The 230686-nt window shown below is 55.0% G+C and carries 202 protein-coding genes, 7 tRNA genes, 3 rRNA genes, 2 pseudogenes and 1 other annotated feature (2 of these 215 running past the window's edge); of the genes and pseudogenes, 76 read left to right on the forward strand and 138 right to left on the reverse strand.

Annotated features, from left to right (window positions below; all coding sequences use genetic code 11):
- Positions 1–405, forward strand: the 3' end of a protein-coding gene (locus F384_RS13280) for an ion channel protein (RefSeq protein WP_046483465.1). The gene continues 831 nt to the left of window position 1, outside the view; the window shows 405 of its 1236 coding nt (coding positions 832–1236); its start codon lies beyond the left edge, outside the window; the stop codon is at positions 403–405.
- On the opposite strand, the gene F384_RS13285 is transcribed toward F384_RS13280, so the two are convergent.
- Positions 406–2061 carry an alpha-keto acid decarboxylase family protein gene (locus F384_RS13285; protein WP_046483468.1) on the reverse strand — a complete coding sequence of 552 codons (1656 nt, stop codon included), beginning with the start codon at positions 2059–2061 and terminating at the stop codon, positions 406–408. It lies immediately after the preceding gene.
- A gap of 181 nt (positions 2062–2242) precedes the next feature.
- Here F384_RS13285 and mgrA point away from each other — a divergent pair, with 181 nt between their 5' ends.
- Complete coding sequence (gene mgrA / locus F384_RS13290; RefSeq protein WP_046483469.1) at positions 2243–3241, forward strand: L-glyceraldehyde 3-phosphate reductase; 999 nt, start codon at positions 2243–2245, stop codon at positions 3239–3241.
- A gap of 126 nt (positions 3242–3367) precedes the next feature.
- Positions 3368–3694, forward strand: a complete 327-nt coding sequence (gene ypeC, locus F384_RS13295) for a DUF2502 domain-containing protein YpeC (protein WP_042317701.1) — start codon at positions 3368–3370, stop codon at positions 3692–3694.
- 53 nt (positions 3695–3747) lie between these two features.
- Here the strand turns inward: ypeC and F384_RS13300 are convergent, their stop codons facing one another.
- Positions 3748–4986: an Nramp family divalent metal transporter gene (locus F384_RS13300; protein WP_046483473.1), complete on the reverse strand. Its 1239-nt coding sequence runs from the start codon at positions 4984–4986 to the stop codon at positions 3748–3750.
- A 343-nt stretch (positions 4987–5329) separates the two neighbouring features.
- Here F384_RS13300 and nupC point away from each other — a divergent pair, with 343 nt between their 5' ends.
- The gene (nupC, locus tag F384_RS13305; RefSeq protein ID WP_046483475.1) at positions 5330–6532 is read left to right on the forward strand and encodes a nucleoside permease NupC; all 1203 of its coding nucleotides are present in this window, start codon (positions 5330–5332) and stop codon (positions 6530–6532) included.
- A gap of 50 nt (positions 6533–6582) precedes the next feature.
- On the opposite strand, the gene F384_RS30130 is transcribed toward nupC, so the two are convergent.
- The 3 genes from F384_RS30130 to F384_RS13320 all read right to left on the reverse strand — a co-directional run bounded on the left by F384_RS30130 (position 6583) and on the right by F384_RS13320 (position 9160).
- Positions 6583–8772, reverse strand: coding sequence for a sensor domain-containing phosphodiesterase (locus F384_RS30130; RefSeq protein WP_046498150.1), 2190 nt, complete (start codon positions 8770–8772; stop codon positions 6583–6585).
- A 197-nt stretch (positions 8773–8969) separates the two neighbouring features.
- Positions 8970–9045, reverse strand: a tRNA-Ala gene (locus F384_RS13315).
- Between the two features lie 39 nt (positions 9046–9084).
- A tRNA-Ala gene (locus F384_RS13320) sits at positions 9085–9160 on the reverse strand.
- Positions 9161–9381: 221 nt separating this feature from the next.
- Between F384_RS13320 and F384_RS13325 the strand changes: the two genes are divergently transcribed.
- Both F384_RS13325 and F384_RS13330 read left to right on the forward strand, forming a co-directional pair.
- Positions 9382–9744 carry a MerR family transcriptional regulator gene (locus F384_RS13325; protein ID WP_042317698.1) on the forward strand — a complete coding sequence of 121 codons (363 nt, stop codon included), beginning with the start codon at positions 9382–9384 and terminating at the stop codon, positions 9742–9744.
- A gap of 1 nt (position 9745) precedes the next feature.
- Positions 9746–10138, forward strand: a complete 393-nt coding sequence (locus F384_RS13330; RefSeq protein WP_046483477.1) for a MerR family transcriptional regulator — start codon at positions 9746–9748, stop codon at positions 10136–10138.
- Positions 10139–10191: 53 nt separating this feature from the next.
- Here F384_RS13330 and gltX read toward each other — a convergent pair whose 3' ends face one another.
- Positions 10192–11607 (reverse strand): glutamate--tRNA ligase, encoded by a 1416-nt coding sequence (gltX, locus tag F384_RS13335; protein WP_046483479.1) that lies wholly within the window; start codon positions 11605–11607, stop codon positions 10192–10194.
- 258 nt (positions 11608–11865) lie between these two features.
- Between gltX and F384_RS13340 the strand changes: the two genes are divergently transcribed.
- From F384_RS13340 to F384_RS13355, 4 genes are all read left to right on the forward strand, one after another.
- A tRNA-Val gene (locus F384_RS13340) sits at positions 11866–11941 on the forward strand.
- A 45-nt stretch (positions 11942–11986) separates the two neighbouring features.
- Positions 11987–12062, forward strand: a tRNA-Val gene (locus F384_RS13345).
- 41 nt (positions 12063–12103) lie between these two features.
- Positions 12104–12179, forward strand: a tRNA-Val gene (locus tag F384_RS13350).
- 4 nt (positions 12180–12183) lie between these two features.
- Positions 12184–12259, forward strand: a tRNA-Lys gene (locus F384_RS13355).
- 329 nt (positions 12260–12588) lie between these two features.
- On the opposite strand, the gene F384_RS13360 is transcribed toward F384_RS13355, so the two are convergent.
- The 3 genes from F384_RS13360 to xapA all read right to left on the reverse strand — a co-directional run bounded on the left by F384_RS13360 (position 12589) and on the right by xapA (position 15726).
- Entirely contained in the window at positions 12589–13473 is an 885-nt protein-coding gene (locus F384_RS13360) for a LysR family transcriptional regulator (RefSeq protein ID WP_046483480.1), read from the reverse strand.
- Positions 13474–13571: 98 nt separating this feature from the next.
- Positions 13572–14828, reverse strand: coding sequence for a nucleoside permease (locus F384_RS13365; protein WP_046483483.1), 1257 nt, complete (start codon positions 14826–14828; stop codon positions 13572–13574).
- A 64-nt stretch (positions 14829–14892) separates the two neighbouring features.
- Positions 14893–15726, reverse strand: coding sequence for a xanthosine phosphorylase (gene xapA / locus F384_RS13370; RefSeq protein ID WP_046483486.1), 834 nt, complete (start codon positions 15724–15726; stop codon positions 14893–14895).
- 236 nt (positions 15727–15962) lie between these two features.
- Here xapA and F384_RS13375 point away from each other — a divergent pair, with 236 nt between their 5' ends.
- Positions 15963–16304, forward strand: coding sequence for a FlxA-like family protein (locus tag F384_RS13375; RefSeq protein ID WP_046483488.1), 342 nt, complete (start codon positions 15963–15965; stop codon positions 16302–16304).
- Here F384_RS13375 and F384_RS13380 read toward each other — a convergent pair.
- Complete coding sequence (locus F384_RS13380; protein ID WP_046483490.1) at positions 16295–17221, reverse strand: LysR family transcriptional regulator; 927 nt, start codon at positions 17219–17221, stop codon at positions 16295–16297. The genes F384_RS13375 and F384_RS13380 overlap by 10 nt on opposite strands.
- 89 nt (positions 17222–17310) lie before the next feature.
- Between F384_RS13380 and F384_RS13385 the strand changes: the two genes are divergently transcribed.
- Positions 17311–18309: a bile acid:sodium symporter family protein gene (locus F384_RS13385; RefSeq protein WP_046483493.1), complete on the forward strand. Its 999-nt coding sequence runs from the start codon at positions 17311–17313 to the stop codon at positions 18307–18309.
- Here F384_RS13385 and F384_RS13390 read toward each other — a convergent pair.
- The 3 genes from F384_RS13390 to zipA form a co-directional block, all read right to left on the reverse strand.
- Positions 18306–18524: a DUF3820 family protein gene (locus F384_RS13390; RefSeq protein WP_042317684.1), complete on the reverse strand. Its 219-nt coding sequence runs from the start codon at positions 18522–18524 to the stop codon at positions 18306–18308. The two genes, F384_RS13385 and F384_RS13390, sit on opposite strands and share 4 nt — an antisense overlap.
- A gap of 1 nt (position 18525) precedes the next feature.
- Complete coding sequence (ligA, locus tag F384_RS13395) at positions 18526–20541, reverse strand: NAD-dependent DNA ligase LigA (RefSeq protein WP_046483497.1); 2016 nt, start codon at positions 20539–20541, stop codon at positions 18526–18528.
- 72 nt (positions 20542–20613) lie between these two features.
- Positions 20614–21642, reverse strand: a complete 1029-nt coding sequence (gene zipA / locus F384_RS13400; RefSeq protein ID WP_046483500.1) for a cell division protein ZipA — start codon at positions 21640–21642, stop codon at positions 20614–20616.
- A gap of 230 nt (positions 21643–21872) precedes the next feature.
- Here zipA and cysZ point away from each other — a divergent pair, with 230 nt between their 5' ends.
- From cysZ to crr, 5 genes are all read left to right on the forward strand, one after another.
- On the forward strand, positions 21873–22634 hold the full coding sequence (gene cysZ, locus F384_RS13405) for a sulfate transporter CysZ (RefSeq protein WP_046483503.1): 762 nt from the start codon (positions 21873–21875) through the stop codon (positions 22632–22634).
- 163 nt (positions 22635–22797) lie between these two features.
- Complete coding sequence (cysK, locus tag F384_RS13410; RefSeq protein ID WP_046483505.1) at positions 22798–23769, forward strand: cysteine synthase A; 972 nt, start codon at positions 22798–22800, stop codon at positions 23767–23769.
- A 381-nt stretch (positions 23770–24150) separates the two neighbouring features.
- Positions 24151–24408: a phosphocarrier protein Hpr gene (gene ptsH / locus F384_RS13415; protein WP_000487600.1), complete on the forward strand. Its 258-nt coding sequence runs from the start codon at positions 24151–24153 to the stop codon at positions 24406–24408.
- A 46-nt stretch (positions 24409–24454) separates the two neighbouring features.
- Entirely contained in the window at positions 24455–26182 is a 1728-nt protein-coding gene (gene ptsI, locus F384_RS13420) for a phosphoenolpyruvate-protein phosphotransferase PtsI (protein ID WP_046484637.1), read from the forward strand.
- A 40-nt stretch (positions 26183–26222) separates the two neighbouring features.
- Positions 26223–26732 carry a PTS glucose transporter subunit IIA gene (crr, locus tag F384_RS13425; protein ID WP_000522253.1) on the forward strand — a complete coding sequence of 170 codons (510 nt, stop codon included), beginning with the start codon at positions 26223–26225 and terminating at the stop codon, positions 26730–26732.
- Positions 26733–27084: 352 nt separating this feature from the next.
- Here the strand turns inward: crr and F384_RS13430 are convergent, their stop codons facing one another.
- Both F384_RS13430 and pdxK read right to left on the reverse strand, forming a co-directional pair.
- Positions 27085–27324 carry a hypothetical protein gene (locus F384_RS13430; protein ID WP_042999906.1) on the reverse strand — a complete coding sequence of 80 codons (240 nt, stop codon included), beginning with the start codon at positions 27322–27324 and terminating at the stop codon, positions 27085–27087.
- On the reverse strand, positions 27321–28187 hold the full coding sequence (gene pdxK / locus F384_RS13435) for a pyridoxine/pyridoxal/pyridoxamine kinase (protein ID WP_046484776.1): 867 nt from the start codon (positions 28185–28187) through the stop codon (positions 27321–27323). The genes F384_RS13430 and pdxK overlap by 4 nt, the downstream gene beginning before the upstream one ends.
- A gap of 82 nt (positions 28188–28269) precedes the next feature.
- On the opposite strand from pdxK, the gene ptsJ reads away from it, so the two are divergent.
- Positions 28270–29565 (forward strand): transcriptional regulator PtsJ, encoded by a 1296-nt coding sequence (gene ptsJ / locus F384_RS13440; protein ID WP_046484781.1) that lies wholly within the window; start codon positions 28270–28272, stop codon positions 29563–29565.
- Positions 29566–29578: 13 nt separating this feature from the next.
- Positions 29579–30295: a type 1 glutamine amidotransferase gene (locus tag F384_RS13445; RefSeq protein WP_046484784.1), complete on the forward strand. Its 717-nt coding sequence runs from the start codon at positions 29579–29581 to the stop codon at positions 30293–30295.
- 91 nt (positions 30296–30386) lie between these two features.
- Here F384_RS13445 and cysM read toward each other — a convergent pair whose 3' ends face one another.
- The 11 genes from cysM to F384_RS13500 form a co-directional block, all read right to left on the reverse strand.
- On the reverse strand, positions 30387–31298 hold the full coding sequence (gene cysM / locus F384_RS13450) for a cysteine synthase CysM (protein WP_046484786.1): 912 nt from the start codon (positions 31296–31298) through the stop codon (positions 30387–30389).
- Positions 31299–31364: 66 nt separating this feature from the next.
- On the reverse strand, positions 31365–32462 hold the full coding sequence (cysA, locus tag F384_RS13455; RefSeq protein ID WP_046484789.1) for a sulfate/thiosulfate ABC transporter ATP-binding protein CysA: 1098 nt from the start codon (positions 32460–32462) through the stop codon (positions 31365–31367).
- The gene (cysW, locus tag F384_RS13460) at positions 32452–33327 is read right to left on the reverse strand and encodes a sulfate/thiosulfate ABC transporter permease CysW (RefSeq protein ID WP_046484793.1); all 876 of its coding nucleotides are present in this window, start codon (positions 33325–33327) and stop codon (positions 32452–32454) included. Before cysW ends, cysA begins: the two co-directional genes overlap by 11 nt.
- A complete protein-coding gene (cysT, locus tag F384_RS13465; protein ID WP_046484796.1) occupies positions 33327–34160 on the reverse strand; it encodes a sulfate/thiosulfate ABC transporter permease CysT in 834 nt (277 codons plus the stop codon). Before cysT ends, cysW begins: the two co-directional genes overlap by 1 nt.
- The gene (gene cysP, locus F384_RS13470) at positions 34160–35176 is read right to left on the reverse strand and encodes a thiosulfate/sulfate ABC transporter substrate-binding protein CysP (protein ID WP_046484800.1); all 1017 of its coding nucleotides are present in this window, start codon (positions 35174–35176) and stop codon (positions 34160–34162) included. The genes cysT and cysP overlap by 1 nt, the downstream gene beginning before the upstream one ends.
- Before the next feature lie 154 nt (positions 35177–35330).
- Complete coding sequence (ucpA, locus tag F384_RS13475) at positions 35331–36122, reverse strand: SDR family oxidoreductase UcpA (RefSeq protein WP_046484803.1); 792 nt, start codon at positions 36120–36122, stop codon at positions 35331–35333.
- Between the two features lie 146 nt (positions 36123–36268).
- Positions 36269–36955 carry a hypothetical protein gene (locus F384_RS13480; RefSeq protein WP_155404002.1) on the reverse strand — a complete coding sequence of 229 codons (687 nt, stop codon included), beginning with the start codon at positions 36953–36955 and terminating at the stop codon, positions 36269–36271.
- Positions 36956–36958: 3 nt separating this feature from the next.
- Entirely contained in the window at positions 36959–37858 is a 900-nt protein-coding gene (yfeX, locus tag F384_RS13485) for a porphyrinogen peroxidase (protein WP_046484810.1), read from the reverse strand.
- A gap of 95 nt (positions 37859–37953) precedes the next feature.
- Positions 37954–38529, reverse strand: coding sequence for an RpoE-regulated lipoprotein (locus tag F384_RS13490; protein WP_046484813.1), 576 nt, complete (start codon positions 38527–38529; stop codon positions 37954–37956).
- Between the two features lie 66 nt (positions 38530–38595).
- Positions 38596–39045 (reverse strand): DUF2919 domain-containing protein, encoded by a 450-nt coding sequence (locus F384_RS13495; protein ID WP_046484815.1) that lies wholly within the window; start codon positions 39043–39045, stop codon positions 38596–38598.
- Positions 39032–39457, reverse strand: coding sequence for a GNAT family acetyltransferase (locus F384_RS13500; RefSeq protein ID WP_046484817.1), 426 nt, complete (start codon positions 39455–39457; stop codon positions 39032–39034). The genes F384_RS13495 and F384_RS13500 overlap by 14 nt, the downstream gene beginning before the upstream one ends.
- 211 nt (positions 39458–39668) lie before the next feature.
- On the opposite strand from F384_RS13500, the gene amiA reads away from it, so the two are divergent.
- Both amiA and hemF read left to right on the forward strand, forming a co-directional pair.
- Positions 39669–40538, forward strand: coding sequence for an N-acetylmuramoyl-L-alanine amidase AmiA (amiA, locus tag F384_RS13505; RefSeq protein ID WP_046484823.1), 870 nt, complete (start codon positions 39669–39671; stop codon positions 40536–40538).
- A gap of 2 nt (positions 40539–40540) precedes the next feature.
- Positions 40541–41440 (forward strand): oxygen-dependent coproporphyrinogen oxidase, encoded by a 900-nt coding sequence (gene hemF, locus F384_RS13510; RefSeq protein ID WP_046484826.1) that lies wholly within the window; start codon positions 40541–40543, stop codon positions 41438–41440.
- A 153-nt stretch (positions 41441–41593) separates the two neighbouring features.
- On the opposite strand, the gene eutR is transcribed toward hemF, so the two are convergent.
- From eutR to maeB, 19 genes are all read right to left on the reverse strand, one after another.
- On the reverse strand, positions 41594–42646 hold the full coding sequence (eutR, locus tag F384_RS13515; protein WP_042999892.1) for an HTH-type transcriptional regulator EutR: 1053 nt from the start codon (positions 42644–42646) through the stop codon (positions 41594–41596).
- 47 nt (positions 42647–42693) lie between these two features.
- Entirely contained in the window at positions 42694–43200 is a 507-nt protein-coding gene (gene eutK, locus F384_RS13520; protein ID WP_046484830.1) for an ethanolamine utilization microcompartment protein EutK, read from the reverse strand.
- Between the two features lie 12 nt (positions 43201–43212).
- Positions 43213–43872, reverse strand: coding sequence for an ethanolamine utilization microcompartment protein EutL (gene eutL, locus F384_RS13525; protein WP_046484833.1), 660 nt, complete (start codon positions 43870–43872; stop codon positions 43213–43215).
- A gap of 9 nt (positions 43873–43881) precedes the next feature.
- Positions 43882–44778, reverse strand: coding sequence for an ethanolamine ammonia-lyase subunit EutC (eutC, locus tag F384_RS13530; RefSeq protein ID WP_046484837.1), 897 nt, complete (start codon positions 44776–44778; stop codon positions 43882–43884).
- Positions 44779–44798: 20 nt separating this feature from the next.
- On the reverse strand, positions 44799–46160 hold the full coding sequence (gene eutB / locus F384_RS13535; protein WP_046484839.1) for an ethanolamine ammonia-lyase subunit alpha: 1362 nt from the start codon (positions 46158–46160) through the stop codon (positions 44799–44801).
- A gap of 11 nt (positions 46161–46171) precedes the next feature.
- Positions 46172–47575: an ethanolamine ammonia-lyase reactivating factor EutA gene (gene eutA / locus F384_RS13540; RefSeq protein ID WP_046484842.1), complete on the reverse strand. Its 1404-nt coding sequence runs from the start codon at positions 47573–47575 to the stop codon at positions 46172–46174.
- Positions 47572–48798: an ethanolamine utilization protein EutH gene (gene eutH, locus F384_RS13545; RefSeq protein WP_046484844.1), complete on the reverse strand. Its 1227-nt coding sequence runs from the start codon at positions 48796–48798 to the stop codon at positions 47572–47574. Before eutH ends, eutA begins: the two co-directional genes overlap by 4 nt.
- Positions 48799–48921: 123 nt before the next feature.
- The gene (eutG, locus tag F384_RS13550; protein ID WP_046484847.1) at positions 48922–50109 is read right to left on the reverse strand and encodes an ethanolamine utilization ethanol dehydrogenase EutG; all 1188 of its coding nucleotides are present in this window, start codon (positions 50107–50109) and stop codon (positions 48922–48924) included.
- Positions 50099–50938, reverse strand: coding sequence for an ethanolamine utilization protein EutJ (gene eutJ / locus F384_RS13555; protein ID WP_046484851.1), 840 nt, complete (start codon positions 50936–50938; stop codon positions 50099–50101). Before eutJ ends, eutG begins: the two co-directional genes overlap by 11 nt.
- Positions 50939–50948: 10 nt before the next feature.
- Positions 50949–52352 carry an aldehyde dehydrogenase family protein gene (locus tag F384_RS13560; RefSeq protein WP_046484853.1) on the reverse strand — a complete coding sequence of 468 codons (1404 nt, stop codon included), beginning with the start codon at positions 52350–52352 and terminating at the stop codon, positions 50949–50951.
- An 11-nt stretch (positions 52353–52363) separates the two neighbouring features.
- Positions 52364–52651, reverse strand: a complete 288-nt coding sequence (gene eutN / locus F384_RS13565) for an ethanolamine utilization microcompartment protein EutN (RefSeq protein ID WP_042317652.1) — start codon at positions 52649–52651, stop codon at positions 52364–52366.
- Positions 52652–52727: 76 nt separating this feature from the next.
- On the reverse strand, positions 52728–53018 hold the full coding sequence (eutM, locus tag F384_RS13570; protein WP_000387720.1) for an ethanolamine utilization microcompartment protein EutM: 291 nt from the start codon (positions 53016–53018) through the stop codon (positions 52728–52730).
- A 36-nt stretch (positions 53019–53054) separates the two neighbouring features.
- Positions 53055–54071 carry a phosphate acetyltransferase gene (gene pta, locus F384_RS13575; protein ID WP_046484890.1) on the reverse strand — a complete coding sequence of 339 codons (1017 nt, stop codon included), beginning with the start codon at positions 54069–54071 and terminating at the stop codon, positions 53055–53057.
- Entirely contained in the window at positions 54068–54871 is an 804-nt protein-coding gene (eutT, locus tag F384_RS13580) for an ethanolamine utilization cob(I)yrinic acid a,c-diamide adenosyltransferase EutT (RefSeq protein ID WP_046484894.1), read from the reverse strand. Before eutT ends, pta begins: the two co-directional genes overlap by 4 nt.
- A complete protein-coding gene (eutQ, locus tag F384_RS13585) occupies positions 54868–55560 on the reverse strand; it encodes an ethanolamine utilization acetate kinase EutQ (protein ID WP_046484899.1) in 693 nt (230 codons plus the stop codon). The genes eutT and eutQ overlap by 4 nt, the downstream gene beginning before the upstream one ends.
- A complete protein-coding gene (gene eutP / locus F384_RS13590) occupies positions 55538–56017 on the reverse strand; it encodes an ethanolamine utilization acetate kinase EutP (protein ID WP_046484902.1) in 480 nt (159 codons plus the stop codon). Before eutP ends, eutQ begins: the two co-directional genes overlap by 23 nt.
- A 13-nt stretch (positions 56018–56030) precedes the next feature.
- Complete coding sequence (eutS, locus tag F384_RS13595; RefSeq protein WP_042317647.1) at positions 56031–56366, reverse strand: ethanolamine utilization microcompartment protein EutS; 336 nt, start codon at positions 56364–56366, stop codon at positions 56031–56033.
- 339 nt (positions 56367–56705) lie between these two features.
- Positions 56706–57773: a glycosyltransferase family 9 protein gene (locus F384_RS13600; protein WP_046484908.1), complete on the reverse strand. Its 1068-nt coding sequence runs from the start codon at positions 57771–57773 to the stop codon at positions 56706–56708.
- 219 nt (positions 57774–57992) lie between these two features.
- Positions 57993–60272 (reverse strand): NADP-dependent oxaloacetate-decarboxylating malate dehydrogenase, encoded by a 2280-nt coding sequence (gene maeB, locus F384_RS13605; protein WP_046484913.1) that lies wholly within the window; start codon positions 60270–60272, stop codon positions 57993–57995.
- A 274-nt stretch (positions 60273–60546) separates the two neighbouring features.
- Here maeB and tal point away from each other — a divergent pair, with 274 nt between their 5' ends.
- Both tal and tkt read left to right on the forward strand, forming a co-directional pair.
- A complete protein-coding gene (gene tal / locus F384_RS13610; protein WP_046484916.1) occupies positions 60547–61497 on the forward strand; it encodes a transaldolase in 951 nt (316 codons plus the stop codon).
- Positions 61498–61517: 20 nt separating this feature from the next.
- Entirely contained in the window at positions 61518–63512 is a 1995-nt protein-coding gene (gene tkt / locus F384_RS13615; RefSeq protein WP_046484918.1) for a transketolase, read from the forward strand.
- 99 nt (positions 63513–63611) lie between these two features.
- Here tkt and F384_RS13620 read toward each other — a convergent pair whose 3' ends face one another.
- The 3 genes from F384_RS13620 to aegA all read right to left on the reverse strand — a co-directional run bounded on the left by F384_RS13620 (position 63612) and on the right by aegA (position 67400).
- A complete protein-coding gene (locus F384_RS13620; RefSeq protein WP_046484919.1) occupies positions 63612–64652 on the reverse strand; it encodes a DUF1176 domain-containing protein in 1041 nt (346 codons plus the stop codon).
- 125 nt (positions 64653–64777) lie between these two features.
- Positions 64778–65353, reverse strand: a complete 576-nt coding sequence (nudK, locus tag F384_RS13625) for a GDP-mannose pyrophosphatase NudK (protein ID WP_046484922.1) — start codon at positions 65351–65353, stop codon at positions 64778–64780.
- Between the two features lie 67 nt (positions 65354–65420).
- Positions 65421–67400: a formate-dependent uric acid utilization protein AegA gene (gene aegA, locus F384_RS13630; RefSeq protein ID WP_046484924.1), complete on the reverse strand. Its 1980-nt coding sequence runs from the start codon at positions 67398–67400 to the stop codon at positions 65421–65423.
- Positions 67401–67613: 213 nt separating this feature from the next.
- Here aegA and narQ point away from each other — a divergent pair, with 213 nt between their 5' ends.
- Together narQ and acrD are read left to right on the forward strand one after the other, a co-directional pair.
- A complete protein-coding gene (narQ, locus tag F384_RS13635; protein WP_046484925.1) occupies positions 67614–69320 on the forward strand; it encodes a nitrate/nitrite two-component system sensor histidine kinase NarQ in 1707 nt (568 codons plus the stop codon).
- 168 nt (positions 69321–69488) lie between these two features.
- Positions 69489–72602, forward strand: coding sequence for a multidrug efflux RND transporter permease AcrD (acrD, locus tag F384_RS13640; RefSeq protein ID WP_046484927.1), 3114 nt, complete (start codon positions 69489–69491; stop codon positions 72600–72602).
- 92 nt (positions 72603–72694) lie between these two features.
- On the opposite strand, the gene ypfM is transcribed toward acrD, so the two are convergent.
- On the reverse strand, positions 72695–72754 hold the full coding sequence (gene ypfM, locus F384_RS29920) for a protein YpfM (RefSeq protein ID WP_001386977.1): 60 nt from the start codon (positions 72752–72754) through the stop codon (positions 72695–72697).
- 389 nt (positions 72755–73143) lie between these two features.
- On the opposite strand from ypfM, the gene F384_RS13645 reads away from it, so the two are divergent.
- From F384_RS13645 to F384_RS13655, 3 genes are read left to right on the forward strand one after another with little or no spacing between them, the layout of a single operon-like run.
- Positions 73144–73500 carry an ArsC family reductase gene (locus F384_RS13645; protein ID WP_046484930.1) on the forward strand — a complete coding sequence of 119 codons (357 nt, stop codon included), beginning with the start codon at positions 73144–73146 and terminating at the stop codon, positions 73498–73500.
- A gap of 3 nt (positions 73501–73503) precedes the next feature.
- Positions 73504–74631 carry a succinyl-diaminopimelate desuccinylase gene (dapE, locus tag F384_RS13650; RefSeq protein ID WP_046484932.1) on the forward strand — a complete coding sequence of 376 codons (1128 nt, stop codon included), beginning with the start codon at positions 73504–73506 and terminating at the stop codon, positions 74629–74631.
- Between the two features lie 26 nt (positions 74632–74657).
- The gene (locus F384_RS13655) at positions 74658–74855 is read left to right on the forward strand and encodes a YpfN family protein (RefSeq protein WP_046484933.1); all 198 of its coding nucleotides are present in this window, start codon (positions 74658–74660) and stop codon (positions 74853–74855) included.
- A gap of 37 nt (positions 74856–74892) precedes the next feature.
- Here the strand turns inward: F384_RS13655 and ypfH are convergent, their stop codons facing one another.
- The 6 genes from ypfH to dapA all read right to left on the reverse strand — a co-directional run bounded on the left by ypfH (position 74893) and on the right by dapA (position 81436).
- Positions 74893–75591, reverse strand: a complete 699-nt coding sequence (gene ypfH, locus F384_RS13660; RefSeq protein ID WP_046484935.1) for an esterase — start codon at positions 75589–75591, stop codon at positions 74893–74895.
- Positions 75592–75664: 73 nt separating this feature from the next.
- Positions 75665–77674, reverse strand: a complete 2010-nt coding sequence (locus tag F384_RS13665) for a tRNA(Met) cytidine acetyltransferase TmcA (protein WP_046484939.1) — start codon at positions 77672–77674, stop codon at positions 75665–75667.
- Positions 77675–77688: 14 nt separating this feature from the next.
- Positions 77689–78555 (reverse strand): neutral zinc metallopeptidase, encoded by an 867-nt coding sequence (locus F384_RS13670; protein ID WP_046484940.1) that lies wholly within the window; start codon positions 78553–78555, stop codon positions 77689–77691.
- A gap of 125 nt (positions 78556–78680) precedes the next feature.
- Positions 78681–79394, reverse strand: coding sequence for a phosphoribosylaminoimidazolesuccinocarboxamide synthase (gene purC, locus F384_RS13675; RefSeq protein WP_046484943.1), 714 nt, complete (start codon positions 79392–79394; stop codon positions 78681–78683).
- A gap of 112 nt (positions 79395–79506) precedes the next feature.
- The gene (gene bamC / locus F384_RS13680) at positions 79507–80541 is read right to left on the reverse strand and encodes an outer membrane protein assembly factor BamC (RefSeq protein ID WP_046484946.1); all 1035 of its coding nucleotides are present in this window, start codon (positions 80539–80541) and stop codon (positions 79507–79509) included.
- Between the two features lie 16 nt (positions 80542–80557).
- Positions 80558–81436, reverse strand: a complete 879-nt coding sequence (gene dapA, locus F384_RS13685) for a 4-hydroxy-tetrahydrodipicolinate synthase (RefSeq protein ID WP_042999861.1) — start codon at positions 81434–81436, stop codon at positions 80558–80560.
- A gap of 145 nt (positions 81437–81581) precedes the next feature.
- On the opposite strand from dapA, the gene F384_RS13690 reads away from it, so the two are divergent.
- Positions 81582–82154 (forward strand): glycine cleavage system transcriptional repressor, encoded by a 573-nt coding sequence (locus F384_RS13690; RefSeq protein WP_046484948.1) that lies wholly within the window; start codon positions 81582–81584, stop codon positions 82152–82154.
- Complete coding sequence (gene bcp, locus F384_RS13695) at positions 82154–82624, forward strand: thioredoxin-dependent thiol peroxidase (protein ID WP_046484951.1); 471 nt, start codon at positions 82154–82156, stop codon at positions 82622–82624. The genes F384_RS13690 and bcp overlap by 1 nt, the downstream gene beginning before the upstream one ends.
- Positions 82625–82745: 121 nt before the next feature.
- On the opposite strand, the gene F384_RS13700 is transcribed toward bcp, so the two are convergent.
- Positions 82746–83810 (reverse strand): AI-2E family transporter, encoded by a 1065-nt coding sequence (locus F384_RS13700; protein WP_046484953.1) that lies wholly within the window; start codon positions 83808–83810, stop codon positions 82746–82748.
- 222 nt (positions 83811–84032) lie between these two features.
- Between F384_RS13700 and bepA the strand changes: the two genes are divergently transcribed.
- Positions 84033–85496 (forward strand): beta-barrel assembly-enhancing protease, encoded by a 1464-nt coding sequence (bepA, locus tag F384_RS13705; protein WP_046484956.1) that lies wholly within the window; start codon positions 84033–84035, stop codon positions 85494–85496.
- A 12-nt stretch (positions 85497–85508) separates the two neighbouring features.
- The gene (gene arsC / locus F384_RS13710; protein ID WP_046484959.1) at positions 85509–85868 is read left to right on the forward strand and encodes an arsenate reductase (glutaredoxin); all 360 of its coding nucleotides are present in this window, start codon (positions 85509–85511) and stop codon (positions 85866–85868) included.
- On the opposite strand, the gene F384_RS13715 is transcribed toward arsC, so the two are convergent.
- Positions 85865–86713, reverse strand: coding sequence for a helix-turn-helix domain-containing protein (locus F384_RS13715; protein WP_046484962.1), 849 nt, complete (start codon positions 86711–86713; stop codon positions 85865–85867). The two genes, arsC and F384_RS13715, sit on opposite strands and share 4 nt — an antisense overlap.
- Before the next feature lie 156 nt (positions 86714–86869).
- Between F384_RS13715 and celB the strand changes: the two genes are divergently transcribed.
- Genes celB through F384_RS13730 form a run of 3 tightly spaced genes read left to right on the forward strand, consistent with a single transcriptional unit; the run spans position 86870 to position 90582 of the window.
- Positions 86870–88189 carry a PTS cellobiose transporter subunit IIC gene (gene celB / locus F384_RS13720; RefSeq protein WP_046484965.1) on the forward strand — a complete coding sequence of 440 codons (1320 nt, stop codon included), beginning with the start codon at positions 86870–86872 and terminating at the stop codon, positions 88187–88189.
- Positions 88190–88192: 3 nt separating this feature from the next.
- Complete coding sequence (locus F384_RS13725) at positions 88193–89149, forward strand: N(4)-(beta-N-acetylglucosaminyl)-L-asparaginase (RefSeq protein WP_046484968.1); 957 nt, start codon at positions 88193–88195, stop codon at positions 89147–89149.
- Positions 89149–90582 (forward strand): leucyl aminopeptidase family protein, encoded by a 1434-nt coding sequence (locus F384_RS13730; protein WP_046484970.1) that lies wholly within the window; start codon positions 89149–89151, stop codon positions 90580–90582. The genes F384_RS13725 and F384_RS13730 overlap by 1 nt, the downstream gene beginning before the upstream one ends.
- Before the next feature lie 89 nt (positions 90583–90671).
- On the opposite strand, the gene F384_RS13735 is transcribed toward F384_RS13730, so the two are convergent.
- From F384_RS13735 to F384_RS13750, 4 genes are all read right to left on the reverse strand, one after another.
- Positions 90672–91373 carry a DnaA inactivator Hda gene (locus F384_RS13735; RefSeq protein ID WP_216525655.1) on the reverse strand — a complete coding sequence of 234 codons (702 nt, stop codon included), beginning with the start codon at positions 91371–91373 and terminating at the stop codon, positions 90672–90674.
- Between the two features lie 94 nt (positions 91374–91467).
- Positions 91468–92757, reverse strand: a complete 1290-nt coding sequence (uraA, locus tag F384_RS13740; RefSeq protein ID WP_046484976.1) for a uracil permease — start codon at positions 92755–92757, stop codon at positions 91468–91470.
- Between the two features lie 95 nt (positions 92758–92852).
- Complete coding sequence (gene upp, locus F384_RS13745; protein WP_046484979.1) at positions 92853–93479, reverse strand: uracil phosphoribosyltransferase; 627 nt, start codon at positions 93477–93479, stop codon at positions 92853–92855.
- 181 nt (positions 93480–93660) lie between these two features.
- Positions 93661–95091: a 6-phospho-beta-glucosidase gene (locus F384_RS13750; protein ID WP_046484980.1), complete on the reverse strand. Its 1431-nt coding sequence runs from the start codon at positions 95089–95091 to the stop codon at positions 93661–93663.
- Positions 95092–95353: 262 nt separating this feature from the next.
- Here F384_RS13750 and purM point away from each other — a divergent pair, with 262 nt between their 5' ends.
- From purM to ppx, 4 genes are all read left to right on the forward strand, one after another.
- Positions 95354–96391, forward strand: coding sequence for a phosphoribosylformylglycinamidine cyclo-ligase (purM, locus tag F384_RS13755; protein WP_046498153.1), 1038 nt, complete (start codon positions 95354–95356; stop codon positions 96389–96391).
- A complete protein-coding gene (gene purN / locus F384_RS13760; protein ID WP_046484983.1) occupies positions 96391–97029 on the forward strand; it encodes a phosphoribosylglycinamide formyltransferase in 639 nt (212 codons plus the stop codon). The genes purM and purN overlap by 1 nt, the downstream gene beginning before the upstream one ends.
- Positions 97030–97216: 187 nt before the next feature.
- Positions 97217–99283: a polyphosphate kinase 1 gene (ppk1, locus tag F384_RS13765; RefSeq protein ID WP_046484985.1), complete on the forward strand. Its 2067-nt coding sequence runs from the start codon at positions 97217–97219 to the stop codon at positions 99281–99283.
- A gap of 4 nt (positions 99284–99287) precedes the next feature.
- Positions 99288–100829 (forward strand): exopolyphosphatase, encoded by a 1542-nt coding sequence (gene ppx, locus F384_RS13770; RefSeq protein ID WP_046484988.1) that lies wholly within the window; start codon positions 99288–99290, stop codon positions 100827–100829.
- A 7-nt stretch (positions 100830–100836) separates the two neighbouring features.
- Here the strand turns inward: ppx and F384_RS13775 are convergent, their stop codons facing one another.
- Positions 100837–103077, reverse strand: a complete 2241-nt coding sequence (locus F384_RS13775) for a sensor domain-containing phosphodiesterase (protein ID WP_046484991.1) — start codon at positions 103075–103077, stop codon at positions 100837–100839.
- A 349-nt stretch (positions 103078–103426) separates the two neighbouring features.
- Here F384_RS13775 and F384_RS13780 point away from each other — a divergent pair, with 349 nt between their 5' ends.
- Positions 103427–103618: a YfgG family protein gene (locus F384_RS13780; protein ID WP_046484994.1), complete on the forward strand. Its 192-nt coding sequence runs from the start codon at positions 103427–103429 to the stop codon at positions 103616–103618.
- 114 nt (positions 103619–103732) lie between these two features.
- On the opposite strand, the gene guaA is transcribed toward F384_RS13780, so the two are convergent.
- Both guaA and guaB read right to left on the reverse strand, forming a co-directional pair.
- Positions 103733–105310 carry a glutamine-hydrolyzing GMP synthase gene (gene guaA, locus F384_RS13785; protein ID WP_046484997.1) on the reverse strand — a complete coding sequence of 526 codons (1578 nt, stop codon included), beginning with the start codon at positions 105308–105310 and terminating at the stop codon, positions 103733–103735.
- A gap of 68 nt (positions 105311–105378) precedes the next feature.
- Positions 105379–106845, reverse strand: a complete 1467-nt coding sequence (gene guaB / locus F384_RS13790) for an IMP dehydrogenase (RefSeq protein WP_046485000.1) — start codon at positions 106843–106845, stop codon at positions 105379–105381.
- Between the two features lie 161 nt (positions 106846–107006).
- Here guaB and xseA point away from each other — a divergent pair, with 161 nt between their 5' ends.
- A complete protein-coding gene (gene xseA / locus F384_RS13795; protein ID WP_046485003.1) occupies positions 107007–108371 on the forward strand; it encodes an exodeoxyribonuclease VII large subunit in 1365 nt (454 codons plus the stop codon).
- Between the two features lie 37 nt (positions 108372–108408).
- On the opposite strand, the gene F384_RS13800 is transcribed toward xseA, so the two are convergent.
- From F384_RS13800 to F384_RS13855, 12 genes are all read right to left on the reverse strand, one after another.
- On the reverse strand, positions 108409–108630 hold the full coding sequence (locus F384_RS13800) for a zinc ribbon domain-containing protein (protein WP_046485005.1): 222 nt from the start codon (positions 108628–108630) through the stop codon (positions 108409–108411).
- 45 nt (positions 108631–108675) lie between these two features.
- On the reverse strand, positions 108676–109734 hold the full coding sequence (locus F384_RS13805) for a DUF2786 domain-containing protein (RefSeq protein WP_046485007.1): 1059 nt from the start codon (positions 109732–109734) through the stop codon (positions 108676–108678).
- Between the two features lie 131 nt (positions 109735–109865).
- Complete coding sequence (gene der, locus F384_RS13810) at positions 109866–111338, reverse strand: ribosome biogenesis GTPase Der (protein WP_046485008.1); 1473 nt, start codon at positions 111336–111338, stop codon at positions 109866–109868.
- A gap of 118 nt (positions 111339–111456) precedes the next feature.
- Entirely contained in the window at positions 111457–112635 is a 1179-nt protein-coding gene (gene bamB / locus F384_RS13815; RefSeq protein WP_046485010.1) for an outer membrane protein assembly factor BamB, read from the reverse strand.
- Between the two features lie 10 nt (positions 112636–112645).
- Complete coding sequence (locus tag F384_RS13820) at positions 112646–113266, reverse strand: YfgM family protein (protein WP_046485012.1); 621 nt, start codon at positions 113264–113266, stop codon at positions 112646–112648.
- A gap of 13 nt (positions 113267–113279) precedes the next feature.
- On the reverse strand, positions 113280–114554 hold the full coding sequence (hisS, locus tag F384_RS13825) for a histidine--tRNA ligase (RefSeq protein WP_046485014.1): 1275 nt from the start codon (positions 114552–114554) through the stop codon (positions 113280–113282).
- Between the two features lie 110 nt (positions 114555–114664).
- Entirely contained in the window at positions 114665–115783 is a 1119-nt protein-coding gene (gene ispG, locus F384_RS13830) for a flavodoxin-dependent (E)-4-hydroxy-3-methylbut-2-enyl-diphosphate synthase (protein WP_042999832.1), read from the reverse strand.
- A gap of 26 nt (positions 115784–115809) precedes the next feature.
- Positions 115810–116793: a cytoskeleton protein RodZ gene (gene rodZ, locus F384_RS13835; protein ID WP_046485021.1), complete on the reverse strand. Its 984-nt coding sequence runs from the start codon at positions 116791–116793 to the stop codon at positions 115810–115812.
- 286 nt (positions 116794–117079) lie between these two features.
- Entirely contained in the window at positions 117080–118246 is a 1167-nt protein-coding gene (locus F384_RS13840; protein ID WP_046485025.1) for a bifunctional tRNA (adenosine(37)-C2)-methyltransferase TrmG/ribosomal RNA large subunit methyltransferase RlmN, read from the reverse strand.
- Positions 118247–118392: 146 nt separating this feature from the next.
- Positions 118393–118824 carry a nucleoside-diphosphate kinase gene (gene ndk / locus F384_RS13845; RefSeq protein ID WP_046485030.1) on the reverse strand — a complete coding sequence of 144 codons (432 nt, stop codon included), beginning with the start codon at positions 118822–118824 and terminating at the stop codon, positions 118393–118395.
- A gap of 135 nt (positions 118825–118959) precedes the next feature.
- Positions 118960–121272: a peptidoglycan glycosyltransferase PbpC gene (gene pbpC / locus F384_RS13850; protein ID WP_046485033.1), complete on the reverse strand. Its 2313-nt coding sequence runs from the start codon at positions 121270–121272 to the stop codon at positions 118960–118962.
- The gene (locus tag F384_RS13855; RefSeq protein ID WP_046485036.1) at positions 121273–126216 is read right to left on the reverse strand and encodes an alpha-2-macroglobulin family protein; all 4944 of its coding nucleotides are present in this window, start codon (positions 126214–126216) and stop codon (positions 121273–121275) included. It abuts the gene before it with no gap.
- 207 nt (positions 126217–126423) lie between these two features.
- On the opposite strand from F384_RS13855, the gene sseA reads away from it, so the two are divergent.
- Both sseA and timP read left to right on the forward strand, forming a co-directional pair.
- Positions 126424–127275 carry a 3-mercaptopyruvate sulfurtransferase gene (sseA, locus tag F384_RS13860; protein ID WP_046485040.1) on the forward strand — a complete coding sequence of 284 codons (852 nt, stop codon included), beginning with the start codon at positions 126424–126426 and terminating at the stop codon, positions 127273–127275.
- 354 nt (positions 127276–127629) lie between these two features.
- Positions 127630–127746: a small toxic inner membrane protein TimP gene (gene timP / locus F384_RS30785; RefSeq protein ID WP_413541458.1), complete on the forward strand. Its 117-nt coding sequence runs from the start codon at positions 127630–127632 to the stop codon at positions 127744–127746.
- 36 nt (positions 127747–127782) lie between these two features.
- Here the strand turns inward: timP and sseB are convergent, their stop codons facing one another.
- The 11 genes from sseB to trmJ form a co-directional block, all read right to left on the reverse strand.
- Positions 127783–128559 carry an enhanced serine sensitivity protein SseB gene (gene sseB, locus F384_RS13865; protein ID WP_046485042.1) on the reverse strand — a complete coding sequence of 259 codons (777 nt, stop codon included), beginning with the start codon at positions 128557–128559 and terminating at the stop codon, positions 127783–127785.
- 109 nt (positions 128560–128668) lie between these two features.
- Positions 128669–129952, reverse strand: a complete 1284-nt coding sequence (gene pepB / locus F384_RS13870; protein ID WP_046485045.1) for an aminopeptidase PepB — start codon at positions 129950–129952, stop codon at positions 128669–128671.
- 178 nt (positions 129953–130130) lie between these two features.
- Positions 130131–130331, reverse strand: a complete 201-nt coding sequence (gene iscX / locus F384_RS13875; protein WP_045446157.1) for a Fe-S cluster assembly protein IscX — start codon at positions 130329–130331, stop codon at positions 130131–130133.
- Positions 130332–130342: 11 nt separating this feature from the next.
- Entirely contained in the window at positions 130343–130678 is a 336-nt protein-coding gene (fdx, locus tag F384_RS13880; protein ID WP_042291414.1) for an ISC system 2Fe-2S type ferredoxin, read from the reverse strand.
- Between the two features lies 1 nt (position 130679).
- Positions 130680–132530, reverse strand: coding sequence for a Fe-S protein assembly chaperone HscA (gene hscA / locus F384_RS13885; RefSeq protein WP_046485050.1), 1851 nt, complete (start codon positions 132528–132530; stop codon positions 130680–130682).
- Between the two features lie 15 nt (positions 132531–132545).
- Positions 132546–133061: a co-chaperone HscB gene (gene hscB, locus F384_RS13890; RefSeq protein ID WP_046485052.1), complete on the reverse strand. Its 516-nt coding sequence runs from the start codon at positions 133059–133061 to the stop codon at positions 132546–132548.
- 76 nt (positions 133062–133137) lie between these two features.
- Positions 133138–133461: an iron-sulfur cluster assembly protein IscA gene (gene iscA / locus F384_RS13895; RefSeq protein WP_003037681.1), complete on the reverse strand. Its 324-nt coding sequence runs from the start codon at positions 133459–133461 to the stop codon at positions 133138–133140.
- Positions 133462–133480: 19 nt separating this feature from the next.
- Positions 133481–133867, reverse strand: coding sequence for a Fe-S cluster assembly scaffold IscU (iscU, locus tag F384_RS13900; protein ID WP_002913991.1), 387 nt, complete (start codon positions 133865–133867; stop codon positions 133481–133483).
- A gap of 25 nt (positions 133868–133892) precedes the next feature.
- Positions 133893–135107: a cysteine desulfurase gene (gene iscS / locus F384_RS13905; RefSeq protein ID WP_046485081.1), complete on the reverse strand. Its 1215-nt coding sequence runs from the start codon at positions 135105–135107 to the stop codon at positions 133893–133895.
- Between the two features lie 172 nt (positions 135108–135279).
- Positions 135280–135771 carry a Fe-S cluster assembly transcriptional regulator IscR gene (iscR, locus tag F384_RS13910; protein ID WP_046485083.1) on the reverse strand — a complete coding sequence of 164 codons (492 nt, stop codon included), beginning with the start codon at positions 135769–135771 and terminating at the stop codon, positions 135280–135282.
- Positions 135772–136012: 241 nt separating this feature from the next.
- The gene (gene trmJ, locus F384_RS13915; protein ID WP_046485084.1) at positions 136013–136744 is read right to left on the reverse strand and encodes a tRNA (cytosine(32)/uridine(32)-2'-O)-methyltransferase TrmJ; all 732 of its coding nucleotides are present in this window, start codon (positions 136742–136744) and stop codon (positions 136013–136015) included.
- Between the two features lie 118 nt (positions 136745–136862).
- On the opposite strand from trmJ, the gene suhB reads away from it, so the two are divergent.
- Positions 136863–137666, forward strand: coding sequence for an inositol-1-monophosphatase (gene suhB, locus F384_RS13920; protein ID WP_046485086.1), 804 nt, complete (start codon positions 136863–136865; stop codon positions 137664–137666).
- Positions 137667–137772: 106 nt separating this feature from the next.
- Here suhB and F384_RS13925 read toward each other — a convergent pair whose 3' ends face one another.
- The gene (locus F384_RS13925) at positions 137773–138753 is read right to left on the reverse strand and encodes a nickel/cobalt transporter (protein ID WP_046485088.1); all 981 of its coding nucleotides are present in this window, start codon (positions 138751–138753) and stop codon (positions 137773–137775) included.
- On the reverse strand, positions 138744–139373 hold the full coding sequence (locus F384_RS13930) for a DUF1007 family protein (protein ID WP_155404003.1): 630 nt from the start codon (positions 139371–139373) through the stop codon (positions 138744–138746). The genes F384_RS13925 and F384_RS13930 overlap by 10 nt, the downstream gene beginning before the upstream one ends.
- A 426-nt stretch (positions 139374–139799) precedes the next feature.
- On the opposite strand from F384_RS13930, the gene F384_RS13935 reads away from it, so the two are divergent.
- The 7 genes from F384_RS13935 (at position 139800) to csiE (ending at position 148098) form a co-directional block, all read left to right on the forward strand.
- Positions 139800–140783, forward strand: a complete 984-nt coding sequence (locus F384_RS13935; RefSeq protein ID WP_046485090.1) for an autoinducer 2 ABC transporter substrate-binding protein — start codon at positions 139800–139802, stop codon at positions 140781–140783.
- A gap of 103 nt (positions 140784–140886) precedes the next feature.
- The gene (locus F384_RS13940) at positions 140887–142395 is read left to right on the forward strand and encodes a sugar ABC transporter ATP-binding protein (protein ID WP_046485092.1); all 1509 of its coding nucleotides are present in this window, start codon (positions 140887–140889) and stop codon (positions 142393–142395) included.
- Positions 142388–143377: an ABC transporter permease gene (locus F384_RS13945; RefSeq protein WP_046485094.1), complete on the forward strand. Its 990-nt coding sequence runs from the start codon at positions 142388–142390 to the stop codon at positions 143375–143377. Before F384_RS13940 ends, F384_RS13945 begins: the two co-directional genes overlap by 8 nt.
- Position 143378: 1 nt before the next feature.
- Positions 143379–144332: an ABC transporter permease gene (locus tag F384_RS13950; protein WP_046485096.1), complete on the forward strand. Its 954-nt coding sequence runs from the start codon at positions 143379–143381 to the stop codon at positions 144330–144332.
- 16 nt (positions 144333–144348) lie between these two features.
- Positions 144349–145986: an FGGY-family carbohydrate kinase gene (locus F384_RS13955; RefSeq protein ID WP_046485098.1), complete on the forward strand. Its 1638-nt coding sequence runs from the start codon at positions 144349–144351 to the stop codon at positions 145984–145986.
- Positions 145983–146582: a KpsF/GutQ family sugar-phosphate isomerase gene (locus F384_RS13960; RefSeq protein WP_046485100.1), complete on the forward strand. Its 600-nt coding sequence runs from the start codon at positions 145983–145985 to the stop codon at positions 146580–146582. Before F384_RS13955 ends, F384_RS13960 begins: the two co-directional genes overlap by 4 nt.
- Before the next feature lie 235 nt (positions 146583–146817).
- Positions 146818–148098 carry a stationary phase inducible protein CsiE gene (gene csiE, locus F384_RS13965; protein WP_046485102.1) on the forward strand — a complete coding sequence of 427 codons (1281 nt, stop codon included), beginning with the start codon at positions 146818–146820 and terminating at the stop codon, positions 148096–148098.
- Here the strand turns inward: csiE and F384_RS13970 are convergent.
- The 4 genes from F384_RS13970 to F384_RS13985 all read right to left on the reverse strand — a co-directional run bounded on the left by F384_RS13970 (position 148090) and on the right by F384_RS13985 (position 154937).
- Positions 148090–149229: a 3-phenylpropionate MFS transporter gene (locus tag F384_RS13970; protein ID WP_046485105.1), complete on the reverse strand. Its 1140-nt coding sequence runs from the start codon at positions 149227–149229 to the stop codon at positions 148090–148092. The two genes, csiE and F384_RS13970, sit on opposite strands and share 9 nt — an antisense overlap.
- 88 nt (positions 149230–149317) lie before the next feature.
- Positions 149318–150160, reverse strand: coding sequence for an aldose 1-epimerase (locus F384_RS13975; protein WP_046485106.1), 843 nt, complete (start codon positions 150158–150160; stop codon positions 149318–149320).
- Positions 150160–151599: a sugar porter family MFS transporter gene (locus F384_RS13980; RefSeq protein WP_046485108.1), complete on the reverse strand. Its 1440-nt coding sequence runs from the start codon at positions 151597–151599 to the stop codon at positions 150160–150162. The genes F384_RS13975 and F384_RS13980 overlap by 1 nt, the downstream gene beginning before the upstream one ends.
- Positions 151600–151670: 71 nt before the next feature.
- Complete coding sequence (locus F384_RS13985) at positions 151671–154937, reverse strand: DUF5107 domain-containing protein (RefSeq protein ID WP_046485110.1); 3267 nt, start codon at positions 154935–154937, stop codon at positions 151671–151673.
- 113 nt (positions 154938–155050) lie between these two features.
- Between F384_RS13985 and F384_RS13990 the strand changes: the two genes are divergently transcribed.
- Positions 155051–156244 (forward strand): ROK family transcriptional regulator, encoded by a 1194-nt coding sequence (locus F384_RS13990; protein ID WP_046485112.1) that lies wholly within the window; start codon positions 155051–155053, stop codon positions 156242–156244.
- A gap of 65 nt (positions 156245–156309) precedes the next feature.
- Complete coding sequence (locus F384_RS13995; RefSeq protein WP_046485114.1) at positions 156310–156732, forward strand: DoxX family protein; 423 nt, start codon at positions 156310–156312, stop codon at positions 156730–156732.
- Positions 156733–156919: 187 nt separating this feature from the next.
- Here the strand turns inward: F384_RS13995 and glyA are convergent, their stop codons facing one another.
- Positions 156920–158173, reverse strand: a complete 1254-nt coding sequence (gene glyA, locus F384_RS14000) for a serine hydroxymethyltransferase (RefSeq protein ID WP_042999800.1) — start codon at positions 158171–158173, stop codon at positions 156920–156922.
- Between the two features lie 327 nt (positions 158174–158500).
- Between glyA and hmpA the strand changes: the two genes are divergently transcribed.
- Positions 158501–159691 (forward strand): NO-inducible flavohemoprotein, encoded by a 1191-nt coding sequence (gene hmpA, locus F384_RS14005; RefSeq protein WP_046485116.1) that lies wholly within the window; start codon positions 158501–158503, stop codon positions 159689–159691.
- Positions 159692–159698: 7 nt separating this feature from the next.
- Positions 159699–159791: pseudogene (locus F384_RS30790) on the forward strand (hypothetical protein); the annotation flags it as partial.
- On the opposite strand, the gene glnB reads toward F384_RS30790, so the two are convergent.
- The 8 genes from glnB to purL all read right to left on the reverse strand — a co-directional run bounded on the left by glnB (position 159788) and on the right by purL (position 174860).
- Complete coding sequence (glnB, locus tag F384_RS14010; protein ID WP_012906673.1) at positions 159788–160126, reverse strand: nitrogen regulatory protein P-II; 339 nt, start codon at positions 160124–160126, stop codon at positions 159788–159790. The pseudogene F384_RS30790 and the gene glnB overlap by 4 nt on opposite strands.
- Before the next feature lie 60 nt (positions 160127–160186).
- Positions 160187–161521: a two-component system response regulator GlrR gene (gene glrR / locus F384_RS14015; protein ID WP_155404004.1), complete on the reverse strand. Its 1335-nt coding sequence runs from the start codon at positions 161519–161521 to the stop codon at positions 160187–160189.
- On the reverse strand, positions 161521–162252 hold the full coding sequence (gene qseG / locus F384_RS14020; RefSeq protein ID WP_046485121.1) for a two-component system QseEF-associated lipoprotein QseG: 732 nt from the start codon (positions 162250–162252) through the stop codon (positions 161521–161523). Before qseG ends, glrR begins: the two co-directional genes overlap by 1 nt.
- Positions 162253–162273: 21 nt before the next feature.
- A complete protein-coding gene (qseE, locus tag F384_RS14025) occupies positions 162274–163704 on the reverse strand; it encodes a two component system sensor histidine kinase QseE/GlrK (protein WP_046485124.1) in 1431 nt (476 codons plus the stop codon).
- A gap of 485 nt (positions 163705–164189) precedes the next feature.
- Positions 164190–165893 (reverse strand): reverse transcriptase family protein, encoded by a 1704-nt coding sequence (locus tag F384_RS14030; protein WP_046485127.1) that lies wholly within the window; start codon positions 165891–165893, stop codon positions 164190–164192.
- A 318-nt stretch (positions 165894–166211) separates the two neighbouring features.
- Entirely contained in the window at positions 166212–167834 is a 1623-nt protein-coding gene (locus F384_RS14035) for a hypothetical protein (protein ID WP_046485131.1), read from the reverse strand.
- Positions 167824–170841: a WGR domain-containing protein gene (locus F384_RS14040; RefSeq protein ID WP_046485134.1), complete on the reverse strand. Its 3018-nt coding sequence runs from the start codon at positions 170839–170841 to the stop codon at positions 167824–167826. Before F384_RS14040 ends, F384_RS14035 begins: the two co-directional genes overlap by 11 nt.
- A 131-nt stretch (positions 170842–170972) precedes the next feature.
- Positions 170973–174860: a phosphoribosylformylglycinamidine synthase gene (purL, locus tag F384_RS14045; RefSeq protein ID WP_046485136.1), complete on the reverse strand. Its 3888-nt coding sequence runs from the start codon at positions 174858–174860 to the stop codon at positions 170973–170975.
- Between the two features lie 256 nt (positions 174861–175116).
- Here purL and mltF point away from each other — a divergent pair, with 256 nt between their 5' ends.
- Positions 175117–176667 (forward strand): membrane-bound lytic murein transglycosylase MltF, encoded by a 1551-nt coding sequence (gene mltF / locus F384_RS14050; RefSeq protein ID WP_046485138.1) that lies wholly within the window; start codon positions 175117–175119, stop codon positions 176665–176667.
- Between the two features lie 15 nt (positions 176668–176682).
- Here the strand turns inward: mltF and tadA are convergent, their stop codons facing one another.
- Genes tadA through murQ form a run of 4 tightly spaced genes read right to left on the reverse strand, consistent with a single transcriptional unit; the run spans position 176683 to position 180138 of the window.
- A complete protein-coding gene (tadA, locus tag F384_RS14055; RefSeq protein WP_046485140.1) occupies positions 176683–177180 on the reverse strand; it encodes a tRNA adenosine(34) deaminase TadA in 498 nt (165 codons plus the stop codon).
- A 49-nt stretch (positions 177181–177229) separates the two neighbouring features.
- On the reverse strand, positions 177230–177865 hold the full coding sequence (gene yfhb, locus F384_RS14060; RefSeq protein WP_046485142.1) for a phosphatidylglycerophosphatase C: 636 nt from the start codon (positions 177863–177865) through the stop codon (positions 177230–177232).
- 3 nt (positions 177866–177868) lie between these two features.
- Positions 177869–179233, reverse strand: coding sequence for a PTS transporter subunit EIIC (locus F384_RS14065; protein ID WP_046485144.1), 1365 nt, complete (start codon positions 179231–179233; stop codon positions 177869–177871).
- A gap of 2 nt (positions 179234–179235) precedes the next feature.
- Entirely contained in the window at positions 179236–180138 is a 903-nt protein-coding gene (gene murQ, locus F384_RS14070) for an N-acetylmuramic acid 6-phosphate etherase (RefSeq protein WP_046485146.1), read from the reverse strand.
- Between the two features lie 116 nt (positions 180139–180254).
- Here murQ and F384_RS14075 point away from each other — a divergent pair, with 116 nt between their 5' ends.
- Positions 180255–181103 carry a MurR/RpiR family transcriptional regulator gene (locus F384_RS14075; RefSeq protein WP_046485148.1) on the forward strand — a complete coding sequence of 283 codons (849 nt, stop codon included), beginning with the start codon at positions 180255–180257 and terminating at the stop codon, positions 181101–181103.
- Positions 181104–181158: 55 nt separating this feature from the next.
- Positions 181159–181419 carry a YfhL family 4Fe-4S dicluster ferredoxin gene (locus F384_RS14080; protein ID WP_042999785.1) on the forward strand — a complete coding sequence of 87 codons (261 nt, stop codon included), beginning with the start codon at positions 181159–181161 and terminating at the stop codon, positions 181417–181419.
- Here F384_RS14080 and acpS read toward each other — a convergent pair.
- The 12 genes and pseudogenes from acpS to rseD all read right to left on the reverse strand — a co-directional run bounded on the left by acpS (position 181416) and on the right by rseD (position 191166).
- Positions 181416–181796, reverse strand: a complete 381-nt coding sequence (gene acpS / locus F384_RS14085; protein ID WP_046485151.1) for a holo-ACP synthase — start codon at positions 181794–181796, stop codon at positions 181416–181418. The two genes, F384_RS14080 and acpS, sit on opposite strands and share 4 nt — an antisense overlap.
- Positions 181796–182527, reverse strand: a complete 732-nt coding sequence (gene pdxJ, locus F384_RS14090; protein WP_046485153.1) for a pyridoxine 5'-phosphate synthase — start codon at positions 182525–182527, stop codon at positions 181796–181798. The genes acpS and pdxJ overlap by 1 nt, the downstream gene beginning before the upstream one ends.
- 16 nt (positions 182528–182543) lie before the next feature.
- Complete coding sequence (recO, locus tag F384_RS14095; RefSeq protein ID WP_046498159.1) at positions 182544–183254, reverse strand: DNA repair protein RecO; 711 nt, start codon at positions 183252–183254, stop codon at positions 182544–182546.
- 134 nt (positions 183255–183388) lie between these two features.
- Positions 183389–184291, reverse strand: a complete 903-nt coding sequence (era, locus tag F384_RS14100) for a GTPase Era (RefSeq protein WP_046485155.1) — start codon at positions 184289–184291, stop codon at positions 183389–183391.
- Positions 184288–184968 carry a ribonuclease III gene (gene rnc, locus F384_RS14105; protein WP_042291512.1) on the reverse strand — a complete coding sequence of 227 codons (681 nt, stop codon included), beginning with the start codon at positions 184966–184968 and terminating at the stop codon, positions 184288–184290. Before rnc ends, era begins: the two co-directional genes overlap by 4 nt.
- A 273-nt stretch (positions 184969–185241) precedes the next feature.
- Positions 185242–186216, reverse strand: coding sequence for a signal peptidase I (gene lepB / locus F384_RS14110; RefSeq protein WP_046485158.1), 975 nt, complete (start codon positions 186214–186216; stop codon positions 185242–185244).
- 16 nt (positions 186217–186232) lie between these two features.
- Positions 186233–188032, reverse strand: a complete 1800-nt coding sequence (gene lepA / locus F384_RS14115) for a translation elongation factor 4 (protein WP_046485160.1) — start codon at positions 188030–188032, stop codon at positions 186233–186235.
- A 282-nt stretch (positions 188033–188314) separates the two neighbouring features.
- The gene (rseC, locus tag F384_RS14120; protein WP_046485163.1) at positions 188315–188794 is read right to left on the reverse strand and encodes a SoxR-reducing system protein RseC; all 480 of its coding nucleotides are present in this window, start codon (positions 188792–188794) and stop codon (positions 188315–188317) included.
- Positions 188791–189747, reverse strand: a complete 957-nt coding sequence (gene rseB / locus F384_RS14125) for a sigma-E factor regulatory protein RseB (protein WP_046485164.1) — start codon at positions 189745–189747, stop codon at positions 188791–188793. Before rseB ends, rseC begins: the two co-directional genes overlap by 4 nt.
- Positions 189747–190397, reverse strand: coding sequence for an anti-sigma-E factor RseA (gene rseA / locus F384_RS14130; protein WP_046485166.1), 651 nt, complete (start codon positions 190395–190397; stop codon positions 189747–189749). Before rseA ends, rseB begins: the two co-directional genes overlap by 1 nt.
- 31 nt (positions 190398–190428) lie before the next feature.
- Positions 190429–191004, reverse strand: a complete 576-nt coding sequence (gene rpoE / locus F384_RS14135) for an RNA polymerase sigma factor RpoE (RefSeq protein WP_000003307.1) — start codon at positions 191002–191004, stop codon at positions 190429–190431.
- A pseudogene (rseD, locus tag F384_RS29925) lies at positions 191001–191166 on the reverse strand (rpoE leader peptide RseD). The gene rpoE and the pseudogene rseD overlap by 4 nt, the downstream one beginning before the upstream one ends.
- A gap of 387 nt (positions 191167–191553) precedes the next feature.
- On the opposite strand from rseD, the gene nadB reads away from it, so the two are divergent.
- Positions 191554–193176, forward strand: coding sequence for an L-aspartate oxidase (nadB, locus tag F384_RS14140; protein ID WP_046485338.1), 1623 nt, complete (start codon positions 191554–191556; stop codon positions 193174–193176).
- Here the strand turns inward: nadB and trmN are convergent.
- Positions 193161–193898 (reverse strand): tRNA(1)(Val) (adenine(37)-N(6))-methyltransferase TrmN, encoded by a 738-nt coding sequence (gene trmN / locus F384_RS14145; RefSeq protein WP_046485341.1) that lies wholly within the window; start codon positions 193896–193898, stop codon positions 193161–193163. The genes nadB and trmN overlap by 16 nt on opposite strands.
- 131 nt (positions 193899–194029) lie before the next feature.
- Between trmN and srmB the strand changes: the two genes are divergently transcribed.
- On the forward strand, positions 194030–195364 hold the full coding sequence (gene srmB / locus F384_RS14150; RefSeq protein WP_046485344.1) for an ATP-dependent RNA helicase SrmB: 1335 nt from the start codon (positions 194030–194032) through the stop codon (positions 195362–195364).
- A gap of 44 nt (positions 195365–195408) precedes the next feature.
- Here srmB and grcA read toward each other — a convergent pair whose 3' ends face one another.
- Positions 195409–195792 carry an autonomous glycyl radical cofactor GrcA gene (gene grcA / locus F384_RS14155; protein ID WP_042317514.1) on the reverse strand — a complete coding sequence of 128 codons (384 nt, stop codon included), beginning with the start codon at positions 195790–195792 and terminating at the stop codon, positions 195409–195411.
- A 317-nt stretch (positions 195793–196109) separates the two neighbouring features.
- Between grcA and ung the strand changes: the two genes are divergently transcribed.
- The gene (ung, locus tag F384_RS14160; protein ID WP_046498164.1) at positions 196110–196799 is read left to right on the forward strand and encodes a uracil-DNA glycosylase; all 690 of its coding nucleotides are present in this window, start codon (positions 196110–196112) and stop codon (positions 196797–196799) included.
- 33 nt (positions 196800–196832) lie between these two features.
- Here ung and F384_RS14165 read toward each other — a convergent pair whose 3' ends face one another.
- The gene (locus F384_RS14165; protein WP_046485346.1) at positions 196833–197870 is read right to left on the reverse strand and encodes a tRNA/rRNA methyltransferase; all 1038 of its coding nucleotides are present in this window, start codon (positions 197868–197870) and stop codon (positions 196833–196835) included.
- A 207-nt stretch (positions 197871–198077) separates the two neighbouring features.
- On the opposite strand from F384_RS14165, the gene trxC reads away from it, so the two are divergent.
- From trxC to F384_RS14190, 5 genes are all read left to right on the forward strand, one after another.
- Complete coding sequence (gene trxC / locus F384_RS14170) at positions 198078–198497, forward strand: thioredoxin TrxC (RefSeq protein WP_042317510.1); 420 nt, start codon at positions 198078–198080, stop codon at positions 198495–198497.
- Positions 198498–198565: 68 nt separating this feature from the next.
- A complete protein-coding gene (tapT, locus tag F384_RS14175) occupies positions 198566–199264 on the forward strand; it encodes a tRNA-uridine aminocarboxypropyltransferase (protein ID WP_046485348.1) in 699 nt (232 codons plus the stop codon).
- 35 nt (positions 199265–199299) lie between these two features.
- The gene (locus tag F384_RS14180; protein WP_046485351.1) at positions 199300–201960 is read left to right on the forward strand and encodes a bifunctional acetate--CoA ligase family protein/GNAT family N-acetyltransferase; all 2661 of its coding nucleotides are present in this window, start codon (positions 199300–199302) and stop codon (positions 201958–201960) included.
- A gap of 113 nt (positions 201961–202073) precedes the next feature.
- Positions 202074–203429 (forward strand): CDP-diacylglycerol--serine O-phosphatidyltransferase, encoded by a 1356-nt coding sequence (pssA, locus tag F384_RS14185; RefSeq protein ID WP_046485353.1) that lies wholly within the window; start codon positions 202074–202076, stop codon positions 203427–203429.
- 44 nt (positions 203430–203473) lie between these two features.
- Positions 203474–203797 carry a YfiM family lipoprotein gene (locus tag F384_RS14190; protein WP_046485355.1) on the forward strand — a complete coding sequence of 108 codons (324 nt, stop codon included), beginning with the start codon at positions 203474–203476 and terminating at the stop codon, positions 203795–203797.
- On the opposite strand, the gene F384_RS14195 is transcribed toward F384_RS14190, so the two are convergent.
- From F384_RS14195 to rluD, 8 genes are all read right to left on the reverse strand, one after another.
- Positions 203794–205092: an MFS transporter gene (locus F384_RS14195; RefSeq protein ID WP_046485356.1), complete on the reverse strand. Its 1299-nt coding sequence runs from the start codon at positions 205090–205092 to the stop codon at positions 203794–203796. The genes F384_RS14190 and F384_RS14195 overlap by 4 nt on opposite strands.
- A gap of 289 nt (positions 205093–205381) precedes the next feature.
- Positions 205382–205497: ribosomal RNA gene (gene rrf / locus F384_RS14200) — 5S ribosomal RNA — on the reverse strand.
- 98 nt (positions 205498–205595) lie between these two features.
- Positions 205596–208501: ribosomal RNA gene (locus F384_RS14205) — 23S ribosomal RNA — on the reverse strand.
- 191 nt (positions 208502–208692) lie between these two features.
- A tRNA-Glu gene (locus F384_RS14210) sits at positions 208693–208768 on the reverse strand.
- Between the two features lie 85 nt (positions 208769–208853).
- A 16S ribosomal RNA gene (locus tag F384_RS14215) occupies positions 208854–210395 on the reverse strand.
- The 16S, 23S and 5S rRNA genes sit together here with 1 tRNA gene alongside, the layout of an rRNA operon.
- Before the next feature lie 452 nt (positions 210396–210847).
- On the reverse strand, positions 210848–213421 hold the full coding sequence (gene clpB / locus F384_RS14220) for an ATP-dependent chaperone ClpB (RefSeq protein ID WP_046485358.1): 2574 nt from the start codon (positions 213419–213421) through the stop codon (positions 210848–210850).
- 129 nt (positions 213422–213550) lie between these two features.
- A complete protein-coding gene (gene yfiH / locus F384_RS14225) occupies positions 213551–214282 on the reverse strand; it encodes a purine nucleoside phosphorylase YfiH (protein WP_046485360.1) in 732 nt (243 codons plus the stop codon).
- Entirely contained in the window at positions 214279–215259 is a 981-nt protein-coding gene (rluD, locus tag F384_RS14230) for a 23S rRNA pseudouridine(1911/1915/1917) synthase RluD (RefSeq protein WP_046485362.1), read from the reverse strand. The genes yfiH and rluD overlap by 4 nt, the downstream gene beginning before the upstream one ends.
- 130 nt (positions 215260–215389) lie before the next feature.
- Here rluD and bamD point away from each other — a divergent pair, with 130 nt between their 5' ends.
- The 4 genes from bamD (at position 215390) to pheA (ending at position 218147) form a co-directional block, all read left to right on the forward strand.
- Positions 215390–216127: an outer membrane protein assembly factor BamD gene (gene bamD / locus F384_RS14235; RefSeq protein WP_046485364.1), complete on the forward strand. Its 738-nt coding sequence runs from the start codon at positions 215390–215392 to the stop codon at positions 216125–216127.
- 271 nt (positions 216128–216398) lie between these two features.
- Positions 216399–216737: a ribosome-associated translation inhibitor RaiA gene (gene raiA / locus F384_RS14240; protein ID WP_046485366.1), complete on the forward strand. Its 339-nt coding sequence runs from the start codon at positions 216399–216401 to the stop codon at positions 216735–216737.
- A gap of 102 nt (positions 216738–216839) precedes the next feature.
- Positions 216840–216964: a sequence feature (Phe leader region), on the forward strand.
- Complete coding sequence (gene pheL / locus F384_RS29930; protein WP_100249759.1) at positions 216841–216888, forward strand: pheA operon leader peptide PheL; 48 nt, start codon at positions 216841–216843, stop codon at positions 216886–216888. Its footprint overlaps the feature before it by 48 nt.
- Before the next feature lie 22 nt (positions 216965–216986).
- On the forward strand, positions 216987–218147 hold the full coding sequence (gene pheA / locus F384_RS14245) for a bifunctional chorismate mutase/prephenate dehydratase (RefSeq protein ID WP_046485368.1): 1161 nt from the start codon (positions 216987–216989) through the stop codon (positions 218145–218147).
- 102 nt (positions 218148–218249) lie between these two features.
- On the opposite strand, the gene tyrA is transcribed toward pheA, so the two are convergent.
- Both tyrA and aroF read right to left on the reverse strand, forming a co-directional pair.
- Entirely contained in the window at positions 218250–219371 is a 1122-nt protein-coding gene (gene tyrA, locus F384_RS14250) for a bifunctional chorismate mutase/prephenate dehydrogenase (protein WP_046485370.1), read from the reverse strand.
- Positions 219372–219381: 10 nt separating this feature from the next.
- Positions 219382–220452 (reverse strand): 3-deoxy-7-phosphoheptulonate synthase AroF, encoded by a 1071-nt coding sequence (aroF, locus tag F384_RS14255; protein ID WP_046485372.1) that lies wholly within the window; start codon positions 220450–220452, stop codon positions 219382–219384.
- A gap of 214 nt (positions 220453–220666) precedes the next feature.
- On the opposite strand from aroF, the gene F384_RS14260 reads away from it, so the two are divergent.
- The 4 genes from F384_RS14260 (at position 220667) to F384_RS14275 (ending at position 223414) form a co-directional block, all read left to right on the forward strand.
- Positions 220667–221041 carry a DUF2799 domain-containing protein gene (locus F384_RS14260; RefSeq protein WP_046485376.1) on the forward strand — a complete coding sequence of 125 codons (375 nt, stop codon included), beginning with the start codon at positions 220667–220669 and terminating at the stop codon, positions 221039–221041.
- Between the two features lie 140 nt (positions 221042–221181).
- The gene (locus F384_RS14265; RefSeq protein WP_046485379.1) at positions 221182–221700 is read left to right on the forward strand and encodes a YfiR family protein; all 519 of its coding nucleotides are present in this window, start codon (positions 221182–221184) and stop codon (positions 221698–221700) included.
- Positions 221693–222916, forward strand: coding sequence for a diguanylate cyclase DgcN (dgcN, locus tag F384_RS14270; RefSeq protein WP_046485382.1), 1224 nt, complete (start codon positions 221693–221695; stop codon positions 222914–222916). The genes F384_RS14265 and dgcN overlap by 8 nt, the downstream gene beginning before the upstream one ends.
- Positions 222917–222931: 15 nt before the next feature.
- Entirely contained in the window at positions 222932–223414 is a 483-nt protein-coding gene (locus tag F384_RS14275) for an OmpA family protein (RefSeq protein ID WP_046485385.1), read from the forward strand.
- 3 nt (positions 223415–223417) lie between these two features.
- On the opposite strand, the gene F384_RS14280 is transcribed toward F384_RS14275, so the two are convergent.
- From F384_RS14280 to ffh, 7 genes are all read right to left on the reverse strand, one after another.
- Positions 223418–224776, reverse strand: coding sequence for a PepSY-associated TM helix domain-containing protein (locus F384_RS14280; protein ID WP_046485388.1), 1359 nt, complete (start codon positions 224774–224776; stop codon positions 223418–223420).
- 57 nt (positions 224777–224833) lie between these two features.
- Positions 224834–225244 carry a DUF2946 domain-containing protein gene (locus F384_RS14285; protein ID WP_046485390.1) on the reverse strand — a complete coding sequence of 137 codons (411 nt, stop codon included), beginning with the start codon at positions 225242–225244 and terminating at the stop codon, positions 224834–224836.
- Positions 225245–225386: 142 nt separating this feature from the next.
- A complete protein-coding gene (gene rplS, locus F384_RS14290; protein WP_002437770.1) occupies positions 225387–225734 on the reverse strand; it encodes a 50S ribosomal protein L19 in 348 nt (115 codons plus the stop codon).
- 40 nt (positions 225735–225774) lie between these two features.
- Positions 225775–226542: a tRNA (guanosine(37)-N1)-methyltransferase TrmD gene (gene trmD, locus F384_RS14295; protein ID WP_046485395.1), complete on the reverse strand. Its 768-nt coding sequence runs from the start codon at positions 226540–226542 to the stop codon at positions 225775–225777.
- A 44-nt stretch (positions 226543–226586) separates the two neighbouring features.
- Positions 226587–227135, reverse strand: coding sequence for a ribosome maturation factor RimM (gene rimM / locus F384_RS14300; protein WP_046485398.1), 549 nt, complete (start codon positions 227133–227135; stop codon positions 226587–226589).
- Positions 227136–227153: 18 nt separating this feature from the next.
- Positions 227154–227402 carry a 30S ribosomal protein S16 gene (gene rpsP / locus F384_RS14305; RefSeq protein ID WP_046485404.1) on the reverse strand — a complete coding sequence of 83 codons (249 nt, stop codon included), beginning with the start codon at positions 227400–227402 and terminating at the stop codon, positions 227154–227156.
- 255 nt (positions 227403–227657) lie between these two features.
- Entirely contained in the window at positions 227658–229019 is a 1362-nt protein-coding gene (gene ffh / locus F384_RS14310) for a signal recognition particle protein (protein WP_046485408.1), read from the reverse strand.
- Between the two features lie 165 nt (positions 229020–229184).
- On the opposite strand from ffh, the gene F384_RS14315 reads away from it, so the two are divergent.
- Both F384_RS14315 and F384_RS14320 read left to right on the forward strand, forming a co-directional pair.
- Complete coding sequence (locus F384_RS14315; protein WP_046485413.1) at positions 229185–229976, forward strand: inner membrane protein YpjD; 792 nt, start codon at positions 229185–229187, stop codon at positions 229974–229976.
- 19 nt (positions 229977–229995) lie between these two features.
- Positions 229996–230686, forward strand: partial view of an HlyC/CorC family transporter gene (locus F384_RS14320; RefSeq protein WP_155404005.1) — the 5' portion only. Its footprint extends 596 nt past the window's final position; the window shows 691 of its 1287 coding nt (coding positions 1–691); its start codon is at positions 229996–229998; its stop codon lies off the right edge, out of view.

Consider the following 230686-nt stretch of genomic DNA (forward strand, 5'->3'; position numbering starts at 1 on the left):
CTAACGCTGTTTAAAGGCCTGGATGAAATGCAGCAAATCGCGTTCAGCCAGACGCTCGGCACAACGGATTTCTTCATGTTAGCGGTGATTAAACTCGCCGCGCTGGTCATTGCGGCGGCCAGCGGTTTCCGTGGAGGGCGAATCTTCCCGGTGGTATTCATCGGCGTAGCGCTGGGGCTGATGCTGCACGCCCACGTTGAAGCCGTTCCGGCGGCCATTACCGTCTCCTGCGCGATTCTGGGCCTGGTGCTGGTCGTCACCCGTGACGGCTGGCTCAGTCTGTTTATGGCCGCAGTCGTGGTGCCGGACACCACCCTGCTGCCGCTGCTGTGTATTGTGATGCTTCCGGCCTGGCTGTTACTGGCGGGCAAACCGATGATGATCGCCAACCGGGAAGATAAATAGTCATCCGCTGTTACGCGATTCCAGCGCCTGGGTGACCTTACGTAACAGCACGGGTAAGTCGGCTTTCGGTAGCACAACTTCAATCAACGAGAGCCGCTGTGGACGCGCCAGCCGGGCCAGTACCTCCTCGAGCTGGATGGCCTGAGTCACCCGCCAGCATTCAGCCTGATCCGCAAGGCTGAATGCCCGTGGGATCTGCGTCCAGTTCCAGGAAGCAATATCGTTGTACCGCTGTTTCTCCCCGTGGATCGCTCGCTCGACGGTATACCCGTCGTTATTGAGCACCAGGATCACCGGCGTGTGCCCGTCGCGCAGCATAGATCCCATTTCCTGGATGGTCAGTTGCGCGGCGCCGTCGCCGGTTATCAGAATAACCCGACGTTCAGGTGCCGCCGTTTGTGCGCCAAACGCTGCTGGCAGCGAATAGCCTATCGATCCCCAGAGCGGCTGTACTATCAGTTCCGCCCCCGTGGGCAGCGACAATGACGCGGCCCCAAACGCCGCCGTGCCCTGATCGGCGAGGATCAGATCGCCGGGTGCCAGCGCCTGCTGCACGGTATGCCAGAAGTTCTCCTGAGTCAGAGGCCCTCTTTCGATGTGCGGCTGTACGGTTGCAGGTTTAGCGGGCGGCGGTGCAAAAGAGAGCTCCAGACACAGCTCACGCAACGTGGTGACCGCCTGCTCCATAGACAGACCGCTGAACCAGGTGCTTCCCACCCGTGATGCCTGCGGCTGAACCTCAATGGTACGCTCCAGCGCCAGTTGCTGGGTAAAACCGGCCGTCAGCGTATCGACGAATCGGGTTCCCACACAAATCGTAGTATCCGCCTGTTCTATCGCCTGACGGACATCGTCACTGCTGGCCCCCGCGCTGTAAGTCCCGACAAACCCCGGTTGCTGTTCGTCGAAAAGCCCCTTCCCCATCAACAGCGTGGCGTGAGCCATGGGTGTCTCGGCCATCCAGCGTTGCAGGACCGGTTGCAGACCAAAACGGTGGGCGAGAAAATCTGCCAGCAGCGCCACGCGTGGACTGTTGATCAACATTTGTCGTGCATGGTAGCGAAATGCCGTCGCCACGTTGTCCTGCAATTCCGACCCAGAGAGAGCCAGCTCCGCTGAAGGAGGTAAGGCGGGACGTTTCGCGACGTCAGCGGGCAGCATCAGGTAACCCGGGCGATGAGCGGTCAACATCGCGCACAGGACGCGGTCAATCTCGTGACAGGCGTTTTGCTCATCCAGCAACGCACTGGCAACACAGAGGGACTGGCTCATACGGTAGAAGTGCTGGAAGTCGCCATCGCCCAGCGTGTGGTGCATCAGTTCTCCCCGACGCTGCGCGCCGCTACACGGGGCACCAACAATATGCAAAACGGGAACATATTCCGCATAGCTGCCCGCCAGGCCATTCATCGCACTGAGTTCACCCACGCCAAACGTGGTCAGCAACGCGCCAGCCCCGGCGACCCGGGCGTAACCGTCCGCCGCATAGGCGGCGTTAAGCTCGTTCGCGCACCCGACCCAGCGCACGTGCGGATGGTCGATCACATGGTCAAGAAACTGCAAATTGTAATCACCCGGTACGCCAAACAGATGCCCGATGCCGCACCCGGCAATTCTGTCGAGCAGGTAATCCGCAACGGTATAAGGGGTTTGCATGACAGCTTTCCTTCTGACGGTAACCTCATGTTGAGTATTGAAGAAGCGTTGGGGCTGTCCAGAAAGCGGCGGCGATGAGGGTGGAAAGCAGAATTTACAGTGTCCGGGGCGAGAATGTCATTGAAAAATGATGAGTGTAAACGTATACACTGGAGAGCTGAATTCACTGCGAGGGAAGACAATGGTTTACCAGCCTGATGAAAATCGTTATCAGAGAATGGCATTTCGCCGCTGCGGTCAGAGCGGCCTGAAGCTACCCGCTATCTCGCTTGGTCTGTGGCATAACTTCGGCGATACCACCCAGGTGGAAAACAGCCGTGCTCTGCTTCAGCGCGCGTTTGATCTGGGGATCACCCACTTCGACCTCGCCAATAACTATGGTCCCCCGCCGGGTTCGGCGGAACGTAACTTTGGCCGCCTCCTTCAGGAAGATTTTTTGCCGTGGCGCGATGAACTCATCATCTCCACCAAAGCGGGTTATACCATGTGGGAAGGCCCTTACGGCGACTGGGGATCCCGCAAGTATCTGATTGCCAGCCTTGATCAAAGCCTGAAGCGGATGGGGCTCGAATACGTGGATATTTTCTACCATCACCGTCCCGATCCTGAAACGCCTCTGCAAGAGACAATGAAAGCGCTCGACCACATCGTGCGCCAGGGAAAAGCGCTGTATGTGGGGCTTTCTAATTACCCGGCCGATCGTGCCCGTGAAGCTATCGATATTCTCAATGATTTGGGCACGCCGTGTCTGATTCATCAGCCCAAATATTCAATGTTTGAACGCTGGGTGGAGGACGAACTGCTGGCGGTGTTGCAGGAAAAAGGGGTGGGCAGTATCGCGTTTTCGCCGCTGGCAGGCGGACAACTCACCGATCGCTACCTGAATGGGATCCCGGCTGATTCCAGAGCTGCGAGCGGGAGCCGTTTTCTGAATCCGGATCAGCTCACCGCCGGAAAACTGGAAACCGTTCGCCAGCTCAATACGCTGGCCGAAAAGCGTGGGCAAAAACTGTCGCAGATGGCGCTCGCGTGGGTACTGCGTAACGATAACGTCACCTCGGTGCTGATTGGTGCCAGTAAAACCACGCAGATTGAAGATGCGGTCGGCATGCTGGCCAATCGCCATTTCACCGACCAGGAGTGCGCCGATATCGACAACATTCTGAACAGCACGCGTTAACTGCGTTTTTAGCAATTCGTGCTCTCATTCATGATTTAAGAGTTAAGGCGATGAAATGGGGCTTTACGGCCCCGTAATATTACGTTAACAGGCCGACTACGGCTTCGATCGTGAAGGAGATAAAGAATGTTCAGGTCACTGATTCTGGCGGCAGCCTTACTGGCTTTTACACCGCTTGCCGCAAACGCGGGCGAAATCACCCTGTTGCCATCGATAAAATTACAAATTGGCGATCGCGATAATTACGGTAACTACTGGGACGGCGGACACTGGCGTGACCGTGACTACTGGCATCGCAATTATGAATGGCGTAAAAATCGCTGGTGGCGACATGACAATGGCTATCACCGCGGCTGGGACAAGCGTAAAGCTTACGAGCGCGGATACCGGGAAGGCTGGCGCGATCGCGACGACCATCGCGGGCGCGGAAAAGGTCACGGACACCGTCATTAATTCCGTTGTTGTTGAAAGCCCGATGCGCAAGCCCCGGGCTTTTTCATTGCCGGTTACAACCCCAGCACCGTACCAACCAGCAGCCACAGGTTCAGCGCGACCACCAGCACCACAATCATCCAGCCAGTCTGTTTAACCCAACGGGTGTTCACCAGATCGCCCATCAGTTTGCTGTCGCTGGTAAAGATCAGCAGCGGTACCAGCGCCAGTGCGATACCAAAGCTTAACAGCACCTGGCTCATCACCAGAATACGCGTCGGGTCAAGACCTATCAGAATCACGATAAAGGACGGCATCATGGTGATGGTACGGCGCACCCACAAGGGGATATGAAAGCGGACAAAACCCTGCATCACGACCTGCCCCGCCAGCGTCCCCACCACCGTTGACGACAGTCCTGCGGCCACCAGACTTAACCCGAATACCGTTGCCGCCGCGTGACTTAACAACGGCTCCAGCGTCAGATAAGCCTGATCCAGATCGGCAACGCCCGTGTGGCCGCTAAAGTGAAACGCGGCGGCGGCAGTCGCCATCATCGCCAGATTGACGAATCCCGCAATGGTCATGGCGATAGCCACGTCCCATTTTGTCGCCGCATAGCGCTGCTGACGGGTGCCGCCGTGCAGGTGTTGCGTTAATGAAGAGTGCAGATAGATAACGTGCGGCATGATGGTTGCGCCCAGCACCCCGGCAGCCAGGAATACCGCTTCAGAGTTTGGCAGACTGGGGATCATCATGCCTTTACTCAGCTGCGCAAAGTTGGGTTGGGAAAATACCAGTTCAACAATATAGGCCATGGCGACGAACAGCAGCAGGCCGCCAATCACTTTTTCCAGCGGCTTTTGCCCGCGACGCTGGAGCATCAGGATCAGGAAGGTGGCAATCCCGGTTAGCACCGCCCCCTGCAATAGCGACACGCCGAGGATCAGTTTGAATCCTATCGCCGCACCGATAAATTCCGCGAGATCGGTCGCCATCGCGATGATCTCCGCCTGCACCCAATAGAACCAGACCACCGGACGCGGATAGCGATCGCGAATTTGTTCAGCCAGATTCTTACCCGTAGCAATGCCCAGTTTGGCTGACAAGACCTGGATAAGCATCGCCATCAGGTTTGCCCAGACCACCACCCACAGCAGTTGATAACCAAAGCTGGCACCGGCCTGAATATTCGTCGCGAAGTTGCCCGGGTCGATATACCCGATAGCCGCGACGAATGCAGGTCCCATTAATGTGAGCCTTAACTTGCGCGCTGCTCTTCCACTGCTACTCTCAACGCGATCGTTTGTCATTTTCTGCCTCTGAAACATAGCCTGTGCTATGTTTTATGTTATGCCTGATGAGAATGGTTATCAAGTGCATGTAAAGAAGGTAACCTTGATTTCTCTGACAGGCGGGAACGATTAAGAGTGCGGGTACAGGAAATGCGCGCAGCATGTTTAATAATTGTTATTATATTAGCACAATAACTTAACTATTTACTTTCGGATTAGGCATAACAGAAGTGTATGCCGGATCACTATTTTTGAATCTCGTCACAGGTCCTGATTATAGTGTGTGTTAGATCTCGTTTTCTTTGCACACGTTGCATAGAATGTGCACGGAAATTTAACCTGCCTCATATTTGGAGCAAATATGGACCGCGTCCTTCATTTTGTCCTGGCACTTGCCGTTGTTGCGATCCTCGCATTGCTGGTAAGCAGTGACCGTAAAAAAATTCGCATTCGTTATGTCGTTCAACTGCTTGTTATAGAAGTGTTACTGGCGTGGTTCTTCCTGAACTCTGACGTCGGCCTCGGCTTCGTTAAAGGCTTCTCCGAAATGTTTGAAAAACTGCTCGGATTCGCCAATGAAGGGACGAACTTCGTCTTTGGCAGCATGAACGATAAAGGGTTGGCTTTCTTCTTCCTGAAAGTTCTGTGCCCTATCGTCTTCATTTCAGCCTTGATCGGTATTCTGCAGCATATTCGCGTGCTGCCGATTATCATCCGTTCCATTGGCTTCCTGTTATCCAAAGTCAATGGCATGGGCAAACTGGAATCCTTCAACGCCGTCAGCTCGCTGATCCTTGGTCAGTCTGAGAACTTTATCGCGTATAAAGACATTCTCGGCAAAATGTCCCGCAACCGCATGTACACCATGGCAGCAACAGCAATGTCCACTGTTTCCATGTCTATCGTCGGCGCGTACATGACCATGCTGGAGCCCAAATACGTCGTTGCGGCGCTGGTTCTGAACATGTTCAGCACCTTTATCGTGCTGTCGCTGATCAACCCGTATCGCGTTGACGCCAGCGAAGAAAACATCCAGATGTCCAACCTGCACGAAGGTCAGAGCTTCTTCGAAATGCTGGGTGAATACATTCTGGCGGGCTTCAAAGTGGCGATCATCGTTGCCGCTATGTTGATCGGTTTCATCGCGCTGATTGCCGCGCTGAACGCCCTGTTCGCTACCGTGACCGGTTGGTTCGGTTACAGCATCTCCTTCCAGGGCATCCTGGGCTACATCTTCTATCCGATTGCCTGGGTGATGGGTGTGCCGTCCAGCGAAGCGCTGCAGGTGGGCAGTATCATGGCGACCAAACTGGTTTCCAACGAATTTGTTGCGATGATGGACCTGCAGAAAATCGCCTCCACGCTCTCTCCGCGCGCTGAAGGTATCCTTTCTGTGTTCCTGGTCTCCTTCGCCAACTTCTCTTCTATCGGTATCATCGCGGGCGCGATTAAAGGCCTGAACGAAGAGCAAGGTAACGTCGTGTCTCGCTTCGGTCTGAAGCTGGTTTACGGCTCTACGCTGGTGAGCGTTCTGTCTGCATCTATCGCCGCACTGGTTCTGTAAGACAGCACTAACATGAAAACGGGGAGCACATCCCCGTTTTTTTATACCTGTTATTCCCCTAATGGCCTCGGTCGTCCAATCAAATACCCTTGCAGGTAGTTCACTCCCAGGCTTAGCAGCAACTCCCGCTGCGCAGACGTTTCTACATATTCCGCCACCACGCTTAACGACTTTGCTTTTGCCAGATCGGCTATCGACTTCACAATCATCGCATCCAGCGAATCGGTCAGAATATCTTTTACGAACACGCCATCGATTTTGATGATATCAGCCTGCAGGCGTTTCAGACGCTCATAATTGGCATACCCGGTACCAAAATCATCAATCGCAATCCTGAAGCCAAACCGGTGCAACTGTTCGATGTTTTGCATGCTGGTTTCCGAATTGGAAAACGCCTGCTCTTCAGTGATCTCAATGATGACCGTTTCCGGAGCGATACCATAACGGGTGAACAGGCGAATAATGCGCGGCGCGGTCTCTTTTTGCAGCAAGGTCAGCGGCATTAAATTGACCGAAAAAAGCGGCCCAGGCTCAACAGAAGGATGCTCAGATAACCAGTTCAGCAAGGCTTCAACCACCTGCAGGTCAAAACGGGCGCTGAGGTTAAACTGGGCGATCAGCGGGATAAATTGATCCGGGGTCATGATGCCGTCATCGCTTTTCAGCCGGGCGAGAATTTCATCGTACCCTTTGCCCTGAGCGTCGCGGATAGGCTGCGCGTAAAGCAGGAGATCGCCACCATCGAGTGCTTTACGTATTTTATTGAGCAGCAGCACCCGTTCGGTCGTCTGACCTGTCGCCACTTCCTGGCTGTGCGTCAGCGCCAGCACCCGGTGATTTACGCAGGATTGTTCGGCCAGCCAACTCAATTGCCCCAGCAGCGGTTGCAATGTCTCCTGCTTACCGTCCCATTGTCCCCAGGATGCGCCATAACCCATGTCCAGGCCGGTGTTGTTCCAGTAAATTTTGCGACTGTTCAACAGGTCGAGCATATGTTGCAAGCGCGCGTCCATCTCCGGCCCGTTGAGCACCAGCAATAATTCACTGCCGGGCAACTGGAAGATTTTTTCATTCTCAAGCATCAGCGGTTGCAGCATACGGTGCACCGTGCGTTTGCTGTGAACGCGCATTAACATGCCGTAGTGGCGGCTCAGAAACTCCATATTCTCCATGCGCAGGCAGCAGATGCTCTGGCCGGACGCTTTTTGCAGGAACTGTTCCAGCGCGCGCAGATTCGGCAAGCGGGTTAAAGGATCGGTAAGCGCCTGCTGATGCCAACGACGATTCAACCATTCGCTACGCTGGTAGATACGCATCATATAGAGCAGACAAATACTGAACGAAACCAGTACCGACAGGACGAAGGCCAACGAATACTCCGACCCGACGCCCTGTAAAAAATTGCGGTTGTAGGTCAGCAAGAACAGCGTTGAAACCGCCCAGCTCAGGTTCAAAAAAGGGTAAGTCAGCTTGCCCACGCCGGAGGTGAAAATGATAAAGAAAACGGGCACCAGATACCCGGCAATGTAATCGTTGTCATACGGGGCGCACATCAGGATAAGCAGAACAGCGATAACAGCCAGCCAGCATAAGGTAAATAAGCGCGTTTCCTTCCTGAAGCAGGGGGCGATATCTCTACGCCAGAATGTCCGGGCATAGTGTGGACTCACGATCATCCGCATCGGGTAATAAAAAAGCATGGTGAAGATCAGCACCGCGGAGATCAGGCTTAGAATATCGACAATCGTGAAAATAGCGGCGGCTGTACCAAAGAACGTCGAGACGGCTACCGGAAAGTCGAGATAATGACCCGCCAGATACATGCTGATTTTGATACCCACAGGGGTGATAAAACCGAAAAAAATGACGCGTCGCCAGATATTGCGATTGGGTAGTCCATAGCGCCAGCGCGACCCCAATTGCCAGCGAACAATGGCGCAAGTGCCCACCACCGCAAACATCTGGCAAAACAGGAGCACAACCCCCTGGGCAAACGGCAGATGAAGATTCCAGAGGTTAGTGATATACAACGCTAACATGACAGGCAGAACACCGCGTCTGCCGAAAAGAAACATCATCGACAGCAGTACGCACAGCGGTAACCACGAGAGATAAATATAACTGGAATCCACAATCGCAAGCGGAGAAATCAAACGCGAAAACTGGATGGCTGCGATGGAGAGCACGATCGCAAGAGCGAATATTCTTATATTATTTATCAGGTTGCGCTTGGCTGGCATGAATTGACTGCTCTCACGGAACGAACTATTAATCACATCAATGATAAGTTTATTCGCATCGCGAAGCAAACCTATGCCCACCAGAAACAGATGCCACACGTTGCAGAATAGACTCTGGCTTATCAGCAACTGTATTACAAAAATGGAAGGTATGCAGGGATAAAAAAACCCCCGCTTCACAGCGAGGGTTCTGAATTTGGTGGAGCTAAGCGGGATCGAACCGCTGACCTCTTGCATGCCATGCAAGCGCTCTCCCAGCTGAGCTATAGCCCCACGATGCGTTTACGTACCAAAATTGTTGGGTTCAATTTTTGGTGGAGCTAAGCGGGATCGAACCGCTGACCTCTTGCATGCCATGCAAGCGCTCTCCCAGCTGAGCTATAGCCCCATTACGTAAAGCTTGTCGAGTTGACGGGCGGCATCATATGAATTCCCTTCGCATGTGTCAACGGCAAATTGAAAACCCCGATTCTAATCGCTGAAAAAGCAGACAACTGAATAACAATGCATAACTACTCGCATTCAGTAGTTAAACACGTCACGGTTTCCACTAAAATGGTGCTATAAAATGAACCACTAATTAACCATACGACTATTCAGGGAATCTTTATGTTCAAGGAGCGGATGACGCCAGAAGAACTCGCTAATCTGACGGGTTACAGCCGACAGACCATCAATAAGTGGGTACGTAAAGAGGGCTGGGCGACATCACCAAAACCAGGCGTCCAGGGTGGTAAAGCGCGACTGGTGCATGTTAACGAACAGGTTCGTGAATATATCCGCAGCGCAGAGCGCTCGGCGGAAGGACTGTCTGACACCTTTTCGCCCCCAGGCGATGCCTCACTGGAAGCGCTACTGGTCAAGCTGGTGAAAGAGATGACACCAGCCGAACAAAAACACTTTACCTCTTTGCTACTGCGGGAAGGGATTACCGGTTTATTACAACGCTTAGGGATCCGCGACAGCAAATAATATGAAAAGATTACGTAGCAAAATGACCACCGAAGAACTGGCGGATTGTCTCGGTGTGGCTAAACAAACCGTGAATCGCTGGATCCGTGAGCAAAAATGGGAAACGGAAAAATTTCCAGGTGTTAAAGGTGGTCGGGCAAGGCTCGTGCATATCGATACGCGCGTGCGGGAATTTATTCTGAACATCCCGGCGTTTCGTCACCATTCTGCATTTTATCAGGTTGAAGAATCGCTGGCCGAATACAATCCCGGCATCCGTAGCCATGCCTATCGGCAGATTATTGATGCCGTGGAAAATATGTCCGAAGAGGAACGGGAAAAGTTAGCGCTGTTTCTTTCACGCGAAGGCATCCGCGGTTTTCTTATTCGGCTGGGTCTGAACGATGCTGAGTGACACAAGTAAAAACGGCAGAGTCTCCCCTGCCGTTCCGTTAATGCGCCACTTGCTTACTGTTGCGCTTCACGCTCTGCAATAAAAGCCAGTGCTTTATTGATACGCTCGATGCTGCGGGTTTTACCAATCGCATGCACCGTTACGTCTAAGCCAGGAGACTGGCCCGCACCGGTTACCGCAACGCGCAGCGGCATACCGACTTTGCCCATCCCGACTTCAAGCTCATCGGCGGTCGCCTGAATGGCATGGTGTACGTTCTCAGCCGTCCACTCGGTAATGGCCGCCAGTTTGTCGCGCACCACTTCCAGCGGCTGACGCGCAACCGGACGCAGGTGTTTCTTCGCGGCATCGGCATCAAACCCGGCAAAGTCTTCGTAGAAGTAACGGCAGCTCTGCGCCATCTCTTTCAGTGTCTTGCAGCGCTCACCCAGCAGTTTCACCAGTTCAGCCAGCTGTGGTCCATTGCGCGTGTCGATGTTTTCCTGCTCGATGTGCCACTGCAGATGCGTTGCCACATACTCCGGTGCCAGCGAGTTAATGTAGTGATGGTTCAGCCACTGCAGTTTTTCCGTGTTAAACGCACTGGCGGATTTGCTGACCGCACCGAGGGAGAACAGCTTGATCATCTCTTCACGGGTGAAGATTTCCTGATCGCCGCTGGACCAGCCCAGACGCACCAGATAGTTCAGCAGGGCTTCCGGCAGATAACCGTCATCACGATATTGCATCACGCTCACCGCGCCGTGACGTTTGGACAGCTTTTTACCGTCGTCGCCGTTGATCATGGACACGTGAGCATATACCGGCACCGGCGCGTTCAGCGCTTTAAGGATGTTGATCTGACGCGGGGTATTGTTGATATGGTCTTCACCACGAATCACATGGGTGATCTCCATATCCCAGTCGTCCACCACAACGCAGAAGTTATAGGTCGGGGAACCGTCGGTGCGGCGAATAATCAGATCGTCCAGCTCCTGATTGCTGAATTCGATCGGGCCACGGATCTGGTCGTCAAAAATGACAGAACCGTCCTGCGGGTTGGCAAAACGGACAACGCAAGGCTCATCATCCGCGTGATGTTCATGACCATGACGGCAGCGCCCGTCGTAACGCGGCTTTTCGCCCTTCGCCATCTGCTCTTCACGCAGTGCGTCCAGACGCTCTTTGGAGCAGTAACACTTATAGGCCGTACCCGCTTCCAGCATCTCATCAATCACTGCGTTATAACGATCGAAACGTTTAGTCTGGAAGTATGGGCCTTCGTCCCATTCCAGGCTCAGCCAGTTCATACCGTCCATAATGGCTTCAATCGCTTCCGGCGTGGAACGTTCGAGATCGGTGTCTTCAATACGCAGCACAAACTCACCGCCGTGATTACGTGCAAAAAGCCAGGAATAGAGAGCAGTACGCGCACCACCGACGTGCAGATAACCTGTCGGGCTTGGCGCGAAGCGAGTTTTGATTTTCATGAAATGGCCTTACGTTTATAAAGATGCCGACAACCGGCAAATCCGGGAAAAATGGAATGGCCGATATTCTATCACTGTGAGGTAAATCCTCAATGTTGTTACCGGGTAAACGCCGCGTATAGACGTTTTTGTTTAGAAATCATGCGTCCGAGACCGTTTCACGATCGTTTTGTTTAAAATTACGACGAACGAACAATTTCTTTAGAAAAGGCGTTGACTCATTTTCAACTCTCCCTATAATGCGACTCCACACAGCGGGGGTGATTAGCTCAGCTGGGAGAGCACCTCCCTTACAAGGAGGGGGTCGGCGGTTCGATCCCGTCATCACCCACCAACTACTTTATGTAGACTCCGCCGTGTAGATAAGAAATTGAGAAGTGGGTGATTAGCTCAGCTGGGAGAGCACCTCCCTTACAAGGAGGGGGTCGGCGGTTCGATCCCGTCATCACCCACCACTTTCTCGCCAGCTAAATTTCTTATTGTGAAGTACCGAAGTGGGTGATTAGCTCAGCTGGGAGAGCACCTCCCTTACAAGGAGGGGGTCGGCGGTTCGATCCCGTCATCACCCACCACTTCGGGTCGTTAGCTCAGTTGGTAGAGCAGTTGACTTTTAATCAATTGGTCGCAGGTTCGAATCCTGCACGACCCACCAATGTAAAAAGGCGCCCTAAAGGCGCCTTTTTGCTATGCGCAGTGCGCAGAATGTCACGATTCGAGCCTGATGGCGCTTCGCTTATCAGGCCTACACTGCTCAGTTAAGCTACGTAGGCCGGATAAGACGTCAGTCGCCATCCGGCGATATCAGGATTCACAAGGCTCAAACCGGCTTACCTGATGGCGCTTCGCTTATCAGGCCTACACTACTCAGTTAAGCCGCGTAGGCCGGATAAGACGTCAGTCGCCATCCGGCGATATCTGGATTCACAAGGCTCAAACCTGCTTACCTAATGGCGCTACGCCTATCAGGCCTACGGTTCTCCGTTACGCCGTTAAGGCGTCGATCATATGTTCCAGTGCGGGTGTCGTCTGCTGTTGGTCATACACAATGTACAAATCAGCCGGAATACGCTCTTCTAATGGACGGAACACCACCCCCGGCCAGTTCATCTGCGCATAACTGTCTGCAATCAGCGTAATGCCGATCCCCATGCTAATCATCGCCAGTACAGTTTGTGGTTCCATCACTTCACGAATAATCATCGGAGAGAATCCGGCGCTCTGACAAACGCGTTGCAGAAATGTCCAGTCAGTGTGAATCGACGGCATAGTGACGAAATATTCGTTGCGCAGTGCGGCTAACGGCACGGCCTCACGGGCAGTCAGCGGATGCTCTTCCGGCATCGCCACCAGAAAAGAAGATTCATGCAGCCGCAGGCTGGTAAATCCAGGCGCGGGCTCAATCGCCATTCGCCAGACACCGGCATCCAGTTCACGTCGCTCCAGCATGGCCATCTGCATCGCCGGCATATTTTCGCGAAACAATACCTCAACGTTGGGATTCGCCTTCAGGAATTGCCGCATTACCGGGCGCATTTTGCCCCACATCGCAGTGCCGATGACCCCCAGTTCGATACGCCCTGCCTCACCGCGCCCGATCTGTTCGACTCGCGCCAGCACCCGACTGGCGCTGGAAAGCAGACGCCGTGACTCTTCCATCAGGATTTTCCCCGCGTGGGTCAACGCCACACTACGGGAATGCCGGATAAACAACAGCGTGCCGAGTTCCTGCTCCAGCTCCTTAATATGAATGCTCAGCGGAGGCTGCGACATATTCAGACGAGCGGCGGCGCGTCCAAAATGCAACTCTTCAGCGACGGCAAGAAAATAACGCAATAACTTGAGATCGATACGGTGCGTGCGTTCCATGGGTAATGCGCTCCTGAGGGAAAAACGGATGCGCCAAATTACCACATTGCATCGCAGAACAGGAACGGCGGGCAACACTCGCCCGCCGCAAAGGAGGGTTAGCGAGCCAGCGAGTGCTGCGTCAATTTTTCAGGCTCATGTTTATACTTAAAGAACAGCGCGAAAATCACCGCCAGCGCCAGGGCATACGCCGCAAAGACGAGCCAGATGGTTTGCCAGTCCTTTACGCCATCCACGGAGAAGTAATCCACCGCCATACCGCTCAGGATGGAACCGACCCACGCCCCGACGCCGTTGACCATCGTCATAAACAGTCCCTGCGCACTGGCACGGATCCGGGATTCCACTTCCTGCTCAACGAAGACGGAGCCAGAAATGTTGAAGAAGTCGAAGGCACAACCGTAAACAATCATCGACATCAGCAACAGGACAAAACCGAGCGGTGACGGGTCGCCAAAGGCAAAGAAACCAAAGCGCAATGTCCACGCCAGCATGCTCATCAGCATGACCGTTTTGATGCCAAAACGTTTAAGGAAGAACGGGATGGTCAGAATAAAGCCCACTTCCGCCATCTGCGAGACGGACAGTAAGATGGACGGGTATTTCACCACAAAGCTGTCGGCAAATTGCGGATCGCGGGCAAAGTCGTGTAGGAAGGGATTACCGAAAACGTTGGTAATTTGCAGTACGGCACCCAGCATCATCGCAAACAGGAAGAAGATCGCCATCCGCGGATTTTTAAACAACACGAACGCATCCAGCCCCAGCTTACTGGCGAGCGACGCGCTCGCTTTCTTCTCGGCCACCGGTATTTTTGGCAGCGTGAGCGCATAGATAGCCAGCAGCAGTGATGCACCGGACGCAATGTACAGCTGCGCGCTGCTCAGCTCCAGTCCCATCAGACTGACGGTCCACATTGCAACGATAAAGCCAATCGTGCCGAAAACGCGGACAGGAGGAAATGCCGTTACCGGATCCTGCCCTGCCTGCGCCAGACAGGAGTACGAGACGCTGTTAGAAAGAGAAATGGTCGGCATGAAGGCCATGGCGTTGATCAACATCACCCAGAACATCGTGTCCGGGTCGGTCACCGTGGTCGCGTAGAGCAACACGCCCGCGCAGATCAGATGACAGAGCATATAAGCGCGCTCTGCGCGCAGCCATTTGTCAGCAATAATGCCCATGATGCCGGGCATAATAATCGCCGCCAACCCTTTTGAGCTGTACACCATGCCAACATTGGCACCGGTAAAATGAAGGGTGTTGATCATGTATGAGCCCAGGGTCACCAGCCAACTTCCCCAGATAAAATATTGCATAAACGACATGATCTTTAATCGGGACGCAATACCCATTTTTCTCTTCCTTGCCGTAGAGTACGAACCCCGCCTGCTGGCGGGGTCATTATTATTATCTGTTTCAGGCCAGTTTGCGCAGGAACCCGCAAATCAGGTCGATAAAGTTCTGTCGTGAAAGTTCAGCCGCCGCCAGGGTTTGCGCGTGCGAGAGTTTCACATCGCCCAGGCCTTCCGCCAGATTGGTGATCGCCGACACGGCAACCACTTTCAGTCCGCAATGGCGGGCGGTGATGACTTCAGGCACCACCGACATCCCCACCACATCGCCGCCGATGATCTGCATCATGCGGATCTCTGCTGCTGTCTCAAAGTTGGGTCCCGGATAGGAAACAAACACCCCTTCGCTCAGCGCGAAACCCTCGTCGGCCGCGACGGTCTGCAAAACCGCGCGATAATCGGCGTCGTAGGCATTGGCCAGCGAGAAGAAACGCTCGCCAAAGCGGTCGTCGTTCGGCCCAACCATTGGCGTCCCCGGCATGGTGTTAATATGGTCGCTCAGTGCCACCAGGCTCCCTGGCCCCACTTCCGGACGTAAAGAGCCCGCCGCGTTAGTGCAGAACAACAGTTCGCAACCCAGCAGCTTCATCGTGCGAATGGCGTCGGTCATGACGGTCATGCCGCGTCCTTCATAGAAGTGCCCGCGCCCTTTCATACAGGCAACAGGAACCCCGGCCAGATGACCGAGCACTAACTCGCCCGCATGCCCGTGAACGGTACTCACCGGGAAGCCCGGCAGCGTCTCGTAGGAAATCGCCACTGCGTCTTCTATCTGCTCAGCCAGCGCGCCTAAACCCGATCCAAGGATAAAGGCGACGCGCGGCGTGAAGTCAGGTTTGTAGCCGCGAATAATATCAGCGCTGTACCAGGGATTCTGGGAAAAGTGGGAGTCGGTCATGAGATGTCCTTATAATCGGCTAATCACTCATTGAGTGAGGGAGGTAATGGTTATAGCGAGAGTACGCAATCGATTACCAATACAGTTTTCCCTACCGATCGATAGTAAATATATATTGATATGACGAATCAAAACCGTCGGATGAGAAAACGTGTCACTGCCAGAAATGGCAGGGAGTACTGAAGGTCTGCGAACTTGTGCCGATATCGTAGTTTTAATGGCAAAAGGAAACCACGATGACCACCATCAACGTCTCAACCCCTTCCGTGCAAAGCAGCGGCGGTGGGACAAAAGCCGCCGCCGGTAACAGCGTCTCGGCACAAATCGCGCAAATTGCAGAGAAAATCACCCAACTGACGCAGAAGCTCAAAGAGGTATCAGACGGCAGCGGCAGTGCCGAAGAGAAGCAAAAGCAGCAGGAACTGATACAAACGCAGATCAAAATGTTGCAGGCGCAACTGGCACAGTTACAGCGTCAGCAGGCCGAAGAGGCCGAGCAAAAGCAGGAACAAACGCAGGTCAAAGCCGAAGGCGTAAATTATCCTTCCGATGATCATCAGATTGATGTCTATATCTGATAGAGCGGATCCTGTGCACGTAAATCCGTTAATGCATTCGCCTGGGTGCGAACCACTTCCCACAGCGCCTGGGCTGCTGTCGACAGCGAGCGATTCTTGCGACGCGCCAGCATCAACTGCCGTTCCACTACCGGCGTCAGGCGCTTCACCTGCAAATGACTCCCCTGCGGCAGCGGTAGGGCCAGCGCAGGCAAAATGCTAATGCCTATCCCCGCTTCCACCATCGGAAACAGCGTCGCCGGATGGCCAATCTCCTGCACAATATTGGCCTCTATCGCAAAGTGTGCGAGCGCCGCGTCAATGAGCGGTCGACTTCCCGACGCGTAATCCTGCAACACCAGTCGTTCCTGCAGGAGATCCTGCCAGCTCACCCACTCCTGTTGCGCCAGCGGATGCGACTGATGGCAGAGCAGAAGAAAGGGTTCAGACAGTATCGCTTCACACTGCAAATCGCTCACTGCGCCGGGATCAATCACAATACCAAAATCCACTTCCCCCTGGCGGATACTCTCCAGCACCCACTGCTGCGGTCGATCGTGCAGGACAAAGTCGATCGCCGGATAACGCTGGTTGCTTTGCGCAATGCACTGCGGAATGAGATGGGCAGAGATAGTCTGGCTTGCCGCCACACGGACAGTACCGGCAAGTTGCGTGCCCACCCTGCCCGCTTCCCGTAGCGTGATATGCAGTTCATCCAGCAGTCGCTCCAGGCGGCCCGCCAGTTGTTGTCCGGCCTCCGTCAGCACGACTTCACGCGTCGTGCGGTTCAGGAGCTTCACCCCTGTCTGACGCTCCAGTTCTTTGATACTGTGACTGACTGCCGACTGACTCAGACCAATAAACTCACCGGCCCGGCTGAAACTTCGCTCCTGAGCAACGGTGACAAACACACGTAATTGACGCAGTGAATAATTCATCAACTCAATTCATATATAGATGCAATAAATCAATTTTATTTCTCAAAATGAAAAAAGCAAAATGAGGACACCGAATTCCTGGAGTATTTATGAATATTTTTCGTATCCTTGAGCCGTTTACCCTGACCCTGATTACGGTCGTCCTGCTGGCCTCATTTTTTCCAGCTGAGGGAGATTTTGTTCCTGTTGTTGAAGGCATCACCACCGCCGCCATTGCGCTCCTGTTCTTTATGCACGGAGCAAAGCTTTCTCGCGAAGCCATTATCGCTGGCGGCAGTCACTGGCGTTTGCACCTGTGGGTGATGTGCAGCACCTTCATTCTGTTCCCGGTTCTGGGTGTACTGTTTGCCTGGTGGGCGCCTGTAAACGTTGACCCGATGCTGTACACCGGTTTCCTGTATCTGTGTATTTTGCCCGCCACGGTGCAGTCGGCGATTGCCTTTACGTCGCTGGCGGGAGGAAACGTGGCGGCGGCGGTCTGCTCAGCGTCGGCCTCCAGCCTGCTGGGGATTTTCCTCTCCCCGCTGCTGGTCGGTGTGGTGATGAACATTCACGGCGCAGAAGGAAGTCTGGAGCAGGTCGGCAAAATCATGTTGCAACTGCTGTTGCCGTTTGTGCTCGGACACCTTTCCCGCCCGTGGATCGGCAAGTGGGTTGCGCGAAATAAAAAATGGATTGCGAAGACTGACCAGACATCTATTTTGCTGGTGGTCTATTCAGCCTTCAGCGAAGCTGTCGTCAACGGGATCTGGCACAAAGTCGGTTGGGGATCGTTACTGTTTATCGTCGTGGTCTGCATTGTGCTGCTCACCATTGTGATTGGCGTAAACATCTTTGTGGCGCGCAAATGCGGCTTCAACAAGGCCGACGAAATCACCATTGTCTTCTGTGGGTCGAAAAAGAGTCTGGCGAACGGCGTGCCCATGGCCAACATCCTCTTTCCGACGTCCGTCATTGGGATGATGGTGTTGCCACTGATGATTTTCCACCAGATCCAGTTGATGGTCTGCGCGGTACTGGCGCGTCGCTATAAGCGCCAGACCGAGCAGTTACAGGCGCAGCAGGACAGCCGCGCCGCAAAAGCTTAAAGCGGACGCTTCAGGGGCTGAACCAGTTGGCTCAGCCCTTCCGTTTTGATCAGCAGCGTGATTTGCATCAGCTCGCCCAGTTTACCCGCCGGGAACTCATCCTTGCGGGCAAACCACAGCAGATACTCTTCCGGCACATCGATCAGCCGACGCCCTTTATATTTACCAAACGGCATCACCGTGTTGGCAATCTCAACGAGCTGCTCTTTCTCCATCTCAGACACCCAGCAGGCGGAGCATTTCCGCTTCGTCAATGACCGCGATCCCCAGCTCCTGCGCTTTTGCCAGCTTGGAACCTGCCGCTTCGCCAGCAATGACCAGATCGGTCTTCTTCGAGACGCTGCCCGCCACTTTCGCCCCGAGCTCCACCAGCCGCGCTTTGGCGTCATCGCGCGACATCTGACTCAGGCTCCCCGTCAGAACGACCGTTTTCCCGGCGAAAGGGCTGTCGATTTCTTCCGCATTGATAACCACCGGCGCGGGCCAGCGAATGCCTTCCGCCAGCAGTTGCGCAATCACCTCGCGGTTGCTCTCTTCGGCAAAAAAGTTGAACACATGGGTGGCGACGACAATGCCCACGTCCGGGACTTTTTGCAGCTCGTCAATAGACGCGGCTTCCAGCGCTTCCAGCGTACCAAAGAAGGCCGCCAGTCCCGCCGCCGTGGCCTCGCCGACTTCCCGGATCCCCAGCGCATACAGGAAGCGCGCAAAGGTCGTCTCTTTCGATTTTTCCAGCGCATCCACCACGTTTTGCGCTGACTTCGGCCCCATCCGGTCGAGACCGGTCAGTTTACCGGCTGTCAGCCTGAACAAATCTGCCGGTGTGTGGACATACTCTTTCTCAACCAGTTGGTCGATAATCTTGTCACCCATCCCGTCCACGTCCATCGCCCGACGAGAGACGAAATGCTTGAGGGACTCTTTACGCTGCGCACCGCAAATCAGCCCACCGGTACAGCGAGCGACCGCTTCACCTTCCACCCGTTCGACATCGGAATTGCATACCGGGCAATGCGTCGGAAATTCCACTGGCCGCGTGTCGTCCGGACGTTCGGAAAGCACCACGTTGACCACCTGTGGGATGACATCGCCCGCACGGCGAATCACCACCTTATCGCCAATGCGCAGCCCGAGACGCTCGATTTCATCGGCGTTATGCAGCGTGGCGTTACTCACCAGCACACCCGCAACCTGAACAGGCTCAAGGCGCGCAACGGGCGTAATCGCGCCGGTACGCCCCACCTGGAACTCCACGTCACGAACAAAGGTCATCTGCTCCTGCGCCGGGAATTTAAAGGCTACCGCCCAGCGCGGCGCGCGCGCGACAAACCCCAGTTGCTCCTGAAGCGCCATCGAGTTGACCTTAATCACTACGCCGTCGATGTCGAAACCCAGCGTCGGGCGGTCTTCTTCCACCTTGTGGTAAAACGCCAGCACGGCTTCCGGGGAGTCACACAGGGTCACGCGATCGCTGACCGGCAGCCCCCACGCTTTGAACTGGAGCAAGCGGCCCAGATGGGTATCGGGCAGTTCACCGCCTTCCAGCACGCCAACGCCATAACAGAAGAAAGTGAGCGGTCGCTTCGCAGTGATACGCGGGTCAAGCTGGCGCAGCGAACCCGCCGCCGCGTTACGCGGGTTAGCAAACAACTTACCGCCCGTCCGGCGAGCATCGTCATTGATCTTCTCAAAACCAGCCTGTGGCAAAAACACCTCGCCACGCACTTCCAGACGCGTCGGAATGTTATCGCCGCGGAGTTTCAACGGAATAGCGCGAATCGTTCGCACGTTTGAAGTAATGTCCTCACCGGTCGTGCCATCGCCACGGGTTGCAGCACTTACCAGCACGCCGTTTTCGTAGAGGATGCTGACCGCCAGACCGTCCAGCTTCAGTTCGCAGCACCAGGTCAACTTATCGCTGCTCTTAAGGCGGTCCTGCACGCGTTTGTTAAATGCCAGGAAACTCTCTTCATCAAAGACGTTGTCCAGCGACAACATCGGCACTTCATGACGAATCTGGCTAAAAGACGCCAGCGGCGCAGCACCCACACGCTGAGTCGGAGAATCCGGGGTGATCAGTTCCGGGTGCTGCGCTTCCAGTTCACGCAGTTCGCGCATCAGACGGTCATATTCTGCATCCGGGATTTCTGGCGCATCCATCACATGGTAAAGATACTCATGATGGCGAAGCGTGGTTCGCAGTTCGGTCAGTTGTTGTTCGATTGATTCCATATCGCACCATCAATGATAAAAAACCCCCGACAGGCGGGGGTTCAGAAAAGAAGTTGTCGTGCCTCGAGTGTATCAGGCGTTCGCGTCTTTCACTTCGCGGATACGGTCCTGATACTCCCGCAATTTTTGCGGCGTCATCATCCGACGCTGATCGTCGAGCACCACGCCGCCGACTTCATCGGCAATGTGCTGTGCGGATTGCAGCATCAGTTTGAAGTTTTGCAGTTCATCGCCATAAGACGGTACCTGCATGAAGATAGTCACGCCCGGCGTCGTGAAGTCGACCATTTCTGGATCAAACGTACCCGGGTTAACCATATTCGCCAGGCTGAACAACGCCGGGCCGCTGCCATCCGGACTCAGATGACGATGGAAGATATTCATGTCGCCAAATTTGAAACCGGCCTGCTGAATGCTGTTGAGCAGCACTTCACCGTTCAACTCGCTGCCATGATGGGCGGCGACGTTCATGATGATCACGGCTTCTTTACGCTGAGGTTTTTCCGGAGCGGGTGCTTCTTCAACGACAGGTTCAGGCTGCGACTCAACAACGGGTTCTGCGGGCTGGAAAGCCTGCTGCGATGGCTGTGGCGCAGTCGGCTGAACAGGCTGAACCTGCGGCGCAACGGGTTGTTGTTGAACCGGCTGCGGCTGATGCACGGGTTGCTGTGGCGCTGGCTGATGCACCTGCTGCGCGGATTGCTGCGGCGCAGGCTGCTGCTGTACCGGCTGTTGCGGCGGACGCTGGGCATGCTGCGGCTGTACCGGCGCTCCAGGCGGTTGCTGAACCGGCTGACGCGGTTGTGCCGACGCATAAGGCGGCTGGTACTGGTGTTGCGGCGACTGGCGAGGAGCTTCATGCTCCTGCGTGTTGCCAGGGGCATGATTCACGCGGTGAACACGAACTTCACCGACGCCTTCGTCTACTTCAACATCATCGTCATACGAGTCGTCGTCGCGTTTTGATTTCATGCGTTTCAGTGGACGATCGCGGAACATAGAAGATCGTTCTTTACGGCTGGTCCAGAAACCATGTACCAGTAAAGCGATTATGGCGATCGCGCCAACAATGATTAATATCAGACGCAAATCCTGCATCATTATATTCTCTGTTGTTCTAACACCTTGCCACCACGGCAAACATTTACTCACTAAGAGTATTTGTCGATTACGTCAAGTGCAAGTGTACTCTTAGCTTTCACAGCATAAAGATGAACGAAATTGTGCTTTTTGCTGTTTTTTCGAACATTTCCGAACTGTTCTGCATGCGATAACCCGGTAAGATACCCGTGTTCGCTTAGGACTTATACTAAAAGGAGCATGTCCTGACTATGGTGTCATCATCTGTCACTGCACCACGCAGCGGTTTTTACTACTTTGCTCAGGGATGGAAACTGGTTTCGCAGCCGGGGATCCGTCGCTATGTCATTTTACCGCTACTGGTAAACATCCTGCTGATGGGCAGTGCATTCTGGTGGTTATTCACACAACTGGATGTCTGGATCCCGTCACTCATGAGTCATGTCCCCGACTGGTTGCAATGGCTGAGCTATCTGCTGTGGCCTATCGCCGTCCTCTCTGTGCTGCTGGTGTTTGGTTACTTTTTCTCGACCCTGGCCAACTGGATTGCCGCACCGTTTAACGGCCTGCTGGCGGAGCAACTGGAAGCGCGCCTGACCGGCGCAACGCCGCCAGATACCGGGGTTCTGGGCATCATGAAAGATGTGCCGCGCATTATGAAACGCGAATGGCAAAAGCTCGCGTGGTATTTGCCGCGCGCCATTGTGCTGCTGATCCTCTATTTTATACCCGGCATCGGGCAAACTGTCGCTCCCGTGTTGTGGTTCCTGTTCAGCGCCTGGATGCTGGCCATTCAGTATTGCGATTACCCTTTTGATAACCATAAAGTGCCGTTTAAAGAGATGCGTACCGCTCTGCGCAGCCGTAAGGTCATCAATATGCAGTTTGGTGCGCTCACCAGCCTGTTTACGCTGATCCCGATACTTAACCTCTTCATCATGCCGGTGGCGGTCTGCGGCGCCACGGCGATGTGGGTAGATTGCTATCGTGCTAAGCACGCGTTATGGAAGTAATGCAAAAATGTGTAAACGGGAGGTGGCTTATGCCACCTCTTATTCCATACTGATCCCCATTATTTCTCCATAGCATATAGATATGCGAAATCTTTACTTCCCCATCTCAGTCTGAAGGGTATGCTGGGAAGGTATCCCAATTTCATACAGTTAAGGACAGGCCATGAGTAAGATTTTTGAAGACAACTCGCTGACTATCGGTCATACGCCGCTGGTTCGACTGAACCGTATCGGTAACGGACGCATTCTGGCGAAGGTGGAATCACGTAACCCGAGCTTCAGCGTCAAATGCCGTATCGGTGCCAACATGATTTGGGATGCTGAAAAACGCGGCGTGCTGAAACCGGGCGTTGAACTGGTTGAGCCCACCAGCGGCAATACCGGTATCGCGCTGGCCTATGTCGCTGCAGCACGTGGCTACAAGCTGACGCTGACCATGCCCGAAACCATGAGTATCGAGCGTCGCAAGCTGCTGAAAGCGCTGGGCGCCAACCTGGTGCTGACCGAAGGCGCGAAAGGTATGAAAGGCGCGATTCAGAAAGCGGAAGAAATTGTCGCCAGCGATCCGGCGAAATATCTGCTGCTTCAGCAGTTCAGCAACCCGGCTAACCCGGAAATTCACGAAAAAACCACCGGCCCGGAAATCTGGGAAGATACCGATGGTCAGGTTGACGTCTTTATCTCCGGCGTGGGTACGGGCGGTACGCTGACCGGCGTCACCCGCTATATTAAGGGCACCAAAGGCAAAGCCGACCTGATTACCGTAGCCGTTGAGCCGACGGATTCCCCGGTGATTGCTCAGGCGCTGGCAGGCGAAGAGCTGAAGCCGGGTCCGCACAAAATTCAGGGTATTGGTGCCGGTTTTATTCCGGGTAACCTGGATCTGAAACTGATCGATAAAGTGGTCGCCATCACCAACGAAGAGGCGATCTCCACCGCCCGCCGTCTGATGGAAGAAGAAGGCATTCTTGCCGGTATCTCCTCCGGAGCCGCGGTCGCTGCCGCGCTTAAACTTCAGGAAGATGAAACCTTTACCAATAAGAATATTGTGGTTATCCTACCGTCATCGGGTGAGCGTTATCTGAGCACTGCACTGTTTGCCGATCTCTTCACAGAGAAAGAATTGCAACAGTAATGCCAGCATGTTAAAAACGCGTAAAAAAGCACCTTTTCAGGTGCTTTTTTGTGGCCTGCGTCAAATTTTAACCCCACCTGCCATTGCTTCACCCCGCCAGGTCTGGTATTTAACCTGATTAATTATTTTGAAGCGCGAAATTAATCGTTACAGGAAAAGTGCTGGCTGAATCGATTTTATGATTTGGTTCAAGTATTGATTTAGCGGCATAATGTTTAATGACGAGCGAAACGTCAGCGGCCAGAGGTTGACTGCAACGGATTGCGTAAACACCTGGTGTGTCGCGCCCGTTTACGCCGGCGCTAACAATACAGGCTAAAGTCAAACCGCCAGGCTAGACTTTAGTTCCACAACACTAAACCTATAAGTTGGGGAAATACAATGTTCCAGCAAGAAGTTACCATTACCGCTCCGAACGGTCTGCACACCCGCCCTGCTGCTCAGTTTGTTAAAGAAGCGAAAGGCTTCACTTCTGAGATTACTGTGACTTCCAACGGCAAAAGCGCCAGCGCGAAAAGCCTGTTTAAACTGCAAACTCTGGGTCTGACTCAGGGTACCGTCGTTACTATCTCTGCAGAAGGTGAAGACGAGCAGAAAGCGGTTGAACATCTGGTCAAGCTGATGGCGGAACTGGAATAAGTTTTTCCGGGTTCTTTTAAAAATCAGTCACAAGTAAGGTAGGGTTATGATTTCAGGCATTTTAGCATCCCCGGGTATCGCTTTCGGCAAAGCACTTTTGCTGAAAGAAGACGAAATCGTCATTGACCGGAAAAAAATTTCTGCCGATAAGGTTGATCAGGAAGTTGAACGTTTTCTTAGCGGTCGTGCCAAAGCATCTGCACAGTTAGAAGCGATCAAAACGAAAGCCGGTGAAACGTTCGGTGAAGAAAAAGAAGCCATTTTCGAAGGGCATATTATGCTGCTCGAAGATGAGGAGCTGGAGCAGGAAATCATAGCCCTGATTAAAGATAAACACATGACGGCTGACGCAGCTGCACATGAAATTATCGAAGGTCAGGCCACTGCCCTGGAAGAACTGGATGATGAATACCTGAAAGAACGTGCGGCTGACGTACGTGACATCGGTAAACGCCTGCTGCGCAACATCCTGGGGCTGGCAATTATTGACCTGAGCGCAATCAAGGACGAAGTGATCCTGGTTGCCGCTGACCTGACCCCGTCCGAAACCGCACAGCTGAACCTGCAAAAGGTGCTGGGTTTCATTACCGACGCGGGCGGCCGGACCTCCCACACCTCTATCATGGCGCGTTCTCTGGAACTGCCAGCCATCGTGGGTACCGGTAGCGTCACCTCTCAGGTGAAAAACGACGACTATCTGATTCTGGATGCCGTAAACAACCAGGTTTACGTCAACCCGACCAACGACGAAATTGAAAAACTGCGCGCCGTTCAGGAGCAGGTTGCCACTGAAAAAGCGGAACTGGCTAAACTGAAAGACCTACCGGCAATCACGCTGGATGGCCATCAGGTTGAAGTGTGCGCCAACATCGGCACCGTGCGTGACGTCGAAGGCGCAGAGCGCAACGGCGCGGAAGGCGTTGGTCTGTATCGTACTGAATTCCTGTTTATGGACCGCGACGCGCTGCCAACTGAAGAAGAACAGTTTGCGGCGTACAAAGCCGTGGCTGAAGCCTGTGGCTCTCAGGCGGTGATCGTGCGTACCATGGACATCGGCGGCGACAAAGAGCTGCCATACATGAACTTCCCGAAAGAAGAGAACCCGTTCCTGGGCTGGCGTGCCGTACGTATCGCGATGGATCGTAAAGAGATCCTGCGCGATCAGGTTCGCGCCATCCTGCGCGCGTCTGCTTTCGGTAAACTGCGCATTATGTTCCCGATGATCATCTCTGTTGAAGAAGTCCGCGCGCTGCGCAAAGAGATCGAAATCTACAAACAGGAACTGCGTGACGAAGGTAAGGCCTTTGACGAAACGATTGAAATTGGCGTGATGGTGGAAACACCGGCTGCAGCAACGATTGCTCGTCATTTAGCCAAAGAAGTTGATTTCTTTAGTATCGGCACCAATGATTTAACGCAGTACACTCTGGCAGTTGACCGTGGTAATGATATGATTTCACATCTCTACCAGCCAATGTCACCGTCTGTCCTCACTTTGATCAAGCAAGTTATTGATGCTTCTCATGCTGAAGGTAAATGGACTGGCATGTGCGGTGAGCTTGCAGGCGACGAACGTGCTACACTTCTGTTGCTGGGGATGGGTCTGGACGAATTCTCTATGAGTGCCATTTCTATCCCGCGCATTAAGAAGATTATCCGTAACACGAACTTCGAAGATGCGAAGGTGTTAGCAGAGCAGGCTCTTGCTCAACCGACAACGGACGAGTTAATGACGCTGGTTAACAAGTTCATTGAAGAAAAAACAATCTGCTAATCCACGAGATGCGGCCCAATTTACTGCTTAGGAGAAGATCATGGGTTTGTTCGATAAACTGAAGTCTCTGGTTTCTGATGATAAGAAAGACACCGGAACTATTGAGATTGTTGCACCGCTCTCGGGCGAGATCGTCAACATCGAAGACGTACCGGATGTCGTTTTTGCTGAAAAAATCGTGGGTGATGGCATCGCTATTAAACCAACCGGTAACAAGATGGTTGCACCGGTTGACGGTACCATCGGCAAAATCTTTGAGACCAACCATGCGTTCTCTATCGAATCCGATAGCGGTATCGAACTGTTTGTTCACTTCGGTATCGACACCGTTGAACTGAAAGGCGAAGGCTTTAAGCGCATCGCTGAAGAAGGCCAGCGTGTGAAAGTGGGCGACCCGGTTATTGAATTCGATCTGCCACTGCTGGAAGAAAAAGCCAAGTCTACCCTGACTCCGGTTGTTATCTCCAACATGGACGAAATCAAAGAACTGATCAAACTGTCCGGTAGCGTGACTGTGGGTGAAACCCCGGTTATCCGCATCAAGAAATAATTCTTGCCGCAGGAAAAAATGGCGCCTTCTGGCGCCATTTTTTTATACACGTCATCCAACAACGATGCTTCCGACCTGCCTGATGGCGCTGCGCTTATCAGGCCTACGCGATTTTTCACCACGGAGTTGAACCGGTATGCCGGATAAGGCGTTTGCGCAGGCATCGGTGCTGCGCTTATCAGGCCTGCGAGATTTTTCACCACGGAGTTAGATCGGTAGGCCGGATAAGGCGTTTGCGCCGCCATCCGGCATCGGTGCTGTGCTTATCAGCGCCTATGCGATTTTTCACCACGGAGTTGAACCGCCAGGCCGGATAAGGCGTTTGCGCCGCCATCCGGCATCGATACAGCAGTCACAATGGCGAGGTCACCGGGCGATAACACTTTTCACGCATCAGGATTTTCATCCCTTCCGGCCCGCTCTCCAGCATCCTCTTTTCGGAATCAGAAACCAGCAGTTCACACTGGTAGCCGCCTGTGATGCCAAACATCGCGCGCGCCACGCAGATATCTTCCAGCGCATTCAGCCCGCTGGTTTCAAAATGCCCGACAATGCGTCCCTGCTGGCGAACCACCAGCCGATAGCTCTTCATCGCGCCTCCTCTGTCGGAGGCAGTATCAGTTCGTCACAACCGCATTGCTGCGTCCAGGTCATCACCTCCAGCACGCGTTCCGCAGCCTGTTGCGTTGCCTGCGTCAGTGATTTTCCCAACACAATGCCGCTAATCAATTCGGCACAGAACAGATCGCCGGTCCCTTTCAGATCGGTTTCTACACGCGGATGTTCAATCACATCCAGCGTTTGTGCCGTCACCACCGCCACATTGATGGTGTCTTTGTCCTGTCCTGGCGCACTGGTGATCACAATCCACTTCAGCGTGTCGGTCAGCAACGATCTCGCCGCGACGACAGCCTCCTCCAGCGTGCGGCACGGCATGCCGCTGAGCATCTCCAGCTCAAAAACATTCGGCGTCAGCCCCTGCGCCAGCGGCAACAGGTGCTGTCGATAGGCATCCGGGATCTCGGCTTTCACATACATTCCGCTGTCGGTATCACCAATCACCGGATCGACCAGAACAGGAATATCAGGATGCGATTCACGCACGGTTTTTAGCCACTGCGCCAGCAGAGCGATTTGTTCCGCGCTGCCCATATAACCGGTGGTCACCGCTTTTAACTCGCGCAGCGCATCGCGCTCATTGAGCGCCTGCAAATAGCCACTGAACCAGTCAGCCGGAATCACGCCCCCATAGAACGTGTCATAGTGCGGAGTATTACTGAACAGGACGGTAGGCACCGCCGTCACCCGCAATCCCTTTGCTTTGATGGCAGGAACAGCGATGCTGTTGCCGACGCTGCCATACACCACCTGTGACTGAACGGCGACAATATCGGTCTGTAATGCCCGATGCTTATCGTCGAAGAGCACTGACTGAATATCACTCTCCTGCCCCATAGACTTCTCCTCTCACTGGACAGCGGGCTGATGCCTCACTATTATCGTCATATGCTAAAATTCATTTTGTCATAGGTCAATAATGATCGACGGAAAAACCGCCAGCGAAATCTTTGACAGTATACGTCAGCACGTGACCAGTGGCGTGCTGCCTGCGGGTGAAACATTGCCGCCGGTGCGGGAACTGGCAACGCGACTCAACGTGAATCGCAATACCGTCGCGGCGGCCTACAAACGCCTGGTCACTTCCGGACTGGCGCAAAGTCGTGGCCGCAATGGCACCGTCATAAAAAGCGCCTCTACGCCCATCGCGTGGGAAGGCGGCGACCCCCATACGCCACTGCACGATCTCTCCAGCGGGAATCCAGATCCAACTCGTCTGCCCGACCTGAGTCGCTACTTTGCACATCTCCATCACGACCACCGCCTGTACGGCGACGCACCGGTTTCACCGGCGCTAAAGCGCTGGGCCACACAATGGATGCAGAATGCCGTTCCCGCCGCGGGCGAAATTGATATCACCAGCGGCGCGATTGATGCCATTGAACGCCTGCTGAGCGCCCATCTGCTGCCGGGCGACAGCGTGGTGGTTGAGGATCCTTGTTTTTTAAGCAGCATTAACATGCTGCGATACGCCGGATTCCGCGCCAGCCCGGTGGGCGTCGATAGCGAAGGAATGCTACCCGAAGGGCTTGAACAGGCGCTGAGTAAAGGCGCACGCGCGGTGATCGTGACGCCACGGGCGCACAACCCGACGGGATGCAGTTTAAGCGCTACCCGCGCTGGCGCATTGCAGGCTATTCTTGCGCGATATCCGCAGGTGCTGGTGATTGTTGACGACCACTTTGCCCTGCTTTCAGCCTCCGCATGGCATCCGGTGATTGCAGCAGAAACGCTCCACTGGTCGGTCGTTCGCTCAATGTCGAAAGCGCTGGGGCCGGACCTGCGTCTTGCCATTGTCGCCAGCGATCCCGCAACTTCGGCAAAGTTGCGCCTGCGCCTTAACGCCGGCAGTCAGTGGGTCAGCCACATTTTGCAGGATCTGGTTCACGCCTGTCTGGCAGACCCCGTCTGGCAGCAAACTCTCACGGAGTCCCGCCAGTTTTATGCCGATCAGCAGCGTAAACTGGCTCAGGCGCTGCGCATGCAAGGCCTCAGCAACGTTTCCCCCGGCGATGGCCTGAACCTGTGGCTACCGCTCGCCGAAGCCAGTCAGAACACCGCATTCGCGCTGGCGAAGTTCGGCTGGCTGGTGCGTGAAGGCGAAGCCTTCGGCGTCAACACGCCCGCGCAGGGTCTGCGCATTACCCTTTCCACACTCAACGACAACGACATCAACCGCCTGGCCGCCCATCTTCATCAGGCGCTGAGCCAATAACAGGAGAGCCTCCGTGCACATCCATTTTATCATTCACGAGTCGTTTGAATCGGCCGGTGCTTATTTGCCGTGGGCCGAAGCGCGTGGCTACAACATCACCTGGACTCGCGTCTACGACAACGAAGCCGTTCCGGCTAACGCCGATGGCTTTGATATGCTGGTCGTTTTTGGCGGCCCACAATCACCGCGCACCACGCTTGCAGAGTGCCCATACTTTGATTCTCTGGCCGAACAGCATCTGATCAACCAGGCCATCTCGGCGGGTCGTATTGTGGTTGGGATTTGCCTGGGCTCACAGCTGATTGGTGAGGCGCTGGGTGCCAGAGTCTGCCAGAGCCCGGAAAAAGAGATTGGTCACTATCCCATCACCCTAACCGATGCAGGAAAACAGCATCCACTGCTTGCCCACTTCGGCTCTCCGCTCACCGTCGGTCACTGGCACAACGACATGCCGGGGTTAACCGACCAGGCAACGGTACTTGCCACCAGCGCAGGCTGCCCACGGCAAATCGTACAGTACGGTAATTTTGTTTATGGTTTCCAGTGCCATATGGAGTTTACCGCCGGGGCGGTTGAAGGATTGATTCAACATTCCGAACAGGAACTGGCAGAAGCCAAAGGGAAGCGCTTTATTCGCTCAAACGAGGAAATGCGTGACTGGGATTACCGGGAAATGAACGAAACGCTCTGGCAGTTCCTTGATAAGCTTGTGGAAAAACGTAACGATTGATCATAACAGGCCGGATAAGACGCTTTACGTCGTCATCCGGCGATCGTGCCGTATGTTTGCCTGATGGCGCTATGCTCATCAGGCCTACAAACTATATCCCTAATCCCTGGCTAAAATGCTCTTCGCCAAAGACGCCAGTCGACAGATAGCGATCGCCGCGATCGCAAATAATCGCCACCACCACCGCGCCCGGATTCGCTTTCGCAATGCGTATCGCGCCAGCGACTGCACCGCCTGAACTGACGCCACAGAAGATCCCTTCACGCACGGCCAGTTCACGCATGGTGTTCTCCGCGTCTCGCTGATGAATATCCACAACCTGATCGACAAGCTGAGCGTTAAAAATGCCCGGCATGTATTCCGCAGGCCAGCGGCGAATCCCCGGAATACTGCTGCCCTCTTCCGGTTGCAGCCCCACAATCGTCACCGGTTTCTCTTGCTCACGCAGAAAACGCGACACGCCGGTAATGGTGCCGGTCGTCCCCATACTGGAGACGAAATGGGTGATCCGCCCGGACGTTTGCTGCCAGATTTCGGGGCCGGTGGTGGTGTAATGCGCGTAGGGGTTGTCCGGGTTGTTGAACTGGTCCAGCAGCTTACCTTCACCGCGATTCGCCATTTCCAGCGCTAAATCACGCGCCCCTTCCATCCCCTGCTCTTTGGTGACCAGAACCAGCTCGGCGCCGTAGGCGCGCATCGCTGCACGACGCTCCTGGCTCATGTTGTCCGGCATCAGCAGCTTCATGCGATAACCTTTCAACGCGGCAATCATCGCCAGCGCAATGCCGGTGTTGCCGCTGGTGGCCTCAATTAACACGTCGCCAGGTGTAATCTCGCCGCGTTTTTCCGCTTCGACAATCATCGATAACGCGGCACGATCTTTCACCGACCCTGCCGGGTTGTTACCTTCCAGTTTGACCCAGATTTCACTGCCGTTGTCGGGTGTCAGTCGTTGCAGTTTCACCAGAGGCGTATTGCCAATCGTTTGTTCTAATGTGTTCACGCGCGCTGTCCATAAAAAAGCCCGGATCGCGGTGCGCCTCCGGGCGATAAACATACTGATAACCTATCAAGCACTTTGTGCCAGAGCAAGTTCCTCTTCGCGGGTCTCAATACGCTGTTCCCCGTTATACAGCCGTGCGTTTTGCAGCCCGACAAACAGACGTTCGCCGCGTACCGGGGCATCGTCACCCTGCATGACTACCGTCAGCGGCTCATGATACCACCCAAGCGGCTGCACGATTAACTGGGTGTAGTGGCCTTTCGGGCTGGCTTCGATGACCTGTACCGGCAACGGCGAATCCAGACTGGTACGGCGGCTGATGTCAACTTCCCACGGACGCAGGAACAGATCGACCGGCCCCTGATACGCTGGCGTATAGCCCAGCGGCCAGCGGTGCGCGCCAACGTGGAACTGTCCGCCGCGAATCGTGCCCTGCAGGCGGTTAACTTCGCCCATAAATTCCAGCACAAAACGGGTCGCCGGTTCACGCCATACCTGATCCGGCGCATCGGCCTGTTCAATGTTGCCCTGGCTCATCACCACCACGCGGTCCGCCACTTCAGTGGCCTCTTCCTGATCGTGCGTCACAAAGACGCTGGTAAATTTCAGCTCTTCGTGCAGTTGACGCAACCAGCGACGCAACTCTTTACGCACCTGCGCATCGAGAGCGCCGAACGGTTCATCCAGCAGCAGAATTTGCGGCTCAACGGCTAAGGCGCGGGCCAGCGCAACACGCTGCTTTTGACCGCCTGAAAGCTGTGCCGGGAAGCGTTCCGCCAGGTGCGCCAGTTGCACCATCTCCAGCAGTTTCATCACTTTCGCTTTGATCGCCGCCGCATTGGGGCGCTCACGACGCGGCAGGACGCTCAGACCAAAAGCGATATTGTCAAAAACGGTCATATGGCGGAACAGCGCATAGTGCTGGAACACAAAACCGACTTTACGCTCGCGCGCATGCAGACGGCTGACGTCGGTGCCGTGGAAGCGAATATGGCCGCTGGACTGATGCTCCAGCCCGGCAATAATGCGCAGCAGCGTGGTTTTACCGGAACCGGACGGCCCCAACAAGGCAACCATCTGACCTGAAGGAATATCCAGTGAGATATCGTTCAGCACCTGGGTGCGACCAAAAGACTTCTTAATATTGGCAATCTCAATGCTCATGATTTTCCTCCTGTTGCGCGCGTTTTTCCTGATTTTCCAGGCGCCATTGCAACATGCTCTTCAAAAACAGGGTAACAATCGCCATCAGCGTTAGCAGCGCGGCGGCGGTAAAAGAGCCGACGGTGTTGTAGTCCTGCTCCAGTAATTCAATCTGTAACGGCAGCGACAGGGTTTCGCCGCGAATCGAGCCGGACACCACCGACACCGCACCAAACTCGCCAATCGCGCGGGCGTTGGTCAGCACCACGCCATACAACAGCGCCCAGCGGATATTCGGCAACGTCACGCGACGAAACATCTGCCAGCCGGAGGCGCCGAGTAAAATCGCCGCCTCATCCTCCTGGCTGCCCTGGCTTAACATCACCGGCACCAGCTCACGTACCACAAACGGGCAGGTGACGAAGATAGTGACCAGCACCATCCCCGGCCAGGAGAACATAATTTGCAGGTTATGCTCGTCCAGCCAGCCGCCCAGCGGACCATTGGAGCCGTAGAACAACAAATACACCAGACCCGCGACCACCGGCGAGACGGCAAAGGGAATATCCAGCAGCGTCAGCAACAACTGGCGTCCTGGAAAGTTAAAACGGGTCACCAGCCAGGCCAGCAGAATGCCAAATACCAGGTTCACCGGTACGGCTATCAGGGCGATCATCACCGTCAGCCAGATAGCATGCAGCATATCCGGATCGGCCAGATTCTGTAGCACGGGCATCAACCCTTTGCTGAATGCCTGCACGAAGATGTAGATCATCGGCACCAGCAGGATGAACGCCGACACCAGCATACCGGTGCCAATCAGAAACCATTTACCCCAGTTGATGCGGGGAGCGTCATAACGCTTCAATTGAGTAACTTCCGCCATTAGTGACCTACCACACGTCGGCCAAAGCGACTTTGCAGGGTGTTAATCGAAAACAACAGCAGCAACGATGCCGCGAGGATCACCGAAGCAATGGCGCTGGCGGCAGGGTAATCAAACTCCTGCAAGCGAACAAAAATCATCAGCGAGGTGACTTCCGTTTTCCAGGCGATGTTGCCGGCGATGAAAATCACCGCGCCGAACTCGCCGAGACTGCGGGTGAACGACAGCGCGATACCCGCCACCAGCGCCGGAGACAGTTCAGGCAATACCACTTTGCGAAAACTTTGCAGTCGCGTGGCCCCCAGCGTTTCCGCCGCTTCTTCGTATTCCGGGCCTAACTCTTCCAGCACCGGTTGCACGGTACGCACGACAAACGGAATGCTGGTGAACGCCATCGCCACCGCGATGCCAAGCCAGGTGTACGTCACCTTGATATCAAACTTCGCCAGCCATTCGCCGTAGAAACCGTTAACGGAAAACAGCGAGGCCAGCGTCAGACCGGCGACCGCCGTTGGCAGGGCAAACGGCAGATCCATCAGCGCATCCAGCAGCGTCCGCCCCGGGAAACGATAGCGGGTTAAGATCCACGCCATCAGCAGGCCAAACACGCCGTTAAAAATCGACGCCACAAACGCCGACAGCAGCGTCACCTTATAGGCGGCAACCACCTGCGGATTGGTGATCACCTCCCAGTATTGCGCCCAGCTCATCTGTGCCAGTTGCATCACCAGCGCACTGAGCGGCAGCAGCAAAATCAGACACACAAACAGCAGACTGGTGCCCAGGCTTAAGGTAAAGCCGGGCAGCACGCGTCGGGAGGAGACTGCAAACATTACTTACGCCCCGCCGCCAACAGTTTGTCCAGTTCACCACCGCTGGTGAAATGGGTTTTCATCACCTCAGGCCAGGCGCCAAACTTCTCTTCCACGCGGAACAGTTCGGTCTGCGGGAATTTATCTTTCAGTTTGTCCATCACCTCCGGGTTGTTCACGCGGTAGTAGTAGTCCGTAATGATGGTTTGCGCCTGCGGGCTGTACAGCCAGTTCAGATAGGCTTTCGCCGCTTTCTCGGTGCCGTTGGCCTGGACGTTTTTATCCACCCAGGCGACCGGGAACTCGGCCAGAATATTGGTTTTCGGGATAACGACTTCAAAACCCTGCGCTTCATACTGTTTGCGAATGTTGTTCACTTCAGACTCAAAGCTTATCAGCACATCGCCCAGTCCGCGTTCGGCAAACGTGGTGGTGGCACCGCGACCGCCGGTATCAAACACTTCGACGTTTTTCAGGAACTGCGTCATGAACTGTTCGGTTTTAGCTTTATCGCCGCCGTCCGCTTTATCCGCAGCACCCCATGCGGCCAGATACGTGTAACGGGCGTTACCAGACGTTTTCGGATTCGGGAAGATAAGCTTCACGTCAGTTCGGACAAGGTCGTTCCAGTCATGGATGTTCTTCGGGTTACCTTTACGCACCAGGAAACCCATCGTGGAGTAGAACGGTGAACTGTTGTTCGGCAGACGGCTTTGCCAGTCGGCCGGGATCAGCTTGCCTTTGTCATGCAGGATCTGCACGTCGGTCACCTGGTTGTAGGTCACGACATCGGCCTTTAGCCCCTGCAAAATCGCCAGCGCCTGCTTTGAGGAGCCCGCGTGTGACTGCTTAATGGTCAGCTTATCGCCACCGTTATCTTTCGCCCACTGCTGTTCAAACGGCGGGTTGAGGGCGGCAAACAGTTCGCGGGAGACGTCGTAGGAGCTGTTCAATAGCTCCGTCGCCTGCGCCTGACCGACCAGTAACAGCGACGCTATCAGCGTCAGATATCTTTTTTTCAGTAAGTTAACGGCCATTGCGCACCCTTATAAATTTGATGACTTTCTAATAGCCATAATATTTATAACGAGTGTGAAAGGAGTAACGGTTTTATATACCGTTTGCTGATTTGAAAGTTGAAAAGGGAATAAGAGAAACCCCTCCTGAGAGTCAGAAGGGGTTGTGCGGTCGTCAGATCCCGACGCTGACGGTCTCCGGCAGCGTACTGCCGCCATCAATCACGTTTTGCGTGCCCGTGAGATAGCTGGACTCATCAGAGGCGAGGAAAGCCGCCAGTTCACCCACTTCCAGCGGGCTGGCCAGGCGACGCAGCGGGATCGCTTTCGCCATCTCGGTCAGCACCGATTCCGGATCGGCCGGATTGGACTGCTGCGCAATGCTTTCCGCCATCGGGGTACGCACATAGCCCGGGCAAATCGCATTCACACGAATCCCCGACTGGGCATACTCCACCGCCAGCGACTTGGTCAGTCCGACAATCGCCGCCTTCGACAACGCATAGGCGGTTTCACCCGGATCGGCGACCATATCGCCAGTGACCGAGGACATCATCACAATGCGACCGTCCTTACGTTTAATCATCTCCGGCAGAACGGCTTTGGTCACGTTCCAGACGCCTTTGATGTTCACATCAATGTGGAAGTCGCGGTCTTCGTCACTCATGTCGAGGAAGCTTCCCAGACGGCAAACGCCGGCATTGTTAACCAGAATGTCGATACGGCCTTCCGCCTGTTTCGCTTTCTTCAGCGCCGCTGCCACAGACGCGGGATCGGTCACATCCGCAATCACGGCAGTACAGCGATGCCCGCGGCCACCCAGTTCGTCCGCCAGCTTTTCAATCTCATCGGAGATATCCAGCAGGATTAAGTTCGCGCCATGCCGGGCAAACACTTTGGCGATGCCTTCGCCAATGCCCTGTGATGCGCCCGTAATCAATGCTGTTTTGCCCGTGAGTTTACCCATTTCAATGCTCTCCTTGTGAATATGAAGTCTTACACTCCATTAGCATTGAAAATACAGCAAAAAATGATACGTGCTGAGGAACAGCTCACTAATTAAGGTAAATCTTAGATAAAAATAATCCCCGCCGGGGCGGGGATTGGTATTTTTCACTGTTGTGCCAAATAAGACGAAGCCATCATCCGGCACAACAACGCATTCGCGCCTGATGGCGCTACGCTTATCAGGCCTACGTGGAACGCCAGGAACAGATGTTGTATTTGTAGGCCGGATAAGGCGAAGCCGCCATCCGGCATCCACAACGCATTCGCGCCTGATGGCGCTACGCTTATCAGACCTACGCGGAACGCCAGGAACAGACGTTGTATTTGTAGGCCGGATAAGGCAAAGCCGCCATCCGGCATCAACAACGCATTCGCGCCTGATGGCGCTACGCTTATCAGGCCTACGTGGAACGCCAGGAACAGACGTTGTATTTGTAGGCCGGATAAGGCGAAGCCGTCATCCGGCATCAACAACGCATTCGCGCCTGATGGCGCTACGCTTATCAGGCCTACGCGGAACGCCAGGAACAGACGTTGTATTTGTAGGCCGGATAAAGCGAAGCCGCCATCCGACATCAACAACGCATTCGCGCCTGATGGCGCTACGCTTATCAGGCCTACGCGGAACGCCAGGAACAGACGTTGTATTTGTAGGCCGGATAAGGCGAAGCCGCCATCCGACATCAACAACGCATTCGCGCCTGATGGCGCTACGCTTGTCAGGCCTACGTGGCGCGCCAGGAACAGACGTTGTATTTGTAGGCCGGATAAGGCGAAGCCGCCATCCGGCAAACATTACAGCGCCAGCAAACGGTCCAGCGACGGCGCAAAGTAATATCCGCCAGTCACCGGTTTGGTGAAGCGCAGCATGGCGTCGCGTTTGCCGTCGGTATCGCCAAACATGCTCAGCAATTGCTGTTCGATGTTGTGCAGACGCGCACAGTAGGCGCAGAAATAGAGACCGTGAGTACCGCTGGCCGTCCCGTATGGCAAGCTCTGGCGAACAATTTTCAACCCTTTGCCGTCTTCTTTCAGATCCACACGGCTCAGGTGTGATGTCACCGGACGGGAGTCGCCATCGATCTCTTCGTTGGCTTCTTTAGTACGCCCGATCATCATCTCCTGATCGTGAATGCTCATACGGTTGAGCTGCTTCAGATTGTGTTCCCAGCGCTGAACAAAGACGTAGCTGCCGCCAGCATCCACACCGTCTTTGATGACCGCGACTTCGCGACGCGTCTCTTCCCCTGCCGGGTTTTCTGTGCCGTCAACAAAGCCGCTGAGGTCACGCTCTTCCACCCAACGGAAACCGTGGATCTCTTCCTGCACCTCAATGCAGTCGCCGAAGGCTTCCATCGCCGCCTGGGCGACAGAGAAGTTAACATCGTGACGCAGAGAAAGAATGTGGATCAGCACGTCGTACTGCGTGGCCGGAGCCAGACCTTTACCGTAAGGGATAAAGTCTTTCAGCTCTTCAGCCCCCACCCCGCCGCTCAGGGCGCGCCAGGTGTTGTTACCGAACGCCACAACCGCGCCCAGGTGAGCGTCCGGGAATTTCGCTTCGAAGGTCGCCAGTTTATCAGCGAACGCTTTGCTGGCCCCACGCAGGGCGTCAACGTCGCCTTTCACATTCGCTTCAATCCAAATCGCCGCACGGCAATGTTCTGGCAAAATGCCACTCTGAACCTGAGACATCATTCCTCCTGAAAAATGAGAATGCCACGCAATCGTGGCATTGATGGGCGCTATTTTACCCTGTTTTTACGTTCCAGGGTTTGTTCAGACGCAAATTAACGACGCCAGATAATTTTGCTCACTTTCCACGCTTTCAGCGTATCGTCCGGCGGCATTAACCCTTCCGGTCCCTTCCATTCGCCGGTAAAGAGATAGCTAATATGTTGGCTGCCTTCGGCTTTACATTCCACGGCACCAGGGTCGTTAGCGGCGGCAGGCTGACAATGGCCAAACGCTTTGCTGTAGAGGTCGCTAAACGGTGCGCCAACCTCAACACCAGCTGCGGAAGGAATTTCGCTATCCAGGACATCAATGCGGCTGATATGCCCCTGCTCGCCCTGGATGACCATCGCCACCTTGTCACCGTTCATGGCTTCGAAAAAGCGCACCACATTGCCGTTCTCGGTTTTCATGCCGCTGCGCAGGCGATAGTCGCCGTCCAGCGCATCGGCGATGGCCTGCTCATCCAGCGGCGTCGATGCCGTGAGCGCACCAACGCCCTGCTCGGTCACTTCTGTCGATGAACCAAACCAGTTCCACGGATTGGCGGCAGACCAGTTAACTGACGACAGCGTCGAACAGCCGGTCAGCGCCAGCGGCATGGCACATAACAAGATACGCAGCGATTTCATCTCACTTCCTTTCATTAATAATCAAAGTCAACGTTACCTGGAGTCCGGCTTCACCAAAAAGTTCCGTCATTCTTTTTCGGGCGTAAAGCAGGCGCGGAGTCGTCGGTTTGTCAGTAGCCAGAGAAGCGCCACGATATCGGCCACCACCAGCGACAGTCCAACACCGTTAACAGGAGAGCCATTGAACCACAGAACGGGCTGCCAGCAGAGCAGCGTTAGCTGAGCCACAATCAGCAACAGTCGCAATGCCTGCCATAAACGCGGGAAAGTGTAACGTCGCCCGCTCAGCAAAAACGCCAGCACGGCCGGAATGCCGGGCAGCAGCCCCAGCCAAAAGTTGTCGTGATCGGGATAAAACAGATTCAGCAGCGCGGTGCCCTGCTCGCGAGAGGAGCCAGCGATCACAAACAGCACCCAGGTCCGCGCCTGGAGCAGCAGCACAAGCCAGAATAAAAAGGGCAGACGCAAATGACCGTGGCTGTCGTAATCAGCGGGATGGAACTCAGTATTCTTCATCTTCGATCAGGCGTTTTCCCAGACTCAGTACGTCGGAATGCTCATAGCCGAGTCGCTCGTACATCCCCAGCACGACATCGTTATCTTCACGCACCATGATCTGAATCTTCGGACAACCGCGCGCAATGAGTTTCTTTTCCAGCCGGTTAAGCAGCGCATTGGCGATACCACGACCGCGAAATTCCGGATGTACGCCGAGATAATAGGCCGATCCGCGATGGCCGTCGTAGCCGCCCATCACCGTCCCCACCACCTCCCCGTTCACTTCCGCGACGAGAAACAGGCTGACGTCATGATTCACCTTTCGCTCGATATCCATTTCCGGATCATTCCATGGACGCAGCAAATCGCAGCGCTCCCAGAGGGTGATCACCTCTTCGAAATCTTCCTGGCGAAAAACGCGTATCTCCATGGTATTGAGACCCTTTTAGCCCTAAAAATAGTGATTATGGCGTGAACGACTGATTTAGCCAATATCTGACGCGAAACGGCGGAAAAAATGGCATAATAGCGGATTGTCACGTATTGAAATGAAAAGTAAAACAATTCTCAACATCAAGCGTCGTAACGGATTACGCGATACGATATAACATCGGGATTATTTTTTTTACAACTCAGGCCGTATGAGCACTTTTAAACCGCTAAAAACTCTCACATCGCGCCGCCAGGTGCTGAAAGCCGGACTGGCGGCGCTGACATTAACAGGGATGTCGAACGCCACAGCCAAAGAAGCCCCACTGAAAACCAGCAATGGTCACAGTCAGCCCGTAACGAAAAAATCGGGTAGCAAGCGCATTGTCGTGCTGGACCCGGGACACGGCGGTGTCGACACCGGCGCCATTGGCCGCAACGGCTCCAAAGAAAAGCACGTCGTGCTGGCGATTGCGAAAAATGTGCGTTCCATTTTACGCAGCCAGGGCATTGACTGCCGCCTGACGCGCTCGGGCGACACCTTTATTCCCTTGTACGATCGCGTCGAAATCGCCCATAAGCACGGCGCGGATCTGTTCATGTCGATTCACGCCGACGGCTTTACCAATCCCAGCGCGGCAGGCGCGTCGGTGTTTGCCCTCTCTAATCGCGGGGCCAGTAGCGCCATGGCGAAATACCTTTCCGATCGCGAAAACCGCGCCGACGAAGCGGCAGGCAAGAAAGCAACCGACAAAGATCACCTGTTGCAGCAGGTGTTATTTGACCTGGTGCAGACGGATACCATCAAAAACAGCCTGACCCTGGGTTCGCATATTCTCAGGAAGATCAAACCTGTCCATAAATTGCACAGTCGCAATACGGAACAGGCGGCGTTTGTGGTGCTAAAATCACCGTCAATCCCCTCGGTATTGGTGGAAACGTCGTTCATCACCAACCCGGAAGAAGAGCGACTGCTGGGCACCACGGCGTTTCGCCAGAAGATTGCCACCGCCATTGCCAACGGCGTGATCAGCTATTTCCACTGGTTTGATAATCAGAAAGCACACTCGAAGAAACGTTAATCATGAAACCCGATGCTTTGCGCGTAAAACAGTTCCTGCTGAACCTGCAGGATGCCATTTGCCAGCAACTCACCGCCATTGACGGCGCGGAGTTTATTGAGGATAGCTGGCAGCGTGACGCGGGCGGCGGCGGACGCAGTCGGGTGCTGCGTAACGGCGGTATCTTCGAACAGGCTGGGGTCAATTTTTCTCACGTACACGGTGACGCGATGCCAGCGTCGGCCACCGCGCATCGCCCGGAACTGGCGGGACGCCGTTTTGAAGCGATGGGCGTGTCGCTGGTCGTGCATCCGCTTAATCCTTATATTCCCACCAGCCATGCCAACGTCCGTTTTTTTATTGCTGAAAAGCCGGGTGCCGACCCAGTCTGGTGGTTTGGCGGCGGCTTCGACTTAACGCCCTACTACGGCTTTGAAGAAGACGCCGTTCACTGGCATCGCACCGCGCGCGATCTGTGTCAGCCGTTTGGCGACGATGTCTATCCGCGTTACAAAAAGTGGTGCGACGACTATTTCTTCCTCAAACATCGCAACGAGCAGCGCGGCATCGGCGGACTGTTTTTCGACGATCTGAACACGCCGGACTTTGACCACTGTTTCGCCTTCATGCAGGCCGTCGGCCAGGGGTATAGCGATGCATATCTGCCGATCGTTGAGCGCCGCAAAACGATGAGCTGGGGGGAACGTGAGCGTAACTTCCAGCTCTATCGCCGCGGTCGTTACGTGGAGTTTAATCTGGTATGGGATCGCGGCACCCTGTTCGGGCTACAAACCGGCGGACGCACCGAATCCATTCTGATGTCAATGCCGCCGCTGGTGCGTTGGGAATATGACTGGCAGCCGGACGCCGACAGCCCGGAGGCCGCCCTTAGCGAGTTTATTCAGGTACGCGAGTGGGTGTGACGCATTCCCCCCACGCCTGAGGACATTATTCATGCCGGATGGCGGCTTCGCCTTATCCGGCCTACGGGGTCTGGCTTTATAAGCGAAGCGCCATCAGGTACTACGGGGTCTGGCTTTGTAGGCCTGATAAGCGAAGCGTCATCAGGCACGCCACTACATCCACTGGCGCATTCGCTGGTGCAACGTCAGCGACGGCTTCTCGGCGAACAGTTGCTGGTAGTCGGTGGCGAACTGCCCTAAATGCCAGAACCCCCACTGCATTGCCGCATCCTTGACCGTCGTACTCTGCGACCACGGGCTGATTAATTCTCGCCGCACCGCATTCAGGCGGATCCGCTTCAGCCACGCATTCGGCCCAATGCCCAGAATGGCGTGAAATGCATTCTGCAACGTACGGCGGCTGACGTGGAGCTGGTTGCAGAGGTCGAGCACCGTCAACGGCTCCGACATATTCTCCAGCACATACTCCCGCGCCCGCGAGAGCAGTTTGCGGTAGCCTTGATGGCTGATGCTCTCCGCCGAGTTGATAGGATGCGCGTCCTCCAGCATCATGCCCATCGCCAGCAGCAGGTTATCCCCCAGCACCTTACGCACTGCGGGTTGATGAAGATTCTCCGGGTTCTCGCTAAAGGTCGCCAGCGCCTGCTGAACAAAGCCCCACAGCGCCGCCTTGTGCTGCTCTTTGACCTCCAGCGCCGACTGGTTGCGCAGCATATGCAGCACCCTTTCCGGATTATGTAAAAACTGTGCCTGGCGGGAAATCACATCTTCCGAGATAACCACCCCGAGGATCGTGTAATCATCCGGCGTGCTCAGCTCGAACTCCGTACCGCCCGGGCGGGTAGCAATCTCGGCGCTGCCAAGACACTGCGCGCCAATAAATCCCTGCTCGCCGCGCGTGGCCGGAATGCCAAACCAGAACGAGTTCGGCCATACCAGGCAGGACTGACGCAGCGCCAGTCCGGTGTACTCGCGAAAAACCTGAATATCATCGAGCAGGATTTCCGTGAATTCGCCATGAAACTTCCCCGGATGCAGCTGATCGTAAATCTGCTGCCAGGCGGTGATCGTCAGAGCGTGCTCATAAACATCCGTGGTTCGCCGCTGGTGAACGTTGTCCACTTCAACCTTTGGCGTGAGTTTAACGTCTTCGGGTAACGCTTCATGATAAAGATGGTGCAAACTGGCTGAACGGGTCTTTTTCATGATCTTTTATGCCGGACGCCTGGTAAGACGTCCGGCCCTCCGACAGGTTAATTTTTTAAGCGATAGCGACTACTGCGTTTACGCAACGCCCCGTCAGTAAAGAGCTGTTCCAGCGCGTTTCTGGCCTCTTCAAGCGGCCAGCCAAAGTGCGCGGCGACCTCTCCTGCCGTCATGCCCTGACGCACTGTGGCGAGCTGTGCCAGCAGCGCGTCGGCGTATTCAGACCGCGCAGGCGCTTCAGGCTTCGGCGCGTTCTTCTGCTCAGGGGGTTTCGACGCACGCTTAAATCCGCCGATCAGCCACTGGGTATCGTCGTCTGGCCGACCAATTTCTTTGCGGCTGATGACACGGCCTGTCCGCTGTGCCGCGGCGCTTCCGGCATCCAGCGCCGCGCGACATGCCGCCAGATCGCCTTCCACCACCAGCGTCACCTTGCCCGGGTCAAGCACTTCATGGCTCAGCAGGTTGACGTTGGCGGCTTTCAGCATGGCATCCGACGCATCAACGGCGGCAACCATGCCCTCCACTTCCAGTAACCCCAGTGCATTGATCATCGATGACCTCCGTTACGCGCGCTGAACAGGGTTACGGGCGATATCCAGAACCGCATCGGCAAAGGCATTGCAGGCGGCTTTACAGGCAGCCTGACTGCCAGTCAAAAACGCCGCCGAGTAGTTGGTTTCCGACGGTGGCGGCACGTAGGTCACCAGTTGTACATCGGCAGATTTCATCGCCGCATCAATGCCATACGTTGCTTCCAGCGGCGGTGCCACCAGATAGGCCAGCGGATCGCCCAGCGCAATGCCTGCCGTTGACGAGAGATAAGAACCGGTGCGCGACACCACGTGCGCCAGAAACGCCGTGTTTTCTGCATCGTTCGCCCACTGGAACGCCGCGCCGCCTTCAATATGCGCGACCATCGCATCCAGACCGGCGCGCACTTCCGCCGGGTTCGGTCCCCCCAACATAATCAACACTTCACCGGCCGTCGGTGACGGTCCGTGTGCGGCCCCGGCGTACAGCGAACGGCCATACACCACTTCAACCATTGCCTGTTTTGTCGCTTCGTCTGCGGCAATATACGTGACGTCATCAGAATCTGCCGTGATGAGACCGAGGCTACGTATATGCGGCGGTAATTTAAGTTCACGTGCAAACCCGTCGTTCACGGAAGCAATCACGCGCATTGCGCTGACCGAGGGTCGAATCAAATCTAATGCTGGCATGATGCCTCCTTAACGGGTCATGTTGATGCCGGACGCTTTCTGCTCCAGCATACGTTTGGCCAAATCCACGATCACGGCGGCCGCTTCTACCGGCGGCGTGCCGCCCTGGTGGATGTTGGAAATACAGGTACGGTCGGCCTCAACGGTGGTCGCCACTTTCGGTGAATAGACCGCATAGCAGGAGAGACTTTCTGATTGCCCCAACCCTGGGCGTTCACCAACGAGCAGAATCACCACCTTCGCGCCGAGGATCTCGCCGATCTGGTCTTCAATCTTCACGCGGCCATAGCGAACAAAGAACGGTGTCCCGACCTTCAGTCCGGCCTGCTTCAGACCGGCCAGCAGCGGTGGCAGGATCTCTTCATAGTTCGCCGTGATCGCATCGGTAGACAGACCGTCAGACACCACCACCTGAACATCCGGGTTCGCGACACACTGCGATTTCAGCGCGTCAATGGCTTCCTGGCTCAGACGGCGACCCATATCCGGGCGCGTCAGATAGAGATTTTTGTCACTGATTTCCGAGCGCACTTCCAGCAGCCCCTGGGCTTTCACCCACTCTTCCGGCACCTCTTTCAGTACGGTGTCTTTCGAGCGGGAGTGGTCGGCAAGAAAGCGCAGCAGCGCCTGAGTACGCGGGCGCGGCCCGGCACGCCCTGTACACACGCGGGCTGCCGTGCTGCGGCGCAGTTCAGTCAGCACCTCCGCGCGGTGCGGATTCTCCACGCCAATCCAGGCTTTCGCTTCTGCGGAGCCCAGATCCAGCGCGCAGCTTTCTGCACTGGACGGCGCCGCGCACTGTGCCTGGTTGCAGGACTGTGGCGACGGGGCGGCGGTCTGCGGCTCGGTCTGTCCCATTGACGCCATCACGCTGCGTACAATTTCTTCAATCTGTTTTTGATCCATTGTTTGTCATCCCCGCGTCATCAGAAGAACAGTGACGGATCGCCCGCCCGTTTGGTCAGGCGACCATTTGCCATAATGCCCATCGTTTCCAGCCAGCGTTCAAATTCCGGCGACGGACGCAGATTCAGCAACTGGCGTACGGTCGCGGTATCGTGGAATGCGGTGGTCTGGTAGTTGAGCATGATGTCGTCGCCAAGCGGCATACCCATGATGTAGTTGCAGCCCGCGGTGGCGAGCAGAATCATCAGGTTTTCGTTGAGGTTCTGATCGGCATCGGCATGGTTGGTGTAGCAGCAGTCACAGCCCATCGAGATGCCGCTCAGCTTGCCCATAAAGTGGTCTTCCAGACCGGCACGAATGATCTGCCGGTCGTTGTAGAGATACTCAGGCCCGATAAAGCCCACCACGGTGTTGACCAGGAACGGATCGTAGTGACGCGCCAGACCGTAGTTACGGGCTTCCATTGTCACCTGGTCCGCGCCGAAGTTCGCCCCGGCGGAGAGCGCCGAACCCTGTCCGGTTTCGAAGTACAGGCAGTTTTCTCCGGCGATGCGGTTAAACTCCGCCCCCACCGCCCGCGCTTCGTCCAGCATGGCCAGTTCCACGCCGAACTCTTTTAAGCCCTTTTCGCTGCCGCAGATACTCTGGAAGATCAGTCCGCCCGGCGCGCCGCGACGAATCGCTTCAATCTGGGTGGTGACGTGTGCCAGCACGCAGCCCTGGGTCGGAATGTTGAACTTGTCGATTACCCCGTAAACGGTGTCCAGTACGCGGCGTAAGTTCTCCACGTCATCGGTCACCGGGTTGACGCCAATCACCGCATCGCCGGCACCGAAAGAGAGACCTTCGTAGATTTGTGCGGCAATACTCTGCACATCGTCACGGGTGTCGTTCGGCTGCAAACGACAGCTGAAGGTGCCCGGAATGCCGATCGTGGTGTTGGCCTTTTTGATAATCGGCATTTTCTTGCCGCCGTAGATCAGATCGGCGTTAGAGCAGATCTTCGCCACCGCCGCCACCACTTCCGAGGTCAGCCCTTTACGCGTAAAGGCAATATCATCAACCGAGGTGTCATCGCTCAGCACGTGCTCACGCAGTTCGCTGATGCTCCAGTTCTTAATGCGGTTGTAGGCCGTTTCGTTGACGTCGTCCTGAATCAGACGCGTGACGCAGTCCTCTTCATAGGAAATCACCGGGTTGTTGCGAATATCCGCCACCGTCATTTCCGACAACACCTGTTTCGCCGCCACGCGTTCCTGCGAACTTTGCGCCGCGACGCCGGCCAGCACATCCCCCGAACGCAGTTCGTTGGCTTTTGCCAGCACCTCTTTTACATCCTTAAACTGATAAACATTGCCGAACAATGTGGTCTTTAGTTTCATAAGTCGTTCCCTCAGGAAGGAAATGCGAGTGATTTCACCGTCACCGGCACAACCGATCCGCCAAACAAAGGCGTACCAATGTCGATATAGTCGCCCGCCCGGACAATCACTTCATCAATGACCGCCAGCGGGAGTTGCTGTAACTGTGGGCGCAACAGCATGCCCAGCGCTTTACCAAAGTCCTGCTCGGCCACCACCAGCAGGGGATGCGGATTCGGATAACGCGCGATAAACGCGAGCAGCGCGTCGATGACCGTGAGTAATGCGGCGTAACGCACCGGCAACGAGGCGGGAAGCGCCAGTACGTATGCGTCAGTCTGTGGATCCAGATCGAGCTGCATCAGCGCCTGTTGCCACGCGCTCACCAGATCGGCGTCATCCACCGGGATCGCCACCGGCAGATTGCGCAGCGGCAGTTGAACCCCTTCCAGCCAGATGGTGCTGCCGGAGAGCGAAAGCGTGTGCGCCCCCGCGCCAATCACCGTGGCGCGCACGGTTTGCGCCGGGAACTGCACGTTCATCTCGCGCAGACGCGGGTGCTCATGTAGCGCCGTCGCCAGCAGCGGCCCAATATCAGAAAAACAGAACGGGTCGGCAGGCAGGTTGCGATAGCACTCCCCGACGCCGCCGGACAGGGTGATGACCTCCGGCTTCGCGCCCGCCGGCAGTAACCCGGTTTGCATCAGCGTTTGCGCCAGCGGCGACAACGTACCGTCGATCACTTCCACGATCAGACTCGCCATCCGCTGCGCTATCTGCCCTAACTGCGAGACCGTCAACGAACGGGCGTCGGTACCGGCACCGAACACCTCGTCAACAATCTGTTGTCCGGGCTGATGGGCATGCACGACGCGTCCCTGACCGTCGGTTTCCAGCAGACGCCCGCCGACGTTCAGACAGGCGGTGCCGCTCACCTTGCCGGCATCGAACAGGGCGTAATTCGAGGTGCCGCCACCGATGTCGATATTCAGTACCCGACACATCCGTTGCTCAGACAGGGTTTGCGCCCCGGCACCGTGACCGGCAATCACTGATTCCAGATGCGGTCCGGCGCTGGCGACCACAAAGTCGCCAAGCGACTGAGAGAGCGTCATCACCGCCGGACGCGCGTTGCGGGTTTTCGCACTCTCGCCGGTGATGATGATGGCCCCTGAATCGACCGATTCCGGGGCGATCCCCGCCGCCTGATACTGGGCAAGGATCAGCGCCTTAAGTTCGTCCTCCCGCAACCCGCCCTGCTTATCGACGGGGGTAAAGAAGACCGGGCTTTGCCAGCTAATGTCGCGTTTAATAAATTCGTAACGAGGCACCTGCGACACAGCCGCGCGATTAACCAGTTCCAGGCGCGAGAAGATCACCTGAGTGGTCGTGGTGCCGATATCGATACCGACGCTCAGTAGCTGGCGCGTGTTCACGATTGCGCCTCCGCTTCCGTTTCTGCCGGGACATTTTCATCTTTCGGCACCAGCATCATGGCCACGCCAATCGCCGTCACACCGCCAATCAATTTGCCGACAATCATCGGGAAGATCATGGCGTTCATGTTGGCCGCCGCGAAACCTAAGTGGTCACCCAGCGCGAAGGCCGCAGAGACGGCGAAAGCACAGTTGATCACTTTGCCGCGGGTATCCATTTGCTTCATCATGCCGAACATCGGGATGTTGTTCGCCAGCGTCGCCACCATGCCACCTGCCGCCATATTGTTGATTTTCAGCAGGCTGCCAACGCGCATCAGCGGTTTTTCAAACCAGCGGGTCAGCAACAGCACCATCGGATACGCCCCGAGCAGCACGCAGGAGATAGAACCGATCACTTCAATGGCGCGCATCACTTCACCGGGGGTGTCGCCTGGCGCCATGAAGATCGGGTCAAGACCGGGGATCAGGTCCCAGCCCAGCAGGAACTTGATGACTGCCGCCGCGAGGCCAATGGTGATCAGCGCGACGAGGAATTTCGCAAAGATCTGGAAGCCGTTGATCATTTTTTCCGGGATAAATTTCAGCCCCAGCGCCACCAGCACGGCGACGATGATCACCGGGATCATGTTCATCAGGATCAGCGCGAAGGTGAACTCGACCGGTTGTCCGTTAATCTCAACGCCCGAGTACATCGCGACCAGCCCTCCGGCGATACAGCCGATAGGGATGGTGACAATGCCTGCCAGCACGCCAAGCGCCAGATAGCGGCGGTCAGACGGTTCAATAATGCCCAGCGCAACGGGGATGGAGAACACGATGGTTGGCCCCATCATGGCCCCCAGAATCAGCCCGGAGTAGAGCCACGCCGCCACATCGCCACCCGCCAGTTCTTTGGCGAGGAAGAAGCCGCCCATATCGCACGCCAACAGCGTTCCGGCGAACATGGACGGGTTGGCGCCAAGCATTTCATACAGTGGAATAATCACCGGCCCGAGCAGTTTGGCTAACACTGGCGCCAGCGCGGTCATACCGACCATCGCCAGCCCCAGAGCGCCCATCGCCATAAACCCTTCTTCGAACTGACCGCCGGATCCCTCGATGCTTTTGCCGAACTTCCCGAGAAAGCGCGCTGACCCGCCGAACTGTGACAGGATCCTGTCCACGGCGGCAATCAGCATAAAGAACATCATGATGTACATGATGATTTCGTTAATTCCCATACCCTTGTCTCCATTTGCCAGGGTTTTCGTAGACCTGATAAGCGCAGCGCCATCAGGCAATGATGTCGCGTTTTGCCGGATGGCGGCGCGAACGCCTTATCCGGCCTACGTCCTGGTATGCTTTTATTGTGCCGCCGCGTACAACTCGATAATTTCGCTCTGCGTGGCGGTGCGTGGGTTACTGCGAATACAAATATCCTCCAGCGCGGCTTGCGCCCAGGCGCTGTAGTGTTCTGGTGTTGCGCCAACCTCGGCGAGCCGTTTACCCTGGCCCACTTCAGCAATCAGTTCACTGACGGCATTGATCGCATCGCGATCGTCTGATTTCTTATTGGTGAGCGCACGCCCGATATGACTGAAGCGTTCGCGACACACCATGCGGTTAAAGCCCATTACCGTCGGCAACAACATGGCGTTCGCCTGGCCGTGCGGAATGTGTAATGTGGCCCCTGGTTGATGCGCCATCGCATGACACAGCCCCAGTCCGGCGCTGGAAAACGCCATCCCTGCCATGCAGGAGGCGAGCAGCATGCTCTCCCGCGCCGCGAGGTCGTGACCGTAACCCACCGCTTTCGGCAGCGATTTGCCGATCATCGCAATCGCGCCAATCGCCAGGCTGTCGGTGAACGGCGAGGCATTCAGTGCGCTGTAGGCTTCAACCGCATGTGTCAGCGCATCAATCCCGGTCATTGCCGTCACATGGGGCGGTACGCCTTCGGTCAGTGCGGCGTCGAGGATTGCCACATCCGGCATCAGCGTCGCATGCGCCAGCACCTGCTTGCGCCCCGTTGCCGCGTCGATAATCACCGTCACGTTGGTGGTTTCCGATCCGGTTCCGGCGGTAGTCGGTACGGCAATCAGCGGCAGACGAGGACGTAAAGCGCTGTATTCCGTCATCTCCGCCAGCGTCTGATTCGGATTGGTCACCAGCAGCGCCACCGCTTTTGCCGCATCCAGCACTGAACCGCCGCCAAAAGCGACGACGCCGTCGCATTTTGACTCGCGCAGTTGGGCGACCGCCGCGCAAACATCGGTAATGCATGGTTCGCCCATCGGACACGGCCAGACGGTCATCGCCACGCCTTTCATCGCCAGACTGCGTTCTAACGATGCGGTCATCCCCGCCTGATGCAGGAAACTGTCGACCATCACGAACAGATGGCTTAAGCCTCGCGATTGCGCTTCCTGTCCGCAGGAACTGAGCGCCCCGAGCCCGCACAGCGTGACCGGCGGTACGCTGAACGTTTTCACTCGTTGCAGATTCAGGGTATCGAATGCCTGAAAGAGCGCCGTCTGCAATTCAGCTTGCATAGATTCCCTCCGCTTTCTCTCTCCCGCTGTTGGCGATCGCCAGCGGTGTCATAAACAGGCTGTGCCGGGGCAAATGCACCTGGAGCGCCGGGAAGCGCTGGCGAAACAACGCCTCCACGCCCGGTTGCATACAGGAGCCACCCGCCAGCCATAAATCGGCTATTCCTTGTCCTTCGATATGACGGGCAACGATCTCCGCCATTTTTTCGTAGACCGGTTTCACCACCGGCCAGATCTCCTGCGCGTTGCTGCGCTTGTATTGCTCGGCGTCTTCCAGTGGGATGCGACGATTTCCGGCCAGGGTCAGAGAAATATGGTGACCGCCCGTCGCTTCATCCGCCGAGTACGTCACCTTGCCCCGCTTAACGATGGCAATCCCGGTCGTGCCGCCACCGATATCCACGACACCGGCGTTATCCAGTTGCAGCAGGTCGGCGACCGCCGTTGGCTCATCCAGCACATGGCTGATTTCCAGTCCGGCAGACTCCAGCACGTTGATGGAGATGCGCGGGTCGGTACCCGGCGGGAACGATGTCGCCGCATGGGTAAACCGACATCCGAGCAGCTTTTCGAGCGTATCGAGATGGCGGCGCACGATGGTGACCGCGCCGAAGAAATCCCAGACGATGCCATCGCGCACGACGTCAGCCCAGTCAAGACACACCGCAACCGGCTGTCCATCGCCGTCGACAACCATCGACACCACATCACAGGTGCCCAGGTCAACGCCCAGCCACAGTGGGGAATCGCTCGTTGCAGGCGCCTGATTACACAGGTCGGCTGCTTTTTGCAGTCTTGGGGTGAGCCAACTTTCTTCGTCGCGCGCCATCATTCATCCCTTATACAATTCGAAACGCATCCACCAAAACACAGCGACGCAGACGCACAAACGTGCGCGCACTGGTCACCCCTTCCCCGGTTGGCGTGGTGATGGTCATCGTGGTCCAGCCTTCGCCGCCCAGCCCCAGTCCGGCAATGCACGGTCCGTTCTTGACGAAGATGCTGGTATCAATGGCATTTGCCATCTGGTTCATGTTGTCGATGTTGCGCGAGTGCATCGCGGCGGTATGGTGACAGCCGCCTTCCAGTTGCACCGCCAGCGCAATCGCCTCGTCGACGTTTGCCACCCGAACCACCGGCAGGACCGGCATCATCAGTTCAGTGACGGCAAAGGGATGCGTGGCGGGCGTTTCAACAAACAGCAGTCGGGTTTGCTCCGGAACGTGCAGACCAATGGCGGCGGCGATTTTTGTCGCGTCGCGTCCGACCCAGTCACGGCTGACGGTGCCTTTGCCGCGTTCATCAATATTTTTCAGCAGTACCGGCTGGAGCTGTTCGGCCTGCGCGGCGCTCAGTTTCACCGCCTGCTGACCTTCCATCAGGCGCATCAACTCATCCGCCACGCTGTCGACAACAATCAGCACCTTCTCATCAGCACAAATGATGTTGTTATCAAACGACGCGCCTTTGACGATGGATTGCGCGGCCCGCGCCAGATCCGCCGTCTCATCGACGACAACCGGCGGGTTACCGGCACCGGCGGCAATCAGACGTTTATTGGTGTGCTTGCGAGCAGCGTCGACTACCGCTTCGCCGCCGGTCACGACCAGCAGGCCAATGCCCGGGTACTTAAACAACCGCTGCGCGGTTTCAATATCCGGATTCGCCACGGTCACCAGCAGGTTTTCCGGGCCGCCCGCCGCGACCACCGCCTGGTTAAGCAGTGTAATTGCGCGTTGTGAAACCCCTTTCGCCGCCGGATGGGGTGCAAACACGACGCTGTTACCCGCCGCAATCAGGCTGATGGCGTTATTAATCACCGTCGCCGCCGGGTTAGTGGATGGCGTCACTGAGGCCACAACGCCCCACGGCGCATTTTCGATCAGCGTCAGGCCGTTATCGCCGGTCAGTACCTGTGGCGATAAACACTCCACGCCCGGTGTACCGCGCGCCTGCGCCACGTTTTTGGCAAATTTATCGTCGACGCGTCCCATGCCGGTCTCTGCGACCGCAAGTTCCGCTAATTCTTTGGCGTGCTTTTCGCCTGCTTCACGTAGAGCCGCAATGGCAAGCTGACGCATCGCCACGCTCTTCAGCCCCTGCTGAGCGACTTTTGCTGCCGCCACGGCATCATCCAGGGAGGCAAAGACGCCCATTTCATGAACGGCAGTCGCCGGCTGACTGCTGTCTTTCATTTTCAGCAGTACCGCTTTCACCACCTGTTCAATATCCTGTTGATTCATGATGTTCAGTCCTATTTGTGGAATATCACCTGACCGCCAGCCACCACTTCGTCGACGATACCAATCACGCACAGATCGACAGGGGACGCTTCGCTGCGATGCGCCTGGCGAGCTGAACTGCCGCTGACCAGCAGCACCCACTCCCCGGTTCCCGCCCCGATGCTGTCAATGGCGACGGCGCACTGCCCGTCGGGATTTCCCTGGGCATCAATCATCTCCACCATCAGCAATTTGTCGTGTGCCAGTCCCTGATGGCGTACGGTACAAACGATTTGTCCTGTGACGACTGCCAGTTTCATACCCGCCTCCGTGGGTTACGTTGTGCTGCTGTCATGTAGGCCGGATAAGCGCAGCGCCATCCGGCCCCAGTCCTGCTTAGATGTTGCTGTCGCCTTTGAAGCTGATCGGGAACACTTCTTCCAGATCGCCATGCGGACGCGGGATGACGTGAACGGAGACCAGTTCGCCGATACGCTGTGCAGCGGCAGCACCGGCATCCGTTGCCGCTTTGCAGGCCGCGACATCGCCACGGACCATCGCAGTCACCAGACCGCCGCCAATCTGTTTCACACCAACCAGCTTCACGCGTGCGGCTTTTACCATCGCATCAGAGGCCTCAATCAGTGCAACCAGGCCCCGGGTTTCGATCATTCCTAAAGCTTCCATTATGTTTTCCTCTCATGGGGTCCAGAACGGGACCATTTATACAACCAGGGTTTGTGAGTCACGTTCGCGACTCACGTCAGTCTGGCGCGGCACGGCTGCCACCAACGCCAGTTCGATAATTTCCTGTACGCTACAACCTCGCGAGAGGTCATGAAGCGGTGCGGCAAGCCCCTGAATCAGCGGCCCGACGGCACGATATCCGCCCAGACGCTGGGCGATTTTGTAGCCAATATTGCCTGCCTCCAGTGACGGAAAAACCATCACGTTGGCGTTACCCCGTAGCGGACTGGCTGGCGCTTTTTGCGCCGCGACCTCCGGTACAAAAGCGGCGTCAAACTGCAGTTCGCCATCCACCAGTAGCTCAGGCGCGCGTTCACGAACGATCTCCGTTGCCTGCTGCACGTTAGCCACACACGGGTGGCGCGCGCTGCCCTGACTGGAGAACGACAACATCGCCACACGCGGCTCCTCGCCGGTGATGCCGCGCCAGGTGTCGGCGCTGGCGATCGCAATATCCGCCAGTTGCGCTGCCGTCGGCTGCGGCACCACGCTGCAATCAGCAAACCCTAACGCCGGGCCGACGTACTGCGGCAGCATCAGGAAGAGAGACGACAGCGTTTTGCACCCCGGCTGCAGGCCGATAATGCGTAAGCCCGCGCGCAGCACATTGGCTGTGGAAGAGAGGTTACCGGCAATGCAGACATCCGCCTGGCCCGCACTGACCATTGCTGCGGCAAACATCAGCGGGTCATTGAGTTTCTCAACGGCATCCGGCGGCGTTTTCTCCCCGGCGCGGGCGAGCCAGCGCTCTGCGAACGCGTCACGCATCGCCAGATTGCTGTGTGGGTCAATAACCTGAATACCGTCCAGCGCGACCCGATGAGTGAGGGCGAACTGGCGCAGCGCGAACGGACTGGTCACCAGAACAGGTCGCGCCAGGCCGTGTTGTTGCAGGTAATGCGCCGCTTTCAGCACGCGTTCATCTAACGCATCCGGGAAGACCACCCGAGCCGGGGCTTGCTGAGCCCGTTCACGGGCGCGTTCAATGATCATTGTTCACCTCCCAGTCGCTGTTGAATCTGGCTGACGGTGAGTGGGTGTTTGGTGACACACAGAATCATCATCACGTAGACCGCGCTGGAGAGACGGTTCAGCGCCTGCAAAATATCCGGGCGCAGGACATCAAAACCGCGAGTGATAAAGACCTGAGCGGCGATCGTTTCCGTCTCGCGAACTTTGGTTCGCAGCAGGTTCAGCAACGCGGACTCGCGACCATGACTGGCTTCGGGCACCAGATGATCGTGCTCCAGATAGCGCAACGGTTGATGGGAAAGACGGTGCAGGTCATCTTCGTTCAGCCCAACGATAGACTGTGCCGCCAGCGGTTCATCCATGGCATCGGCGCGCATAATGTTGCCCAGCCGTGAACGAATGTCCGCCAGCCACGGCTGCCACGGTTCCGCCAGTTCGATTTGCAGCCACACCGCCAGCGCGATGGTGCTGTCCAGCGCGGCGCGAAAGCCCAGACGCGGGTCGCTTTTGGCGACCATTTTGTCCGCCGTCAGGTGGGTCAGCGTGTCCGGCTTTTTCGCCACCGGCTGGCGACACAGTTCACAGCAGGCCTGGGGATGCGTGTCGCTGCTGGTTAACCCGTGCACCGGTTGCGGCTGCTGTTGCTCGTCGTCGACAAACAGACTGCCCTGTTCATCCAGAAACTTGATGCGCAGATGACGGCCTTCCAACAGTTCGCGGGCAGAGGGCGTCAGGCGAGCATCAGCGGGGAGATGGATTTCCGCCCCTTCGCTGAGCGTATGGTTCGCTCTGAGCCATGCTTCGGTGATGAAATCGTTCATACCGATTGCCAGTTCGCAGGCCACGCAACGTACAGGAAGCGCACGGTTGTCGGCGTGCCAAATTCAATGCTTGAGCCTTTCGGAATAAACATGACGTCCCCGGCTTTGGCGATCATCGTTTCGCCTTCATGGCGCACATGCAGTTCACCGTCGAGCACCATGTCGATTTCGTCGTAGTTCAGCGTCCACGGGAAGAAGGCGTTATCCCACTGCATGAACCCGGCGGCCATGCTGCTGCCATCCTGCTCGGTGACGAGATCGGTCAGGCCGACGCAGTGTGGCTGCGCGCCGTCGAAGCGGCCGAACTTCACGCTGCTACCGTCGATCACTTTGATGCCGCCTTTGCCGGTCACCGAATCAAAACCCGGCTGCATCCCGCCCTGCTCCAGCGACTGTTTTTCCTTCAGCACTTTGTCCATCAACTGCGAAACCAGACTCTCGGTAAACTGCCCTTCCGGCAGTTGCGCGATGATGGTTTCGCGAATGCGCTGGGTTTCAGATTTGGCCTCGTCCGCACTGCACGCTGCCGTTGGCGCGGATCCGTCGCACTCCACAATCGTGACGCCCAGCAGTTCCGCGACTTCACGGGCTTCCGGGGTGATGATGCTGGCGCGTAGCACCACCGACATTTCCTGTTCGCCCCGTGCGTGTGCCGCACGTATATCGTTAGCTGTGATAAGTTTTTTCACCTGCCCCTTCCTCCTTTTGGCTGAGCTCAGTCAGATAATCCACCAGGTGCTGCACGCTTTGCGGGTCATGGCTGTTGAGTTCGAAAATCGGCTCCTGAAACCCAATCCCGCGCAGTAATTCCCGCGTCGCGGTCACGTCGGCATCTGGCATATCCGTTTTGCTGATCACGGCGATGTGTCGTTTACTGGCGCCGATATCTAACAGCCCGGCAGGTAAGCGACTTTCTTTGTCATTGGCTGCATGGACATAAATCAACGTGTCAACGTCCTGCAGCGTGGTAATTAAGGCGTGATACCAGCGGGGATGACTAAAATATTCCCCTGGAGTATCGATATCGCCATTTTCATTAAATTCCACGGCCTGCGTTTTTCTGGCGAGGGTATAATTTCCCTGTAACGCATTAAAAAGCGTTGTTTTTCCTGCGCCGACTGTGCCAACAAACGCAATACGTTTCATAAGCACCTCAAAATTAGCTTTTCGTCAGATCGCAGAGCGTGAAATTTAATAAACGTCCCAGCCCACTGACCGTTTGCAATAAGGCCTCTTCTACCGCACCAACCGAGCCGTAAATCACCAGCGCGCCGCTGAATCTGTCGAGAAAACCGATGTGTACGTCGGCAGCCTTCATCGCCAGATCGCCAGCAATCATTGCGGTTTCTCCTGGCGTCAGGGTCATAATGCCGATGGCACCGGCTTCGGGAACGCCGATCTTTTTCGCCAGTTCTTCACCAGGATGCGCAATGAGATGCGCCAGCGTGACCTGTTTGCCCGGCACAAATTCCTGAATAATGCGTTCTTTATCCATTGCTCACCGCCTGTGTTAAGACAGGGCTTATCGTGGCAATTTTTTGTCAGGGTAAATAACAAAATTCGGCAAAGAGATTTAAAAGGTGAGGTGGATCACTAAGAATGGGAAAATAAAAAAACCAGACTTATTACAAATGACATTGAATACTCTCGGGAAAACGGAGAACGCGTTATAACGAGGGCGTGCGCAGAATTTTCAGACAACGTGAAATATTCCCAAGGTGCAGTTGTGCCGGGAAAGACAGGGGTTTTCGTTACCAATATCACTTTATTGCACCCGCCAGAAGGTTGCGACGACTGGCCGGTATCATTAGAAATTGCGTTATAAAAAGCACTCTCAGGATGGGTTGCTCTGAATCCGCAAGTTGACGCGTTTTATCGCTTCGTTGAATTCATCCAGATTGATATGATCAATATCTTTGCCAACCACTATCGTTTCTGCAATATCCTGCATCGCCGGCCAACGCGTTTTATAATCGGCATAAACCGCAATCACAGGGATATTATATGCACTTGCCATATGTAAAACAGACGTATCCGGTGTGATAGCCAGAAAGGCATCGTTGATGACCGCTGCGGAACGCATTATGGAGGGCGATAACGATAGTCGATGCACCCCATCACAGGATTGCGTTAACGAAACCGAATTGTCGATCCCCTTCGGCCCGTGGACAATAATAATCGGCAGGTCGAACTCTTTTTTGATTATCGCGATAAGCTTTTTGGCAACAGGGAGCGAAAAAGTACGTTCTTGCGCGCTGCCTTCCAGATTCAGGGCGATATACCGTCCTAACGCCAGGGTTTCACGGCGAACCTCCGTTAACACCGCTTCGCTGAGAGGGAGTTCGAAAGCCCCCCTGACTGCGGAAAATCCCGCTTCTCGCATCAGAATTGCCCAGGTCATCGGCACGGGTGCACGAAAGTTCTGATCCATTTTTGAGGCTATTTGACACACCGGGGAATAACACTTCATCGTTAACCCTGCCGCCTGAAGATTCGTTCTGGCCCTTAATTTATTGATGAAAACCATTGTTTTCAGGTTTTTTCGGCGCATAGCTTCGATGCATATATCGGGGGTTCCATACTCTTTTCTTATCTTTCTGGCGACTGTTTTTATTTCACTGAACGTTGCATAGTCTTGCATGGTCATACTTATTACGGTTAATGTTGTCTGACGCAAAGAAAGCGCCTCAAATATCGATTGATTAATCGTAGAGGATACAATTAGCAAATGTTTTACGTTATGCGCTTCCAGCGCACGTATTATAGGAAAAACCGACATTGCGTCCCCGATTTGATCGGGTATATGAATAACCGCTAATTTTATATTTGAATTATCAATATAAGCAGACTGATAATCATAAAGACGATAAAGAAACCGTCTTAACATTGATTTTAAAGACATTTTTAATAACCGTAATTGCTGAGATGACGCATTATTTAGATTTCGTTAAAAAGGCGCAAGCGATTTAATCTCATTGTTGCTTTGGGAATGGCAAGACGGGAACAACACGGCTTCACGGTAAGTAGAATGGCGGATAATAATGCGGACGACGTACACGAATAAAGCTCTTACCCTGAACCAGTCAGGATAAGAGCGAGTGTTAAATCATCATTCAACGGATTACAACGGTTGTGTTTGCGCCTCAACGACTGCCAGCGCCACCATATTCACGATTCGACGAACAGAAGCGATCGGCGTTAATACATGAACCGGTTTTGCCACCCCCATCAGGACAGGGCCAACTGTGACACCTTCTGAACTGGAAACGCGCAGTAAATTATAACTAATGCGCGCGGCTTCCATATTTGGCATCACCAGAATATTGGCCGACCCTTTCAGCGGACTGTCCGGCATCCGGTCATTGCGAATGCTTTCCACCAGCGCGGCATCGCCATGCATTTCGCCGTCAATCATCAAGTCAGGCGCTCGTTCTTTGATAATCTCCAGCGCGGCGCGCATTTTGCTGGCAGACGGGCAACTGGATGAACCAAAGTTAGAGTGCGACAGCAACGCGACTTTCGGTTCGATACCAAAGCGACGCACGGTTTCCGCCGCCATCACAGCGATTTCAGCCAGTTCTTCCGGCTCAGGATCGTCATTGACGTAGGTATCAGCAATAAAGGTGTTGCCACTCGGCAGCAGCAGAGCGTTCATCGCCCCGGCGGTATGGACGCCCTCACGGTAACCAAACACGGCTTTCACCACGCTGAAGTGCTCATGGTAATCGCCAATGGTGCCGCAGATCATCGCATCCGCTTCGCCGCGCTGTACCATGATCGCGCCAATCACCGTGGTGTTGGCGATTACCGCACGCTGCGCCTGCTCCTGGGTAATACCACGACGCTTCATGATCTGGTAGTACTCGCTCCAGTACTCTTTAAAGCGCGGATCGGATTCATTATTGACGATCTCAAAATCGACGCCCGCTTTGATCTGCAGCCCCAGTTTCTGAATGCGCATTTCGATAACGCCAGGACGACCAATCAGGATCGGCTTCGCCAGCCCCAGCGTGATCAGTTCTTGCGTGGCGTGCAGGACGCGCGCCTCTTCCCCTTCCGGCAGTACAACACGCTTCGGTGCTTTACGCGCCTGCGAGAAGATCGGTTTCATGAACAGGTTGGTTTTGTAGACAAATTCCGTCAGCTTGTCGATGTAAGCATCAAAGTCTGCAATCGGGCGCATCGCCACGCCGGAATCCATCGCCGCTTTGGCAACCGCTGGCGCGATTTTGACAATCAGGCGCGGGTCGAACGGTTTTGGAATGATGTATTCCGGGCCGAAGCTCAGATCCTGGTCGCCATAGGCCGAGGCCACCACTTCGCTCTGCTCGGCATGCGCCAGTTCGGCAATCGCATGGACCGCAGCCAGCTTCATCTCTTCGTTGATCGCCGTCGCGCCGACGTCCAGCGCGCCACGGAAGATGAACGGGAAGCACAGGACGTTGTTGACCTGGTTCGGGTAGTCGGAACGACCGGTACAGATGATGGCGTCCGGACGCACCTCTTTTGCCAGCGGCGGCAGAATTTCCGGTTCCGGGTTAGCCAGTGCCAGAATCATCGGCGCGCGGGCCATCTTTTTGACCATTTCCTGGGTCAGCACTTTCGGGCCTGAACAGCCGAGGAAAATGTCTGCGCCGTCGATGACGTCATTTAACGTCCGTTTGCCGTCATCTTCAACCGCGTAGGCCGCTTTGGTTTCGGCCATATTCGGCTCGCGGCCTTTGTAGATAACGCCTTTGGAGTCGCAGACCACGATGTTGTGCTTCTGCATCCCCAACGCCACCAGCAGGTTCATACAGGCGATCGCCGCTGCACCCGCGCCGGATACCACCATCCGCACGTCGGAGATATTTTTTTCGACCACCCGCAGGCCGTTAAGAATGGCGGCGGTACTGATGATCGCGGTGCCGTGCTGATCGTCATGGAACACCGGAATATTCATCCGTTCGCGCAGTTTTTGCTCGATGTAGAAACACTCTGGCGCTTTGATGTCTTCCAGATTGATCCCACCGAACGTCGGCTCCAGCGCGGCGACGACGTTAATAAATTTGTCCGGGTCGAGCTCATCGACTTCGATATCGAACACATCAATACCGGCGAATTTCTTAAACAGAACGCCTTTGCCTTCCATGACCGGTTTGCCGGCCAGCGCGCCAATGTTGCCTAAGCCCAGCACCGCCGTTCCGTTAGAGATAACGGCGACCAGGTTGCCACGCGCGGTGTATTTATACGCAGCCAGCGGGTCTTTTTCGATTTCAAGACAAGGTGCTGCGACGCCAGGCGAGTAGGCCAGCGCCAGATCGCGCTGCGTGGCAAGGGGCTTAGTCGGGGAAACCTGGATTTTACCAGGTACCGGGAATTCGTGGAAATCAAGGGCGCTTTGCTTTAACTGGTCATCCATCTTGTTGTTCCTTTCACGTATCGTTCAAAAAAGTCACGCGCAGCCAGGTGCGTCGCACATTATCACCGCACTGCGGGACGCAAACTTTGAAGGTCCCCAAACTATCACGACTTAAATAAAGATTTCGTAATCAACTCATAACAACCATGTTACCTCCTTGTGCCAGCATTACCATGCCCGTCTGCTATGCTTTTTTGTGGTGCAGCTCATGAATTTCGCAGAAGTGTGATGTTAAGCACTCACCTAACACGTTACTTTTCAAGGAGTATTTCCTATGAACCAGTTAGACGGCATTAAACAATTCACCACTGTCGTGGCCGACAGCGGTGATATTGAGTCTATTCGTCACTACCAACCCCAGGATGCCACCACCAATCCCTCCCTGCTGCTGAAGGCCGCCGGACTGGCGCATTACGCGCATCTGATTGACGATGCGATCCAGTGGGGGAAGAAACAGGGTAAAACCCAGGAACAGCAGGTTACCGAAGCCTGTGACAAGCTGGCAGTGAATTTTGGCGCGGAAATTCTTAAAAGTATTCCGGGCCGCGTGTCGACCGAAGTGGATGCCCGCCTCTCCTTTGATCAACAAAAGAGCATTGAAAAGGCCCGCCACCTGGTGAATTTGTACCAGCAGCAGGGAATCGATAAATCCCGCATTCTGATTAAGCTGGCTTCCACGTGGGAAGGCATTCGCGCCGCACAGGCGCTAGAGAAAGAGGGAATCAACTGCAACCTGACGCTGCTGTTTTCCTTTGCCCAGGCGCGCGCCTGCGCCGAAGCAGGCGTCTTTTTGATCTCCCCGTTTGTCGGTCGTATTTATGACTGGTATCAGGCGCGCAGCCCCATGGATCCGTATGTTGTAGAGGAAGATCCGGGCGTGAAATCGGTGCGCAACATCTACGATTACTTCAAACAGCATCGCTATGACACTATCGTCATGGGTGCCAGCTTCCGTCGCACTGAGCAGATCCTCGCGCTGGCCGGCTGCGATCGCCTGACGATTGCTCCCAACCTCCTGAAAGAATTGCAGGAAAAAGAAGAACCGGTCGTGCGTAAGCTGGTGCCGTCTTCACAAACCTTCCATCGCCCCGCCCCCATGAGCGAAGCCGAATTTCGCTGGGAGCATAACCAGGATGCGATGGCGGTCGAGAAACTCTCTGACGGTATCCGTCTGTTCGCCGTTGACCAACGCAAACTGGAAGACCTGCTCGCTGCCAAACTCTAAACCTTGCCACGGAGTGTTCTATGTCCCGTAAAGACCTTGCTAATGCCATTCGTGCGCTCAGTATGGACGCTGTTCAGAAAGCCAATTCCGGCCACCCCGGCGCGCCGATGGGAATGGCGGATATCGCCGAAGTCCTGTGGAACGATTTCCTCCGCCACAACCCAACCGATCCGAGCTGGTACGATCGCGACCGTTTTATTCTCTCTAACGGTCATGCCTCGATGCTGCTCTACAGCCTGCTGCACCTGACAGGCTACGATCTGCCGATTGAAGAGCTGAAAAACTTCCGCCAGCTGCATTCCAGAACGCCGGGGCACCCGGAAATCGGCTATACGCCGGGGGTGGAAACCACGACCGGGCCGCTGGGTCAGGGGCTGGCGAATGCCGTCGGTTTAGCCATTGCCGAACGCACGCTGGCAGCGCAGTTCAACCAGCCGGATCACGAGATTGTCGATCATTTCACGTATGTGTTTATGGGCGACGGCTGCCTGATGGAAGGCATTTCGCATGAGGTCTGCTCGCTGGCGGGAACGCTGGGACTGGGCAAGCTGATAGGCTTTTACGATAGCAACGGTATCTCCATTGATGGTGAAACCGACGGCTGGTTTACCGATGACACAGGCAAACGCTTTGAGGCCTACCACTGGCATGTCGTCCACGACATCGACGGTCATGACCCGGAAGCGGTGAAGAAAGCGATTCAGCAAGCGCAGCGCGTGAAGGACAAACCGTCGCTGATTATCTGTCGGACGGTGATCGGCTTTGGCTCGCCGAACAAAGCAGGGAAAGAGGAATCCCACGGCGCGGCGCTGGGCGAAGAAGAAGTGGCGCTGACGCGACAGAAACTGGGCTGGCACCATCCGGCGTTTGAGATCCCGAAAGCGATTTATCGCGCCTGGGACGCCCGTGAAAAAGGCGAGAAAGCGCAGCAACACTGGAATGAAAAATTCGCCGCTTACCAGAAAGCGCATCCGGAGCTGGCCGCCGAGTTCACGCGCCGCATGACCGGCGGTCTGCCCGAGGCGTGGGAAAAAACCACGCAGAAATACATCAACGAGCTTCAGGCGAATCCCGCCAAAATCGCCACCCGCAAAGCATCGCAAAATGCCCTTAACGTCTACGGTCCGCTCCTGCCAGAACTGTTAGGCGGTTCGGCGGACCTTGCGCCAAGTAACCTGACAATCTGGAAAGGTTCGACCTCGCTGAAAGACGATCTTGCAGGTAATTACCTTCACTATGGCGTGCGTGAATTCGGCATGACCGCCATCGCCAACGGTATCGCCCATCACGGCGGATTCGTGCCCTATACCGCCACCTTCCTGATGTTCGTCGAATATGCACGTAATGCGGCGCGCATGGCGGCGCTGATGAAGGCGCGACAAATTATGGTGTATACCCATGACTCCATCGGTCTGGGGGAAGATGGTCCGACGCACCAGGCGGTGGAACAACTGGCCAGCCTGCGTCTGACGCCCAATTTCAGCACCTGGCGACCGTGCGATCAGGTTGAAGCGGCGGTGGGCTGGAAGCTGGCAGTCGAGCGCCATGATGGTCCAACGGCGCTGATCCTGTCACGACAGAACCTGGCACAGGTTGAACGCACGCCGGAGCAGGTGAAAGAGATTGCCCGCGGCGGTTATGTGCTCAAAGATGGCGGCGGTAAGCCGGATATCATCCTGATCGCCACCGGGTCAGAAATGGAGATTACCCTGCTGGCCGCAGAGAAACTCACCGGTGAAGGGCGCAATGTTCGCGTGGTTTCCCTGCCCTCAACGGATATTTTCGATGCCCAGGACGAGGCATACCGCGAGTCGGTTCTGCCGTCGAACGTCAGCGCACGCGTCGCGGTTGAAGCCGGTATCGCCGACTACTGGTACAAATATGTGGGCTTAAAAGGAGCGATTGTCGGAATGACCGGTTACGGTGAATCGGCGCCAGCAGAGAAGCTGTTCCCTTATTTCGGCTTTACAGTTGAGAACATTGTGGAGAAAGCACACAAGGTTTTGAACGCCTGATGTATGCAACGCCGGATGACGACGCTAACGCGTCTTATCCGGCCTACAGATAGCTTTTCTCGTAGGTCGGATAAGACGCAGTCGCCATCCGACAGAAAATTAACGCGTGATCCATAAAGTGGGCCAGGCATCTGGCCCATGCCAGCCATCACAACTCGGCTCTTCGGCATAACGCACCAGACGAAAACGCTGGCCGTCAAAACGCCAGCGCGTCTGGATGCCACAGTCCGTTAATCCCCGCCCCTTTGCCAGGGTGACCAGTTCGCGCGACTTCTCATCAAACACCGCGTTCATCAACTCCATGTCATTGCTTTCCGCGCCGCTGTTGAACGGTAAACGCAACCGCACGGCATGCGAGGCCAGCGGTTTTTTACGCGATACAATCCACGCCAGATCAATCGTGTTATACGCCCCGGCTTCGCAAGCAATCATCAGCAAGGCTTTGTCATCAGTAAGGGCGGTCACCCGCACCTCGCGGCGTGAAGGATCGAGTGAACACGTAATACCGTTCATTCGCCAGTTGCCGTAATCAAGAAGGTCATTGCGTTCATCGAGGGAGAGCGGTGTTGGCGTCGGGTTAACAATGGCCACGCCTTTCAGCGCCGGGGCGGGCGGAACGCTGAGTGGCGGATCGTCACCTTTTTCAATCCACGCCGTTTCACTGCCTACCCGCTTTTGCTGTGCGTCAATGAACAACAGCGCCGCTTTCAGCCCGGCAAGCGAAACCGTCTGATTGCCCTTTTGCAGGGTGATTGCCTTCCCGTCCTGAATTGTTGTCAGAAATGCTGCAATGGTCGCCGTGTCGTCCGTCACCAGGTGCCACGGCGTGATTCGCCAGTGCTCTGCGCTCAGCGCCAGCGGTTTGCCGTCCAGCAGCAGTCGTGGCTCAATGTCCGCTTCACTGGCGGGTGCGGTCAATCCGCCAAGATCGAGGCGCAAAACGGCGTCGGTATGCGCCCCGGCGCTGCGGCTCAGGGTCATCACCAGTCCGCCGTGTTCGCCAGTGTTACGCGCCACGCAAAAATTCTGGTTATTACAGGTCACCTGCCAGTCAGAAAAGGCCTGTTGCGCGGGCGCGGCCCACAGCAACTGGACCGGAATCAGACCAATCAGGAAAAGGAAAATAACGCGATAGCGCATGGACGGTAATAACCCCAGAAGTCAAACGAACAACACAGGTCGTATCTTCGTTGTGCTGTTAACCATGCTCAATCGGATTTGTCGGATAGATTCAATAATTCGTAAAGAAATATAAATCTTATTTATCAATCCATTAAATGAGAGGATTGCAAATAGTTGAGCAATAACACGGTCTTACCGTCTCGTATCTCACCGGTTTTAATCATCTCCAGCGCCTGGGTAAACGGTAGTTCCAGCACGGCAATATCTTCATCTTCAACGCCGCCGCCCGCACTGGCGCGCTGGCTTTCGCTGTATTCGGCGATAAAGAAGTGAATCAGCTCCGTCACGCCGCCGGGGGACATGTACAGCTCAAAGAGCTTGCGCACCTCGCCCACTTCATAGCCCGTCTCTTCAATCGCCTCTTTGCGAATACAGGCTTCGGGTTCATCGTTGTCCAGTAATCCGGCGCAGGTTTCAATCAACTGCCCGCTTTCGTTACCGTTCACCCACGTCGCCACGCGGAACTGACGAATCAACACGACGGTCTTTTTCTCTGCGTTGTACAGCAGGATCGTTGCCCCATTGCCGCGATCGTACACTTCGCGCTTGTGGCGGATGACTTCGCCGTTCGCACGGGTCAGATCGTAGGTGATATTGCGCAGGATGAAATAGTTATCAGAAAGGACTTTGTCTTTAACGAGGGTGATTTTTTGCGACATACCGGCTCCACAGCGTAAGAAGAGAAATTATACTACGCCGTGAAGCCGGTTTTGTCTGCGTGGAAACCTAGTGAGATTTAACCGAATTTATCCCCAGCCAGTCGATGATCCCCTGCGCGGCATGGCGTCCTTCCGCCATTGCGGTGACCACCAGGTCGGCGCCGCGAACGGCATCCCCACCGGCAAAGATTTTCGGGTTACTGGTCTGGTAACGGTACGCGCTCTCAACGTTCGCCGCGATGCGTCCCCAGCTATCCACCTGGACACCGTGAGTCTCCAGCCACGGCATCCCGTGCGGATGGAAACCAAACGCCATGATCACGGCGTCTGCTGGCATCACAAACTCACTGCCTGCGATCGGCACCGGACGGCGGCGTCCCTGGGAATCCGGTTCACCTAATTGCGTACGCAGGAGACGAATGCCACAAACGCGCCCGTCCGCGCTCAGTTCCAGATCGACCGGTTGCACGTTGAACTCGAAGTTAGCCCCTTCCTCACGCGCGTTTTTTACCTCTTTCTTCGACCCCGGCATGTTGGCTTCGTCGCGGCGATAGGCGCAGGTCACCTGGCTTGCGCCATGACGCAGCGCGGTACGTACGCAGTCCATCGCCGTATCACCGCCGCCCAGCACCACCACGTTGAGTCCGGCCGTGTCGATGTACGGTTCTTCAGGAGATTCGTCCAGCCCCATCACCTGTTTGGTATTGGCGATCAGGAACGGCAGCGCGTCGTAGACACCCGGCGCATCCTCATTCGGCAGATCAGCCTTCATCGAACGATAGGTTCCTACGCCGACAAACACGGCGTCGTAATCCTCCAGCAGCGCCTCCATTTTCACGTCCCTGCCTACTTCGCAGTTCAGCTCAAAATGGATCCCCATTGCGCTGAAGATTTCCCGACGGCGCGCCAGCAGTGATTTATCCAGTTTGAAGGCCGGGATGCCAAAGGTCAGCAGTCCGCCGATTTCTGGGTGGCGGTCAAACACCGTGGTGCTGACGCCGTGACGCGTCAGCACATCGGCGCAGGCAAGCCCTGCCGGACCGGCGCCAACGATCGCCACGCGCTTATCCACCTTCTGAACATGGCTCAGATCCGGTCGCCAGCCCTTACCCAGCGCGCTGTCGGAAATGTAGCGCTCAATGTTACCGATCGTCACCGCGCCATGCTCGTCGCGCACCGTACAGGCGCCTTCGCACAGTCGGTCCTGTGGACAGACGCGCCCGGTAATTTCCGGCAAGCAGTTCGTCTGGTGAGACAACTCCACCGCCGCATCAATGTTCCCGGCTTTTACCAGTTCAATCCACTGGGGAATGTGGTTATGCAGCGGACAGGTCCATTCGCAAATGCTGTGCTCACCGCACTTCAGGCAGCGTGAGGCCTCCCGTTCTGCCTGTGCCGTGCGAAAGGGCAGATAGATTTCGTCAAAGCTGACTTTTCGCGCGTCGATAGCCAGTTTATCCGGCTCACCGCGCGCAGGCGTCGCGTGCATTTGCTCAATTTTGCTTATCCCGGAGGCGGCGGTCGCCGTCGCATCCGCATGCCAGGGCTGATTCTCCTGCCGGGCGGTACGTAAACGTCGTGCTTTTGCCAGTCGGCTTAACGACCCTTCCGTCACCAGTTGCAGCGCGTTCGCAGGACAGTTCTCCACACAGGCCGGTCCCTTTTCCCGCCCCTGGCAGAGGTCGCATTTGTGCGCCGTTGCTTTGACCTGATCTTTGGCGACGGGCGTCAGGACTATCTGCATGGTGCCAAACGGACAGGCCACCACGCAGGATTTACAGCCGATACACTTTTGCTGATTAACCTGCACGCTGTCGTTGACGTGGCTTATCGCCCCATTCGGACAACTGCGGGCGCAGGGAGCATCTTCGCAATGGTGGCAGGTCACCGCGCTCCGCTGATGCTGGTGCTTAATAACCGTGATCCGGGGCTGGTAGTGACGTTGGCTAAGGACATGTTGCTCTTCATTGTGGGCCAAAACGCAAGCCACTTCACAGGCATGGCATCCCAGGCACTGTTGGCTGTTGGCCATAATAAAACGGTTCATGGCGACCTTCTTTTTTGGTTGTAAAAACCTTATTCTTTATATAAGTGTTGTTATTAACCGACTGACCACACGTCGGCAATGTTCATTTGCCCAGGAAGCGCAACTATTTCTACAGAACCTGTGGCAGATCAATTTATTTCAGCCCAGGTGAAATTACGTTTCAGATCTGCGAGAGATTTTTCGCCGTAAGCACTTTTAAAGGAAATTACGCGTGTGATCGTCAAACGCCCTGTCTCGGCCAGTCTGGCCCGGGCCTTTTTTTACATTGTCCTGCTCTCGATTCTCTCGACCGGCGTTGCGCTACTGACGCTGGCAAGCAGCCTGCGGGATGCCGAAGCCATTAACGTGGCGGGTTCGTTGCGCATGCAGAGCTATCGTCTGGGGTACGATCTGCAAAGCCAAAGCCCACAGTTAAACGCCCACCGTCAGCTCTTTCAGCAGGCGTTAAACTCATCAGCATTAAACAATTTGAATGCCTGGTATGTGCCTCAGGCGGTGAAAGGCCGCTACGCGCAATTGCATGCCAACTGGCTGGAAATGAACCGCCGTCTGGTTGATGGCGACCTGCACTGGTATCAGGACAACATTAACGCCTACGTCGATAAGATCGATCTCTTCGTGCTGGCATTGCAGCACTATGCCGAACGCAAAGTGATGCTGGTGGTGGGGATCTCGCTGGCGGGCGGTTTCGGGATCTTTACCCTCGTCTTCTTCACCCTGCGACGTATTCGTCATCAGGTTGTGCGCCCGCTGAATCAGTTGGTGATGGCCAGTCAGCGCATTGAACACGGTCAGTTTGACTCGCCGCCGCTGGACACGCACCTGCCTAATGAGCTGGGACTGCTGGCAAAAACCTTTAATCAGATGTCGAGCGAACTGCACAAACTGTATCGCTCGCTGGAAGCAACGGTCGAAGAAAAGACCCACGATCTCCATGAAGCCAAACGTCGTCTGGAAGTGCTGTACCAGTGTTCTCAGGCGCTGAATACCAGTCAGATTGATGTGCACTGCTTCCGCCATATTTTGCAGATTGTCCGTGATAACGAAGCGGCACAATTCCTTGAGCTGACTGTCGGTGAAAACTGGCGCATCAGCGAGGGCGAAAAGCAGGCCAACCTGCCCATGCAAATCCTGCCGGTGACGATGCAGGAGACGGTCTACGGCGAGCTGCACTGGCAAAGTCAGCATGTCGCCAGCGCGATCCCGCTGTTAAACAGCGTGTCGACCATGCTGGGACGCGGCCTGTACTTCAACCACGCGCAGAAACATTTCCAGCAACTGTTGCTGATGGAGGAACGCGCCACTATTGCCCGCGAACTGCATGATTCGCTGGCACAGGTGCTTTCGTATCTGCGCATTCAGTTGACGCTGCTTAAACGCGCCATTCCGGAGGATAATTCCCCGGCGCAGGCCATTATGGATGACTTCTCACGGGCATTGAACGATGCGTATCGTCAGTTGCGTGAACTGCTGACCACCTTCCGTCTGACGTTACAGCAGGCCGATTTACCTTCTGCACTGCATGAGATGCTCGAAGCACTGCAGGGGCAGACCGCGGCTAAACTCACTCTGGACTGCCGGCTGCCGACGCTGGCGCTCGATGCGCAGATGCAGGTCCATCTGTTGCAGATTATCCGTGAAGCGGTGCTCAACGCGATGAAGCATGCCAATGCCAGTGAGATTGCCGTTAGCTGTGTGACGGCACCGGATGGTAATCACACGGTGTATATCCGTGATAATGGGGTGGGTATCGGCGAGCCTAACGAACCGGCGGGGCATTATGGCCTGAACATTATGCGCGAACGTGCGGAACGTCTTGGCGGCACATTAAGTTTCTCGCAGCCTTCCGGCGGCGGGACGTTAGTGAGCATTAGCTTTCGCTCGACAGAATCAGAAGAGGACGCGAGTCATCTGACATAAATTCGCACAAAACCGGACGTGAGCGTGCGGGAAGCTGACAAACGCGGTAATCAGGCATGATAATTTACATTATCTTCTTTTTTTCTTCACGTTTGGCTCGTACCTTCCCGCTACAGTGAAGCAAGTCATACCTATAAAGATATGTAGAATAATGAGGTCCTCTTTCTGATGGCGAATTTCTTTATCGATCGCCCCATATTTGCCTGGGTGCTGGCTATCCTGTTGTGTCTGACAGGTACCCTGGCGATTTTCTCGTTGCCGGTGGAACAATATCCGGATCTGGCGCCGCCAAACGTGCGCATCACGGCGAACTATCCCGGCGCCTCCGCACAAACGCTGGAAAACACCGTCACCCAGGTCATTGAACAGAACATGACCGGCCTCGATAATCTGATGTACATGTCATCGCAAAGCAGCGGTACCGGACAAGCGTCGGTGACGCTGAGCTTCGTTGCCGGTACCGATCCGGATGAAGCTGTCCAGCAGGTTCAGAACCAGTTGCAGTCAGCGATGCGTAAACTGCCGCAGGCGGTACAGAACCAGGGCGTAACGGTACGTAAGACCGGGGATACTAACATCCTGACCATTGCCTTCGTCTCGACCGACGGTTCGATGGATAAGCAGGATATTGCGGACTACGTCGCCAGTAATATTCAGGATCCGCTCAGCCGGGTGAACGGCGTCGGCGATATCGATGCCTACGGCTCGCAATATTCCATGCGCATCTGGCTGGATCCGGCAAAGCTCAACAGTTTCCAGATGACCGCAAAAGATGTCACTGACGCCATTGAGTCGCAGAACGCGCAGATAGCCGTCGGGCAGTTAGGCGGAACGCCTTCCATTGATACCCAGGCGCTGAACGCCACCATTAACGCCCAGTCGCTGCTGCAAACGCCGGAACAGTTTCGCGCCATTACGCTGCGCGTCAATCAGGATGGTTCAGAAGTGACCCTGGGCGATGTCGCCACCGTCGAAATGGGGGCGGAGAAGTACGACTATCTCAGCCGTTTCAATGGTAATGCAGCGTCCGGGCTGGGGGTTAAACTGGCGTCGGGGGCCAACGAGATGTCCACCGCAACGCAGGTGATTAAGCGCCTGGATGAGCTGGCGCAATATTTCCCGCACGGTCTGGAGTACAAGGTGGCCTATGAAACCACCTCCTTCGTTAAAGCCTCTATTGAAGACGTGGTGAAAACGTTGCTGGAAGCGATCGCGCTGGTTTTCCTCGTGATGTATCTGTTCCTGCAAAATTTCCGCGCCACGCTGATCCCCACCATTGCCGTACCGGTGGTGTTGATGGGTACCTTCTCAGTGCTCTATGCCTTCGGTTACAGCATCAACACCCTGACCATGTTTGCGATGGTACTGGCGATCGGTCTGCTGGTGGATGACGCCATCGTGGTGGTGGAAAACGTCGAGCGCATTATGAGTGAGGAAGGTCTCACGCCGCGCGAAGCGACGCGAAAATCGATGGGGCAAATTCAGGGCGCGCTGGTCGGTATCGCGATGGTGCTGTCAGCCGTCTTTGTACCGATGGCCTTCTTTGGCGGGACCACCGGGGCAATCTACCGTCAGTTCTCCATTACCATTGTGGCGGCAATGGTGCTTTCCGTTCTGGTGGCGATGATCCTCACCCCTGCCCTGTGCGCCACCTTGCTTAAACCGCTGCACAAAGGCGAGCATCACGGGCAAACCGGTTTCTTCGGCTGGTTTAACCGCACCTTCAACCGCAATGCCGAACGCTACGAAAAAGGCGTTGCCAAGATTCTGCATCGCAGCCTGCGCTGGATCCTTATCTATGTACTGCTGCTTGGCGCGATGGTGGTTCTGTTCCTGCGTCTGCCGACCTCGTTCCTGCCGCTGGAAGATCGCGGCATGTTTACCACGTCGATTCAGTTGCCGAGTGGCTCCACGCAGCAGCAAACGTTAAAAGTGGTGCAGGAAGTCGAGAAATATTACTCCACCCACGAAAAAGATACCGTTCAGTCCGTCTTTGCGACAGTCGGGTCCGGGCCGGGAGGCAACGGTCAGAACGTGGCGCGTATGTTCGTGCGCCTGAAAGACTGGAGCGAACGTGACGCCACCACTGGCACCTCGTTTGCCATTATCGAACGTGCGACGAAAGCCTTTAACAAAATCAAAGAGGCGCGCGTGTTCGCCAGCAGTCCGCCGGCCATCAGCGGTCTCGGCAGTTCCGCAGGCTTTGATATGGAACTGCAGGATCACGCCGGTGCCGGTCATGACGCCTTAATGGCCGCACGCGACCAGTTGATTCGTCTGGCGTCGCAGGATAGCGCCCTGACCCGCGTGCGCCACAACGGTCTGGACGACAGCCCGCAGTTGCAAATTGATGTCGACCAACGCAAAGCCCAGGCGCTGGGCGTATCCATTGACGATATCAACGACACCTTGCAGACCGCCTGGGGTTCAAGCTACGTCAACGACTTTATGGACCGCGGTCGCGTGAAGAAGGTTTACGTCCAGGCAGCCGCGAAATACCGCATGCTGCCAGACGATATCAACCTGTGGTACGTGCGCAATAACAGCGGCGGCATGGTGCCTTTCTCCGCTTTCGCCACCTCACGCTGGGAGACCGGTTCTCCACGTCTGGAGCGCTACAACGGCTATTCCGCCGTCGAGATTGTCGGTGAAGCCGCGCCTGGCGTGAGTACCGGGACGGCGATGGATGTGATGGAGTCGCTGGTGCGTCAGTTGCCAATCGGATTTGGTCTCGAATGGACCGCCATGTCGTACCAGGAGCGGCTCTCCGGGGCGCAGGCTCCGGCCCTGTACGCCATTTCACTGTTGGTGGTCTTCCTGAGTCTGGCTGCGCTGTATGAGAGCTGGTCGGTTCCGTTCTCGGTCATGCTGGTGGTGCCGCTGGGGGTTATCGGCGCGCTGCTCGCCACCTGGATGCGCGGTCTGGAAAACGATGTTTATTTCCAGGTCGGGCTGCTGACGGTCATTGGTCTCTCGGCGAAGAACGCCATTCTGATCGTGGAATTTGCCAATGAGATGAACGAGAAAGGACACGATCTGCTGGATGCGACGCTGCACGCGTGTCGGCAGCGCTTACGGCCGATCCTGATGACCTCGCTGGCGTTTATCTTCGGCGTGCTGCCGATGGCCATCAGCAACGGGGCGGGTTCCGGCGGTCAACACGCCGTCGGGACAGGCGTCATGGGCGGGATGATCTCGGCAACGGTGCTGGCAATCTACTTCGTGCCGCTGTTCTTTGTCCTGGTCCGTCGTCGCTTCCCGCTGAAGCCACGTCAGGAATAAGCGATAAAAAAGGCGACCTGCCAACGGGTCGCCCTTTCTGTGTGATGAATCTCACACGGTATGTTCTGTTATTTGGTCATCCTTCCAGAAATTTATTTGCGAAGCATCACTTCAATAAAATCTTTCCAGTTCCCCAGTTCGCGTTCAATCATAACAACCTCTGCTTTTTATTATGGGCATTCTACAAAAATATTATCTCCTGGTGAAGACAAATTAACCAATTGCTGTGATTACATCCTCCGGGGTGTGGGGTAATGTCATCACTATGGCGCGCAACCCATAAATTTTATGTGACATACAGCAATAATCCGACACAATCATACGTTATCTGGTACTCCTTCAATTTTGATTAAAAAACAGGTGGCTGCAAGGGGGAAATTCCGAATTTGGATTAAGCAGTCAATGTCGGCGGATTCAGGAATTATTATTCACATTACTTCAACAATGTTATATTTACCGATCACGATTAAATGACAAAATGTATTATCGGACGTAACGATATTGATGACTATATAGTCAATTTACGTTAATAAGGATGCAAATGATTACCCTCTACGGTATTAAAAATTGCGACACCATTAAAAAGGCCCGCCGCTGGCTGGAAGCGCGTGGCATTGACTACCGTTTTCACGATTACCGTGTCGATGGCCTGGACAATGCACTTCTCACTTCATTTATCAATGAATTAGGTTGGGAGCCGCTTCTCAACACCCGTGGCACGACATGGCGCAAACTGGATGATGCCACGCGCAGTCACATCACCGATGCAGCGTCTGCCGCCGCATTAATGACTGAAATGCCGGCTATCATCAAACGCCCATTGCTCTGCGCGCCCGGGAAGCCTATGCTGCTGGGTTTTAGTGAATCCAGTTATCAGCAGTTTTTTGACGAGGTGTAGTCTATGTCGTGCCCGGTTATTGAGCTGACACAGCAGCTTATTCGCCGCCCTTCCCTGAGCCCGGATGATGCGGGATGTCAGGCGTTAATGATTGAACGCCTGCGCGCGATCGGTTTTACCGTTGAGCGTATGGATTTTGCGGATACACAGAATTTTTGGGCATGGCGTGGACAGGGTGAAACGCTGGCGTTTGCCGGCCACACCGACGTTGTGCCTGCAGGCGATGCCGATCGCTGGATCAACCCGCCTTTCGAGCCAACCATTCGAGACGGGATGTTATTCGGTCGCGGCGCGGCGGATATGAAAGGTTCGCTGGCGGCCATGGTGGTGGCGGCAGAGCGCTTTGTCGCTCAGCACCCGACCCACAAAGGCCGTCTGGCGTTTCTGATAACCTCGGATGAAGAGGCCAGCGCAAAGAATGGCACGGTCAAGGTGGTCGAGGCGCTGATGGCGCGTAATGAGCGCCTGGATTACTGCCTGGTCGGCGAACCCTCAAGCACTGAAGTAGTTGGTGATGTCGTGAAGAACGGTCGTCGCGGCTCGCTAACCTGCAACCTGACCATTCATGGCGTTCAGGGACACGTCGCCTACCCGCATCTGGCGGATAACCCGGTACACCGCGCCGCGCCAATGCTCAATGAGCTGGTAAGCATTGAGTGGGATCAGGGCAATGAATTTTTCCCGGCCACCAGCATGCAGATTGCCAACGTCCAGGCTGGCACCGGTAGCAATAACGTCATCCCCGGGGAACTGTTCGTGCAGTTCAACTTCCGTTTCAGTACCGAACTGACCGACGAGATGATCAAAGCGCGGGTGCACGCGCTGCTCGAAAAACATCAGCTACGCTATACCGTTGACTGGTGGCTTTCCGGCCAGCCGTTCCTGACCGATCGCGGGAAGCTGGTGGATGCCGTCGTGAACGCCATCGAGCACTATAATGAAATTAAACCGCAGTTGCTGACTACGGGCGGTACGTCTGATGGACGGTTTATCGCTCGCATGGGGGCGCAGGTCGTGGAGCTGGGGCCGGTGAATGCCACGATTCATAAAATCAATGAATGCGTGAACGCCGCCGACCTGCAGCTGCTTGCCCGTATGTATCAACGTATTATGGAACAACTCGTCGCCTGACGAGGTTCCTGCAAGAGGTAACGCGCATGGACTGGCTGGCAAAATATTGGTGGATTCTGGTGTTGGTGTTTTTGGTAGGTGTGTTGCTGAACGTGATCAAGGATCTCAAACGCGTCGACCACAAAAAATTCCTCGCCAATAAGCCGGAACTTCCCCCGCATCGTGACTTTAACGATAAGTGGGACGACGACGATTGGCCGAAGAAAGACCAACCGAAGAAATAACCAAAGGCCGGAAGGGATCCCCATCCGGCCTTGTCTTTTAGATCATCTCAATCACGTCATCATCGTTTGGCGTACTGCCGCTGAGCGCTTCATCAAAGTAGTGCTTCGGCACGGTATAACGCAAATGATCGAGGGCAAACTGCATGCTGCGATCGTCTATCGCGTGACCGAGATCTTCCACAATATCCAGCGTGACATCCCCGCCCGCGCTTAACAGCGCGTCCTGGGCGGCCACCGCATGGGATAGTTCAATCACCCGATCTTCACCACCGTGGATCAGATGGAAAGTGGTGGCGGTCGACGCGGTTTCCGGCAGGCTGGCGTAGCGTCCGTTAAACGCAATCACCCGCGAAGCAAGGCCTGGCTCGGCTTTGATGCTCTCCAGCGCCATAATCGCCCCCTGAGAGAAGCCAATCAGCGCCGTGGCATTTGCCCCTACGCCACTCTGTTTTTGCCAGTAGCGCACCGTTTCGATAAACACCGGCATGATCGCGTCAATCCGCGCCTGGCGATTCTCTTCCGTCACCCCTTGCACTGAAAACCACTGACGCCCGGATGCCGGACCGCTCGGCTCAACGCCACCGATACTGACCACCAGCGCGTCCGGGAAGAGCGGGGCAAACCACGAACCGATCTCGCCCATTGCGACGGGGTTATCGCCCACGCCATGAAACAGCAACAACAGCTGTTGAGCAGGTTGGGTCGGACTTTGAACAACAAAATGGTCATGTTTCATGGCGGTCTCCTTAACTGATGTCGTTAATTCTACGCTGCTCAATCGCAATGACCATGCCAGAAAATTGAAGGAGTTAGTGAAAAAATTGCCATTGCAGAATGCGATTGCGGTCATGTTCGGTCCGCTCGGGGTCCAGCGCGGCTAACGCCTGCGCCGCCTCTTCTCGCTGACGCTTCAGCAGTGCTTTGCGCCCGGAAAGGCGCAACGTCAGGCAGAGCTCTGCATCACTAAGCCGCGCTTGCAGGCTGCCCCGCAGCGCCGGTAACGGCAACGCGCTGGTCGCCAGCAGACGGCTCAGACCGCCAAGAGAGGTCAGCAACGGCCTGTGTGCAAAGGCAAACCCCGCCAGCGTCAGCCAGTCATCTCCATTAAGCGTAGTCGTTTTCAACGGTTCAACCGGGATAGCTTCCCCGTTCCATCGCGCAAGGATGTCGGCATCGCGACGTAAACGGTGATGCTCATATTCGGCCAGACGTCTTCCCGCCGCGTTTAGCGGCAGGAGCGCCATTGCGGTATAGCAGCCGCTGCTGGCCTCCTTGTGATTCCCTACGCGCACCAGGATGAAGCCGCAGCGCTGCCAGAAGCGCCACAGCTCAGGCGTATAGCCAAAGCTAACGGAAAGGTAGTCACAGTCTGCCGCACGAGCCTGCGCGATCAGCTGTTGTCCAATCCCCTCGCGCTGGCGTCCCGGATGGACGGCAATACGGCTGATCCGACGACCGGTCAGGGTAGCCGCCAGCGGATCGCCCCCGTGTGCCGCCAGCGACTGCGCGACGAGATTCCCCCGCGGTCGCCGAAATCCCGCCCAGACGGCCTGGCTGAGTTCGGGAGCAAGCCCGCCTTCCTCAACCAGCCAGAGCGCCCCGACAATTTGCCCCTCACAAGAGGCGCGGAAAAAATGCTGACCCGGCGCATCCATCATTCGACGTAGATCCAATGGAGAAGTGCGGTAATGCGCCCCGGAAAGCAGTCGATAGACCGCCAGGGGCATTTCCGGCCGCGTCTGCCAGGCATCCTGCTCGAAAGGGGCAATCGTAATGCTGCCCTGCGGCGTGGTCGCAAAACGGTCATCATCAAAAACCAGCGCATCACTGATCCATTTCTCCAGCGGACACCCCTGCGCCCAGCGGACGGGTTGCCGGAGTTCATAACGCTGTAGTTTTGGAAAGCGGGCGCAGAATTTCAGCAAAAAGCCGCGTCCGGTGCCTTCATAGCCCTGTACCGTTGTGGTCAGTAGAGTGCGCGGAAAACGGGAAACAAGGCGCTGAAGGAGCGGCGCGGGGATCGCCGCGGCTTCGTCCACCACCAGCCAGTCGGCACGCACCTCCGCACTCAGCAGCGCATCGGGTGCCATAAAGCTGAAGTTGTCACCGGCAAACTGCGCCAGCACGTCCGTTGCCGCTTTTGCCGGTGCGGTCACGATGGCGCGTCCCTCAATGCGCGAAATCAACTGCCCTGCCAGCGCCGATTTACCGCGCCCACGCGCGGCGGTCACCGTGGCGATCCCTTTGGGCATCTGTAACAACTGCGCCAGAATAGCCGCCTGTTCCGGCAGCGGCGCACCGGTTGCGGATTGCCAGTGGGGACGTTCAGGAAAATGGGGAACGCAAAACGGCTGAGACTGCTGCCAGCACAGCGTCTGCGCATCCGCCGCAATGAGCCGACGGATATGCTGGATAAAATGGGGCGTCGCAACAGGTTGCGCGCCGTCACTCCAGCGCAGCGAATCTGTATCAGGACAGTGATGCCAGCGCGCCAGTGGCGGTGCGAGTAGCACCAGCCAACTGCCCGCTCGCAGCGTTCCGCTTAAGGCGGCCAGGGCCGCCGCATCAAACCCCGCCAGAGCGTCGAAAACGGCATGGCGAAATTCGCGCCCCAGAAGCGTTTGCAGCGCCTGAGGCGTACAGCAGGGTTCGACGGACGCATCGGGGGAAACCCATAGCCAGTCACCGGGCAACGCCTCACGCAGGTGTTGCGCCTGCTCATGACACCAGGACGCTTCGCCGCTCAGCACCAGCAGGCGGCGAATCCCCTCCCGGGTCATTTGTGCGGTTAACGCATTCAGCGCGGTATAGCCAGACATCCCTGCCTCAGAAGTTAAAAACCTTTGCCAAAGGTATTACATTGCGCCGGGTTGCCGCTATCAAAACCGCGCTTAAACCAGCTATAACGCTGTTCTGACGTTCCGTGGGTGAAGCTGTCCGGCACGACGCGGCCCTGACTTTGCTGCTGGAGACGATCGTCGCCAATCGCTTCGGCGGCATTCAGCGCCTCTTCCAGATCGCCAGACTCAAGAACGCCCTGCTGCTGCATGCTGTTACCCCAGACACCGGCAAAGCAATCCGCCTGCAGTTCCATACGCACAGAGAGTTGGTTGACTTCCGCCTGCGAGGCGTTCTGCTGCATCTGACGCACTTTCGGTTCGATACCCAGCAGTTTCTGGACGTGATGGCCCACTTCGTGAGCAATCACATAACCCTGAGCGAAATCACCCTCCGCGCCCAGTTTTTCTTTCATGTCATCGTAGAAGGAGAGATCGATATAGACCGTGCCATCCGCCGGGCAGTAAAACGGTCCCATGATGGATTGTCCGGTACCGCAACCGGTGCGCGTTGCCCCACGGTACATCACGAGTTTCGGCGGTTGATAGGTGCGGCCCATTTTTTCAAACTGTTGACCCCAGGAGTCTTCTGTTGTCGCCAGAATCACCGAGGTAAATTTTGCCGCTTCGTCTTCATTCGGGCTAATGGAACGCGATGACTGCTGCTGTGAGACCGGTTGTCCCGTCATCAGTCCGGTTAAATCGACGCCGTAATACCCGGCAACCAGCACGATGATGAGCAGAATAATCCCGCCTTTACCACTCGGCAGGCGAAACCCCGGCCCGCCCAGAGAAGGGCCACCACCCGAGCTGTTGCGCCTGTCTTCCACATTGTCACTTTCACGACGCCCTTGCCAGCGCATACTCACCTCAACAATATATTCGTTATGATGATGATCGTAGGCGGTTCAGCGCAAGATTACCACAGGAAAGCGCGATTGACGTGCGCAGGACAGGCCGGAGAGTGTTCCCCGGCCAGAAAGGCGAGTTAGTCGAGATTCACACCCAAACGACGTGCAACGTTTTCATAGGCTTCAATCAGGCCACCCAGGCTCTGACGGAAACGGTCTTTGTCCATTTTTTCGAGGGTCTCTTTATCCCACAGACGGCTGCCGTCCGGAGAGAATTCATCACCGAGAACCACTTCGCCTTTGTACAGACCGAACTCCAGTTTGAAGTCGACGAGGATCAGCCCCGCGTCATCGAACATTTTTTTCAGCACGTCATTCGCTTTATAGGTCAGCTCTTTCATTCGCGCCAGATTCTCTTTGCTCACCCAGCCAAAGGTTTCGCAGTAGGAATCGTTGACCATCGGGTCATGCATTGCATCGTTTTTCAGGAACAGGTCGAATAACGGCGGATTCAGTTCGATGCCCTCTTCAATACCCAGACGTTTAACCAGAGAGCCTGCCGCACGGTTACGCACCACGCACTCGACCGGCACCATATCCAGCTTTTTCACCAGACATTCGGTATCGGAGAGCAGTCGCTCCATCTGCGTCGGGATACCCGCTTCAGCCAGTTTGGTCATGATGAAATAGTTGAATTTATTATTCACCATGCCTTTACGATCAAACTGCTCAATGCGTGCGCCGTCCCCTGCTGACGTATCATTGCGGAATTCGAGCACCAACAGGTCCGGGTTTTCCGTGCTGTATACGGTCTTCGCTTTACCACGATACAACTCAGCTTGCTTTTGCATCTTCATTACTCCTGGGTGTGATCATTTGTATTCAAAACGGGGAATATTATGCCACGCACACGTTTGCGTAGCACGGAAATAAAAAGGGCCGGATTTCTCCAGCCCTGTTTTTTTACTTGCTAAACGCTGCCTGGAAGATAGCAACCAGCGCGTCGTTCTGGCTCTGCGTCAGGGTATGCCCCTTCGGATCGATAAACTGCAAGCTGCTGCGGTTGTCTAAATCACCGACCTGCAGTTTGTAGTCACCGGAAGAGAGCCCAGGATCGCGAGCGCCCAGTTCCTGCCAGCCGCTGTCGGACAACGGTTTGTAGGTGACGGCCAGGCTTCCCTGTGAACGGGTGCTGTCGGTCACTTTCATACCGACTTTCTCCAGAACTGCCGGGAGGCGCTGCCAGACGACGTTGAACGGACCACGCACCACCAGCATCGGTAAACCGGTGTCATCGGCGGCGCTCTGCACGTCCATTGTGGCTGCAGAACGGTTCTGTGCGGCATTCGCGGCGTCAGTCGCGGTCTTATCAAGCCCCGCAGAAATCACGTTCATCATCTCAGTGCTGTAACGCTGCAGTGAAGCGGCGTCCGCAACAGGCTTACCAGCCTGCTCCAGGTTCACCAGTTTCACCATCAACGCCTGCTGATAGCCCTGCGGTTTAACCGAGATTTGATAACGGCCACGATACTGCTCGTCTTCGTCCAGACGATTCCAGTCAATCCAACCGGTCGTCAGCGTCTGGCTGGCATCATCACGTTTTTCAATCGTGTAGTTTTTAGACTGAATCACGCTGACCACCTGCGGCCACAGCGTATTTCCACGCCCGTTTTCCACCAGCAGCGTTGCGGTATCACCCGCAAACTGGGTCCGGGCACCGGAAACCAGCGCCAGCGGCTGTGCCGGCGGACGGATATCCAGCGCTTTCCCTACGGCACCACTGCCGTTGGTAACCGGAATGTTGTAGTCGCTCGTGGTCACCGGCAGAATCATACCGGCAGGCGCATGAAGTTCAGCAAGCGGTGCGGCTTCCAGATAGGATTCATCACCACTCACCTGGCGCTTGTAGCGCGAGTCAGAACTACAGGCCGCGAGCAGCAAAACAAGCGATACACCCGCAACCCTGGCCAGGCGCGACTTTTGTACTGAGTAAGCCATCAAATCTCCCTAAACTTTACAGCAAACCGGCATGCTTGAGCGCCGCTTTGACAATTTCACGACCATTGTCTGTGATCGGTGTCATCGGCAAGCGCAGCGTATCGGTCGCCACAAGGCCCAACGCCTTACATGCCCATTTCACCGGGATAGGGTTGGGTTCGACAAACAGTTTGTTATGTAACGGCATCAGACGCTGATTAATGGTACGCGCCTCGGCAAAACGCCCTTCCGCCGCCAGTTTGCACATTTCCGCCATATCACGCGCCGCAACGTTAGACGTTACGGAGATCACGCCATGACCGCCAAGCTGCATAAAGTCCATCGCAGTTGCGTCATCACCGCTGAGCAGCAGAAAATCATCTGAAACCAGCTCTTTGATCTGGTGAACCCGACTTAAGTTCCCTGTCGCCTCTTTAATTGCGACAATATTTTTTAATTCCGCCAGACGGCCAACGGTTTCCGGCAGCATATCGCAACCGGTACGGGATGGCACATTATACAGAATTTGCGGCAGGTCAGTATGTTCAGCGATGGCTTTGAAATGCTGGAACAGACCTTCCTGAGTCGGACGGTTGTAGTAAGGCGTCACCGTCAGACAGCCGACAATCCCGCTGTCATTGAAACGCTGCGTCAGACTAATGGCTTCTGCGGTCGCGTTTGCGCCCGTTCCGGCAATCACCGGGATGCGTCCATCAGCCAGCTCCAGCGTCATCATTACCACGTCGCCATGTTCATCATGACTCAGCGTGGCAGACTCACCGGTGGTGCCTACAGAAACGATCGCCGAGGTGCCGCTGGCGACATGATAATCAATCAGTTTTTTCAGGCTTGACCGGCAGACATTACCTTTTTCATCCATCGGTGTAACAAGCGCGACAATACTTCCCGTGAACATGGGCCATCCTCTGTGCAAACAAGTGTCTCAATGTTACGTTTGGTACGACAATAAAAGCAAGCGACGAGAGCCGTTCTGATTGTTGTATGCAGGTTTTTTTTATGCTTTCCTTATGATTACCCCACCTCTCAAAGGAAGAACAGGTTTGACACCTTCATCGCAACATTACCTGGTTATTACTGCGCTGGGTGCCGATCGCCCGGGAATTGTGAACACGATCACCCGCCATGTCAGCAGTTGCGGCTGTAATATCGAAGACAGTCGCCTGGCCATGTTGGGCGATGAGTTTACGTTTATCATGCTGCTGTCGGGTACCTGGAATGCCATCACCCTGATCGAATCGACCCTGCCGTTGAAAGGTGCAGAGCTGGATTTACTGATTGTGATGAAACGTACGACGGCGCATCCCCGACCGCCAATGCCAGCAACGGTATGGGTGCAGGTCGATGTGCCGGATTCGCCACATTTAATTGAACGATTTACAGCCCTGTTTGATAGCCATCGAATGAACATCGCGGAACTGGTTTCGCGCACGCAACCTGCTGAAAATGATAAGGCGGCGCAGTTATATATCCAGATTACCGCCCACAGTCCGGCGTCGGATGATGCCTCAAATATTGAACAGGCCTTTAAAGCACTATGTACAGAACTCAATGCACAAGGCAGTATTAACGTTGTTAATTATTCACAACATGATGAACAAGATGGAGTTAAGTAATGAATCCACTGAAAGCCGGTGACATCGCACCGAAATTTAGCTTGCCGGATCAAGACGGAGAACAAGTAAATTTGACCGACTTCCAGGGACAGCGTGTGCTGGTCTATTTCTATCCGAAAGCCATGACGCCAGGCTGTACCGTTCAGGCCTGTGGCCTGCGAGATAACATGGATGAGCTAAAAAAAGCAGGTGTGGACGTGCTGGGTATCAGTACAGACAAACCTGAAAAGCTTTCCCGTTTTGCCGAAAAAGAGCTACTTAACTTTACCCTGCTGTCCGACGAGGATCATCAGGTTTGCGAGCAGTTTGGCGTCTGGGGCGAGAAATCGTTTATGGGGAAAACCTATGACGGGATCCATCGCATCAGCTTCCTGATTGACGCGAACGGCAAGGTTGAACACGTTTTCGATGACTTCAAAACCAGTAATCACCACGATGTGGTGCTGAACTGGCTGAAAGAAAACGCTTAATTTTCGCGCTGCCGGATGACGGCTAACGCCCTGTCCGGCCTACAGTTTGTAGGCCGGGTAATCTGCTGCCTGTGCAAACGTCCCTTTCACGCACGCTTTTTATCTCGCGCCATTAGCTTAGCTACGACTCGTCAACAACCTGCGCATCCGGCCAGGCATGGACAACGGCCTTGATTAAGGTCGCCAATGGAATGGCGAAGAAAACGCCCCAAAATCCCCACAGTCCGCCAAAGATAACCACCGACAGGATAATCACTAGCGGATGCAGATTCACCGCTTCAGAAAACAGCACCGGCACCAGCAGGTTGCCGTCCAGCGCCTGGATAATCAAATAGACAGCGAAACAACTCCAGAATTCGGTTCCCAGACCAAACTGGAACAGCGCAACGCCAACCACGGGAATGGTAACGACAAAAGCGCCGATATAGGGAATGAGTACAGAAAAGCCTACCAGCACCGCCAACAGCAGCGAGTAGTTCAGACCAAACAGCAGGAAACCAAGCCAGGTCGCCACGCCCACGACCATCATCTCCAGCACTTTACCGCGAATATAGTTGGTAATTTGCTGGTTCATTTCCTTCCAGACCTGCCCTGCCAGACCGCGGTTACGCGGCAGCACGCGACGCACGGCGTTTAGCATCTGTTCTTTGTCTTTGACGAGGAAGAACACCATCAGCGGCACCAGCACCAGATAGACGGCCAGAGTCAGCAAGCCAACCAGAGAGGCCAGCGAATATTTCACCACCGAGTCGCCCATCGTCAGCATGCGGGTGCGCAAGTTTTCCGCCATGGCATCGATGATGCCCGCATCCATTAAGGCCGGATAACGACGCGGCAGCGTGGCGGCAAAATCCGACAGTTTGTTCAGCATGCCGGGCATGTCGCGAATCAGTAAGATCCCCTGTTGCCATGCCACTGGCATCACTACAAAGGCCATGAGCAATAGAATGCCGACAAACACGATCAGCACGAGAGACGTCGCCCAGCGGCGCGAGCAGCCGATGGCTTCGAGGCGCACCGTTGGCCATTCCAGCAGATAAGCCAGCACAATGGCGACCAGTAGCGGCGCCAGTAATCCGCTAAAAAAGAAAAGAATGCCAAACCCGGCGACCAGAATAACCAGCAAGGCAATCGCCTCGGGGTCGCTAAAGCGACGACGATACCATTGCATCAACATTTCGAGCATAAAACCTTCCCTGAACCTCAATAGCGGGATTGCGATCCCGAATTGTATCGAAATGTCACAAAAAAGACTTCGCTTTTTATTGCTGATTCAGGAAACTGAAAAGTCATTTGTGCAGGGTATTCATCGACAGATTTCACCGTTACACTGCCTGTGTCGGCTGAACGGAACGATACAGCCCAGCATCGGTCAAATGACTATCTCAAAGAAAACAGGACAGAGGTTATGTTCAGGCAGTTTAAGAAAAACCTTGTGGCTACCCTCATTGCCGCGCTGACCCTGGGTCAGGTGGCTCCCGCGTTCGCAGACTCCGCGGACAACCTGCCGGACATGGGAACCTCGGCGGCCAGTACGCTCTCCATCGGGCAGGAAATGCAGATGGGAGATTATTATGTACGCCAGTTGCGCGGCAGCGCGCCGCTGATTAACGATCCGCTACTGGTTCAGTACATTAATGGTTTAGGTATGCGTCTGGTTTCGCACGCCGATTCGGTTAAGACCCCCTTCCATTTCTTTTTGATCAATAACGATGAAATTAACGCCTTTGCTTTTTTTGGCGGTAACGTCGTGCTGCACTCTGCCCTGTTTCGCTATTCCGACAATGAAAGCCAGCTTGCCTCCGTCATGGCGCACGAAATCTCACACGTCACCCAGCGCCACCTGGCGCGTGCCATGGAAGATCAGAAACGCAACGCGCCGCTGACCTGGGTTGGCGCATTAGGCTCCATTCTGTTAGCGATGGCCAATCCGCAGGCCGGGATGGCCGCACTCACCGGTACGCTGGCGGGAAGTCGTCAGGGGATGATTAGCTTCACGCAGCAGAATGAACAGGAAGCCGACCGTATCGGCATTCAGGTTTTGCAACGTTCCGGATTCGATCCGCAGGCGATGCCGACTTTCCTGGAAAAACTGCTCGACCAGGCGCGTTACTCCTCTCGCCCGCCTGAAATTTTGCTGACTCACCCCCTGCCGGAAAGCCGTCTCTCGGATACCCGCAACCGCGCAAACCAGATGCGTCCGGTGGTCGTGCAATCCTCTGAAGATTTTTACCTGGCGAAAGCGCGAACGCTGGGAATGTATAACTCCGGGCGCAACCAACTGACCAGCGACATGCTGGACGAGTGGGCAAAAGGGAATGTCCGACAACAGCGCGCGGCGCAGTATGGTCGTGCGTTGCAGGCGATGGAAGCCAGTAAATACGACGACGCTCGCAAAGCGCTGCAACCACTGCTGTCCGCTGAACCGAATAACGCCTGGTATCTGGATCTGGCCACCGATATCGACCTCGGACAGAAGAAAACCAGTGACGCCATTGCCCGACTGAAAAAAGCGCGTGATTTGCGCGTCAACCCGGTTCTGCAACTCAACCTTGCGAACGCCCTGCTACAGGGAGGTCAGCCGCAAGAAGCGGCGGCCATCCTCAACCGCTATACGTTTAATAACAAAGACGACGCCAACGGCTGGGATCTGCTGGCGCAGGCGGAAGCCGCGCTGTATAACCGCGATCAGGAACTGGCTGCCCGTGCGGAAGGGTATGCGCTGGCAGGCCGTCTCGATCAGGCCGTTTCGCTGCTGAGCAGTGCCAGTTCGCAGGTGAAACTGGGCAGTCAGCAGCAGGCTCGTTACGATGCGCGCATCGACCAGTTGCGTCAGTTGCAGGAACGCTTTAAGCCGTACACGAAAATGTAAAAAGGACTCACCATGTCAAAGGCCGTAAAAATCTACCATAACCCGCGTTGCTCAAAGAGCCGCGAAACGCTCAATCTGCTGCAATCGCACGGGGTGGAACCGGAAGTGGTGCTTTACCTGGAGACGCCCGCAGATGCCGCAACGCTGCGTCAACTGTTGAAGATGCTGGGCATGGAAAGCGCCCGGGAGTTAATGCGCAGGAAAGAAGATCTCTACGCATCGCTCAACCTGGCAGACAGCAGCCTGAGTGAAGAAAAACTGATTCAGGCAATGGTGGAAAACCCGAAACTGATGGAGCGCCCCATTGTCGTTGCGAACGGCCAGGCGCGCATTGGCCGTCCGCCGGAGCAGGTGCTGGACATTATCGGCTAATCATCATTACGCCGTAGTGCTTCCAGAAAAGCCTGCGGCGTCATCTCCCCCAATTTTTTTTGCGCCTTACCGGTATTATAACTTTCGCAAATCTCTGTCAGCAGTTGACTGGCTGATACGTCCGCTACCCGCGGAACGATCGTCACCAGCGGAAGATTGACCTGGAGCGCATTCTGCACATTCCGGTTAATTTTGTGCGTCATACCGCGCGCCTTCAGCCTCTGTTCCAGCCCAACACGGTTAGCGTCAATAATAAAAGTCTCAATAGATTGTATATCAGCAGGACAGGCTGCCAGCAGCGCGTCGAGCCAATTCATGACCAGATGCGACGAAATCCCCGCATACAATCGCGCATAGCACCAGCCGCTCACCGGTTCGCGAGCCCAGAGCAGGTGATGCTCCCCGCCATCCTCCATATGCAGTGACAGCGGGAGATGATGCACCTCAAGCAAATAGGGGAACAGCCCGGCTTTCAGCGCTTTTTTCCCTTGCAGGCTCGCCCCCTGTCGCATCGCCCTTGCAGGTTTAAGATAACGATTTAGCGTCGCGCGGGAGACGTGAATCCCCAGCCCCTCATTGACCAATAGCAGAAGCTCATCTAACGGCGCGCCAGTCGCATCCCGCAGCCCGTTAATCAGTGCAATCTGCTCTTGTCTCATCGCTTTGTGTATCACTTTCGGCGTAGTTTGCCGATCGGCAGTTTGCTCACGCTGGCGCCAGCGCCTGACCGTAGTGACGGAAATCCCCAGCTCAGCGGCCAGCGCTCTGTCGCTTTTATCCGACTGTTGCAGGTAGCGTCGGATGCGCGGTGTGGTGGTGGCATTGGCATGCAGTTTTATTTCCATCGCCAAATCCTTTTTCGCAAAGATAACTAATCATATGAGATTTATACTCATCCAGCGAACACATTGTGACCAGATTCACCTTTCGGCTAGCATCCTTCGCTGATAATCCATTGGCATACCATAAACACTCTCATCCGATCTTGTACGGAGTTCACAATGAACAATGTTCTGGGATTTCTTGAAGCAAAACTGATGCCGCTTGCGGCCAAAACGGCGCAACAGCGTCACCTGGGTGCGATCCGCGGCGCCTATGTTTCCTTTATGCCGTTCATTATCGTCGGTTCCATTCTGTTGGTTATCTCCTCGTTTCCGAACCAGACCTATCAGCAATTTATGTCTGGCGCGTTTGGCGAAAGCTGGAGCAGCATTATTGAGATCCCGTTTAGCGCGGTATTCTCAACGATGTCGCTGTTCATTAGCTTTCTGGTTGCCTACCGTCTGGCGGAACACTACGGTGAAGATCGTATCTCCTGCGGCATTCTGGCGCTGGTCAGCTTTCTGATCCTCACCCCGTTCATCAAAGTTGCGGATAACGGCGGCATCACCGTGATGCCGGTAGAGTGGATCGGCACTAAAGGGCTGTTCGTTGCGATGATTGGCTCGTTGCTGTGGACTGAATTGTTCTGCTGGCTGAAACGCAAAAAGCTGGTCATCAAGATGCCCGAAGGGGTTCCGCCTGCCGTACAGGAATCGTTTGCCGCGCTGATCCCCGCCCTGTTGGTGATGATCCTGGTGCTGATCGTTCGCATCTTTTTTGAAAATACCCACTACCAGACAATCCACCGGTTTATCTACGAAGTGGTTGCGACGCCGGTTCGTCACTATGGCACCTCCTATTTTGGCGCGTTGATGACCGTATTCAGCATCACCATTTTATGGTCGGTGGGCATTAACTCCGGGTCGATGATCAATGGCATTATTCGTCCGCTGTGGATGGAGAACCAGACGGATAACATCGCCGCGATTCAGGCGGGCGTTACGCCGCCGCATATTATCACCGAGCAGTTTTTTGACATGATCTGGATGGGAGGGGCTGGCGCAACCTTATCACTGGTTATCGCGATGCTGATTTTTGCCCGCAGTAAAAACATGCGGGAAGTGGCCCGACTGGGAGCCGGGGCATCGATTTTCAATATTAACGAACCGATTCTGTTCGGCCTGCCGGTGATCATGAACCCCATCATGCTTATCCCGTTCAACCTGGTGCCTCTGGTGTTAGTTACCATCCAGTACGTCGCGATGAAAATCGGGGCGGTCGCCGTCACTACCGGGGTGTTCATCCCGTGGACACTGCCGCCGGTGATCAGTGGCTTTATCGTCACAGGCCATCTCAGCGGCAGCGTCATGCAACTCATTAATTTACTGATTGGCGCAATGCTCTATCTGCCCTTCATGCGCATTGTCGATAAACAATACCGCGCGGCGGAAATCGCCACACTGACCCAAAACGAGAGCACACCCGTTAAACAGGAGTAAAACATGTGGGGAATTATCGCCACCTGGCGAATGGCGCTTGAAGGCGTTACGGAGTCCGCTGGTGCACTGGCTGCAGGGCAACCGACGGCCAGCGCGGTAGTCGATGCCGTTGCCGCAGTTGAGGACTTCCCATTGTACAAATCCGTTGGCTACGGTGGACTGCCAACCGAAAATGGTGAGGTGGAACTGGATGCCGCGTTCATGGATGGCGACACGCTGGCGTTTGGTGCCGTGGGAAATCTCGTGGATATCGCGAACCCGGTACGCGTAGCGCACGCCCTGAGCCGACAGCGCTATAACAGCCTGCTTGTCGGCCAGGGCGCTCGTGAGTGGGCGCTAAGTCAGGGATTTGCTGAAAAAACCATGCTTACCGATCGCGCCATCCAGCACTATCGCAAGCGCTGTCGCGAAACGCTGGATAAGGGGCTGAGTCCTTATGACGGCCACGATACTGTCGGAATCATCGGGCTGGACGTACACGGTTCGATGAGCGTGGCAACCTCCACCAGCGGTCTGTTTATGAAAAAACGCGGCCGCCTGGGAGATTCACCGATTATTGGCTCCGGCTTCTACTGTGACAGCCAAATCGGCGCCGCGACCGCCACTGGCGTTGGCGAAGACCTGATGAAAGGCTGTACCAGCTACGAAATCGTCCGCCGTATGGCACAAGGCATGACGCCGCAGCAAGCAGCGGATTCGGTGGTTTTTGAACTTGAGGATAACCTGATGTCCCGCTTTGGTCGGGTGGGTGATTTATCTGTCGTCTGTATGAATAACCGGGGAGAGTTTGGCGCGGCGACGAATATCAAAACCTTCTCGTTTACCGTTGCCACAGCCAGCCACCCGCTCACCGTCTATCTCGCAGAACGCCGGCACGAAAAAACCCATTACCAGCCTGTCGATGCGGCATGGATGCAGGCCTATGCGGCACGGATCCGTGCGCCAATAGAGGAAGAATAATGATTACCTGTCAGTTGATTCATTCCCTTTCAGAGGCGCAACCCAACGCGCATTTGATTGCCCGGACCACAAGCCAACAGTTACCGGACTCCGCGCTGATAAACGAAATGCGCGCAACGGGCAACACGGCGGACACCTGTTTTGGCTGCGCCCCTTTCAAACGCATCACTCTCATTCCGTCAGCGCTGTGGCAGGATAATCTGACAAACGGTTTGCTGAATGCGCTGCGTCCACTGTTCGTCACACCGGTCAGTGCCCACGTTATTATTGATGTCCGCGACATTCACGAAGCCGTGCTGCTTCAGGTTCTACGTTTTCTGTTCAATCAGGCCTATCGTCTGGACTGTCTGCAACTGAAAACAGCAGACAACGCGACAGTGCGACTCTCTCACATCGACGCGCTTTGCTTACCCGAGCAGCAGGAAGCGTTAGAGGACATTTTTCGTCAACAGCAGGCCATTGCCAACGGAATGGTCGCCGCCCGCCGCCTGGCGGATATCCCATCCGAACAGTGTACGCCGCAGTTCGTTGTCGAAGAGGCCCAACGTCTCTGCGCGGCCTACCCTGATTTGCGCTGCGAAGTGCTGGATGAGCAGGCTATCGTCGCGCAAGGTCTTGGCCTGCTGCATGCGGTGGGGAAAGGCTCAAACCGTCCTCCCCGCCTGTTGGCGATTCACTACGACGGCGTCAGCAGCGGCCCCGTCCGCTGCTATGTCGGAAAAGGCATCACCTTCGACACCGGCGGTCTGTGGCTGAAAGAAGGCGCGGGCATGTACACCATGAAGTACGACATGTGCGGCGCGGCAAATGTGTTGGGCCTGTTGCTTACCACAGCAGAGTTAAATTTACCGGTGCGCATGATGGGCGTACTGGCGCTGGCAGAAAATGCCATCGGACCGAATGCCATGCAACCGGGCAGCGTGGCGCGCGCCTGTAACGGTATGACGGTGGAGATCAACAACACCGACGCCGAAGGGCGACTGGTGCTCGCAGACGCCATCGCCTGGGCCAGCCAGCGCCATCCACAGGCGCGTTATATCATCGATATGGCGACCTTAACTGGCGCAGTGGTGAAAGCGCTGGGCTATGAGTTGAGCGGGTTGATGACCCAGGATAGCGGGCTGCGCGCGGCATTAACGGTTGCCGGTGAACAGAGTGGTGATGAAGTCTGGTCGCTGCCACTGGATGCACGCTTGAAAAAACAAACGGAGAGTGCGATTGCCGATCTCTGTAATACGCCGACTAACAACGCAGCAATCAGCGCGTCAGCGGCCTGGCTGCTGCATCATTTTTGTCCGGCAAATATTCCGTGGGCGCATCTCGACGTCAGCGGTACGGCGTTGTGGCGCGAAGGAGGAAGAAGCGTGGCGTCGGGCAGGCCCATCCCACTGCTGATGCAGCATTTGCTTAACGATCTGGCTATTGAGGAGTAAACCCCGGCGTAACGGCGTTTGTTCGCCAGCGGATGCCTGATGGCGCTGCGCTTATCAGGCCTACCGTGATACGTAACCTTATATTCCGGCTAGAGCTTTAGGATCTCTTTTACGAACGGAATGGTTAATTTGCGCTGCGCGGTGATGGACGCGTGATCAAGCTGATCGAGTGTCATAAACAGCGTGCGCATTTCCCGGTCGAGCCGCTTGAGCAAGAAACGCCCCACGTCTTCCGGGAGTTCAAATCCACGCAGTCGGGCGCGCAACTGCAGCGCCTGCAATTTGTCTTCATCCGACAGCGGTTGCAGCTTGTAGATTTGTCCCCAGTCCAGACGCGAGGCCAGATCGGGTAACCCCAGTTTTAACTGGCGCGGCGGACGATCGCCGGTGATCAGCAATCGCGTTTTTCCGGATTCCAGAATGCGGTTGTAGAGGTCAAAAATGGCCATCTCCCACAGTTCGTCCCCGGCAACGCATTCGATATTGTCGATGCAGACTAACGACAGATGTTCCATCCCGTCGAGCACTTCCGGTACAAACCAGGTGCGTTTGTCCAGCGGCACATAACCGACCGCATCGCCACGCTGAGACAGTTCAGCACAGGCAGCGTGCAGCAAATGGCTGCGACCCGCGCCTTCACGCGACCAGAGATAGATGTATCCGCTATGCTCCTGACGCAGCACATTTTGCAGTGCGGCCAGTAAAGAGGCGTTATCCCCCGGCCAGAAACTTGCGAACGTTTCGTCGTCAGGAAGATAAAGTGGCAAAGAGAGCTGTGCCGGTGTGTTCAGAGAGACCTCAATCCAGATTTCATTCAATCGCGATGAGTTTATCACAGAATTCTATCGTGTTAGAACCGGGCAGCATCACTGCCCGGCTCCCCTATTACTGCTGCGGCGTATCCGCATCTTCCGCGTCCAGCACCACTTCTTCCGGGCGCAGGACAGAGATCAGCTTGAAGATAAGACTCAGCGCGATCCCGACGATGGTCGCCAGCGCCATCCCTTTCAGCTCCGCCGCACCAATGTGCACCTTCGCACCACTGACGCCGATGATCAGGATAACGGAGGTCAGGATCAGGTTCTGTGCCTTGTTGTAATCCACTTTCGATTCAATCAGCACGCGAATACCGGACGCGCCAATCACCCCGTACAACAGCAATGACACCCCGCCCATTACCGGCAGTGGGATGATCTGGATCGCCGCCGCCAGTTTGCCAACGCAGGAGAGCAGAATAGCGAAAATCGCCGCACCGCCGATCACCCAGGTACTGTAAACCCGCGTGATGGCCATTACGCCAATGTTCTCACCGTAAGTGGTGTTCGGCGTGGATCCAAAGAAGCCGGAAATCACCGTCGACAGACCGTTGGCAAACATCGAGCGATGCAGGCCCGGATCGCGAACCAGATCTTTTTTGACGATGTTCGCTGTCACCACCAGGTGACCAACGTGTTCGGCAATCACCACCAGCGCCGCAGGCAGAATGGTCAGAATAGCGAACCACTCAAAGCGAGGGGTGTAGAAGGTCGGCAGTGCAAACCAGTGCGCTTCGGCAATCGGTGTGGTATCAACCACGCCCATCGCAAACGACAGCGCGTAACCTGCCAGCACCCCAATCAGGATAGGGATGATTGCGAGGAAACCGCGGAACAGCACCGAGCCGAACACGGTCACCGCCAGCGTCACCATCGAGATAATGATGGTCTTAGAATCCGCAGTTTGTCCTTCCGCTGGCAACAGTCCAGCCATACCGGCGGCAACACCCGCCAGCTCCAGACCGATGACGGCAACGATTGCGCCCATTGCCGCAGGAGGAAACATGACGTCCAGCCAGCCGGTACCGGCTTTCTTCACAATGAAAGAAACCAGGCAGAACAGCACACCACACATGATGAAGCCACCCAGCGCCACTTCGTATCCCAACGGCAGCAGTAGCAAAACCGGCGAGATAAAAGCGAAGCTTGAACCTAAATAGGCAGGGATTTTTCCTTTACAGATAAAGAGATACAGCAACGTCCCGATCCCGTTGAATAACAACACGGTGGCCGGGTTGATATGAAACAGAACTGGCACCAGCACGGTTGCGCCAAACATGGCGAACAGGTGCTGCAAACTAAGCGGGATTGTCTGTAAAAGCGGCGGTCTTTCACTCACCCCGATAGCACGGCGCGTCATAGTGTTTTCCTCTGAGTGTGTTTGTTATGAGTCGTTGAGTTGTTTTATTCAAAAAAAAGCCGACTCTTAAAGTCGGCTATTTATTAGTTATTCACTTACTTCGTACCAAAAATCTTATCGCCAGCATCACCAAGCCCCGGAATAATATATCCGTGCTCGTTCAATCCCTGGTCGATCGATGCGGTGTACAGTTCCACATCCGGATGCGCTTTTTCCAGCGCGGCGATGCCTTCCGGTGCCGCAACCAGCACCAGCACTTTGATGCTGCTGCAGCCCGCTTTTTTCAGCAGATCGATGGTTGCGATAACGGAACCCCCGGTCGCCAGCATCGGGTCGACAATCAGCGCCATGCGCTCGTCAATATGAGAAACCAGCTTCTGGAAGTACGGGACCGGCTCCAGCGTCTCTTCGTTACGGTACATGCCGACCACGCTGATACGCGCGCTTGGCACGTTTTCCAGCACGCCGTCCATCATCCCCAGGCCTGCGCGCAGGATAGGCACAACGGTAATTTTTTTGCCTTTGATTTGGTCCACTTCGACCGGACCATTCCAGCCTTCAATGGTCACTTTTTCAGTTTCCAGGCCGGCAGTCGCTTCGTAGGTCAGCAGACTGCCTACTTCCGAGGCGAGTTCACGAAAGCGTTTGGTGCTGATATCGTTCTCACGCATCAGACCCAGCTTGTGTTTGACGAGTGGGTGTTTGACTTCCACGATCTTCATACTCTTCTCCTTTCCTCAGACGAGTGGCAACCACAAAAAAATCGCCGGATTATACCGCTTTTCCTCTCTGGCGCAACATAAGGTATGCATGACCTGGATCAAGCAAAGTGGTATACGTTTGGGTGATGAGTATAAAACACGCCCCGCACTCTGTGCGGGGCTGAGTATCAAGTGACTGAAATCAGAGGGATTCACCGTTGCTTTTTATCACCTGTTGATACCAGGCGAAAGATTTTTTGGGCCGCCGCGCCAGCGTCCCACTACCGTCATTATTTTTATCGACGTAGATAAACCCGTAGCGCTTTTTCATTTCGCCCGTTCCCGCAGAGACCAGATCGATGCATCCCCATGGGGTGTAGCCCATCAGATCCACCCCGTCCTCTTCCACCGCTTTTTTCATCTCGCGAATGTGCGCAGCCATGTACTCAATACGATAGCTGTCGTCTACGGTGCCGTCCGGTTGCTGAACATCAATCGCGCCAAAGCCGTTCTCAACGATAAACAACGGGAGCTGGTAGTGATCCCAGAACCAGTTCAGCGAATAACGCAGTCCCACCGGATCAATCTGCCAGCCCCAGTCCGATTTCGGTACGTAGGGGTTGGAAACCAGGCTTTTACTCTCGTCATAATCGAGCTGCGGGTTATCGTCCGTCGCTTTGGTAGCAAACGACATGTAGTAGCTGAAGCCGATGTAATCCACACAGCCTTCAGACAGAGCAACGCGGTCTTCCTCAGTCATATCGAGGGTAAACTCGCGGCGGGCAAAATAGTTGAGGATATGCTGCGGATATTTCCCCCGCACATGCACGTCGGTAAACCAGTAGCGACGATGCATAGCATTCATCGCCATCATCATGTCGTTCGGCGCACAGGTTAGTGGGTAGATGGGGCACATGGCAATCATGCAGCCAATCTGCAACGACGGGTTAATGTCTCGTGCCGCCTTCACCGCCAGCGCGCTGGCCACCAGTTCGTAATGTGCCGCCTGGAACATTACCGGTTCACGATCTTCGCCGGGCTGATACTTCAGGCCGGAGTTTGTAAACGGCGCAAAGTCTTCATGGAAATTGGCCTGGTTGTTGATCTCATTGAAGGTCATCCAGTACTTCACTTTGTGCTGATAGCGGGTAAAGACCACTTTTGCGAAGCGGACAAAAAAGTCGATCAGCTTGCGGTTGCGCCAGCCGCCATACTCCGTCACCAGATGGTAGGGCATTTCGAAATGCGACAGGGTAATCACCGGCTCAATGCCGTATTTCAGGCATTCATCAAACAAATCATCATAAAATTGCAGTCCAGCCTCGTTTGGCTGCGTTTCATCCCCGCGCGGGAAAATACGTGTCCAGGCAATGGAGGTGCGAAAACATTTAAAGCCCATTTCCGCGAACAGCCTGATGTCCTCTTTATAGCGGTGATAGAAGTCGATCGCTTCGTGGTTTGGATAGTTTTTTCCTGGCAGCACGCCATCGGTGATTTCACGCGCCACGCCGTGAGCCCCCGCCGTCATGACGTCGGCAACGCTGACGCCTTTTCCGCCTTCCTGCCAGCCGCCCTCGAGTTGGTGAGCCGCAACCGCCCCACCCCACATGAAATTCGCATTAAATCCAGACATAGTTTCCCTCGTTGATTCGCAATGACAAAACAGAAACCGGTTTCAGTAAGATACTGAGCAATCCCATCAATGCTTTCAAGGAGGAAACTGAACCCGGTTTCATTTTCGTGGCTCAGGTCATAAAAACGAACCATTGCGGAGAAAATGCAGCAAAAATCGACAGATAAAAACGGATGTAACGCAGGCTAGCAAACGTTTGCTTTCCCTGTTAGAATTGCGCCGAATTTTACTTTTACCGTAAGAAAACGTGGGGAACCAGGCAGTGACCGATAAAACCTCTCTTAGCTACAAAGATGCCGGTGTTGATATTGACGCGGGTAATGCTCTGGTGGATCGAATCAAAGGCGTAGTGAAGAAAACTCGCCGCCCGGAAGTAATGGGTGGTCTGGGTGGTTTCGGTGCGCTGTGCGCATTGCCGCAAAAATATCGTGAACCGGTACTGGTTTCCGGCACTGATGGCGTAGGGACAAAACTGCGTCTGGCGATGGATCTGAAACGTCACGATACCATCGGTATCGATCTCGTGGCGATGTGCGTCAACGACCTGGTGGTTCAGGGTGCTGAACCGCTGTTTTTCCTCGACTACTATGCCACCGGCAAACTGGATGTGGATACCGCCGCCAGCGTGATTCAGGGTATCGCGGAAGGTTGTCTGCAGTCTGGCTGTGCGCTGGTCGGCGGGGAAACCGCTGAAATGCCCGGGATGTACCACGGTGAAGATTATGACGTCGCCGGTTTCTGCGTCGGCGTGGTAGAAAAATCAGAAATCATCGACGGTTCTAAAGTGACCGATGGCGATGTGCTGATTGCGTTGGGTTCCAGCGGCCCGCACTCCAACGGTTACTCACTGGTGCGTAAAATTGTCGACGTCAGCGGTTGCGATCCGCAAACCACGGATCTGGAAGGTAAACCACTGGCCGATCACCTGCTGGCACCGACCCGTATCTACGTGAAATCAATTCTGGAACTGATCGAGAAGGTTGATGTGCACGCGATTGCGCACCTGACCGGCGGCGGCTTCTGGGAAAACATTCCGCGCGTCCTGCCGGACAACACGCAGGCGGTGATCGATGAGTCCTCCTGGCAGTGGCCAGCCGTCTTTAACTGGCTGCAGAACGCCGGTAACGTCAGCCAGCATGAAATGTATCGTACCTTCAACTGCGGCGTCGGCATGGTCATTGCCCTGCCAGCGGCGGAAGTGGACAACGCCCTTGCCCTGCTGAAGGCCAAAGGTGAAGATGCATGGAAGATTGGTGTCATCAAAGCGTCTGACTCCGCGCAGCGCGTGGTTATTGAATAATGAATATTGTGGTGCTTATTTCCGGTAACGGAAGCAATTTGCAGGCGATTATTGATGCCTGCAAAGCGAAGAAAATCAACGGCACCCTGCGGGCAGTATTCAGCAACAAGGCCGACGCGTTCGGCCTTGAGCGAGCGAGAAAAGCGGCAATCCCGGCCCATACGCTGACGGCCGATCAGTTTTCCAGTCGTGAAGCGTTTGACCGCGAACTGATCCTTGAGATTGACGCTTATGCGCCTGACGTCGTCGTGCTGGCCGGTTTTATGCGTATTCTGAGCCCGGCGTTTGTCGCGCACTACAGCGGACGGTTGCTGAATATTCACCCTTCTCTGCTGCCCAAATACCCCGGTTTGCACACCCATCGTCAGGCGCTGGAAAATGGCGATGAGGAACACGGCACGTCGGTCCACTTTGTCACTGACGAACTCGACGGCGGGCCGGTCATTTTGCAGTCCAAAGTCCCGGTCTTTGAAGGCGACGACGAAGATGAAATCACCGCTCGCGTTCAGGTACAGGAACACGCCATTTACCCACTGGTGGTCAGTTGGTTTGTGGAAGGGCGACTGAAAATGCACGATAATGCCGCCTGGCTGGACGGTGTTCGCCTGCCGCCGCAGGGCTACGCTGCCGACGAATAAAACCGTGCCGGATATCGGACGTCATCCCTTATCCGGCCTGCTGTTCTCTTCAAACCTCCCGTCCCCCTTCCCCTTTGCGATCATACGGTTTATTGTCATACTTTTCTGGCACAGTTGGACATCCGAGCGCAATGCTCGCCATAATAATCAGGCAGTGTCCCGTGAATAAAACGGAGTATAAGTATTAATGGGTCAGGAAAAGCTATACATCGAGAAAGAGCTGAGCTGGTTGGCGTTCAACGAACGTGTGCTCCAGGAAGCTGCGGATAAATCAAACCCGCTGATTGAACGGATGCGTTTCTTAGGCATCTATTCCAATAACCTGGATGAATTCTACAAAGTTCGTTTCGCAGAACTCAAACGCCGCATCATCATCAGTGAAGAACAGGGTTCAAATTCGCATTCTCGCCACCTGTTAGGCAAAATCCAGTCCCGCGTGCTGAAAGCCGACCAGGAATTCGATGGCTTGTATAACGAACTGCTGCTGGAGATGGCGCGTAATCAGATCTTCCTGATTAACGAGCGTCAGCTGTCAGTCAATCAACAAAGCTGGCTGCGCCACTACTTCAAACAGTATCTGCGCCAGCACATTACCCCGATTTTAATTAACCGCGAGACGGATCTGGTACAGTTCCTGAAGGATGACTACACCTATCTGGCGGTTGAAATTATTCGCGGCGACACCATTCGCTATGCGCTGCTGGAAATTCCGTCTGACAAGGTTCCACGTTTTGTGAATCTGCCGCCGGAAGCCCCACGTCGTCGCAAGCCGATGATCTTGCTGGACAACATTCTGCGCTACTGCCTGGACGATATCTTTAAGGGCTTCTTTGATTACGACGCGCTGAACGCCTATTCCATGAAGATGACCCGTGACGCCGAGTACGATCTGGTTCACGAGATGGAATCCAGTCTGATGGAACTCATGTCCTCCAGCCTGAAACAGCGTCTGACCGCCGAGCCAGTGCGTTTTGTCTATCAGCGCGACATGCCTAATGCGCTGGTCGAAGTCCTGCGCGAGAAGCTGACGATTTCACGCTACGACTCTATCGTTCCCGGCGGGCGCTATCACAACTTTAAAGATTTCATTAATTTTCCCAATGTGGGCAAAGCGAATCTGGTGAATAAGCCGCTCCCGCGTCTGCGCCACGTCTGGTTTGATAAAGAGAAATTCCGTAACGGATTTGACGCCATTCGCGAACGTGATGTGCTGCTCTACTATCCGTATCACACCTTTGAACACGTACTGGAACTGTTGCGTCAGGCATCGTTTGACCCCAGCGTGTTGGCGATCAAAATCAACATCTACCGCGTCGCGAAAGACTCACGCATCATCGACGCTATGATCCACGCCGCCCATAACGGTAAAAAAGTCACAGTGGTGGTGGAACTGCAGGCGCGTTTTGACGAAGAGGCGAACATCCACTGGGCAAAGCGCCTGACGGAAGCAGGCGTTCACGTGATCTTCTCTGCGCCAGGCTTAAAAATTCACGCCAAGCTGTTCCTGATTTCGCGTAAAGAAGGCGAAGAGGTGGTGCGGTACGCCCATATCGGCACCGGCAACTTCAACGAAAAAACCGCCCGCCTGTATACCGACTATTCGCTGCTGACCGCCGATGCGCGGATCACCAACGAAGTCCGCCGGGTGTTCAATTTTATCGAGAACCCGTATCGCCCGGTGGCGTTCGATTATCTGCTGGTCTCACCGCAAAACTCGCGTCGCCTGCTGTATGAGATGATCGATCGTGAAATCGCCAACGCCCAGCAGGGACTGCCCTCCGGCATCACATTGAAGCTGAATAACCTGGTGGATAAAGGGTTGGTCGATCGACTGTACGCCGCATCCAGCTCCGGTGTGGCGGTGAATCTGTTGATTCGCGGCATGTGCTCGCTCATTCCGAATCTGGAAGGCATCAGCGATAATATCCGCGTCATCAGTATTGTGGACCGTTATCTTGAGCATGACCGGGTGTACATCTTCGAGAACGGCGGCGACAAGCAGGTTTATCTCTCCTCCGCAGACTGGATGACGCGCAATATCGACTATCGCATTGAGGTGGCGACGCCGCTTCTCGACCCGCGCCTGAAGCAACAGGTGCTGGATATTGTTGACATCCTGTTCAGCGATACGGTAAAAGCCCGCTACATCGATAAAGAACTGAGTAATCGCTACGTGCCGCGTGGAAACCGCCGCAAAGTGCAGTCGCAGTTGGCTATTTACGACTATATCAAATCACTCGAACAATCTGACTAACGCTATGCCAATACATGATAAGACCCCACGACCGCAGGAGTTTGCGGCGGTCGACCTTGGTTCAAACAGTTTTCACATGGTGATTGCCCGTGTGGTGGATGGCGCCATGCAGATTATTGGCCGCCTGAAGCAGCGCGTGCATCTCGCGGATGGTCTCGGCGAAGACAATATGCTGAGCGAAGAGGCGATGGAGCGTGGCTTAAGCTGCCTGTCGCTGTTCGCTGAACGCCTTCAGGGGTTCGCCCCCTCCAGCGTCTGTATTGTCGGCACGCATACGCTTCGTCAGGCGCAAAACGCCACCGATTTTCTCAAACGCGCGGAAAAGGTGATCCCTTATCCGATCGAAATCATTTCCGGTAATGAAGAAGCGCGCCTGATCTTTATGGGTGTGGAGCATACGCAACCGGAGAAAGGCCGCAAGCTGGTCATCGACATTGGCGGTGGCTCGACGGAACTGGTCATTGGCGAAAACTTCGAACCAAAGCTGGTTGAAAGCCGTCGTATGGGCTGTGTCAGTTTTGCTCAGATCTATTTCCCCGGTGGAGTCATTAGCCAGGAGAACTTCCAGCGCGCCAGAATGGCGGCGGCGCAGAAGCTTGAAACCTTGACCTGGCAATTCCGCATTCAGGGCTGGAACGTCGCATTGGGGGCCTCCGGCACCATCAAAGCCGCGCATGAAGTGCTCCTGGCAATGGGCGAGAAAGACGGCTTCATCACGCCTGAGCGTCTGGACAGGCTGGTTGGCGAGCTGCTGCAACACCGTAGTTTCGAGTCGCTAAGCCTGCCGGGGTTATCTGAAGAGCGAAAAGCGGTCTTTGTTCCGGGTCTGGCAATTTTGTGCGGTGTTTTTGATGCGCTGGCGATCAACGAGTTACGTCTTTCCGATGGCGCGCTACGCGAAGGCGTGTTGTACGAAATGGAAGGTCGCTTCCGCCATCAGGATGTTCGCAGCCGCACCGCCAGCAGCCTGGCGAATCAGTACAACATCGACAGCGAGCAGGCTCGACGCGTGCTGGAAACCACCATGCAGATGTATGAACAATGGCAGGCACAGCAGCCGAAGCTGGCGCATCCTCAGCTTGAGGCGCTGCTGAAATGGGCGGCAATGCTGCATGAGGTTGGGCTGAACATCAATCACAGTGGCCTGCACCGCCACTCGGCGTATATTCTGCAAAACAGCGATCTGCCTGGTTTTAATCAGGAGCAGCAAACCATGATGGCCACGCTGGTTCGCTACCATCGTAAAGCGGTTAAGCTGGACGATCTCCCCCGTTTTACGCTGTTTAAGAAGAAGCAGTTCCTGCCGCTCATTCAACTGCTACGTCTTGGCGTGCTGCTGAACAACCAGCGTCAGGCTACTACCACGCCACCCACGCTGACGCTCATCACCGACGACAACCACTGGACCCTGCGTTTCCCTCATGACTGGTTCAGCCAGAACGCGCTGGTTTTGCTCGATCTGGAAAAAGAACAGCAGTACTGGGAAGGCGTGACCGGCTGGCGTTTGAAAATCGAAGAAGAACATTCACCGGAAATCGCTGCGTGAAACACACTCAGGTGCCAGTGACTGGCACCTGCTCTTTCAGCGTCTCGCTTAACGGTCGCGGCATACCGATTAAATATCCCTGCATGTAGTCAATCCCCAGCGAAATCGCTGCACGGCGAATCTCCTCGCTTTCAACAAATTCAGCGACCACCTGCATTTTCTTCATTCGCGCCAGATGACAGATCGAGGCCACGATCTGATAGTCGAGGCTATTCGAAACGATATTGCGGATGAAACTGCCATCAATCTTCAGAATATTGGCGTTAACGTTTTTTAGCCTTGCATAGCTGGCATAACCTGTACCGAAGTCATCAATGGCGATTTGGCAGCCCAACTGTTGCAGGTTTTGCAGCGTGGTTTCCGCCTGCCCGGCATTCATCAACGCCTGACTTTCCGTCACTTCAAAAATCAATTGCCATGCTTCTATCTGGTATTTGCTCAGCAGTTTACTGATATCCTGCGCAAACCTGGCCCGACAGACAGAGGACGCCGACAGATTAAGCGCAAAGCGACGGGCAGGCATCTGCGCACGATTCTCCGCCATAAAGCGTAACGTGTGTTCGATAACCCAGAGATCGATTCTGGATGAGAGACCAAACTCATGCGCGACGGGCAGAAAGGTATCAGGGCTAATCATGCCACCGTCATCGTCCAGCAATCGCAGTAAGATCTCATGATAAACATCGCCGCGAAGCCCTTCGATTGGCTGCGCCATCAGACAAAAACGGTCATGCTCCAGCGCATGCTGCAACCGGTTCATCATCGCGACTTTGTCTCTCAGATTGCGCTGCATATTCATGGCGCCACTACGCTCTAAATTCTCTGGCGTATTGGTCATGATGGACAACTCAGCAATGGTGCTCAACTCACCCAGCAACAAGTAGATGTGGTTTACCGGGGAACGTACGTAACAATAACTCATCCCCACCTGCGGCTGGAACGTCATGCCATCCCAGACAAACCGGAATGTCTTGATATGTTCATCCAACGCTTCAATACGTTGCTGATGCGACTCTGTATTCAAGCGCAGCAACAGGTCAGGACCGGACATTTGATAAACATGCTCATCTGGCCCCAATTTTTCGGCTATCCAGTGGGATAATTGCTGCTTGTACTGAATACGCAGCATAATTCCGTAATTCTTAACCAGAAATTCCAGTTCAGGAACGCGCAGGAAGCACAGTGCTGACCAGGGGGTACTTCTCAGCGCGCGGTTGAGTGCGCGAAGATTAGGAAGATGGACCACCGGATCAAGAAACGCAAGGCGGCGGGCACGCCCGCTCACAATCCGCTGGCGCGTCGCCAGTACCGCCATGTAATTCACAATAAAAGAAAAAACCAGGAAACTGGAAGAGGTAATCGCCAGTTGCACATCGTAACCCGAATAAAAGGGCGTATAACTTTTGTAATTATGAATCGCAATGATTAAAACCGGGGCCCACAGCAGCGATATGAAACGATAACCATAACGCATCGCTCCCCATAACATCACCGGGAGTAATAACGACATCGTATAGTTTGTACTGAAAATTGAACTATTTTCATTCAATGGCATACACAGCAAAGACATTAATGCAAACAATACCAACAGCCAAATAATGAGCTCTTTTTGTGAGGCCTTGGCATCAAATTGTAATTTTAACTGTGAATAATAGCTGCGCAAATGCAACGGATTACGAATAACACGAATAATAAAATAGAAAAGCGGTACACCAATCAAGTTTCCCACCAGAATGCCCTGGTAGTTTATTAATGCGTTGATGTTAAACGGTGTTACCCCCATTAAGCTCAGTTTACTTTCATACATCCCCACAAAGGCAGCAAACTGGAAAAGCACCAGAAAAAGCGTCGCAGGACAAAAAACCTGCCAAAAAATGCGCGGGAAAACCAGATGCGCCTCACCATGAGAAATATTATTACGCCGGGGCGTAAAGACGCGGTAACCGCCCCAACTGAGCACGATAGCAATAAGAAAATGCACAATAATAGGTAGCGTTTCCGCCAACCCAACCTGAGGATATTTGCGAATAAAAATCGCCAGAATAATTCCGGGTAATGCAGCCCAACCGAAAAAAATCATCAGGCTCATCATGAGCGATAACGGTAAAAAGAAAAGGATAACGTCCCCGGTAGCCACATGCGCATAGGTATTCATTTGGCTCACAAGCGGTAAAAACAGGGAAGGTAAAATCAGAGGAAGTCCCCACCACTTATCTCTGATTGCAATATAACGTTTATTCAGTCGCATAGATGCTCAGCGGAACCCCCAAAATCCTGACGGGGGTGTATCAGACAGGCATCCCACCTGACGTCAAATTAAGATGAAAAATTCACCATACATGTCGCACCGATTTTAGTTATCAATAGAAAGTAAATTTTGACGTATATCAAATAATTTAGTCCCCATTAATCAATTATTACCTTTATTTCACTGCGTTATCATTTTCACATTATTAATGCAAATAATGTAATTAATTTCCATAACACCAGAATATGAATCAACTGACGCAATTTTACATAATCAGTAATTGACCCGTCCGACACAGTATGCCTTAATGTACTCATCGCCCGAATGGGCATCCCTTAAGGAACCTTTTGTGAGTCAGGCAACCAGTATGCGAAGACGACATCGATTTAACAGTCGCATGACCCGTATCGTATTGCTTATCAGCTTTATCTTCTTTTTTGGACGCTTTGTCTACTCTTCTATCGGTGCCTGGCATCATCATCAGGACAAAAAAGACGCGCAACAGTCCAGCCTCTCTGTCGAAACGCCTGCTCAACGTTAATCCTTTTATTCCAGACAGACGTCATTTGGTATTCTCTGTGCCCGGATAAAACAAAAAACCCCCTGTATAAACAGAGGGTTTTGTCGACTACGCGTCAGCGACGTGGAGGGATATTTACTCCCATTCGATCGTGGCGGGCGGCTTACCGCTGATATCATACACGACGCGTGAAATACCATTCACTTCGTTGATGATTCGGTTAGATACGCGGCCCAGGAAGTCATACGGCAGGTGCGCCCAGTGTGCAGTCATAAAGTCGATAGTTTCGACCGCACGCAGAGAAACCACCCAGTCGTATTTACGACCATCGCCCATCACGCCAACAGAGCGAACCGGCAGGAACACGGTGAACGCCTGGCTCACTTTGTTGTACAGGTCGGCTTTGTGCAGTTCTTCAATGAAGATAGCGTCCGCACGACGCAGCAGGTCGCAGTACTCTTTCTTCACTTCGCCCAGCACGCGTACGCCAAGACCCGGGCCCGGGAACGGGTGACGGTAGAGCATGTCGTACGGCAGGCCCAGTTCCAGACCAATTTTGCGCACTTCGTCTTTGAACAGCTCTTTCAGCGGCTCAACCAGCCCCATCTTCATCTCTTTCGGCAGGCCGCCGACGTTATGGTGAGATTTGATGACGTGTGCTTTACCGGTCGCAGAGGCAGCAGATTCGATAACGTCCGGATAGATGGTGCCCTGCGCCAGCCATTTCACATCTTCCAGTTTCAGCGCTTCTTCGTCGAAGACTTCAACAAAGACGCGGCCAATAATCTTACGTTTCGCTTCCGGATCGTTCTCGCCTTTCAGCGCAGTCAGGAAACGTTCTTCCGCCGGAACGTGAATAATGTTCAGACCAAAGTGGTCACCAAACATGTCCATCACCTGCTCAGCTTCATTCAGACGCAGCAGACCGTTATCAACGAAGACACAGGTCAGGTTTTTACCGATCGCGCGGTGCAACAGCATCGCGGTGACAGAAGAATCCACGCCGCCAGAAAGGCCGAGGATCACTTTGTCATTGCCTACCTGCTGACGAATACGCTCGACGGCGTCATCGATGATTTTTGCCGGCGTCCACAGGGCTTCACACTGGCAGATGTCGCGCACAAAACGCTCCAGCATGCGCATTCCTTGACGGGTGTGAGTGACTTCCGGGTGGAACTGAACGCCGTAGAAGCGTTTTTCTTCGTTTGCCATAATGGCAAACGGGCAGGTTTCGGTGCTGGCAACGGTAACGAAGTCGGACGGGATTGCCGTCACTTTATCGCCGTGACTCATCCACACGTCCAGCAGCGGTTTGCCATCAGCGGTCAGGGAGTCTTCGATACCGCGAACCAGCGCGCTGTCGGTCACCACTTCAACCTGCGCATAGCCGAATTCACGCTCCGTCGAACCTTCAACATGGCCGCCCAACTGCATCGCCATCGTCTGCATGCCATAGCACACGCCGAAGACCGGAACGCCAGCTTCGAAAACGTATTGCGGTGCACGCGGGCTGTTTTCTTCAGTGGTGCTTTCCGGACCACCAGAAAGAATGATACCGCTAGGATTAAACTCGCGAATCTGTGCTTCAGTCACATCCCACGCCCACAGTTCGCAGTAAACGCCAAGTTCACGCACGCGACGTGCAACCAGTTGTGTGTACTGCGATCCGAAATCAAGGATGAGAATGCGATGCTTGTGAATATTGTCTGTCATTGACGCTAATTCCGAGGCAAGTGAAACAGATTAAATAAATCGCCCGACACAAGGTCGGGCGAAGAAAATCAGGAGCCCATACGATAGTTCGGGGACTCTTTGGTGATGGTCACGTCATGAACGTGGCTTTCCTGAATACCCGCACCACTGATACGTACGAATTCCGCTTTAGTACGCAATTCATCAATAGTACCACAGCCGGTCAGCCCCATACAGGAGCGCAGGCCGCCCATCTGCTGGTGTATGATCTCTTTCAGGCGACCTTTATAGGCAACACGGCCTTCGATACCTTCCGGCACCAGTTTGTCAGCCGCGTTATCGCTCTGGAAGTAACGGTCAGAAGAGCCTTTGGACATTGCGCCCAGAGAGCCCATGCCGCGGTAGGATTTGTAAGAGCGCCCCTGGTAGAGTTCGATTTCACCCGGGGATTCTTCAGTACCTGCCAGCATAGAACCGACCATTACCGCGCTTGCGCCCGCAGCGATGGCTTTGGCGATATCACCAGAGAAACGGATACCGCCGTCCGCGATAACCGGAATACCCATGCCTTCCAGCGCTTCAACGGCATCAGACACCGCGGTTATCTGCGGAACACCCACGCCGGTCACGATACGGGTCGTACAGATGGAGCCAGGGCCGATACCCACTTTCACCGCGCTCACGCCAGCTTCCGCCAGGGCACGCGCGCCCGCGCCGGTCGCCACGTTACCGCCAATGATTTGCAGATCCGGGTATTTAGCGCGAGTTTCACGAATGCGCTGTAAAACGCCTTCTGAGTGACCATGAGAAGAGTCGATCAGCAGCACGTCAACACCGGCCGCAACCAGCGCATCAACACGCTCTTCGTTACCTGCGCCTGCGCCAACCGCAGCGCCAACGCGCAGACGACCATGCTCATCTTTACAGGAATTTGGTTTACGTTCAGCTTTCTGGAAGTCTTTCACGGTGATCATGCCGAGCAGGTGGAAGCTGTCATCGACAACCAGCGCTTTCTCAACGCGTTTCTCGTGCATTTTAGACAATACGACATCACGCGCTTCGCCTTCGCGAACGGTGACCAGACGCTCTTTCGGCGTCATATAAACACTGACAGGTTGGCTCAGATCGGTCACAAAACGCACGTCACGACCGGTGATAATCCCGACCAGTTCATTGTCTTGTGTCACCACCGGGTAGCCAGCAAAACCATTGCGTTCAGTCAGTTCTTTCACTTCACGCAGGGTCGTGGTTGGCAGAACGGTTTGCGGGTCGGTTACCACGCCAGATTCATGTTTTTTCACGCGGCGAACTTCTTCCGCCTGACGTTCAATCGACATGTTTTTATGGATAAAACCGATGCCGCCTTCCTGTGCCAGCGCAATTGCGAGGCGCGCTTCAGTCACGGTGTCCATTGCTGCGGAAAGCATAGGAATGTTCAGACGAATGGTTTTCGTCAACTGCGTGCTGAGGTCGGCAGTATTCGGCAGAACGGTGGAGTGAGCGGGAACGAGGAGGACGTCGTCAAACGTCAAAGCTTCTTTAGCAATACGTAGCATGGGCAATATCTCTAACCTGGGGGTGGATAAATATTGCCGTGGCATTATACAGAGCGTAATCGGTTGCATCCACACTTTTTTGCAAATAATGCTTGCGCTCCTGCTCAGGCGGGTTACTATCGATTGAATAACCTGCTGATTTAGAATTTGATCCCGCTCACATGTTATCCTCTCAGACCTCCGCAATTTTTACTGTTAGCCGCCTGAATCAGACGGTTCGTCTGCTGCTGGAACAGGAGATGGGACAGGTCTGGATCAGCGGTGAGATTTCCAATTTCTCGCAGCCGTCATCGGGGCACTGGTACTTCACGCTCAAAGATGACACTGCGCAGGTGCGCTGTGCGATGTTCCGCAACAGCAATCGTCGGGTGACCTTTCGCCCCCAGCATGGCCAGCAGGTGCTGGTTCGCGCCAATATCACCCTGTACGAGCCGCGCGGCGACTATCAGATTATCGTCGAAAGCATGCAGCCTGCCGGTGAAGGTTTGCTCCAGCAAAAGTATGAACAGTTAAAAGCCAAACTGCAGGCTGAAGGGCTTTTTGATCAGCAGCACAAGCAACCTCTCCCCTCTCCCGCCCATTGTGTGGGGGTGATCACCTCGAAGACCGGGGCCGCACTGCACGATATTCTCCATGTACTGAAACGTCGCGATCCCTCTTTGCCGGTCATTATCTATCCGACCGCCGTCCAGGGCGACGACGCGCCAGGGCAGATTGTCCGGGCTATTGAACTGGCGAATGCGCGCCAAGAGTGTGATGTTCTGATTGTCGGGCGCGGCGGCGGTTCACTAGAAGATTTATGGAGCTTCAACGACGAACGCGTCGCCCGGGCTATTTTTGCCAGCGCGATCCCCGTCGTCAGCGCGGTCGGCCACGAAACCGACGTGACGATTGCCGATTTTATTGCTGACCTCCGTGCGCCAACGCCTTCGGCCGCGGCTGAAATGGTCAGCCGGAATCAGCAGGAGTTGATGCGCCAGATCCTGTCCGCCCAGCAGCGTCTCGGCATGGCGATGGATTACTTTCTGGCGAACCGCAGTCGCCGGTTCACCCAGATTTATCACCGCCTGCAACAGCAGCATCCGCAGTTGCGTCTCGCCCGTCAGCAGACGGCGCTGGAAAGATTGCATCAGCGTATGAATGTGGCTATCGACAGCCAGGTGAAGCGTACCAGCCAGCGCCAGTCTCGCCTGGTGCAACGCCTGAACCAGCAAAGCCCTCAGCCGCGCATTCATCGGGCGCAAACCCGCATTCAGCAACTGGAATATCGTCTGGCTCAGCATGTACGTTCACGTCTCAGCTCCACGCGTGAACGCTTTGGCAACGCGGTAACGCATCTGGAAGCCGTCAGCCCACTCTCGACCCTGGCGCGTGGTTACAGCGTCTCTACCGCCACCGATGGCAAAGTACTGAAAAAAGTGAAACAGGTGAAGGCGGGTGATGTGATGACCACCCGACTGGAAGACGGCTGGGTGGAAAGCCAGATCACCGACATCAAACCGGTGAAGCAGCGCGCCCGCAAGTAAGTGGCTCTGCCCCTGTCAGAGACTGAGCCGTACCTGTTCACACGTTATGCAGCGTAAACTCAACGCGTTTTTTTGAAATCAACCCGTGACCGTTCTGGCAAAAATAATCCACCGCACCGCAGGCTTTTAACACCTGGAGCGGCTTGTGGCAGTCCGGACACTGCGCTTCAACGGCAAAGTCCGTATTACAGATTGCGCAATGGGCCGTTTCACCATTGCGTTCCAACGGGTTATGACAAACAGGACACATCAATTCCATACTACCTCCTTCACTCTCCTCTTTCGCAAAAGAGGATGCCCACCATTACTGGGGCGCTCTGTCCTGAAGATACTGACCCAATGCCTTTTCTGATGTGAAACAGGTAAAGGTCATCTTCGGGTTCCAGTAACGTTCAATCGCCCCAAAAACATCAACCGCGACTTCATCACCATTTTCAAGCTTGTACATCCCGTTTCCTTCGGCTGTCACGACCCGTATTCCGGATTTATTTTTACCAAAAGCAATCTCAGAGGGACTGACAAAGAAAAAGGTCTGCATCTTGTAACTAACATTGCCACCGCCGTTGTACTTCTCCGTGCCGTCAGCCAGACAGGAGTATACCGCCCGGCTTTTCGCCGAGTATTCAATAATGTTCACCGCAGCAGGTCGTGGCGGCGCGACAGGCGTAACGGGTACGGGTTTCTGAACGGGTTCTGCCTGGGGCTGATACTTCGCTGTCGGCGGCGGTTCGGGCAACCTTACAGGAGGCGATGCGGGTGTCGGCATCACAACAGGCGTCGCGGGCTTGTTGACTGATGGCGTATCCGCTGGCGTCGACGAGGAATTATTCAGGCCAACGATCACCAGTGCAGCCACCACGGCGAGGAGACCAAAACCGAATTTCTCCGCCTTGAATTTGTCAGACAATGACATTTTTCCAGACCGTGCCGCCGTTGTTTTAACCTGTTGTGCTGCGGCGTCCTGACGGGCGCGCTCATCTGCCTGTCGCTTCTCTTCCTGGGCCTTTTGCTCGGCCTGCTGACGAAAGTACGCCTCGTCGTAACGCCTTTTCTCTTCCGCCGCGCGCTTATTTTGCTCAGTCTGGTATTCCCGATGCTTTTGCTCTGCTTCCTGCCGCGCCCGGCGCTCGTTTGCCGCCTCCTGTCTGGCGGTTTCAGCATCCCGGCGATAGCGTTCAGATTCTGCGGAATTGTCGGCTGACGCCCCGCCACTGCCGTAAATGTCTTCCATCGTCAGCCCATAAATCGCCATATAACGACGGGCGCGACTAAACGCATTTGCGGATTCACCGTCATTAGAGGATTGTGCGGCAAGAGCCAGTAGTTTGCGGATTTTCTCGATTTGTTTTGCTTTGTCGGTCATCAGACAATCTTCTAAAGACGGGCTTCCGTGCGCCTGAGTAACGTTACCAGAATATAAACGGTAGACGGAAAGATACCAAAAAGCCCGACGGGCGCGGGCTTTTTGGGGTTACCTGCCAGGCAGGTAAGTTATTACTTACTTTTCTTGATGTGCTTAATCAGACGTTTACGCTTACGCATCTGGGTCGGGGTCAGCGTATTGCGCTTGTTGGCATACGGGTTCTCGCCCTCTTTAAACTGAATGCGAATCGGCGTCCCCATCACTTCCAGCGATTTACGGAAGTAGTTCATCAGGTAGCGCTTATAGGAATCCGGCAGGTCTTTGACCTGATTACCGTGAATCACCACAATTGGTGGGTTGTAGCCCCCCGCATGAGCATATTTCAGCTTCACGCGACGGCCACGAACCAACGGCGGCTGGTGATCTTCAGCCGCCATCGTCATGATACGGGTCAGCATCGCCGTACTGACGCGGCGGGTGGAGCTGTCATACGCTTCACGGACGGATTCAAACAGGTTGCCGACACCGCTGCCGTGCAGTGCAGAGATAAAGTGCACGCGCGCGAAGTCGATAAAGCCCAGACGGAAGTCCAGCGTCTCTTTCACCTGCTCTTTGACTTCCTGAGTCAGTCCGTCCCACTTGTTCACTACGATAACAAGTGAGCGCCCACTATTGAGGATAAAGCCCAGCAACGACAGGTCCTGGTCAGAGATGCCTTCACGGGCATCAATCACCAGCATCACTACGTTAGCGTCTTCAATAGCCTGCAATGTTTTGATGACCGAGAACTTTTCCACCGCATCGGTGATTTTGCCGCGCTTACGCACCCCGGCGGTATCGATCAGCACATACTCGCGCTCATCACGTTCCATCGGGATATAGATACTGTCACGGGTGGTGCCAGGCATGTCGTAAACCACCACGCGGTCTTCACCCAGAATACGGTTAGTCAGTGTGGACTTACCGACGTTTGGTCGGCCGACAATCGCCAGCTTGATTGGCAGATCCTGCGGATTGAAGTCATCTTCCGGCTCTTCTTCACCGTTCTCATCGGCTTCGAACTGCGCCCAGTATTCGGCGTCTTCATCCACCTCTTCCTGCGGCGCGGCATCGTCCATCCACGGCAGCAGAACGTGTTCCAGCAGGCTGAGCACGCCACGACCATGAGACGCGGCGATCGGGTGAATTTCACCCAGACCCAGCGAGTAAAAATCAACGATGGCCTGATCCGGATCGAGTCCGTCCGTTTTGTTGGCGACCAGGAACGTCGGTTTTTCACGGGAGCGTAAATGCTGGGCAATAGCTTCATCGGCTGGCATCAGGCCAGCGCGCGCATCAACCATGAACAGCACCACATCCGCCTCTTCAATCGCCAGCAGCGACTGTTCCGCCATGCGCGTTTCTACACCATCTTCGGTGCCATCAATACCGCCGGTATCGATACAGATAAACTCACGACCTTCAATCTCCGCACGACCGTACTTACGGTCACGAGTCAGACCCGGGAAATCCGCAACCAGCGCATCTCGGGTGCGAGTTAGACGGTTAAATAACGTGGATTTTCCAACGTTAGGGCGCCCGACAAGCGCGACCACAGGTACCATGTTTAAAGCCTCATTTTAAAAATCATCAGACAACAGACGCCATTTTTGCGCTGTTGTTAAAAACAGGAAAACGGCCCCTGCACCAGGAGCCGTTTTTTAAAGCGTACGACCAGGACGATTAGCGTGTAATGGCGTACACGGTACCGTCTTTGGCCTGGATCAGCAGTTTGCCATCGGCCGAGACCGGTTCGGTCAGGAAGCCGGAGCTGTCTACTTTCTGCTGAGCCACAAAACGGCCGTCTTCGACGTTAAGCCAGTGCAGATAACCTTCGCTATCCCCCACCACCAGGTTGCCATTATACAACGCCGGGGACGTTAGCAGACGGTGCAGCAGATCACTCTGCGTCCACAGCGTGACGCCGCCATCGGTGGTCAGCGCCAGTACACGGTCATCCTGATCCACCAGGTAGATACGGCTGCCGTCGACGATAAAGTCATTCACCGAGCCCAGCTCACGTTTCCACATGATCTGGCCACTGCGCAGATCCAGCGCGGTCAGGTTACCATTATAAGCCAGGGCGTAAACGACGCCATTGACGATAACCGGTGTCGTATCCACATCGCTCAGACGGTCGATCTCAGTAGAGCCGGTGGCCTGAGAAATACGCTGCTGCCAAATCATCTGACCTTGCTGCATCAGCACGGCGCTTACGCGACCGTTATCGCCACCGACAATGGCCGCACCAAAGGCGGTGGCCGGCGCAGATTCACCACGCAGCGACAGAGACGGCATGTCCAGGTTCACGGTCCACTTAATGGCGCCATCGGCTTCGTTCAGTGCCTGCAACTGGCCGTTGCTGGTATGAATCAACACGATTCCGTCGCTGACTACCGGACGAGAAAGCGCTTCACCCGCCACTTTGGTTTGCCATGCAACCGTACCGTCCGCCGCGTTCAGCGCATAAACCTGCGCTTTTTCGCTGCCAATATAGACGTGACCGCCAGCAACCGCTACGCCGCCAGACAACTGTGCCGACGAGCGTGAGAACCAGCCATCTTTTTCGCCCAGGTTGATCGACCAGACTTCTTTGCCGTCATCTGCATTCAACGCTTTCACCACGCCAGCCCGAGAGGCAGCGTAGACCACGTTATCGGCATACGCCGGATGGAGGTTGGAATAGAAATCACCGATACCGTTGCCTACGGAAGTGCTCCAGGCCGTAGACGGGGTAAATTGATTTTCAACCACCGGTAATGGGGACATTTTAACAACGTCTTCTTCGCCACTAAACAGTGAACAGCCGCTCAACAGGGTAACGGAAAGCAGCCCTGGCAGAAGTAATTTACGCAATTGCATCGGGTCCCTCTCAGATGGACAAATTATTGATTTTCATCTGCATCATTTCGCTCAGTGCCGGGGAGGCGTTACTTTTCACGCCCGCTTCCCACGCACTACGCGCACCTTGTTTATCACCTTTGCTCAGCAGTGCTTCGCCGCGCAGATCGGCAACAATCGCTGCCCATCCTTCACCCTTCACGCTATCAAGGGTTTTCAGCGCCGTATCCGCCTGCTTGAGTTGGACCTGAACACGAGCAAGACGCAGCGTGATCACCGCGTTAAGATTCTCATCACTCGTGGCGGCCAGTCCCTGCTGAAGCTGGGCTGCGGCTTTCTCAAGTTGATTCTGATCGACAAACTGCTGTGCCAGTTCCATCGACGCTAACGCGCCGTAGGCGTTCTTATTGTCTGCGGCAAATTTCTCCGCGGCAGACAGGTTTTCCGCTTTACCCGCACTGAGCGAACTCACCACGGTTTGATATGCCAGAGAAGCAGAGCGTGCGGACTCAGTCTGATGACTGTTCCAGTAGCGCCAGCCAACCAGCGCTCCAACACCTAAAATAACCCCAACAGCCAGGGCTTTGCCGTTTTCGGCAAAGAAGCGTTTAATCGCATCGACCTGGTCGTTTTCGTTCTCGTAAATTTCCACGCAGTCCTTCTCCTTAAGCCATTAACGTGCGCAAATGGGCGGCGACGCTGTCTTGTGCCACCTCGGTTTGCTCACCGGAGCGCAAATCCTTCACTACAACGGTTCCGGCAGCCATTTCGGACTCGCCAAGTACCAGAGCAACGCGGGCGCCCCATTTGTCAGCTCGGGCAAACTGTTTCTTAAAGTTGCCGCCGCCGTGGTTTGTCATCAGCTTCACGCCCGGGATTTCATCACGCACGCGCTCAGCCAGTGTCATTGCCGCAGACTGCGTATCCGCACCTGAAGCGACCAGGTATATATCGACAACAGAATCGGCTTTAAATTCCGGATTAACTGCCTGAACCAGTAAAACAAGTCGTTCCAGGCCCATTGCAAAGCCGACACCCGGGGTCGCGCGACCACCGAGTTGCTCGACCAGTCCGTCATAACGACCGCCCGCACAGACCGTACCTTGAGAGCCCAGACTGCTGGTGACCCACTCAAAGACAGTGCGGTTGTAGTAGTCGAGACCGCGCACCAGACGCTGGTTGACGGTGTAGGCAATGCCTGCCGCTTCCAGCAGTGTGCACAGACCCGCAAAGTGCTCGCGGGAATCGTCATCCAGATAGTCGCCAAGCTGAGGAGCATCATTGAGCAGCGCCTGCACATCCGGGTTTTTGGAATCCAGTACGCGCAGCGGATTTGAGTACATGCGACGTTTGCAATCTTCGTCGAGTTTCTCAATGTGTTGTTCCAGGTACGCCACCAGCGCATCGCGATAGTTTGCACGCGCGTCCAGGGAACCAATAGAGTTCAGTTCCAGATTGACATGCTCAGCGATACCCAGCTCACGCCACCAGCGCGCGGTTAACATGATCAGTTCGGCATCAATGTCCGGTCCTTGCAGACCAAAAACTTCGGCACCTAACTGATGGAACTGACGATAGCGCCCTTTCTGCGGACGCTCATGGCGGAACATCGGCCCGATGTACCACAGACGCTGTTCCTGATTGTACAGGAGACCATGCTCGATGCCGGCGCGAACACAGCCTGCCGTGCCTTCCGGACGCAGCGTCAGGCTATCGCCATTACGGTCCTCAAAGGTGTACATCTCTTTTTCAACCACGTCGGTCACTTCGCCGATCGCGCGTTTGAATAACGGGGTCTGCTCTACAATCGGCAAGCGGATTTCACTGTAACCGTAGCTGCCGAGCACGTTTTTGAGTGTGCCTTCAATGCGCTGCCAGATGGCGGTTTCGCCAGGCAGATAATCGTTCATGCCGCGAATGGCTTGAATGTTTTTTGCCACGTTTATTCTCTTTCTGAATATAAAAATGAACCCTCAGCGCTTCCCCGAGCGATACGGGAGCCATGCGGGTTCAATCATACACGGGAAGCACGCCGCTTCCCATCACGTTATTATTTTTCAACCTGCTGCACGTTAATCCGCTGTGCTTCATCGAGCATCGTCGCTTTAGCGCGAATGCGGGCTTCAAGCTGGTCAATCATATCGCTATTATCCAGACGATCTTTGCGAACGCCATCTTCATAGAGACCACTTTTCTTGTTGCCGCCGGTGACACCCAGCGTGGACACCAGCGCTTCACCCGGACCGTTAACCACGCAGCCAATGATGGAGACATCCATTGGCGTAATGATGTCTTCCAGACGTTGCTCCAGCGCGTTAACCGTACCGATAACGTCAAACTCCTGGCGCGAACAGGTCGGACAGGCGATGAAGTTGATCCCGCGAGCGCGGATGCGCAGCGACTTCAGGATATCGAAGCCAACTTTGATCTCTTCCACCGGATCGGCTGCCAGCGAAACTCGCAATGTATCGCCAATCCCTTCAGATAACAGCAGGCCAAGACCAATAGCCGATTTCACCGCACCGCTACGCGCGCCACCGGCTTCGGTGATCCCTAAATGCAGCGGTTGATCGATTTGCTTTGCCAGCAGGCGATAGGATTCAACGGCGAGGAAAACGTCAGACGCTTTTACGCTGACCTTGAACTGATCAAAGTTCAGACGATCGAGATGATCCACATGACGCATTGCCGATTCCAGCAAGGCCTGCGGCGTCGGTTCGCCGTACTTTTCCTGTAGATCTTTTTCCAGCGATCCGGCGTTCACACCGATGCGAATCGGGATATTTTTGTCACGGGCGCAATCCACTACCATGCGGATACGCTCTTCGTTACCGATATTGCCGGGGTTAATACGCAGGCAGTCAACGCCGTACTCCGCCACTTTGAGCGCAATACGGTAGTCGAAGTGAATGTCGGCGACCAGCGGAACAGAAACCTGTTGCTTGATCAGTTTGAAGGCTTCTGCGGCATCCATTGTGGGTACAGAAACACGAACAATGTCAGCGCCCACGCGTTCCAGCGCTTTGATCTGATTGACCGTTGCTTCCACATCCGTGGTTCGCGTGTTGGTCATCGACTGTACGGCGATGGGAGCCCCATCGCCAATCGGCACATTCCCAACGTAAATACGCGTTGATTTTCTACGTTGAATTGGAGCCTGGTTATGCATGAAAAATCTCCCGCGTTACCCGTCTATTACTGCGCCGGTGATTGTTCGGCATTGAGGGTCAGACGCGCAACCTGGTTTGTTCTGATAAAACGGCTCAGATCGACAGGTTTTCCTTGATACTGGATCTGTACCGCAGCCGGCGCGCCAATTTTAAGCTTGTAAGGCGCCTGACCGGTCAGGTTTAAATTGCCATCTTTGCGCTGCATCCCGCTGAACAGCTTTTTGCCCGTCGCATCGCTCACTTCCAGCCAGCAGTCGGCGGTAAAATTCATCACCAGTGCGTTCGGATCGGCAGCCGCTTCCACGCCCGCCTGATTGGTTGGCAACGGTGCCGCGCCATCCGGGGTTGCCGGAGCGGTTGTTGCGGTATCCACGTTAGCCTGTGAGGGGGCGACCACGGCGTTCTGCTGCGGGTCAACCGCAGGTGCGGTCGTCGGCGCAGGCGTTTGTACCGTCTCCGCCGGACCGGTGGATGCCGGCGTGTTGTCCTGGCTTGCCGTTGCGCTGGTATCCAGCGGCACGCTTTGTGTGTTTTCGCTGTTGGCGTTCAGCTCAGCAGAGGATTGATCGGCCATCGTGGAGATCTCTTCCTGCTGCGCTTTGTGGTTTTGCCACCACCATGCGCCCGTCAGACCGACCACCACAAACAGCACCAGCCAGGTAAACGTCATCAACCAGCCATCGCGCTTTTTACGGCGTTTGCCTAACGAGAAGCTCTGCATCGGCGCAACTTTCGCCGCCCGAACCGGTGCCTGCTTCTCCAGAGCCGGTAGCAGTTCTTCTTCAGGAATATGGACCAGACGCGCATAAGAGCGGATGTACCCACGCAAGAACGTTGAAGCTAAATCGGCAGGGGCCTTATCGTCTTCAATATCGCGTACGGTGGATACCTTCAGGCAAAGTCGCTCAGCGACAGCCTGCTGGCTGAGTCCGAGTTGTTCACGGGCATTGCGTAGACGAACGCCGGTGGATTGTGCTTCATGTTGATCGTGAGTGGCTTCAGTATTCATTCGCTACAGCTGCTGGTGAAAATTAAGGTTCAGGCGCCGGCGAGTCATAATGCCCACCCACGCCGCGAGAATCTGGTCAGTCAACCTGAGTCAAACAGTATAAACCCGTCTGCTGGCTCTTAACAAAAACAGCTTAAGCCTGAAGGCTAAACTATTGTCGCGCCGTACATACTGCCTTAAAGTCGACAAAAACGCACCGTTATTATTGACCGGACAAGTACGACTCTGACCCTCATGCAAATTACATTGTGCCACAGCACAAAAATCAGGCTGTGGCACGTGTGCATCAGACGGTTTTAACGTCGATAGCTTCACCCTGCATACGCTTACGCAGCGTACGTTTTGTACGGTCGATCACTTCTCCCGCCAGTTGCCCGCAGGCAGCGTCGATATCATCACCCCGCGTTTTACGCACAATGGTGGTAAAGCCATAGCTCATCAACACTTTAGAGAAACGGTCAATGCGGCTATTAGAGCTACGTCCATAAGGCGCTCCCGGGAACGGGTTCCATGGGATGAGGTTAATCTTACAGGGCGTATCCTTCAGCAGCTCCGCCAACTGATGCGCATGTTCTGTGCCGTCGTTAATGTGATCCAGCATGACGTATTCAATGGTGACACGTCCCTGGTTGGCATTGGATTTCTCCAGATAGCGGCGAACCGCGCCCAGGAAGGTTTCGATATTGTACTTTTTGTTGATCGGCACAATTTCGTCACGAATTTCGTCATTCGGCGCATGCAGCGAGATAGCCAACGCGACGTCAATCATGTCGCCTAATTTGTCGAGTGCAGGCACCACGCCGGAGGTCGACAGCGTAACGCGACGCTTGGACAGACCGAAGCCGAAATCATCAAGCATGATTTCCATGGCCGGCACGACGTTAGTCAGGTTGAGCAGCGGTTCACCCATCCCCATCATCACCACGTTGGTGATCGGACGCTGACCGGTGATTTTCGCCGCACCGACAATTTTCGCCGCACGCCAGACCTGACCGATAATTTCAGAAACGCGCAGGTTACGGTTAAAACCCTGCTGCGCGGTTGAACAGAATTTACACTCCAGCGCACAACCTACCTGTGACGAGACGCACAGCGTGGCGCGGTCATCTTCCGGGATATACACCGTTTCAACGCGCTGATCGCCCACGGCAATCGCCCATTTGATGGTGCCATCTGAGGAGCGCTGTTCTTCAACCACTTCCGGCGCGCGGATTTCCGCCACCTCTTTGAGCTTGTTACGCAGCACTTTGTTGATGTCGGTCATCTCATCAAAGTTGTCGCTGCAATAGTGGTACATCCATTTCATCACCTGGTCGGCACGAAACGGTTTCTCGCCCATCTCTTTAAAGAATTCACGCATCTGCTGACGGTTCAGATCCAACAGGTTGATTTTGCCATTTTTCGCAGGAACCGCAGGCGTGATAATTTCGGAAGTGTTAACTAATTCAGACATAATTTTTTCCGGCCTCGTTGTTACACGTTATGGCCCATGGGAGGTTGAAAAGAAACGCCCCGGTAAGCAGTGGCTCATCCGGGGCGTTGCATTGTACAAAGTCTGGCGCAAGGATGCCACGTTTGCACGCGGCATTTACGAAATTATTAGCGCGTGCGGGCGCACACTTCGCCTTCACCGAAGAAATAGGCGATTTCGCGCTGGGCGGATTCCACGGAATCAGAACCGTGAGTACCGTTTTCAGTGAAGCTGTCAGCGTAGTCAGCACGCAGCGTACCCGCCAGGGCGTTAGCCGGGTTGGTTGCGCCCAGCAGATCGCGGTGACGCTGTACCGCGTTTTCGCTTTCCAGCACGGACACCACAATAGGACCCGAGGTCATGAACTCAACCAGACCGTCGAAGAACGGCTTGCCGTCATGCTCAGCGTAGAAGCCGCGCGCCTGCTCAACGCTCAGGTGCAGCATTTTGGTGCCGACAATTTTGAACCCTGCTGCTTCAAAGCGCGCAAAGATATTACCAATAACGTTTTTTGCCACCGCGTTTGGCTTGATGATGGAAAAAGTACGTTCAATAGCCATGATTACCTCTGAAAGATGTTCTGTTGTGTTTTACCTGGCGCGGATTATAAAGAGCATCCCGGCTATTGCATATGGATGAAGGTAACATTTTTTTAAAATAAGATGAGCATTAGCAACAAAAAATGTCAATCTGGTCTACTGCAGAGTAAATCTCACCGTCGCAACCTGTCCGCTCGCCTCCATCGCCAGGAGCTGATAGTCACCTTTTTCGCGCAGGCGTAACGTGACACTGCGCCCACGTTCTTGCAGCGGTTCGCCATTGAGGAACCACCAGCGCTCGCCTTCTCCGCCGCTACTCTGAATCGTTAAACTCGCCTCAGCGGCACCTGGTAAACGTTTGACGATTGCGCCATCACGCACGCCCGACAGCAACAGCGGCAACGCAGGATCCTGCCCGTGTGGCGGGCATTCCGTTGAAGCCAACGGCACGCGCGCGCGGCGACGTTCTGAGGCGGGCAACCACGGTTCCAGCGGCAACGGCCAGACAATCAGCATCTGCTCCCGCGCCTGCGGACAATCGGCGGCAACGCGTCGACCGTCCTTATCCAGCCAGACAGGAAAACGAATGCCGCTTACTCCCTCCTGTTCCGGCAGCAGTAGCGTGGGCGGCTGCGCATCCTCCAGCAGCCAGGTGGCCAGACGGCGTCGACAATTGCTGTCACCAGCAGGAAGAGACTGTCCGCCAGGCCAGCACACGACGCCGCGCGTAACCGACTGCGGCCGCGGGTCTTCCGGCAGCGAGGCACTGCGGGCTAAAAGCAGGTTGTTCACCTGATTGAGCAGCGGGATCGCGCTGGCATAACCGAACTGTCCGGCAACGGGCGTGCCGTCTGGTCTGCCCGTCCAGATACCGATGACATAGCGGGCATTGAGGCCAATCGCCCACGCATCACGATAGCCATAGCTGGTGCCGGTTTTCCATGCCAGCGGCGCTATCCGGGGAAGCGTGCTGTCCGGCAGCGGCTGCGCTTCGTCGGCTAAAATCCGTCGGATGATCCACGCCGCGCCTGGCGACATCAGCGTGCGTTCGACAAGCGGATCGCCCGGTTGCAGACGCAGTATTCCCGCTTTGCCGTGGCGGGCAAAAGCGCTGTATCCCGCGACGATATCCTCAAGCCGCACGCCCGCGCCCCCCAGAATAAGCGACAGATTAGGTGCCGCGCCTGCGGGCAGAAACAGCGGCAGCCCGATATTACGTAATTGTGCAGCAAAGCGCTTCGGACCGTAGGCTTCCAGCACCTGTACCGCAGGCAAATTCAGCGAGCGCACCAGCGCTTCGCTCATACTGACGGGGCCATGAAAACCGCTGTCAAAATTACCAGGGCGATAATCCCCGCTACGGCGCGGCACATCCTGCAATAAAGACGCCGGGTGGATTAATCCGTCATCCAGCGCCAGTCCATAAACAAAAGGCTTCAGCACTGAGCCAGGCGATCGAATCGCCTTGACCATATCCACATGACCGAAACGCGCGTCATCGTTCAGATCGACCGATCCAACCCAGCCGCGCACGCTCATGTCAGTGTGATCGACGACGATCATCGCCAGCGAACTGCGCGCGGGCAGCCTGCCCTTCCAGTTTTGCGCCAGTTCTTCCAGCTGTCGTTGCAGCCCGGCATCCAGGGTGGTGACAATTTTGTCGCCATGATTTTTGCCCAGCATCATCCGCGAGAACAGCGGTGCCAGTTGTGGCATCTGGCGGGGCGTCAGCCACACAGGCTCTTCACGTGACTCCTCAACCTGGTGCTGCGACCAGATCCCCTGTGCCGCCATCCGCTCGAGTACTTTATTGCGCGCGGCTTCTGCCCGATCCGGCCAGCGATCGGGACGCAGACGACTCGGCGCCTGCGGTAATACCGCCAGTAAAGCGGCTTCAGAGTAGCTGAGTTGCGCCGGAGGTTTACCGAGATAAGCCCAGCTGGCCGCGCCAATCCCCTGCAACGTGCCGCCAAACGGCGCACGGTTGAGGTACAGCGTCAGGATATCGCGTTTTGAGAGGTGCCATTCAAGCTGCAGGGCGCGCCAGAGCTGGCGAAACTTACCGCCGAACGTGCGGGGATGCGGATCCAGCAGTCGCGCTACCTGCATGGTCAGCGTGCTGCCGCCGGAAATCACCCGCCCGGAGGAGAGATCCTGCCAGGCGGCGCGAAGTATAGAGAGAGGGTTTACTCCCGGATGTTGCCAGAACCAGCGGTCCTCATAGTTGATGAGTGCCTCAAGATAGCGCGGGGAGACTTCTTCGAGCGTCACCGGATAGCGCCAGATGCCGTCGGCGTCTGCAAACCGCCACAGCGGCGTCCCGTCATGCGCCACCACCACCCGCGCCGGATTGACCTCACGCAAAGGCAGCGGCCAGATTTTGTCTGCTGCCCAGACGGCGCAGACGAGTAAAACAGACGCGGCGACCAGCCAAAGCCAGCCGCCGCGTTTACCGGTTAATCGCCCCATTTACGGCTTAACAATCAGTAATTCCTCAGCCGCGCCGGTCGCCCGCCATTGCGGAATATACATCGATTCCACCATAGGCATCGGCACCCGATAGGCTCCCGGCGTCACTGCACGCGCCAGATAGACCAGCGTCACCGGCTGCCCCTGATTCACCGCCACGGCGGCGACAAAGCGGTCATCCCGAAACTCCATGTGCTGAATATCCGCCTGCTGCATCTGATTAAGCAGATTTTGTACCTCACTGCCGCTGTCCTGCAAACTGGCGCTGCCGTTGGCCAGATTCTGGTTTTCCAGTTCCAGTCCGGCAGGCAGCAGATCCACCACCAGCGCGTCCGGCACGTCCTGACTGGCTTTCACTTCCAGCCAGACCAGTACCAGCTCGCCGCTGCGCAGTGATTCCAGCGATTTGCTCTGCCCATCGCTTCCCAGAATATGACGTTCAATATGCAACACATTACTGGCAGGTGCCGGTGTCGTTTGCGGATAGCCACTCACGTCCAGACGCAACCACAACGGCAGAGAACCGTTATTCGTCACCTGTAGCGCCGCGAGTTGATCGGCATCCAGATTACGGGTTTGCGCTTTATCGCCCGTCAGCGGTTGTTCAGCAAGCGAGGTCTGCGCCTGCCAGGTACCGGGTAAATCCTGTAGCGAACGGGCAGCCAGGAACAGGGCGTTATTCTCCTGTGTTGACAACCAGCGCTGACCAAACGCCTGTTCAGAGAGCGTGTTCAGCAACGTGTTCTGGACATCCGGCTTCAGGTTATTCTCTTCCAGCAGCGCCAGCATCAGGGCGTTATCACGAAGCGGGCTGCCGTAATCGCCCAGCCACTGACGTCCATCGTGGCGCGAGGTGGACAGCGCCAGCGTTACCGCGTCGTCACTCCGCTTCGCGTCGCCCATGGTTTTCAACGCCATGCCCAGTTGCAGCAGCGGTAAACCGGAAGCAGCCTGAGCGCGACGTTCCCAGATCTCGCGCAGTGCGCCAAGCGGGGCTTTCTGCTGTCGCGCCAGTACCAGTGCGGCATAGGCCTGCACGGCAAATTTGCTCGCCTGCGTGTCGCTGGTATAGCGAACCGACATCATCCCCGGATCCTGCAGATAACGCAGCAGACGCGCGTTACCCTGGTTGATCCCCTCTGCCGGAACGCTGTAACCCTGTTCACCCGCCCGCACCAGGAAATCCATCGCATAGGCGGTCAGCCAGTACTCTTCCGGACCATTCTTGTCCCACAGCGCGAATCCGCCGTTGTCACGCTGCATTTGCAGCAGGCGGGCAATCCCGGTTTCGATTGCGGCACGACGCATCTCATCAGTATCGCCCGTAATACCCAGCGCTTTTAGCTGCGCGGCATTGGTATAGAGCGACGGGAACAGGCCGCTGGTGGTTTGTTCCAGACAGCCGTAAGGATACGCCTTCAGCTCACGGATGTAGCGCGCCAGATTCAGCGGCGGTTTACCGCTGAACAGCAGTTGACCCTGAACGGTAACCGGAGAGAAATTCGCTAACCCCTCCGCAGGCGGGGTCCAACTTTCTCCCGGTTGCAGCATCACGCCGTTATTGACCGTTTGCGCGGGGAATGCCGGACGTACGCCAATTTTCCACTGCTTCTGTTGCGGCCCGATGCTTTCTCCCGGCACGTTCAGTCCGCTTATCGTCGCCTGCAGCTCGCCATCGCCAAATCCTTCTTTCGCCCGAACAGGCACAAACAAGGTCGTACGCACGCCCGGCGCCAGGCTGAGCTGCGCAGGCTGGTCACTGACCAGTTCGATCAATCCGCTGGCGGCCAGCGCCACGTTTAATGACTGCGGGTGATCGGTCAGGTTAGTCACGTCCAGTACCAGTCGCGCGCTATCGCCACCGGCCATAAAGCGCGGCATATTCAGCTCAGCAATGACCGGGGCCGCGACGATGGTTTTGCTTTCATTGCTACCAAAGTCATCCGCCGTCCACGCCTGCGCCATCACGCGCAGTTCGCCGTTGAAATCGCCAATCGGTAGCGTCACACTGCCTTCACCCTGTTCATTCAGCATGACCGGTTGCGCCTGCTGCGCCACGATAGTCACATGGTTGACCGGCGGTTTACCGCCGCGTTTCAGTTCGTCGCCATCACCGCCAAAACGCAGCGCGGCCTGCCGCCCCTGGCCCTCAATCACCTGACCATAAATGTCATAAATATCCGCGCCGTAGCGTTTTTGTCCGAAGAACGCCTGCCACGGATCCGGCGTGGCGTAATCGGTAATGTTCAACACGCCGCTGTCCACCGCCGACACCAGTACATTTACCTGTTTTGGCATCTCGCCATTTTTACTGCTGGCCTTGATCTTCACGGTTAACGGCTGGTTCGGACGCATTTTGGCCGGGCTTTCCAGCGCCAGATCCAGACGGCGGTTTTCATCCCCCAGCGGTAGATGCAGCAGCCCCACGGCACGTTTCGGCGTTGCAGAGCGGGATTTATCGCCCGGGCGCACCACCAGCGTGCTCAGATACAGATCGTGGCGATTCCAGGATTTATCGACCGGAATGGAGAGATCGAGCCCCTGGGCCGGAACATCAATTTTCTGCCACCACAGCGGACCTTCGCTGGATTCCACCATCGCATAGCCTTTCCCCGCCGCTGGCGCCGCAATATGCAACTTCATGGTGTCGCCCGGACGATAGGCCGGTTTGTCCAGCTTCAGCGTGACGCGATCCGGCCGCGCCGCGCCGCTGCCATCGCTGTTATCCTGCCAGCTGTAGCCTGCCCAGAAACGAACGCTGCTGACCGCATTGTTTGGTGCTTTGACTTCCAGTCGGTAGGCACCCCATTCCACCGGGAATGTCACTTTGCCGGTTTCATCCGCTTTCAGATCCAGCGTCTGTTCGCCTTCTACCAGATCTTTTTGATCAAAGCGCGACTGCCAGCCTTCGCTTTCCAGCCAGTCCCAGTAGTAGTCGCGACGCTCACGAATCAAGCGCACCTGCAACCCGGAGACCGCTTTCTTCCCGCCCTGGGCATCGACATAGACAATGTCAAAGGCGGCATTGCCGTCTTCGTCGACAATCGGTTGATTCACCGTGGTATCGGTGCGGTAGTCATACACCGCTTTCACCGCAAATTGCGGACGGATACCCGGTAAGGTGTCTGCAGGCCAGATAGCCTGTTCGGCGCGACGCGTAACGGGACGACCACCGGACTCCAGCAGGCTGGCCTGCAAAATCACCTTCAACGGCGAGTGGGTTTCGCGCCACTGGCTGCTGGTACTGATGTCGCCACGCCCGGTGTCATCCAGCGCCAGCTGTACTTCATCGAGGCTGCGCGACAGGTTTTCCTCGGCGATATTGCCAAACTGGAAGCCCGGCAATGACGGTACCGCATCGCGCAGCGGGCGCAGATATAATTGTCCCTGCAACGCATTGCCGTTCGCCGGGGCACCGTAAAGGTAGTAACCGACCACCGAGAACTTCACCGCGTCAGACGGCGACAAAGGCGTTTTTTGACCGGTGAGATTCAGCGCCATCCGCTCCGGCATGAAATCTTCTACGTGGAAGTCCCACATCCGGGTTTGGTTATCACCCGTGTTGGCGCGAATGTGCCACATTCCGGTTGGCGCGCCGCTGTCCAGCGGATACGTGAAACGATACAACCCGTTATCCGGCTGACTGACCACGGTACGGATGACCTGGCCATCCGGCTTAACCACTTCCAGCTTCACCGGCTGATCGGGCAGCGTCTTACCGTCGCTGTCGCGTAGCAGACCATTGAGGATCACCGTCTCACCGGGACGATAGAGATCGCGCGGGCCAAACATAAAGAACTGCTTGCTGTAACCGGGATCCCCGGCGATATCGAATTCCGCTAAATCCAGCGCCGGGAGTTTCAGATCCAGCAGCGTGGTTTGCCCCTCTTTACGCACCAGCAACAGCGCGGCGTTCGGGTTATTTTCGAGCTGAACATGGCCTTTCGCGTCGCTGGCCGCCTTCGCCAGGGTCTGCCCTTTCTCATCCAGCAAGGCGACCTCCACGTCCTGCTGCGCGGTGCCATTCTCCAGGCTTTGCGTAAACACATCGAGCCGACTCTGGTAGCGGTGCGCCGACACGCCGATATCGCTGAGCGTGAATAACGTTGCGGCGTTGCTGTACTCGTACTGCCCGGCTTTGGTCATCACCGCGACATAGACACCCGCCTGTTGCAGCGGCTTGATCTCGCTCAGTGGCAGAAGGAGTTTTTCGCGGGTGTTGCGCGCAGGATTGAGATCGAAACGACCGGTATAGACCAGATCCGCCATTTTCAGCAGCTTGTCAGACTCCCAGTTGGACAATGAATTCCGGTACTCCCACTGGCTGACAAAGGCCGCCAGCGATTCCGGCTTCACGCGGAAGAAGTTAACGTCTACGTTGTTGACGTTGAGCGCCATCACCGGCAAACCTTCCACTACTTTCCCCGGCAGCAGCGAACCGCGACTGGCAAAGCCCACGCTGGGCTGGATATCCCGCGTGGTCAGGCTTTTCTCATAGTTGATTTCGAAGATGGCTTTATTCAGCGCCCTGAGATCGCGCTCAATGGTCACCAGCAGATCGCGATTGGGTTCCAGATGGCGTAAGCGCAACTCTTTCAGATTCGGCGACAGTTCCCATGCGCCATCGACTTTGCCGCTTTTTTTATCCACCACGTGGACGATTCGGGCAAAATCCTGTTCAGGATCTAACGGGATGGAAAAGGTCAGCACCAGCGTGGATGCACCGTCCAGTTGCACTTCAGAGGCATCCAGCAGCGTCAGCGCTTTGCCTTCACTCTGTTGGGCCAGTTTCTGCAATTGCGCGGTATCGTTGACCGCTTTCTTTTCCACTGCGGGTTGCGCCGCAGGGGCGTCGTTTTTTACCACCGCAGGCGCTTTATCGTTGTTGTCGCACCCTGCCAGCGCCAGCATTAGCATGCAAGCGACTACGCGTATGTGTTTCATTTTTCATCCCTGGCCGACGAGGCCCGTTAGCAACGTAGAATCGTTATTATGCGTGAGATTTCACTTTGTGTAAGTCTCTATCCGGCCTGTCTGGTCTGAATTTAATGAATAAGTGTGGGATCACCAGACAAATCAGCCTCTTTTACTTGTCCCTTATGAGCAAAGGCCTGACAATTTACCGGACACCTGATAAACATGGAGACACCCATGACTACCGCCTTTTTTGTCGCCGCCGACTGGCTTGCCGAGCATATTGACGATCCGCAGATTCAAATTATCGACGCCCGGATGGCGCCTCCAGGACAGGAAGACCGCGACGTAGCGCAAGAGTATCGCTCAGGGCATATCCCGGGCGCGGTGTTTTTTGATATTGAAGCGCTCTCCGACCACACCTCCCCTCTGCCGCATATGATGCCGCGCCCGGAAAGCTTCGCCGTCGCGATGCGTGAACTGGGGATAGATCAGGATAAACATCTGATTGTTTATGACGAGGGAAATCTGTTCTCCGCCCCGCGTGCGTGGTGGATGCTGCGGACCTTTGGCGTGGAAAACGTATCCATTCTGGGAGGGGGGCTGGCCGGCTGGCAACGTGATGAGTTGCCGCTTCAGGAAGGCAACGTCGAACTGCCGGAAGGCGAATTTGATGCGGCGTTTACTCCTGAAGCCGTCGTGCGCATCACCGACGTTCTGCTCGCCAGCCATGAGAAAAGCGCGCAGATAGTCGATGCCCGCCCGGCTGCGCGGTTTAATGCTGAAGTCGACGAGCCGCGTCCGGGTCTCAGACGCGGTCACGTGCCTGGCGCCTTAAACGTACCGTGGACCGAACTGGTTCAGGACGGTGAACTGAAAACAACCGACGAACTGGATGCCATCTTCTTTCGCCACGGAGTCAGTTTTGACAGACCGATCATCGCCAGTTGTGGTTCTGGCGTGACAGCAGCGGTCGTCGTGCTGGCGCTGGCGATGCTGGACGTGCCCGACGTCGCGCTGTATGACGGCGCATGGAGCGAATGGGGAGCACGTGCCGATTTACCGGTTGAACCGGCGGAAACTGAATAAATTCTGATTTATTAGTCTGTCTTGTCCACAAAAAAACCGCTCTAACGTTTGAGCGGTTTTTTTGCGCTGGTCCGGTTCGCGGCCTTTCCAGCTGGCTGTGTTGCCACAGCAATGTAAGTACACCCCAGCGCACAAATACTCTCGTTAAAGGGAGAAAATGTCAAGTTAGTTAGCCGGGAAACTATTGCAAATTTGATGTATTATTCTTCCCGGCCCTTTCCGCCGCTTCGCAAACGGGCACTGGCTTCAGGAAAGGATGTCCCATGGCCGTAAATGTAAGTGCCCCCAGCACTTGCTGTCACGGCATTATCGCCAGTGGTGCTGTCGTGAAGCGGTCTTCGCATGGACCGCACAATGAAGATACGGTACGTCTGTATCGTGCTTCTTGTTTCTGGCGTGTTGTGCCTTCACGCAGACCGGAGTGATTCCGGTCATTCTGTTTTCGTAAAGACCAACGACCAGGGCAGGTAAGCGAGGATGCCGCCTTTCGGGGCGGCTTTCCTTCTCTTATATTATCCGGTTCTGTTTAAAATCGCGCAGGAAACCGCCCCAACGGCGTTCGTAGAACGGCGTAATATGTTCGGTGATAAAGTGGCTGATGCCCTTTTCTCCTTTTACCACCTGGCAGATATCAATTGGTTCATCACCTGGTAGCGTATCCGTCGCCACGCTACCTGCCGCATGAATGATTTCTTCAATATCGCCATCGGCTTCAATACCAATCAGCAGGTTCGCCTCACCATCCGTACTTTCTTTAATCGAACAGATAAACGCACGTTTCACCGGCTTGATGGTTTTGAACAACGTCGTGAGCGAGTCGATCATCTGCGCAGGCGGTTCGGCCACTTCCGAGAGGATCAGGGATTCCCCCCCTTCCAGCACTTCCTGGGTACTTAGCGGATTACCCTCTTCCCCCATCAGCAGGCTGATTTCGCGCGGCATGAACTCTTTGCCCGTTGGCAATTTCGCGTTGAGGAACAGCGTTTCGCCGAGCGTCATTTCAAACAGCGTGCGTACCGGCATCACCACAAACGCCTGCTCATCGTCTACTGCCTGCTGCAACGCTTCCAGAGAGGTGAAAAAGGGAATAACGGTGGTGCCATCTTCTTTTTCCCAGTGCTGAAGATCGAGCGCGCTGTCTTCGACAATCGCCTCGCCTTCTGCCGCGGTGCCGGGCACCCAGACGGTGGATTCCAGCAGGGTGCGGAAAAATGCCGGACGATGCGCGGGTTCAGTCGCGGCTTGTTCCAGTAAGGTTTCTAATTCGTTTTTGGTTTCGGACATAGGGATCACAAATTATCTATATGGATTGTAGGCCCGATAAGACGCACGGCGTCGCCATCAGGCAAAATGCCGGGTGGCGCTTCGCTTACCCGGCCTACAACAACACCTTTCAGGCAGTCAACAAATTGGCGATTGTACGCACGCCCAGACCAGTCGCCCCGGCAGACCACTGCTCAACCGGCGCTTTGCGATAGGTTGCCGAGCAGTCGATATGCAGCCAGCCCTGTTGGTAGTTTTCCACAAAATGCGACAGGAATCCTGCGGCCGTACTCGCCCCTGCCGGATACGCCGCGCTACCAGTATTGTTCAGCTCGGCAAAATTAGACGGCAATTGGTTGCGGTGGAATTCCGCCAGCGGCAGACGCCAGAACGCCTCGTTCTCTTCGGCAGCGCTCGCCAGCAGACGGTTCGCCAGTTGGTCATCGAAGCTGAACAACGCATGGTAGTCGTTACCCAGTGCAGTTTTCGCGGCGCCGGTCAGGGTCGCGGCATCGATGATAAGCTCCGGTTTCTGCGCGCTGGCGTCGATCAGCCCGTCCGCCAGTACCAGACGCCCTTCGGCATCGGTATTCATCACTTCCACGTTTTTACCATTGCGATAGTGGATGATATCGCCCAACTTGAAGGCGTTGCCGCTGATCAGGTTGTCCGCACAGCACAGGTACAGCTTCACGCGTTTGTTCAGGCCACGGGTGATGGCAAACGCCAGTGCGCCGGTTACCGTTGCGGCACCGCCCATGTCAGACTTCATGGAGTCCATAAAGGCACTCTGCTTGATGCTGTAGCCGCCGGAATCAAAGGTGATCCCTTTTCCGACCAGGCAGGCATAAACCGGGGCTTCTTTATCTCCCGTCGGGTTGTAGTCGAGCGCCAGCAGAACCGGCGGACGTTCAGAGCCGCGACCGACGGTGTGCAGCCCCATGTAGTTCTGCTCGCGCAGATCTTCACCTTTGGTAATGCGGTAAGAGACATGATCGCACGCCACGCTGCACAGCAGATCCACGGCGCGCTGCGCCAGTTGTTCTGGCCCCAGCTCTTCCGCTGGTGCGTTAATGGTGTCACGCACCCAGTCAATGATGGTCAGACGATTATCCAGTTCCTGGCGTTGGGCATCGTCCAGCTCAGGCCATTCCACTTTGCGGCTGCCTTTCGGCCCTTTGTAGCCCTGCCAGAATGACCAGCAGCGGTCAGCGTCCCAGCCTTCGCCTGCCAGTTGCACATGCTTGATGCCGAGGCCGTCGATTTTACGTGCGGCGCGCTGAATAAGGCCCAGGTCATCTTTTCCGTTGAGGTGCAGGGCAATACCGTCGTTATTGATACTGTATGTCGCTTTTTCGCCCCAGCGTGCGTCAGCGGGTTGCGTGGAAAGCGTAATTTTCATGGCTTCTGTCATTTTATTTATCCTTATTAGCAAACGGGCCGCCCGAAGGCAGCCCGTATGTTCATTCCACTAAATGATTCGCGCTGCAGGAAGGCGGCAATCGAGTGAATCCCCGGGAGCAGAGATAACTCTGTGACTGGGGTGAGCGAGCGCGGCCAACGCATCTGCAGCGTGAAGCATGACGGGGAAATTACTCTGCTTCATCTAACCAGACTAGCAGAATCGCCTCCAGAATTTTTTCATTGGATGCGCCAGGGTCGTCATCAAACTCCTCAAGATCGCAGATCCACTGATGAAGATCGGTGAAACGAACGGTCTTGGGATCGAGATCGGGGAAGGCGTCGTACAGCGCTTCGCCGATTTCGCGGCTATCGGTCCACTTCAGTCCCATACTACCCTCTGTTAATGCTCACGAGCATGATTGATTGTGTAACGTGGGATTTCGACCACTAAATCATCCTCGGTTACGCGAGCCTGACAGCTTAAACGGCTCTCCGGCTCCAGTCCCCAGGCTTTATCCAGCATGTCGTCTTCTTCTTCCGTGCTTTCCGGCAGGGAGTCAAAGCCTTCACGCACGATGCAGTGGCAGGTCGTACAGGCGCAGGATTTTTCGCAGGCGTGTTCAATCTCAATACCGTTACGCAGTGCAACGTCAAGAATGGTTTCACCGGTCTTTGCTTCCAGAACTGCGCCATCCGGACAGAGATCCTGATGAGGCAGAATAACAATCTTTGGCATATTAAACCTCGTCCACGGAATGGCCTTTCAGCGCGCGACGGACCGACTGGTCCATGCGCCGGGCGGCGAATTCCTGGGTTTGTTTGTCTACGTTTTTAATGGCTTGTTCGATAGCGTCAACATCATCGCCCAGCGCCACGGCGCTCAAATGCGCGGCGGCATCGTCGATCAATTGACGCTCTGCGGCGCTTAGCAGCGCGGCATCAGCGGTGAGCGCGCCGGTCAAACTCTCCAGCACACGCGCCGCTTCGACTTTCTGCTCTGCCAGCATGCGGGCTTTTACGTCCTGTTCGGCAAAGCTCATCGAATCCTGAATCATTGAGGCAATTTCGCTGTCGGTCAGACCGTAAGACGGTTTCACCTGAATAGAGGCCTCAACGCCAGTGGATTTTTCCATCGCAGTGACGCTCAGCAGACCGTCTGCGTCCACCTGGAAGGTGACGCGAATGTGCGCGCCGCCTGCCGGTAGCGCCGGAATACCGCGCAATGCAAAGCGCGCCAGCGAACGGCAGTCCTGCACCAGTTCACGTTCGCCCTGCATCACGTGGATAGACATCGCGGTCTGACCGTCTTTGAAGGTGGTAAAGTCCTGCGCGCGCGCCACCGGAATGGTGGTGTTACGCGGGATCACTTTTTCCACCAGACCGCCCATCGTTTCCAGTCCCAGCGACAGCGGGATAACGTCAAGCAGCAGCATTTCACTGTCCGGCTTGTTGCCGACCAGGATATCGGCCTGGATAGCCGCGCCAATCGCCACTACTTTATCCGGGTCGATGGACGTCAGCGGCGGACGACCAAAAAATTCGCCCACGCGTTCACGCACCAGCGGTACGCGCGTGGAACCGCCAACCATCACCACTTCCAGGACTTCCTGCGCCTCGACGCCGGCATCTTTCAGTGCGCGACGACAGGCCAGCAGCGTGCGCTTAACCAGCGCGGAAATGAGATCATTAAACTGTTCGCGGGTGATTTCACCCTGCCAGCCCGCCACGTTGACCCTTACGGACTCGGCGTCGCTGAGCGCAATTTTTGCCGCGATGGCAGCATCCAGCAATTCACGCTGAACACGGTTATCACTGCGATCGGCAATTCCCGCCTGCTCGCGGATGTAATCCGCCAGCAGGTGATCGAAGTCATCGCCGCCCAGCGCAGAATCGCCACCGGTCGCCAGCACTTCGAACACGCCGCGACTCAGGCGCAGAATAGAGATATCAAACGTTCCGCCGCCGAGGTCATACACCGCAATAACACCCTCTTTGCCGGAATCCAGACCGTAGGCAATCGCCGCGGCGGTCGGTTCATTGAGCAGGCGCAGGACATGCAGACCCGCCAGACGCGCGGCGTCTTTGGTCCCCTGACGCTGTGCATCGTCAAAGTACGCCGGTACGGTAATGACCACGCCATCCAGTTCGCCAGAGAGTGACTCGGTGGCTCGCGCCGCCAGCGCTTTCAGGATATCGGCAGAAACACGAATTGGATTCAGCAAACCCGCCGCCGTTTCAATCATCGGCAGGCCATTAACGCTTTCCTGAAAACGGTACGGCAGATGGGGGTAACGGGTCTGAATATCCACCAGCGAACGCCCCATCATGCGTTTCACCGAGCTAATGGTATTGGCGGTATCCAGCGCGGCATTGGCACGCGCATCATAGCCGACCGTGTGGCCCTGCTGCTGATAGTGAACGACAGACGGCAGCAGATGACGACCGTCGTGATCGGCCAGCGTTTCCGCCTGACCGCTACGTACGGTTGCGACCAGAGAGTTGGTGGTCCCGAGATCGATACCCACAGCCAGACGACGCTGGTGTGGCGCTGCGCTCAGACCAGGCTCACTAATTTGTAATAAGGCCATAATTGCTTCCGAATATTAAAAATCGAGCAGTTTTTCTTCGAGTTGTTCTGCACTGCTTCGCAGTTTATCGAGAAAACGCAGTTTACGCACGGTATCGGCCGCAACGTCCCACGTCTCGCTATCCAGTTGTTCCACCATCAGTTGATGGCGGCTATCAAACATCTTTTTCACGCGCTGAATAAACTGTTCCAGCCGCACCTCGTCTTTCGCCTGTTCGATCTCATCGAGTTCTTCACGCAATTCCAGTTGTTCCATCAGGAATGCGGTATCGCGCACCGTGTGCTGCTCGTTGTTGAGATCAAAACCGTGTAACGAAAGCAGATATTCTGCGCGCCTCAGAGGATGGCGCAGCGTTTGCCAGGCCTGGTTGATGGTGGCGGATTGCGAAACGGCAGCAAGCTGTTCCGCCTGGGTACCGCTGGCAAATTTATCAGGGTGATACTGCCGTTGCAGATCCTGAAATCGAAGGCTTAGTGCCTGAATATCGAGCGGATAACGGGCCGGTAAGCCAAAGAGGGTGAAGTAGTCCATAACATTCTCAGGGGTAGCCTGTTAGAACAAACCCCACACGTAGCATGGCCACGGCGGGGTTTTCGGATGACGCGCGTTACACGTGGAAGCTTTCGCCGCAACCACACTCGTCCTTCACATTCGGGTTAGTGAATTTAAACCCTTCGTTCAGACCTTCTTTTACGAAGTCTAACTGCGTTCCGTCCAGAAATTGCAGGCTTTTTCCGTCGACCACGACCTTAACGCCTTTGTCTTCAAACACGGTGTCTTCTGCCGCCGGTTCATCAACAAATTCCAGTACATACGCCATACCTGAGCAGCCGGAAGTTCTCACGCCCAGACGCAGGCCAAACCCTTTACCGCGGTTCGCCAGGAAGGTATTTACTCGCGCTGCTGCACTGTCGCTAAGTGTAATCGACATAATAAAACCTCAACTCTTATTATTTTGCTTCACGTTTACTTTTGTAGTCCGCAATAGCGGCTTTGATCGCGTCTTCTGCCAGAATAGAACAGTGAATTTTCACTGGCGGCAGCTCAAGCTCATCGGCGATATCGGTGTTTTTGATCGCCTGTGCTTCGTCCAGCGATTTTCCTTTCACCCATTCGGTGACCAGGGAGCTGGACGCGATAGCGGAACCGCAGCCGTAAGTCTTGAAACGCGCGTCTTCAATGATACCTTCATTGTTGACTTTGATCTGCAACTTCATCACGTCGCCACAGGCTGGTGCACCCACCATACCGCTGCCCACGTTCTCGTCGCTGTTGTCAAAAGAGCCCACGTTACGTGGATTCTCGTAATGATCGATTACTTTTTCGCTGTAAGCCATGATGAATTCTCCTTATCGGTACCGATTAATGATGTGACCATTCGATGCTGTTCAGATCCACACCCTGTTTGTGCATTTCCCACAGTGGAGAAAGGTCACGCAGACGGCCGATAGATTTACGAACCAGTTCGATGGTGTAATCAATCTCTTCTTCGGTAGTAAAACGACCTAAAGAGAAACGAATAGAGCTATGCGCCAGCTCGTCAGTCATTCCCAGCGCGCGCAGCACATAGGAAGGCTCAAGGCTCGCAGAGGTACAGGCGGAACCTGAAGAAACCGCAAGGTCTTTCAGCGCCATGATCAGCGACTCGCCTTCAACGTAGTTAAAGCTCACGTTGAGGATATTTGGCGCGCCCTGCTCGAGGTCACCGTTCAGGTAGACTTCTTCCATATCTTTCACGCCGTTCCACAGACGGTTACGCAGACCGCGCAGACGCGCCATCTCGGTTTCCATCTCTTCTTTCGCAATGCGATAGGCTTCGCCCATGCCGACGATCTGGTGGACAGGCAGCGTACCGGAACGCATGCCGCGCTCGTGACCGCCGCCGTGCATCTGTGCTTCGATACGAATACGCGGTTTACGACGAACGTACAGCGCGCCGATCCCTTTCGGGCCATAAATTTTGTGACCGGAGAAAGACATCAGGTCAACTTTCAGTTGGCTCAGATCGATAGGCAGTTTGCCCACGCTCTGGGTGGCGTCAACGTGATAGATGATGCCGCGCGCACGGCACATTTCGCCGATAGTCGCGATATCCTGCACCACGCCGATTTCGTTATTCACGTGCATGATGGAAACCAGGATGGTGTCGTCACGCATCGCCGCTTCCAGCACGTTAAGATCGATAATCCCGTTGCTCTGCGGCGCCAGGTAGGTCACTTCAAACCCTTCGCGCTCCAGCTGACGGCAGGTATCCAGCACGGCTTTGTGTTCGGTTTTGCTGGTGATGATGTGCTTGCCTTTTTTCTGATAAAAGTTGGCTGCACCTTTGATCGCCAGGTTGTCGGATTCAGTCGCACCGGAGGTAAAGACGATTTCACGCGGATCGGCACCTACCAGATCGGCAATCTGATTACGGGCGATGTCCACCGCCTCTTCAGCCTGCCAGCCGAAACGGTGTGAACGGGAGGCCGGATTACCAAAGGTTCCGTCCAGCGTCAGGAACTGCATCATTTTCTCGGCAACACGCGGGTCCACCGGCGTGGTTGCGGAGTAATCGAGATAAATCGGTAATTTCATTGCTCTATAAACTCCGTACATCGCTCTAATGCAAGGAGTCAGGCAACCGGCTGGATGTACGACCGTGTTAACGGAGCGCAAGCGCCCCGGCCTGACTCTGAAATACTTTTACGCTTCATCCTTCAGACTGCCTTTGCGTTGGCAGCCTGAATGATATTGCGTACTTTTCTAATTAAGCGCGTAACTTAACGTCAATTGCGTCTTGTGTACGATTTGTGCGTGGAGCGTCGTGGCTGTGCTGGCGACCAGACACATCCAGGACTTCCTGATTATTCACCAGTTCGCCTAACGTGATGTTGTTGAGGAAACCGGTCAGACGGTCGCTCAAGTCACGCCACAGCGCGTGGGTCAGGCATTTATCGCCGCCCTGACAACCGCCTTTGCCCTGACAACGGGTCGCATCAACCGACTCGTCAACAGCGCTAATCACTTCACCGACGGCAATACTGCCGGCATCTTTACCCAGCAGATAACCACCGCCTGGTCCACGTACGCTGGAAACCAGACCATTTTTACGCAAACGGGAGAACAGCTGTTCTAAATAAGAAAGGGAAATTCCCTGACGTTCAGAAATATCAGCCAACGGTACCGGGCCCGCTTCGGAGTTGAGCGCAACGTCCAACATTGCGGTCACGGCATAACGCCCTTTAGATGTCAGTCTCATGTCTTACTTAGCCTCAAACTCGCCCCTGCCCGGGGTTTTTTATTGTAAAATGGGGGTATTGCATAGCAGGGCCAAGTCTGACATTCCCGACTAAATCAGTCAACTATTTACTTGACTGTTTTAGTCAGGTATTTAACCTTCAGTGCCATTTTGCGTTGCCGGATGGCGCTGCGCTTATCCGGCCTACAGGCCGCACGATTCGTAGGCCGGATAAGCGCAGCGCCATCCGGCATTAGCAACGTTACTTGCTTTTATTCTGCTGCTCAATAGAGGCAAGCATTCCACGCAGAATATTCAGCTCCTGGCTCTCCGGACGCGCGCGCGTAAACAGACGACGCAGTTTGTTCATCACCTGTCCGGGGTGGTTTTCACGGATAAACCCTGTCGACAGCAACGTTTGCTCAAGGTGACCGTAAAAACGCTCCAGATCGTCCACCAGCGGATACGGCGCTTCTTCATGCACCACCGCGTCACGGTTTTCTTGTGTTGCCAGCCAGGCCATGCGCACTTCATAAGCGATGACCTGTACCGCCATCGCCAGGTTCAGCGAACTGTACTCCGGGTTTGCCGCAATCGCGACGTGGTAATGGCATTTTTGCAGTTCGTCGTTGGTCAAACCAACGCGTTCACGACCAAACACCAGCGCCACGGGGGTATTTGCCGCTTCCGCAACGCTTTTTAAACCACATTCGCGCGGATCGAGCATTGGCCACGGCAGCGTACGCGAACGTGCGCTGGTTCCTACCACCAGACTGCATCCGGCCAGCGCTTCATCGAGGGTGTCGACGATCTGCGCGTTGCCGATCACATCACTGGCCCCTGCCGCCAGAGCGATAGCCTGGGAGTCAGGTTTTACGAGCGGGTTCACCAGCCACAGGTTGGTTAACCCCATTGTTTTCATTGCGCGGGCAACAGAGCCCATGTTGCCGGTATGTGACGTTTCCACCAGCACGATTCGAATATTTTGCAGCATTGTCTTTCTTCAGCTAAAGATTATTCGCCCATATTATCATAAATCGAAGACATATTCCGATCTCGCTGCTATACTCTGCGCCGTTTTCCCGTTCTTTAACATCCAGTGAGAGAGACCGATGCATCCGATGCTGACCATCGCCGTGCGCGCAGCGCGCAAGGCGGGTAATGTAATTGCCAAACACTACGAAACGCCTGACTCAGTAGAAACCAGCCAGAAAGGCAGCAATGATTTTGTGACCAACGTCGATAAAGCCGCCGAAGCGATTATTATCGAAACGATCCGCAAATCTTACCCGCAGCACACCATCATCACCGAAGAAAGCGGTGAACATGAAGGTACCGATCAGGATGTTCAATGGGTTATCGATCCACTGGATGGCACCACCAACTTCATCAAACGTCTGCCTCACTTCGCCGTTTCTATCGCTGTACGCATTAAAGGCCGTACTGAAGTCGCTGTGGTTTACGATCCCATGCGTAATGAACTGTTCACCGCCACCCGCGGCCAGGGCGCCCAGCTGAATGGCTATCGTCTGCGCGGCAGCAATGCACGTGACCTGAACGGCACTATTATCGCTACTGGCTTCCCGTTCAAAGCCAAACAGCACGCCACCTCTTACATGAATATCCTCGGCAAAATGTTTACCGAGTGCGCTGACTTCCGCCGCACCGGCTCTGCCGCGCTGGATCTGGCGTATGTTGCCGCTGCCCGCGTTGACGGTTATTTCGAAATCGGCCTCAAGCCGTGGGATTTCGCCGCAGGTGAACTGATCGCCCGCGAAGCAGGCGCACTGGTTTGCGACTTTACCGGCGGTCATAACTATATGACGACCGGCAACATCGTGGCGGGCAACCCGCGCGTGGTAAAAGCGATGCTGGCGAACATGCGTGATGAACTGAGCGACGCGCTGAAGCGTTAATCGTTTGCTGCCGGATGGCGGCTAACGCCTTATCCGGCCTACAGAGTAAAATGATCTGTAGGCCGGATAAGCGAAGCGCCATCAGGCATTCTCCCTCAGGGCACGTTTAAAACGGTCTTATCCCTCGCCCTACAGGTACCGCACTCACCCACATCACGCCTGCTGCTACCACCAGTATCACACCACCGGCTAACGCCAGCGTCGACCAGCCAATCTGTCGCCACAATACCGGCGCGCGGTTACCGCTCAGCCTGACCGCCAGCGTGCGAAAACTGTGCACCAGCAGCGCCAGAGAAGTAATAGTCAACGAGGTGCCCGCCGCCATTGCCAGCACCGACGCTATCCCCCAGTAAAATACGCCAATGACTTTGCTGAACAGCAGCACCATAATAGCCCCGGAACAGGGACGCATCCCCATTGACAGAATAATCATCAGCCGTGCGCGCCAGTCATCGCCATGCTGCAGTTGTTCCGGATTCGGTAAGTGCTGATGCCCACAACCACAGTTTTCATGATGACTATGATGTGGCGTAAAAGCGGTAAATGTGGGTTTGCGCAGCAGCGCGTGTAGTTTCTTCAGCGCCCGCCAGCAGAGCAACAGGCCCAGAATCCCCACCAGCGCGTAGCTCCCCTTCTCCAGCCAGAAACCGCTCAGATGGAGCTGTCTCGCCGGCAGTTGCAGGATGCTGAGCACTACCACAACCAGCCCGATGGCCACCAGCCCCTGTAGTAGCGAGGAGGCCAGCGTCAGGCCAATGCTCGACTTCAGCTTTGAAGGATGGGTCGCCAGCCAGGTGGTAATCACCACCTTTCCGTGCCCCGGACCCAGCGCATGCAGCACACCATATAAAAAGCTAAACAGCAGCAACGACCCGCCCGCCTGGGCTGGGCTGGCGGCAACGGCTTTCAGCAGCACGCTCATCTGCTGATTCACCTCCCGCTGCCAGACGATACTGTTGACCATCACCTCCGGCCAGGCGTACCACAGCCAGACGCCGCCGATCGCCGCCATCAGCAAAAACAACGCCAGCGGCCACAGCGATATCCAGCGCCGTGTGCGGACGCGGTTTGGCAATATTACTGACATATGACCGTCACCGTCTGCGCGAATTGTTTACCCAGTTCCATATCCTCTGGCGGCGCATCGTCTTTATCCAGAGACTGGGCAAAACTGAGCGACGCCTCGCTCGGTTCGGGGGTGTGCAACGCGATTTTACAGCGCTCACGCATCGCCAACGATAGCGTCGCATCGCGGTCTTCTTCGTAACTCATATCGACATAATAAGAGGGGTCAAAGGTCGAGAAAGTATAACGCTGCCCGCTCAACGGCTGCGGTTCGGCAAGCGGCAACACAAAGGTAAGCACTGCCTGATGCTCATCACGCGCCATGCCGTATTCCGTGGGCCGGTTTTTAAATTTGACGCGCTGCCCGTTGTGCCACATTTCGGTAAAGTAATGCTGCCCCAGCACATTCGCCATCACTTCCGCCGCCAGCTTTTTCCATATTTCAGAACCCGGTTTAGCGTCACCCGCATCATAGAGCAGATCAGCAGAGGTCAGTTCATCCATCGTCCAGCGCATTTTTAGCGCCACGATAGACCCGTTATCACTGACCACTTCCGTTTTCAGACGGATAAAACTGTGAGGATGTGCGCTCACCGTAAACGTCAAAAAAGTGAATAACACCAACAAAACGCCGCGTATCATGAATGACTTCGACTCCCACAAAAACAGGATGGCCACGAGAGTCACGATCGCCGTGACAGGATTGTCCGTGAGGATAACATTGAAATGAGGAATGTTGAGCGCGGATTTCTGGGATCGATTCAGTTCTCAGATTTGCAATTTTGTCTTTGGAGGCTGCGTGTCTGCTGCGAGTATTGTCTGTGCGTCACAACCCAATTGATAACCAATTGTAAAAATAAATAAGATGTTTACGATATTTATTAACAATGAATTTGAACTTCATTTCGCGATAACTCTCAAATTTAACCATAAATTAACCAAATAACGCATAAAAATTAACAATAATGGGCGTTTATCACATTTACGAAACTTGCGATTCATTACCTCTTCCCTTCGTTGATAACCTCCTGTTCGTGACATGCCCCGGTCCCTACAAAAGGTACAACTATGAAATTCAAACTCGCATTACTCAGTGCAACCCTGGTTTCTGCATGCATGTTGTCCGGCCCGTCCTTTGCGGCAGAAAAATATGAAATCGCTGTGGTTGCTAAAGTCACCGGCATTCCGTGGTTTAACCGCATGGAAACCGGCGTGAATGAAGCAGCGAAGAAACTGGATGTGAATGCTTATCAGACCGGCCCTTCCACGCCGGATCCGGCTCAGCAGGTGAAGGTCATTGAAGATCTCATTGCCAAGAACGTTAACGCGATCATTGTGGTACCTAATGACGCCAAGGTGCTAGAGCCCGTGCTGAAAAAAGCGCGCGATAAGGGCATTGTCGTTCTGACCCATGAGTCACCGGATCAACAAATCGGCCAGTGGGATATCGAAACGATCGACAGCGAGAAGTACGCGCAGGCCAACGTCGACGAACTGGCGAAAGATATGGGCGGCAAAGGTGGCTATGCGATTTACGTCGGCTCGCTGACCGTGCCGTTACACAACGCCTGGGCCGATTACGCCATCAAGTACCAGAAAGAGAAATACCCGGAGATGTTTGAAGTGACCACCCGTCTGCCGGTGGCCGAGAGCATCGACAAATCCTACTCCACCACGCTGGATCTGATGAAAACCTATCCGCAGATGAAAGGCATCATTGGCTTCGGTTCGCTGGGTCCGATTGGTGCGGGTCAGGCGGTACAGAAAAAACGCGCGAAAGATAAAATTGCCGTGGTGGGGATTGCCATGCCCGCGCAGGCTGCGCCTTATCTGATGCGTGGCGACATCAAAAAAGCGATGCTGTGGGATCCGAAAGATGCTGGCTACGCGCTGGTGACCGTGGCGGATCAGTTGCTGAAAGGCAAAGAAGTGACGCCAGATCTGACCATTGATGGATTAGGGAAAGCCGATGTCGACATGGAGAAGAAAGTGATCCGCTTTAACAAGATCCTCGAAGTCACCAAAGACAACGCACAGTCACTCGGTTTCTAAGGCTCCAGCCACCACCAGGGAAACCTAACGCCGACCGTCTGGTCGGCGCTATCAACAGGCTTAACACTCTGCGCCCGTCAGGGCGCTCGCAGGGGTATTGTCCATGACAGACACCACCGCATTTATCACTCTTGAGAATATCAGCAAGCAATTCCCGGGCGTGCTGGCGCTGGATAATGTGAATCTGACGCTGAAAAAAGGCGAAGTTCACTGTCTGGCAGGGCAGAACGGTTGCGGAAAAAGCACCATTATTAAAGTGATCTCCGGGGTTTATCAGCCGGAAAAAGGGGCGCAGATCCTGCTGGACGGCAAACTGTTCCACCAACTGTCGCCACAGCTCTCTTCGCACTACGGCATCCAGGTTATCTATCAGGATTTATCCCTCTTCCCGAACTTCAGCGTGGCGGAGAATATTGCCGTCAATCGCTACCTTCCCGGCGGCGATATCTGGGTGCGGCGCGGCACGATGAAACAGCAGGCGCTGGCGGCGATGAAGCGGATTGGCGTCAGCATCGATCCCGATAAAAAAGTGGAAAAACTCTCCATTGCCGACCGCCAGCTAGTGGCGATTTGTCGCGCCATTGCCGCCGACGCGCGCCTGGTCATCATGGATGAACCCACCGCTTCTCTGACGCGCCAGGAGGTTAACGGCCTGCTGCGCGTGGTCAACGAACTGAAAGCCGACGGCATTTGCGTGGTCTTCGTCAGCCATCGTCTCGATGAGGTGATGGAAGTGGCGGACCGCATCAGCGTCATGCGCGACGGTAAACTGGTGGGGACGTATCCCGCAAGCGAACTCGACAGCCATGAGCTGGCCTTCCTGATGACCGGTCAACGCTTCCACTACAGCCCGCTGCCGGAAAAACCGCCGGTTGAGCAGGAGCCGATGCTGGAACTGCGCAACCTGAGCCGCAAAGGAAAATACCAGGACATCAACCTGTCACTGCGTAGCGGTGAGATCGTGTCAATTGTCGGTCTGCTCGGCGCGGGCCGCACCGAGCTTTGTCTGAGCCTGTTTGGCATGACGCACCCGGAAAGCGGTGAAATCCGCATTAACGGCAAACCGGTTCAACTACGTAACAACCATGACGCCATCAAGCACGGCATCGGCTATGTCTCAGAAGATCGCCTGACCCAGGGGCTTATCATGGAACAGTCGATCTACGACAACACCATTGTCACGGTCTTCGACAAACTGCATACCCGCAGTGGCCTGCTCGATCACGGCAAAGCAAAAACGCTGGTCGCTGATCTCATCCGGGAACTGAACATCAAGGTGGCCGATCCGCAACTGCCGGTCAAAACACTCTCCGGTGGCAACGCCCAGCGCATCGCCATCGCCAAATGGGTGGCGACCGAGCCGCGCATCCTGATCCTGGACTCCCCGACGGTGGGCGTCGACATCGCCAATAAAGAAGGAATTTATCAGATTGCCCGCAACCTGGCGGAACAAGGTATGGCGGTGCTGATGATTTGCGATGAGATCCCGGAAGCCTATTACAACAGCCATCGCGTGCTGGTCATGCGGCGCGGGAAGCTGGTCGCTGAGTTTAATCCGCATCGTTGTCGCGAAGAGGACATTGCAGAGGTGGTCGAGGTCATCCATGAATAACTTTCGTCTCTCCCGTTTAGTCGGGCACCATGAATTCTGGCTGGGTCTGCTGGTGATTGCGCTCGCTGTCGGGCTGAGCGTCAGCACCGACGAGTTTCTGTCACTCGGCAACCTGACAGACGTCGCGACCAGCTATGCCATTCTCGGTATTCTTGCCTGCGGGCTGTTCGTCGTGCTGATCTCCGGGGGGATCGATATTTCGTTCCCGGCGATGACGGCGATAGCACAGTACGCGATGGCAAGCTGGGTGATCGTGCATGGCGGTAACTTTCTGCTGGCGCTGACCATCGCTGTCGTCGTCGGGCTACTGCTCGGGCTGATTAACGGCTTTCTGGTCTACTGGCTGCGCGTGCCTGCGATCATCATCACCATCGCGACGCTGAACGTCTATTACGGTCTGCTGGTTTACGCCACCAAAGGCACCTGGCTGTACGGCTTCCCGGACTGGTTTATGAACGGCATCAACTGGTTCTCCTTCACGGCGGCCGATGGCTATGACTATGGCCTCACGCTCCCGCTACTGTGTCTGGCCGCCGCGATCGTTTTCACCGCCATCCTGATGAACTACACCCGTCTCGGGCGTCAGATTTACGCGATGGGCGGCAACCGCGACGCCGCATCCCGCCTTGGGCTGAACCTGTTGAAGCTGCATTTCTATGTCTATGGTTTTATGGGCGTTCTCGCAGGCGTCGCTGCTGTTGTGCAGGCGCAGATCACACAGTCCGTGGCGCCGAACTCGCTGCTCGGTTTTGAGCTAACGGTACTGGCAGCGGTCGTGCTGGGCGGCACCAGCATGAGCGGTGGGCGCGGTACATTGACCGGTACGCTGCTGGGGGTGATTCTGCTGGCCTTTTTGCAAAACGGTCTGACGCTGCTCAGCGTCTCCTCGTACTGGCACACCGTTTTCAGCGGCGTCATTATCCTGGTCAGCATCAGCGCCACGGCGTGGAATGAGAAACGCAAACTGGCAAGGGAGCTTTGAGATGAAAGCGTTCGCAAAAGTATTACCCGGTGATGCCATCATCCGTCTGCAGTGCGTGATTATTATCGTCGTCGCCGTCGTCTTCTCGGCGCTGTTGGGCACCCGCTTTTTCAGCGTCGCAAACTTCCAGTCCATCGGTTCGCAGTTGCCGATCCTCGGCATGCTGGCGCTGGGAATGGGCATGACCATGCTGACGGGCGGCATTAACCTGTCAATTATCGCCGGTGCCAACGCCTGCTCGCTGGTCATGGCCGCCGTCATCGTCAGCCATCCGGACAATCCGCTGTTTCTCGCGCTGGCGCTGCTGGCCGGCGCTGCGGTCGCCGTCGCGATTGGTACGCTGAACGGTGCGCTGATCGCCTGGGTTGGCGTGTCGCCGATCCTCGCTACGCTCGGTACGATGACGCTTATCTCCGGGCTGAACATCTTGCTCTCTAACGGCACGGTGATTTCCGGCTTCCCGGCGGCAATTCAGTATCTCGGCAACGCCACCCTCGCGGGTATTCCCGTCGCCCTGCTGCTTTTCTTGCTGGTCGCCGTGCTGCTGTGGGTACTGCTGGAACACACCACGCTCGGGCGCAGTCTCTATCTGATGGGTTCCAACGAACAGGCGACCCGCTACAGCGGCGTGAACACCGTTCGGGTACAGATTTCCGTCTACGTCATTTCCGCCCTGCTCGGCTGGGTGGCCGCAATCTTAATGATGGCGAAATTCAACTCGGCAAAGGCCGGATACGGAGAGTCTTATCTGCTGGTCACTATTCTCGCGTCGGTGCTGGGCGGTATTAATCCGGACGGCGGATTTGGCCGTATCATCGGCCTGGTGCTGGCGCTGATTGTGCTGCAAATGCTGGAAAGCGGCTTTAACTTGCTGGGGATCAGCAGCTATCTGACGATGGCGCTTTGGGGCGCGGTCCTCATCCTCTTTATCGCATTACAGAATCGTAGAGCCTGATTTCAGGAGAAAAATTATGGCGAGTTACTTTATTGGTGTGGATGTAGGAACCGGCAGCGCTCGCGCAGGCGTATTTGATCTTAACGGCAGAATGGTCGGTCAGGCCACTCGCGCGATTGAGATTTACCGCCCGCAGGCCGATTTCGTTGAGCAGTCGTCCGATAACATCTGGCAGGCCGTCTGCAACGCGGTTCGTGATGCCATTAATCAGTCCGATATCAACCCAATCCAGGTGAAAGGGCTGGGATTTGACGCCACCTGTTCGCTGGTGGTACTGGATAAAGAGGGCAAACCGCTGACCATCAGCCCTTCGGGGCGCAGCGAACAGAACATTATCGTGTGGATGGATCACCGCGCCATCACCCAGGCAGAGCGCATCAACGCGATGCACCACCGGGTTCTGGATTACGTGGGTGGGATTATCTCCCCGGAAATGCAGACGCCGAAGCTGCTGTGGCTGAAACAGCATATGCCTAACACCTGGGCAAACGCGGGCTACTATTTTGATTTACCTGACTTCCTGACCTGGCGCGCCACCGGCGACGACACGCGCTCCCTCTGTTCCACGGTGTGCAAATGGACCTACATGGGCCATGAAGACAAGTGGGATGCCAGCTACTTCAGCGAAATCGGGCTGGAAGACCTGCTGGAACACGATGCGGAAAAAATTGGCCGCTACGTGAAAACGATGGGCGAACCGCTCGGCCACGGGCTGACCCAGCGCGCCGCCAGTGAAATGGGACTGATTCCCGGCACCGCCGTCAGCGTGTCGATCATCGACGCCCACGCCGGTACACTTGGCACGCTTGGCGCTTGCGGCGTCTCCGGCGAAGTCGCTGACTTTGACCGTCGCGTCGCGCTGATTGGCGGCACCTCGACCGGTCACATGGCGATCTCTAAACAGCCGCGCTTTATCGGCGGCGTCTGGGGCCCCTACTATTCCGCCGTGCTGCCGGAATATTGGCTCAACGAAGGCGGCCAGTCCGCTACCGGCGCGCTGATCGACCACATTATTCAGTCCCATCCTTGTTACGAGACGCTGCTGGCGCAGGCAAAAGCGCAGGGACATACCATTTATGAAGTGCTGAACGCGCTGCTGCGTAAAATGGCGGGCGAACCGGAAAATATCGCCTTCCTGACCCGCGATATTCATATCCTGCCCTACTTTCACGGCAACCGTTCACCGCGCGCCAACCCAACGTTGACCGGGGCGATTAGCGGCCTGAAACTTTCCCGCACGCCGGAAGATATGGCGCTGCACTATCTGGCGACCATTCAGGCCATCGCGCTGGGTACGCGCCATATCATTGAGACGATGAACCAGAGCGGTTACAGCATCGACACCATCATGGCCAGCGGCGGCGGCACCAAGAACCCTATCTTTGTACAGGAACATGCCAATGCCACCGGTTGCGCCATGTTACTGCCGGAAGAGAGCGAAGCGATGCTGCTGGGCGGCGCGATGATGGGCACCATCGCCGCTGGCGTTTTCGAGACCTTCCCGGAAGCGATGTCGGCGATGAGCCGGATTGGTAAAACGGTCACCCCACAGACCAATCGCATTAAGCAGTATTACGACCGTAAATATCAGGTGTTCCACGAGATGTATCAGGATCATATGAAGTACCGTCAACTGATGCAGGGGGACGCATGAATCACTCATGGCAACAGGCCACCGATACCTGGACCCTCTACAGTGAGGCGCTGGCCGGTCTGGGTCAGCATCTGAACGAACCGGTCTGGAACGCATTAATGACGGAACTGCGCGAATGCCGTGGGAAGATCGTGGTCACCGGCGTCGGCACCTCCGGTATTGCGGCGCGAAAAATTGCCCACATGCTGGCCTGCGTTGAACGCCCGGCTATTTATCTCAACGCCACCGATGCCGCGCACGGCGATCTCGGTTTTCTACGCGCGGACGATCGGGTCATTTTGATCTCGCGCGGAGGCAACTCTGACGAACTGACGCGGCTACTGCCCGGTCTGAAGGTAAAAAACGTACCGATTATCAGCGTCACGGAAAACCCGGACTCCGCCATTGCCCGCGACGCCCGACTGGTGATTTCTACTGGCGTCCAGCGCGAGGCGGATCCACTGAACATGCTGGCAACCACCTCCATCATGCTGGTCATTGCTATCTTTGATGCCGCCTGCGCTTGTTTGATGAGCGAGAGCGACTACTCCAGAGAAACGCTGCTGGCTGTGCACCCGGGTGGTGATGTCGGTTTAACCCTACGACAAAAGCGCTAATCCATTAGCAACCTTTCAGCCTCGTCTTCGCCGACGGGGCTTTTTTCTGCGCAACATGAAGATAAAAAACGCGAAAAATCCTGGTAAAGCGCTGCGTTAAACTTTCTGGCGTGGCTGAACGCGTGAAAAATTCTGTGACGTCTCCCTGCAATCCTGACGCAAAACATTTCATTCGTAATGGCTATGGAAAAACTTTAGCTATTCTTATCTAACATACCTACGGGAGATCCGACAGATGATGACAACGCTTGCTCCGCCATCTGTACTTTCTGCTCCCCAGCGCCGTTGCCAGGTTTTGCTGACGCTTTTCCAGCCGGGACAAATTGCCACCGCGGAAATGTTCAGTGCGCTAAATGGTGTCGATGATGCAATTGCCCGTGAGGATATTGTCGAAACGGGACAAGAGATCCAGCGTTATCATCGACTCAGCATTAGCACTGGTCCGAATGGGTGCTACCGGATCGAAGGTACCGCGCTAAACCAACGCCTCTGCCTCTTACACTGGCTCAGACGCGGCCTGCGTTTGTGCCCGGCGTTCATTACCCAACACTTTGCCCCCGCCCTCAAAACCGAACTGAAACAGCGGGGGATCCTGCGTACGCTGTATGACGATACCAATCTGCACGCGCTGATTAACCTCTGCGCGCGTCGCCTGCAAAAACCGTTTGAGTGCCGGGACATCCAGTTCCTGCACCTCTATCTGCAATATTGCCTGTTGCAGCATCACGCGGGGATCTCCCCGGAATTTAATCCTGTCCAGCAGCGCTGGGCGCAATCCTGCGCTGAATACCCGCTGGCGCAGGAGATTGGTCGCCACTGGCAGCGGCGCGTCATGCAAAATGCGCCGCTCACGGAATCACTGTTTATGGCGCTGCTGTTTTCGATGATCCGTATCCCGGATCCGATTCGTGATAACCATCAGCAGAACCGGCGGTTGCGTCTGGCGATCGCCCGCCTGATCCTGCGTTTTCGCGAAATGGGCGCGGTGCGTTTCAATGACGAACACGGGCTGAATGCCCAACTCTATATCCACCTCGCCCAGGCGCTGAACCGCAGTCTGTTTTCTATCGGTATCGATAACACGCTGCCGGAAGAGTTCGCCCGCCTCTATCCGCGTCTGATGCGTACCACTCGTGATGCGTTACGCGGGCTTGAAGAAGAGTATGACGTTGAATTTTCTGAGGAAGAGACGGGACTGGTGGCGGTAATTTTTGGCGCATGGCTGATGCAGGATAATGACCTGCATGAGAAACAGGTCGTCTTACTGACCGGGGATAACCCGCAACTGGAACAGCAGATAGAGCAACAACTGCGTGAACTGACGCTACTGCCGCTGAACATCAAACCGTTGCCGATGCGGACTTTTCAGCGGGAGGGCTCGCCGCGCGGCGTGGCGCTGATTGTCACCCCTTACGCCACGCTGCTGCCGCTCTTTTCACCACCGTTGATTCACGCGGATCAGGCGCTGACACCACACCAGCAACAGCAGATCCGCAAGATGCTGGAATCAGGCTGAAGCGGCCACTTTTGGCCGCAACACCATGGCGGGTAGCGCCACCAGCGCCATTACCCAGAAGACGCCGTTGCCCAGATTCTGATACAGGAAGCCAGCGAACACGGTCATGATGGCAATGCTGCCGCCCATCGCCACCGCAGAATAGACCGCCTGCAGACGGATCACTTCGCTTCCCTGACGCGCCGCGATATAGCGCATCGCCGCCAGGTGGCACACGGTAAAGGTGCCGCAATGGAGGATCTGCACGACAATCAGCCACGGCAGCGCCGTCGTCCAGCCCATCAGTCCCCAGCGAATCACCCCGCAGACGGCGGAGAGCAGTAACAGATCGCGGGCGCTGAAGCGGCGGAACAGTTTGTTGCTCAGGGCAAAGATAATCACTTCCGCCACCACACCGAGCGACCAGAGATAGCCTACCGCCGAGGCGGAATAACCCGCGCCCTGCCAGTAAATGGCGCTAAAACCGTAGTAAGCGGCATGCGCCCCCTGCAACAGACAGACGCAGGCCAGAAAGCGCCAGCTCTGCGTGACCAGCGCCCGCCAAGCGGGCCAACCGGCGCTCTCCTGATGCCGGTTTTCCCCTTGTGGCAGCACGCTGGGGCGAATCAGCATTCCCAACAGCATGGAGGCGACGCCCAGCGTCAGCAGCGCCAGAACCGCCCGATAATCAAACACGCTGACCAGTTTTCCGGTCAACGCCGAACCGATGACAAACGCCACCGAACCCCACAGCCGTACCCGACCGTAGTCCATCGTAATCTGTTTTTGCCAGGTATTCGCCAGCGCGTCCGTGAGCGGCACCAGCGGTGAGAAGAAGAGGTTAAAGCCGACCATCACCACCATCAGCCAGGCAACGTGGGTTCCGGCCCAGAAAGCCAGCGCAAAGACCAACGCCAGTAGCGCCAGGATGCGTAACGCCCGAATCAATCGCGACGGGTCGCTGACCCGTGGGGCAATAATCAAACTGCCGAGAAAACGCGCCACCAGTCCAGCGCCTAACAGCAGGCCAATGGTCTCTGGCGTAAGGCCAAGCCCTTTAAGCCAGACGCTCCAGAAGGGAAGAAAAATCCCGTAGCTAAAAAAGTAGGTGAAGTAACCGAGCGCCAGCCAGCGCGTGGAGTGCAAAACCATGATCCCCTCCCGTGTGGAGGCGATAGTCTGGCGATAAACGCAGGCTGGCGCAAGTGAACATTAACAGTCACATAACAACGTTTTGCTGCTAATCAACACGAATCTCCATCTCAAAACGACACTGTTCTCCGGCGCCTAACATCCGTAATCCCGGCTGCCCCGGCATGTGGTGGGCGTTTACCGGATGCGTCTGCGGTTCCAGACAAAGGAACGACTGACCTGGCATTCTGAAAAGCATCAGCCAGGGAGTTTGCGCAGAAATCGTGATATTCATCACATCTCTGCGAATGACGGCCTGCCCACTCCAGCCGGAATACCCCACGTTCAACCAGCGATCCGCACCATATTGCGCCCTGGTGAAATCGACTTCCGCCGGGAGTTCGCTCTGCCAGGCCAGTGGCAAATGATGATCGCCTTCTGGCCAGTAACCGCTCGCCGAGAACTGCACGGTGCTTTGTGCATCAAACACAAAGAACGGGTGAAAACCGCAGCCGTAAAGCATCGGGCGTTTGCCCTGATGAACGATCGTCAGTGATGCCCTGAGTACCGACGCCTCCAGCGCATACTGGAGTTCTGCCAGATAGTCATACCCGCACGCCAGTTGACTGCGCAGACGCAATCGACAACTGTCGTCGGTTACATCTGCCACCTCCCAGTGCCTAAGCCAGCCGTCACCGTGCAGGAAAAACCGGTCATCAGCCTCATACAGCGGCAACAGCACCTCGGTTCCGCGCTGGCTGAAGCGATTGCCCGCCACACGATTGGCCACCGGCAGCATCGGAAACAACCCGCCATCACCGGCGGTTTTCCCCTCGCCTGCACGTAAAACCGGCTGTTGATGTTGTAACGAAAACAACGTCAGCAACCTACCACCCTGCGGGTCCACGCGCATCCGCAAATGCGCGTTATGCAGCGTCAGCGGCGCCGTCATCAGTGTACGCTTCCCTGCTTCGCCGACGAGCTGGCTTTCAGGTGCCTTGCCGCCAGTTGCTCCTCAAGGGCTTCCAGAGTGACGCCTTTGGTTTCGGGCACATTGCGTAGCACGTACACATAGCCCATCGCACAAATCACGCCATAGAGCAGGAAACTCCCGGCGGCACCCAACCCGGCATTGAGCAGCGGGAAGGTGTAGGTCAGCAGGAAGCAGGCAATCCACAGCGCCAGCGTACCCAGCGACATCGCCAGCCCACGCACACGGTTAGGGAAGATTTCAGACAGCAGCACCCAGGTGACAGGCGCCAGGGTCAGGGCATAAATCGCAATGGCTGCCAGCACCAAAACCAGCACAGGCCAGCCCATAATCCCCATTCCGTACGCACTGGCAATCAACACATAAATCACGGTCAGGCCGGATGCGCCAAACAGCATCAGTTTGCGACGACCGATTTTATCCACCAGCGGCAACGCGGCAAGGGTAAAGACCAGGTTGATAATGCCGGTGGCGACGATAGATTTCAGCGTACCGTTGATGTCGAAACCGGCAGAGGCGAAAATCTCCTGCGCGTAGTTAAAGATCACGTTGATCCCGCACCACTGCTGGAAGACTGCCAGCACCATGCCGATAATGACGATCGGTTTGATCTGCGGTTGCAACAGCGTTGACCACGCCACGTTGTGGTTATCTTTGACCAGCGTGTGCTCAATCTCTTTTAGCGTCTGCCCGGCATACTCCACAGAGCCAATACGTTGCAGCATAGCGCGCGCACGCTCCGGTTTACCCGCCTTCACCAGCCAGCGCGGGGATTCAGGGACGAAAAACATCAGCACCAGAAACACCAGCGCAGGGACTAACTCTGCGCCAAACATCCAGCGCCAGCCCATCTGCCCGTTCCAGCTCTCAACAATGGCCTGTTGTGTCGCACCGGTAGCAACGGGTTCGGCGATCATCAGGTTGATCAGTTGCGCCGCCAGTACGCCAATCACGATGGTCAACTGGTTCACTGCCACGAAGCGCCCACGTTTCTCCGCCGGACTGACTTCGGCGATGTACAGCGGACTGAGCGCGGATGCAAGGCCAATCCCGACGCCGCCGACGATGCGGTAAACCACGAACATGTCGAAGTTGCTGGCAACGGCAGTTCCCCATGCGGAGGCGCTGAACAGAATAGCCGAGAGGATCAGCGGCATTTTTCGGCCAAATTTATCCGCACACCAGCCGGAAATCAGCGCCCCAAAAATACAGCCTACCAGCGCCGAACTCATCGCCCAGCCCGACTGCGCCGGATCGGTTATCGAGAAGTACGCTTCATAAAAGGGTTTTGCCCCGCCAATCACCACCCAGTCGTAGCCAAACAGCAAACCGCCACAGGCCGCGACCAGACAGATGGTCCAGACGTAGCCGATTTTCAAATGTGTCTGCGCGTTATTCATTATGATTCCTCTTTCAGGGAAACGCAGGGAACAGTAAGTTTCCGGTGGCGTCACCGCCACCGGCTCAGGGTTTAGTGCAATAATTCCAGTCTGATGACATGGCGCAGGAGCAGAGCTTTGTCATGCGCCGGATTCTGTTGCAGAAGTGCGTCAAGCGCCTGCTGGCAGGCGGACAAATCCCCCAGCCCCAGATGCCCCAACGCGGTGATAAACAGGCAGTGCTGCTGATGTTTTGCCTCTGCCGGGGTGTCGAGCACCACCAGATCCGGTAATGAGACAGCGAAGAAATCCACCTCCGGCACATGGTCTCGCTGCGACGCCACCCATTGCAGGAAGCTTTTGAAGAGTTGTTCTGCCTCGTCACGCTCATCCAGTTTTTTCAGCGCCATGCCCTGCCAGAAGAGGTAGTCCACGGGCTGATCGTTGTAGTAACGACCGGCATCCAGAGTGCTTCCGCCACGGGTGGCGCGGGAAAAGTAACGCTGCGCCTCGTCATGATGTCCCTGGCGTTGGGCGCAATAGCCCAACAGATACCAGATATCGTTATCCGTTTGTCCGGGTAAACGCCCTTCCCCCAGATTATGCGGATAGCTCAGCGCCTGTTGTAGCAGGCTGACCGCGTCAGATAACGCCTCCCTGCCGATCGCCGCCAGCGCCCGATGAATCTGGTTCAGCAAGTACTGCCCGGTCGCTTTCCCCTCGCCCCCTTCCCAGGGATGGAACACGCGCTCGCCAAGAACCTTCGCCGCTTCATCGTAGTGGCCCAGTCCGTTCCACAAGCTGAGCAACTCCACCGTCAGATCGTCACGCTGGAATACCACCGCTTTGCGTGATTCAAGCTGTTGTAAACGCTGCTCGACAGGCGTCGCCAACAGCTTATTGAGGTAATCCAGTTCAAACAGGAAGCGGGCATTGTCAGGCTCCAGCGCCACAGCCTGTGACAAATACTGATGTGCTTTTACGGCATCCTGCTGTTTGTTCCACGCATAAATCCCCAACAGACGATGCACTGGCGCAAACTCGGGCTCCTGTTGCAGGGTGAATTGCCAGCAGGAAAGCGCCTCTTCGTAGCGGCGTTTGCTGTACCAGAAGCAACCCAACAGATAACGGGTATATGCACTGTGCGACAGCGTTTGCAGCATCTGCACTTCATCGAGAGTATTCGGGAAACGCACCCGGTTGTGCAGGCAGGCACGTGCCTGGGTGATGAACGGCTGCGGATCGTCGCTTAGTGATGCCCGCCACAGCAACGGCAGTGTTTCCTGGCTGTCCAGCAGCGCCAGCAGTTCGCGAGCCGCCGCTTTCTGACCGAAAGAAAGCAGCCATCCCGCCAGTTCACACGCGTTGGTGCCACGTCGACCGGTAATGGTGATAAGTGCCGTTTTCGACAGTTCATCCCGGCGTATTGCCCAGCGAGCATAATGCAGCGCGTAGCTGAGCGGATAGTCATGGAGCTGCTGTTCGATGTACTTCAACGCTTCTGATGTGCGCCCCAGCGCTGCCAGCACCAGCGCTTTCATCCCCATCGCCAGGTTGTTGCTGCCGTTAAAACGCAGACTCTGCGTCACTTTTTCCAATGCATCCGCATGGTCACCGCGCGCCATCGCGATCCTCGCCAGTGCCCAGAAGGCCGCATCGCGACAGTTTCCACTCCAGCTCGCTTTGTAGTAATGATCCCAGGCCTGTTCGCAATCGCCCTGGCGCTCCAGCGCAGCGGCCAACAACATACTGGCTTCGCCATCGCGCGGATTTTTGTTCAGGTGATGCGCTCGCTGCAATGCTGCTTTCGCGCAGCGTTCAGCCTGCGTCCAGTCAGCCTGGTTCAGCGCCAGCGTCCCTAGGGCGACGTTGTTGCGATAGTCCAGCGGATCGATCTCCAGCGCCCGGCGATAGTAATCCCCGGCGTAGCGACTGGCATGGTTGTACTGCTCCAGATGCTGACCGATAAAGTAGAGTTCATCCGTGTTGGATAATGCCTCTGGTTGCGCGGGGGCCGTTGCCGCCGAGGGGAGCGGCAGATCGTCAGCAATATGTTCTTCATACTGCAGCAGCGTCTGGCCGTCGTGACGCGTGACCGTCATGGTGATCCGTGCATAACCCGAATCGGCAAGCGTCGTCAGCCAGCTTTTCCCCGGCGCCAGCGTCAGTGTGGTTTCGAAGAAAGGCGCGCCGTCTGCGCTGAGCGTCACCCGCACGTCATGTAATGGCGCAACCGCATAGACGCCGACGGACAGCCGGTTTTCATCACGCACCAGTCGCAGCGCCAGCTCAGTGCTGGCGTTTTGCACCATCCCTAATTCGCTGTACGGCAGGAAGTTCTGAACGAACACCTTCTCTTCGTAAGGCGCAAGCCAGGTGAAATCAGGTTGGTTGTCCGTAAACACCCCGGTCATTAATTCGATGTACGGACCATTCTCATCGGTCAGGTTGCGATCCCAGGCGACACCGAAATCCCCGTACCCCCAGCTCCACTGTTTTTTTCCCGGCGAGATATGATGATCGGCAACGTGCAATAGTCCACCGCATTCACCATGATGCCAGGCACCCACAAAGTCGTAGTCCGATTTTTCTGCCATGTACGACGTTGGCACCGGCACATTCTTATAGCGGGAGATATCCACCCCTGCCGAGTAATCGACTTTGTAATAAGTGCCCGTGGCGATCGGAAAAGCGGAGACATCACGTTTGCCGTGATCGAATACCGCCGTAACATCAGGCGGAAATACGCTTTGGTGATCGTCACCGCCCTTCACCGCCGGGTTCGCCCACCACAAAAAATGGCGCGGCGTGGCGTTGCCGTTGAAGACTTTACCGGTGATTTCTATCAGCGCACGATCCGGATAAAGAGTGAACCCGGTCATCACCTGCAGGCCGCGCATCGGCTCCACTTCGCCCATCCAGACGGTTTGTTCACCATGGTCCCCTGCCTGCTGCGTAAAATCCACCGGCATAAAGGTGGTGGGACGATGATGCTGCGGCCAGTTAAATTCGATCCCGCCAGAGATCCACGGCCCGAGCAGGCCAACCAGTGCAGGCTTCACCACCTCGTTGTAATAAACGAAATCGCGCTGCTGCACTTTGTCATACGCGCGATGAATACGCCCGCCCAGTTCCGGCAACAGCATGACGCGGATAAAATCATTTTCCATCCACACAGCCTGGTACTCGCGCATCTCGCGTTTGCCGGTCAGGGTGTCGATCACGCCGTAAGGGTAAACCGCACCTGAAGACCCCTGATAAACCCGTTTTTCCAGGAACATCGGGTTGGTATCTTCCTCACCTACCGTCCAGGTCGGTAGTGAAAGGGTTTCCTGCCAGACCTTAACTGAACCGTACATGCTGCCTCCACTCAATAAACAAAAGTAAAATGTCATCTTGTGGCTATTGTGTGGCAGATAACTGGCGGTAAAATGCACAATGCTCACGCAATATAGTTAAGGGAGTTAAGTGTATGCAGCGTTCGGGATTCAATAACGCCCGGGTCAGACAGGCGAATAAACAGATCTTCCTGTCGCATTTGTGGCGTGAAAAGCAGCTTAGTAAATCGCAGTTGGCGCAGTTCACCGGCCTGTCGATTCCGGCGGTGAGTAACATTCTTGAAGAGTTACTGGACGAAGGCCGGATTTGCCACTCCCGGGAAACGCTGAGTCAGCGTGGGCTCAGCAGCGGAAGTTTTCATCTGCCGGAACAGGGCGCGTGGACGCTATGTATGAACGTCACCCCCACCAGCCTGACCAGCCAACTGGCCGATGCCCGACTGGTGGCGGTTGGCGACTGGCAGCATGAGGTGATCAATGCCGCGACGCCTGAAGCGCTGCTCGCGGCGATTGCCAGCCACTGGCGTCGCTGGCGTCAGCGCTACCCCGACACCACGATCAACCTGGCGCTGGGTGTCCACGGTCAGGTCGATCCGATCACCGGCGCGTCGAAAACCATGCCGCAGGCACCGTGGAAAACGCCAGTGGAAATAAAGTATCTGCTGGAGGAGCGGCTCGGCATACAGGTCCGTCTGGACAACGACTGTGTGATGTTGGCGCTGGCGGAAAAATGGCAAAACCCGGCAGCCAACGAGGATTTCTGCGTCATCAACGTCGACTACGGTATTGGGTCCTCTTTCGTTATCAACGAACAGATTTATCGTGGCAGTCTGTACGGCAGCGGTCAGATTGGGCATACCATCGTTAACCCCGACGGCATCGCCTGCGATTGTGGGCGTTACGGCTGTCTGGAAACCGTCGCCTCTCTGAGCGCATTGAAAAAGCAGGCCAGGGTCTGGATGAAAGCGCAACCGATGGCGGGAAGGGATCCGGAAACGCTGACCACGGATATGCTGATCGATGCCTGGCGCAAGGGAGATGTGCGCATTCAGGCGTGGGTGGAACATGCCGCCAGCGCGATTGGCTTAAGCTTGTATAACTTTCTCAATATCCTGAACATTAATCAGATTTGGCTGTACGGACGCAGTTGCGCCTTCGGTGAACCCTGGCTCAACACGCTACGGCAACAGACGGGATTTAATCCCTTCGATCACGGTGATAACCCGCGAGCGAAAGCGACGCAGATTGGCTTTGGTACGCTGACTCGCGCCCAGCAGTTGATGGGAATTGGCTATCTGTACGTCGAGTCGCAACTGAACGACATTTAGCCAATGGCGAGGCGAGGCGTTGTGTATTAATTTTAAAGTACGTTACTCATGTCAATGAGCCTGCTATGAACACGTTACGCTATTTTGATTTTGGTGAATCACGTCATCTGTTTTTATTGATTGCCCGCATTGCGCTGGCAATTCTGTTTATTATTTTTGGCTTTCCTAAACTGACAGGGTTCGACGGGACCGTGCAGTACATGACCTCTCTCGGTGCGCCTGCACCAATGCTGGCGGCCATTATTGCCGTTGTCATGGAGGTTCCTGCGGCGATACTGATTGTGCTGGGCTTTTTCACTCGTCCCCTGGCGATTATTTTCGTTTTCTATACGCTGGGTACCGCCGTGATCGGTCATCACTTCTGGAATATGACCGGTGATGCGGTGGGGCCGAATATGATTAACTTCTATAAAAATGTCAGCATTGCCGGGGGGTTTTTGTTATTGGCCGTGACGGGTCCGGGGGCGATATCGGTAGACAGACATTAGACCGTCGCCCGATGGCGCTTCGCTTATCGGGCCTACAAAACCATTGATATCGTAGGTTTTTGTAGGTCGGGTAAGCGTAGCGCCACCCGACAATTCATGTGTAGAAGATGTACCAATTTCGTCTGCAGGATGTTTGTCATCAATCAAAAAGGCCGCATCATGCGGCCTTTTTGATTTCTGCGATAACTTACGCGTAAACCGGGAAGCGTGCGCAGATGTCCAGAACTTTACCTTTGATGCGCTCAATCACCGCTTCATCATTGATGTTGTCCAGCACGTCACACATCCAGCCCGCCAGCTCTTTCGCTTCCGCTTCTTTAAAGCCGCGACGCGTAATGGCCGGAGAACCGATACGGATACCGGAAGTGACAAACGGGCTCTTCGGATCGTTCGGCACGCTGTTTTTGTTCACAGTAATGTTGGCACGACCCAGCGCGGCGTCAGCTTCTTTACCGGTCAGGTTTTTGTCCACCAGATCCAGCAGGAACAGGTGGTTCTCAGTACCGCCGGATACCACTTTGTAGCCACGGTTCAGGAACACTTCCACCATCGCTTTGGCGTTTTTCGCCACCTGCTGCTGGTAGACTTTGAACTCTGGCTCCATCGCTTCTTTCAGCGCCACGGCTTTACCCGCGATCACGTGCATCAGCGGACCGCCCTGCGCGCTTGGGAAAACAGCAGAGTTCAGTTTTTTGTACAGCTCTTCGTCACCGCCTTTCGCCAGGATCAGGCCACCGCGCGGGCCAGCCAGCGTTTTGTGGGTGGTGGTGGTCACAACGTGAGCATGCGGAACCGGGTTCGGGTAAACGCCTGCGGCGATAAGACCCGCAACGTGCGCCATATCAACGAACAGGTACGCGCCGATGCTGTCAGCGATTTCACGCATTTTTGCCCAGTCAACCACGCCGGAATAGGCAGAGAAGCCGCCGATGATCATCTTCGGTTTGTGAGTCTGAGCCAGCTGCGCCATCTCTTCGTAGTCAATTTTACCTGACTCATCGATACCGTAAGGCACGATGTTGTACAGTTTGCCAGAGAAGTTAACCGGGGAGCCGTGAGTCAGGTGACCGCCTTGCGCCAGGTTCATACCCAGAACGGTATCACCCGGTTGCAGCAGCGCGGTATAGACGGCGAAGTTAGCCTGAGAGCCGGAATGCGGTTGCACGTTAGCGTAGTCTGCGCCAAACAGTTCTTTCGCGCGGTCAATCGCCAGTTGCTCAACGATATCCACGTATTCGCAGCCGCCGTAGTAGCGCTTGCCCGGATATCCTTCAGCGTATTTGTTGGTCAGCTGAGAGCCCTGCGCCTGCATGACGCGCGGACTGGTGTAGTTTTCGGAGGCGATCAGTTCGATGTGCTCTTCCTGACGTACTTTTTCCTGCTCCATAGCCTGCCACAGTTCGGCATCATAATCGGCAATGTTCATTTCACGCTTTAACATCCGCATCTCCTGACTCAGCTAACGATAGAATTTTTGGCCTTAAAAGGCAGTCCTGTTGGACAACGGGCAACAGTATAACTGAATCATTCTGCGATAACAGGTCTTGACAAAGGAATTTACGCAAACGATTACCTCCACTCCACATAAGGCTTTGCCGAATGAAGACCTTACAAATTTCAACGGATTTCTTTTCAGGTTTGTGATGCAGATTTTTCACGTTGTAACGTTTAATACGTAAAGCGCCAAAGAACCATTTACAGTGCAGGGGTATTTTTTATAAGATGTATTTGACATACATCATTAAAGATTCACATAAAGGAAGACCGTATGCTTGACGCCCAAACCATCGCCACTGTAAAAGCCACTATTCCCCTGCTGGTTGAAACGGGTCCCAAACTGACCGCCCATTTTTACGATCGCATGTTTGCTCATAACCCTGAACTCAAAGAAATTTTCAACATGAGTAACCAGCGTAATGACTCACAGCGTGAAGCCCTTTTCAATGCCATTGCCGCCTATGCCAGCAATATTGAGAATCTGCCTGCCCTGCTGCCTGCGGTCGAGAAAATCGCCCAGAAGCACACCAGCTTCCAGATCAAACCAGAACAGTACAACATTGTCGGTACACATCTGCTGGCGACCCTCGACGAAATGTTCAGCCCGGGCCAGGAAGTGCTGGATGCGTGGGGTAAAGCCTACGGCGTGCTGGCTAACGTCTTTATCAATCGCGAAGCGCAAATCTACACTGAAAACGCCAGCAAAACCGGCGGCTGGGAAGGCACGCGCCCGTTCCGTATCGTGGCGAAAACGCCACGCAGCGCACTGATTACCAGCTTTGAATTTGAACCGGTAGACGGCGGCGCTGTGGCCGAATACCAGCCAGGCCAGTATCTCGGTGTCTGGCTGAAGCCAGACGGTTTTCCGCATCAGGAAATTCGTCAGTATTCCCTGACCCGCAAACCAGATAACAAAAGCTACCGTATAGCCGTTAAGCGTGAAGAAGGCGGTCAGGTTTCAGACTGGCTGCATAACCATGCGAACATCGGTGATGTCGTTCATTTAGCCGCGCCAGCAGGCGATTTCTTTATGGCGGTTGCCCGCGACACGCCGGTTTCGCTGATTTCTGCCGGCGTCGGTCAAACCCCTATGCTGGCGATGCTGGATACGCTGGCCAACGCGCAGCACAGCGCCCAGGTCAACTGGTTCCACGCCGCAGAAAACGGCGATGTGCATGCGTTTGCCGATGAGGTGAGCGAACGGGGAAAAACGTTGCCGAACTTTACCGCGCACACCTGGTATCGCGAACCAACCGAAGCCGATCGGGCGAAAGGCGCATTTGATAGCATTGGGCTGATGGATTTGAACAAACTGGAAGGCGCAATCAGCGATCCGGCGATGCAGTTTTACCTGTGCGGCCCGGTTGGCTTTATGCAGTTTGCCGCGAAGCAGCTTGTTGAACTGGGCGTGAAAAACGAAAACATTCATTACGAATGCTTCGGCCCGCACAAGGTCTTGTAATTACGTCATGCCTGATGGCGCTACGCTTATCCGGCCTACGGGATGTTGTAGGCCGGATAAGGCGTTCACGCCGCCATCCGGCAAGCACGGCGCGGCTTAAATTGCCGCGTCGTCTTCTTCACCGGTACGAATACGTACCACGCGCGCCACATCAAAGACGAAAATCTTACCGTCGCCAATTTTGCCCGTCTGCGCCGTACGGATAATGGTATCCACGCAGGTTTCAACGATATCGTCAGGCACGACGATTTCAATTTTCACCTTCGGCAAAAAATCCACCATATATTCCGCGCCACGGTACAGCTCGGTATGCCCTTTCTGACGCCCAAAGCCTTTCACTTCGGTGACGGTCATACCGGTGATCCCTACCTCAGCCAGCGCTTCACGCACATCATCGAGCTTGAAGGGTTTAATAATCGCATCAATCTTTTTCATGCTAGTCCTTGAAAAGGTCGCCTGTCTTTTAATCGGATAAACGTAACATATTACGCTAACTTATTCTTTGAAATCGTTTGCATCCAGCTCATGGCGCGACAGCAGCTTATAGAACTCCGTCCGGTTACGGCCCGCCATTCTTGCCGCATGTGTGACATTGCCTCGGGTGATTTGCAGCAACTTGCGCAGATAGTTCAGCTCAAACTGATTACGCGCTTCGACAAAGGTCGGCAGGGCGGTATTTTCCCCTTCCAGCGCCTGCTCGACCAGGGCATCGCTGATCACCGGCGAGGAGGTCAGCGCCACGCACTGTTCGATCACGTTCACCAGCTGGCGCACGTTGCCAGGCCAACTGGCAGTCATCAGCCGCTTCATTGCATCCGTCGAAAACGCGCGCACAAACGGCTTATGCCGCTCCGCCGACTGGCGCAGCAGATGATTTGCCAGCAGCGGAATATCTTCCGTTCGCTCCGCCAGGGCCGGGATCTTCAGACTGACCACATTGAGGCGGTAGTATAAATCTTCGCGAAATTCGCCGCGCGCCATCGCTTTCGGCAGATCGCGATGGGTTGCCGAAATGATGCGCACATCAATATCGATATCGCGGTTGCTGCCAAGCGGTCTGACTTTACGTTCCTGTAAGACGCGCAGCAGTTTGACCTGTAATGGCGCAGGCATATCGCCAATCTCGTCAAGGAACAGCGTCCCGCCTTCCGCCGCCTGAAACAGCCCTTCACGGTTGCTCACCGCGCCGGTAAACGCACCGCGTGAGTGGCCGAACAACTCCGACTCCAGCAGTTGTTCCGGTAGTGCGCCGCAGTTGATGGCGATAAACGGTTTACCGCTGCGCGGGCTGGCATTGTGGATAGCCTGAGCGAAGATCTCTTTCCCGGTGCCGCTCTGACCATTGATCAACACGCTGACGTCGGACTGCGCCACCATCCGCGCCTGTTCCAGCAGACGCAGCATCAGCGGGCTACGCGTGACAATCGATTCGCGCCAGCTATCGTCCGTGGCGGGTGCCGACTGCTCAAGCGCCTCATCGATCGCCTGATACAACGCGTCTTTATCCACGGGTTTGGTCAGGAAACTGAACACACCTTTTTGCGTTGCCGCGACCGCATCCGGAATCGAACCGTGAGCGGTAAGAATGATAACCGGCATCCCCGGCTGAACCTTCTGGATCTCGCTGAACAACTGCATGCCGTCCATCTCATCCATGCGCAGATCGCTAATCACCAGATCCACTTTTTCACGGTTCAGAACGCGCAGACCTTCGGCCCCGCTCTCTGCGGTTACCACGCTATAGCCTTCACTGGTCAGACGCATGCCCAGCAGTTTCAACAGGCCAGTGTCATCATCCACGAGCAGTAAATGCGCCGGTTTACGACTCATTATGGGGTCACCTCATCTTGTGAAGGTACAGGTGCTTGTCCCTCAGACTTGTCGCCGCCATGCGTCGCATCCTGATTGTAATTTCCCGCCGGTTTACGGGTGGAAAGCTGACGCTCAATATCGGTCAGGTTTTCCAGCTTGCGCGTCGTGAGATCGAGCTGTGCCTGAAGGTACTGGTGCTGCTGACGCAACGTATCCAGATCGCCATCGGTCGTTTGCTGCAGTTTGCTGTAGCGCTGACGTTCTTCGGCGAGCTGGAGCTGCAGCGACTGACCGTCGCGCCAGATCTGATAAAGCGGACGCACCTGCGCCGGAATTTGCGGGCTTAACGCATCCAGTCGCGAGATGTTCTCGCGACGCTCCAGCGGCGTGATTTTGGCATTCGCCAGCAAGATGCCGCGTTTAAAGGCATTTTGCCAGCTGTCGTCGCTCAGCATACGGGCCTCGCTGCGCGACTGCACCGGCAACAGGCGATCCGCGCAGTCAATGGCGCGCAGCCAGTAAAGGGGATTGCTGTCAGTCGATTGCCCCTGCAATGCCCAGATATCGGTGCACTCAACCGACAGGTAGTCCGCCAGTTGATACGTCGGTAGGACGTCCAGTGGCGCATCTCCCGTGATGTGTTTCACCACATGCGGCGTACAGCCCATCAGCGCAAGGCAGGGCATTCCCGCCAGGATGACCTGGCGGGAGAATAAACGTTGGAAAATGTGAACAAAAACGTGTGGCATATTCACCAGGCTTAGCGTTATTTAATCGTTTTTCGTTGCAGATAACGGCAGTGCTATGCGAAAGCAAACCTCTTGCGCCTGTTCATCGACAAGATACAGCTCCCCCTGCATACGGCGGATACAATCTCTGGCGATGCTCAACCCCAGTCCGCTCCCCTTCACTGCCCCTTTCCGTTGATGACTTCCCTGGAAAAAAGGTTCGAAAATCATGGTTCTTTCCGCTTCAGGGATAGGCGTTCCGGTATTGATAACATCGATATATACCGTTGTCCCCTGTAAGCGGCTGCGAATACGAATGTTACCGGATTCAGCCCCGTAGTGCACCGCATTGGAATAAAGATTGTCCAGTACGCTCATCAATAACATCGGCTCGGCAAGACAGCGTTCTGCCGCCAGTTCAATGTCGGTATGCATCATTTTAGCGCGGGCCGGTAGACTATGAGCGGAAACCACCATATCCACCAGCGGTTCAATTTCCACGCTTTCCATTTCAATGGCGCTGTCAGCCAGTTTGCGGTTGTAATCAAGCAGTTGTTCAATCAATTTTTGCAGATTGCGGCTGCTGTCATCAAGAATGTCAACCACCTCTTTTTGTTCCGGCGTCAGCGGCCCCACCACCTGATCCGCCAGCAGTTCGGTCCCTTCCCGCATACTGGCCAGCGGGGTTTTCAGTTCATGGGAGAGATGGCGCAAAAATTGATGGCGCTGGGATTCAAGCCAGGAGAGGCGCTCGCTCAGCCAGATGATCCGTTGCCCAACGGAACGCAGTTCGCGCGGCCCGGCAAAAGTGACGGTATTGCCCAGCGATCGCCCTTCCCCCAGGCGATTGATCATCCGCTCGATGCCCTTTACCGGCCCGATAATCATTCGCGTGAACAGCAGCACCATCGCCAGACTCACCAGAAACAGTACCAGCGCCTGCCAGCCGAAGAACTGCCCGCGTTCGGCGATCTCCTGTTGCAACTGCTGCCCGCGTGAGAAAACCACGGTACGCGTCGCCTGCACCATTTCGGTATTGGCATTGGCAAACGCTTCCAGTCGTGCAGCGGCGGCGGTATCGGGCCCGCTGTTATGGCATTGCAGTTGCGCCAGACCGTTCAGGTCCTGACGCAGCGCCTGATACAACTTATCGTCAGGCAGCACGCCCGCATGGGCGTCCAGCATTTCGCTGTAGCGTTTGCGCTGGCTCTGATACACCTTCGCCAGCGTCGGATCGTCAAGGACGCAATACTGACGGTAGCTGCGCTCCATCTCCAGCGCGGCATTGGTCATCGCCTCGCTGCGGCGCGCGTCGATAAGGGTGGTACGGTTCGTCAGCGCCGCCTGGGCGCTGAGCGCGTTCAGACTTTGCCACGCCTGCCAGGCGAGGACCAGCAGCGGTAACAGGATCAGCAGGAATGCCAGCGTCACCAGTTGGCGTAATGACCGGGGGAAAACAGACCAGCGCTTCAATGCGTTACTCTCACAGGAGATGAATAGGACGATGCTAACTGAGGGGAACGCCAGATACAACAAAGCCGGGCTGAACCCGGCTTTGTTATGGAATAAGGCGGTGCCTAACTCGACGTTTCGCCCGATGGTTGATAAAGCAGCGCTATTATCAGATGTTGGACGGCAGGCACCTTGTTGTGCGTCATTCGAAGTTTATGTAGCACGTCCCGAAGGGGCTGACATAAGAAGGTGAATGAGCCACTGTCTACTATTATGCAGTAACTATGCCAATATTGAAAACAATTTATTAACACAATGAATTTGATGAGTTTTATTGCCAATCCATGTTTCTGGCACTCTGAATAATTTCCAGGCAAAGTGTCGCTAATTAGCAACACCTTAAAGAAAACATTTCAGTACTCATATAAATCAAGCAGTTAAGTGTCTCCATATAGAGACACCTCTTACGCCCGATTGTCGCAATTTACCGACACCCCTAACACGCTTTATTTCCGCATCAGGAAGTAGAGAATTATCGCAATCAGGATTATCCACCATTTCACTGAAGTGCGTGCTGGCTGATGTGCTGGCGCATCAGCGTTCACGGTCCGCGGTGTGTCGTTATTTGGGGAAGTTGGCGAAGTCACGGATACAGGTCGCCGCATCGCCTGCTTCTGTTGCATTGTGAGTTCCAGTACCGGTGCCGACGGTCCCTGAGCCTGCCACCAGTTATCACGCGGTGCTTCGCCACGCGCCGCTTTTGCCCGGAATAATGTCTTGTTCAAGGCAGTAATCCGCCCCGGACGTGTGGCATAGCCAAAACGCCGCTTCAGGTCGGTAACCTGTTTTTGTAGCGGGATCCCTTTATCGGGTGCTACCTGAGCCACAAAATTCGCGTATCCCTCAAGGCTTGCCATCAGTTCGCCCGCCCCCCAGCGTTTGCCTTCGATACCATCTTTGGCAATCTGAAATAGCAGAGCGCGAAATCGCTTCAGGGTTTTACGATCCAGCGATGGTTTCTCATTAACCACAATCCCGGTCACTTCTTGCTTTTGCGGCTTACGCATCACTCTTGTTTTCTCAGAATGAAGCCTGAACCCTTCATCCTGAACAATCTGCTTACAGCGCCACAGCAATTGCTGAACGTTGGCTGATTTATCCGCACAGGAAAAGGTCATGTCGTCTGCATAGCGGGTGTAAGTAAACCCAAGCTTGTTTGCCATCCCATGCATACGACTATCAAGACGACGGCAGATAATATTCGAGAGCGCCGGGCTGCTCGGTGCCCCCTGGGGCAAAAAGCGCTCCCCCTGTTGTACAAACCAGTTTTCACCGTCCAGGACAACCTGCTCCGCTTCGGGTTCTGTCGTTAACAGAGCAAGTTCCGTGGCAATCTGCTCCGAATAACCCAACTGACGAAACACGCCTTTAACCCGGCGATAGTTCACCGTCGGGAAGAAATTCTCCATATCCAGATTAACCACAATCGCCTGATTCACGTGCGGTAGTGCGTTGCTCAGGATACTACGTCCCGTCACAAAGCCATGTGCGGCATCATGCAGCGGCACACGATTGAGAATATTTTCGAGGATCCAGTATTGAGCTCGCTTCAGACGCGGCATCGGCGCGGAAATCAGCCGCTGACCCCCGTTTTTTTTCATAAGAGAAAAACGTCGGTAATGGTTGATACGCGACACCTCTTTCTGAAAGCATAAAAAACGCAGCTCGTTAAGCGTAATCCCCATCGCGGTTGCCAGCGCCTGACTGTTCGCCAGTTGCGGCAGATGGTGCTGCTGCAATCGGGCGTCATCATGCGTGGTTTCATCGAGGCCGAAAGAATAACCCGCGCCGAGATAAGTAATTTCTGATCGTTGTTTTTCATGCCACTGTTGCGCACGTTCATAGCGCGCCTTGTTGCGGGCGATTCGCGTCTGTTCGCGTTTTTCCAGCGCCGCTTTTTTCCGCGCTTTATGCAGCTCCCGCAAGGCTTTTTGCGGATCGCTGTACAACTGCTGCTTCCGCCCCAGTTCGGCAAGTTGCTTCTCCAACGCCGCCCGTCGGGTAATGAATTCTGTCGTCAGGTCAGGCTTTTCCTGCGTGGCATCCCAAAAACCAAGACGGATCATCTCGGCCTGGATGTACTCCTCTTTACTGGTTTCGCGGATCCGCTCATAGATTTGCTGACGGGTCAGCTTCGGTGTCTCAGACATAACGAACACTCCCTGATCGTAATGCGGGATAAGATGCGAAGAGTAATGGAAGGGATAGCGGCGTGGCGGATAAGGCCTTCGAAGAGTTCCTGGTACTGAGGTTATCCACTCGACGCAGAGTGGAGTACCTGTCACTCATTGGCTTCGTTGAAGCCATACTGCAATAGTGACAGGTACTCACACTCTGCCCAGTGAAGATGACATCAGTGACGCGTGGGCAGTCATAAAACCTGAATGGCGATCCACCATCCGGGATGCAAGGTTTGCTTGCCACGCCGCTATTGAGGCTCAGTATATCAGCAGGGAATGTCCTTTTCATCATGCATTTATCCTTGCCGCCTGACGCAGCGCCAGCATATGTTCGCACGGTCCGCGGCGCAGACGGTTCTGATGGAAATAGTGGCAGTTGCACTCTCCTGCCATCAGCCGTTGGTCGCCGTCCAGCGTCAGCTTCACCGGATAGCGAATCGCATTGTCCAGCACCGAACCGGTCATTTCTGTGCCTGCTGCATTGCGCTGACAGTTGTCTACCGTCACCAGTCCGGCGTGGACAAAATTGAACGCTTTCTCCTCCCGTTCATGTCGGAATCGCAACTGCTCTAACGGGATCGGTTCACGACACAGCGCCCGGACACGCCAGACATCTTTATTCAGATCGTATAACACCTGCCCGTGTTGGCTGTACGCCGCCAGCGCCGCTTTCACCACGCTCTCCTCCAGTCGCAGGCTGACCGCCAGCGCGCGGGTGGAGACAAGATGACCGATGCTAAGCGCATGATAAACCCGCTCCAGAGTCATGGCATCGACGTCCTGACGCGGGGCAAGCAAATCAAAATTTCCCTGTTCTGACCAGTCATTAGCACTCCAACCGGAGAGGCCAAGGGTAAAACTCATCGCGCCTAAATCAGCAATCCAGAACGAAGGCATCCCATCGCCCAGCAGGCAAACATCAAACTTCTCTGCAACCGGGATCAACCGTTCAAGAATATGCAGTCGCCGCCGTCCCCAGATACGAATCGAACGCGGTTGCTCCCCCTGATACACCGAACGCGGACAGACCAGCGTTTCGTTCCACGGCTCGAAAACAATGTTAACGGGCTGCCCCGGAGTCAGCTCAAAACGCAGTGCTCGTGGTCCGCTGCGCTCTTTTTTTCGCCGCAGACGGTAGCAGATGTTGTGAAGATCCATCGGTTGCAGGCTAAACTTCACCATCGGCAATGTCATCGCTGAACTGACCTGTAAAAAACCGCGTACCCAACTATCCGGCAGATCGATTTTTTTCTCTTCGCACTCAATACCATCGGTCTGCACCGCAAAACCCTCCGGATCGATTTTTAACTGCGTAGGGCGGTAGTCGCGAATTTTTTGAAAGGCCTGATACAACCCTTCGGAATAGTCAATGTTGGTGGTGCCAAAAGCCTGATCGCTGATGTTGTCGAAAACATCGTAGTGACAGCTCAGCTTGCCATAACTTGATTCATCCTCAGAAAAGCACTCAAAGAAAACTTCATCGGGATGGACGGTGATCACCGGATCCAGCACGTACCAGGCATCAATATCTTTTTTAAACAGATAGTTAAAGTAAGCTCTCTGCGCCTGACGATAGGGGGCGAGGACGGTATCCGCCTCGCCATTCATTTTTTGCAACGCCTGGCGGATACTGCTAATTTCCTCCCGGATATGCCCTTTTTCAGCAATAAACTCCGCGAGAAGACGCTGTTCCTCTCCTGCCAGCCAGTTCAGGTATTCGGTGCGGTCTTTAGGTTGAAAACGCAGGTCAGAAATCACGACGTTATGCAGCGCAGAGATGGCTTCGCGAAATGCCAGCTTCTGCTTCAACTCGCCGACAAAAAACGCCGGCTGGCGCAGGCTATCTGGCGTAAACGTCAGCCCCTTATCGGAGACGCCACTCTTCCCCTGATAGCGATAGTTAACCTGCATGGCACGCTCCTTGTGCGGATGGGGCAACGATTTCAAGCGGTAAGTTGAGATGCGGATAGTGTTTTTGCAGTTGCAGCATCGCTTTTATCAGCGGCGCTTTGTCTTTTTGCACCACGGTTAAAGAGAGACGGGTCAACAACTCCCCCACCATTTCCAGAACCTGTGGGCTGATGGCAGCCTGCTGCGACAGAAATGCCAGCGTGCGATCTTTGGCGATACGGCCTCGATTAACCTGCGACAAAATCGCCAGGAAACACGGCTTCAGCGCCAGGATAACCTGCGGTTTTCCGGCAGCGTATTCCTGGAAAAAGTGCGTCACAAACGTCTGTACCGTCACCGACGGATGCTGGCTCAGCTTCAGCAAATAGGTTTCCCCTTGCTCACGCTGGAAGAAGATTTGCAACAGCTCACGTCCATATGCCTGTACATCCTCACGCTGGCTGTCACACAGGTTCACAATCAAATCCGGCGTCCAGGTTTGCGGCGGATAATGCTGGCGGAAATAGGCGAAACCAAATTCGCGTGTCTTCGGCCAGTCGCTTTCCAACAACTCCAGAGAGATGCCGCTTTGTTCTCGTGCTATATCAACATGCTGTTCAAACGCGGCCAGCGCATAGTCACGAAAACGATGATCCGGATGACTGGCCAGCACCACCCACTGTCTGACACTCAACTCCCTCGCAGGGCGGGCGCACAGGATCATGTACCCCAGCGATTGTGCCGCCAACGACCGGGCCTGAATCAGTCTCCAGAGCGTATCTTTATCCAGTATTTCCAGACATGCTTTCAGTTGTTGAGTGATGAATGTCAGCAACGCCTGATGTACACCGTCTTGCGCCTCTTTCTGGAACAACAATGGGAACAAGGCGGCAAAAACAGTCGGCGCATAATCCTGTGCCAACCGCCCTAAAAGCGTATAACACGCCTGCTGCTCTGCCGATTCACCACAACTTAATAACGCAACGAGCTGTGGGAGTTGCAGAAGTAACCTCTCCGGACTCTGTTTGCCCATCAGCGCAATCCCTGTTGCACGTATCGCCGCGATGGATGAATGATGGAGATGCGCGATCAGTTCCTGAGGAAGTTCCTCTGCGGTGAAGTGACTGCTGACCAGTAACTCCGCAGCCAGAAGTTGCACGCCAACATCCGGATGGTCAAACAACACACGTAACGAATCGAGCGTCAGTTGCAACATCATCAGGTTCAGATGGCTGGTGATACACACCGCCAGCCATTGCGCATGTTCTGTGGAAAAATGAGTGTGCGCGGCACTCAGCTGCGGGAACAATACCCTCGCCAGCGCGTCTGCCTGCATCGCCGTCAACGGTCGCTGGCTTAAGCGCCCACTCAGCCAACTGCGAATTTCCGCATCATCAGACAGTAGCAGCGCCGTGACCAGCGTCGCGTCATCGAGCAAAACACTCATGCTGTTAAGCTGAGTCAGCGCCAGAGTGCGCGCTGGCAAATACGGACTGCGTATCAGCGCCAGAAGCAACTCACCGCTCAGTGGACGTCCGGCCAGTAACGACAGGACAAACGCAGAAATCGCCGGAGAGGGCCGAACCAGCAGTTGCGCCAGGTGTTGATCCGTTAGCGCCCGGCAGAACGCGGTATTCTCTTGCAATGCCCGTAACGCAAAGGTACAGACAACGTCACTATCACTTTTCAGTAATAACGTCAGCAACGCGTCCGGTCGCTGATCCCACAACTGCGGGAAAGCCTCACCGCGAATCGTGTCTTCATCGTCAGCCAACCGGATCCACAGCGGCTTCTGACGGTGGCGTTGATAGTGTGGATTTTGCGCCCGCAGAATGGCGTTCCAGGCAAACAGATGCGCATCGGCCGCGTAGGTTCCACCGTAGATTTGTCTTTCGGGTAGCAACCCTGACTCGCAAAACTGCAACAGGACAGCGCAGGCCATATCCACATACCGCGTGTCGTTACGCGCGCCCAGGCGACGAAGCGCTCGCCAGCTACGACGGCGCAGGTAATTGCGTGTTTTTCGCGAATACGCCAGTCGGCTATCGGCACGCAGAAACTCGGCGCTGGGTTTGATGTAGCCAGCGCCATCCAGATACACACCGTCCCACCCTGCGTCGAAAAACTCACGCGTCGTGTCAAAGCGCCAGGCCAACAGGGCAAACATCGGTGCATCCAGGCGAAACTCCGCCATTTTGAACAGGTAGCGAACACCTTTGAAGAGAGTCGGTCGCAACGGTAAGGTCGTGAGCAGTCGCATCAGGCTTTGATGCAGAGGCGCACTGTCCAGCGCGACCAGATACAGCGTTTTCAGTAACCCACTGGCATCAGGATTTCGTTCGCTGACAAACTGGTTTAGCAGTGCATCCAGCGAGACGCTGTCATTGCGGGTAATTGCCGAGGCCAGTTCATTGGGTAATGTTGCGATCAATTGTTCTTTTTGCAGGGCTATCTCATCATCATCGCCAAGACGCAGCCACACCTCGTGTGCCAGGTTACGCAGCGGCAGCGATTCGCTGGTCAGGAAGCCCTTCACTGTTGCCTGGTTGCGGGCATCGCCAGCCCGCCCGAGGGTCCATAAGCGAACGTAGTTTTCCAGCCAGTGATGTTGCGGGTTAAGTCCTTTTTCCAGCCACGCTGCCAGAGCGACATCGGGTTGTTGCGGCAGTCGCCAGATGCAACGGGCGCGCTGTGTACTCTCTTTGAGTTCGTCGATTTGGCACAGCATTGCAGGTAACGAAAAAGACGAGGGAGAATGGCGGGATGACGACGTAGGGGAAGTGGCTTCGCGGTAGCCTTTGTTGGTTTTAGAGACAACAATACTGTTGAAGATGGCTTCCGCCTGAGCTAAATCAACCGGAGCGGGGGTTTTGGTCCCTTCCCGTAAGCGGCTGCCGCGTCGTCCATAGCGAAAATTAACCCAGTAACGGTCAATATCACCACTTTGTTGTTCACAAAGATCGACCTCGTAAACTTTGTCCGAGGTTCCTTGCATAAAAAACAATTTGGTCGATTTGACAAGCTTCATAACCCGTTCCCTTCCCTGTAAACGTTGGGAAGGATTGTACTAAAAATCGTCAGGTTTGTCCTTCAGATAAACATCGGGAGAAGCAACACGTCCGGACATAACCTGCCCGGACGTGGATTGAGTGAACCGTATTACCCCAACTGCTTGCGCGCGTTACGGAAGATACGCATCCACGGACCGTCCTCGCCCCAGTTTTCCGGGTGCCATGAGTTGCTGACGGTACGGAACACGCGTTCCGGGTGCGGCATCATAATGGTCACGCGACCATTTTGAGTGGTCACCGCGGTAATCCCGTTTGGCGAGCCGTTCGGGTTAGCCGGATAGGTTTCTGTGACGTTGCCGAAGTTATCGACAAAGCGCAGCGCAACCAGCCCTTTGCTTTCCAGTGCCGCCAGATGAGCCGCGTCGCGAACTTCAACACGCCCTTCCCCGTGCGAGACGGCGATAGGCATCATGGACCCGACCATTCCCTGCAACAGCAAAGACGGGCTCTGGGTCACTTCGACCAGGCTGAAGCGGGCTTCAAAGCGATCCGAATGGTTACGCACAAAGCGCGGCCACAGGTCGCTACCGGGGATCAGCTCGCGCAGGTTTGACATCATCTGGCAGCCGTTGCACACACCCAGCGCCAGCGTTTGTGGACGATGGAAGAAGGTTTCGAACTCATCGCGCACGCGGTTGTTGAACAGGATTGATTTCGCCCAGCCCTCACCTGCGCCCAGCACGTCACCGTAAGAGAAGCCGCCACAGGCCACCAGCGCCTGGAAGTTACCCAGACCGGTACGGCCACCGAGCAGATCGCTCATGTGCACGTCAATCGCGTCAAAGCCTGCACGCTGGAACGCCGCAGCCATTTCTACGTGGGAGTTCACCCCCTGCTCGCGCAGCACGGCGACTTTCGGACGTGCGCCGGTCGCAATGTAAGGCGCGGCGATATCTTCATTGATATCAAACGTCAGCTTCGCACTGAGGCCCGGATCGGCGTCGTTGGTTTTGGCGTCGTGCTCCTGATCGGCACACTCCGGGTTATCGCGCAGACGCTGCATCTGCCAGGTGGTTTCAGCCCACCAGATTCGCAATGTGGTGCGACTTTCGCTAAAGACGGCCTGACCGTCGGCTTCGATAACAAAACGGTCGCCCTCGACGGCCTGACCCAGGTAATGGATGCAATCGCCCAGACCGTGCTGCGCCAACAGCGCTTCCACCGCGTCGCGATCCGCTGCGCGAACCTGAATCACCGCGCCCAACTCTTCGTTAAACAGCGCCGCCAGACGATCGTCGCCCAGGGCCGCGATATCCGCCCGAACACCGCAGTGACCGGTAAAGGCCATTTCTGCCAACGTTACCAGCAGGCCGCCGTCGGAACGGTCGTGATAGGCCAGCAGTTTACGTTGCGCCACCAGCGCCTGCATCGCGTCGTAGAAGCCTTTCAGTTGCGCGACGTCACGCACATCTGCCGGTGTATCGCCGAGCTGACGGTAGACCTGCGCCAGCGCCGTGGCGCCCAGCGCGTTATGGCCACGCCCCAGGTCAATCAGCAGCAGCGCGTTCTCTTCGGTCGAAAGCTGCGGGGTGATGGTATGACGCACATCTTCCACGCGGGCAAAAGCGGAAATCACCAGCGACAGCGGCGAGGTCATTTCACGCTGTTCGTTGCCTTCCTGCCAGCGGGTTTTCATCGACATGGAGTCTTTGCCCACCGGAATGGTCAGACCCAGCGCCGGGCAGAGTTCTTCACCGACCGCTTTCACCGCTTCATACAGACCCGCATCTTCACCCGGGTGACCGGCTGCGGCCATCCAGTTGGCGGAAAGCTTAATACGTTTGATATCGCCAATCTGCGTTGCCGCGATGTTGGTCAGCGCTTCGCCGACCGCCAGGCGGGCAGAGGCGGAGAAGTCGAGCAACGCCACCGGCGCACGTTCACCGATCGACATCGCTTCGCCGTAGTAGCTGTCAAGGCTGGCGGTGGTTACCGCGCAGTTTGCCACCGGCACCTGCCACGGACCAACCATCTGATCGCGGGACACCATCCCGGTCACCGTACGGTCGCCAATGGTCACCAGGAAGGTTTTTTCTGCTACCGTCGGCAGATGCAGAACGCGTTTAACGGCATCGGCAATGGTGATATCAGCGCGGTTCAGCGCCTCGCCTTTCGCCTTCAGCGTCTGGACGTCGCGGGTCATCTTCGGCGTTTTGCCAAGCAGTACGTCAAGCGGCAGATCGATAGGCTGGTTGTCGAAGTGACGGTCATTTAGCGACAGATGCCGTTCTTCGGTCGCCTCGCCGATCACCGCATACGGCGCGCGCTCGCGCTTGCACAGCTCGTCGAATAATGGCAGTTGATCCGCCGCAACGGCCAGTACGTAGCGTTCCTGGGATTCGTTACACCAGATCTCCAGCGGGCTCATTCCTGGTTCATCGCTGAGGATGTCACGCAGTTCAAATTTACCACCGCGTCCGCCGTCGCTGACCAGTTCGGGCATGGCGTTCGACAGACCGCCCGCGCCGACGTCGTGGATAAACAGAATCGGGTTGGCATCGCCCAACTGCCAGCAGCGGTCGATGACTTCCTGGCAGCGACGTTCCATCTCCGGGTTATCACGCTGTACGGAGGCAAAATCGAGATCCGCGTCAGACTGGCCGGATGCCATAGAAGATGCCGCGCCGCCGCCCAGGCCGATATTCATCGCCGGGCCGCCGAGAACGATCAGCTTCGCCCCCACGACGATCTCGCCTTTCTGCACGTGATCGGCACGGATGTTACCGATCCCGCCCGCCAGCATGATTGGCTTGTGATAACCGCGCAGCTCTTCGCCGTTGTGGCTGTTGACTTTTTCTTCATACGTGCGGAAATAGCCGTTAAGCGCCGGACGACCAAATTCATTGTTAAACGCCGCGCCGCCCAGTGGGCCTTCAGTCATGATATCCAGCGCGGTCACAATCCGCTCCGGCTTGCCGAAGTCTTCTTCCCACGGCTGCTCAAAACCCGGAATGCGCAGGTTAGAGACGGAGAAACCGACCAGACCCGCTTTTGGCTTCGCGCCGCGTCCGGTTGCCCCTTCATCACGAATTTCGCCGCCAGAACCGGTCGCCGCACCCGGCCACGGGGAGATCGCCGTCGGGTGGTTATGGGTTTCCACCTTCATCAGGATATGCGCCGGCTCCTGGTGGAAGTCGTAGCGTCCGGTCGCGTGGTCGGCAAAGTAACGGCCCACTTCAGACCCTTCCATCACCGCCGCATTGTCTTTATAAGCGGAAAGCACGTGGTCCGGAGTGGTTTCAAAGGTATTTTTGATCATCTTGAACAGCGACTTCGGCTGTTGCTTACCATCGATGACCCAGTCGGCGTTGAAAATCTTGTGACGACAGTGCTCAGAGTTCGCCTGCGCAAACATGTAGAGTTCGATATCGTTCGGGTTGCGCCCCAGTCGGGTAAACGCGTCCTGCAGGTAATCAATTTCGTCGTCCGCCAGCGCCAGACCGAGACGCAGGTTAGCGTCAATCAGCGCCTGACGGCCTTCACCCAGCAGGTCAACGCTTGCAACCGGCGCGGGCTGATGGTGAGCAAACAGTTTTTCCGCATCGGCTAATGAAGAGAACACCGTCTCCATCATTCGATCGTGCAGTTCAGCGGCAACCTGCTGCCACTGTTCCGCGGTCAGCGTGGAGGCCTCAACATAATAAGCGACGCCGCGTTCCAGGCGATCAATCTGTTGCAGACCGCAGTTATGGGCGATGTCCGTCGCTTTGGAAGACCAGGGGGAGATGGTGCCAGGACGAGGCGTCACCAGCAGCAGTTTTCCTTCCGGGGTGTGGCTGCTCAGGCTGGGGCCGTATTTCAGCAGACGGGCAAGCTGCGCGTGCTCATCCTCGTTCAACGGGGCGTTCAGGTCAGCGAAATGGACGTACTCGGCGTAAATATTGCTTACCTGGAGGTTGGCAGCCTGAAAACGTGCCAGCAGTTTGTTAATACGGAATGCGGACAGTGCAGGCGAACCACGCAGAATTTCCATCATAAGTCTCTCGTCTTCTAAGCTTTCGGTGTGCCCAAGTGGGGAAACGGGCGTCATTATAAAGAATCTGGGCCGCCGACGAAACCGTTTGCGTCGAAATAAAATCACTCCGCCTTGTTGTCATACGATGCTATCGATCGCGCTAATTAGTTGCCAACTGGCGCAAGTTTAAGCAAAATGCCGCTCATTGATGAATAATCCTGGTCTTTCTATTCCTTTTCCCATCCTGAGGCAACGCACGGTTCAGAGAATTAACTAATTGAAAAAATTAAAGATTAATTATCTGTTCATCGGCATACTGACGCTGTTGCTGGCAGCGGCCCTCTGGCCCTCAATCCCCTGGTTTGGTAAAGCCGATAATCGAGTCGCCGCGATCCAGTCGCGGGGAGAGCTGCGCGTGAGCACCATTGAGTCGCCGCTCACCTGGACAAAACTTAACGGTAAGCCGTACGGGCTTGATTATGAGCTGGCGCAGCAGTTCGCCAGCTATCTGGGCGTAAAGCTGAAGATTACCGTACGCCAGAACATCAGCCAGTTGTTTGACGACCTCGATAATGGCGACGCCGACCTGCTGGCGGCCGGACTGGTCTACAACAGCGAACGGGTGAAAAACTATCAGGCGGGGCCCACCTACTATTCGGTATCCCAGCAACTGGTCTACAAAGTGGGCCAGTATCGTCCCCGCACGTTGGGCAGCGTGACGGAAAATCAGCTCACCATCACCCCAGGGCATGTGGTGGCGAACGATCTGCAAACCCTGAAGCAGACAAAATACCCGGAACTGAGCTGGCGGATAGACGAGAAAAAAGGCTCAACGGAACTGCTTGATGCGGTGATTGCCGGGCAACTGGATTACACCATCGCCGATTCTGTCGCCATCAGCCTGTACCAGCGCGTTCATCCCGAACTGGCCGTTGCGCTGGACGTTACCGACGAACAGCCGGTGACCTGGTTTAGTCCGTTGGATGATGACAACACGTTATCTGCCGCCCTGCTCGATTTCTTCAACGGCATGAATGAAGACGGCTCGCTGGCGCGTCTCGAAGAGAAGTATCTGGGGCACGGCGATGATTTTGACTATGTCGATACCCGCACCTTTCTGCGCGCGGTCGACGCCATGCTCCCCGACCTGAAACCGCTGTTTGAGAAATACGCCCAGGAAATTGACTGGCAGCTGCTTGCCGCCATTGCCTGGCAGGAATCGCACTGGGATGCGCAGGCCACATCGCCAACCGGCGTGCGCGGCATGATGATGCTCACCAAAAACACCGCGCAAAGTCTGGGTCTGACCGACAGGACCGATCCTGAGCAAAGCATCAGCGGTGGGGCGCGTTATTTACAGGACATGATGAGTAAAGTGCCGGACACCGTGCCGGAGAACGAGCGCATCTGGTTTGCGCTGGCGGCCTACAACATGGGTTATGCGCATATGCTTGATGCGCGGGCGCTGACGGCCAAAACGAAGGGCAACCCGGACAGTTGGGCTGACGTCAAACAGCGCCTGCCCTTGCTCAGTCAAAAACAGTATTACAGCAAGCTGACCTATGGCTATGCACGCGGACATGAGGCCTACGCCTATGTTGAGAACATCCGTAAGTATCAGATAAGCCTGCAGGGCTATTTGCAGGAAAAAGAAAAGCAACTGGCTGAAGAGATGAAACTGGCAGAGGAGTATCCGGTTGTCTCGCCGACAGAATTTGGCAAGCAGCGGCGACCGCTCGTCGCCTTCCTGTCGCAATCGTCGTCCGGCTATCTGACGCACTCTCCGTCGCTGCTGCGTTTACCGCAGAAGAAAGAAGAGAAAGAGTAAACAGGGCCGCAATGACTACTGACTTGCGGCTTTCTTCAACGCTTTGATCTCCTGACGGCGCATGCGGAAGAAATCGCTGAGCAGCGTCGCGCACTCCTCACGCAGTATCCCCTCAGTGACCTCAACGCGATGATTCATTCCCGGATGATGCAGAACATCCATCAGCGAACCGGCAGCGCCGGTTTTTGCATCGCGCGCGCCGAACACGACGTGGCGAATACGACTGTGCACCATCGCCCCCGCGCACATGACGCACGGTTCAAGGGTCACGTACAGCGTCGCATCAATCAGACGATAGTTTTGCAGGACCAGGCCGCCCTGGCGCAGCGCCATGATCTCCGCATGCGCGGTAGGATCGTGATGGCCAATCGGGCGGTTCCACCCCTCGCCAATCACGCGATTGTTGTGCACCAATACGGCGCCGACCGGGACTTCACGCTCATCCCAGGCGCGCTTCGCCAGCGTTAACGCATGACGCATCCAGTATTCGTGGCTAAATTCAACTTCTGACAAAGGGGGGTACTCCGGTAATCATAGCGGGCGCATTATACAATGCTTTCAACTATTCCAGTTGCTGAAGTTCTCCCCGAGGCGTAACGCGCCAGCGGTGCTGACAAAAATAGAGCAGCGGGTTGTCCTGATTACTGTCGCTGTAGCCGCTGTAAAGGCGCAGCGGGGTGCCGATTTTACGTTCAAGCTGCGCGACTTTTTCATGCCCCAGGCAGCGCAGGGTCAGCACCCAACCGCCGTATCCTCGCGTCATCTGACTGGCGATCAGATTCACGCGCGGCAGCCACGGCGTATCAACGTAGACCTGTTCCACCAGCGACTGCGGCGAGCCGGTGATAAGCCAGATATCGGCATCAGAACTGAGCAGGTAGGTGGTCAGGCGCTCCTGCACCTGAGGAAACGCCGTGACGTTCTGTCGAAACCAGCGGACAAAATCGGCCTGTCTGGCCTGCAGGCTGGCCTCGCTGTGACCGAAAGTACATCCCCACAGCAGCAGGCTCATCGGCCAGCGCGCGGCACGCCCTTTGATCAGTAATGCGCCAACGATAACCGGCAACAACGGCAGCACGAGTAGCGCATTCAGCGGCTGGCGACGCAACAGATAGCGCAGGAAACTGCCGAACATATCCTGCTGATGTAACGTACCATCCAAATCGAAAAAAACGACACGACGCGCGTGATTGGTCAAACCTTACTCCTCGGGATCGTTGAATCCTAACAGCCAGGTAAACAGGAACCCGGCTATGACTGCTACTAAATAGCCTAACAGATAGAACATCACTTTTCCGGCAACAATCGTTAACGCCAGCGGCAATCCGGAAATGCCGAAAGTGATAACGGTGGCGACCTTCCAGTAGCTGATCAGCGCCCCACCTACCGCGCCCCCCAGGCAGGCGCCAATAAACGGCTTGCCCAGCGGCAGCGTGACGCCAAAAATCAGCGGTTCGCCAATCCCGAGTAATCCCACCGGCAACGCGCCTTTAATCACTTTTTTCAGCCGCGCGTTACGGGTTTTCATCAGCACGGCAATCGCCGCCCCCACCTGCCCGACGCCCGCCATCGCCAGAATCGGAAAGAGCGCGTTGTAGCCGTGAGCCTGTACCAGCTCGACGTGAATGGGCACCAGCCCCTGATGCAGCCCCGTCAACACCAGTGGCAGAAATGTTCCCGCCAGCACCGCCCCCACCAGAAAGCCGCCGCGATCGATAGCCCAGGACGCGCCATGGGCTATCGATTCTGAAATCCAGCCGCCCAGCGGTTGCAGCGCCACAATCGCAATCGTACCGGTGATGATCGTCGTCAGCAGCGGATTGAGGATCAACTCCAGCGAGCCGGGCAATATCTCGCGGAACTTACGCTCTATCCAGCACATCAGCGCCACCACCAGCAGCACGGCGATAACCCCGCCGCGGCCTGGCTGCAACGCTTCGCCAAAGAGGGTAATTTGCGCCAGCTGCGGACTCGACAGGATACCCGCCATCACGCCGCCCATCGCCAGCGAACCGCCGAAGACTTTCGCCGTATTCACCCCCACGAGAATGTTCATGATGGCAAAGACCGCACTGCCGAAGATCCCCATCAGCCCCAGCATGTTGGGGTACTGGGTGGCGAAATCACCGACGATATCCGGGCGTTTGAGAATGTTAATGATGCCGGTGATTAAACCAGAGGCGATAAACGCCGGGATCAGGGGAATAAACACGTTCGCCAGCTTACGTAGCGCATCGCTCATAGGCGCTTTGTACTTCGCTTTCGCCTGCGATTTCGTGCGCTCAATGTCATCGCCGACCGGGCGTTCGCTCCCCTCCGTCAGTAGCGAACGCATGGCATCAACAACCTTAGCCGCCTTGCCGGGCCCGACGATAAGCTGATGCTGCGCCCCCTGCTTCACGTAGCCACTGACGCCGGGTAGCTGTTTCAGACGCGGGATATCCAACACCGTATCGTCCTTTACCTCCACCCTGACGCGCGTCATGCAATTTTCCAGACGCAGAATATTTTGTTCTCCGCCTATTCCCAGCAGAATGTCGCTGGCAAGGGTCGCCGTCTTATCCATAGTTACCTCGATGAGTCTGCTAACGCAGCCCGTAAAAATCCCTGATGGGCGGCCAGTTTTTCTCGCGCCGCATCGGCGTTGAGGCCACTCAGCGCCATAAGAATGGCCGGTTTTACGTCAAAATCGGTCTGCTTCAGCAACGTCTGTGCCTCTGCGCGCGCAATGCCAGTGGCTTCAACCACCATCCGGCACGCGCGGTCCATCAGCTTGATATTGGTGGCCTTCATATCCACCATCAGGTTCTGGTAAACCTTGCCAAACTTCACCATCGCCCCGGTGGAGATCATGTTGAGCACCAGCTTTTGCGCGGTGCCAGACTTCAAGCGCGTTGAGCCGGTCAATGCTTCCGGCCCTACCACAGGAGAAATCGCGATGTCGGCTTCCCGGGCAATGGGCGAGTCGGGATTACAGGAGATAGCAACCGTGGTACAGCCCGTTTTACGGGCATATTTCAGTCCGCCGATGACATACGGCGTACGCCCTGAGGCCGCCAGTCCAACCACCAGATCCTGTGGCGCGAGGTTCAGGGCAATCAGATCGTCTTCACCGAGTTGCGCGTTGTCTTCTGCCCCTTCAACCGCTTTCAGTAATGCCCCCGGACCACCGGCAATCAGCCCCACCACCAGACCGTGAGGAACGCCAAACGTGGGGGGGCATTCAGACGCATCCAGCACGCCGAGTCGGCCGCTGGTCCCCGCGCCCATGTAGATAATCCGGCCACCGGATTTTAACGCTTCAGCCGCTGCATCGACGGCGCTCGCAACATCGGGCAATGTTGCTTTTACTGCTTCCGCTACCAGCGTATCCTGTTGATTAAAACGGTGAACCAGCTCCAGCGTCGACAGCGCATCGAGGTCCATTGTTTGCGGATTACGGGTTTCTGACACTAAAGCGCCGAGATTCATGTTTGCTCCTCAGGAATTTTTAATTCATATTAGCGGCCCATAATGGAATATAATATTCGTACAGGCGAGTGAAATTTCATTTTGTTGCCGCCATCACGTTTTCGCCAGGAGAGACCATGAACTGTTTGATTCGCATCCGCCAGCGCTACCCGGGGTTTGCGCAAAGCGATAAAAAACTCGCGGACTATCTTCTGATACAACCCGACGCCGCCCGCCACCTCAGCTCACAGCAGCTGGCGGCCGAAGCGGGCGTCAGCCAGTCGAGCGTGGTGAAGTTCGCGCAAAAGCTCGGCTATAAGGGATTCCCGGCGCTGAAACTGGCGATTAGCGAAGCGCTGGTCAGCAACCCGAACCCGCATTCCGTGCCGGTGCATAACCAGATCCGCGGCGACGATCCTCTGCGTCTGGTTGGCGAGAAACTGATCAAAGAGAATGTGGCGGCGATGCATGCCACGCTGGATGTCAACGACGAAGAGAAGTTGACCGAAAGCGTGACGATGCTACGCAACGCCCGCCGGATTGTGTTAACCGGGATTGGCGCATCCGGCCTGGTGGCGCAGAATTTTGCCTGGAAACTGATGAAGATCGGCCTGAACGCCATTGTTGAGCGCGACATGCATGCGCTGTTGGCCACGGTACAGGCGCTGACGCCGGACTCCCTGCTGGTGGCGATTTCCTACAGCGGCGAACGTCGGGAGCTGAATCTGGCAGCAGAGGAAACCTTGCGCGTCGGGGGGCAGATCCTGGCGATCACCGGGTTCACGCCCAATGCGCTCCAGCAGCGCGCCAGCCACTGTCTGTATACCATCGCGGAAGAACAGGCCACCCGCAGCGCGGCTATCTCATCAACCCACGCGCAAATGATGCTCACCGACCTGCTTTTTATGGCGCTGGTTCAGCAGGATCTGGAGCACGCGCCTGAACGTATTCGCCACAGCGAGGCGCTGGTAAAAAAACTGGTCTGAGCAAAGAATGCGCGTATAATGCCCGCCCGCTTTGTGTTGTTTTGAGAGTTTCCTGATGGCCCTGTTAATCACTAAAAAATGCATCAATTGCGATATGTGCGAACCCGAATGCCCGAATGAGGCCATTTCGATGGGTGACAGCATCTATGAGATTAACAGCGACAAGTGCACCGAGTGCGTCGGGCATTACGACACGCCCACCTGCCAGAAGGTGTGCCCGATCCCTAATACGATCCTTAAAGATCCGGCACATGTCGAAACAGAAGAACAACTCTGGGACAAATTTGTCCAGATGCACCACGCCGATAAAATCTAACTTTCGATAATGACCGTAGCGCAGGCATAGTGACGTTCATCGGCCAGCGTCACGTGCATATGCGCAACGCCCAGTTTCTCCGCCAGCGCGAGCGCCTCTCCCCATAATCGCAGGCGCGGTTTACCGAGCGCATCGTTAAAGACTTCAAACTGATTAAACGCCAGCCCGTTGCGGATACCGGTACCAAAGGCTTTCGCGGCGGCCTCTTTGACGGCAAAGCGTTTTGCCAGAAAACGCACCGGCTGCTGGTGCGTTTCCCAGATAGCCCATTCGTTAGCGCTAAGTACCCGTCTGGCAAGCCGGTCACCGGAGCGGGAGATCACCGCTTCAATACGCGCGATCTCCACGATATCGGTGCCTAACCCGAGAATGGCCATTAGCCGCGCGCTTCCAGCAACAGACGTTTCATTTCCGCTACAGCCTCTTTCAACCCGCTCATCACCGCGCGACCAATGATCGCATGACCGATGTTCAGCTCGTGCATTTCCGGCAGTGCGGCGATGGCTTTGACATTATGATAGGTCAGACCGTGGCCCGCATTGACCTTCAGCCCCAGGCTCGCAGCGAAGGTGGCGGCTTTCGCGATGCGCGCCAGTTCCTGCGCCTGTTCCGCATCGGTTTTCGCATCCGCGTAACAACCGGTATGAATTTCAATGTACGGCGCGCCCACGTCAGCAGCCGCCTTGATTTGCGTTTCATCGGCGTCAATGAACAGAGAGACGAGGATCCCGGCGTCAGCCAGACGTTTGCAGGCATCACGCATTTTGTCGCGCTGTCCGGCCACGTCCAGCCCGCCTTCCGTGGTCACTTCCTGGCGCTTTTCCGGCACCAGGCAACAGAAATGCGGTTTGGTTTCAACGGCAATCGCCAGCATCTCTTCCGTCACCGCCATTTCCAGATTCATACGCGTGTCCAGCGTCTGTCGCAGAATGCGGACATCGCGGTCGGTAATGTGGCGGCGATCTTCACGTAAATGGACGGTGATACCATCAGCACCCGCCTGCTCGGCAATGAATGCCGCCTGGACCGGATCCGGATACGCGGTGCCGCGCGCATTGCGTAACGTGGCAATGTGGTCAATGTTGACGCCTAACAGTAATTCAGCCATGACAATCCTCGTGATTTTATGTTCGCTTCGGCATGAACTGCCGGAATAATTCGCGGCTCTTTAAGGGCTTACCACCAAGATACGGCTTCAGCGCTATGCGGGTAAAGCGTTTCGCCGCGCGCAACGTATCAATATCCGGAAATTCGCGTTCTGCCAGCGCCCGCAGATGGCGTCCGGTAAAGGTACTGTTGTCGATAACGATGCTGGCAATAAAGCCTTTCTCCTCGCGGTAGCGGTAGGTCATGGTGTCATCCACCGGCTCGCCGCTGCCCGCACAGTGCAGGAAATCAACCCCATAACCGAGATGACCGAGCAGCGCCAGTTCAAAACGGCGCAGCACAGGCTCCGGCGTTCCCGTTGCCCCCGCCAGTGCCTGAATGCAGTGCAGGTAATCGAAGAAGAGTGCAGAAAAGCGGGTTTCGTGCTCCAGCACGCGAGCAAGCAGCTCATTGACGTACAGGCCGCTGTATAACGTGATACCGCTCAGAGGGAGTGCCAGAGAAACGGCTTCCGCGCTACGCAGCGTTTTGACTTCGCCACGTCCACCAAAGCGGACTAACAGGGGGGTAAAAGGCTGGAGAGCGCCTTTCAGATTAGAGCGTTTAGAACGTGCGCCTTTGGCTACAAGGCGCACACGACCCGACTCTTCCGTGAAGACGTCCAGCATCAGGCTGGTTTCGCTCCAGGGACGACTGTGCAGGACAAATGCGCGCTGCCAGCCCTCCATCATAATACTCGTCGTCTTTCAAGTTGCAGGTGCGTTGGCTGCGCCCGATCACCCCAGTCACTTGACTTCCGTAAGCCCCGGGGATTCGCGGTCTTGCCGCCTGCCTGCACCTCGAAAGCCATAGAGTATTACTACTAGTCTTCGCCGTAACCGAGACTGCGCAGTGCGCGTTCGTCATCGGCCCAGCCGGATTTCACTTTCACCCACAGTTCAAGGTGAACCGGGGCTTCAAACATGTCCTGCATGTCTTTACGCGCTTCAATACCAATGGTCTTGATTTTGGCCCCTTTGTTACCAATGACCATCTTCTTCTGTCCTTCGCGTTCGACGAGGATCAGCCCGTTGATATCGTAACCACCGCGTTCGTTAGTAATGAAACGTTCGATTTCCACGGTCACGGAGTACGGCAGTTCAGCGCCAAGGAAGCGCATCAGCTTTTCACGGATGATTTCAGAAGCCATAAAGCGCTGTGAACGATCGGTGATGTAATCTTCCGGGAAGTGATGCTCCGCTTCCGGCAGATGCTTACGCACGATGCCCGCAACGGTGTCAACATTCATCCCGGTTTCCGCAGAGATGGGTACGATGTCGAGGAAGTCCATCTGACTTGCCAGGAACTGCAGGTGCGGCAGCAGGTCGGCTTTATCCTGCACGTTATCCACTTTGTTGACGGCCAGAATCACCGGCGCTTTACCGTCACGCAGTTTGTTGAGCACCATCTCGTCGTCCGCAGTCCAGCGAGTGCCTTCCACCACAAAGATCACCAGTTCAACATCCCCAATGGAGCTGCTGGCCGCTTTGTTCATCAGACGGTTAATCGCGCGTTTTTCTTCCATGTGCAGACCCGGGGTATCGACATAAATCGCCTGCCATGCCCCTTCGGTATGGATCCCGACAATGCGGTGACGCGTGGTCTGCGCTTTACGGGAGGTGATCGAGATCTTCTGCCCGAGCAGATTGTTCAACAGCGTGGATTTACCAACGTTCGGGCGACCGACGATGGCAATAAATCCGCAGTACGTTTTTTCGTCGCTCATTCCAGCTCCAGTTTTTTTAACGCCTGTTCGGCGGCAGCCTGTTCCGCCTTGCGACGGCTTGAACCTGTGCCAACCACCGGTTCACTCAGGCCGCTAACCTGGCAGTGGATAGTAAATTCCTGATCGTGCGCTTCACCACGCACCTGCACCACCAGATAAGACGGCAGCGGCAGATGGCGACCCTGCAAATATTCCTGCAAACGCGTTTTCGGATCTTTTTGTTTATCGCCCGGGCTGATTTCGTCCAGACGAGTCTGATACCAGTTGAGGATCAGCTTTTCGACGGTCTGAATATCGCTGTCGAGGAAAACCCCGCCAATCAGCGCTTCGACGGTATCGGCCAGAATCGATTCGCGACGAAATCCGCCGCTTTTCAGTTCGCCCGGCCCTAAGCGCAAACACTCACCCAGATCGAACTCACGGGCTAATTCAGCCAGCGTATTACCGCGCACCAGCGTCGCGCGCATACGACTCATATCACCCTCGTCCACACGCGGGAAGCGGTGATAGAGCGCATTTGCAATCACAAAACTTAAAATTGAGTCGCCAAGAAATTCTAAACGCTCGTTATGTTTGCTGCTGGCACTGCGGTGGGTTAATGCCTGCTGCAACAACTCCTGATGAGTAAAAGTGTAGCCCAGCTTCCGTTGAAGCCGATTAATTACGATGGGGTTCATGCGATACCAATAAATAAATGCGTCAACAATTCAGCACACGAAACAGACCTGATATACGTAGCATTTTATCGGCCGCGTTAAGCAGCTTATGTACGCTCATATAGGGGGACCAACGCTGTTTCGTGTGCCGTGGCGACCAGGAGGCGCCAACCTGAAACTTCGGGGGAATATTCTATACACAACGACAAGGGATGTCGTTAGCCTGGGCGGATTTATCGAAGAAATAATTCATGTTGCCGTCGTTATGACGACAACATGAACGATTCGCGGCAATTAGTGGATACCACCGATGCGGCTTAAACGAACGCCAGTAGGCCATTCGCCTTCTTGTTTGTCGAAACTCATCCAGATGGCAGTGGCTTTACCGACCAGATTCGCTTCAGGGACAAAACCCCAATAACGGCTGTCTGCGCTATTATCACGGTTGTCGCCCATCATGAAGTATTGTCCCGGCGGCACAATCCAGGTCGCCAGCGGCTGGCCAGACTGCTGGTAATACATCCCCACCTGATCCTGAGCAATCGGCACGGTCAGAATGCGGTGCGTCACGTCACCCAGCGTCTCTTTACGCTCAGACAGACGAATACCGTTCTCTTTCGTTTCGCTCAGGGGGATCTCGAAGAAACCACTGGTCGCCTCCCCACCGTTACGACGTGCAAACGTCTGCACAAAATCGCTCGGCTGAACGTCGCTATAGGTGACCGGTAACGCGTTTTCACACGCCTGGCCCGAACGACAGCCCGGTTGAATAGTGACTTCTTTCGCGACCGGATCATAAGTCACTTTATCGCCAGGCAAACCGACCGCCCGCTTGATGTAGTCAAGACGCGGATCTTCCGGGTATTTAAAGACCACGATATCACCACGCTGCGGATGGCCTGTTTCGATCAACGTTTTCTGGTAAATCGGATCTTTAATACCATAGGCGAATTTCTCCACCAGGATAAAATCCCCGATCAACAGTGTCGGCATCATCGAACCCGACGGGATCTGGAAAGGTTCATAGATAAATGAACGCACGACCAGCACAATAGCCAGCACCGGAAAAACCGAGGCACCGGTTTCCAGCCAGCCAGGCTTCGGCGACACTTTCTTCAGCGTTGCCTTATCCAGTGAATCTCCGGCAGCAGCCTGCGCTGCCGCCTGACGCTCCCGACGTTTTGGCGCGAAGATAAATTTATCCACGCACCACAACATGCCCGTGACCAATGTGGCAATCACCAGAATCAGGGCAAACATATTCGCCATGCCAACTCCTTAAGGATTATTTGCTGTCTTTGCCGACATGCAGAATGGCGAGGAACGCTTCCTGAGGCAGTTCAACGTTACCGATCTGCTTCATACGCTTCTTACCTTCTTTCTGCTTCTGCAGCAGCTTTTTCTTACGGCTGATATCACCGCCATAGCATTTTGCCAGAACGTTTTTACGCAACTGTTTCACGGTAGAACGCGCGATAATGTGTGTACCGATCGCCGCCTGAATCGCGATATCGAACTGCTGACGTGGGATCAATTCTTTCATCTTCTCTACCAGCTCACGACCACGACTCTGCGAGTTATCACGGTGAGTGATCAGCGCCAGCGCATCGACTCGTTCGTTGTTGATCAAGACATCAACACGCACCATGTCGGAGGTCTGGAAGCGTTTGAAGTTGTAATCCAGCGATGCATAACCGCGCGACGTGGATTTCAGACGATCGAAGAAGTCGAGTACCACTTCAGCCATCGGGATTTCATAGGTCAGCGCCACCTGGTTACCGTGGTAAACCATGTTGGTCTGCACGCCGCGTTTCTCAATACACAGGGTAATCACGTTACCGAGGTAAGCCTGAGGCAGCAGCATATGACATTCCGCAATCGGCTCGCGCAGTTCGTAGATGTTATTCAACGGCGGCAGCTTGGACGGACTGTCGACGTAGATCGTCTCTTTCGCCGTGGTTTCGACTTCATACACGACGGTCGGCGCGGTGGTGATCAGGTCCAGATCGTATTCACGTTCCAGACGTTCCTGAATGATCTCCATGTGCAACAGGCCGAGGAAGCCACAGCGGAAGCCGAAGCCCAGCGCGGTAGAACTTTCTGGCTCATAGAACAGAGAGGCGTCGTTGAGGCTCAGTTTGCCAAGGGCATCGCGGAAGTTCTCGTAGTCATCAGAACTGACCGGGAACAGCCCCGCGTAAACCTGCGGTTTTACCTTTTTGAAACCTGGCAGCGCTTTTTCTGCCGGGTTGCGTGCCTGAGTCAGGGTATCGCCAACCGGTGCGCCGAGAATGTCTTTAATGGCGCACACCAGCCAACCTACCTCGCCGCATTTCAGTTCGGTGCGATCAACCTGTTTTGGCGTGAAGATCCCCAGACGGTCCGCGTTATAGGTCTGACCGGTGCTCATCACTTTAATTTTATCGCCTTTGCGCAGGGTGCCATTTTTAATACGCACCAGCGAGACAACGCCGAGATAGTTATCGAACCAGGAGTCGATGATCAGCGCCTGTAACGGGCCATCCGGATCGCCTTCCGGAGGCGGAATATCACGCACCAGACGTTCCAGAACGTCGGTCACGCCCACACCCGTTTTCGCCGAGCAGCGCACGGCATCGGTCGCATCAATACCGACGATGTCTTCAATCTCTTCGGCGACACGCTCAGGATCGGCGGCTGGCAGGTCAATTTTGTTGAGGACCGGCACCACTTCGAGATCCATTTCCATCGCGGTGTAGCAGTTTGCCAGGGTTTGCGCTTCTACACCCTGCCCGGCATCTACCACCAGCAAAGCGCCTTCGCAGGCGGCAAGCGAACGCGAAACTTCATACGAGAAGTCAACGTGGCCTGGGGTGTCGATGAAGTTAAGCTGGTAAGTTTCACCATTAGCGGATTTGAAATCGAGCGTTACGCTCTGCGCTTTGATAGTAATACCGCGCTCACGCTCAAGATCCATCGAGTCGAGAACCTGCGCTTCCATTTCACGGTCAGACAGGCCACCGCAGATCTGGATAATACGGTCAGACAGCGTCGATTTACCGTGGTCGATGTGAGCAATGATCGAAAAGTTACGTATGTTCTTCATATAGTGTAATTATTGTGCCTTACGCCTGGTTGGACAGGCTTTGAGAAGTCGCTGTTCTGAGCTTAACGTCTGTTTAACTGAAACGCCGCATTCTACACTACAACGCGAAGGCGAGGAAACGTTCATAGAGTCAGGATAGCGGGAACTGGAAACGGCATCGCTTTTCTGATGTAAAACATCGTAAGAGAAGCACGATGCCCGATGGCGCAAGCTTATTGGGCCTACTGGACTTGCCGATCGTTTGTAGGCCGGATAAGGCTAAGCCGCCATCCGGCAAGAATATCATGGGGTCGTTTCGGTAGAGGGGGTTTCAACGCGAATCATATCGGGCGGGAGAGCAACATTAAGAATAACGGGTTGCCAGGCTTCGCGTGCGGCAAGTTTACGGGAATAACCGCGAGCAATCAGGAATCCGCCGACGCCACCGAGTATCGCACCGCTTAACGCCGCAAGATCGGAGCCAAACAGCACCTGAAAAAGCGATGCGATGAGAAATAACCCCACCAGCGGCGACAGATAAACCAGCATGGCGGAACCTAGCAGGCTGCCTTCGGCAATCCCCAGTTCCACTTTCTGGCCTGGCTTAAGCGGCACATCGCTCGCCACGACAAGGGTATGCGTGGTCTGTGGCCCCAGTTTGTTCAGCACTCGGGTGCCGCAGCCGGCGCGTGAAGCACAACTGCTGCAGGACGCTTTCACATCGCAACTCACCAGCGCCTCGCCGTTTTGCCATGAAACCACAGTAGCCCACTCTTTAATCATTGTGAGGCTCCAAACTTAATGGTGTCGGCAATACGCTTCGCAGTCTGCGGCGGCAATTCGCCCACGATGGTGATTTCCACGTTATCACGTACGCTGGTGCTCACCGTTCTGCGTCCGGTGCGCAGCATCTGATCGGTGCTGGCCTGAGTCGCCCGGTTTACGTTAACCGAAAAGCTAAACAAACCGTCGGAGTAGAGACGCGATTCAATCGGCATGTTGTCCATCGTTGGCAACGGTCTGCGGCCGCTGGACACTTCGCTAAACCCTTTCGGAAGCCAGGTTGGATTCCAGCTGAATTTCGCTTTTTCACCCGCCGGCACGGAAAGCAGCGGCGGCAAACTGGCTTTCGCCAGCGTCTGCATGCTGCTACCTACATCCTGATTCACGGTGAAGGCGATCACCCGGAATTGCTCTAACGTTTCGCCATCGCGATCGAGAAGATCGACCCGCATTGGCAACTTCGTTTCCGTATCCATCCAGACGATATAGCTGTAACGCGTACCATCACGCGCCACCACGCGAATCACTTCGCACAGGTGATCGGCAATACGGGTACGGCCCACCGCAATGAAATCATAGTAGGGGGCGAGACGTTTGAAATCGGTATAGATAAGCGATGGCAGGGAGTCAACGATGTAGTCCCCGTTCAGGGTGAACGGTTCGAGTCCGGGCTCGAAATAGCTGATTTCATTCCCTCGCTGGACCACTTCACGACGCGGGCCATCCATTTGCAGCAGTTGTGCAAGTGGACGATTTTCCAGGCGTGCATGGCGATAGCGCAGAGACTCAACGCCTTGTTTTGTAATGCTGACGAATGACAGCTCGTAATTGAGTGACTGGCTGGCCACGTTCATCTGCTGCAACAACGCCCCGGACGCAGTGTTGGCCGAGGCGTTGACAGAGAAGAACAGGCTACCCGTCACAAGTGACATGGCAAACCAAAGTTGCTTCATTACTGCGATTGCGTTCCTAAAGTTTGAATTCCTGGCACCTGAACAGCGGCTTGCTGTGTCTGTGCCTGCTCAAACTGAAGCTGTTCGGAGTGCAGTCGGCGTTGCAATTCGTAATCCTGCAACATAGCGTTGATCCGACGACGCTGCTCCTGTACCTGCTGCTGTTGCCCGCCGTTTGCGGTCGCATCAGAAGGTACTCCCAGGCTTACCGGGCTGGCTTTACCCATCATCGGCAAAGTATTAAAGACCGGCGTTTCAGGCTGCTGGGACGTTTCAGATTGTCCATTATAGTGCTGGACACCAACGATAACTGCAAGCGATACGCACGCGGCAACGCCCATTTGGGTAAGTTGCGCGGCCCACGGACGCATTTTTTTCCAGAACGGCATGTTCTGCCATTGCTGCGGCGCAGGCTGGGCCTCTGGAATGAATGGCACCGTCTGACGTACCGGCTCATCTTCAATAGCGGCCATGACGCGAGCGGAAATATCGAAATGAAGAACCTCAGGTGTATCACCCCGCATTGAATCACGGATCAGATGATAGCCTTCCCAGGTTTTTTGCATATCCGGGTCGTGAGCCAGCTCATTAAGCAACTCACTATCCAGCGTCTCGCCATCCATTAAAGCGGAAAGTTTTTCTTTCTGCATGCCTAATACCTTTTCCAGTATCCCGCTATCGTCAACGCCTGATAAGCGGTTGAACTTTATTATCAATAGCTTCCCGCGCTCGGAAGATACGTGAACGCACCGTACCCACCGGACAATCCATGATAGCAGCTATCTCTTCATAGCTCAGGCCATCCAGCTCCCGCAAGGTTATTGCCATGCGTAAATCTTCCGGGAGGGACTCAATAGTACGGAAAACTATCTGTCTCAGTTCTTCTGACAACATTAAGTTCTCAGGGTTCGAAATTTCTTTCAGCGCACCGCCACTTTCGAAGTTTTCTGCTTCAATCGCATCCACATCGCTTGATGGCGGACGACGCCCCTGAGCCACCAGGTAATTCTTCGCTGTATTCACCGCAATGCGATACAGCCAGGTATAAAAAGCACTATCTCCCCGAAACGAGTCCAGCGCACGATAGGCTTTAATAAATGATTCTTGCACCACATCGGGAACATCGCCCGACGGTACATAGCGGGAAACCAGACTCGCCACTTTATGCTGGTAGCGTACTACCAGTAAATTGAAGGCTTTCTGATCTCCCTTCTGGACCCGTTCAACCAGGACCTGGTCCGTTAACTGCTCGCTCATCCGAGGTAAAGTCTCCCCAAACCAAATTTCCACGCGTTCGCGAAACGCCACTCCATTAGCTGCACTATGAGCAAGCAACAGGTTAGAGTGTCTCGTTTTTGTAAAGTTCCGTTACGCATCTGTTTTTTGTTTGTCATGTTGTAGACGGTCATTATCTCTCATTATAAGTCTACAGATTCCGAACAACGCACAATACCTTAAATAATTCGAGTTGCAGGAAAGCGACGACACCGTGGATCCCCGGGAGCGTACTCCAGTACGTGACTGGGGTGAGCGAGGAAAGCCAACGCACATGCAACTTGAAGTATGGCGGGTATATCTGTTTAGAAATGACCATAAACCGCGTGCAGAGTAACCCAATGGCCACTTTATTTCATCATCTAATCTGGAACTTACGGCCCGTCGCGCAAAATGGATGACCAGACAGATATCCGTTTTGATCGCCCCGCCTTGTTTAGCCATTACAACACAATTGAAAATAAAACGTGCTGAATCGCCGATTGTGGTGCTATGCTGGCCAAACAATGTTTAGTAAATTAAACAAAAATCATGAAAACCACTCCTGAACTTTCTTGTGATGTGTTAATTATCGGTAGCGGTGCTGCCGGACTCTCGCTGGCGCTGCGTCTGGCTGAAAAACACCAGGTTATCGTGCTGAGTAAAGGTCCTGTCAGTGAAGGCTCCACCTTCTACGCGCAGGGCGGGATTGCCGCCGTTTTCGATGAAACCGACAGTATTGATTCACATGTGGAAGATACGCTCATTGCGGGCGCCGGTATTTGCGATCGCCATGCGGTGGAGTTTGTTGCCAGCAACGCCCGCCCCTGCGTACAGTGGCTGATTGACCAGGGCGTGTTGTTTGATACTCAGATCCAGCCTAACGGTGAAGAAAGTTACCATCTGACGCGTGAAGGCGGCCATAGTCATCGTCGCATTTTGCATGCCGCCGACGCCACCGGCAAAGAGGTGGAAACCACGCTGGTCAGCAAGGCGCAAAACCATCCGAACATTCGGGTACTGGAACGCAGTAATGCCGTCGATTTAATCATCTCCGATAAAATTGGTCTGCCCGGTACGCGACGCGTCGTCGGAGCATGGGTCTGGAACCGGAATAAAGAGGCAGTAGAAACCTGCCACGCGAAGTCTGTCGTGCTGGCGACGGGCGGCGCATCAAAGGTGTATCAATACACAACGAATCCGGACATTTCCTCCGGCGACGGTATCGCAATGGCCTGGCGAGCAGGATGCCGGGTCGCAAACCTCGAGTTTAATCAGTTCCACCCTACCGCGCTTTATCACCCTCAGGCACGTAATTTCCTGCTCACCGAAGCACTGCGCGGAGAAGGCGCCCATCTCAAACGCCCGGATGGCACGCGGTTTATGCCGGACTTTGACGCCCGAGGGGAACTGGCACCGCGCGACATCGTCGCCCGCGCTATCGACCATGAGATGAAACGTCTTGGCGCGGACTGTATGTTCCTCGATATCAGCCATAAACCAGAAGCCTTTGTGCGTCAGCATTTCCCGATGATTTATGAAAAGCTGCTGGGGCTGGGCATCGACCTGACCAAAGAACCGGTGCCCATCGTGCCGGCGGCACACTACACCTGTGGCGGCGTGATGGTTGACGACTTTGGTCGTACCGATGTGGATGGTCTGTATGCGATTGGGGAAGTGAGCTATACCGGCCTGCACGGTGCGAACCGCATGGCCTCAAACTCGCTGCTGGAATGTCTGGTGTACGGCTGGTCCGCGGCGGAAGATATCGACCGACGAATGCCTTATGCCCGTGGCGTCAACGCCCTGCCCGCCTGGGATGAGAGTCGCGTGGACAACCCCGACGAACTGGTCGTCATCCAGCATAACTGGCATGAACTGCGGCTGTTTATGTGGGACTACGTGGGGATTGTGCGCACCACCAAACGTCTGGAGCGCGCCCTGCGCCGTATCACCATGTTGCAGCAGGAGATCGACGAGTATTACGCCCACTTCCGCGTCTCGAATAATTTGCTGGAGTTACGCAACCTGGTGCAGGTCGCCGAACTGATTGTTCGCTGCGCGATGATGCGCAAAGAGAGCCGGGGTCTGCACTACACGCTCGATTATCCGGCGCTGCTGGAGGAATCAGGTCCATCAGTACTCTCGCCATTAAATGCTCACATAAACAGATAAAATGCCTGGGTCAGCGCCGTATACCCTTCAGAGTAACGCTGATCCGGCCCACGAATCACCAGCCTGTCGCTAAAGCATTCTCCCTTCTTTGGGGAGAATGCCAGCAGCACCCGATGCGGTAATCGCGCCTGGGTTTCGGCAACGTCGGTGCGTAGCCGTAAATGCCAGCCCATATTTAACGCCTGCTGCGTAAAGGTATTGCCGATATTTTCCGGCAGCACGACGCACAAGAACCCCTCTTCCGTGATAAGCCCCGTCGCCGTCGTTAACAAAGCGGAATGATCCAGCATCGTGGTATAGCGCGCCTGTTCCCGCTGCGGCGTGGCGCACTCAACACCCTGCTCGTAATAAGGTGGGTTGCTGATGATAAGGTCATATTTGACGGTCTGGCGCGCGGCCCAGGGCTGAACATCTTCCGTCTGTACGGTCACCCGATCCGCCCACGGCGAGCGGGCAACATTTTCTTGCGCCTGCGCGGCGGCGTCGCTATCGAGTTCAACAGCATCGACGGTGACGCTTTCATCGGTACGCTGCGCCAGCATCAGCGCCAACAGGCCGCTGCCGGTACCGATATCGAGGATCCGCTTTACGCCCGCCACCGGTGCCCATGCCCCTAACAGAATCCCATCTGTACCCACTTTCATCGCACAACGATCGTGCGCGACAAAAAACTGTTTAAAAGTAAATCCATTACGACGAAGGACGGATGTAGACTGAGGCATGAATTAAAAACCTTGCAGGAAAAACGGCAACAGCACCAGGTGGAAACAATACCTGAGAAGCGATATCCATACAAACAGATGAAGATTGCAGCCGTAACGTCTATAATCAGCGCCCCACACAGAGGTAGAACATGACTGTAACGACTTTTTCCGAACTTGAACTCGATGAAAGCCTGCTGGATGCCCTCCAGGAAAAAGGCTTCACTCGCCCGACCGCCATTCAGGCTGCCGCCATTCCGCCTGCGCTCGAAGGCCGTGACGTACTCGGTTCTGCGCCGACAGGCACCGGTAAAACGGCGGCGTATCTGCTGCCAGCGTTGCAGCACCTGCTCGACTTTCCGCGTAAAAAATCCGGTCCGCCGCGTATCTTGATCCTGACCCCGACACGCGAGTTGGCAATGCAGGTCGCCGATCATGCCCGTGAACTGGCCAAGAACACCCACCTGGATATCGCGACGATTACCGGCGGCGTAGCGTACATGAACCACGCCGAAGTGTTCAGCGAAAACCAGGATATCGTGGTCGCCACCACCGGGCGTCTGATGCAGTATATTAAAGAAGAGAATTTTGACTGCCGCGCCGTGGAAACGCTGATCCTCGACGAAGCTGACCGGATGCTGGATATGGGCTTTGCCCAGGACATCGAGCACATCGCCGGGGAAACGCGCTGGCGCAAACAGACGATGCTGTTCTCCGCCACGCTGGAAGGCGATGCAATTAAAGATTTTGCCGAGCGTCTGCTGGAAGATCCGGTTGAAGTCTCCGCGATGCCATCAACCCGCGAGCGTAAGAAGATTCACCAGTGGTATTACCGCGCGGATAACTTCGAGCACAAATTCGAACTGCTGAAGCACCTACTGAAACAAGACGACGCCACTCGCACCATCGTGTTTGTCCGCAAACGCGAGCGCGTACACGAACTGGCTGAAAAACTGCGTCTGGCGGGGATCAACAACTGCTATCTTGAAGGTGAGATGGCGCAAGTCAAGCGTAACGAAGGCATTAATCGTCTTACTGACGGTCGCGTTAACGTGCTGGTTGCCACCGACGTCGCGGCGCGCGGAATCGATATTCCAGACGTCAGCCATGTGATTAACTTCGACATGCCGCGTAGCGGGGACACCTATCTGCACCGCATTGGCCGTACGGGCCGCGCTGGTCGCAAAGGGACGGCAATCTCGCTGGTTGAAGCGCACGATCATCTGCTGCTGCTGAAAATTGGTCGCTATATCGAAGAACCGCTGAAATCACGGGTGATTGATGAGTTGCGTCCAACTTCACGCGCACCGAGCGAAAAGATGACGGGCAAACCGTCGAAGAAAACGCTCGCGAAACGTGAAGAGAAGAAAAAAGAGAAAGACAAAGAGAAACCGCGCGTGAAAAAACGCCATCGCGATACCAAAAACATTGGTAAACGTCGCAAGCCGAGTGCGGCAACGACACCGCAGGAATCAAACGAAGAATAAAAAAACGCCGGGGAAACCCGGCGTTTTTATTTAAAGGTTAAGCCTTACAGGCTTTCAGTAAAGGTACGAGCGATAACGTCGCGCTGCTGCTCCGGCGTCAGTGAGTTAAAGCGCACGGCATAGCCAGAAACACGGATAGTCAGCTGCGGATATTTTTCCGGATGCTTAACCGCATCTTCCAGCGTTTCGCGACGCAGAACGTTAACGTTCAGGTGCTGACCGCCTTCCACACGGACTTCCGGTTTGACTTCCATCGGAATTTCGCGGTACTCAATTTCACCCAGTTTGCTGACCGCTACCACGTCGTCTTCAGCAAAACCGGCTTTAGCCACGATGCAACGCGCTTCGCCTTTTTCGCTGTCCAACAGCCAGAAGGAATTCAACAGATCGTCATTAGCGGCTTTAGTAATCTGGATACCTGTAATCATTGTGATGCCTCCCCGGCAAATTATTTGATTAGGGTTGGCCGGCTCGCGGCCAATTGGTAAAACCATTGTTGCTTGAGTGTATATATACCCCCCTGACCCCCTCGATTCATTGATTTAAATCAATAAAATCCACACACCAGGCAAGGTGATTGGATGATTTTATTGTTTTACATCAACTTACGCCATATGCGGATATAAACTTTTTACACAAATTTTCAACTTTATTAAGTGCATAGCGCACATCGTCGCGGAGAGAATTTTGCGCCATCGAAAGAAGCAGTTAAGCTATGGCGATTGAAAATTCGCAGGAGAGCGAGATGGCCACTGAATTAACCTGGCACGATGTGCTGGCTGAAGAGAAACAGCAGCCCTACTTTATCAATACGCTGCATACTGTTGCCGGAGAGCGTCAATCCGGGGTAACGGTTTATCCGCCGCAAAAAGATGTGTTCAATGCGTTTCGCTTCACCGAGCTGGGTGATGTTAAGGTCGTGATCCTCGGACAGGACCCGTACCACGGCCCTGGTCAGGCGCATGGTCTGGCGTTTTCCGTTCGCCCCGGTATTGCCACTCCCCCCTCGCTGCTGAACATGTATAAGGAACTGGAGGGGTCGATCCCCGGTTTCACTCGTCCTGCCCACGGTTATCTTGAAAGCTGGGCGCATCAGGGGGTTCTACTGCTTAATACGGTATTAACCGTACGGGCGGGCCAGGCGCATTCGCATGCCAGTCTGGGATGGGAAACGTTCACCGATAAAGTGATCAGCCTGATTAACGAACATCGTGAAGGGGTAGTTTTCCTGCTCTGGGGCTCTCATGCACAGAAGAAAGGCGCGATTATTGACCAGAAACGTCATCATGTTCTGAAAGCGCCTCATCCCTCACCGCTCTCGGCGCATCGTGGGTTCTTTGGCTGTAATCATTTTGTCCTGGCGAATCAGTGGCTGGAACAACGCGGCGAGAAGCCGATTGACTGGATGCCGGTGTTACCGGCTGAGAGTGAATAAAAAAATGCCAGCGATTCGCTGGCATTTTTCTTATCAGGCTTTGTTCTGACGCCACCATTCGGCAAGCAGCACACCGGTTGCCACCGAGACGTTCAGGCTTTCAACGTGACCCGTGCCATCGATTTTCACGCACAGATCGCTGACATCGCGCGCCGCATCCGGCAAACCGTCAATTTCCTGACCTAACACCAGCACCATTTTCTCTGGCAGTTCGGTTTTAAACAGCGGCTTACCGTGTTCGCTGGAGGTTGTCACCACGGTGTAGCCCGCCTGACGGAAATCATCCAGCACATCAACGATGCTGTCGCCGGTAATCGGCTGAACGTGTTCGGCACCGCCTTCCGCAGTGCGGATCGCCGCACCGGACTCCAGCAGCGCCGCGTCCTGCACCACCACGCCTTTCACACCGAAGTGCGCGCAGCTACGCATCATGCCGCCGAGATTGTGCGGGTTAGAAACATCTTCCAGCGCTAACACGCAGTCCTGCGCGCCCGCCTGGCTCACCCACTGTTTCACCGTGGTGCCGTTACGTTTCTTAATCAGGAAGCAGACACCGCCGTGATGCTCCGTACCTGAGGCTTTCGCCAGTTCCGCTTCATCAACCACATGGTACGCTTTGCGGTTTGCCGCCATCCAGCGTAATGCTTCTTTGAAACGTGGCGTGACGCTCTGAATGAACCAGGCGCGGACAATCGCTTCCGGGCGGCTCAGGAACAGGGCCTGACAAGCATTTTCACCGTAAACGCGGGTTTCTTCCGCACGCTGACGACGTAAGACTTCAGGATCGATAAAGCTTTTACCGCTGATACCACCGTGATCGGCTTTTTCAGGCGCTTCATCACCCGGCGCGCGGGATACGGTCCGCCACGGTGAGTCTTCACGCTTGCGATCGCGGTTCTGAGGGGTTCTTTCATCGCGGGCGGGGCGACGGCCACCGTCAGCACGAGATTTTCCTGGACGCCCGCCACCTTTCCCGGTACGCGGGTTTTGGGTACGTTTATCAGAATCATCATCACTGCGGACATACATCACTTTGACCTTGCCGCTTTTGTTTTTCAATTCATCGTTCATGCTTTTCTCCACCAGCGCTGCGCGAAGCGCGCAGATTACCCGATGTGCACCAGGTTAGCCATTATTTCATTTAAAAGCTTATGACTATTGTACTCATTGAATAAAACAGATTGTCGTTTAAAACAGTCTCATCGATAATATGTAACATATTAGAAACATATCGGCGTCTCTGCCGTTCAATACCCCCGACGCATCCAGAGGTTAGTTATGAATACCGTTTGTACCAGCTGCCAGGCCATCAACCGCATTCCCGACGATCGGGTTGAGGATGCGGCAAAATGCGGACGCTGTGGTCACGACCTGTTTGACGGGGAGGTGATCAATGCGACCGGTGAAACACTGGATAAACTGCTCAAAGACGATCTGCCCGTGGTGATCGACTTCTGGGCACCGTGGTGCGGCCCGTGCCGTAACTTCGCGCCCATCTTTGAAGATGTCGCCGAAGAACGCAGCGGCAAAGTTCGCTTCGTGAAGGTTAACACGGAAGCGGAGCGTGAGCTCAGCGCGCGCTTTGGTATCCGCAGTATTCCTACCATTATGATCTTCAAAAAGGGTCAGGTTGTCGACATGCTGAACGGCGCGGTTCCCAAAGCGCCATTTGACAGCTGGCTGAACGAATCGCTGTAAACTCTACGGGGCGCATCTTGTGCCCCGTTTTCACCTCTGCGACAATAGCGTTTTTCAACGCATTCTCTATGACTGAAAACGCTGTTCTCAAGCTTCGCGCTGAACGTCTGGCGCGCGCCACTCGCCCTTTTCTCGCCCGGGGTAATCGCATTCGCCGCTGCCAGCGCTGTCTGCTACCGTTGAAACTTTGCCTGTGTGCGACGCTGTCGCCCTCTCGGGCTGTAAGCCGTTTTTGTCTGGTGATGTTTGACACGGAACCGATGAAACCGAGCAACACCGGACGTCTGATCGCCGATATCTTACCGGACACCGCCGCGTTTCAGTGGTCACGAACAGAACCGCCGCAGGCCCTGCTGGATCTGGTGAAAAACCCGGATTATCAACCGATCGTCGTGTTCCCTGCATCCTATGCCGGAGCCGAACGTGAGGTGATTTTAACCCCACCGACGGGTAAGCCTCCGCTGTTCATAATGCTCGACGGCACCTGGCCGGAAGCGCGAAAAATGTTCCGCAAAAGCCCGTATCTCGACTCTCTACCCGTGATCTCGGTGGATCTGTCGCGTCTGTCGGCCTACCACCTGCGCGAAGTCCATGCCGAAGGGCAATATTGCACGGCCGAAGTCGCTATTGCGCTGCTGGATCTGGCTGGGGATACCGAGGCGGCAAGCAGCCTCGGCGAACACTTTACCCGCTTTAAAACGCGCTATCTCGCAGGAAAAACCCAACATCAGGGAAGCATCACAGCAGAATCAGCAGAAAGCGTTTAAAATCATTCGGTCACTTCTGTGTAAGGGAAACCGGTATGAGTCAGCGAGGACTGGAAGCGCTTCTGCGACCAAAATCGATTGCGGTGATCGGAGCATCGATGAAGCCCAATCGGGCAGGATATCTGATGATGCGCAACCTGCTGGCGGGAGGATTTAACGGTCCCGTTTTGCCGGTAACACCCGCCTGGAAAGCCGTTCTGGGCGTCCTGGCCTGGCCCGATGTCGCCAGCCTGCCCTTCACCCCAGACCTCGCGGTGTTGTGCACCAATGCCAGCCGCAATCTGGCCTTACTGGAAGCCCTGGGCGAAAAAGGCTGTAAAACCTGCATTATTCTCTCGGCTCCCGCCGCGCAACATGCAGAACTGTTGGCCTGTGCGCAACGCTACAACATGCGCCTGCTTGGCCCTAACAGTCTTGGCCTGCTGGCGCCCTGGCAGGGGCTGAATGCCAGCTTCTCGCCGGTGCCGATTAAACGCGGCAAGCTGGCGTTTATTTCTCAGTCCGCCGCGGTCTCCAATACCATTCTCGACTGGGCGCAGCAGCGGGAAATGGGGTTCTCCTACTTTATTGCGCTCGGTGACAGCCTGGATATTGATGTCGATGAGTTGCTGGATTATCTGGCGCGTGACAGCAAAACCAGCGCCATTCTGCTTTATCTCGAACATCTCAGTGATGCCCGGCACTTTGTTTCCGCCGCCCGTAGCGCCGCGCGCAATAAGCCAATTCTGGTCATTAAGAGTGGTCGCAGCCCGGCGGCACAGCGGTTGTTGCATACCAGCGCCGGAATGGATCCCGCCTGGGATGCCGCCATCCAGCGCGCCGGTTTGCTGCGTGTGAACGATACTCACGAGCTCTTTTCTGCAGTGGAAACACTCAGCCACATGCGCCCTCTGCGCGGCGACAGACTGATGATCATCAGTAACGGTGCCGCGCCTGCCGCGCTGGCGCTTGATCAGCTCTGGTCACGCAACGGCAAGCTGGCCATGTTGAGTGAAGAGACCAGCCAGAAGCTGCGCGATGCTCTGCCTGTCCATGTCGAGATCGCCAACCCGCTAGATCTGCGCGACGATGCCAGCATTGAGCATTACACCCGAACGCTGGATATTCTGCTCGCCAGTCAGGACTTTGACGCGCTGATGGTGATTCATTCCCCCAGCGCCGCCGCCCCCGCCACCGAGTGTGCTCAGACGCTGATTGAATCCGTTAAGCATCATCCACGCGGCAAATTTGTCTCGCTGTTGACCAACTGGTGTGGGGAGTTTTCTTCCCAGGAAGCCCGCAGACTGTTCAGTGAAGCCGGACTCCCTACCTATCGCACCCCGGAAGGGACGATCACCGCGTTTATGCATATGGTCGAGTACCGGCGAAACCAGAAACAACTGCGTGAAACACCGGCGCTGCCCAGCAATCTGACCTCCAACACGGCCCAGGCCCATGATCTGCTTCAGCAGGCGATTGCTGAAGGCGCGACCTCGCTTGATACCCACGAGGTTCAGCCGATCCTGCAAGCTTATGGCTTGCATACGCTCCCGACCTGGATTGCCGGCGACAGCATCGAAGCTGTCCATATTGCGGAACAAATTGGCTATCCGGTCGCGCTGAAACTGCGCTCGCCTGACATTCCGCACAAATCTGAAGTTCAGGGCGTCATGCTTTACCTGCGCACGGCAAATGAAGTACAGCAGGCAGCCAATGCCATTATTGATCGCGTGAAAATGGCCTGGCCTCAGGCGCGGATCCACGGTTTGCTGGTGCAAAGCATGGCGAACCGTGCGGGGGCGCAGGAACTGCGCGTGGTGGTTGAGCACGATCCGGTGTTTGGCCCTTTGATTATGCTGGGTGAAGGCGGCGTTGAGTGGCGCCCTGAAGAGCAGGCCGTGGTGGCATTACCGCCGCTGAACATGAACCTGGCGCGCTATTTAGTGATTCAGGCGATCAAGAATAAAAAGATCCGCGGCCGCAGTGCGCTGCGCCCATTGGATGTTGCAGGGTTAAGCCAGTTGCTGGTTCAGGTCTCAAACCTGATTGTCGACTGTCCCGAGATCCAGCGTCTGGATATTCATCCGCTGCTGGCCTCCGCCGGTGAGTTCACCGCCCTGGATGTCACGCTGGATATCGCCCCATTCGAAGGCGATAACGAAAGCCGCCTTGCCGTGCGCCCCTACCCGCATCAACTGGAAGAGTGGGTAGAGATGAAAAATGGCGAGCAGTGTCTGTTCCGCCCTATCCTGCCAGAGGATGAACCCCAGCTTCAGCAGTTTATTTCCCAGGTCACCAAAGAAGATCTTTATTACCGTTATTTCAGCGAGATAAATGAATTTACTCATGAAGATTTAGCTAACATGACGCAGATCGACTACGATCGGGAAATGGCGTTTGTCGCGGTGAGACGCGTAGAACGAACGGAAGAGATCCTTGGCGTGACCCGTGCGATCTCCGACCCGGATAATATTGATGCAGAATTTGCGGTGCTGGTTCGCTCCGATCTCAAAGGGTTAGGATTGGGTCGTCGATTGCTGGAAAAATTGATTACCTATACACGAGATCACGGACTGAGAAGACTGAATGGTATTACGATGCCAAATAATCGTGGCATGGTCGCGCTGGCGCGTAAGCTTGGTTTTAGCGTGGATATCCAGCTCGAAGAGGGAATCGTCGGGCTGTCGCTGGATCTGGCTCCGCCCGAGGAATCGTGAGTAAGGTACTGGAAATGTTGACCACTTTGACGGGGACGGTGTTATCATTGCCCGCTTATGTCGTCTGCATAGCACAGAGGACCCTTCAATGAACAGAGAAGAAATGCACTGTGATGTTGTCAAAATTTAAGCGTAATAAACATCAACAACACCTTGCCCAACTACCTAAGATTTCTCAATCAGTTGATGATGTCGATTTCTTTTATGCTCCCGCTAATTTCAGGGAGACACTGCTGGAAAAAATAGCCAGCGCGAAGCAGCGCATTTGCATTATTGCCCTGTATCTGGAACAGGATGACGGAGGCAAAGGCATTCTCAGCGCGCTATACGAGGCGAAACGGCAGCGTCCTGAGTTGGATGTTCGGGTACTCGTCGACTGGCATCGTGCGCAGCGTGGGCGTATTGGCGCAGCAGCATCCAATACCAATGCCGACTGGTATTGCCGGATGGCGCATGAAAATCCGGGTGTCGATGTTCCGGTATATGGCGTGCCGATCAATACCCGTGAAGCGCTCGGCGTTCTGCACTTTAAAGGCTTTATCATCGATGATAGCGTCCTGTATAGCGGTGCAAGTCTGAACGATGTCTATCTGCATCAGCACGATAAATATCGCTATGACCGCTATCAGTTAATTCGTAACGCCCGAATGGCTGACATCATGTTCGAATGGGTGACCCAGAACCTGATGAACGGTCGTGGCGTGAATCGTCTGGATAATACCCTGCGTCCGAAAAGCCCGGAGATTAAAAACGACATTCGTTTGTATCGCCAGGAGTTACGCGACGCCGCTTACCATTTCCAGGGCGATGCCGATAATGAACAACTGTCCGTGACGCCATTGGTCGGTCTGGGGAAATCCAGCCTGCTGAACAAAACCATTTTCCACCTTATGCCCTGTGCGGAGCATAAGCTCACGATTTGCACCCCCTATTTCAACCTGCCGGCAATTCTTGTCCGTAACATCATTCAACTGCTGCGGGAAGGAAAGAAGGTTGAGATCATTGTGGGTGATAAAACCGCCAACGACTTTTATATCCCGGAAAATGAGCCATTTAAGATAATCGGCGCACTGCCCTATCTCTATGAGATTAACCTGCGTCGTTTCCTGAGCCGTTTGCAATATTACGTGAATACCGATCAGTTGGTCGTTCGCCTGTGGAAAGACGACGACAATACCTACCATCTCAAAGGGATGTGGGTCGATGACAAGTGGATGCTGCTGACCGGGAACAACCTCAACCCGCGCGCCTGGCGTCTGGATCTGGAAAATGCGATCCTGATCCACGATCCTAAGCAAGAACTGGCTGCGCAGCGAGAGAAAGAGCTGGCGCTGATTCGTACGCATACCACCGTCGTTAAGCACTATCGTGACTTGCAGAGCATTGCCGATTACCCGGTAAAAGTTCGCAAACTGATCCGTCGATTGCGTCGTATTCGAATCGACAGGCTAATAAGCCGTATTCTGTAAGCGAAACCCCGTCCTGAACGGGGTTTTTTCTATAGGAGCCACGGGTGCGCGTTATTTTTATTCTTAGTACCTTTATTCTGTCAGGCTGTAGCCATATGGCGCAGGACAGCTGGAGTGGGCAGGACAAAGCGCAGCACTTTATTGCTTCCGCGATGCTCTCAGCCGCAGGCAATGAGTTCGCTCAGCATCAGGGGATGAACCGCGATCGCAGCGCGATGGTGGGTTTGATGTTCTCGGTAAGTCTGGGAGCGTCAAAAGAGCTTTGGGATAGCCGCCCTGCAGGGAGCGGCTGGAGCTGGAAAGACTTTGCCTGGGATGTTGCTGGCGCAACGACCGGCTATACCCTCTGGCAAATGGCACATCACTAAAGACGCAGGCCTTTCCCTTTGCGATGCAATGTCAGCGAGACCAGAAATGCCACGATCGACATAACGGTGACATACCAGAAGAACGACGTCTCCATGCCGACAGATTTCAGCGACAACGCCACGTACTCCGCAGAACCGCCAAACAACGCATTCGCCACGGCATAAGAAAGCCCTACCCCCAGTGCGCGAACCTGCGCCGGGAACATTTCTGCTTTCAAAATACCGCTAATCGACGTGTAGAAGCTGACGATCAGCAGCGCACACATCACCAGACCAAATGCCGCATACGGTGAAGTCACATTCTGAAGCGCGGTCAAAATAGGCACAGTAAACAGGGTTGCCAGTGCACCGAAGCACAGCATAGAGGTACGTCGGCCAATTTTATCTGACAGCGCGCCAAACAACGGTTGCACAAGCATATAAACAAATAGCGCCGCCGTCATAATACCGCTTGCCACATTGGCATGCATACCCGCGGTGTTCACCAGATACTTTTGCATATATGTGGTGAAGGTATAGAAACATAGCGATCCTGCCGCAGTGAAACCCAGCACCATGATGAAGGCTCTACGGTTACGCCATAGCCCTTTCAGCGATCCCGCCTCTTTCAGCGCACGCGTTTCCTGCTTTGACGTTTCATCCAGTTGACGACGTAACCAGAGCGCCACTACCGCCAGCACTGCGCCTAAAGCAAAAGGAATACGCCAGCCCCACTCTCTGAGTGCTGAATCCTCCATGGTCTGCTGTAAGACAACCACAACCAGCAGCGCCAACAACTGACCACCGATAAGCGTGACGTACTGGAAAGAGGCGTAGAACCCCTTACGGCCTTCTACGGCAACTTCACTCATGTAGGTTGCGCTGGTGCCATACTCCCCGCCAACGGATAACCCCTGGAACAAGCGCGCCAGCAGTAACAACGCCGGTGCCCAGGTTCCAATGGTTTCATAACCCGGTAGACAGGCGATCACCAGCGATCCCAAACACATCATGCACACGGACAACAGCATGGATTTCTTACGGCCATGTTTATCGGCGATGCGACCGAATAGCCAGCCGCCAATAGGACGCATTAAGAACCCCGCCGCAAAAACACCTGCGGTTTGTAGTAACTGCGTTGTCGTGTTTCCGGAAGGAAAGAAGATGTGGGCAAAATAGAGCGAGCAGAACGAGTAGACATAGAAATCAAACCATTCGACCAGATTCCCCGAGGACGCGCCTACAATTGCCCATATGCGACGACGGGTGTCACTGTCTGTCAGTGACCCGTTCGCAGTTACACTGCTTTCAGTCATTAGAATGGTACTCCTGCCAAAGATCCGATTGTGCTTTTCGGTTGTGTTTGCTGTCATTTTTAGTAAATGAAATGTTATATAATTGTTATGATTTATTATGAGACAGGGATCACGGTTTTAATTAGCAGGGAAAGAATTTAGGAGTAAGCGCAGAGGACTTGAGAGAATTAGATGTGGACTGGTAAGGATTCATGTAGGCCGGATAAGGCGACGCCGCCATCCGGCATTTTCCGTGGTGCACAGACGCAAAAAAGCCCATCCGTCAGGATGGGCTTCTTCACTGTTTGATGCCTGGCAGTTCCCTACTCTCGCATGGGGAGACCCCACACTACCATCGGCGCTACGGCGTTTCACTTCTGAGTTCGGCATGGGGTCAGGTGGGACCACCGCGCTACAGCCGCCAGGCAAATCTGTTTTATCACCCCGTTTCCACGTAGTGACATAATCTGTATCAAGCTGAACTGAATATTCTCTCAAATCCGCCAAAACAGCTTCGGCGTTGTAAGGTTAAGCCTCACGGTTCATTAGTACCGGTTAGCTCAACGCATCGCTGCGCTTACACACCCGGCCTATCAACGTCGTCGTCTTCAACGTTCCTTCAGGACCCTTAAAGGGTCAGGGAGAACTCATCTCGGGGCAAGTTTCGTGCTTAGATGCTTTCAGCACTTATCTTTTCCGCATTTAGCTACCGGGCAGTGCCATTGGCATGACAACCCGAACACCAGTGATGCGTCCACTCCGGTCCTCTCGTACTAGGAGCAGCCCCCCTCAATTCTCCAGCGCCCACGGCAGATAGGGACCGAACTGTCTCACGACGTTCTAAACCCAGCTCGCGTACCACTTTAAATGGCGAACAGCCATACCCTTGGGACCTACTTCAGCCCCAGGATGTGATGAGCCGACATCGAGGTGCCAAACACCGCCGTCGATATGAACTCTTGGGCGGTATCAGCCTGTTATCCCCGGAGTACCTTTTATCCGTTGAGCGATGGCCCTTCCATTCAGAACCACCGGATCACTAAGACCTGCTTTCGCACCTGCTCGCGCCGTCACGCTCGCAGTCAAGCTAGCTTATGCCTTTGCACTAACCTCCTGATGTCCGACCAGGATTAGCTAACCTTCGTGCTCCTCCGTTACTCTTTAGGAGGAGACCGCCCCAGTCAAACTACCCACCAGACACTGTCCGCAACCCGGATTAGGGCCCACGTTAGAACACCAGCCATTAAAGGGTGGTATTTCAAGGTTGGCTCCATGCAGACTGGCGTCCACACTTCAAAGCCTCCCACCTATCCTACACATCAAGGACCAGTGTTCAGTGTCAAGCTATAGTAAAGGTTCACGGGGTCTTTCCGTCTTGCCGCGGGTACACTGCATCTTCACAGCGAGTTCAATTTCACTGAGTCTCGGGTGGAGACAGCCTGGCCATCATTACGCCATTCGTGCAGGTCGGAACTTACCCGACAAGGAATTTCGCTACCTTAGGACCGTTATAGTTACGGCCGCCGTTTACCGGGGCTTCGATCAAGAGCTTCTCCCTAAGGATAACCCCATCAATTAACCTTCCGGCACCGGGCAGGCGTCACACCGTATACGTCCACTTTCGTGTTTGCACAGTGCTGTGTTTTTAATAAACAGTTGCAGCCAGCTGGTATCTTCGACTGATTTCAGCTCCATGAGTAAATCACTTCACCTACATATCAGCGTGCCTTCTCCCGAAGTTACGGCACCATTTTGCCTAGTTCCTTCACCCGAGTTCTCTCAAGCGCCTTGGTATTCTCTACCTGACCACCTGTGTCGGTTTGGGGTACGATTTGATGTTACCTGATGCTTAGAGGCTTTTCCTGGAAGCAGGGCATTTGTTACTTCAGCACCGTAGTGCCTCGTCATCACGCCTCAGTGTTAAAGTGAACCGGATTTACCTGGAACACACACCTACACGCTTAAACCGGGACAACCGTCGCCCGGCCAACATAGCCTTCTCCGTCCCCCCTTCGCAGTAACACCAAGTACAGGAATATTAACCTGTTTCCCATCGACTACGCCTTTCGGCCTCGCCTTAGGGGTCGACTCACCCTGCCCCGATTAACGTTGGACAGGAACCCTTGGTCTTCCGGCGAGCGGGCTTTTCACCCGCTTTATCGTTACTTATGTCAGCATTCGCACTTCTGATACCTCCAGCATGCCTCACAGCACACCTTCGCAGGCTTACAGAACGCTCCCCTACCCAACAACACATAGTGTCGCTGCCGCAGCTTCGGTGCATGGTTTAGCCCCGTTACATCTTCCGCGCAGGCCGACTCGACCAGTGAGCTATTACGCTTTCTTTAAATGATGGCTGCTTCTAAGCCAACATCCTGGCTGTCTGAGCCTTCCCACATCGTTTCCCACTTAACCATGACTTTGGGACCTTAGCTGGCGGTCTGGGTTGTTTCCCTCTTCACGACGGACGTTAGCACCCGCCGTGTGTCTCCCGTGATAACATTCTTCGGTATTCGCAGTTTGCATCGGGTTGGTAAGTCGGGATGACCCCCTAGCCGAAACAGTGCTCTACCCCCGAAGATGAGTTCACGAGGCGCTACCTAAATAGCTTTCGGGGAGAACCAGCTATCTCCCGGTTTGATTGGCCTTTCACCCCCAGCCACAAGTCATCCGCTAATTTTTCAACATTAGTCGGTTCGGTCCTCCAGTTAGTGTTACCCAACCTTCAACCTGCCCATGGCTAGATCACCGGGTTTCGGGTCTATACCCTGCAACTTAACGCCCAGTTAAGACTCGGTTTCCCTTCGGCTCCCCTATTCGGTTAACCTTGCTACAGAATATAAGTCGCTGACCCATTATACAAAAGGTACGCAGTCACCCCATAAAAGAGGCTCCCACTGCTTGTACGTACACGGTTTCAGGTTCTTTTTCACTCCCCTCGCCGGGGTTCTTTTCGCCTTTCCCTCACGGTACTGGTTCACTATCGGTCAGTCAGGAGTATTTAGCCTTGGAGGATGGTCCCCCCATATTCAGACAGGATACCACGTGTCCCGCCCTACTCATCGAGCTCACAACACATGCACTTTTGTGTACGGGGCTGTCACCCTGTATCGCCGGCCTTTCCAGACCGTTCCACTAACACACATGCTGATTCAGGCTCTGGGCTGCTCCCCGTTCGCTCGCCGCTACTGGGGGAATCTCGGTTGATTTCTTTTCCTCGGGGTACTTAGATGTTTCAGTTCCCCCGGTTCGCCTCGTTAAGCTATGTATTCACTTAACGATAGTGCAACGAATTGCACTGGGTTTCCCCATTCGGACATCGCCGGCTATAACGGTTCATATCACCTTACCGACGCTTTTCGCAGATTAGCACGTCCTTCATCGCCTCTGACTGCCAGGGCATCCACCGTGTACGCTTAGTCGCTTAACCTCACAACCCGAAGATGTTTCGTAAAACACCGTCAGTGTTGCGAAAATTTGAGAGACTCGAACACACATTGACTGTGTGTCGTTTCAATTTTCAGCTTGATCCAGATTTTTAAAGAGCAAATATCTCAAACATGACTCACAAGTCAGTTTTGAGATACTGAGGCACGCGTCTTTCACTCACATACCAGCAAGTGGCGTCCCCTAGGGGATTCGAACCCCTGTTACCGCCGTGAAAGGGCGGTGTCCTGGGCCTCTAGACGAAGGGGACACAAAGTCTCAATCGCAAGACGCCTTGCTATTCACTTTTCATCAGACAATCTGTGTGGACACTGCAAAGGAAAGGTTCTTTCAGGTAAGGAGGTGATCCAACCGCAGGTTCCCCTACGGTTACCTTGTTACGACTTCACCCCAGTCATGAATCACAAAGTGGTAAGCGCCCTCCCGAAGGTTAAGCTACCTACTTCTTTTGCAACCCACTCCCATGGTGTGACGGGCGGTGTGTACAAGGCCCGGGAACGTATTCACCGTGGCATTCTGATCCACGATTACTAGCGATTCCGACTTCATGGAGTCGAGTTGCAGACTCCAATCCGGACTACGACATACTTTATGAGGTCCGCTTACTCTCGCGAGGTCGCTTCTCTTTGTATATGCCATTGTAGCACGTGTGTAGCCCTGGTCGTAAGGGCCATGATGACTTGACGTCATCCCCACCTTCCTCCAGTTTATCACTGGCAGTCTCCTTTGAGTTCCCGGCCGGACCGCTGGCAACAAAGGATAAGGGTTGCGCTCGTTGCGGGACTTAACCCAACATTTCACAACACGAGCTGACGACAGCCATGCAGCACCTGTCTCACAGTTCCCGAAGGCACCAAGGCATCTCTGCCAAGTTCTGTGGATGTCAAGACCAGGTAAGGTTCTTCGCGTTGCATCGAATTAAACCACATGCTCCACCGCTTGTGCGGGCCCCCGTCAATTCATTTGAGTTTTAACCTTGCGGCCGTACTCCCCAGGCGGTCTATTTAACGCGTTAGCTCCGGAAGCCACTCCTCAAGGGAACAACCTCCAAATAGACATCGTTTACGGCGTGGACTACCAGGGTATCTAATCCTGTTTGCTCCCCACGCTTTCGCACCTGAGCGTCAGTCTTCGTCCAGGGGGCCGCCTTCGCCACCGGTATTCCTCCAGATCTCTACGCATTTCACCGCTACACCTGGAATTCTACCCCCCTCTACGAGACTCAAGCCTGCCAGTTTCGAATGCAGTTCCCAGGTTGAGCCCGGGGATTTCACATCCGACTTGACAGACCGCCTGCGTGCGCTTTACGCCCAGTAATTCCGATTAACGCTTGCACCCTCCGTATTACCGCGGCTGCTGGCACGGAGTTAGCCGGTGCTTCTTCTGCGGGTAACGTCAATGGATGCGGTTATTAACCACATCCCCTTCCTCCCCGCTGAAAGTACTTTACAACCCGAAGGCCTTCTTCATACACGCGGCATGGCTGCATCAGGCTTGCGCCCATTGTGCAATATTCCCCACTGCTGCCTCCCGTAGGAGTCTGGACCGTGTCTCAGTTCCAGTGTGGCTGGTCATCCTCTCAGACCAGCTAGGGATCGTCGCCTTGGTGAGCCGTTACCTCACCAACTAGCTAATCCCATCTGGGCACATCCGATGGCAAGAGGCCCGAAGGTCCCCCTCTTTGGTCTTGCGACGTTATGCGGTATTAGCTACCGTTTCCAGTAGTTATCCCCCTCCATCGGGCAGTTTCCCAGACATTACTCACCCGTCCGCCACTCGTCAGCAAAGCAGCAAGCTGCTTCCTGTTACCGTTCGACTTGCATGTGTTAGGCCTGCCGCCAGCGTTCAATCTGAGCCATGATCAAACTCTTCAATTTAAGTTTGATGCTCAAAGAATTAAACTTCGTAATGAATTACGTGTTCACTCTTGAGACTTGGTATTCATTTATCGTCCGAAGACGTTAAGAATCCAGTCACTTTGAGTGCCCACACAGATTGTCTGATAAATTGTTAAAGAGCAGTGCCGCTTCGCTTTTTCTCAGCGGCGCGGGGTGTGCATAATACGCTTTCCCGCTTCAGAGTCAAGCGTTTATTTCGCTTTTCTCTGTCAGAATTTCCGGAGAAACCCTGCTGACCCGGCGGCTTGCATGCCGTTGTTCCGTGTCAGTGGAGGCGCATTATAGGGAGTTATTTCGGGCTGACAAGTCAAAAATACAAAAAACTTATCAACCGCTCACTTTCCAGGCAAATCACCTTATCAACAATCATTTTAGCCTGGTTTTTAAACAAAAACGGGCTCCGGAGAGCCCATTTTTTATTTCATCAGGAATTACTGCACTGCAACAATACGCTCGTCGTTTACTTCAAGACGAATCGTTTTGCCTGGAATTAACTCACCAGACAGGATTTGCTGCGCCAACGGGTTTTCGATCTGCTGCTGAATTGCTCGTTTCAACGGACGAGCCCCATACACCGGATCATAACCATTCGCGCTCAGCAGTTTCAGCGCCTCGTCGGAGATGTGGATTTCATAGCCACGCTCTTCCAGACGTTTATACAGACGCTGCAGTTGGATCTTCGCAATAGAGGCGATGTGTTGTTCACCCAACGGATGGAATACAACAACCTCATCTATACGGTTTATGAATTCCGGGCGGAAGTTGTGACTCACCACGCCTAACACCAGGTCTTTCATATGGCTGTAGTCCAGATCGCCGAAGCGTTCCTGAATCAGATCGGAACCCAGGTTCGAGGTCATAATGACCACCGTATTACGGAAGTCGACCGTTCTCCCCTGCCCGTCGGTCAGGCGCCCATCATCCAGTACCTGCAGAAGAATGTTGAACACATCAGGATGCGCTTTTTCAACTTCATCTAACAGAATGACGGAATAAGGACGACGACGAACCGCTTCTGTCAGGTAACCGCCCTCTTCATAGCCGACATATCCCGGAGGCGCCCCCACCAGACGAGACACGGAGTGTTTCTCCATAAACTCGGACATGTCGATACGCACCATCGCATCATCGCTGTCAAACATAAAGTTTGCCAGCGCCTTACACAGCTCGGTTTTACCTACCCCGGTTGGGCCGAGGAACAGGAACGAGCCAATCGGACGATTTGGATCGGCAAGACCTGCACGACTACGACGAATCGCGTTCGATACCGCTTCTACCGCTTCGTTCTGCCCGATCACGCGGCTGTGTAACTCCTGCTCCATACGCAACAGTTTTTCGCGCTCGCCTTCCAGCATTCTCGCAACCGGAATACCGGTCCAGCGCGCCAGCACTTCGGCAATTTCCGCATCCGTCACTTTATTACGCAGCAGACGCATGGTTTTGCCTTCAGACTGGGTCGCGGCTTCCAGTTGTTTTTCCAGCTCAGGGATTTTGCCGTACTGCAGTTCGGACATCCGCGCCAGATCGCCAACACGACGAGCCTGCTCAATGGCAATTTTCGCCTGTTCCAGCTCGGCCTTAATCGTTTGTGTTCCGGAGAGTGACGCTTTTTCCGCTTTCCACTCTTCTTCTAATTCAGAGTATTGACGCTCTTTGTCGTCCAGTTCTTCGTTAAGCATATCGAGACGTTTTTTACTCGCCTCATCAGACTCTTTCATCAGCGCTTGTTGTTCCAGTTTGAGCTGGATAATGCGGCGGTCAAGTCTGTCCAGCTCTTCCGGCTTGGAGTCAATCTGCATGCGGATGCTGGATGCCGCTTCATCGATCAGGTCAATAGCTTTATCCGGCAACTGACGGTCAGCGATGTAGCGATGAGACAGCGTAGCCGCCGCAACGATCGCCGGGTCAGTAATCTGTACATGGTGATGCAGTTCATAGCGTTCTTTCAGACCACGCAGAATCGCGATGGTATCTTCCACTGAAGGCTCTGCCACGAACACTTTCTGGAAACGACGTTCCAGTGCCGCATCTTTTTCGATGTACTGGCGATACTCGTCGAGCGTTGTCGCCCCTACGCAGTGCAGTTCCCCACGCGCCAGCGCCGGTTTTAGCATATTCCCGGCGTCCATTGCGCCATCCGCTTTACCCGCGCCCACCATCGTGTGCAGTTCGTCGATAAACAGGATGACATTCCCTTCCTGTTTGGAGAGATCGGTAAGTACGCCTTTTAAGCGCTCTTCAAATTCTCCACGGTATTTTGCCCCCGCCACCAGCGCGCCCATATCCAGCGCCAGAACGCGACGGCCTTTTAACCCTTCCGGGACTTCACCGTTAATGATTCGCTGTGCCAGCCCTTCAACAATCGCCGTTTTACCGACGCCAGGCTCACCAATTAACACCGGGTTGTTTTTAGTACGACGTTGCAACACCTGAATGGTACGGCGGATCTCTTCATCACGGCCGATAACCGGGTCAAGTTTACCCTGCTCGGCACGTTCGGTCAGATCGACAGTGTATTTTTTCAAGGCCTGACGTTGGTCTTCAGCCCCCTGGTCATTCACGCTTTCACCTCCACGCATTTGTTCAATTGCCTGAGTAATATTGGCGGTTGTTGCGCCAGCCGATTTCAGTAAATCGGGCAATGTACCGCGCGACTCAAGCGCCGCCAGAACGAACAGTTCTGACGAAATAAAGTTGTCCCCTCGCTTTTGCGCCAGCTTGTCGCAAAGATTCAGTACGCGCACCAGATCCTGAGACGGCTGGACATCGCCACCGGTGCCTTCCACCTGCGGTAAACGACTCAGCGCCTGATCGATAGCTGTGCGTAGCTGTCCGGCATTAATGCCGGCAGAGGTTAATAAAGGACGTACCGATCCCCCTTCCTGATTCAGCAAGGCGCTCATTAAATGAAGAGGTTCGATGAATTGGTTGTCGTGCCCCAGTGCGAGCGACTGGGCATCGGCAAGAGCAAGCTGGAATTTGTTAGTAAGACGATCCAGACGCATAACTCCTCCCATAACAGGTCAAATTTGCTACTGGAGATTAAATGAGGTCATCCCTCAATTATTCAAGGTTATTGACCTGAATTATGTGAAAAGAAAATTACGCGTACCGGATCGTCTTGATTCTTTAGGTTATATCAGCCAAATAAAACTTGCCATACGCCCCGTGGTCTTGTCGCGACGATAAGAGAAGAAAGTCTCATTTTCACTAAAAGTACAGCGGTCACCACCATAAATTTGCTCAATACCAACCTTTGCCAGGCGCTGACGCGCAAGCTGATAAATATTCGCCAGATATTTTTCACCGCGCGGCACAAAGGCTTCATGCGCGTTAGCCTCTTTGGCGATAAACGCCTCGCGCACCTCTGGCCCCACTTCAAACGCCGCAGGACCAATCGCCGGACCTAACCAGGCAAGAATATTTTCTGGCTTGTCGACAAAGCAGGCCACCGTCTCTTCCAGTACGCCTTCACATAATCCACGCCAGCCCGCATGGGCTGCCGCCACTTCGGTACCCGCCCGGTTACAGAACAATACGGGCAGACAGTCCGCCGTCATCACCGCGCAAACGGCACCTGGCGTATTACTGTATGATGCATCCGCCCGTTTAGAGGCGTAAGGCTCGCCGGTCAGCTTCAGGACATCTTTTCCATGAACCTGCTCCAGCCAGACGGGGTTTGAAGGCAGATTGCCCGCAGCAAACAGGCGTCTGCGGTTCTCGTCGACATGCTCCGGGTTATCGCCACAGTGGGCACCCAGATTTAATGCATCATACGGCGGCAAACTCACGCCGCCAGTACGGGTCGAACTGCAGGCCGCCACCCCTTTCGGTAGAGGCCACTGCGGGACAATAAGCTCACTCATAGCCAGGCCACGTCATCCTTATGCTCTTCGAAATCTGCGCGCATCGCGTCAATCAGTTCAACCATATCCTGCGGGATCGGCGCATGCCATTCCATTTCGATACCGGAAATAGGGTGATACAAACGCAGCATAGTGGCATGCAGCGCCTGACGGTCGAATTTACGCAGCGTAGAGATAAACACATCCGACGCCCCTTTCGGCGGACGCGGACGGCCACCGTACACCTGATCGCCCACCAGCGGATGGGTAATATGCGCCATGTGCACGCGGATCTGGTGCGTACGCCCGGTCTCCAGACGCAACCGCAGACGCGTGTGCACACGGAAGTGTTCCATGATGCGATAGTGCGTCACCGCCGGTTTACCCATCGGATGCACCGCCATATGGGTACGCTTCGTCGGGTGACGGCTGATAGGTTCTTCCACCGTGCCGCCTGCGGTCATATGACCGATCGCTACCGCTTCGTATTCACGGGTGATCTCACGCAACTGCAGCGCTTCAACCAGACGCGTCTGCGCCGGGACGGTTTTCGCGACCACCATCAGCCCGGTGGTGTCTTTATCCAGACGATGGACAATACCCGCTCGCGGAACATCAGCAATCGGCGGATAATAATGCAGTAACGCATTCAGAACCGTGCCGTCCGGATTGCCCGCGCCAGGGTGGACAACCAGATCGCGCGGCTTGTTGATAACAATGATGTCATCATCTTCATAAACGATATCCAGTGGGATATCCTGAGGCTCGAAGCGGATTTCTTCATCGATTTCAGCATCGATGGCGACCAGCTCTCCGCCTAACACTTTTTCTTTAGGTTTGTCGCAAAGTTTACCGTTGACCAACACGCGCTTATCAAGAATCCAATCTTTTATGCGCGATCGCGAATAATCAGGGAACATTTCGGCCAAAGCTTGATCTAAGCGTTGACCGAGTTGATTTTCGGATACTGTTGCGGTGAGTTGTACTCGTTGTGCCATATACAGCTTCTTCGTTTATCGTTGGGTTTTACGGCTTTGCCGTTTAATATAGTGTGCTATTGTAGCTGGTCTTAACCGGGAGCAGGAACAGAGAATCTCCCGTAAACATTTTGAGGAAAGTCAAAACGTCATGACGCGCATGAAATATCTGGTGGCAGCAGCCACGTTGAGCCTGTTTTTGGCGGGTTGCTCTGGTTCAAAGGAAGAGGTGCCCGATAATCCGCCTAATGAAATCTACGCGACTGCTCAGCAAAAGCTGCAGGACGGTAACTGGAAACAGGCAATAACGCAATTGGAAGCGTTGGATAATCGCTATCCATTTGGTCCTTATTCTCAGCAGGTGCAGTTAGATCTCATCTACGCCTACTACAAAAATGCCGATCTGCCGCTTGCTCAGGCTGCTATCGATCGCTTTATCCGCCTGAATCCGACGCATCCTAACATTGATTATGTCATGTATATGCGTGGTCTGACCAATATGGCGTTAGATGACAGCGCATTACAAGGGTTCTTTGGTGTCGATCGTAGTGACCGCGATCCTCAGCATGCACGAGCTGCGTTCAATGACTTTTCGAAACTGGTTCGCGGTTATCCGAACAGCCAGTACACCACCGACGCCACCAAACGTCTGGTGTTCCTGAAAGATCGTCTGGCGAAGTATGAGTACTCCGTTGCAGATTACTACACCCAACGCGGCGCATGGGTTGCCGTGGTTAACCGTGTAGAAGGCATGTTGCGTGATTTCCCGGATACACAGGCAACGCGTGACGCCCTGCCGCTGATGGAAAATGCCTATCGCGAAATGCAGATGACGGCGCAGGCTGACAAAGTGGCGAAAATTATCGCCTCCAACAGCAGCAACACCTGATCGATTTTCAGATGCAAAAACGGCAGCCCTTGAGCTGCCGTTTTATTATCCGTTTCGCGTCGTGACGCTGATGACTTTTGCGTGACGCAACCCATCAAATATGGCCTGCTTTCTGGCTTTCCTCAAGTTAAAAATCACCTCTTCCTGCGATAACTCACAAAAAGGTTTCCTTGACAAAAAGTGACAGAATAATGTGATTCAAATCACACATTTTGACATTAGGAACGGTATGCTGGAATCACCAAGACGGGAAAGACAAGAGGTAAAATTTATGACAATGAACATTACCAGTAAACAAATGGAAATTACTCCGGCAATTCGCCAACATGTCGCAGACCGTCTCGCCAAACTTGAAAAATGGCAAACTCATCTAATTAATCCGCATATCATTCTGTCCAAGGAGCCACAGGGTTTCATTGCTGATGCCACCATCAATACACCGAACGGACATCTGGTCGCCAGCGCAAAACACGAAGATATGTATACCGCCATTAACGATTTGATCAACAAGCTGGAACGGCAGCTCAATAAAGTGCAGCACAAAGGCGAAGCCCGTCGTGCAACAACTTCAGTAAAAGACGCCAACTTCGTCGACGCAGAAGAAGAGTAGTCCCTTACATTGAGTGTATCGCCAACGCGCCTTCGGGCGCGTTTTTTGTTGACAGGGTGAAAACAGTACGGGTACTTTACTCACATCACTTAAGGAAACTGATATGAAACTCACCCCGTTCTTCTTCGCATTCTTTTTTACCTTCCCCTGAATGGGAGGCTTTCGTCGTGTGAAAAAGAATGCGAAGACGAACAATAAGGCCTCCCACACCGGGGGGCCTTTTTTATTGATAACAATAAAGGCAACACTATGACATCGGAAAACCCATTACTGGCGCTGCGCGATAAAATCAGCACGCTGGATGAAAAATTGCTGGCGTTACTGGCCGAGCGACGAGGGCTGGCGGTTGAAGTCGGCAAAGCCAAGCTCGAGTCCCATCGCCCGGTGCGGGATATCGACCGCGAACGCGATCTGCTGGACAGACTGATTACGCTTGGCAAAGCGCATCATCTTGATGCGCACTACATCACCCGCCTTTTTCAGCTCATCATCGAAGATTCCGTTCTCACCCAGCAGGCGCTACTCCAGCAACACCTGAATAAAACCAACCCGCATTCCGCGCGCGTGGCATTCCTGGGACCAAAAGGTTCTTACTCACATCTCGCGGCACGTCAGTACGCAGCACGTCACTTTGAACAGTTTATTGAAAGCGGCTGTGCAAAATTCGCTGATATTTTTAATCAGGTCGAAACCGGCCAGGCCGACTACGCGGTCGTGCCAATTGAAAACACCAGCTCCGGTGGAATTAACGATGTCTACGATCTGCTGCAACACACGACGCTGTCCATTGTGGGCGAAATGACGATCGCTATCGACCACTGCGTGCTGGTTTGCGGAACAACAAACCTGGACACCATCGAAACGGTGTACAGCCATCCGCAGCCGTTCCAGCAGTGCAGCAAGTTTCTCAGTCGTTATCCGCACTGGAAAATTGAGTACACCGAAAGCACGTCCGCCGCGATGGAAAAGGTCGCTCAGGCGAACTCTCCACGCGTGGCCGCACTCGGAAGCGAAGCCGGTGGCGTGCTGCACGGTTTACAGGTTCTGGAACGTATTGAAGCGAATCAGACGCAGAACATCACTCGCTTCATTGTGCTGGCGCGTAAAGCGATCAACGTCTCCGACCAGGTGCCGGCGAAAACCACGCTGCTGATGGCGACAGGACAACAGGCCGGTGCCCTGGTGGAAGCGCTGCTGGTGATGCGTAATCACAATCTGATCATGACCAAACTGGAATCCCGCCCCATACACGGCAATCCGTGGGAAGAGATGTTTTATCTCGACATCCAGGCCAATCTGGAATCCCCACAGATGCAAAAAGCGCTCAGAGAGTTGGGCGAAATTACTCGCTCCATGAAGGTGCTGGGCTGCTATCCCAGTGAGAACGTGGTGCCCGTCGATCCGAGCTGACAATCTTAATTTTCCGGATGGCGCTACGCTTATCCGGCCTACAATTCATGCGACTTTTGTAGGCCGGATAAGGCGAAGCCAACATCCGGCATCATCCTGCCATTACTGTCGACTGTCATTCGCCTGGCGTAATAGCGTACGACTTTCGCTCTGGAAACGCTTCGCGTAATCACCAAACCAGTGCTCTACTTTGCGGAAGCTGTCGATAAACGCCTGTTTATCCCCCTGCTCCAGCAGGCCGATCGCGTCGCCAAAACGCTTATAGTAACGCTTAATCAGCGCCAGATTGCTCTCCGACGACATGATGATATCGGCGTAAAGCTGCGGATCCTGGGCAAACAGTCGTCCCACCATCGCCAGTTCAAGACGATAAATCGGTGAAGAGAGTGCCAGCAGTTGTTCAAGCTGCACGTTTTCTTCTGCCAGATGCAGACCATAGGCAAACGTCGCAAAGTGGCGCAGCGCCTGAATGAACGCCATGTTCTGGTCGTGCTCGACGGCGCTGATACGGTGCAGTCGTGCGCCCCAGACCTGAATCTGCTCCAGGAACCACTGATAGGCTTCCGGATGGCGCCCATCGCACCAGACCACCACCTGCTTGGCCAGGCTACCGCTGTCCGGACCGAACATCGGGTGCAGCCCGAGCACTGGGCCATCGTGCGCCGCCAGCATCGCCTGTAAGGGACCATTTTTCACCGAAGCCAGATCGACCAGGATGCAGTCAGCCGGCAAAGGCGGTAACTTGCCGATCACCGATTCCGTCAGATGGATCGGGACGCTGACGATCACCATCCCGGCATCCGCGACGATCTCCTGCGCGCGATCCCAGTCATGCTGTTCGAGGATCCGCACCTGATAACCCGACAGGGTGAGCATTTTCTCGAACAACCGCCCCATCTGCCCGCCCCCGCCGACAATGACCACCGGGCGCAGAGAAGGACACAGCGTCTTAAACCCTTTATCGTTTTCGCTGGAATAGGACTCACGCATCACCCGGCGCAGCACGTCTTCAATCAGATCGGGCGGTACGCCGAGCGCTTCCGCTTCCGCACGGCGCGACGCCAGCATCGAGGCTTCGCGCTCTGGTACGTAAATCGGCAGGCCAAAGCGGCTTTTGACTTCACCGACCTCTGCCACCAGTTCCAGACGGCGCGCCAGCAAATCCAGCAGCGCCTTGTCTACTTCATCAATTTGATCGCGTAATGCGGTCAACTCAGCAACCATAACGAACCTCTTAAGCCTGGCGCGCCGCCAACTGGCCGTTCAAGTCTTTGTTGATTTCACGCAGCAACGCGTCCGTCATTTCCCAACTGATGCAGGCATCGGTAACGGACACGCCGTACTTCATTTCGCTGCGCGGTTGCTCGGAGGACTGGTTGCCTTCGTGAATGTTACTTTCAATCATCAGGCCGATGATTGAGCGGTTGCCATCTTTAATTTGCGCAACCACCGACTCCGCCACGGCAGGCTGACGACGGTAATCTTTATTGGAATTACCATGACTGCAATCTACCATCAGTGACGGCCGCAGTCCCGCCTGCTCCATCTCTTTTTCGCACTGGGCGACGTCTGCCGGGCTGTAGTTAGGCGCTTTACCGCCGCGCAGGATCACATGCCCGTCCGGGTTACCCTGAGTTTGTAGCAGCGCAACCTGTCCGGCCTGGTTAATACCGACAAAACGGTGCGACTGCGCCGCGGCGCGCATGGCGTTGATCGCCGTTGCCAGACTGCCGTCGGTGCCGTTTTTGAAACCCACTGGCATCGACAGACCCGACGCCATTTCACGGTGCGTTTGTGATTCCGTGGTGCGCGCGCCAATCGCCGACCAGCTAAACAGATCGCCCAGGTACTGCGGGCTGTTCGGATCCAGCGCTTCCGTCGCCAGCGGCAGTCCCATGTCGACCAGTTCAAGCAGCAGTCGACGCGCAATTTTCAGCCCCGCTTCAACGTCAAAGGAGCCATCCATATGAGGATCGTTAATTAACCCTTTCCAGCCAACGGTGGTACGGGGTTTTTCAAAATAGACGCGCATCACCAGATAGAGGCTATCGCTGACCTCTGCGGCAAGGGCTTTAAACCGACGAGCATATTCCAGGGCCGTTTCAGGATCGTGAATGGAGCACGGACCACACACCACCAACAGGCGCGGATCGCGACCGGCAATGATGTCAGAAATGGTTTTACGCGACTGGGCGATTTGCGCCTCTTGCGCCAGGCTCAGCGGGAATTCCGCTTTAAGTTGTTCCGGGGTCATCAGAACCTGTTCGTCGGTAATATGTACGTTGTTCAGCGCGTCTTTTTGCATGATGGCGATCCTGTTTTAGCTCGTTTGCGATAGTTTTCCTCAGTGAGGATGACGTAACGATAACACAACGAGTAAAGATATCAATCCAAAATACGTAAACATTACTTTACAATGATGATACTAGTCCGATTTAACGCCTCACAAGTCGTACAAAATAATTTACACGTGTTTATTGCGCGATCCGCTATGCTTTGAAAAAACAGGAGAACGGGCAATGACGAGAATAGTGGGTATCGCAATCATTTTTCTGCTCAGTGGTTGTCAGGTAGATCCTTACACCCACGCGCCAACATGGACCAGTACCAACTGGTATGACGCCGGCATCGAAGATGCAATTTCCGGCGTTGCCGTTAAAGATAATGAAACGCTGGCCGATACCTTTAATGACCCGGAGGTGGATCGCCCGCAATACCTCAAAGGCTATGCGGAAGGCCAACGTAAAACCTGCCAGCAAAATTTTGCCTATGCCAGAGGCGTGACGGGGAAAACCTTCCCTGCCAGCTGCGATACCGTAGAAAATGCCAGTCAGTTGCGTGAAGCCTGGCAACAAGGTGCTGATGAAAATGCCAGCTCAACACGCCTGAATTAATATTTAATCAGATTTAGCTTAAGTCTTATCCATTAATCCACAAGCTATAATGACGCTCCGCAAAAATAATGCTATTTTGCTTTAAACAAGACATGGATGTATTTTGATGACTGATAAAAGATGCTGGTGAGGAAACCGTAATGTTTGCTTCTCACCGACGCCTGATGCTGTTAATGCTTTTACTGGCAGGATGGCCAGTTTGTGCTCAGGACATCCCTGATGCGGCGAAAAATGTTCGCACTATGGTCTCTGGCATTGTCAGCTATACGCGCTGGCCTGCCCTCTCAGGGCCGCCCAGACTGTGCATTTTCTCGTCTTCCCGGTTCGCCAGCGTACTGGGAGACAGCAGTGATACGTCGCTGCCTTATCAACCCGTTATTATTAACACCGAACAAGAAGCATTAACTGCGCGTTGTGATGGTGTTTATTTCGGCAGTGAATCTCCTACTGCTCAGGTTGAATTAACAAATAAATATCCGTCTAAGGCGTTGTTATTAATTGCAGAACAGAATGCCGAATGCATTATTGGTAGCGCCTTTTGTCTGATTATTAACAATAATGATGTCAGATTCGCCGTTAATCTGGATTCCTTGTCGCACAGTGGCGTACGAGTCAATCCGGATGTATTGATGCTCGCACGGAATAAAAAGCATGGATAAGGATCATTCTTCGACTACCCGTCCAACGTTTAAGCGAGCGTTGCGACGCATCAACATCACCAGCGTGATCGTGACCATGACGCTGATCTGGCTGCTGCTGTGCGTTGCCTCGGTACTGACGTTAAAACAGTACGCGCAAAAAAACCTTGAGCTCACAGCGGCGACAATGACCCACAGCCTGGAAGCCGCGCTGGTATTTACCGATGACGCCGCCGCCGCAGAAACGCTGGCCGCGCTCGGCCAACAGGGGCAATTTTCCGCTGCTGAAGTTCGTGACAATAATCAGAATATCATTGCCTCCTGGCGCTATAACGCGCAGGAGAACAGCGATAAGCTGGGGGATTTTATCAGCCACTGGCTCTTTCCCTTCCCCGTCGCCCAGCCCGTCTGGCACAGCGGTGAGATTATTGGCGAAGTTCGACTTACCGCGCGTGACAGTTTAATCAGCCACTTCATCTGGCTTTCACTGGCCGTGCTCACCGGATCAATTCTGCTGGCTTCCAGTATTGCCATTTTGCTGACGCGTCATCTGCATCGCGGCGTGGTTGAGGCGCTGCAAAATATCACCGACGTGGTGCACGATGTGCGTACCAACCGTAATTTCTCCCGCCGCGTCTCTGAAGAGCGGATTGAAGAGTTCCACAATTTTGCCCAGGACTTCAACAGCCTGCTGGATGAAATGGAAGAGTGGCAACTGCGTCTGCAGGCCAAAAACGCACAATTACTGCGGACGGCACTGCACGATCCGCTGACGGGTCTGGCAAACCGTGCGGCTTTTCGTAGCAGTATCAGCGCCCTGATGAACGACAATTCCGCCCGTAGCAGTTCAGCGCTCCTGTTTCTTGATGGTGATAACTTCAAATTCGTGAATGATACCTGGGGGCATGCCGCAGGCGATCGTGTCCTGATTGAAGTCGCCAGACGACTGGCCGAATTTGGTGGCAACCGTCATATCCCTTATCGCCTTGGCGGAGATGAGTTTGCCGTCGTGCTTTACGGCGTCCATTCAGACTATGAAGTCCAGCGAATCAGCGCGGCGTTGTCACAAGAGTTTATTCGTCCTTTTGACCTGCATAACGGGCATTTAGTCAGTATGACGCTGAGCATGGGTTACGCGCTGACCTGGGAGCACGCTTCCGCCGAGAAATTACAAGAACTGGCCGATCGCAATATGTATCAGGCTAAACATCAGCGCACAGAGCGCTCGATTAAATAAAAAAGGAATGCACACATGCTTAAGCGTCTTTTATCCCCACTCATTCTTGCCACGCTACTGCTGGCAGGCTGTCAGGCCCCACAGGGCAAATTCACCCCTGAACAAGTAGCGGCCATGCAATCGTACGGATTTACAGAATCTGCGGGAGACTGGTCCCTGGGGCTTTCCGACACCATTTTGTTTGATAAGAATGACTACAAGCTGCGGGCAGAAAGCCAGCAGCAGATCGCGTCGATGGCCGCTCGTCTGGCCTCAGTGGGTCTGAATCATGCGCGTATGGATGGACACACCGATAACTATGGCGAGGACAGCTACAATGAAGCGTTATCGCTCAAACGCGCCAATGTCGTGGCAGACGCATGGTCAGAGGGCGCGAAGATTCCGCGCACCAATCTGACCACTCAGGGCTTAGGGAAAAAATACCCGATCGCCAGCAACCAGTCGGCGAAAGGTCGCGCTGAAAACCGCCGCGTTGCCGTGGTCATCAGCACGCCTTAATCCTCAGTCGGCTGACTGCGTGAACACCACACGTGACGCGTGAACCCAGCGCAGCCAGTCGATCAGCATGAACAGCAGCAGACTTCCCCCCAGCACCGGCATTGCCAGTCCGAGCGCAATCGCCAGCAGCACAACACTGACACGTCCCCGAACACTCAACATAAGCCAACAATGCACCAGCGTCTGTGTCGGGCTGGCTGATGGAGCAACAGGGCGGCGGATCCACCACAGCCGATAACCAATCACTATCATCAGGCAAAGCCCAGCGCCAAAGCCGATCAGCAGCAGCTGGTTCGGTAATCCCAGCAGAATGCCCATATGAAAATCGACGCCCCAACGCGTCAGCTTCGCCATCAGCGGGAAGTCGGCAAACCGGGTGCGATCGGTCACCTGCCATGTTGTCGGGTCGACAGCAACCGCATCAACCTGAGTGGGCCAACGGCGATCGATCTCCGTCACCGTCCAGCCGTGCTGCGCATCCTTCGGCGGGCGGATTTCCAGTCGGAGTGCATTCAACCCTGCCTTTTGCGCGGTTTGTAATACGGGATCGAACAGACGAATATCCACGCGGGTTTCAGGCATCACCATGCCACCATGATGGTCTGTATGTTCATCATGAAGCTGGCGAGGTCCGTGAAGTTGCGCGTTAAGTTGTGGCGTCAGCCAACTAAATGCCGCACGCATTTTATCCACGTTGCCGCCTGCCCACTGCGACCAGGTCAGTCCGGTTGCCGAGAACAACAGCATTCCGGCTAACAACAACCATCCCAGCGTAACGTGCAGACGCCGGTGGTTTTGTACCGGGTTGTTCAGCCGGCGACGGGGGCGCGTAAACCACCAGAGCGCAATGCCGCCCAGCGCCGCCATCCACATCCAGGATGCCGCCAGTTCACTGTAAATGCGCCCGGCCTCCCCCAACAGTAGCGAGCGGTGGGCATAATCAATCCACTGACGAAGTGGCAGAATGCCGCTGGTACCGTACACCGGCATATCGCCTTTGACGGCCAGGGTCACCGGATCGATAAAAATGGCCCGATGTTCGGAGGCCGCCAGGGCAGGGTCAGCAAACATGACGCGCGTTGTCTCGCCAGGTTCCAGTCCGGGGCGAACGGCATGCAGGCGCAGGTGCCCACCGGTCACCTGCTGAGCGACAGCAACCTGTGCCGCCAGCGATTGCGGCTCCCCTTGCATCGTCCCGTTAAGTGCCTGAGCGTAAATGGCCTCTTCCAGTTGTGGCGTCGCCACATACAGCGTGCCGGTCAGCGCGGCAACAAAGATAAATGGCCCGACAAACAGGCCGATATAGAAATGAAGGCGTCGCAGCAGGGTTACCCATGCCGCGCGCGGTGTGCAGGTTGTCATACTTTTCCTCAGAAAAAGCAAAAGAGTGTCGTGACGCTTATGCGCACAATCTTATTTTCAGCAACAGGAAAGTGAGGACCTGCGCGGCGGCGCGCGCGTATCAGGATACAGCCAGGGGAAGAAGTGCCAGTGATTAACGGTCGGACGAGTGGGTTTGCCTTGCACTCTGAGCAGAACGCCGCAGAGCAGAATCATCAGCGCCAGGATAAGCCCGGGAACGTGAGCCAGTAACACGCAGTAGCCACAGGCTTCGCCGTGATCGACAGGCATCGGGACTGGAGGAGAATCACCGTGATGCCCGTCGTGTTCAGCCATCGCACTCATCTCATGATGCATACCCGGCATCGCGCTCATCGGGTCTGTTTGCAGCGCCACGGAGATCAGCGGAGCAATAATAATCAGCAGGATCGCAAACAGTGCGAAACCTGCCGCACGCTGCTGAAAACCTGACTGACGAATTTTACCCATAACACCCTGACTCACTCGCTGCGAACGAGGGTCATTGTAAATGATTTATGAACTGAAGGTTAATACCGTGAGTATTATGGAGATAAAAAAAGGGCCAGCCAACTGGCCAGCCCCTCTAACAGGATGTCGCCTGAGCGATATCTTAGTTAAGACGCTCTTTGATACGAGCAGCCTTACCAGTACGCTCACGCAGGTAGTACAGTTTAGCTTTACGAACGGCACCACGACGTTTGACAGCAATGCTATCAACAACCGGAGAGTGAGTCTGGAAGACACGCTCAACGCCTTCGCCGTTGGAAATTTTACGAACAGTGAATGCAGAGTGCAGACCGCGGTTACGAATAGCGATAACCACGCCCTCGAATGCCTGCAGACGTTTTTTGGAACCTTCAACAACCCATACTTTCACTTCCACGGTATCACCCGGACGGAAGGAAGGTACGTCCTGCTTCATCTGCTCTTGTTCAATTTGCTTAATAATGTTGCTCATAATTTAATCTCTTATCCTGGGTAAACTGATAATCGGGGGCTTACGCCATCCCATCATGTTTATGTTGCTGTTGCGCGTGTTCCGTTTTGAACTCCGCCAGCAACCTTGCTTGCTCTTCAGTCAGAGCCAGGTTTTCCAGAAGTTCAGGTCTTCTAAGCCAGGTGCGGCCCAGCGACTGTTTCAAACGCCAGCGACGTATCTCAGCATGGTTTCCTGACAGTAATACTGCCGGGACGTCCATCTCTTCTAACACTTCAGGTCGGGTATAGTGCGGGCAGTCCAGCAATCCATCCACAAAGGAATCTTCCGTTGCCGATGCTTCATGACCCAGAACCCCCGGGATAAACCGGGAAACGGAGTCAATCAGTACCATTGCGGGTAACTCTCCACCACTGAGAACGTAATCGCCGATTGACCATTCTTCGTCAATTTCGGTTTGGATCACGCGCTCATCTATGCCTTCGTAGCGACCACATACCAGAATCAGCTTTTGATTCGTGGCCAGTTCGCTGACGCCCGCTTGATCAAGCTTGCGTCCCTGAGGTGACAGATAAATCACCTTAGCGCCTTCACCCGCCGCGCTTTTTGCTGCATGAATGGCATCCCGTAAAGGTTGTACCATCATTAACATCCCCGGTCCGCCGCCGTAAGGACGTGAGTCCACGGTACGGTGCCGGTCATGCGCGAAGTCACGAGGACTCCAGCTCTGGATGTTCAGCAGGCCATTTTTAACAGCCCGGCCAGTTACCCCGTAATCGGTAATTGCACGAAACATTTCTGGAAACAGGCTAACGATACCTATAAACACAAGCCAATCCCCATCACGCCGTCATTTACCGCTTATCCGGTGGTTTAAAAACCAGGATCCCAATCTACTTCGATAGTCCGCGTAGTGAGATCGACTTTCTTGATAACCTGCCCATCGAGGAACGGCACGAGGCGTTCCTTGATACCAAACGCATCTTTCAGGTTTGCCTTAATGACGATGACGTCATTCGATCCGGTTTCCATCATGTCGACGACTTTCCCGAGATCGTAGCCTTCTGTGGTCACTACCTGGCAGCCCATCAGGTCTTTCCAGTAGTAGTCACCCTCTTCCAGTTTTGGCAGTTGCGTCGAATCGACGACAATTTCGCAATTGGTCAGTAAATTCGCTGCATCCCGATCTTCAATGCCTTTCAGCTTGATGATCAGATCCTGATTGTGGTGCTTCCAGCTTTCCAGCTGTACTTGCTGCCACTGACCCGCCTTCTGGATAAACCAGGGCTGATAGTCAAAAATGCTTTCGGCGTCTTCAGTGGAAGAAAACACTCTGAGCCAACCACGAATACCGTAAGACGATCCCATTTTCCCTAAGACAATCGGGTCCACGGGTGCTTGCGCAGTGAGTTGCTTGCTCATCATGACCACCGTGACAGATTAAGCTGCTTTGTTTACTTCTTTGATCAGCGTAGCAACGCGATCAGAAATGGTCGCGCCCTGGCCAACCCAGTGAGCGATGCGATCCAGATCCAGGCGAGTGCCTTCTTCTTTTTCGCTAGCGATTGGGTTAAAGAAGCCAACGCGCTCAATGAAGCGACCGTTACGTGCATTACGGCTGTCAGTAACAACAACCTGGTAGAACGGACGCTTTTTAGCGCCGTGACGAGCTAAACGAATAGTTACCATAACATCCTCTTGTGTGAATAAAACAACCGGGCCCCATCGAGGAACGGAGCCCGGGTGTCATATTAAAAGCCCGAAAATTTTACTGATTTCTGGGGAAATTGCAATCAGCAGTTGAAAACTCTGTCGCAGAAGGCCGTCGGCGGTGCAGCCAGTTCGGTGCCGGCGTGCGCGCAGCCACCGGAGCGTACACGCAGTACGTGAGGATGGCGAGCACACCCCGACGCCGAAATGGCAAATAAGCCAGGCCTGTAAAGATTAGCGGCCGGGGAATCCTGGGGGCATCATCCCCTTCATACTTCTCATCATCTTCGCCATCCCGCCCTTCTTCATCTTCTTCATCATGCGCTGCATGTCGTCGAACTGTTTCAGAAGGCGGTTAACGTCCTGCACCTGCATACCGCAGCCCTGCGCGATACGGCGTTTACGGGACCCTTTGATGATTTCCGGCTTCGCGCGCTCTTTCAGCGTCATCGAGTTGATGATCGCCTCCATGCGCACCAGCACTTTGTCATCCATTTGCGACTTCACGTTGTCCGGGATCTGCCCCATGCCCGGCAGCTTGCCCATCAGGCTCGCCATGCCGCCCATGTTTTTCATCTGCCGCAACTGTTCCAGGAAGTCGGTCAGGTCGAAACCATCGCCCTTTTTCAGTTTAGTCGCCAGCTTCTCAGCCTGCGCGCGGTCAACTTTACTTTCGATATCTTCGATCAGCGACAGCACGTCGCCCATGCCGAGAATACGTGACGCGATACGGTCCGGATGGAACGGCTCCAGCGCCTCGTTTTTCTCGCCAACACCGAGGAATTTGATCGGCTTGCCTGTGATGTGACGAATAGAGAGCGCGGCACCGCCACGGGCGTCACCGTCGACTTTGGTCAGTACCACGCCGGTCAGCGGCAGCGCTTCGTTGAACGCCTTCGCGGTATTCGCCGCATCCTGACCGGTCATCGCATCGACGACAAACAGGGTTTCTACCGGATTGATAGAGGCATGAACCTGTTTGATTTCGTCCATCATCGCTTCGTCAACGTGCAGACGACCGGCGGTATCCACCAGCAGCACGTCGTAGAACTTGAGTTTGGCTTCTTTCAACGCCGCGTTAACGATATCGACCGGCTTCTGACCGACATCCGACGGGAAGAAATCAACGCCAACCTGCTCAGCCAGCGTCTCCAGCTGTTTGATCGCCGCCGGGCGATAGACGTCGGCAGAGACCACCAGCACTTTCTTCTTGTGCTTTTCGCGCAGGAATTTACCTAGCTTACCGACGCTGGTCGTTTTACCGGCACCCTGCAGGCCCGCCATCAGCACCACGGCCGGTGGCTGCGCAGCCAGATTCAGACTCTGGTTCTCTTCGCCCATCGCCGCCACGAGTTCGTTACGGACAATCTTGACGAACTCCTGTCCTGGCGTCAGGCTTTTGTTAACTTCATGTCCAACCGCTTTCTCTTTTACGCGATTGATAAACTCTCGCACTACCGGCAGCGCAACGTCAGCCTCCAGCAGCGCCATGCGCACTTCGCGCAGCGTCTCTTTAACGTTGTCTTCAGTAAGGCGTCCACGGCCACTGATGTTGCGCAATGTGCGCGACAAACGATCGGTTAAATTATCAAACATTGTCTCTCGCCTGGGGTGGAAACGGTTGGTCGCTCACGCGACGCATGAACATTAATTTGCCGCAGTATAACATGAAGCCGTCTTTGTTGTTATGCAACGGTTGGAGCCGCGGTCACGTAACGCTATACTGCTTCTCTTTCTCACTGGCCAACTGTCGACACCATTATGCCCGTTTCTGCTCTGCTCGCCCTTGTCGCCTACTCCGTCAGCCTCGCGCTGATCGTCCCCGCTCTGCTGCAAAAAAACAGCGGCTGGCGGCGTATGGCCATTCTTTCTGCGGTGGTCGCGCTGGTGTGTCACGCCATCGCGCTTGAAGCCCGCATTCTGCCGGGTGGCGACAGCGGACAAAACCTGAGCCTGCTGAACGTCGGCTCGCTGGTTAGCCTGATGATCTGTACGGTGATGACGATTGTCGCCTCGCGCAACCGTGGCTGGCTGTTGCTGCCGGTGGTGTATGCCTTCGCGCTGATCAATCTGGCCTTCGCGACCTTCATGCCGAACGAATTCATTACCCATCTCGAAGCCACGCCGGGGATGATGATCCACATCGGGCTGTCGCTGTTCTCCTACGCGACGCTCATTATCGCCGCGCTGTATGCGCTGCAACTGGCCTGGATCGATTATCAGCTTAAAAACAAAAAGCTGGCGTTTAATAATGAAATGCCGCCGCTGATGAGCATCGAGCGCAAGATGTTCCACATTACGCAGATTGGCGTGGTCCTGTTGACGCTTACCCTGTGTACCGGTCTGTTTTACATGCACAATCTGTTCAGCATGGAAAATATCGACAAAGCGGTGCTCTCTATCATCGCATGGTTTGTCTATATTGTTCTGTTGTGGGGGCATTACCATGAAGGCTGGCGCGGTCGTCGTGTCGTGTGGTTTAACGTCGCGGGCGCTGGGATCCTGACGTTGGCCTATTTCGGTAGCCGGATATTGCAGCAGTTTGTCAGCTAAGCCTTAAAGGAGGCGCCCCCTGGAACACATCTCCACCACCACGCTGATCGTCACACTGATCGTCATGGTGGTCATCTCTGCCTATTTTTCCGGTTCCGAAACCGGGATGATGACCCTGAATCGCTACCGCTTACGCCACCTGGCTAAACAGGGAAATCGTCCGGCAAAGCGCGTTGAAAAGCTGCTGCGTAAACCCGATCGCCTGATAAGCCTGGTGCTGATTGGCAATAACCTGGTCAATATCCTCGCCTCGGCGCTCGGTACCATTGTCGGTATGCGACTGTACGGCGATGCCGGTGTCGCCATCGCCACCGGCGTGTTGACCTTCGTCGTGCTGGTGTTTGCCGAGGTCCTGCCGAAAACCATTGCTGCGCTGTATCCGGAAAAGGTGGCCTACCCCAGCAGCTTCCTGCTGGTTCCTTTGCAGATTCTGATGATGCCGCTGGTCTGGCTGCTCAACACTATCACCCGATTGCTGATGCGCATGATGGGCATTAAAACCGATATCGTGATCAGTGGTTCGCTGAGTAAGGATGAGCTGCGCACCATCGTGAATGAATCCCGCACGCAAATCTCCCGGCGCAACCAGGACATGCTGCTGTCGGTGCTCGATCTGGAAAAGGTCAGCGTTGATGACATCATGGTGCCGCGCAGTGAAATCATCGGTATTGATATTAATGACGACTGGAAGTCTATCGTGCGTCAGTTGT

Origin of the sequence: Citrobacter amalonaticus Y19, assembly GCF_000981805.1 — a bacterium.
GTDB classification, from domain to species: Bacteria; Pseudomonadota; Gammaproteobacteria; order Enterobacterales; family Enterobacteriaceae; genus Citrobacter_A; species Citrobacter_A amalonaticus_C.

Coding starts and splice junctions, on each gene's coding strand:
- ucpA (WP_046484803.1), bottom strand. CDS start 36,122: ATGGGTAAACTCACGGGCAAAACAGCATTGATTACGGGCGCATCACAG.
- rpoE (WP_000003307.1), bottom strand. CDS start 191,004: ATGAGCGAGCAGTTAACGGACCAGGTCCTGGTTGAACGGGTCCAGAAG.
- F384_RS13495 (WP_046484815.1), bottom strand. CDS start 39,045: ATGAAGAATACTGAGTTCCATCCCGCTGATTACGACAGCCACGGTCAT.
- cysA (WP_046484789.1), bottom strand. CDS start 32,462: ATGAGCATTGAGATTGCCAATATTAAGAAGTCTTTTGGTCGCACCCAG.
- clpB (WP_046485358.1), bottom strand. CDS start 213,421: ATGCGTCTGGATCGTCTTACTAACAAATTCCAGCTTGCTCTTGCCGAT.
- ppx (WP_046484988.1), top strand. CDS start 99,288: ATGCCAATACATGATAAGACCCCACGACCGCAGGAGTTTGCGGCGGTC.
- fdx (WP_042291414.1), bottom strand. CDS start 130,678: ATGCCAAAGATTGTTATTCTGCCTCATCAGGATCTCTGTCCGGATGGC.
- F384_RS14165 (WP_046485346.1), bottom strand. CDS start 197,870: ATGAACGATGAATTGAAAAACAAAAGCGGCAAGGTCAAAGTGATGTAT.
- trmN (WP_046485341.1), bottom strand. CDS start 193,898: ATGCCTCAGTCTACATCCGTCCTTCGTCGTAATGGATTTACTTTTAAA.
- F384_RS13560 (WP_046484853.1), bottom strand. CDS start 52,352: ATGAATCAACAGGATATTGAACAGGTGGTGAAAGCGGTACTGCTGAAA.
- F384_RS13985 (WP_046485110.1), bottom strand. CDS start 154,937: ATGTACGGTTCAGTTAAGGTCTGGCAGGAAACCCTTTCACTACCGACC.
- pepB (WP_046485045.1), bottom strand. CDS start 129,952: ATGACAGAAGCCATGAAAATTACGCTTTCCACGCAACCCGCTGACGCA.
- rimM (WP_046485398.1), bottom strand. CDS start 227,135: ATGAGCAAGCAACTCACTGCGCAAGCACCCGTGGACCCGATTGTCTTA.
- acrD (WP_046484927.1), top strand. CDS start 69,489: ATGGCGAATTTCTTTATCGATCGCCCCATATTTGCCTGGGTGCTGGCT.
- rseB (WP_046485164.1), bottom strand. CDS start 189,747: ATGAAGCAACTTTGGTTTGCCATGTCACTTGTGACGGGTAGCCTGTTC.
- zipA (WP_046483500.1), bottom strand. CDS start 21,642: ATGATGCAGGATTTGCGTCTGATATTAATCATTGTTGGCGCGATCGCC.
- upp (WP_046484979.1), bottom strand. CDS start 93,479: ATGAAGATCGTGGAAGTCAAACACCCACTCGTCAAACACAAGCTGGGT.
- F384_RS13490 (WP_046484813.1), bottom strand. CDS start 38,529: ATGAAATCGCTGCGTATCTTGTTATGTGCCATGCCGCTGGCGCTGACC.
- nupC (WP_046483475.1), top strand. CDS start 5,330: ATGGACCGCGTCCTTCATTTTGTCCTGGCACTTGCCGTTGTTGCGATC.
- F384_RS13930 (WP_155404003.1), bottom strand. CDS start 139,373: ATGATACGCGGCGTTTTGTTGGTGTTATTCACTTTTTTGACGTTTACG.
- F384_RS14035 (WP_046485131.1), bottom strand. CDS start 167,834: ATGCAGGTTAACTATCGCTATCAGGGGAAGAGTGGCGTCTCCGATAAG.
- guaB (WP_046485000.1), bottom strand. CDS start 106,845: ATGCTACGTATTGCTAAAGAAGCTTTGACGTTTGACGACGTCCTCCTC.
- F384_RS14285 (WP_046485390.1), bottom strand. CDS start 225,244: ATGGGTAAAATTCGTCAGTCAGGTTTTCAGCAGCGTGCGGCAGGTTTC.
- rnc (WP_042291512.1), bottom strand. CDS start 184,968: ATGAACCCCATCGTAATTAATCGGCTTCAACGGAAGCTGGGCTACACT.
- xapA (WP_046483486.1), bottom strand. CDS start 15,726: ATGACCGACTCCCACTTTTCCCAGAATCCCTGGTACAGCGCTGATATT.
- rseA (WP_046485166.1), bottom strand. CDS start 190,397: ATGCAGAAAGAAAAACTTTCCGCTTTAATGGATGGCGAGACGCTGGAT.
- cysK (WP_046483505.1), top strand. CDS start 22,798: ATGAGTAAGATTTTTGAAGACAACTCGCTGACTATCGGTCATACGCCG.
- F384_RS13430 (WP_042999906.1), bottom strand. CDS start 27,324: ATGAAGAGCTATCGGCTGGTGGTTCGCCAGCAGGGACGCATTGTCGGG.
- trxC (WP_042317510.1), top strand. CDS start 198,078: ATGAATACCGTTTGTACCAGCTGCCAGGCCATCAACCGCATTCCCGAC.
- F384_RS13855 (WP_046485036.1), bottom strand. CDS start 126,216: ATGAAACACATACGCGTAGTCGCTTGCATGCTAATGCTGGCGCTGGCA.
- srmB (WP_046485344.1), top strand. CDS start 194,030: ATGACTGTAACGACTTTTTCCGAACTTGAACTCGATGAAAGCCTGCTG.
- rseC (WP_046485163.1), bottom strand. CDS start 188,794: ATGATTAAAGAGTGGGCTACTGTGGTTTCATGGCAAAACGGCGAGGCG.
- dapA (WP_042999861.1), bottom strand. CDS start 81,436: ATGTTCACGGGAAGTATTGTCGCGCTTGTTACACCGATGGATGAAAAA.
- F384_RS13925 (WP_046485088.1), bottom strand. CDS start 138,753: ATGTCAGTAATATTGCCAAACCGCGTCCGCACACGGCGCTGGATATCG.
- dapE (WP_046484932.1), top strand. CDS start 73,504: ATGTCGTGCCCGGTTATTGAGCTGACACAGCAGCTTATTCGCCGCCCT.
- F384_RS14315 (WP_046485413.1), top strand. CDS start 229,185: ATGCCCGTTTCTGCTCTGCTCGCCCTTGTCGCCTACTCCGTCAGCCTC.
- cysT (WP_046484796.1), bottom strand. CDS start 34,160: ATGTTTGCAGTCTCCTCCCGACGCGTGCTGCCCGGCTTTACCTTAAGC.
- F384_RS14080 (WP_042999785.1), top strand. CDS start 181,159: ATGGCCCTGTTAATCACTAAAAAATGCATCAATTGCGATATGTGCGAA.
- maeB (WP_046484913.1), bottom strand. CDS start 60,272: ATGGATGACCAGTTAAAGCAAAGCGCCCTTGATTTCCACGAATTCCCG.
- F384_RS14075 (WP_046485148.1), top strand. CDS start 180,255: ATGAACTGTTTGATTCGCATCCGCCAGCGCTACCCGGGGTTTGCGCAA.
- eutL (WP_046484833.1), bottom strand. CDS start 43,872: ATGCCAGCATTAGATTTGATTCGACCCTCGGTCAGCGCAATGCGCGTG.
- rpsP (WP_046485404.1), bottom strand. CDS start 227,402: ATGGTAACTATTCGTTTAGCTCGTCACGGCGCTAAAAAGCGTCCGTTC.
- F384_RS14260 (WP_046485376.1), top strand. CDS start 220,667: ATGACGAGAATAGTGGGTATCGCAATCATTTTTCTGCTCAGTGGTTGT.
- timP (WP_413541458.1), top strand. CDS start 127,630: ATGAAGATACGGTACGTCTGTATCGTGCTTCTTGTTTCTGGCGTGTTG.
- iscR (WP_046485083.1), bottom strand. CDS start 135,771: ATGAGACTGACATCTAAAGGGCGTTATGCCGTGACCGCAATGTTGGAC.
- F384_RS13935 (WP_046485090.1), top strand. CDS start 139,800: ATGAAATTCAAACTCGCATTACTCAGTGCAACCCTGGTTTCTGCATGC.
- trmJ (WP_046485084.1), bottom strand. CDS start 136,744: ATGCTGCAAAATATTCGAATCGTGCTGGTGGAAACGTCACATACCGGC.
- pta (WP_046484890.1), bottom strand. CDS start 54,071: ATGATCATTGAACGCGCCCGTGAACGGGCTCAGCAAGCCCCGGCTCGG.
- ptsI (WP_046484637.1), top strand. CDS start 24,455: ATGATTTCAGGCATTTTAGCATCCCCGGGTATCGCTTTCGGCAAAGCA.
- lepB (WP_046485158.1), bottom strand. CDS start 186,216: ATGGCGAATATGTTTGCCCTGATTCTGGTGATTGCCACATTGGTCACG.
- F384_RS14030 (WP_046485127.1), bottom strand. CDS start 165,893: ATGTCTGAGACACCGAAGCTGACCCGTCAGCAAATCTATGAGCGGATC.
- F384_RS13995 (WP_046485114.1), top strand. CDS start 156,310: ATGAACACGTTACGCTATTTTGATTTTGGTGAATCACGTCATCTGTTT.
- F384_RS13390 (WP_042317684.1), bottom strand. CDS start 18,524: ATGGAGAAAGAGCAGCTCGTTGAGATTGCCAACACGGTGATGCCGTTT.
- eutR (WP_042999892.1), bottom strand. CDS start 42,646: ATGAAAAAGACCCGTTCAGCCAGTTTGCACCATCTTTATCATGAAGCG.
- eutG (WP_046484847.1), bottom strand. CDS start 50,109: ATGCAAGCTGAATTGCAGACGGCGCTCTTTCAGGCATTCGATACCCTG.
- eutK (WP_046484830.1), bottom strand. CDS start 43,200: ATGATCAATGCACTGGGGTTACTGGAAGTGGAGGGCATGGTTGCCGCC.
- eutC (WP_046484837.1), bottom strand. CDS start 44,778: ATGGATCAAAAACAGATTGAAGAAATTGTACGCAGCGTGATGGCGTCA.
- ypfH (WP_046484935.1), bottom strand. CDS start 75,591: ATGAAACATGACCATTTTGTTGTTCAAAGTCCGACCCAACCTGCTCAA.
- tyrA (WP_046485370.1), bottom strand. CDS start 219,371: ATGGTTGCTGAGTTGACCGCATTACGCGATCAAATTGATGAAGTAGAC.
- ung (WP_046498164.1), top strand. CDS start 196,110: ATGGCCACTGAATTAACCTGGCACGATGTGCTGGCTGAAGAGAAACAG.
- F384_RS13300 (WP_046483473.1), bottom strand. CDS start 4,986: ATGACAAACGATCGCGTTGAGAGTAGCAGTGGAAGAGCAGCGCGCAAG.
- pheA (WP_046485368.1), top strand. CDS start 216,987: ATGACATCGGAAAACCCATTACTGGCGCTGCGCGATAAAATCAGCACG.
- ptsJ (WP_046484781.1), top strand. CDS start 28,270: ATGATCGACGGAAAAACCGCCAGCGAAATCTTTGACAGTATACGTCAG.
- eutS (WP_042317647.1), bottom strand. CDS start 56,366: ATGGATAAAGAACGCATTATTCAGGAATTTGTGCCGGGCAAACAGGTC.
- F384_RS13330 (WP_046483477.1), top strand. CDS start 9,746: ATGAAAAGATTACGTAGCAAAATGACCACCGAAGAACTGGCGGATTGT.
- purC (WP_046484943.1), bottom strand. CDS start 79,394: ATGCAAAAGCAAGCTGAGTTGTATCGTGGTAAAGCGAAGACCGTATAC.
- F384_RS13365 (WP_046483483.1), bottom strand. CDS start 14,828: ATGGGTATTGCGTCCCGATTAAAGATCATGTCGTTTATGCAATATTTT.
- pbpC (WP_046485033.1), bottom strand. CDS start 121,272: ATGGGGCGATTAACCGGTAAACGCGGCGGCTGGCTTTGGCTGGTCGCC.
- crr (WP_000522253.1), top strand. CDS start 26,223: ATGGGTTTGTTCGATAAACTGAAGTCTCTGGTTTCTGATGATAAGAAA.
- F384_RS13375 (WP_046483488.1), top strand. CDS start 15,963: ATGACCACCATCAACGTCTCAACCCCTTCCGTGCAAAGCAGCGGCGGT.
- F384_RS14265 (WP_046485379.1), top strand. CDS start 221,182: ATGTTTGCTTCTCACCGACGCCTGATGCTGTTAATGCTTTTACTGGCA.
- acpS (WP_046485151.1), bottom strand. CDS start 181,796: ATGGCCATTCTCGGGTTAGGCACCGATATCGTGGAGATCGCGCGTATT.
- F384_RS14180 (WP_046485351.1), top strand. CDS start 199,300: ATGAGTCAGCGAGGACTGGAAGCGCTTCTGCGACCAAAATCGATTGCG.
- F384_RS13665 (WP_046484939.1), bottom strand. CDS start 77,674: ATGTCTGGCTATACCGCGCTGAATGCGTTAACCGCACAAATGACCCGG.
- F384_RS13955 (WP_046485098.1), top strand. CDS start 144,349: ATGGCGAGTTACTTTATTGGTGTGGATGTAGGAACCGGCAGCGCTCGC.
- amiA (WP_046484823.1), top strand. CDS start 39,669: ATGAGCACTTTTAAACCGCTAAAAACTCTCACATCGCGCCGCCAGGTG.
- glnB (WP_012906673.1), bottom strand. CDS start 160,126: ATGAAAAAGATTGATGCGATTATTAAACCCTTCAAGCTCGATGATGTG.
- F384_RS13775 (WP_046484991.1), bottom strand. CDS start 103,077: ATGCGACTGAATAAACGTTATATTGCAATCAGAGATAAGTGGTGGGGA.
- glrR (WP_155404004.1), bottom strand. CDS start 161,521: ATGAGTCGTAAACCGGCGCATTTACTGCTCGTGGATGATGACACTGGC.
- mgrA (WP_046483469.1), top strand. CDS start 2,243: ATGGTTTACCAGCCTGATGAAAATCGTTATCAGAGAATGGCATTTCGC.
- F384_RS13725 (WP_046484968.1), top strand. CDS start 88,193: ATGTGGGGAATTATCGCCACCTGGCGAATGGCGCTTGAAGGCGTTACG.
- F384_RS14195 (WP_046485356.1), bottom strand. CDS start 205,092: ATGACTGAAAGCAGTGTAACTGCGAACGGGTCACTGACAGACAGTGAC.
- F384_RS13840 (WP_046485025.1), bottom strand. CDS start 118,246: ATGTCTGAATTAGTTAACACTTCCGAAATTATCACGCCTGCGGTTCCT.
- murQ (WP_046485146.1), bottom strand. CDS start 180,138: ATGAATCTCGGCGCTTTAGTGTCAGAAACCCGTAATCCGCAAACAATG.
- rplS (WP_002437770.1), bottom strand. CDS start 225,734: ATGAGCAACATTATTAAGCAAATTGAACAAGAGCAGATGAAGCAGGAC.
- F384_RS13730 (WP_046484970.1), top strand. CDS start 89,149: ATGATTACCTGTCAGTTGATTCATTCCCTTTCAGAGGCGCAACCCAAC.
- der (WP_046485008.1), bottom strand. CDS start 111,338: ATGGTACCTGTGGTCGCGCTTGTCGGGCGCCCTAACGTTGGAAAATCC.
- eutJ (WP_046484851.1), bottom strand. CDS start 50,938: ATGGCGCGCGACGAAGAAAGTTGGCTCACCCCAAGACTGCAAAAAGCA.
- bamB (WP_046485010.1), bottom strand. CDS start 112,635: ATGCAATTGCGTAAATTACTTCTGCCAGGGCTGCTTTCCGTTACCCTG.
- F384_RS13285 (WP_046483468.1), bottom strand. CDS start 2,061: ATGCAAACCCCTTATACCGTTGCGGATTACCTGCTCGACAGAATTGCC.
- F384_RS13670 (WP_046484940.1), bottom strand. CDS start 78,555: ATGCGCTGGCAAGGGCGTCGTGAAAGTGACAATGTGGAAGACAGGCGC.
- aegA (WP_046484924.1), bottom strand. CDS start 67,400: ATGAACCGTTTTATTATGGCCAACAGCCAACAGTGCCTGGGATGCCAT.
- iscU (WP_002913991.1), bottom strand. CDS start 133,867: ATGGCTTACAGCGAAAAAGTAATCGATCATTACGAGAATCCACGTAAC.
- F384_RS13945 (WP_046485094.1), top strand. CDS start 142,388: ATGAATAACTTTCGTCTCTCCCGTTTAGTCGGGCACCATGAATTCTGG.
- qseG (WP_046485121.1), bottom strand. CDS start 162,252: ATGCCACACGTTTTTGTTCACATTTTCCAACGTTTATTCTCCCGCCAG.
- era (WP_046485155.1), bottom strand. CDS start 184,291: ATGAGCGACGAAAAAACGTACTGCGGATTTATTGCCATCGTCGGTCGC.
- ptsH (WP_000487600.1), top strand. CDS start 24,151: ATGTTCCAGCAAGAAGTTACCATTACCGCTCCGAACGGTCTGCACACC.
- raiA (WP_046485366.1), top strand. CDS start 216,399: ATGACAATGAACATTACCAGTAAACAAATGGAAATTACTCCGGCAATT.
- F384_RS13960 (WP_046485100.1), top strand. CDS start 145,983: ATGAATCACTCATGGCAACAGGCCACCGATACCTGGACCCTCTACAGT.
- F384_RS13600 (WP_046484908.1), bottom strand. CDS start 57,773: ATGTCTTTAAAATCAATGTTAAGACGGTTTCTTTATCGTCTTTATGAT.
- purN (WP_046484983.1), top strand. CDS start 96,391: ATGAATATTGTGGTGCTTATTTCCGGTAACGGAAGCAATTTGCAGGCG.
- ispG (WP_042999832.1), bottom strand. CDS start 115,783: ATGCATAACCAGGCTCCAATTCAACGTAGAAAATCAACGCGTATTTAC.
- F384_RS14280 (WP_046485388.1), bottom strand. CDS start 224,776: ATGACAACCTGCACACCGCGCGCGGCATGGGTAACCCTGCTGCGACGC.
- csiE (WP_046485102.1), top strand. CDS start 146,818: ATGATGACAACGCTTGCTCCGCCATCTGTACTTTCTGCTCCCCAGCGC.
- tapT (WP_046485348.1), top strand. CDS start 198,566: ATGACTGAAAACGCTGTTCTCAAGCTTCGCGCTGAACGTCTGGCGCGC.
- F384_RS13620 (WP_046484919.1), bottom strand. CDS start 64,652: ATGCGCTATCGCGTTATTTTCCTTTTCCTGATTGGTCTGATTCCGGTC.
- F384_RS13700 (WP_046484953.1), bottom strand. CDS start 83,810: ATGCTCGAAATGTTGATGCAATGGTATCGTCGTCGCTTTAGCGACCCC.
- eutP (WP_046484902.1), bottom strand. CDS start 56,017: ATGAAACGTATTGCGTTTGTTGGCACAGTCGGCGCAGGAAAAACAACG.
- F384_RS13380 (WP_046483490.1), bottom strand. CDS start 17,221: ATGAATTATTCACTGCGTCAATTACGTGTGTTTGTCACCGTTGCTCAG.
- cysW (WP_046484793.1), bottom strand. CDS start 33,327: ATGGCGGAAGTTACTCAATTGAAGCGTTATGACGCTCCCCGCATCAAC.
- nudK (WP_046484922.1), bottom strand. CDS start 65,353: ATGTCGCAAAAAATCACCCTCGTTAAAGACAAAGTCCTTTCTGATAAC.
- hmpA (WP_046485116.1), top strand. CDS start 158,501: ATGCTTGACGCCCAAACCATCGCCACTGTAAAAGCCACTATTCCCCTG.
- F384_RS13655 (WP_046484933.1), top strand. CDS start 74,658: ATGGACTGGCTGGCAAAATATTGGTGGATTCTGGTGTTGGTGTTTTTG.
- xseA (WP_046485003.1), top strand. CDS start 107,007: ATGTTATCCTCTCAGACCTCCGCAATTTTTACTGTTAGCCGCCTGAAT.
- F384_RS14275 (WP_046485385.1), top strand. CDS start 222,932: ATGCTTAAGCGTCTTTTATCCCCACTCATTCTTGCCACGCTACTGCTG.
- guaA (WP_046484997.1), bottom strand. CDS start 105,310: ATGACAGACAATATTCACAAGCATCGCATTCTCATCCTTGATTTCGGA.
- rodZ (WP_046485021.1), bottom strand. CDS start 116,793: ATGAATACTGAAGCCACTCACGATCAACATGAAGCACAATCCACCGGC.
- cysP (WP_046484800.1), bottom strand. CDS start 35,176: ATGGCCGTTAACTTACTGAAAAAAAGATATCTGACGCTGATAGCGTCG.
- F384_RS13980 (WP_046485108.1), bottom strand. CDS start 151,599: ATGAATAACGCGCAGACACATTTGAAAATCGGCTACGTCTGGACCATC.
- F384_RS13360 (WP_046483480.1), bottom strand. CDS start 13,473: ATGGAACGCACGCACCGTATCGATCTCAAGTTATTGCGTTATTTTCTT.
- tal (WP_046484916.1), top strand. CDS start 60,547: ATGAACCAGTTAGACGGCATTAAACAATTCACCACTGTCGTGGCCGAC.
- yfiH (WP_046485360.1), bottom strand. CDS start 214,282: ATGAGTGAGCTTATTGTCCCGCAGTGGCCTCTACCGAAAGGGGTGGCG.
- ligA (WP_046483497.1), bottom strand. CDS start 20,541: ATGGAATCAATCGAACAACAACTGACCGAACTGCGAACCACGCTTCGC.
- ppk1 (WP_046484985.1), top strand. CDS start 97,217: ATGGGTCAGGAAAAGCTATACATCGAGAAAGAGCTGAGCTGGTTGGCG.
- F384_RS13950 (WP_046485096.1), top strand. CDS start 143,379: ATGAAAGCGTTCGCAAAAGTATTACCCGGTGATGCCATCATCCGTCTG.
- cysZ (WP_046483503.1), top strand. CDS start 21,873: ATGGTGTCATCATCTGTCACTGCACCACGCAGCGGTTTTTACTACTTT.
- rluD (WP_046485362.1), bottom strand. CDS start 215,259: ATGGCACAACGAGTACAACTCACCGCAACAGTATCCGAAAATCAACTC.
- F384_RS14065 (WP_046485144.1), bottom strand. CDS start 179,233: ATGGATAAGACGGCGACCCTTGCCAGCGACATTCTGCTGGGAATAGGC.
- suhB (WP_046485086.1), top strand. CDS start 136,863: ATGCATCCGATGCTGACCATCGCCGTGCGCGCAGCGCGCAAGGCGGGT.
- F384_RS13990 (WP_046485112.1), top strand. CDS start 155,051: ATGCAGCGTTCGGGATTCAATAACGCCCGGGTCAGACAGGCGAATAAA.
- bcp (WP_046484951.1), top strand. CDS start 82,154: ATGAATCCACTGAAAGCCGGTGACATCGCACCGAAATTTAGCTTGCCG.
- yfeX (WP_046484810.1), bottom strand. CDS start 37,858: ATGTCTCAGGTTCAGAGTGGCATTTTGCCAGAACATTGCCGTGCGGCG.
- F384_RS13750 (WP_046484980.1), bottom strand. CDS start 95,091: ATGTCTGGATTTAATGCGAATTTCATGTGGGGTGGGGCGGTTGCGGCT.
- celB (WP_046484965.1), top strand. CDS start 86,870: ATGAACAATGTTCTGGGATTTCTTGAAGCAAAACTGATGCCGCTTGCG.
- dgcN (WP_046485382.1), top strand. CDS start 221,693: ATGGATAAGGATCATTCTTCGACTACCCGTCCAACGTTTAAGCGAGCG.
- eutN (WP_042317652.1), bottom strand. CDS start 52,651: ATGAAACTGGCAGTCGTCACAGGACAAATCGTTTGTACCGTACGCCAT.
- F384_RS13940 (WP_046485092.1), top strand. CDS start 140,887: ATGACAGACACCACCGCATTTATCACTCTTGAGAATATCAGCAAGCAA.
- hscA (WP_046485050.1), bottom strand. CDS start 132,530: ATGGCCTTATTACAAATTAGTGAGCCTGGTCTGAGCGCAGCGCCACAC.
- F384_RS13800 (WP_046485005.1), bottom strand. CDS start 108,630: ATGGAATTGATGTGTCCTGTTTGTCATAACCCGTTGGAACGCAATGGT.
- hemF (WP_046484826.1), top strand. CDS start 40,541: ATGAAACCCGATGCTTTGCGCGTAAAACAGTTCCTGCTGAACCTGCAG.
- gltX (WP_046483479.1), bottom strand. CDS start 11,607: ATGAAAATCAAAACTCGCTTCGCGCCAAGCCCGACAGGTTATCTGCAC.
- F384_RS13645 (WP_046484930.1), top strand. CDS start 73,144: ATGATTACCCTCTACGGTATTAAAAATTGCGACACCATTAAAAAGGCC.
- iscS (WP_046485081.1), bottom strand. CDS start 135,107: ATGAAATTACCGATTTATCTCGATTACTCCGCAACCACGCCGGTGGAC.
- ypeC (WP_042317701.1), top strand. CDS start 3,368: ATGTTCAGGTCACTGATTCTGGCGGCAGCCTTACTGGCTTTTACACCG.
- pdxK (WP_046484776.1), bottom strand. CDS start 28,187: ATGGGGCAGGAGAGTGATATTCAGTCAGTGCTCTTCGACGATAAGCAT.
- eutM (WP_000387720.1), bottom strand. CDS start 53,018: ATGGAAGCTTTAGGAATGATCGAAACCCGGGGCCTGGTTGCACTGATT.
- nadB (WP_046485338.1), top strand. CDS start 191,554: ATGAAAACCACTCCTGAACTTTCTTGTGATGTGTTAATTATCGGTAGC.
- bamC (WP_046484946.1), bottom strand. CDS start 80,541: ATGGCTTACTCAGTACAAAAGTCGCGCCTGGCCAGGGTTGCGGGTGTA.
- hscB (WP_046485052.1), bottom strand. CDS start 133,061: ATGGACTACTTCACCCTCTTTGGCTTACCGGCCCGTTATCCGCTCGAT.
- grcA (WP_042317514.1), bottom strand. CDS start 195,792: ATGATTACAGGTATCCAGATTACTAAAGCCGCTAATGACGATCTGTTG.
- ndk (WP_046485030.1), bottom strand. CDS start 118,824: ATGGCTATTGAACGTACTTTTTCCATCATCAAGCCAAACGCGGTGGCA.
- F384_RS13805 (WP_046485007.1), bottom strand. CDS start 109,734: ATGACCGACAAAGCAAAACAAATCGAGAAAATCCGCAAACTACTGGCT.
- bepA (WP_046484956.1), top strand. CDS start 84,033: ATGTTCAGGCAGTTTAAGAAAAACCTTGTGGCTACCCTCATTGCCGCG.
- F384_RS13385 (WP_046483493.1), top strand. CDS start 17,311: ATGAATATTTTTCGTATCCTTGAGCCGTTTACCCTGACCCTGATTACG.
- F384_RS14040 (WP_046485134.1), bottom strand. CDS start 170,841: ATGAAGCTTGTCAAATCGACCAAATTGTTTTTTATGCAAGGAACCTCG.
- sseA (WP_046485040.1), top strand. CDS start 126,424: ATGACTACCGCCTTTTTTGTCGCCGCCGACTGGCTTGCCGAGCATATT.
- pssA (WP_046485353.1), top strand. CDS start 202,074: ATGTTGTCAAAATTTAAGCGTAATAAACATCAACAACACCTTGCCCAA.
- F384_RS13975 (WP_046485106.1), bottom strand. CDS start 150,160: ATGACGGCGCCGCTGACGCTGCATAACGCGCATTTGCGGATGCGCGTG.
- eutT (WP_046484894.1), bottom strand. CDS start 54,871: ATGAACGATTTCATCACCGAAGCATGGCTCAGAGCGAACCATACGCTC.
- lepA (WP_046485160.1), bottom strand. CDS start 188,032: ATGAAGAACATACGTAACTTTTCGATCATTGCTCACATCGACCACGGT.
- tkt (WP_046484918.1), top strand. CDS start 61,518: ATGTCCCGTAAAGACCTTGCTAATGCCATTCGTGCGCTCAGTATGGAC.
- arsC (WP_046484959.1), top strand. CDS start 85,509: ATGTCAAAGGCCGTAAAAATCTACCATAACCCGCGTTGCTCAAAGAGC.
- glyA (WP_042999800.1), bottom strand. CDS start 158,173: ATGTTAAAGCGTGAAATGAACATTGCCGATTATGATGCCGAACTGTGG.
- recO (WP_046498159.1), bottom strand. CDS start 183,254: ATGGAGGGCTGGCAGCGCGCATTTGTCCTGCACAGTCGTCCCTGGAGC.
- F384_RS30130 (WP_046498150.1), bottom strand. CDS start 8,772: ATGCCAGCCAAGCGCAACCTGATAAATAATATAAGAATATTCGCTCTT.
- ffh (WP_046485408.1), bottom strand. CDS start 229,019: ATGTTTGATAATTTAACCGATCGTTTGTCGCGCACATTGCGCAACATC.
- aroF (WP_046485372.1), bottom strand. CDS start 220,452: ATGCAAAAAGACGCGCTGAACAACGTACATATTACCGACGAACAGGTT.
- pdxJ (WP_046485153.1), bottom strand. CDS start 182,527: ATGGCTGAATTACTGTTAGGCGTCAACATTGACCACATTGCCACGTTA.
- iscX (WP_045446157.1), bottom strand. CDS start 130,331: ATGGGACTGAAGTGGACCGATAGCCGCGAAATCGGCGAAGCGCTGTAC.
- uraA (WP_046484976.1), bottom strand. CDS start 92,757: ATGACGCGCCGTGCTATCGGGGTGAGTGAAAGACCGCCGCTTTTACAG.
- eutH (WP_046484844.1), bottom strand. CDS start 48,798: ATGGGAATTAACGAAATCATCATGTACATCATGATGTTCTTTATGCTG.
- purL (WP_046485136.1), bottom strand. CDS start 174,860: ATGATGGAAATTCTGCGTGGTTCGCCTGCACTGTCCGCATTCCGTATT.
- F384_RS13325 (WP_042317698.1), top strand. CDS start 9,382: ATGTTCAAGGAGCGGATGACGCCAGAAGAACTCGCTAATCTGACGGGT.
- F384_RS13715 (WP_046484962.1), bottom strand. CDS start 86,713: ATGGAAATAAAACTGCATGCCAATGCCACCACCACACCGCGCATCCGA.
- sseB (WP_046485042.1), bottom strand. CDS start 128,559: ATGTCCGAAACCAAAAACGAATTAGAAACCTTACTGGAACAAGCCGCG.
- iscA (WP_003037681.1), bottom strand. CDS start 133,461: ATGTCGATTACACTTAGCGACAGTGCAGCAGCGCGAGTAAATACCTTC.
- F384_RS13500 (WP_046484817.1), bottom strand. CDS start 39,457: ATGGAGATACGCGTTTTTCGCCAGGAAGATTTCGAAGAGGTGATCACC.
- bamD (WP_046485364.1), top strand. CDS start 215,390: ATGACGCGCATGAAATATCTGGTGGCAGCAGCCACGTTGAGCCTGTTT.
- F384_RS13970 (WP_046485105.1), bottom strand. CDS start 149,229: ATGGTTTTGCACTCCACGCGCTGGCTGGCGCTCGGTTACTTCACCTAC.
- eutB (WP_046484839.1), bottom strand. CDS start 46,160: ATGAAACTAAAGACCACATTGTTCGGCAATGTTTATCAGTTTAAGGAT.